General features: G+C 44.7%; 188 protein-coding genes, 2 tRNA genes and 1 rRNA gene (1 of these 191 cut by a window edge). 100 read left to right on the plus strand and 91 right to left on the minus strand.

What is annotated here, in order from left to right; translation table 11 throughout:
* Together B7P33_RS06885 and B7P33_RS06890 are read right to left on the minus strand one after the other, a co-directional pair.
* A 16S ribosomal RNA gene (locus B7P33_RS06885) occupies positions 1-99 on the minus strand; the annotation flags it as partial.
* A 627-nt stretch (positions 100-726) separates the two neighbouring features.
* On the minus strand, positions 727-2,835 hold the full coding sequence (locus B7P33_RS06890; protein WP_097441257.1) for a putative porin: 2,109 nt from the start codon (positions 2,833-2,835) through the stop codon (positions 727-729).
* A 141-nt stretch (positions 2,836-2,976) separates the two neighbouring features.
* On the opposite strand from B7P33_RS06890, the gene B7P33_RS06895 reads away from it, so the two are divergent.
* From B7P33_RS06895 to B7P33_RS06910, 5 genes are all read left to right on the plus strand, one after another.
* Positions 2,977-3,573 carry a ribonuclease HII gene (locus B7P33_RS06895; RefSeq protein WP_097442258.1) on the plus strand — a complete coding sequence of 199 codons (597 nt, stop codon included), beginning with the start codon at positions 2,977-2,979 and terminating at the stop codon, positions 3,571-3,573.
* Positions 3,574-3,826: 253 nt separating this feature from the next.
* Positions 3,827-6,286, plus strand: a complete 2,460-nt coding sequence (locus tag B7P33_RS06900) for a ribonuclease HII (protein WP_097441258.1) — start codon at positions 3,827-3,829, stop codon at positions 6,284-6,286.
* Positions 6,287-6,545: 259 nt separating this feature from the next.
* Entirely contained in the window at positions 6,546-7,217 is a 672-nt protein-coding gene (locus B7P33_RS06905; protein WP_097441259.1) for a TapB family protein, read from the plus strand.
* A gap of 100 nt (positions 7,218-7,317) precedes the next feature.
* On the plus strand, positions 7,318-7,815 hold the full coding sequence (locus tag B7P33_RS19355; protein WP_172435880.1) for a hypothetical protein: 498 nt from the start codon (positions 7,318-7,320) through the stop codon (positions 7,813-7,815).
* Positions 7,766-10,600, plus strand: a complete 2,835-nt coding sequence (locus tag B7P33_RS06910; RefSeq protein ID WP_172435881.1) for a CHAT domain-containing protein — start codon at positions 7,766-7,768, stop codon at positions 10,598-10,600. The genes B7P33_RS19355 and B7P33_RS06910 overlap by 50 nt, the downstream gene beginning before the upstream one ends.
* Here B7P33_RS06910 and B7P33_RS06915 read toward each other — a convergent pair.
* Together B7P33_RS06915 and B7P33_RS06920 are read right to left on the minus strand one after the other, a co-directional pair.
* Positions 10,555-11,346 carry a tetratricopeptide repeat protein gene (locus tag B7P33_RS06915; RefSeq protein ID WP_097441261.1) on the minus strand — a complete coding sequence of 264 codons (792 nt, stop codon included), beginning with the start codon at positions 11,344-11,346 and terminating at the stop codon, positions 10,555-10,557. The genes B7P33_RS06910 and B7P33_RS06915 overlap by 46 nt on opposite strands.
* 4 nt (positions 11,347-11,350) lie before the next feature.
* Positions 11,351-11,899, minus strand: a complete 549-nt coding sequence (locus B7P33_RS06920; protein ID WP_097441262.1) for an RNA polymerase sigma factor — start codon at positions 11,897-11,899, stop codon at positions 11,351-11,353.
* A 223-nt stretch (positions 11,900-12,122) separates the two neighbouring features.
* On the opposite strand from B7P33_RS06920, the gene B7P33_RS06925 reads away from it, so the two are divergent.
* Genes B7P33_RS06925 through B7P33_RS06935 form a run of 3 tightly spaced genes read left to right on the plus strand, consistent with a single transcriptional unit; the run spans position 12,123 to position 14,054 of the window.
* Positions 12,123-12,710: a hypothetical protein gene (locus B7P33_RS06925; protein ID WP_141402408.1), complete on the plus strand. Its 588-nt coding sequence runs from the start codon at positions 12,123-12,125 to the stop codon at positions 12,708-12,710.
* Between the two features lie 26 nt (positions 12,711-12,736).
* Positions 12,737-13,426, plus strand: a complete 690-nt coding sequence (locus B7P33_RS06930; RefSeq protein WP_097441264.1) for a collagen-like protein — start codon at positions 12,737-12,739, stop codon at positions 13,424-13,426.
* 4 nt (positions 13,427-13,430) lie between these two features.
* Positions 13,431-14,054: a collagen-like protein gene (locus tag B7P33_RS06935; protein WP_141402409.1), complete on the plus strand. Its 624-nt coding sequence runs from the start codon at positions 13,431-13,433 to the stop codon at positions 14,052-14,054.
* Between the two features lie 56 nt (positions 14,055-14,110).
* Here B7P33_RS06935 and lipB read toward each other — a convergent pair whose 3' ends face one another.
* The 3 genes from lipB to B7P33_RS06950 all read right to left on the minus strand — a co-directional run bounded on the left by lipB (position 14,111) and on the right by B7P33_RS06950 (position 16,051).
* Complete coding sequence (gene lipB, locus B7P33_RS06940; RefSeq protein WP_097441266.1) at positions 14,111-14,818, minus strand: lipoyl(octanoyl) transferase LipB; 708 nt, start codon at positions 14,816-14,818, stop codon at positions 14,111-14,113.
* A complete protein-coding gene (locus B7P33_RS06945) occupies positions 14,818-15,600 on the minus strand; it encodes a hypothetical protein (protein ID WP_141402410.1) in 783 nt (260 codons plus the stop codon). Before B7P33_RS06945 ends, lipB begins: the two co-directional genes overlap by 1 nt.
* 292 nt (positions 15,601-15,892) lie before the next feature.
* On the minus strand, positions 15,893-16,051 hold the full coding sequence (locus B7P33_RS06950) for a YqaE/Pmp3 family membrane protein (RefSeq protein WP_097441268.1): 159 nt from the start codon (positions 16,049-16,051) through the stop codon (positions 15,893-15,895).
* A gap of 139 nt (positions 16,052-16,190) precedes the next feature.
* Between B7P33_RS06950 and lysS the strand changes: the two genes are divergently transcribed.
* From lysS to B7P33_RS06965, 3 genes are all read left to right on the plus strand, one after another.
* Positions 16,191-17,879: a lysine--tRNA ligase gene (gene lysS / locus B7P33_RS06955; protein WP_097441269.1), complete on the plus strand. Its 1,689-nt coding sequence runs from the start codon at positions 16,191-16,193 to the stop codon at positions 17,877-17,879.
* A 202-nt stretch (positions 17,880-18,081) separates the two neighbouring features.
* Positions 18,082-19,284 carry a S8 family peptidase gene (locus B7P33_RS06960; protein ID WP_216359364.1) on the plus strand — a complete coding sequence of 401 codons (1,203 nt, stop codon included), beginning with the start codon at positions 18,082-18,084 and terminating at the stop codon, positions 19,282-19,284.
* A 93-nt stretch (positions 19,285-19,377) separates the two neighbouring features.
* Positions 19,378-20,808, plus strand: a complete 1,431-nt coding sequence (locus B7P33_RS06965) for an SLC13 family permease (protein ID WP_097441270.1) — start codon at positions 19,378-19,380, stop codon at positions 20,806-20,808.
* Between the two features lie 160 nt (positions 20,809-20,968).
* Here B7P33_RS06965 and B7P33_RS06970 read toward each other — a convergent pair whose 3' ends face one another.
* Positions 20,969-21,736, minus strand: a complete 768-nt coding sequence (locus B7P33_RS06970) for a hypothetical protein (RefSeq protein ID WP_097441271.1) — start codon at positions 21,734-21,736, stop codon at positions 20,969-20,971.
* A 563-nt stretch (positions 21,737-22,299) separates the two neighbouring features.
* On the opposite strand from B7P33_RS06970, the gene B7P33_RS06975 reads away from it, so the two are divergent.
* The 4 genes from B7P33_RS06975 to B7P33_RS06990 all read left to right on the plus strand — a co-directional run bounded on the left by B7P33_RS06975 (position 22,300) and on the right by B7P33_RS06990 (position 24,269).
* On the plus strand, positions 22,300-22,488 hold the full coding sequence (locus B7P33_RS06975; protein ID WP_097441272.1) for a hypothetical protein: 189 nt from the start codon (positions 22,300-22,302) through the stop codon (positions 22,486-22,488).
* Positions 22,489-22,642: 154 nt separating this feature from the next.
* Entirely contained in the window at positions 22,643-23,113 is a 471-nt protein-coding gene (locus tag B7P33_RS06980) for a hypothetical protein (protein ID WP_097441273.1), read from the plus strand.
* Positions 23,114-23,240: 127 nt separating this feature from the next.
* Positions 23,241-23,792 carry a porin family protein gene (locus B7P33_RS06985; protein WP_097441274.1) on the plus strand — a complete coding sequence of 184 codons (552 nt, stop codon included), beginning with the start codon at positions 23,241-23,243 and terminating at the stop codon, positions 23,790-23,792.
* A gap of 21 nt (positions 23,793-23,813) precedes the next feature.
* Positions 23,814-24,269 carry a hypothetical protein gene (locus B7P33_RS06990; RefSeq protein ID WP_141402411.1) on the plus strand — a complete coding sequence of 152 codons (456 nt, stop codon included), beginning with the start codon at positions 23,814-23,816 and terminating at the stop codon, positions 24,267-24,269.
* A 90-nt stretch (positions 24,270-24,359) separates the two neighbouring features.
* Here the strand turns inward: B7P33_RS06990 and hemL are convergent, their stop codons facing one another.
* From hemL to B7P33_RS07010, 4 genes are read right to left on the minus strand one after another with little or no spacing between them, the layout of a single operon-like run.
* Positions 24,360-25,640 (minus strand): glutamate-1-semialdehyde 2,1-aminomutase, encoded by a 1,281-nt coding sequence (gene hemL, locus B7P33_RS06995; RefSeq protein WP_097441276.1) that lies wholly within the window; start codon positions 25,638-25,640, stop codon positions 24,360-24,362.
* A 2-nt stretch (positions 25,641-25,642) separates the two neighbouring features.
* Positions 25,643-26,449 carry a glucosaminidase domain-containing protein gene (locus B7P33_RS07000; protein ID WP_097441277.1) on the minus strand — a complete coding sequence of 269 codons (807 nt, stop codon included), beginning with the start codon at positions 26,447-26,449 and terminating at the stop codon, positions 25,643-25,645.
* Positions 26,446-27,348 carry a 1-aminocyclopropane-1-carboxylate deaminase/D-cysteine desulfhydrase gene (locus B7P33_RS07005; RefSeq protein ID WP_097441278.1) on the minus strand — a complete coding sequence of 301 codons (903 nt, stop codon included), beginning with the start codon at positions 27,346-27,348 and terminating at the stop codon, positions 26,446-26,448. The genes B7P33_RS07000 and B7P33_RS07005 overlap by 4 nt, the downstream gene beginning before the upstream one ends.
* 6 nt (positions 27,349-27,354) lie before the next feature.
* Entirely contained in the window at positions 27,355-27,681 is a 327-nt protein-coding gene (locus tag B7P33_RS07010; RefSeq protein WP_097441279.1) for a hypothetical protein, read from the minus strand.
* 195 nt (positions 27,682-27,876) lie between these two features.
* On the opposite strand from B7P33_RS07010, the gene B7P33_RS19360 reads away from it, so the two are divergent.
* The 3 genes from B7P33_RS19360 (at position 27,877) to B7P33_RS07020 (ending at position 30,599) form a co-directional block, all read left to right on the plus strand.
* Positions 27,877-28,029 carry a DUF5522 domain-containing protein gene (locus B7P33_RS19360; RefSeq protein ID WP_172435882.1) on the plus strand — a complete coding sequence of 51 codons (153 nt, stop codon included), beginning with the start codon at positions 27,877-27,879 and terminating at the stop codon, positions 28,027-28,029.
* A gap of 70 nt (positions 28,030-28,099) precedes the next feature.
* The gene (locus tag B7P33_RS07015) at positions 28,100-28,651 is read left to right on the plus strand and encodes a DUF4136 domain-containing protein (protein ID WP_097441280.1); all 552 of its coding nucleotides are present in this window, start codon (positions 28,100-28,102) and stop codon (positions 28,649-28,651) included.
* Between the two features lie 193 nt (positions 28,652-28,844).
* The gene (locus B7P33_RS07020) at positions 28,845-30,599 is read left to right on the plus strand and encodes an aromatic amino acid hydroxylase (protein WP_097441281.1); all 1,755 of its coding nucleotides are present in this window, start codon (positions 28,845-28,847) and stop codon (positions 30,597-30,599) included.
* A 5-nt stretch (positions 30,600-30,604) separates the two neighbouring features.
* Here B7P33_RS07020 and B7P33_RS07025 read toward each other — a convergent pair whose 3' ends face one another.
* From B7P33_RS07025 to B7P33_RS07050, 6 genes are all read right to left on the minus strand, one after another.
* On the minus strand, positions 30,605-31,243 hold the full coding sequence (locus B7P33_RS07025) for a DinB family protein (protein ID WP_097441282.1): 639 nt from the start codon (positions 31,241-31,243) through the stop codon (positions 30,605-30,607).
* Between the two features lie 95 nt (positions 31,244-31,338).
* A complete protein-coding gene (locus B7P33_RS07030) occupies positions 31,339-32,007 on the minus strand; it encodes a class I SAM-dependent methyltransferase (RefSeq protein ID WP_097441283.1) in 669 nt (222 codons plus the stop codon).
* Between the two features lie 6 nt (positions 32,008-32,013).
* Positions 32,014-32,637: a DUF4230 domain-containing protein gene (locus B7P33_RS07035; protein WP_097441284.1), complete on the minus strand. Its 624-nt coding sequence runs from the start codon at positions 32,635-32,637 to the stop codon at positions 32,014-32,016.
* A gap of 48 nt (positions 32,638-32,685) precedes the next feature.
* A complete protein-coding gene (locus B7P33_RS07040) occupies positions 32,686-33,204 on the minus strand; it encodes a hypothetical protein (RefSeq protein WP_097441285.1) in 519 nt (172 codons plus the stop codon).
* 56 nt (positions 33,205-33,260) lie between these two features.
* Positions 33,261-34,205: a GSCFA domain-containing protein gene (locus tag B7P33_RS07045; RefSeq protein ID WP_097441286.1), complete on the minus strand. Its 945-nt coding sequence runs from the start codon at positions 34,203-34,205 to the stop codon at positions 33,261-33,263.
* Positions 34,206-34,214: 9 nt separating this feature from the next.
* A complete protein-coding gene (locus B7P33_RS07050) occupies positions 34,215-35,795 on the minus strand; it encodes a M81 family metallopeptidase (protein WP_097441287.1) in 1,581 nt (526 codons plus the stop codon).
* A 134-nt stretch (positions 35,796-35,929) separates the two neighbouring features.
* On the opposite strand from B7P33_RS07050, the gene B7P33_RS07055 reads away from it, so the two are divergent.
* Positions 35,930-38,167: a S9 family peptidase gene (locus tag B7P33_RS07055; protein WP_097441288.1), complete on the plus strand. Its 2,238-nt coding sequence runs from the start codon at positions 35,930-35,932 to the stop codon at positions 38,165-38,167.
* A gap of 75 nt (positions 38,168-38,242) precedes the next feature.
* Here B7P33_RS07055 and alaS read toward each other — a convergent pair whose 3' ends face one another.
* A complete protein-coding gene (gene alaS, locus B7P33_RS07060; RefSeq protein WP_097441289.1) occupies positions 38,243-40,879 on the minus strand; it encodes an alanine--tRNA ligase in 2,637 nt (878 codons plus the stop codon).
* Between the two features lie 98 nt (positions 40,880-40,977).
* On the opposite strand from alaS, the gene B7P33_RS07065 reads away from it, so the two are divergent.
* Genes B7P33_RS07065 through B7P33_RS07085 form a run of 5 tightly spaced genes read left to right on the plus strand, consistent with a single transcriptional unit; the run spans position 40,978 to position 44,123 of the window.
* Positions 40,978-41,955 (plus strand): M23 family metallopeptidase, encoded by a 978-nt coding sequence (locus B7P33_RS07065; RefSeq protein ID WP_097441290.1) that lies wholly within the window; start codon positions 40,978-40,980, stop codon positions 41,953-41,955.
* Positions 41,955-42,284, plus strand: a complete 330-nt coding sequence (locus tag B7P33_RS07070) for a MerR family transcriptional regulator (RefSeq protein ID WP_097441291.1) — start codon at positions 41,955-41,957, stop codon at positions 42,282-42,284. The genes B7P33_RS07065 and B7P33_RS07070 overlap by 1 nt, the downstream gene beginning before the upstream one ends.
* A 21-nt stretch (positions 42,285-42,305) precedes the next feature.
* Positions 42,306-42,893, plus strand: a complete 588-nt coding sequence (locus tag B7P33_RS07075; RefSeq protein WP_097441292.1) for a LemA family protein — start codon at positions 42,306-42,308, stop codon at positions 42,891-42,893.
* Between the two features lie 8 nt (positions 42,894-42,901).
* Positions 42,902-43,339 carry a TPM domain-containing protein gene (locus B7P33_RS07080; protein WP_097441293.1) on the plus strand — a complete coding sequence of 146 codons (438 nt, stop codon included), beginning with the start codon at positions 42,902-42,904 and terminating at the stop codon, positions 43,337-43,339.
* Positions 43,320-44,123 carry a TPM domain-containing protein gene (locus B7P33_RS07085; protein ID WP_097441294.1) on the plus strand — a complete coding sequence of 268 codons (804 nt, stop codon included), beginning with the start codon at positions 43,320-43,322 and terminating at the stop codon, positions 44,121-44,123. Before B7P33_RS07080 ends, B7P33_RS07085 begins: the two co-directional genes overlap by 20 nt.
* A 251-nt stretch (positions 44,124-44,374) precedes the next feature.
* On the opposite strand, the gene der is transcribed toward B7P33_RS07085, so the two are convergent.
* Positions 44,375-45,676, minus strand: a complete 1,302-nt coding sequence (der, locus tag B7P33_RS07090) for a ribosome biogenesis GTPase Der (protein ID WP_097441295.1) — start codon at positions 45,674-45,676, stop codon at positions 44,375-44,377.
* 279 nt (positions 45,677-45,955) lie between these two features.
* Here der and B7P33_RS07095 point away from each other — a divergent pair, with 279 nt between their 5' ends.
* Positions 45,956-46,450, plus strand: a complete 495-nt coding sequence (locus B7P33_RS07095; protein WP_097441296.1) for a GTP-binding protein — start codon at positions 45,956-45,958, stop codon at positions 46,448-46,450.
* A gap of 58 nt (positions 46,451-46,508) precedes the next feature.
* On the opposite strand, the gene B7P33_RS07100 is transcribed toward B7P33_RS07095, so the two are convergent.
* The 5 genes from B7P33_RS07100 to B7P33_RS07120 all read right to left on the minus strand — a co-directional run bounded on the left by B7P33_RS07100 (position 46,509) and on the right by B7P33_RS07120 (position 52,811).
* Positions 46,509-47,621, minus strand: coding sequence for a ThuA domain-containing protein (locus tag B7P33_RS07100; protein ID WP_097441297.1), 1,113 nt, complete (start codon positions 47,619-47,621; stop codon positions 46,509-46,511).
* Between the two features lie 13 nt (positions 47,622-47,634).
* The gene (locus tag B7P33_RS07105) at positions 47,635-48,861 is read right to left on the minus strand and encodes an MFS transporter (RefSeq protein WP_097441298.1); all 1,227 of its coding nucleotides are present in this window, start codon (positions 48,859-48,861) and stop codon (positions 47,635-47,637) included.
* A 328-nt stretch (positions 48,862-49,189) separates the two neighbouring features.
* Entirely contained in the window at positions 49,190-50,062 is an 873-nt protein-coding gene (locus tag B7P33_RS07110) for an AraC family transcriptional regulator (protein WP_097441299.1), read from the minus strand.
* 507 nt (positions 50,063-50,569) lie between these two features.
* Positions 50,570-51,460: a GTPase Era gene (era, locus tag B7P33_RS07115; protein ID WP_097441300.1), complete on the minus strand. Its 891-nt coding sequence runs from the start codon at positions 51,458-51,460 to the stop codon at positions 50,570-50,572.
* Complete coding sequence (locus B7P33_RS07120; protein WP_097441301.1) at positions 51,447-52,811, minus strand: alanine/glycine:cation symporter family protein; 1,365 nt, start codon at positions 52,809-52,811, stop codon at positions 51,447-51,449. The genes era and B7P33_RS07120 overlap by 14 nt, the downstream gene beginning before the upstream one ends.
* A gap of 200 nt (positions 52,812-53,011) precedes the next feature.
* Between B7P33_RS07120 and B7P33_RS07125 the strand changes: the two genes are divergently transcribed.
* The 5 genes from B7P33_RS07125 (at position 53,012) to B7P33_RS07145 (ending at position 58,546) form a co-directional block, all read left to right on the plus strand.
* Positions 53,012-53,084: transfer RNA gene (locus B7P33_RS07125), tRNA-Met, on the plus strand.
* Between the two features lie 711 nt (positions 53,085-53,795).
* Positions 53,796-55,988 (plus strand): tetratricopeptide repeat protein, encoded by a 2,193-nt coding sequence (locus B7P33_RS07130; protein ID WP_172435883.1) that lies wholly within the window; start codon positions 53,796-53,798, stop codon positions 55,986-55,988.
* Between the two features lie 869 nt (positions 55,989-56,857).
* Positions 56,858-57,436 carry a hypothetical protein gene (locus tag B7P33_RS07135; protein WP_097441303.1) on the plus strand — a complete coding sequence of 193 codons (579 nt, stop codon included), beginning with the start codon at positions 56,858-56,860 and terminating at the stop codon, positions 57,434-57,436.
* A gap of 2 nt (positions 57,437-57,438) precedes the next feature.
* Positions 57,439-58,053 carry a hypothetical protein gene (locus B7P33_RS07140; protein WP_097441304.1) on the plus strand — a complete coding sequence of 205 codons (615 nt, stop codon included), beginning with the start codon at positions 57,439-57,441 and terminating at the stop codon, positions 58,051-58,053.
* A gap of 43 nt (positions 58,054-58,096) precedes the next feature.
* Positions 58,097-58,546 (plus strand): hypothetical protein, encoded by a 450-nt coding sequence (locus tag B7P33_RS07145; protein WP_141402412.1) that lies wholly within the window; start codon positions 58,097-58,099, stop codon positions 58,544-58,546.
* Positions 58,547-60,060: 1,514 nt separating this feature from the next.
* Here the strand turns inward: B7P33_RS07145 and B7P33_RS07150 are convergent.
* A complete protein-coding gene (locus B7P33_RS07150; RefSeq protein ID WP_097441306.1) occupies positions 60,061-61,269 on the minus strand; it encodes a site-specific integrase in 1,209 nt (402 codons plus the stop codon).
* Positions 61,270-61,510: 241 nt separating this feature from the next.
* Between B7P33_RS07150 and B7P33_RS07155 the strand changes: the two genes are divergently transcribed.
* A complete protein-coding gene (locus B7P33_RS07155) occupies positions 61,511-61,759 on the plus strand; it encodes a GIY-YIG nuclease family protein (RefSeq protein ID WP_097441307.1) in 249 nt (82 codons plus the stop codon).
* A gap of 129 nt (positions 61,760-61,888) precedes the next feature.
* Here the strand turns inward: B7P33_RS07155 and B7P33_RS07160 are convergent, their stop codons facing one another.
* From B7P33_RS07160 to B7P33_RS07170, 3 genes are all read right to left on the minus strand, one after another.
* Entirely contained in the window at positions 61,889-63,370 is a 1,482-nt protein-coding gene (locus tag B7P33_RS07160) for a serine hydrolase domain-containing protein (RefSeq protein WP_097441308.1), read from the minus strand.
* Between the two features lie 106 nt (positions 63,371-63,476).
* A complete protein-coding gene (locus B7P33_RS07165; RefSeq protein ID WP_097441309.1) occupies positions 63,477-64,589 on the minus strand; it encodes a helix-turn-helix domain-containing protein in 1,113 nt (370 codons plus the stop codon).
* A gap of 205 nt (positions 64,590-64,794) precedes the next feature.
* The gene (locus B7P33_RS07170) at positions 64,795-66,201 is read right to left on the minus strand and encodes an AAA family ATPase (RefSeq protein WP_097441310.1); all 1,407 of its coding nucleotides are present in this window, start codon (positions 66,199-66,201) and stop codon (positions 64,795-64,797) included.
* A gap of 281 nt (positions 66,202-66,482) precedes the next feature.
* Here B7P33_RS07170 and B7P33_RS07175 point away from each other — a divergent pair, with 281 nt between their 5' ends.
* On the plus strand, positions 66,483-67,061 hold the full coding sequence (locus B7P33_RS07175; protein ID WP_097441311.1) for a DUF1287 domain-containing protein: 579 nt from the start codon (positions 66,483-66,485) through the stop codon (positions 67,059-67,061).
* A gap of 6 nt (positions 67,062-67,067) precedes the next feature.
* Here B7P33_RS07175 and B7P33_RS07180 read toward each other — a convergent pair whose 3' ends face one another.
* The 7 genes from B7P33_RS07180 to B7P33_RS07210 form a co-directional block, all read right to left on the minus strand.
* Positions 67,068-68,666, minus strand: a complete 1,599-nt coding sequence (locus B7P33_RS07180) for an alkaline phosphatase family protein (protein ID WP_097441312.1) — start codon at positions 68,664-68,666, stop codon at positions 67,068-67,070.
* Between the two features lie 85 nt (positions 68,667-68,751).
* Entirely contained in the window at positions 68,752-70,212 is a 1,461-nt protein-coding gene (locus B7P33_RS07185; RefSeq protein WP_097441313.1) for a SusD/RagB family nutrient-binding outer membrane lipoprotein, read from the minus strand.
* A 59-nt stretch (positions 70,213-70,271) separates the two neighbouring features.
* The gene (locus B7P33_RS07190; RefSeq protein WP_172435885.1) at positions 70,272-73,874 is read right to left on the minus strand and encodes a SusC/RagA family TonB-linked outer membrane protein; all 3,603 of its coding nucleotides are present in this window, start codon (positions 73,872-73,874) and stop codon (positions 70,272-70,274) included.
* Between the two features lie 182 nt (positions 73,875-74,056).
* On the minus strand, positions 74,057-75,226 hold the full coding sequence (locus B7P33_RS07195) for a FecR family protein (RefSeq protein WP_097441315.1): 1,170 nt from the start codon (positions 75,224-75,226) through the stop codon (positions 74,057-74,059).
* 69 nt (positions 75,227-75,295) lie between these two features.
* Positions 75,296-75,856 (minus strand): RNA polymerase sigma factor, encoded by a 561-nt coding sequence (locus B7P33_RS07200; RefSeq protein WP_097441316.1) that lies wholly within the window; start codon positions 75,854-75,856, stop codon positions 75,296-75,298.
* A 202-nt stretch (positions 75,857-76,058) separates the two neighbouring features.
* Positions 76,059-78,239, minus strand: coding sequence for a DUF748 domain-containing protein (locus tag B7P33_RS07205; RefSeq protein WP_097441317.1), 2,181 nt, complete (start codon positions 78,237-78,239; stop codon positions 76,059-76,061).
* Positions 78,240-78,396: 157 nt separating this feature from the next.
* On the minus strand, positions 78,397-81,315 hold the full coding sequence (locus tag B7P33_RS07210; protein ID WP_097441318.1) for a hypothetical protein: 2,919 nt from the start codon (positions 81,313-81,315) through the stop codon (positions 78,397-78,399).
* Positions 81,316-81,393: 78 nt separating this feature from the next.
* On the opposite strand from B7P33_RS07210, the gene B7P33_RS07215 reads away from it, so the two are divergent.
* Positions 81,394-81,759, plus strand: a complete 366-nt coding sequence (locus B7P33_RS07215; protein ID WP_097441319.1) for a hypothetical protein — start codon at positions 81,394-81,396, stop codon at positions 81,757-81,759.
* Between the two features lie 203 nt (positions 81,760-81,962).
* Here B7P33_RS07215 and B7P33_RS07220 read toward each other — a convergent pair whose 3' ends face one another.
* Complete coding sequence (locus tag B7P33_RS07220) at positions 81,963-83,459, minus strand: helix-turn-helix domain-containing protein (RefSeq protein ID WP_097441320.1); 1,497 nt, start codon at positions 83,457-83,459, stop codon at positions 81,963-81,965.
* A 119-nt stretch (positions 83,460-83,578) separates the two neighbouring features.
* Here B7P33_RS07220 and aceB point away from each other — a divergent pair, with 119 nt between their 5' ends.
* Together aceB and B7P33_RS07230 are read left to right on the plus strand one after the other, a co-directional pair.
* Positions 83,579-85,174 (plus strand): malate synthase A, encoded by a 1,596-nt coding sequence (gene aceB / locus B7P33_RS07225; RefSeq protein WP_097441321.1) that lies wholly within the window; start codon positions 83,579-83,581, stop codon positions 85,172-85,174.
* A 70-nt stretch (positions 85,175-85,244) separates the two neighbouring features.
* Positions 85,245-86,876: an isocitrate lyase gene (locus tag B7P33_RS07230; RefSeq protein WP_097441322.1), complete on the plus strand. Its 1,632-nt coding sequence runs from the start codon at positions 85,245-85,247 to the stop codon at positions 86,874-86,876.
* A gap of 67 nt (positions 86,877-86,943) precedes the next feature.
* Here B7P33_RS07230 and B7P33_RS07235 read toward each other — a convergent pair whose 3' ends face one another.
* The 5 genes from B7P33_RS07235 to B7P33_RS07255 are packed head-to-tail and all read right to left on the minus strand — an operon-like array spanning position 86,944 to position 95,084.
* Complete coding sequence (locus B7P33_RS07235; RefSeq protein ID WP_245871699.1) at positions 86,944-90,159, minus strand: PVC-type heme-binding CxxCH protein; 3,216 nt, start codon at positions 90,157-90,159, stop codon at positions 86,944-86,946.
* 22 nt (positions 90,160-90,181) lie between these two features.
* Positions 90,182-91,237: a type 1 glutamine amidotransferase family protein gene (locus tag B7P33_RS07240; protein WP_097441324.1), complete on the minus strand. Its 1,056-nt coding sequence runs from the start codon at positions 91,235-91,237 to the stop codon at positions 90,182-90,184.
* A 10-nt stretch (positions 91,238-91,247) separates the two neighbouring features.
* On the minus strand, positions 91,248-92,258 hold the full coding sequence (locus tag B7P33_RS07245) for a LacI family DNA-binding transcriptional regulator (protein ID WP_097441325.1): 1,011 nt from the start codon (positions 92,256-92,258) through the stop codon (positions 91,248-91,250).
* Positions 92,259-92,274: 16 nt separating this feature from the next.
* Positions 92,275-93,600, minus strand: a complete 1,326-nt coding sequence (xylA, locus tag B7P33_RS07250; RefSeq protein WP_097441326.1) for a xylose isomerase — start codon at positions 93,598-93,600, stop codon at positions 92,275-92,277.
* Entirely contained in the window at positions 93,597-95,084 is a 1,488-nt protein-coding gene (locus B7P33_RS07255) for a xylulokinase (RefSeq protein ID WP_097441327.1), read from the minus strand. The genes xylA and B7P33_RS07255 overlap by 4 nt, the downstream gene beginning before the upstream one ends.
* A gap of 415 nt (positions 95,085-95,499) precedes the next feature.
* On the opposite strand from B7P33_RS07255, the gene B7P33_RS07260 reads away from it, so the two are divergent.
* From B7P33_RS07260 to B7P33_RS07270, 3 genes are all read left to right on the plus strand, one after another.
* Positions 95,500-96,996, plus strand: a complete 1,497-nt coding sequence (locus tag B7P33_RS07260) for an arylsulfatase (RefSeq protein WP_216359365.1) — start codon at positions 95,500-95,502, stop codon at positions 96,994-96,996.
* Between the two features lie 4 nt (positions 96,997-97,000).
* Positions 97,001-99,028, plus strand: coding sequence for an alpha-amylase family protein (locus B7P33_RS07265; protein WP_172435886.1), 2,028 nt, complete (start codon positions 97,001-97,003; stop codon positions 99,026-99,028).
* 150 nt (positions 99,029-99,178) lie between these two features.
* On the plus strand, positions 99,179-100,720 hold the full coding sequence (locus B7P33_RS07270; RefSeq protein WP_097441329.1) for a sulfatase: 1,542 nt from the start codon (positions 99,179-99,181) through the stop codon (positions 100,718-100,720).
* Between the two features lie 24 nt (positions 100,721-100,744).
* Here the strand turns inward: B7P33_RS07270 and B7P33_RS07275 are convergent, their stop codons facing one another.
* Positions 100,745-101,902 (minus strand): glycoside hydrolase family 172 protein, encoded by a 1,158-nt coding sequence (locus tag B7P33_RS07275; RefSeq protein WP_097441330.1) that lies wholly within the window; start codon positions 101,900-101,902, stop codon positions 100,745-100,747.
* Between the two features lie 220 nt (positions 101,903-102,122).
* On the opposite strand from B7P33_RS07275, the gene B7P33_RS07280 reads away from it, so the two are divergent.
* From B7P33_RS07280 to B7P33_RS19580, 6 genes are all read left to right on the plus strand, one after another.
* Complete coding sequence (locus B7P33_RS07280; RefSeq protein WP_097441331.1) at positions 102,123-102,788, plus strand: putative Ig domain-containing protein; 666 nt, start codon at positions 102,123-102,125, stop codon at positions 102,786-102,788.
* Between the two features lie 52 nt (positions 102,789-102,840).
* Positions 102,841-103,926 carry a hypothetical protein gene (locus B7P33_RS07285; RefSeq protein WP_097441332.1) on the plus strand — a complete coding sequence of 362 codons (1,086 nt, stop codon included), beginning with the start codon at positions 102,841-102,843 and terminating at the stop codon, positions 103,924-103,926.
* Positions 103,927-104,047: 121 nt separating this feature from the next.
* Positions 104,048-105,586, plus strand: a complete 1,539-nt coding sequence (locus B7P33_RS07290; protein ID WP_097441333.1) for an alanine/glycine:cation symporter family protein — start codon at positions 104,048-104,050, stop codon at positions 105,584-105,586.
* A gap of 128 nt (positions 105,587-105,714) precedes the next feature.
* Entirely contained in the window at positions 105,715-106,176 is a 462-nt protein-coding gene (locus B7P33_RS07295) for a (2Fe-2S)-binding protein (protein ID WP_097441334.1), read from the plus strand.
* A gap of 18 nt (positions 106,177-106,194) precedes the next feature.
* On the plus strand, positions 106,195-108,348 hold the full coding sequence (locus B7P33_RS07300; protein ID WP_097441335.1) for a xanthine dehydrogenase family protein molybdopterin-binding subunit: 2,154 nt from the start codon (positions 106,195-106,197) through the stop codon (positions 108,346-108,348).
* A gap of 472 nt (positions 108,349-108,820) precedes the next feature.
* Positions 108,821-110,497, plus strand: coding sequence for a cadherin repeat domain-containing protein (locus tag B7P33_RS19580; RefSeq protein WP_141402414.1), 1,677 nt, complete (start codon positions 108,821-108,823; stop codon positions 110,495-110,497).
* A gap of 58 nt (positions 110,498-110,555) precedes the next feature.
* Here B7P33_RS19580 and B7P33_RS07310 read toward each other — a convergent pair whose 3' ends face one another.
* From B7P33_RS07310 to B7P33_RS07355, 10 genes are all read right to left on the minus strand, one after another.
* On the minus strand, positions 110,556-111,296 hold the full coding sequence (locus B7P33_RS07310) for an MBL fold metallo-hydrolase (protein ID WP_172435887.1): 741 nt from the start codon (positions 111,294-111,296) through the stop codon (positions 110,556-110,558).
* A gap of 151 nt (positions 111,297-111,447) precedes the next feature.
* Positions 111,448-112,221 (minus strand): sulfite exporter TauE/SafE family protein, encoded by a 774-nt coding sequence (locus tag B7P33_RS07315; RefSeq protein ID WP_245871700.1) that lies wholly within the window; start codon positions 112,219-112,221, stop codon positions 111,448-111,450.
* Positions 112,212-112,826, minus strand: a complete 615-nt coding sequence (locus B7P33_RS07320) for a nucleotidyltransferase family protein (RefSeq protein ID WP_172435888.1) — start codon at positions 112,824-112,826, stop codon at positions 112,212-112,214. Before B7P33_RS07320 ends, B7P33_RS07315 begins: the two co-directional genes overlap by 10 nt.
* On the minus strand, positions 112,819-113,841 hold the full coding sequence (locus B7P33_RS07325) for an XdhC family protein (RefSeq protein WP_097441339.1): 1,023 nt from the start codon (positions 113,839-113,841) through the stop codon (positions 112,819-112,821). The genes B7P33_RS07320 and B7P33_RS07325 overlap by 8 nt, the downstream gene beginning before the upstream one ends.
* A gap of 107 nt (positions 113,842-113,948) precedes the next feature.
* A complete protein-coding gene (gene dsrP / locus B7P33_RS07330) occupies positions 113,949-115,178 on the minus strand; it encodes a sulfate reduction electron transfer complex DsrMKJOP subunit DsrP (protein ID WP_097441340.1) in 1,230 nt (409 codons plus the stop codon).
* 27 nt (positions 115,179-115,205) lie between these two features.
* Complete coding sequence (locus tag B7P33_RS07335; protein ID WP_097441341.1) at positions 115,206-116,285, minus strand: 4Fe-4S dicluster domain-containing protein; 1,080 nt, start codon at positions 116,283-116,285, stop codon at positions 115,206-115,208.
* A gap of 2 nt (positions 116,286-116,287) precedes the next feature.
* Entirely contained in the window at positions 116,288-116,914 is a 627-nt protein-coding gene (locus B7P33_RS07340; RefSeq protein ID WP_097441342.1) for a cytochrome c3 family protein, read from the minus strand.
* On the minus strand, positions 116,911-117,591 hold the full coding sequence (locus B7P33_RS07345; protein WP_097441343.1) for a cytochrome C: 681 nt from the start codon (positions 117,589-117,591) through the stop codon (positions 116,911-116,913). Before B7P33_RS07345 ends, B7P33_RS07340 begins: the two co-directional genes overlap by 4 nt.
* A gap of 3 nt (positions 117,592-117,594) precedes the next feature.
* Positions 117,595-119,922, minus strand: coding sequence for a molybdopterin-dependent oxidoreductase (locus B7P33_RS07350; RefSeq protein WP_097441344.1), 2,328 nt, complete (start codon positions 119,920-119,922; stop codon positions 117,595-117,597).
* A 1-nt stretch (position 119,923) separates the two neighbouring features.
* Positions 119,924-120,163, minus strand: coding sequence for a hypothetical protein (locus tag B7P33_RS07355; protein ID WP_097441345.1), 240 nt, complete (start codon positions 120,161-120,163; stop codon positions 119,924-119,926).
* A 139-nt stretch (positions 120,164-120,302) separates the two neighbouring features.
* On the opposite strand from B7P33_RS07355, the gene B7P33_RS07360 reads away from it, so the two are divergent.
* The 14 genes from B7P33_RS07360 (at position 120,303) to B7P33_RS07425 (ending at position 135,059) form a co-directional block, all read left to right on the plus strand.
* Complete coding sequence (locus B7P33_RS07360) at positions 120,303-121,478, plus strand: molybdopterin molybdotransferase MoeA (protein ID WP_097441346.1); 1,176 nt, start codon at positions 120,303-120,305, stop codon at positions 121,476-121,478.
* A 10-nt stretch (positions 121,479-121,488) separates the two neighbouring features.
* Positions 121,489-121,821 (plus strand): winged helix-turn-helix domain-containing protein, encoded by a 333-nt coding sequence (locus B7P33_RS07365; protein WP_097441347.1) that lies wholly within the window; start codon positions 121,489-121,491, stop codon positions 121,819-121,821.
* Between the two features lie 3 nt (positions 121,822-121,824).
* On the plus strand, positions 121,825-122,412 hold the full coding sequence (gene mobA, locus B7P33_RS07370) for a molybdenum cofactor guanylyltransferase (RefSeq protein WP_097441348.1): 588 nt from the start codon (positions 121,825-121,827) through the stop codon (positions 122,410-122,412).
* The gene (locus B7P33_RS07375) at positions 122,399-122,632 is read left to right on the plus strand and encodes a MoaD/ThiS family protein (RefSeq protein WP_172435889.1); all 234 of its coding nucleotides are present in this window, start codon (positions 122,399-122,401) and stop codon (positions 122,630-122,632) included. The genes mobA and B7P33_RS07375 overlap by 14 nt, the downstream gene beginning before the upstream one ends.
* Complete coding sequence (gene moeB, locus B7P33_RS07380) at positions 122,629-123,729, plus strand: HesA/MoeB/ThiF family protein (RefSeq protein WP_245871702.1); 1,101 nt, start codon at positions 122,629-122,631, stop codon at positions 123,727-123,729. Before B7P33_RS07375 ends, moeB begins: the two co-directional genes overlap by 4 nt.
* A gap of 16 nt (positions 123,730-123,745) precedes the next feature.
* The gene (locus tag B7P33_RS07385; protein WP_097441350.1) at positions 123,746-124,189 is read left to right on the plus strand and encodes a molybdenum cofactor biosynthesis protein MoaE; all 444 of its coding nucleotides are present in this window, start codon (positions 123,746-123,748) and stop codon (positions 124,187-124,189) included.
* Between the two features lie 153 nt (positions 124,190-124,342).
* On the plus strand, positions 124,343-124,699 hold the full coding sequence (locus B7P33_RS07390) for a four helix bundle protein (protein ID WP_097442263.1): 357 nt from the start codon (positions 124,343-124,345) through the stop codon (positions 124,697-124,699).
* A gap of 67 nt (positions 124,700-124,766) precedes the next feature.
* Positions 124,767-125,678, plus strand: coding sequence for a bifunctional molybdenum cofactor biosynthesis protein MoaC/MoaB (moaCB, locus tag B7P33_RS07395; RefSeq protein WP_097441351.1), 912 nt, complete (start codon positions 124,767-124,769; stop codon positions 125,676-125,678).
* Between the two features lie 88 nt (positions 125,679-125,766).
* Positions 125,767-126,756, plus strand: coding sequence for a GTP 3',8-cyclase MoaA (gene moaA, locus B7P33_RS07400; protein WP_097441352.1), 990 nt, complete (start codon positions 125,767-125,769; stop codon positions 126,754-126,756).
* A 93-nt stretch (positions 126,757-126,849) separates the two neighbouring features.
* Positions 126,850-128,556 carry an amidohydrolase gene (locus tag B7P33_RS07405; RefSeq protein WP_097441353.1) on the plus strand — a complete coding sequence of 569 codons (1,707 nt, stop codon included), beginning with the start codon at positions 126,850-126,852 and terminating at the stop codon, positions 128,554-128,556.
* Positions 128,553-130,283 carry an amidohydrolase gene (locus tag B7P33_RS07410; RefSeq protein ID WP_097441354.1) on the plus strand — a complete coding sequence of 577 codons (1,731 nt, stop codon included), beginning with the start codon at positions 128,553-128,555 and terminating at the stop codon, positions 130,281-130,283. The genes B7P33_RS07405 and B7P33_RS07410 overlap by 4 nt, the downstream gene beginning before the upstream one ends.
* Before the next feature lie 68 nt (positions 130,284-130,351).
* Positions 130,352-131,029, plus strand: a complete 678-nt coding sequence (locus B7P33_RS07415; RefSeq protein WP_245871704.1) for a DUF6624 domain-containing protein — start codon at positions 130,352-130,354, stop codon at positions 131,027-131,029.
* A gap of 121 nt (positions 131,030-131,150) precedes the next feature.
* On the plus strand, positions 131,151-132,956 hold the full coding sequence (locus B7P33_RS07420) for a hypothetical protein (protein ID WP_097441355.1): 1,806 nt from the start codon (positions 131,151-131,153) through the stop codon (positions 132,954-132,956).
* Between the two features lie 123 nt (positions 132,957-133,079).
* On the plus strand, positions 133,080-135,059 hold the full coding sequence (locus tag B7P33_RS07425) for a T9SS type B sorting domain-containing protein (protein ID WP_097441356.1): 1,980 nt from the start codon (positions 133,080-133,082) through the stop codon (positions 135,057-135,059).
* A gap of 4 nt (positions 135,060-135,063) precedes the next feature.
* Here the strand turns inward: B7P33_RS07425 and B7P33_RS07430 are convergent, their stop codons facing one another.
* The 7 genes from B7P33_RS07430 to B7P33_RS07460 form a co-directional block, all read right to left on the minus strand.
* On the minus strand, positions 135,064-135,879 hold the full coding sequence (locus B7P33_RS07430) for an SDR family NAD(P)-dependent oxidoreductase (protein ID WP_097441357.1): 816 nt from the start codon (positions 135,877-135,879) through the stop codon (positions 135,064-135,066).
* 74 nt (positions 135,880-135,953) lie between these two features.
* Entirely contained in the window at positions 135,954-136,136 is a 183-nt protein-coding gene (locus tag B7P33_RS07435) for a CPXCG motif-containing cysteine-rich protein (RefSeq protein WP_097441358.1), read from the minus strand.
* Between the two features lie 5 nt (positions 136,137-136,141).
* Positions 136,142-137,512: a TolC family protein gene (locus tag B7P33_RS07440; RefSeq protein WP_245871706.1), complete on the minus strand. Its 1,371-nt coding sequence runs from the start codon at positions 137,510-137,512 to the stop codon at positions 136,142-136,144.
* A 3-nt stretch (positions 137,513-137,515) separates the two neighbouring features.
* Positions 137,516-140,827: an efflux RND transporter permease subunit gene (locus B7P33_RS07445; protein ID WP_097441359.1), complete on the minus strand. Its 3,312-nt coding sequence runs from the start codon at positions 140,825-140,827 to the stop codon at positions 137,516-137,518.
* A 94-nt stretch (positions 140,828-140,921) separates the two neighbouring features.
* Entirely contained in the window at positions 140,922-142,055 is a 1,134-nt protein-coding gene (locus B7P33_RS07450; RefSeq protein ID WP_097441360.1) for an efflux RND transporter periplasmic adaptor subunit, read from the minus strand.
* 211 nt (positions 142,056-142,266) lie between these two features.
* Entirely contained in the window at positions 142,267-143,139 is an 873-nt protein-coding gene (locus B7P33_RS07455; RefSeq protein ID WP_097441361.1) for a leucine-rich repeat domain-containing protein, read from the minus strand.
* A 170-nt stretch (positions 143,140-143,309) separates the two neighbouring features.
* Positions 143,310-145,217, minus strand: a complete 1,908-nt coding sequence (locus tag B7P33_RS07460) for an ABC-F family ATP-binding cassette domain-containing protein (protein ID WP_097441362.1) — start codon at positions 145,215-145,217, stop codon at positions 143,310-143,312.
* A gap of 63 nt (positions 145,218-145,280) precedes the next feature.
* Here B7P33_RS07460 and B7P33_RS07465 point away from each other — a divergent pair, with 63 nt between their 5' ends.
* Positions 145,281-145,664 (plus strand): DUF983 domain-containing protein, encoded by a 384-nt coding sequence (locus B7P33_RS07465; protein ID WP_097441363.1) that lies wholly within the window; start codon positions 145,281-145,283, stop codon positions 145,662-145,664.
* Positions 145,665-145,885: 221 nt separating this feature from the next.
* Positions 145,886-146,500 (plus strand): hypothetical protein, encoded by a 615-nt coding sequence (locus tag B7P33_RS07470; protein ID WP_097441364.1) that lies wholly within the window; start codon positions 145,886-145,888, stop codon positions 146,498-146,500.
* A gap of 55 nt (positions 146,501-146,555) precedes the next feature.
* Here B7P33_RS07470 and B7P33_RS07475 read toward each other — a convergent pair whose 3' ends face one another.
* The 8 genes from B7P33_RS07475 to B7P33_RS07510 all read right to left on the minus strand — a co-directional run bounded on the left by B7P33_RS07475 (position 146,556) and on the right by B7P33_RS07510 (position 157,583).
* Positions 146,556-147,605 carry an NAD(P)/FAD-dependent oxidoreductase gene (locus B7P33_RS07475; RefSeq protein WP_097441365.1) on the minus strand — a complete coding sequence of 350 codons (1,050 nt, stop codon included), beginning with the start codon at positions 147,603-147,605 and terminating at the stop codon, positions 146,556-146,558.
* A gap of 210 nt (positions 147,606-147,815) precedes the next feature.
* Entirely contained in the window at positions 147,816-148,718 is a 903-nt protein-coding gene (gene porN, locus B7P33_RS07480; protein WP_097442266.1) for a type IX secretion system ring subunit PorN/GldN, read from the minus strand.
* Positions 148,719-148,736: 18 nt separating this feature from the next.
* Positions 148,737-150,311, minus strand: a complete 1,575-nt coding sequence (porM, locus tag B7P33_RS07485) for a type IX secretion system motor protein PorM/GldM (RefSeq protein ID WP_097441366.1) — start codon at positions 150,309-150,311, stop codon at positions 148,737-148,739.
* A gap of 49 nt (positions 150,312-150,360) precedes the next feature.
* Positions 150,361-151,011 (minus strand): type IX secretion system motor protein PorL/GldL, encoded by a 651-nt coding sequence (gene porL, locus B7P33_RS07490; RefSeq protein ID WP_097441367.1) that lies wholly within the window; start codon positions 151,009-151,011, stop codon positions 150,361-150,363.
* A 73-nt stretch (positions 151,012-151,084) separates the two neighbouring features.
* The gene (gene porK / locus B7P33_RS07495) at positions 151,085-152,458 is read right to left on the minus strand and encodes a T9SS ring complex lipoprotein PorK/GldK (RefSeq protein WP_097441368.1); all 1,374 of its coding nucleotides are present in this window, start codon (positions 152,456-152,458) and stop codon (positions 151,085-151,087) included.
* 102 nt (positions 152,459-152,560) lie between these two features.
* The gene (locus tag B7P33_RS07500; protein WP_097441369.1) at positions 152,561-153,718 is read right to left on the minus strand and encodes a formimidoylglutamase; all 1,158 of its coding nucleotides are present in this window, start codon (positions 153,716-153,718) and stop codon (positions 152,561-152,563) included.
* Between the two features lie 5 nt (positions 153,719-153,723).
* Positions 153,724-156,204: a type I DNA topoisomerase gene (gene topA, locus B7P33_RS07505; RefSeq protein ID WP_097442267.1), complete on the minus strand. Its 2,481-nt coding sequence runs from the start codon at positions 156,202-156,204 to the stop codon at positions 153,724-153,726.
* A gap of 119 nt (positions 156,205-156,323) precedes the next feature.
* The gene (locus tag B7P33_RS07510; RefSeq protein WP_097441370.1) at positions 156,324-157,583 is read right to left on the minus strand and encodes an LVIVD repeat-containing protein; all 1,260 of its coding nucleotides are present in this window, start codon (positions 157,581-157,583) and stop codon (positions 156,324-156,326) included.
* A 219-nt stretch (positions 157,584-157,802) separates the two neighbouring features.
* Between B7P33_RS07510 and B7P33_RS07515 the strand changes: the two genes are divergently transcribed.
* From B7P33_RS07515 to B7P33_RS07590, 16 genes are all read left to right on the plus strand, one after another.
* Positions 157,803-158,744: a formylglycine-generating enzyme family protein gene (locus tag B7P33_RS07515; protein WP_245871708.1), complete on the plus strand. Its 942-nt coding sequence runs from the start codon at positions 157,803-157,805 to the stop codon at positions 158,742-158,744.
* A 62-nt stretch (positions 158,745-158,806) separates the two neighbouring features.
* Positions 158,807-160,135: a Gfo/Idh/MocA family protein gene (locus B7P33_RS07520; protein ID WP_097441371.1), complete on the plus strand. Its 1,329-nt coding sequence runs from the start codon at positions 158,807-158,809 to the stop codon at positions 160,133-160,135.
* A gap of 73 nt (positions 160,136-160,208) precedes the next feature.
* Entirely contained in the window at positions 160,209-161,057 is an 849-nt protein-coding gene (locus B7P33_RS07525) for a hydroxypyruvate isomerase family protein (protein ID WP_394341530.1), read from the plus strand.
* A 268-nt stretch (positions 161,058-161,325) separates the two neighbouring features.
* Positions 161,326-162,501, plus strand: coding sequence for a HEAT repeat domain-containing protein (locus tag B7P33_RS07530; RefSeq protein WP_097441373.1), 1,176 nt, complete (start codon positions 161,326-161,328; stop codon positions 162,499-162,501).
* 3 nt (positions 162,502-162,504) lie between these two features.
* Positions 162,505-163,608 (plus strand): glycosyltransferase family 2 protein, encoded by a 1,104-nt coding sequence (locus tag B7P33_RS07535; RefSeq protein ID WP_245871710.1) that lies wholly within the window; start codon positions 162,505-162,507, stop codon positions 163,606-163,608.
* A 77-nt stretch (positions 163,609-163,685) separates the two neighbouring features.
* Positions 163,686-163,928, plus strand: a complete 243-nt coding sequence (locus B7P33_RS19645; protein ID WP_245871712.1) for a hypothetical protein — start codon at positions 163,686-163,688, stop codon at positions 163,926-163,928.
* A gap of 4 nt (positions 163,929-163,932) precedes the next feature.
* On the plus strand, positions 163,933-165,168 hold the full coding sequence (locus B7P33_RS07540) for a YaiO family outer membrane beta-barrel protein (protein WP_097441374.1): 1,236 nt from the start codon (positions 163,933-163,935) through the stop codon (positions 165,166-165,168).
* 13 nt (positions 165,169-165,181) lie between these two features.
* The gene (locus B7P33_RS07545) at positions 165,182-165,553 is read left to right on the plus strand and encodes a response regulator transcription factor (RefSeq protein WP_097441375.1); all 372 of its coding nucleotides are present in this window, start codon (positions 165,182-165,184) and stop codon (positions 165,551-165,553) included.
* Between the two features lie 146 nt (positions 165,554-165,699).
* A complete protein-coding gene (gene miaB / locus B7P33_RS07550; protein ID WP_097441376.1) occupies positions 165,700-167,145 on the plus strand; it encodes a tRNA (N6-isopentenyl adenosine(37)-C2)-methylthiotransferase MiaB in 1,446 nt (481 codons plus the stop codon).
* Between the two features lie 17 nt (positions 167,146-167,162).
* Entirely contained in the window at positions 167,163-168,437 is a 1,275-nt protein-coding gene (locus B7P33_RS07555; RefSeq protein WP_097441377.1) for a sigma-54 interaction domain-containing protein, read from the plus strand.
* Positions 168,434-168,970: an LptE family protein gene (locus B7P33_RS07560; RefSeq protein WP_097441378.1), complete on the plus strand. Its 537-nt coding sequence runs from the start codon at positions 168,434-168,436 to the stop codon at positions 168,968-168,970. The genes B7P33_RS07555 and B7P33_RS07560 overlap by 4 nt, the downstream gene beginning before the upstream one ends.
* 22 nt (positions 168,971-168,992) lie before the next feature.
* Positions 168,993-170,153 (plus strand): hypothetical protein, encoded by a 1,161-nt coding sequence (locus B7P33_RS07565; protein ID WP_097441379.1) that lies wholly within the window; start codon positions 168,993-168,995, stop codon positions 170,151-170,153.
* 5 nt (positions 170,154-170,158) lie between these two features.
* Positions 170,159-170,515, plus strand: a complete 357-nt coding sequence (gene secG, locus B7P33_RS07570) for a preprotein translocase subunit SecG (RefSeq protein ID WP_097441380.1) — start codon at positions 170,159-170,161, stop codon at positions 170,513-170,515.
* A 152-nt stretch (positions 170,516-170,667) separates the two neighbouring features.
* The gene (locus tag B7P33_RS07575) at positions 170,668-170,946 is read left to right on the plus strand and encodes a co-chaperone GroES (RefSeq protein WP_097441381.1); all 279 of its coding nucleotides are present in this window, start codon (positions 170,668-170,670) and stop codon (positions 170,944-170,946) included.
* 81 nt (positions 170,947-171,027) lie between these two features.
* Positions 171,028-172,665 carry a chaperonin GroEL gene (groL, locus tag B7P33_RS07580; RefSeq protein WP_097441382.1) on the plus strand — a complete coding sequence of 546 codons (1,638 nt, stop codon included), beginning with the start codon at positions 171,028-171,030 and terminating at the stop codon, positions 172,663-172,665.
* Between the two features lie 962 nt (positions 172,666-173,627).
* The gene (locus B7P33_RS07590; protein ID WP_097441384.1) at positions 173,628-174,287 is read left to right on the plus strand and encodes a helix-turn-helix transcriptional regulator; all 660 of its coding nucleotides are present in this window, start codon (positions 173,628-173,630) and stop codon (positions 174,285-174,287) included.
* 14 nt (positions 174,288-174,301) lie between these two features.
* Here the strand turns inward: B7P33_RS07590 and B7P33_RS07595 are convergent, their stop codons facing one another.
* Both B7P33_RS07595 and B7P33_RS19585 read right to left on the minus strand, forming a co-directional pair.
* Positions 174,302-175,009 carry a heavy-metal-associated domain-containing protein gene (locus B7P33_RS07595; protein WP_097442269.1) on the minus strand — a complete coding sequence of 236 codons (708 nt, stop codon included), beginning with the start codon at positions 175,007-175,009 and terminating at the stop codon, positions 174,302-174,304.
* Positions 175,010-175,175: 166 nt separating this feature from the next.
* The gene (locus B7P33_RS19585) at positions 175,176-175,625 is read right to left on the minus strand and encodes a heavy metal-binding domain-containing protein (protein WP_216359366.1); all 450 of its coding nucleotides are present in this window, start codon (positions 175,623-175,625) and stop codon (positions 175,176-175,178) included.
* Between the two features lie 106 nt (positions 175,626-175,731).
* On the opposite strand from B7P33_RS19585, the gene B7P33_RS07605 reads away from it, so the two are divergent.
* From B7P33_RS07605 to rodA, 7 genes are all read left to right on the plus strand, one after another.
* Complete coding sequence (locus tag B7P33_RS07605) at positions 175,732-176,181, plus strand: GAF domain-containing protein (protein WP_097441385.1); 450 nt, start codon at positions 175,732-175,734, stop codon at positions 176,179-176,181.
* 90 nt (positions 176,182-176,271) lie between these two features.
* Positions 176,272-177,804, plus strand: coding sequence for a bifunctional phosphoribosylaminoimidazolecarboxamide formyltransferase/IMP cyclohydrolase (gene purH, locus B7P33_RS07610; RefSeq protein WP_097441386.1), 1,533 nt, complete (start codon positions 176,272-176,274; stop codon positions 177,802-177,804).
* A 155-nt stretch (positions 177,805-177,959) separates the two neighbouring features.
* Complete coding sequence (locus B7P33_RS07615) at positions 177,960-178,988, plus strand: rod shape-determining protein (RefSeq protein WP_097441387.1); 1,029 nt, start codon at positions 177,960-177,962, stop codon at positions 178,986-178,988.
* 44 nt (positions 178,989-179,032) lie between these two features.
* Positions 179,033-179,851 carry a rod shape-determining protein MreC gene (mreC, locus tag B7P33_RS07620; RefSeq protein ID WP_097441388.1) on the plus strand — a complete coding sequence of 273 codons (819 nt, stop codon included), beginning with the start codon at positions 179,033-179,035 and terminating at the stop codon, positions 179,849-179,851.
* A complete protein-coding gene (locus B7P33_RS07625; RefSeq protein WP_097441389.1) occupies positions 179,841-180,350 on the plus strand; it encodes a rod shape-determining protein MreD in 510 nt (169 codons plus the stop codon). The genes mreC and B7P33_RS07625 overlap by 11 nt, the downstream gene beginning before the upstream one ends.
* Positions 180,351-180,362: 12 nt before the next feature.
* Positions 180,363-182,228, plus strand: a complete 1,866-nt coding sequence (locus tag B7P33_RS07630) for a peptidoglycan D,D-transpeptidase FtsI family protein (protein WP_097441390.1) — start codon at positions 180,363-180,365, stop codon at positions 182,226-182,228.
* Positions 182,218-183,498, plus strand: a complete 1,281-nt coding sequence (rodA, locus tag B7P33_RS07635; protein WP_097442270.1) for a rod shape-determining protein RodA — start codon at positions 182,218-182,220, stop codon at positions 183,496-183,498. The genes B7P33_RS07630 and rodA overlap by 11 nt, the downstream gene beginning before the upstream one ends.
* Positions 183,499-183,611: 113 nt before the next feature.
* Here the strand turns inward: rodA and B7P33_RS07640 are convergent, their stop codons facing one another.
* Entirely contained in the window at positions 183,612-184,415 is an 804-nt protein-coding gene (locus B7P33_RS07640; RefSeq protein ID WP_097441391.1) for a DNA/RNA non-specific endonuclease, read from the minus strand.
* 314 nt (positions 184,416-184,729) lie between these two features.
* On the opposite strand from B7P33_RS07640, the gene B7P33_RS07645 reads away from it, so the two are divergent.
* Genes B7P33_RS07645 through B7P33_RS07665 form a run of 5 tightly spaced genes read left to right on the plus strand, consistent with a single transcriptional unit; the run spans position 184,730 to position 192,993 of the window.
* The gene (locus B7P33_RS07645; RefSeq protein ID WP_097441392.1) at positions 184,730-187,447 is read left to right on the plus strand and encodes a TonB-dependent receptor; all 2,718 of its coding nucleotides are present in this window, start codon (positions 184,730-184,732) and stop codon (positions 187,445-187,447) included.
* Between the two features lie 6 nt (positions 187,448-187,453).
* On the plus strand, positions 187,454-189,247 hold the full coding sequence (locus B7P33_RS07650) for a hypothetical protein (protein ID WP_097441393.1): 1,794 nt from the start codon (positions 187,454-187,456) through the stop codon (positions 189,245-189,247).
* A 47-nt stretch (positions 189,248-189,294) separates the two neighbouring features.
* The gene (locus B7P33_RS07655) at positions 189,295-190,491 is read left to right on the plus strand and encodes a DUF4249 domain-containing protein (protein ID WP_216359367.1); all 1,197 of its coding nucleotides are present in this window, start codon (positions 189,295-189,297) and stop codon (positions 190,489-190,491) included.
* A 9-nt stretch (positions 190,492-190,500) separates the two neighbouring features.
* Positions 190,501-191,721, plus strand: coding sequence for a DUF4249 domain-containing protein (locus B7P33_RS07660; RefSeq protein ID WP_097441395.1), 1,221 nt, complete (start codon positions 190,501-190,503; stop codon positions 191,719-191,721).
* 15 nt (positions 191,722-191,736) lie between these two features.
* Positions 191,737-192,993, plus strand: a complete 1,257-nt coding sequence (locus B7P33_RS07665) for a DUF4249 domain-containing protein (protein WP_097441396.1) — start codon at positions 191,737-191,739, stop codon at positions 192,991-192,993.
* 11 nt (positions 192,994-193,004) lie between these two features.
* On the opposite strand, the gene B7P33_RS07670 is transcribed toward B7P33_RS07665, so the two are convergent.
* Positions 193,005-193,397, minus strand: coding sequence for a group III truncated hemoglobin (locus B7P33_RS07670; RefSeq protein ID WP_097442271.1), 393 nt, complete (start codon positions 193,395-193,397; stop codon positions 193,005-193,007).
* 430 nt (positions 193,398-193,827) lie between these two features.
* Positions 193,828-195,954 (minus strand): carboxy terminal-processing peptidase, encoded by a 2,127-nt coding sequence (locus B7P33_RS07675; protein WP_097442272.1) that lies wholly within the window; start codon positions 195,952-195,954, stop codon positions 193,828-193,830.
* 248 nt (positions 195,955-196,202) lie between these two features.
* Between B7P33_RS07675 and surE the strand changes: the two genes are divergently transcribed.
* The 5 genes from surE (at position 196,203) to B7P33_RS07700 (ending at position 201,237) form a co-directional block, all read left to right on the plus strand.
* Positions 196,203-196,961: a 5'/3'-nucleotidase SurE gene (gene surE / locus B7P33_RS07680; RefSeq protein WP_097441397.1), complete on the plus strand. Its 759-nt coding sequence runs from the start codon at positions 196,203-196,205 to the stop codon at positions 196,959-196,961.
* Positions 196,958-197,242, plus strand: coding sequence for a hypothetical protein (locus B7P33_RS07685; protein WP_097441398.1), 285 nt, complete (start codon positions 196,958-196,960; stop codon positions 197,240-197,242). Before surE ends, B7P33_RS07685 begins: the two co-directional genes overlap by 4 nt.
* A 1-nt stretch (position 197,243) precedes the next feature.
* Positions 197,244-198,359, plus strand: coding sequence for a lipid-A-disaccharide synthase (gene lpxB / locus B7P33_RS07690; protein WP_097441399.1), 1,116 nt, complete (start codon positions 197,244-197,246; stop codon positions 198,357-198,359).
* Positions 198,360-198,476: 117 nt separating this feature from the next.
* The gene (locus B7P33_RS07695; RefSeq protein ID WP_097441400.1) at positions 198,477-199,016 is read left to right on the plus strand and encodes a C40 family peptidase; all 540 of its coding nucleotides are present in this window, start codon (positions 198,477-198,479) and stop codon (positions 199,014-199,016) included.
* Between the two features lie 211 nt (positions 199,017-199,227).
* Entirely contained in the window at positions 199,228-201,237 is a 2,010-nt protein-coding gene (locus tag B7P33_RS07700; protein WP_097441401.1) for a ComEC/Rec2 family competence protein, read from the plus strand.
* 15 nt (positions 201,238-201,252) lie between these two features.
* On the opposite strand, the gene B7P33_RS07705 is transcribed toward B7P33_RS07700, so the two are convergent.
* Genes B7P33_RS07705 through B7P33_RS07715 form a run of 3 tightly spaced genes read right to left on the minus strand, consistent with a single transcriptional unit; the run spans position 201,253 to position 206,559 of the window.
* Positions 201,253-202,836 carry a peptide MFS transporter gene (locus B7P33_RS07705; RefSeq protein WP_097441402.1) on the minus strand — a complete coding sequence of 528 codons (1,584 nt, stop codon included), beginning with the start codon at positions 202,834-202,836 and terminating at the stop codon, positions 201,253-201,255.
* Between the two features lie 15 nt (positions 202,837-202,851).
* A complete protein-coding gene (locus B7P33_RS07710) occupies positions 202,852-204,381 on the minus strand; it encodes a peptide MFS transporter (RefSeq protein ID WP_097441403.1) in 1,530 nt (509 codons plus the stop codon).
* Positions 204,382-204,396: 15 nt separating this feature from the next.
* Positions 204,397-206,559, minus strand: a complete 2,163-nt coding sequence (locus tag B7P33_RS07715) for a S9 family peptidase (RefSeq protein ID WP_097441404.1) — start codon at positions 206,557-206,559, stop codon at positions 204,397-204,399.
* 520 nt (positions 206,560-207,079) lie between these two features.
* Here B7P33_RS07715 and B7P33_RS07720 point away from each other — a divergent pair.
* The gene (locus B7P33_RS07720) at positions 207,080-208,393 is read left to right on the plus strand and encodes a hydroxymethylglutaryl-CoA reductase, degradative (protein ID WP_245871769.1); all 1,314 of its coding nucleotides are present in this window, start codon (positions 207,080-207,082) and stop codon (positions 208,391-208,393) included.
* On the plus strand, positions 208,393-209,298 hold the full coding sequence (locus B7P33_RS07725; protein ID WP_097441406.1) for a GYDIA family GHMP kinase: 906 nt from the start codon (positions 208,393-208,395) through the stop codon (positions 209,296-209,298). Before B7P33_RS07720 ends, B7P33_RS07725 begins: the two co-directional genes overlap by 1 nt.
* Positions 209,299-209,386: 88 nt before the next feature.
* Here B7P33_RS07725 and B7P33_RS07730 read toward each other — a convergent pair whose 3' ends face one another.
* The 7 genes from B7P33_RS07730 to B7P33_RS07760 form a co-directional block, all read right to left on the minus strand.
* Positions 209,387-211,525 carry a peptidylprolyl isomerase gene (locus tag B7P33_RS07730; protein ID WP_097441407.1) on the minus strand — a complete coding sequence of 713 codons (2,139 nt, stop codon included), beginning with the start codon at positions 211,523-211,525 and terminating at the stop codon, positions 209,387-209,389.
* A gap of 778 nt (positions 211,526-212,303) precedes the next feature.
* On the minus strand, positions 212,304-213,590 hold the full coding sequence (locus B7P33_RS07735) for a hemolysin family protein (protein ID WP_097441408.1): 1,287 nt from the start codon (positions 213,588-213,590) through the stop codon (positions 212,304-212,306).
* A 4-nt stretch (positions 213,591-213,594) separates the two neighbouring features.
* Entirely contained in the window at positions 213,595-213,798 is a 204-nt protein-coding gene (locus B7P33_RS07740; RefSeq protein ID WP_097441409.1) for a hypothetical protein, read from the minus strand.
* Complete coding sequence (lptC, locus tag B7P33_RS07745) at positions 213,791-214,360, minus strand: LPS export ABC transporter periplasmic protein LptC (protein WP_245871714.1); 570 nt, start codon at positions 214,358-214,360, stop codon at positions 213,791-213,793. The genes B7P33_RS07740 and lptC overlap by 8 nt, the downstream gene beginning before the upstream one ends.
* 28 nt (positions 214,361-214,388) lie before the next feature.
* Positions 214,389-215,753, minus strand: coding sequence for a tetratricopeptide repeat protein (locus B7P33_RS07750; RefSeq protein WP_097441411.1), 1,365 nt, complete (start codon positions 215,751-215,753; stop codon positions 214,389-214,391).
* A gap of 38 nt (positions 215,754-215,791) precedes the next feature.
* Positions 215,792-217,063 (minus strand): hypothetical protein, encoded by a 1,272-nt coding sequence (locus B7P33_RS07755; RefSeq protein ID WP_097441412.1) that lies wholly within the window; start codon positions 217,061-217,063, stop codon positions 215,792-215,794.
* Positions 217,064-217,069: 6 nt separating this feature from the next.
* Positions 217,070-217,792, minus strand: a complete 723-nt coding sequence (locus tag B7P33_RS07760; RefSeq protein ID WP_097441413.1) for a type III pantothenate kinase — start codon at positions 217,790-217,792, stop codon at positions 217,070-217,072.
* 98 nt (positions 217,793-217,890) lie between these two features.
* Between B7P33_RS07760 and B7P33_RS07765 the strand changes: the two genes are divergently transcribed.
* The 3 genes from B7P33_RS07765 (at position 217,891) to B7P33_RS07775 (ending at position 221,540) form a co-directional block, all read left to right on the plus strand.
* Positions 217,891-217,963: transfer RNA gene (locus tag B7P33_RS07765), tRNA-Phe, on the plus strand.
* Between the two features lie 312 nt (positions 217,964-218,275).
* Complete coding sequence (locus tag B7P33_RS07770) at positions 218,276-218,554, plus strand: GIY-YIG nuclease family protein (RefSeq protein WP_097441414.1); 279 nt, start codon at positions 218,276-218,278, stop codon at positions 218,552-218,554.
* A 307-nt stretch (positions 218,555-218,861) separates the two neighbouring features.
* On the plus strand, positions 218,862-221,540 hold the full coding sequence (locus B7P33_RS07775; protein WP_097441415.1) for a DUF7133 domain-containing protein: 2,679 nt from the start codon (positions 218,862-218,864) through the stop codon (positions 221,538-221,540).
* Between the two features lie 42 nt (positions 221,541-221,582).
* On the opposite strand, the gene B7P33_RS07780 is transcribed toward B7P33_RS07775, so the two are convergent.
* The 8 genes from B7P33_RS07780 to B7P33_RS07815 form a co-directional block, all read right to left on the minus strand.
* Positions 221,583-222,188 (minus strand): flavin reductase family protein, encoded by a 606-nt coding sequence (locus B7P33_RS07780; RefSeq protein WP_097441416.1) that lies wholly within the window; start codon positions 222,186-222,188, stop codon positions 221,583-221,585.
* Position 222,189: 1 nt separating this feature from the next.
* Positions 222,190-222,966, minus strand: coding sequence for an IclR family transcriptional regulator (locus tag B7P33_RS07785; RefSeq protein WP_097441417.1), 777 nt, complete (start codon positions 222,964-222,966; stop codon positions 222,190-222,192).
* A gap of 215 nt (positions 222,967-223,181) precedes the next feature.
* Positions 223,182-224,291, minus strand: coding sequence for an LLM class flavin-dependent oxidoreductase (locus B7P33_RS07790; RefSeq protein ID WP_097441418.1), 1,110 nt, complete (start codon positions 224,289-224,291; stop codon positions 223,182-223,184).
* A 90-nt stretch (positions 224,292-224,381) separates the two neighbouring features.
* The gene (locus B7P33_RS07795; RefSeq protein ID WP_097441419.1) at positions 224,382-225,134 is read right to left on the minus strand and encodes a maleate cis-trans isomerase family protein; all 753 of its coding nucleotides are present in this window, start codon (positions 225,132-225,134) and stop codon (positions 224,382-224,384) included.
* An 11-nt stretch (positions 225,135-225,145) separates the two neighbouring features.
* Entirely contained in the window at positions 225,146-226,060 is a 915-nt protein-coding gene (locus B7P33_RS07800; RefSeq protein WP_097441420.1) for a fumarylacetoacetate hydrolase family protein, read from the minus strand.
* 103 nt (positions 226,061-226,163) lie between these two features.
* Positions 226,164-227,294 (minus strand): cupin domain-containing protein, encoded by a 1,131-nt coding sequence (locus B7P33_RS07805; RefSeq protein WP_097441421.1) that lies wholly within the window; start codon positions 227,292-227,294, stop codon positions 226,164-226,166.
* An 11-nt stretch (positions 227,295-227,305) separates the two neighbouring features.
* On the minus strand, positions 227,306-228,307 hold the full coding sequence (locus tag B7P33_RS07810; protein ID WP_097441422.1) for a carbon-nitrogen hydrolase family protein: 1,002 nt from the start codon (positions 228,305-228,307) through the stop codon (positions 227,306-227,308).
* Positions 228,308-228,406: 99 nt separating this feature from the next.
* Positions 228,407-229,390 carry a SphA family protein gene (locus tag B7P33_RS07815; RefSeq protein ID WP_172435892.1) on the minus strand — a complete coding sequence of 328 codons (984 nt, stop codon included), beginning with the start codon at positions 229,388-229,390 and terminating at the stop codon, positions 228,407-228,409.
* A gap of 224 nt (positions 229,391-229,614) precedes the next feature.
* Between B7P33_RS07815 and B7P33_RS07820 the strand changes: the two genes are divergently transcribed.
* Together B7P33_RS07820 and B7P33_RS07825 are read left to right on the plus strand one after the other, a co-directional pair.
* Positions 229,615-230,397, plus strand: coding sequence for an SDR family oxidoreductase (locus B7P33_RS07820; RefSeq protein ID WP_097441424.1), 783 nt, complete (start codon positions 229,615-229,617; stop codon positions 230,395-230,397).
* A 45-nt stretch (positions 230,398-230,442) separates the two neighbouring features.
* Positions 230,443-230,686: the beginning of a styrene monooxygenase/indole monooxygenase family protein gene (locus B7P33_RS07825; RefSeq protein WP_097441425.1), read on the plus strand. The gene runs 1,010 nt beyond the window's last position; only the first 244 of its 1,254 coding nucleotides appear in the window; the start codon lies at positions 230,443-230,445; the stop codon falls past the right edge of the window.

The following is a 230,686-nucleotide window of genomic DNA, read 5'->3' on the forward strand; positions in this document are numbered from 1 at the left end:
GGTCGTCATCTGTAGCAAGCTACAATGTTACCCCTCGACTTGCATGTGTTAGGCCTGCCGCTAGCGTTCATCCTGAGCCAGGATCAAACTCTTCATCGTTAAATCATAAATATTATTTACCACTCATGCGATCAAAAATTTCCCGGCCCGATATCGGATGTTCCGTCTATCTAAATCTTCGGTTCGTTCAAAACTTACGTTTTAAACCTTCCAAGTGCGAGTTATAAAAACTCGCTGCTGTCTCTTCAAAATTTCAATGAACTTGTCTTGTTCTTCGCCTTGGCAGCGCTCATTTGTGTAACGCCTTATTGCCTTAGCGGCTGCAAATATAGAACCCTTTTTTTGATATGCAACAAGGATTTTCCAATTATTTTTCAATTTTTTAATCTATCGGCTCTTGTCTGCTGTTTTACAGAACGTTACATTAACTAAATTATTTTAGCAAAAAACAAGCTCCTGTTTACGGAGCCCTCTCCCATTTCCAATTGCCGGAAAAAGCTTGAATTATATCGTAGTGTAAAACATCCCCTCAAATTCAATTACAATCATAAGGGAGTATTTACGGGAACCGTCTTCAACTATCTTAATAAAGCCAAGCTTCCAACTATATCATAAATAAACATTGGTAACACTGTCGCGTTAGGGATTGCAACAGAAAACCCGCAGCCCTGAGGCACGAAGTGGCGCGGATTTGACGTGGAAAGCCCGCCCGAAGGGAACGCCCTATTAAGAAAACAAATTCCAGACGATACCGAAGCGGATCACAAAATCGCGATACGGATAGTTTGGCGCAGCGTAGTATTTGGGTTGTGTGGTAAATAAGGTATTGAAGTGCTCGGCCTTTAAAAAGATACGGGTCTGGCGCACCTTGGCGTTTATAAAGAAATCGAGCAAGGGGTAGTTACCAATCTTCTCTTGGGTTTGTATATAAAACTCGGCCATGAGCGGATTATAGCCATCCATATAGTATTCCCCAAAGTATTTAAAGGTAACCCCGGTTTGCAGATACATGGCCTTTTTGAATACATGCGACGAGTAAAACAGACTATTTCGGGTAACGTATTGGGGCAAATTCAACACTTCTTGGTCTTGATCGACCTGATTGTACATAATGGTATTGGCCAAGGTCCAGCCGCGCCAGGTAAAATCTTTACGATACTTTAGCTTTGCATAATTGATGGTACCCGAGGCCTGCATGGGCTTTATATAGGCAATCTCGGTACTGTTCTCCGGAATCTCATCGGGGACATCGGTGGGAATAAAATAGGTATGGTTGTCGAGTATGGCGTATTGTGCCTCTAAATTTCCGAATTTTTTAGAATTGAATTGCAGCCCAAAACGGTTGACTTCTTCTTTCTTAAAGGTATTGGCATTATACCAAATAAAATTACTGTAGTCGCTATGGTACAACAAGGTATTGAAATCGGGCATTTGGGAAGCTGAATGCAGCTTAAAAGTCAAACGCCCAATCTTGGGCAGATCATAGCCCACGGAAGCCTGTGCGGTATGGCCCGTCATATTGCCCGAAACCCCAATACTCCCTTTTCCGTTCACAAAAAAGTCGCCGATCTTCTTTTCGAATGAGGCACCGGCCAAGATATCTTCGCCTTCTAATCGATTAGGCACTTCGCCATCGGGGCCAATTCGAATGCTATTAAAGTAATAATTATACCAGTTATAGCTAGCAAACACGCCTATCTTACCCAGAATGGGATTGGTAAAGCTTAGCCCTAACTCGTTCTGCATAACCTTTAAGCGTGCCCGATCGGCAATATCGTCTTTTAACCGTGGGCCAAAATACTCTTGCATGCCTGGGAGCTTATCTACCCCGGGCTGGGTATAATCGTAGATTTTGGTCTCGTAATTAAAGGTATGGTGCACCTCTAATGCCGGTACCTTGTGCAGCGAATCGATCTTGCGTTGAATAATATCGAAACCATGCTGAAAATAATAGCGTTTGCCCTGAAGCTTGTTCTTGGCATTATTGAACATGACATTTAAACGCCTTCGGTCGTCAAAGTCGGGGTCACCCGATTCAAACTGGGCTTCTTTTTGTGAAAGACCCCCATTCTCTTCGCCTTCTATGGTTTGCATGGCAATATGGGCCTGAAAATCGTAGCGTCCGTTTTTAGACGAACTGTTGGCCGTTGCCCTAAAATTGCCCGACTCGGCCTGGGACCAACGGTATTTACCCAACGAACGAAAACCTTTGTAGGCCAAAGACAGGTTGGTACGTTCGGAGGTGTTGGCCGCTAGCGATGCGTCTACCAGTTGCCCTTGTTCGAAGGTGGTCTTAAAAAAAAGCTCGGTTAATGGCGTGGGCACATTATAATAGGGTACATCGTCAATTTCGAAATAATTGGCATGCTTGGTATGGGCCCCCATTTCGGGTATGGCCCGATCTATGGTAAAATCGGCCCCAAGTCTGTTATAGGGCTGCCCCATATTAGCAAAAGGCAATTGCTCAAAATCGTCTTTTCGCAGGTAATTGTGCCTGTATTCTTTATCTATGGTCAAGGTAGTATCTACAGCAACCGTATCGCGCTCATGGGATATGATCTTGTAGGCGGCAATGGTAAAATCGCCATAAGGAGATATGCCAAAAGGTCTTTTCTTCTTCTCCCCTTTCCCTATGCTACCCAAATCGGTCTTGGCTTTCTTGGTCTTGGCTTTCTTGGTTTTGGCAGGCTTTGGGGTCTGGGCCGGTTTTCCGTTTACAGTATCTTTAACGGCCAAGTTAACGGAATCGGGTTGTTGTACCGATGGTATGGAATCTTGTTGGGCCCAGAAAAATTGACTCACGAACAAAAGTCCGGCGAATAAGATATATTTCATGCTATCGGGTTACCGGGCAAAGGTACTTTTTTTTGCTATTAAGGAAATTATAAAATTTCATAGCGCTTGCCAAAGTTGAAGAATTGGAAAGAGCGCTACATTTTAATTGGACAAGAATCGGTATACTTGCAAAAACAGCGGATGCTTTTACCTTATCTTGAAACTTGTGATGAAGCCGGTACCGACGAGGCTGGTCGAGGTTGTTTGGCCGGACCTGTTACGGCTGCGGCCGTCATCCTTCCGGAAGGTTTTAACGACCCCATACTTACCGACTCTAAACAACTATCCGAAAAAAAACGGGAAGCCCTTCGCCCTGTTATTGAGGCTGGAGCTGTTACGTTTGGCGTCTGTCATGTGCTGCCCGAGGAAATTGACCAAATCAATATCTTGAACGCCTCCTTTTTGGCTATGCACCGATCTTTAGATCAATTAAAAAATCGACCCAAAATGATATTGGTAGATGGCAACCGGTTTACCCCCTACCCCAATATTGACCACCAGTGCATTATTAAAGGAGATGGTAAATACCTACATATTGCGGCCGCATCGGTCTTGGCCAAAACCTACAGGGATAGCTATATGGAAAAAATACACCTCGAATATCCCATGTATAACTGGAAAAAGAATAAAGGTTATCCAACCCAAGAACATCGTGAAGCTATTCGCGAATTCGGTTTAAGCCCCTACCACCGTAAAAGTTTTAGGCAGTTACCCGAACAACTAAAAATGGAACTATAAGAGCCTGTTTAAATTTTATCCTTCAGTTTTGTTATGACCCTTCCCGCCTGCCGGACGGGCAGGCGGGAATGACCTGTAACCCCCGAATTACTCGGGGCCAAAAACAAAATTTACACAAACTCTAAGCCCAAAGACCAATTTCTTTTTTCCGGCCAACCCCACCAAAAAAGGCAAAAAACTTATTTTTGTGTGCAACGCCCAATGCCCGTATGCAATCGGGTACCCGGCCTAACATCAAGTAAACGAGCAACCCATGCCATATCGCCAACAGCTTCTACTAGTATTCATAGGTCTTTTCGTATTTACCGCTTGTAAAAAAACGGTATCGAGTACCTACCCCATTTTGGATACGGTACCCCAGCATACCGAGGTCTTGATCTCTATCCAAGATTTTGCCCAATTAAAGAAAGGGCTAGCGGAGAATACGGCCCTACAACAATTGAAGAATACGCCAATCTATAAATCGTTACGCGGCGAACTACAGGTTTTGGATTCGGTAGTCTTCCCAGAAGAAAGCCTATTGGCCTTCCTGCCGCTTGGTGAAAACCGCTACGATTATTTAATAAGCCTGCCCAGCGATGGCATAGCCGGTTTTAAGGGAAATATGGCCTTGGACTCGGTATTGGAAATAGATTACCAAGGCGAAAAAATCACCCGGTTCTATCTTAAGGATAAGGAGATGTTTGCCACCGAACTGAATCGTTATACCTTGGTCTCCCCTTCGGCTATCGTAATTGAGAACAGCATCAGGAACCAAGGGAAAAAACCGGGTGACACCAGTTTGGAAAAACTTTTCAAGTTAAGCCAAAACCGAAAAACGGCCAGTATTTTCTTGAGAAGTACTGAAAATAGTGGCTGGACGAGCGCCTTTTTAAAAAAGGGAAACCACCGACTGGTTTCCGGCTTTTCGGACTGGTACGCCTTAGATCTCACCCCACAGGCCAGCGGGTTGCAGTTCAATGGGGTGGCCTTACCCAAAGACTCGTTGCAAAATCTGGGCAACCTCTTTAAGGGTATGCCGGCCCTGGACCATGGAGCCCAAGACATTGCTCCCCTGAACAGTCGGGGACTCTTATCATTCACCTTTGGCGATTTCGACCGTTTCTTAAGAAACCAACAGCGTTACCTAAGCCTGGGCAAACCCAAGGCCCCACATTTTTCGGGTACCGAAGAATTAGCAATAAGCTGGCTGGCAGAGGGCAAAGTGGCCTTGCTCAAATCTTTCGATGGCGAAGCCCTAGACGCCTTTCTTACCCCTTTACAAAGCAATTCCGAGACCTACCAAGAGTACCAAATCACCGCATTAAAGTCGGGGGATTTTCTAACGGAGTATTTTAATCCGTTGATCCGAGACTTTACTGCCAGCCATATGACCGTTATCGGCGACTACACCTTGTTTTCTAATAAGCCAGAAGCCCTAAAGGCTGTTATACGCAATTTTAAAAAAGGTACCGTATTCAGTGGCAGCCCTGTGTATATAGACGGCCGTAACAGTTTAAGTACCCGCTCGGCCATTTTATTTTTAGCTAAAGGTGGTTTTTTGCAACGCTTGGTTAACGCCGACAATTTCAAAAATTTCGCGTGGGACGACAGTGCCCTGGCCAAACAATCGTTAGCCGTTCAGGTGGTGCCTGAAAGTGATTTTGTGCATACCTACCTTCACCTAAAGGATATTGAGGAACAAAGCTCGACACATGCGGTGAGCCCCTTATTTTCCTTTCCGTTGGAGGCCGACTTGGTATTCGGACCACAATTCGTAACCAACCATAGAAGCCGAAAGCAAGAAATCGTAGCCCAAGACGCCAATAATACACTATACCTAATCTCATCGAAAGGCGAGTTGTTGTGGAAAAAACAACTTGGCGGACCCGTTCAAGGCGATATGGCCCAGGTAGATCTTTATAAAAACGGTAAACTGCAATTGGCCTTTACTACCGACGAGCAGTTTATGATATTGGATCGCAACGGCAAAGTGGTAGCCCCATTTGAAATGAGCTTTCCCGGCGGCAACCTAAACCCTTTGGCCGTGTTTGATTATGATGGCACTAAAGATTACCGGTTCGTTATCACCCAAGGACGTAAAATTCGTATGTACAATAATCAAGGTAGCATCGTAAAAGGCTTTACCCATACCGAAGCCAGTGCTCCCATCCCTTCGGCCCCAAGACATTTTCGCTTAGGCCGGAAAGACTATTTGGTCTTTGCCGAGGGCAATGCCCTAAAAATCCGCAATCGAGTGGGTAAGGAACGGGTTAAGAACAAGGCTTCTATAGAATTCACCGAACTGCCCATCTTTATTTATCAAGATAAGTTCAGTGCCATTGACAAAAAAGGAAACTTGGTTCAAGTAGATGAAAAAGGGGGCTTGGCCAGAACCCCGCTTAACCTTAGCACGGATTTCGGGGTAGATGCCACGAACAAAACCTTTGTGAGTATCAGCGAAAATATACTCTCTATACGTGGTAAAAAGACCGAATTGGATTTTGGGGTGTACTCCAAGCCCAAGATTATTTATCGTAACAACAAAATCTATGTCGGCCTTACCGATATTCAGCACGAAAAGGTGTATTTGTTCGATAGCCAATCGCGGCCCATAAAAGGTTTCCCGCTTTTCGGGGTTTCGGCCATGGACATTGGTCAAATGGATGCCGACCAGAATCTGGAGCTTGTATTCGCCGAGACCAAAAACCTCATCAGCGTATATAAAATGTAAGGGAGCCATCACCCAATAGACCCTAGATTCCCTGTTACTTCTAATACAGAACTCCTTCATGTAATTGCGGCTAAAGGCTTCCATCGGTCGCCACTCATTTTCGGCAAGTTATACCAACAGTACAGCCAAAACGACCATCTGTACATCTACGGCATCATTCCTTGTTTTATGGAATATCTTGTCGGGACAAGCCCAAAATGGGTGTTGTTCAACCAAACCCCGTAGTATAAATAAGCTACGGTTTATAACACTTTACGAGATGAAAAAGCTAGTGCTATTGCCCCTCTTGTTTTTGGCTACCCAACTTATGGCCCAAGACGGATGCAGCCGTTTTTACCCTACCGAAAAAGGCACCTCCTTTGAGGTAACCCATTATGACAAAAAGAACAAAGTGAATGCCATTACCGCCTACACGGTGGGCGATGCGACCTCAGATGGGGTTACCTATAATACCGTTGTTCAAAATGACAAAAAGGAGGAAATCGCCAAGGGGAGTTTTGGTATACTGTGTGAAGATGGCGGTATCAGTATCGATTTTAAATCGCTGTTCTCTGCACAGATGCAAGAGCAATATGCCAATATGGAGACATCGTTCAGTGGCACCAATATCGATTTACCGAATGATCTAAGCGTAGGCCAAACCCTTCCGGATGCCAATATGACCATGAAAGTGAATATGGGTGGCATTGGTATGAACATGACCGTGAACATCTTAAATAGAAAGGTGGAAAAACGGGAAGAGATTACCACCCCGGCCGGAACCTTTGATTGCTATGTAATCACCTACACCAATCAATTTAAAATGGGGATGACCAAAAAATTCGATGGTAAACAATGGATTGCCGATGGTGTTGGACTCGTAAAACACGAAGACTACAACAAAAAAGGCAAGGTGCTGAACAGCAGCATGCTTACGGCTTTCCAGAAATAAATCTCCCAGTATTACCACACCCTCCTGTTAACCTTTCACCCAAAAAGGCATAAAGGGTACGGAATCGAAACCTCCATATGCGAGGGTGAAAAACTATTTTATGAAGACCAAAACCATTATCAAACTATTGCCCGCAGTAGCCCTAGCCATGCTCGGCACGGCCTGCTCTTCCGAAACCATCATTTCGGTTCAAGAAAGCGAACAAGCACTTCTTAAAACAACTGCCCCAAAAAAAGAAAGTACATCCAAAACCTTATCGAAAGATATCCTTTGGGAACAGCAGGGCCAAATCTTGGATCTATTATCCAAAAAGAAAATCAGGCCCAAACCGCCGTGCCCAACTAAAGAATGCGCCAAACTTTGGGAAGCCGGGGTTGCTTTAATGCCTACGGAAGTGCTCGAACTGCAACTTACCAACGAAAAAGGTGACCTTTTGGGCGGACTAAGCAAAGAGGCCGTTTACCAAGATGAAAAAAACGGTTTCGAGATTTTTCCTTTATGGTTGGAGGACGAACTTAAAGGCATGGTTTATATTACCGCCAAGAAATATGACGAAAAAGGAAACTATAGCTATATCGAAGAAAAACTGGAGTTCTGAACCGGTAAAAACATCGTTACAACCAGTCCAATTTAATAGCCCTTTAAGCCTACAACCCGTTTGTAGGCTTTTTCTGTTTGCCATATTTTTTGGGAGCTGGCATACCGTACTGGGGCAAAGCGACTGGCTTACCGAAGCCGAATCGTATCTATATACCGACCCCGAAAAAACACAGAACATAACCGATACCCAATGGCCACGTCTTTGGCAAGAAAACCAATGGGAAGCTACACTTACCGCCCTGTTATATGCCAATGAGACCAATTACTATCACGGTCGATTAGGGGCATTAAAAAGCGGTCTTAGCCGTCAAGATTCTCTAATGCAGCTCATGGGGGCGGGTTTAGATAGCGTGCCTGACCAACTGTACTATAAAGTGTTCGGCGAATTTCATCGCTTGGGCTATTACCATCGTTTGGGGCAACACGAAAAATCGAGAAAGGTGGCGACCCATTTGTTGGCATTGCTCAAAGACCAGCCTCAAGAGACCCTGGCCACGGATTATGCCGAGTTTATTACGGCCACCTATGCCACCTTAGCCGTGGGTTTCCAAGATGAATTTCGTTATAACAAAGCCGAAACACATTTAAAAGAAGCCCTGCGGTTACATACCCAGTTCAATCACGATCAAGGGACTTTATTGAACACCCAAAACCTGTTGGCCCAACTTTATGCACGACAACAAAAATGGTCGGCCTCGAACCGCTTATTGACCCAGGCTTTAGATTATTACGAAGCAGTGGGTATTGACCAATTCAAAAACAGTTTTACCTCCTGTGCCATTCTACTGACCGAAAACCTGTATAAGCAAAAACAAACCGCTTTAGCCCTAATGCATTTAGAGCGTTGGAAGCCCTATATAAAATCGGATTACAAATACTTTGGCGCCCTACAATTACAGCATGCCCAAATCTTATTGGAGTCCGATGCCTATGACCAAGCTCTCACGTTGACCGAACCCCTATTGCAGCTAGAAAACGGGAACAGTCAACCATGGAAACTTAAGGCCCAGGCCCATAACCTATTGGGTGACTATTACGGACGAAAACGGCGTTATAAAACTGCTCAAGAACACTACTTGAACGCCTATACCATAGAAAACGCTAACAACCCGGCCGGTTACAAACAACCGTGGAATTTTGAAACCCTGAACAAACGTAGCCAAACCTACACCAAACAAAATACCGAAACCGCTTGGGATTCCATTATCGCCCTAGGCCATGAAGCGGTACGTAAAATGGAATACCTCCAAAAAATTCACCAAGCCGATGGCGATAAGGCCATTTTGGCCCAGCAAGTTTTGCCTTTATTGGCCCAAAGTATAACAGCCTGTCACCAAAAATATATGAAGCAGACTGATCGTAAATGGCTGGAATCGGCCTTTTATTTCAGTGAGAAAAGCCGGAGCAACATTTTATTGGATGCCCTTCAACGAAATCGGGCTACCACCTACGCCGGAGTACCCCATGATCTACTTGAAAAAGAAGCCCTTTTAAAAAGACAATTAACGGAACAAGAGACCCCGGCCGAGTCCACTTCATCTTTCGAGACCAAACGCGAGCTGGATTCCTTAATCACCCAACTCGAAAAATCCTATCCGGCCTATCATAAGTTGAAATACGACCGCAACACCCAATCCCTAATGCAACTGCAACAAAAACTTAGGCCAGGGGAAAGTGTTTTATACTTTATGGTGACCCAAAATTCCGTCTATGGTATGGGCATCACTCTAGACGAGGTCAGCTGGCAAGCCCTAGGTGCCGATGGTAGCGAAGATCCAGCACTCTCGGAATTCATTGGTTTATTGAGCGACCCGAATTCTGATCTAGAGCAAATCCGAATTTTGGGCAACCGCATTTACCAATCCTATGTAGCCCCCGTGCTTCCAGAGGAAAGCCAACGGATTATCATTATCCCGGACGGGCGATTGCAAAACCTACCTTTTGAAAGCCTCTACCACTCAGAGAAGGAACAATATCTTTTGGAAAAAGCACCCATAAGTTACACACACTCGGCCACGCTTTTCGATCAATTACAAAACAACACAGCCCAAACCAACGCCAAAACCCTGGTTCTCGCCCCTAGTTTTACAACTGCGGACGGTTTTTCTCCTTTAGCCCATAACCAACGGGAAGCGGAAACGGTAACCGAAAATTTCCCAGGCCAAGTCCGAGCTGGTAACTCGGCCAGCTTGACCCAATTTAAACTAGACGCATCTAATTACGGCATTATACATTTCGCCACACATGCCCAAGTAAACGATTCCGTTCCCGACGCTTCGTTTTTAGCTTTAAGTCCTACCGAAAAGACTCATCGCTTGTTCATCCAAGACCTATACAATCTACGTATCCCCAGTCAGCTGGTAACCTTAAGTGCTTGTAGTACAGAGCAGGGCAAACAAATTCAAGGTGAAGGGGCCAGCAGTCTGGCCAGGGCCTTTTTTTATAGTGGTACACAAGCTTTGGTCTCTACCCATTGGCAGATTAATGACCGATCTACCGCCCAGATCATGAAAGGGTTTTATGGGGCATTGGCCCAAGGCATGCCAAAAGATGAAGCGTTATTTAATGCCCGGACCCAATTTTTAAGCACCCATAAATTCGATGGATATGCCCACCCCTATTTTTGGGCGCCCTTTGTTTTAAAAGGGAATAGACAACCTATAAAAAACGAAGGTTTACCAGATTATTTTTGGAAATACGCCTTAGCGGGCTTGGCCTTGGGTACGTTAGGGATGCTTTACTCTAAAAGATTCCGTAATTCCTCGGCCTCTTCTACACTATAGCCTTTGTTTCGTACCAATTCCTTCAAACAAAAATCCAATAGTTCTTCTGCCTCATGAGCTTTATAACCTTTATTTCTTGCTATTTCAGTCAAATAAGGTATCGCCGCCTCTGGACTTTCCCTAGTGAACAATAAAGCTATATACCATTTCGATTCCAGCGTAAAGTCCCCTCCTTGGACCATCACGGATTTAAATTGCCCGTAGGCCGCGCTATACTCCTTTTCGGCCAAATAGGCCTGACCTAAAAAAAAGTGGTACTTAGGTACATCAGATCGTGACGCCAATTTCTTTAAAGCAGAAATCGCCCTGCTATAATCGCCCGCATCATAGGCCGCAAAAGCAATCTGTTCTATATCATCATTAGTATCAGCACTTCTGGAAATACTTACAACGGTATTAGGATAGGCTTCATAATATTGCTCAAAAGTATCGCGCCCAGCACCGACATTAGAGCTTAGATACCACAACAAAGAAGTAAGCAGTAACAAGGCCAAACTAGCGGCCATGGCCAGGAAGGATTTACTCTCTCTCCATGACTTGGGTCTTTCTTCAAGGGCCTCTAATTTGACCTTTAAACGCTTGCGTTCGTTCAAGGCTATAGCCTTGCCCAAATCGTATTCGAACGCCAATTTTTCATCCAAAACAGGGCCCTGTGCCCTTAACTGGGCCAATCGTTGGGCCTGGGCCTCGGTAAGCGTATCTTGAAGATAGGCCTTTTGCAAGCTATCCAATTCAGACTGTTCCATGTGATTATCTCATGCGTTCTTTTAGTGTCTTTAAACAGCGCGATTTTTGGCTTTTAACCACATTATCGCTACTATAGTTTCCTTTTTTACGTATGGTGGCAATATCATAACCCTGATAATAAAACCATTTTAGCACCTCCTGGCATTTCTTGCCCAACAAAGCAAACTGATGGGCCAAGATTCGCTGTCGTTCCGTAGGTGTTTCTTCTTCCCCATCGAAAACCGATTCTTCCTCAGTTTGGTTATCCAAAATTGTATCGGCATATACCAAACGGCCCGTTTTACGCAAATGTTCCCGGATCTTGTTTTTTCCGATCGCCAGTATATAGGTTCCTATACTACTTTTCAATTCCTGTAGTTTTCCACTGGCCACATTCTGATAAAAAACGATATAGGCTTCCTGATAAATATCGAGCAAGTCGTGGTCGTTTAGCCCGTATTTACGCCCAAAATTCAAAAAGACCGCGCGGTGTTTTCTATACACCGATTCGAACGCCTTTTCAGATCCGCCACGCAACGCCTCCAGCAACCGCATTTCCTTGCCTCTATCCATTTAATGAAATCAATCGGCTAAAGTTAACATCATTATAAAAAAAACAACCCTCCATGTTAACCTTTTTACCATCACTTCATTAAGCGTTAACCAAACATACCTAAGACATGAGATTAGACAACCTGATTTGTCTGCTTTTTCCCGCTTGGCAATCCATAACCTATCAAATCACCATTAAATAGAAACGAAACCAATGAATTTTATTAACAAAAACCATATCCCAATGAAAAAATGTATTTCAACCCTTGCCGTATTGCTTATCGGTATGGGTACTTACGCACAAATCAATGTAAACCAGCCAAAAATCTCGCCCAAGCTTAAACCCGTGTTGAACACCAATATAAAGATAGATCCCATAGACCTAAATATGAATATGGATAATATTCGTATTGGTATTGAATCTGGGAAAAAATGCTATCTGATAAAAGGGGTTGCCAATGGCCTTTTTAAACTTGAGCGCGGTGATTTTGCCAATAACGTAGTCGGGTATTTCGAAAATTTCAAATACCTATACACCGAGGCCGGGTATCTGAGAAGCGACAATAAACTGTTGCGAAACGACAAGAGATTTAAGAGTGGGAATCATTTTGAGGTCTTGATATACCCGGACCGAAACGACAAAAGGCTCGTTAACAAAAATATGGTAAAGGTAACCTGGTGGACACCAGAGTTACAACTACGCACCTTTTCCCTTAAAAACGTTTCGGTACGCTACCAAAAGCAGGGTATTTTAATTACCGGCGACCACGAAATAGAGGGCAACCCCATGGGCTTTAGTTTCTCTATTACCCAAACCACCTGTTTACAATAACCTAGTATTTAAATTAAATCGATAATATGAAGATTACAATGAAATTGGGCCATGCCCTACTACTTGTCCTGAGCCTTGTTTTGATGGTTTCTTGTGAAGGAGACCAAGGCGAGATCGGCCCACGGGGTATACAAGGCGAACCGGGGCGCGACGGCGTAGATGGCACCAACGGAGTCGATGGTTCCGATGGCCAAGACGGCCAGGATGGCGTTGATGGCCAGAATGGACAAGATGGAGAAAACGGTGAGGACGGGGCAGACGGAAATGCCAATGTAATCGCCTCGGATTGGTTTGGGCCAACCGACCAATATTTTACCGTTAACGGTTATGCGAGATTCGCTGAATTCAATCGTGAAGTACCCGAATTGACCACAGCGATCATAGAAAACGGCACCATTCTGGTGTATGCTAAACTACCTAGTATTGTACCCGATCTTCTCCCTACAGGGCATATCTCACAATTACCCCTACAGATTAACCCAGGTAACCCCAGAAACGAATGGCACTTTGCCTATTTCGCTGGGGAAGGCAACTTGAAAATACGATTGACCCGTTTGGGATCGGCCACACCAGCCACCTATAGTTTTTCAAGCTCCCATAGGTTTCGCTACATCATAATTCCGGCCAATATCGCATCAACTACCGGAAAAACGGCAATAGACTATACCCAAATGAATTACGAAGAACTTACCACCCATTTTAATCTTAAACCTTAATCACATGTACAATACAAATAAAATCACTGACAAACTTCGACTAAGACACATTCTCAGCCTTATCATCTTAATGGTCGGCTTGACCGGATTTACAGCTTGCGAAGGCGACCAAGGCGAAATGGGTCCCGCAGGCATAAACGGACAAGATGGTCGCGACGGGGTAGATGGCCAAGATGGGGAAGATGGTAATGCCAATGTGATTTCAATTCCCTGGACAGATGTCACTTTTGGCGGATTTGGAATTATCCGTCGCCAATGGTTTGAAATAGATGACACACGCATTACACAAGAGGTTTTAGATAATTACGCCGTTTTGGGTTTTATAAAGATAATCGGGGAGGATATAGTTTATTCTTTGCCAGTAAAATTCCCAATATCAAAGTTGATTCTAAATAATTATTTAACCTTAAATACCTATACGCTTCATATAGACGATGAAGGTTCTGGCCCAATGGAAGTGCCAGACCCTGGTGTTATTAAAGTACGCTATGTACTCATAGAAGCCACTAGCATGGCGCCCACTGGCAAATCGGGGCACTCTGAACCCTCTGCCCTTCAAAAAATGCTGGATGCCGGTATCGATACCACCGATTACAATGCCGTGGCCCAATATCTAAACTTGGAGTAGGACACCGTTTTTAAAGCGTGTCGTATAAAAGGTTGCCCAATACCAAAGGGCAACCTTTATTTTTTTTTGAATTCAGCCTCGAAAAGGCTGGTAAAATGGGCCAGTAATTTTTGTTTTACTTCTTCCATGGGTACTTCGGCCTTGCCCAATTCTACATTTAAGGAAGTAACCGCCTTGTCTTTGATCCCGCAGGGTATCATTAAATCGAAATATCCCAAATCGGCATTAACGTTCAATGCAAAGCCATGCATGGTTACCCACCTACTGGCACGTACGCCCATGGCACAGATCTTACGCGCAAAAGGGGTACCCACATCGAGCCAGACCCCGGTTTCGCCTTCCGATCGTTCGGCTTTTAAACCGTATTCGGCCAAGGTACGTATGACCATTTCTTCCAATAACCGCAGGTATTTATGTATGTCGGTAAAGAAATTCTCGAGATCTAAAATAGGATAACCCACGATTTGGCCCGGGCCATGGTAGGTAATATCGCCCCCACGGTTTATCTTATAAAAACTGGCCCCCTTGGCATCTAGCTGGGCCTGATCTACCAACAAGTTGGCCATATCGCCACTTTTGCCCAGGGTATATACATGAGGGTGTTCTACGAACAAAAAATGGTTCCGGGTCGTTTCTTGGGCATTTTGCCTTCGGTTACGGATCTTGGTATCTACAATGGCTTGGAAAAGCCCTTCTTGATAGTCCCAGGTTTCTTTATAATCTTTTAGACCGAGGTCTTGTAGTTCAATGGTTTTGTTACCCATTAGCGTTCAAATTCGACTTCTATATCAAAATACTCCAACTCTTCCTTCATCTTCTTTAGTGGTCCGGTGACTTCTACAGACTTGAAGTCGGAACCGATCTTGGCGTTCGGATTGCTCACCGACTTTACCTTGTACGGAAAACGGTAGACCTGTTTGATCTGTAGCATATCCATAAACTGGCCCATTTCGCCACCGAAAATAGAGTCTTTTTGCGCTATGAATTCCTGCCTGGCCTTTTCAGTCATTTTACGGCTGAAATTCTTTTTACTAAAGTGTGTCGTGTACGACTGCCCCATTTGAAGGAAATCGTCGTCTCCATCTTTTTTCTTTTCCTTGGGTTTACCCCCACCTTTGCTAACCATTTCGCCCAGGTATTCGCCATCCAATTCGCCCATGGCGGTGAACATTTCGGTTAGGTTATCGAGGTTTTTAAAAGGCATATCCAAGGCAAACTCCATTTTACCGGCCGCTTCATCCTCTACATACCCGAACTTCATGGGACGCAGTAACTCCAAGTTCCGTTGATCTTTGGCAGGCAAGAGCTTTATACTGTCCTTGCGTTCATCCAAAATGTCGGCAAAATGCACGGTGGTATCGCGGGCTACCCGAGATTCTTGTGCCGTACTGTCCATACCCTCTTTGGCAGCCGCCATAACCTCCGACATATCCATACCCACGGAATAATTACCACTCCCGTTTTTTTCAAAGACGAATTCCTCTTTTAATTGACAGCTTCCTAAAACAAGGGGCAATACAAGACCCAAAAACAAAATTTTCCGCATGGTTTGATGGTTATGCCCCGGTTCGTTCCGAAAGGCCCTGCAAAAATACGAAATAGGACGGAGGGTAAGCCTACTACTTTTGCTTGGAAAATAAACCAAAAAAATCCGAATTGGGAGAAACCTCTACAAACCTAGTCACTCCAAAACGACCTCGGAAAGCCTATCGCAAGGGTTTCGCCATCATAAAACATTACTGGTCAACCGTATTGCCCTCAGCCCGACCTTCTCCCTGAGGGAGAGGGGGATTTGAAGCCAAATACAAAGTTACCCACCCTAAAGTGGACTTGGCATCTTAATTATCCGGGTTGTTCAAAATCACCAAGGCAGCGATTACCCCGGGCACCCAGCCGCAGAGGGTTAACAGAAATACGATAAGTATGGATCCGCAACCTTTCCCGATTACGGAAAGGGGCGGAAACAATATCGCTAATAATACGCGTAAAAAACTCATAAACTATTTTTTGATTGATTGATACTTATAGGTAGCAAAAAGGGCGATAAAGTTACAAAAACAAACGAAAGAGTTATGCTGGGCCACCCTTTGTGTTCGGGGCAGACTTCCTATATTTGCAGCTTATAATAAAACTGACATGCAGCTATCAGAACAGGAAGCCGTAAGGCGCGAGAAACTGACCAAATTAAGGGCCATGGGCATAGACCCCTATCCGGCCGCACAATTCCCGGTAAACCATACCTCCAAACAGATTAAGGAAGAATATAGCGAAGGGAAACAGGTAATCGTGGCCGGCCGTTTGATGAGCCGCAGGATACAAGGTAAAGCCTCCTTTGCCGAATTACAAGATAGCGAAGGCAGGATACAAGTGTATTTTAACCGTGACGAGATCTGTACAGGGGAAGACAAGACCCTATATAACGAGGTTTATAAAAAACTGCTCGATATAGGCGATATCATCGGCATTGAGGGTACCTTGTTCACGACCCAAGTAGGCGAGCAAACCGTTATGGTAAAAGATTTTAAGTTGTTGAGCAAAGCCTTACGACCGCTTCCCCTACCCAAGGTAGATGCCGATGGTAAGGTTTTCGACGAGTTCAACGACCCAGAACTACGCTATAGGCAGCGCTATGTAGATTTAATCGTAAACCCGCAGGTAAAAGATACTTTTATAAAGCGTACTAAGATTACGAACAGTATACGCGATTTCTTTAACCAAAGGGATTACCTTGAGGTTGAAACCCCTATTTTACAACCCATTCCCGGGGGTGCCGCGGCCAGGCCGTTCATTACCCATCACAATGCCCTGAACATGCCGTTGTACCTGCGCATTGCCAACGAACTTTATCTTAAAAGATTGATCGTAGGTGGTTTTGATGGAGTGTACGAATTCGCCAAGGATTTTAGGAACGAGGGTATGGACCGCACCCATAATCCGGAGTTTACCGTAATGGAACTCTATGTGTCCTACAAAGATTATAATTGGATGATGGACACTACCGAGCAATTGCTCGAGAAAGTGGCTCGCGACTCCAACGGTGACACCCAAGTGACCGTGGGCGAGCATACCATCGATTTTAAGGCACCTTACCCAAGGGTACCCATTTTAGAGGCCATAAAAATACATACCGGAAAAGATGTAGCCGGTATGGATGAAGCCCAATTAAGGGCCACCGCTCAAGAACTAGGCCTCGAAGTAGACGAGACCATGGGCGTGGGCAAATTGATCGACGAAATTTTCGGGGAGCTTTGTGAGCACCATTACATTCAGCCTACCTTTATTACCGACTACCCAAAGGAAATGAGTCCGCTGACCAAGGAACATCGCGAAAACCCGGCCCTTACCGAGCGCTTCGAGCTTATGGTAAACGGTAAGGAATTGGCCAATGCCTATTCCGAGCTTAACGACCCTATTGACCAGCGTGAACGTTTCGAAGATCAATTGAAACTTTCGGAAAAAGGGGACGATGAAGCCATGTTCATAGACCAAGATTTCTTAAGGGCCTTGGAATACGGTATGCCCCCAACATCGGGTATCGGTATCGGGATCGATCGTTTGGTAATGCTTATGACAAACAATGCCTCTATACAAGAAGTATTGTTCTTCCCACAGATGAAACCCGAAAAGAAACCATTGGCGATCAGCGAGGAGGCCAAAGGGGTATTGGACCTATTAAAGGCGGCCGAAAAAATGCCTTTAAACGATTTAAAGGCCCAAGCCGGACTATCGAATAAAAAATGGGACAAAACCATTAAGGAATTGACCAAAAACGATTTGGCCAAAGTTGAAAAAACAGATGAAGGCCTTTGGGTCTCTCTAGCTTAAGATTTCCAAAATCTATAAGATTCAAGGTCGCCCAAGGGCGGCCTTTTTTGGTTTAAACACCTCCATTAGGTAATGACATCCGTTAAACCATAAAGCTACAAAACTATCGTTTTCATACATCTAATACAGTTATTTTGTTATTTGTATATTTTTTTGATCCGTATTTTGTTATATTCGCAACTATTAACTAAACATTAACAACATGAAAAAATACATGCTTTATGGCGTAATGGCAACGACCGCTATAGTTCTTTACAGCTGTAGTACCGATTCCCAGGACGAAACCTTGCAAGAAACGGCAGCCGAAAAAATAATCGAGGTTTCGGAGGTGGAAGATTTCGGGACCTTTACCACCGTCCCAATAGAAGGCAGGTACATTGTGGTATTACATAAAGGCAGCACAAACAATTCGAGTAAAGCCCAAGTTACTTCCAAGGCCCGATCGGTTCTAGCCAAGGCCGGAATCTCAAAAACACCCCAACTCGTTTTTAATACGGCCCTGAGAGGTTTCGTGGTCGAAATGAGTAAATCGGAAGCCGGTGCAGTAGCCAAGAATGGCGATATAAGCTATATTGAACAAGACCGAATGATTATATTGAAACCGGGAAAAGGTAAACCCGGTGGTGGAGGAGGTGGTTCCCAACCACAAGAGACCCCATGGGGTATTGATCGCGTAGGTGGGGCCGCAGATGGCAGCGGATTGACCGCATGGGTAATCGATACGGGGATCGATTTAGACCATGCCGACCTAAATGTGAATGGTACTGACGGATTCTCGGCCTTTACCAGAGGAAAAGATGCCGGTTTTGACGATGGCAATGGCCATGGCACCCATGTTGCCGGAACTATTGCCGCTAAGGATAATACCATTGGGATAATCGGTGTCGCCGCGGGCGCCACGGTGGTTCCGGTTAAGGTTTTAAACAGAAGGGGTTCGGGTTCAAATTCCGGGGTAATTGCCGGAGTAGACCATGTTGCCGCCAATGGATCTACCAATGACGTAGCTAATATGAGCTTGGGTGGTGGTGTCTCATCGGCCCTAGACCAAGCCGTTCAAAACGCCGCGGCCACAGGTATTAAATTCGTGTTGGCAGCCGGTAACGAATCGGACGATGCCAATAACCATTCCCCTGCCCGTGCCAACGGTGCCAATATTTATACCATTTCGGCTTCCGATATCAACGATAATTTCGCCTCATTTTCCAATTACGGTAGCGCGGTAGACTACTGTGCGCCTGGGGTTTCTATCGCCTCTACCTGGAAAGACGGCGGTTACAATACCATTAGTGGTACCTCTATGGCCAGTCCGCATGCGGCTGGGGTTATCTTATTGGGCAATCCATCAACCGATGGTTTCGTAAACGGAGATCCCGACGGAAATCCGGATCCCATTATCCACAGATAAAAATGCCCTCAATATAGTAAAGGCCGCCATTTGTGCGGCCTTCTTTTTTTTCCCTCACATTTAACGTAGTTTAGGCGACAAGAATAAAACAGCATGACAATTACCCGAAAACTGGGCCTTATCGCCGGGCCAATTTTGTTCCTTCTAGTAAACTATTTACCCATTACCTTGGTCTCCGATATGGGAGACACCATTATCGCCATTGCCCTGTGGATGGTTACTTGGTGGATAACCGAGGCTGTTTCCATTTCGGTTACCGCCCTTTTGCCTTTGGTGTTGTTCCCCTTGTTAAAGGTCATGCCTATTGATCAGGTGGGTGCCAATTATGGTAGTCCTATCATTTTTCTGTTCTTTGGAGGCTTCGTTATGGCCTTGGCCTTGGAAAAGGTAAACCTGCACAAACGGATTGCCCTGAATATTATCCGACTGACCGGTACCACACCCAACCGGGTGATTTTGGGTTTTATGATCGCCACGGCCTTTTTAAGTATGTGGATCAGCAACACGGCCAGTACCGTGGTCATGCTACCCATTGCTGCCTCTGTTATACAATTGTTGGTCGATGACGAAGACGGGTTTACCAAAAGAGACCGGAATTTTGCCCTGAGTGTAATGCTGGGCATTGCCTTTTCGGCCAATGCCGGCGGTATAGCCACATTGATTGGCACCCCGCCCAATTCCATTATGGTGGGTTTGCTCGAAAACGAATATAATATCGAGATTTCCTTTTTAAAATGGATGGTGATAGGCGTGCCCTTTTCCGTTTTAATGATCGGAATCACCTATTTCGTTTTGGTAAAATGGATGTACTCGAACGGCGACCTTCGTTTTTCCGCCTCTTCCGATATCATTAAATCGGAAATTGAAAAATTAGGACCACTTTCCAAAAGGGAGAAAACCGTGTTGGTCATTTTTGGGGTTACCGTATTCCTTTGGATCTTTAGATCTTTAATCAACAAATTTATTCCAGGCATGGAATTAAAAGATGCCGTAATCAGTGTTTTTGCCGCCATTGCCTATTTTACCATACCCTATGAAGGCAAAAAAGGCCGTTTTGTGCTGGAATGGCGCGACACCGAAAAACTGGCTTGGGGAATCTTGATTCTTTTCGGAGGTGGCTTGGCCTTGGCCAAGGGCATGTCGGCCAGTGGAATCGTGGCCCTAGTTTCCGAGGCCATTTCGTCCGGTAACCTAGGGGTTTTGTTAACAGCTTCTGTATTGATCTTATTAATGCTCTTTATGACCGAACTCATGAGTAATGTGGCCTTAGTTGCGGTATTGGCCCCTGTGGTGGCGGGTATTGCCTTAGGTCTAGATGTTCCGGTTTTACACCTATTAATTCCGGTAACCATGGCCAGTAGTTGTGCTTTTATGTTGCCCATGGCCACCCCTCCAAACGCCATTGTATTTGCCAGCGGCCATATTAAGGTGGCCCAAATGGCCCGGGTTGGGTTTATACTGAACTGTATTGCCGTACTGATCTTGATCGGTATGTTTCAATTCGTGATCCCCTTACTGTTTTGATCGTTATCCCTTGACGGTACACTACCTCGGTAAAAGCACAATAAGCAAGCCTGCCCACATTTTGGCAGGAAACCCTTTTGGCGGTGCCCATAAAATAACCCCGCTCTGGGCGGGGTCTAGCTAACTTAAATAATTCAAACCTTAAATGTTATTACTACACTTATTCAGTATAAGGGTTAAATCCGTTGGGTAAATAATCGGCCGTATCAAAATCCAATTCAATAGTTTCCTCTTCCTCTACATAATTGATACTACTTAGGGCCGCTGTACTTTCATAGGCGTCGAAGCCTTCAGGTAACAACTGAGCTACCTCTATTTCTTCCGCTTCCTCTACGTATTCGATGGCATCTAGGTTTACATAACTTTCTTGGGCATCGAAATCAGCGGGTAAATATTCGGAGACCGATGGATCTACCTCATACGCTTCTTCGATAAAGGTTATGGTGTCCAAGTTTAGATAATAGCCATTGGCATCGAAACCATTAGGCAAATAATCTTGGGTATTGAAATCGAATTCGATCGCTTCCTCTTCCTCTATATATTCAATGGTATTCAAGTCAAGAAAATAGGCATTGGCATCGAACCCGTTAGGTAAATAGTCTTCAGTATTGAAATCCAATTCGATTGTTTCTTCTTCCTCAATGTACTCTATAGTACTTAAATCTAGGTAATAGTCGATTTCGATGATTTCTTCCGTTTCAATGAAGTTGATTTCATTTAACGCCAATTCTTGGGATACGGGAATTTCGAAAAGAGACTTGACATCGATGGCCATGGGGGTATCGAATAAATCGTCATTTGAGAACTCGCGGTCAAGGGCGAGGGGTGCATTTCTAGAATAATCAGGAGATACCGATATTCGTTCACTTACTTTGGCGCCCCCAAGAAGGATGATAAAGAGAGCGCCGAGGGCTAATAGATTGTTCATTTTTAATTCGTTTTTTGATGATGATGATTGATTGATTGATGTTGTACCTTGTTCTTTCGAACGTACACTTATAAGACTGCCGAGTGCTTCAATTGTTACACTACCCCATTCATTTTAACAAATAACTAACAACCAAAACCGGGTTATATATAATAGGTATAGGTCAGCATTAAAAAAAATATCCGTTAACTGTTTTTTAGGTTCTTTTTGGAAGTTACAAGAACTATTGGATACCACAATTCGAGATGAATCGGCAACCTTCATCCCGGCCTAATTGACTTTATCATGTTCCTTGGCAAAAAATCTTGGGATTGACCTGGACACCGATAGTCGATGGTTTTTATCCACGAATGGTATTGGATGGTCCGTTAATCGATGAAAAGTGCATTTCAACTTTTAAAAATCTGTAGGATTCCTACAAATCAAAAAATCTTGAATTTTTCACCACAACATAAGGCGATTTCACCACCCTAAAACCCCAATTTGGCAACATTCGATTAACGGTAAGACGTTATTGCCTAATTTTACATCAGCGTTTAAGTCCCAAACTTAACAGACAAATTATGACCTACAAATTCAAAAGTTTATTGTACCTGATGTGCTTTATTGCCGCCTGTGGTGTTTATTACCAAATGGATGCGCAACCAGAAGCTGAATTATTGGCTGATAAAATGGAAGAACCCCAAGAGCAGCCCATTGAAAATGCCGAGGAAGAAGGCCCATTTGCCCATTTAGAATTCAACAAAGAATAAGCTAAGGCAAACGAGAACAACCCACCAACAAAACATACAAAAAGGTCGTTACGAAACTAAAACGTAACGACCTTTTTTGTTTTCCCTACCTCTAAAGTGATTAAACCTTTTCTGGGTACAAGCCATCTTACTAGTAAACAAAAAGAAATTTATCATGAAAAAAACAGTAGTAGTATTGATGGCCCTATTTATGGGACTGACGGTAATGGCACAAAAAAAAGAAGGGCAAATGCGAAAAATGCATGATACCTTCAAAGATATGAGTCCGGAGCAGGTCGCCACCTTGAAAAGCAAAAAAATGGCCTTGCACCTTGACCTATCCGAATCCCAAACACAGCAAATAAAAGCCTTGGAAAAAGAGCGCATAACGGAAATGCGCGCCCAGCATGAAGCACGTAAGGCGCAAAAGGAAAAAGGGGAGGCCCAAGATGCCGACACCCGCTTTAAAATGATGGAAGCCCGATTGGACCAGCAATTGGCCCATCAAAAACAAATGAAACAAATTCTGAATGCCGAACAATATGAGCAATGGAAAAAAATGCGGCATAAAAAGGAGGCCATGGTTAAGCGGTCACAAAAGAAGAAAAAAATGCACAAACGCATGAAAAATGGGGAACGGAAATAAAACCTTATAGCCCCATACCAATACATTGAAAAGACCGGTAAAAAACCGGTTTTTTCTTTTTGACCTAGGTCAAGAATAAAAAAAACGAAAGGCCTGAATTTTGTCCCATAATCTTAAAACAAGTGTTATGAAAAATTGGATCTTTCTAAGTTTTATGCTAGTATCGGTTATGGGTTTTGCCCAATCCGACCAGAATGCCTATAGAAATGTATCGGTTGAATTCGGACCTAAAATAGGCCTTAACAGGGCTACAGTTACCGATGGCGATTACTTGACCGGGTTTACCGGAGGCTTTTTTGTTGAAATACCCATGGGTAAGAAATTGGCCTTGCGTTCCGAGTCCCTGTTTTCACGCCAAGGGGCAAAGGCCAAAGGAAGCACTCCTGAACTAAAACTAAACTATCTCAATTTCCCTATTTTGGCCAAATACTATCTGGGGGAAAAATTCAGCTTTGAAGGCGGACCCCAGATCGGTTTTCTCCTCAGCGGAAAAGGAGGCAATTTAGTCACCGACGACTATAAAGTGGTCGATTTCTCGGTAGCCATGGGGGTGAACTACCGCATCATTGACCAAATAGAAGTAGGGCTACGCTTTACCCCAGGTTTAACCGATATTACCAAACCCCGCGGGAACGTAAAAAATACCGTATTCCAGTTGGGACTTTCATTCAGTCTATAAATAACATTAAAAAATAAAACCATGAAGTATATGAAATCCCTTTGTATGGCTTTCGCCTTATTGTTACCCAGTCTTTTTTTCGCCCAAACGGTAGACAAGGAAATCGATAATGCATTAAAAGAAGCCTTTAAAGAATACAAAAGCATCGTTTCGCCCTATATCGAAGTTTCCAAAGAAAATGAAGAAGGCTATTGGAATATTGTTAAGGAATACCGCACCGAATACAACGAGATCTTTAAAAACCAAGTGCTATTGCTCTCAAAAGATGTAGCCCTGATGTCTCCCAAGGAAATAACCGATTTCACCAAAGAAATCAAAGGTTCCCAAAAGTCACTGGAAAAGGTACGCCAGAAATATTACGGGCGTCTAAAAAAGGTCTTGGCCCCGAAAGAAGTACTTAAGTTTATGCAAGTAGACCATTTTTTGAATATTTACCGCGAATACAAATTGGCATCCTATACCCCTTGGGTAAAATAGCCAAAATACTAACCATAAAAAAAGGGCCGGAAAAACCGGCCCTTTTTCTTTTCAAATAGGTAACTCTCCTGTGTATTGGAGGGCCACTTTTTATGCAAAGGTCTTTTCAACAGCAGCTATGGTCTTATCGAGATCTTCGTAAGACAAAGCATCGTTCAGGAAATAGCTTTCAAAGGCCGATGGCGGTAGGTATACCCCTTGGGCAAGCATTCCATGAAAATATTTCTTAAAAGTATCGTTATTGCCCTTGGCCGAACTTTCAAAGTCGATTACGGGATCTTCGCAGAAATGCACCGAAATCATAGACCCGTACCTATTGATTTGGTTTACGATACCCTTTCGCTCCAATACCTGGGCAATACCTTTATGCAAATGCTCGGTTTTTTGCGCCAAACTTTCGAATACACCCGGATTATCATTCAATTCGGTAAGCATGGCCAACCCAGCACTCATCGCCAAAGGATTCCCACTTAAGGTTCCGGCTTGATAAATAGGCCCTTCCGGGGCCAAATGGGCCATAATCTCGGCACGGGCGCCAAAGGCACCAACGGGTAGGCCGCCACCGATTACTTTACCAAAACAGGCTATGTCGGCCCGGATACCCAAAGCTTCCTGGGCCCCGCCACGACCCAAACGGAAACCGGTCATAACCTCATCAAAAATCAACAGGGCCCCATGGGCATCACATAGTTCACGCAAGCCTTCCACAAACCCGGGTTGGGGTACGATACAGCCCATATTTCCGGCAACGGGTTCTAGAATTATTGCAGCTATCTCTCCTGCATTAGCCTGAAACAGTTCCGATACATTTTCCAAATCATTGTAACGGGCCAGTAAAGTGTCTTTCGCTGTGCCTTGAGTTACCCCCGGACTATTGGGCGCCCCAAAAGTAACGGCCCCACTACCTGCTTGGATCAAAAAGGAATCGGAATGGCCATGGTAACAACCGGCGAACTTTATGATCTTATCACGACCCGTATAACCACGGGCCAAACGTACGGCACTCATACAAGCCTCCGTTCCGCTATTTACAAAACGGATTTTATCTATATGGGGTACCATGGACACGGCCAGTTGGGCCAATTCGGTCTCAATTTGCGTTGGCATTCCAAAAGAAGTTCCTTTTTTTGCCTTTTCAATAACAGCGTTGATTACAGGTTCATGGGCATGACCCAAAATCAAGGGCCCCCAAGAGGCGATATAATCGATCAGGGTATTGCCGTCTTCGTCATAGAGATAGGCGCCTTTGGCCTCTTTTACGAATATAGGGTTACCCCCAACGGCCTTAAATGCCCTTACGGGAGAGTTAACCCCACCCGGAATTACCTTTTGCGCTTCTGCGAATAGCGCACTACTTCTTTGATAAAGCATAGTTAGCGTCTTTTCTTTACTATCAATTGCTGACCTACCTGAAGGGTGGTCGTTTTTAGTTTATTCAATGCCATAAGTTCGTCTACCGAGATAAAATACCGGCGCGAAATAGCGTAGAGTGTTTCTCCTTTGGCCACTATATGTATGGTACGTTCGCCATCGGGTACTTCCCGAGGGGTATAATCGCCTCGGGCGATTACTTCCCTATCGTATTTATCTAGCTCGTGTCTTTCTATGAGGGCCATTAGTTTCTGCGGATATTTTCGATCCGTAGCATATCCGGCCTTACGTAAGCCGTATGCCCATTTTCGATAATCGGTAGGCTTGTATTCGAACAAAAAGGCATAACGTGATCGGGAGCTTAGAAACTCACTGTGATCGCGAAAGGATTGGTTGGGGTTATTGTATTTACGAAAGCATTCTCCCTTGGCGTCGTCATCGTGATAGACACGTCCACCGGTCCAACCTTTATGACATTTAATGCCGAAATGATTGTTCGTTCGCCGGGTCAATTGGCCTTTACCAGCACCACTTTCCAATAGGCCTTGGGCCAAAGTTATACTGGCCGGTATGCCGTATTGTTTCATTTCCGATTGCGCGATAGGTGCGAATACGGTGATATATTCTTCAGTGGAAGCAATGGGATAATATTTAAAACGCCCTGTATCTTCAATAGGTTTCGGGTTTGAAGGGGGCACGGAAACTTCCTTTTTGGCTTTTTCTTTTTTGGCATAGGTGGTCTTTTTCTTGGCTAAGCAAGAGACCAAGCTTAGGCTGATCAATCCTAAGTATAAAAACCTTTTTATCATGCGATCAAAGGTAAGTTCTTTTTTTGCAATTTTTGGTTCATGCCGGCAATGCCTTGTAAACCTCCCGTATGTATAGCCAGTATTCGGGACCCCTCAGAAAACCTTGCCGCGCTGATCATATCGAGTATACCAAACATCATTTTTCCGGTATAGACCGGATCTAAAGGAATTCCGGTAACCTGTTTAAAATCGTTGATAAAGCCAACCAATTCCTTCGACATCTTGGCATAACCCCCAAAATGGTAGTCGGCAACCAAGGCCCAATTGTCGCGTGGCGTCAACGCTTTGATTTCTTGCTTCAAAAAATCTCCTTTTAGGGCCGGGAAACCCAAAACTTCCTGATTCGGTGAAGCTCCTTGGCTTAAACCGGCTATGGTGCCCCCGGTACCCACTGCGGTACAGACAAAATCAAAACCGGTATCAATGGGGTTTAAGATTTCTGTGCATCCTTTAACGGCCAAGGTATTGGTACCTCCTTCGGGCACCATATAAAATGGGCCTAAATGACTTTCTAACGATGCGATAAACTCCAGAGAATCCTTTTCCCTGTAGCGGCTTCTACTTATAAAGTGAAAACGCATACCATGGTCGTAGGCCTGTTTCAAGGTAGGGTTATCGATCCAGTTTCCCTCCAATTCCTCGCCCCGGATCACGCCAATGGTCTTAAGACCGTGTTTATAACCCGCATAGGCCGTAGCTGAAATATGGTTCGAAAAGGCGCCACCAAAAGTAAGTAAGGTAGTGGCACCTTTTTTTTGGGCTTCCTCAATATTGTATTTGAGTTTCCGGAATTTATTCCCCGATATCCACGGGTGAAGCAGGTCTTCTCGTTTTAGGTACAATCGGATGTTTTTTTCGGCCAGTCCGGGCCAAATAATTTCCTGATTTTCCGAAATCATCTAAAACTACTTCAAAAACCGTAAAAAAGAGAAAGGGCGTCTTTTTTTCAAATAGGCGTGATCCATTTCGTGGGCATAGGCCTCTTTTTCAAATGAGATATTGCGGTAGGCCTGATACGAATCGCCATATTTGAACATGCCCACACACCATTCGATGCCATACCAAAGATAAAAGGGTAAGATGAGTAGTTCGAACTGCTGGCGTAGATGAATACGTTCGTGATTAAGCAAGACCGCATCTTGTTTAAGGTCGGTCTCCCTTAAGATAATGAAAGGCCAAACGGAGAGGCCCACATAGTCTTTATAAAAAAAATACCTGAATATGAGTATCATAGGTCGGGTCAGTGATGTACACAAATATAACTTCTTTAGGTCAACCCAAAAGATAAAAGACCTACCATAGGTCGAAAAGTAATCAACATACTGTTAGTTAACGGCCCTATACATCTTAAGAAACGCTTTCCCACCACTGCACTTCTTAAGAATTTACCCAAATGTGGACTTCTAACTTCTTGTTACCTTTGTCGTATGAAAAAAATCATCCCAGTAGAGGCCGGAGACTTCTACTTATCTGAAGAAGGATATCGGGTATTTACCGAGCAATATCACCTAAAAAGGGGCTATTGTTGTAAAAGTGGATGCCGACATTGCCCTTATGGATACGACCCTAAAAGAGGTTAGGTTACGGCATGGTTTTTGAGGTAAATAAAATTAAAACGGGCACGCTACTGGCCTTGTAAACCTTATTGTTATGAAAAACGCTTTTTACCTCTTGCTTTCCTTTGTCTTTTTGTTGGGTTCCTGTACATCGGTCCGGGTATTGTCTGACTACGATAAAGAAGTAGATTTTAATGGGTATAAGACCTATGCTTTTTATAGAACAGGAATTGACAAAGCCCAAATATCCGATTTGGACAAAAAACGAATCCTTAGGGCCGTAGAACGTGAAATGAGCCAAAAAGGCTATGTAAAATCGAAAACACCCGATTTATTGGTAAGTATTTTCACCAAAGAACGGGAACAGGTAGATGTTTATCGCAATGCCGGTTTTATGTACGGCTGGAGCCCCTATTATTGGGGTTGGGGCTGGGGCCCGGGCTTTTACGGCGATCAAGTCAGTGTAAGCACCGAAGGCTCTTTATACATAGACCTACTCGATGCCAAGAAGAAGGAGCTGGTTTGGCAGGGTAAGGGTGTTGGTACCCTTAGCGAAACCAGTAATATCGAAAAGAAGGAAGAACGCATCAACGAATTCGTAGCCAAGATCATGACACAATACCCTCCCGGTCAGGAGGGTGAATAATATTTTGGTACTTACCAAAATTTGACAGCGGAACGGGAGTAGGCACACCAACCACTCCCGTTTTTTCATTTTTAACGATCATACTTCAAAATCCCTATACATCTTTCAGCATTTTAACTAAATGCGCCCGGCACAAACCCTTGACCCTATGGGGCCATTTTTCGTATTTTTAGAGAAACCCATTTAGGCCATTATGCAATACGAAAGCAATCCCATTCTGGACAAGTTGCCCGAACACCTTAGGCAATACATCAAAGCGCAAGACTACGATGCCTATAGTGCCATTGACCAAGCCGTTTGGCGCTATGTAATGCGCAAAAATGTGGATTATCTTGGGCAAGTAGCCCATACTTCTTATGTAAACGGACTTAAAAGCACAGGTATCTCCATAGACCATATCCCGAATATGTATGGCATGAACCGTATTCTACAAGAAATAGGTTGGGCAGCAGTAGCGGTAGACGGCTTTATACCCCCTGCCGCTTTTATGGAGTTTCAGGCCTATAATGTGTTGGTAATCGCTTCGGATATACGGCAGTTGGAGAACATCGAATATACCCCTGCCCCCGATATAATTCACGAAGGAGCCGGACATGCTCCCATTATCGCCAATCCGGAATATGCCGAATACCTCAGGCGTTTCGGAGAGATTGGCTGTAAGGCCATCAGTAGTGCCAAAGATTATGAACTGTACGAGGCCGTAAGGCATTTGAGCATTATCAAGGAAGCACATGGTACACCGGAAACCGAAATAAAAAAGGCAGAAGACCATATCGCCTTTCTACAGGAAAACATGGGCGAACCATCGGAAATGGCATTGATCCGCAATTTGCATTGGTGGACGGTAGAATACGGACTTATCGGAACCGTAAACGACCCCAAGATTTATGGGGCCGGCTTGCTTTCATCCATAGGCGAAAGTAGCTGGTGTATGACCGACCAAGTAAAGAAACTACCATACTCCAGTGAAACGGCCCAAGTAGGGTTTGATATCACCAAGCCCCAGCCCCAACTGTTCGTAACCCCCGATTTTGCATTCCTGAGCCAGGTACTTGAAGAATTCGCGAATACCATGGCCCTGCGTACCGGGGGTATCAAAGGCATTCGAAAACTTATAGCTTCTAAAGCCCTTGGCACTTTGGAACTGAGTACCGGTCTACAGGTTTCCGGTATCTTCACCCGGGCCATAGACCACGAGAACAAAGCCGTTTACCTGCAGACTTCCGGACCTACCGCCCTGAGTTACCGGGAAAAGGAATTGGTAGGCCATGGGATTGAAATGCACCCCCACGGTTTTGGCTCACCTTTGGGCAAATTAGAAGGCATTAACCTGGCTATTGAAGATATGAGCCCGCGCGACCTAAAGGCCTATGACATTTACGAAGGCAAGACCGTAACCCTAGAATTTGAAGGGGGTATTACCGTTACCGGCGACATTATTACCGGTACCCGTAACCTTCAAGGCAAAATACTGTTGATTACGTTTAAAAATTGTCGTGTTACCCATGGCGAAGAAGTGCTGTTCGAGCCTGATTGGGGACTGTACCATATGGCCGTGGGCCAGCGCATCGTCTCGGCTTTTAACGGCCCGGCCGATCTAAGCTCGTTCAATTTAATCAGCCATGAGATTAAGGACACCACCATAAAAGCTAAAAAATCGGAGGAGCGCATAGCCTTGCAAAAACTCTATGCCCAAGTGCGTGATTTCCGGGAAGGCACCAATACCACGGTCTCCCGAAACAAAATTTTTAAGGTACTGCAAAACGACCACCCAACAGATTGGTTATTGGCCGTTGAACTCTACGAATTGGCCGTTTTGGGTAATGATTCCGATTTTGCCGAAGCCATAAAACAGCATCTAGAAAAAGTAAAAGGCGAAAAACCCGAAGTGGGCCATCTTATAGACGGCGGATTGGCATTGGTTGACCAAAACCTAAAAAACGCTTAAGGCTTTTACATACGACCTTTAATGAACTTGATCTGACCGTTGTGGTTGCTTTCGTGCTCAACGACGTGAAACCATTTGCAATAGTTATTGGTAGATTGATTCCCAAAGAATTTAGTGCTTTCCATTAGCCAATCGTCGGTTTTACCCTTTAAGAGTTCTTTGGTTTGATCCCGTACCTCGGCCAAAGCATCTGTATAATACGAAAGCGGGTTGCCCTTAATTTCCAGACGGCCTTTATCTCCTAAACCCATGGCCACATCCCATCTTTTTTCATCGGCTTCAGACCAGCTTCCCCAAGGTTTGTTCTCAAAGGTATGTATCTGATAGTATTTTTCCGTAGCCGCCAAATGCATTAACATAGCCCCAATACTATTGGCCTCATCGTCCAATAAAAAGTCGAGTTCCTTAACCGATAGCCCTCGTACCGAGCGCAAGACGGTCGCGCGCATCCAATCCATCATTGAAACCAGAATACTAATCTCAGGGGCATACCCTTTTCGAGGACCGAATTCATGTAAACCTAATTTCTTTTTAGGCATTTCCATACCGGCCATTCCGGAAAATGGCAGTAACAATCCGCCCCCAATCATGCTGACATTTTTAATAAAATTTCGTCTTTGATTTTTGTTTTCGAGTGTGTCCATAGGTAGTTGTTTTGCTTCAAATTATCAAAAAGACATAATTATACAACCACTCTTAATAAGAAATTAACTTTAAAATAGTAGCCTACCCTTAGGATTTAAATCAGGGTATAACATACCGTTTTAAGCACACCTTTTCCGTTTTCGGGTATTACCGACACCCATTCTTGCGCATTCCTTACCCGAAAATTAAATGGCGGGGCCAACAGATCGACCCCACTCCCCTTTTTCAAGCGAATACCTTGACCCGAAATAATATCGAGATTCGGTTCAAATTCACCCCGGGGCAAATGCTCCGTTAATATTACATACCGATACTGTGAAAGTTTACTCAATATTTGTTGTATCTCATTATTGCATAAATGTTGTAATACCTGCCGAACTAGAACTACATCGGCCTGTGGCAGCTCATCTTGTGCCGCATCTAGAGCTAAAAAACTGAGATTATCGGCCTTAAAGGTTTTTTGATTCCGTTGAATCAATTCGGGCACAATATCTAGGGCGATATATTCCTGTACGAAAGGCAATAGTTGTTTACCGATATTAAAATCGCCACAACCTAGATCACAAAGTCGAACCGGTCGGGGCAATCGGTGCAAGAATTCTTGGACGGCTTTTACATAAGGAAACACCAAGGCTGGGTCATGGGAACCTTCCCCAGAATAAAAGGTGTCGGCTGCCCCGCCCCACAGATTTTTCTCATAAATCTGGGCCATGGCCTTTCGGGTAGGCCAAGGGGTTTTCTCTTTTCTTTTCGGCTTTTCCATTATCTCCTAATCCTTCAGCAAAAGGTTACTTTCAATTACGTCTGGAGTATGCACGGGCTTGCCATGATATTCAAGTGTCCATCCCAAACTATGGGTTAGGACATACATTTTCTGTAATTCGGACAACAGGCGATTTTGGGCATTTTTGCGTAGGTCGGAAGCATCGATTTTGGTTTGAAGCGAACGCATCACCCTATTTTTAATGGCATTGTAGTCCTTGGCCTCGAACGGATTAAAATAATCTGCCGAGATATCGTAGTATTCAAAATCAGGGGCGATTTTAACCTCAGGTTCTGGGATATGATTGATTTCCAAGGTCTTTGAGGCAGCATCCAATTCGTATGTGAGTTGGGCCAAATCGTACGAAATGGCCACTTGGGCGTTTACCACAACTAAGGCCTTTTTATCGGCGGTAATCAGATTACCGAACAGTTGCTGGCTATCTTTGTAACTTAAGACCTCGGCAAAATGCCCCTCGGTTACTACCAATTTGGAGACGTTTTTTATCTCTTCCTGTATCAAGGCTGTATGGGCTTCCAAAACAGTAGCCTCCTTGTTTTGGTTATTCCAAGACTGGTAAATGAGTACGATAGCTAACGTAATGAGGGCCCCGAATAGTATTTTTCGCATATCATTGGGTGGTATGTATATACCCAAAGATATCAATTCGAAACGAGCCTATTCAGACCAAAAATCAACCAAAGTTTGTATATCGAAACCGGCCTCTTTGGACACGTAGGCATTATCCCAATAAAACTGGCCTTCAATTTGTACGAAAACACGATAATAGCCCGGGGCTAAATCTTCGAAAGATATGGTAATGGGTTGAACCTCTATTGAGGGAGATTCGCTAACAGCTTTATCTCGAATTTCGGCCTCGGTATACAAGTCTGCATTCAGCAAAGTAGCAAAATCGACCTCTTTATATTTTCGTAAGGGTTTCCCCAGTACCAGATAGACCTTGGATATGTTTTGATCGGACGACAGCTGGATTTCGTTATCGGCAGGATTTGGTTTTATAGTAAACACACCTAAATTACGCACATTCGGGTTTCCCAACACAAAACCCTCTTCAGGTACTATAGTAGGATTCCAAATCCCGGTGACCAAATCGAGTTGGGCGGCACCGCCACCTAAATCATCGGAATCACAACCTATAAACGCCAAAACCAGTACTAGCGGAAACCACTTCTTCATCACTAAGTTTTTCTTTATTGAACTGCATCGACATTAACTTTAGTATATCGAAAACGTTAAAAGTTCATGTGGGGATATTGGTTAATCATATTAGCCATCTCTTCTCGAAGTTTATTTAAGAACGCTAGGTGCCCATCGCTTTCAGGATTAAACGGTTTGTGGGCCAGTCCTTTCCTTATTTTGGCAACCATTTCCATGGTTTTCCAGTCGGCTTCCGTAATCCATGTCTGTTTAAATCGTTCCCAAATAAAGTCAATGGCCAAGGGGTTCGGGTGTATCATGTCGCGCTCGTAATAGCGGTAATCGCGCAACTCGTCCATCATAAGTTCGTAGGCTGGAAAGTAGGTTACATCGGGGCGATCTAGTACCGGACCTAAACCGGCGAATAAATGCGATTTAGAACGTTGGTTTTCTACCATACCATCTTTACTGTGCCGAACCGGGGAAACCGTAAACACCAATCGCAGCTTAGGATTCAACGTTTTTGCTAGCTCGTACAAGCTTTCCAAAGATTCTGTAACTTCTGCTGGTAACAACAACTCCTTTGAAAATTGCCTTTGGGGAATTTTGTGACAATTGGCGACCAATTGCCCCGTTTCCAAATACCGATATACCCAAGCTGTGCCCAGGGTAACCACCAAGTGGGTGGCCTGTTTTAGATTGTCCCTAAGGCTTTGTAGGCCTTGGTTTAAGTTTCCCAAGGTGGTCTCGGCGGCCAGACTCCCTAAGCTGGAATGTACCTCAAGGCTATTCCAAACCCCATAGTTACATATCAAATCGGCTTCGGAAAACGGTTTTTCCTCAACCGCCCGTTCTAAAAGTCGTGCTAGGGCCGTTGGCTGGAACGAAATTCCCAAGGGATTGGTACTACTGGGTAATTGGTAATATTCGAATTTTCGTCCCATATGGGTCGCAAAGCAAGAGCCCAAAAAGACGGTCTTTTGCCCATAACCAATGGTATTGGCTTCTCTAGTTATGGTAACCGGGGTTCGAAAATCCATTTTAAAAATTTATTCGTTGGCCAAAGGTATCCATCGGGTACTTAAATCGGGATCCTTCATATCGGCATCTAAAGGAAACATGGGACGTTTAATATTTTTATAGCCCAAGCGTTCTAGATCTTGGTCTACACCTCCAGGGGTAAGGGCCATAACCCAGTCTGCCCGTATATTATATAATTCCGGCACCAAATAGCCGATTTTAACCATGACGATATCGGCCTCACGCGGTTTCAGCCCCAAATTAGTAAAATCGGCCTCTTTATGGTAGGGCTTCCGTTTTTTGGTTACGATTACCTGTAAACTCCCCACTTGAACTACCACTTCGGTCTCGGCATGGGTATCGCCATGTCGAATGGCGGTAATGGTTCCTTCCAAAAGTACCGGTCCGGCAAAACGATTATCTACATCGGCCCCGGCCGTTGCACTGATCTGGGCACCCTTACCCAAGGCGACCGCCTTTTCCACAAAATCGGGACCAGGTATGGAGGCATAGATCAACTGCGGGCCATCGGCTTTTTTGAACTCGGGGCGTTGTAACAATTCATTCAAGGTCCAGGTAACATCGCCCGCACCCCCAGCGGTAGGATTATCGCCCATATCGCTGATTATAAAAGGCTTTTTATCGCTGGCCAAAGCTTGACGCATGGCATCTTCAAAAGTGGTAGTGGTCGCTACGAACTCAAATTCGTGCCGTACCCGCCAGAATTCCGCCGCCAATTGCTCGGCTGCCTCCGAAACTTGTTGTTCGTCATCGCCAACAGCCATGACCACCGCATGGTTGCGAGGCTCGTCGGCCCAGGCATAACCGATCCAAATGGCGGCATCGATAACCCCATTCTCTTTAGTCAAGGGGGCTACTTGGGCATAGAGACTTTTACCCGGCTCTATTCGGGTACTGGTTTTTTCACCTGGCAATAAAATAGGCACGGGAATCCAGGCCTTGTACTTGGGTTTCCCCTTACCGCTTTCCAAACGATCTAACAGATTATCTACCGCCCGTTGTTTCGATTCCAAAGCGTCTTCATGGGGTGCCATTCGATAACAAGTGATCAAATCGGAATGTTGGGCCAAACGTTCCGAAACATTACCATGTAAATCCATAGAGGTCGATATTAGGGTTTCGGGGCCCACCACTTTTCGTATCTGGGCTATCATATCGCCTTCAGGATCTTCAATGCCCTGTACGCTCATGGCCCCATGGATATCGAAAAAGAGTCCGTCGTAAGGTAAATTGGCTTTGAGTAATCGTAAGGTATGGTTCATCAACGAATCATAAGCCCGCCGCGATACGATTCCGCCAGGTAATGATTTACCCACCAAGGCAGGGTACCATTGGGCCCGGATCCTGTTTACCGAATCGGAATGCATAAAGGGATAACGGTCAAAAATAGCTTCCCCCATTTTGGAATGGAAGGCCTCCACTTCGGAAACCGCGGGGGAAAAAGTACTCGATTCAATCCCAAGACCGGCTATGGCCACCCGAGGTAATTTGGCTTCGTTGGTTGTTTCTGTTTCTTTAGGGGTCTGCTTGCAAGCTATAAGGCTACAGACCAGCCCTATCGTTAAAAATTTCCGTGATATGATTTTCATGGCATCTCTTAGTTTGGTTCCGCCTAAGGTAGCAAAACAATACCTATTGGGGTGCTAAAAACATCAAACAATCGGGCTATGTAGTGCCAATTGGCCATAGCGGCTTTATGTATCTTTACCACAAAGCTTAGCATATGTCTTCTAAATCGATATTCTTTTTCTTCTTGGGATGTTTTTCTTTCGTCCTACAGGCACAAACTGACCAAATGACCCTAGACCGTATGTTCTCGGGGGAATTCCGTCAAGATTACGAACGCACCATTCAATGGGATGCCACGGGCGACCACTATTTTACCATTGAAAAGTCGGCCAGTATCGATGGAGCCGACGAATTGGTACGCTATACCAGTGCCAACCAAGAACGTTCGGTCTTCGTGTCCGCCGAAAAACTTCGAACCCAAGGAACATCTTTACATATCGAAAGTTTTAGTCTTTCGCCAGACGGTAGTAAAGTATTGATCTTCACCAACTCGAGTCGGGTGTGGCGCTCTAATACCAAGGGAGACTATTGGGTGTTTGACCTAAATACCCAAAAACTGACCCAGTTGGGCGCTGATCTGGAGGCCTCTTCCTTGATGTTCGCCAAGTTCTCTTCGGACAACCGCTACGTCTATTATGTGCATAAATTCAATATCTATCGCGAAGATTTCAAAACCCAAACCAAAACGGCACTTACCCAAGATGGTACCGGTGCTATTATTAACGGGACATTCGATTGGGTTTATGAGGAAGAATTCGGCAAAAGGGATGGTTTTACCATTAGTCCGGCCGATAGCCGTATCGCCTTTTGGCAACTCGATGCCTCGGCGACCGGCACCTTTTACATGATCAATAATACCGACTCGATCTATTCGAGACCCATTCCGATCCAGTACCCTAAGGTGGGCCAAACCCCTTCTTCGGCAAAAATCGGTATTATCGACCTAAAAGACGACGCCATACATTGGGTAGGCTTAGAAGGCGACCCCAGACAAAATTATATTCCCGGAATCCAATGGGTTCATGACGATCTATTGCTAATACAACGGTTAAACCGCCACCAAAACCATTTGAAAATTTGGGGCTATACCCCGAGCACCAAACAATTGAAGTTAATATATGAGGAAACCGAAGATACCTGGGTAGATATAGGCTACCCCGATGTTTCGTCGGATAGCTGGGGCAATAACGACCTACCCTTGGTAGACAAGAAAACCGCATTTTTACGTATGACCGAAAATGATGCTTGGCGTCATGTGTACAAGGTAGCTATCGCAACAGGAAAGAAAACCTTGGTTACCCCATTCGACTACGATGTGGCATCGATGCGTAGTGCCACCTCTAAAGGTTTGTTCTACATGGCCTCGCCAGAAAACAGCACCCAACGCTATTTGTATTATACCGATTTGAAAGGGAAAGGCAAGGATAAACGCATTACTCCCGAAAGCTACGACGGCTTAAATGGCTACAATGTTTCCCCTAACGGAAAATACGCCATTCACAACCATCAAAGTGCCAAAAAAGCAAGAACGGTACGCTTTATTAGCCTGCCCGACCACAAGGTCATTAAAACCCTGGTAGACAATGCTAGACATACCCAGAAAATGGCCACTTTAGACCATCCAGAGGTTCGTTTTTCGCAAGTAACCACAGCCGAGGGCATTACCCTAGATGTACGCACCGTTTTGCCTACGGGTTTCGATCCTGCTAAAAAATACCCGGTCATTTTCCATGTATATGGCGAACCTTGGTCGCAACAGGCCCTAGACAAGCCCATTGGTTCCTTTAATATCTTCTTGGCCCAACAAGGATATGTGGTCATCGATATGGATAATCGCGGCACCCCATGTTTGAACGGTAGCGCGTGGCGAAAGAGTATTTATAGGAAAATAGGGCTGATCAATGCCCAAGATCAGGCCATGGCCGCCCAAGAATTGTTAAAACTCGATTATCTCGATGCCGAACGTACTGCAGTCTGGGGCTGGAGCGGCGGTGGCTCCATGACCATGAACCTGATGTTCAAATACCCGGAAATCTATAAAACTGGGGTGGCCGTAGCCGGGGTTTCCAACCAATTGGTCTACGACAATATCTATCAAGAACGCTATATGGGTCTACCCCAGGAAAACGAGGAAGATTTTATCAAAGGCTCTCCCCTAACCTATGCCAAAAACCTGGAGGGGAATTTATTGATTATCCATGGTACAGCAGACGACAATGTACACTACCAAAGCGCCGAGCTTTTGGTAAACGAGTTGATCAAACACAACAAACAGTTCGATTTTATGGCCTACCCGAACCGTTCGCACGGTATCTATGAAGGCGCCAATACCAGCCGGCATTTATACACCTTGATCGCCAATTACTTTTTGGAGCATACGCCGGTGGATTAAGAGGAAAGACTCAAAAGAAAAGCCCTGTCATCATCTGTGACAGGGCTTTTATTATTTAATGCTATTGTCTAGTTTTTATTCCAAGTACCCCTTGGCCGCAGCTAAAGCTTCGCCTAGTCCGGCTGGGTTTTTACCCCCCGCAGTAGCGAAAAAGGGCTGTCCCCCACCGCCACCTTGAATGAACTTGCCCAGTTCACGGACGATGGTTCCGGCATTCAGGTTTTTGGCCGCCGCCAATTCTTTGGAGATATAACAACTCAAAAGGGCCTTGCCGTTTTGTTCGGCCCCGAAAAGCAGAAAAAGGTTATCGGCATTGCTACCCAGTTCAAAACAGAGGTTTTTAATGGCTGCCGCATCTAAATCTACCTGCTTGGCCAAAAAGTCTACCCCGGCCACCGTTTCAATCTCGGCCTTAAGTTGCTGTTTTACGTTTTGGGCCTTTTCTTTTAATAAAGCTTCTATCTGTTTCTGTAGTTTCTGGTTTTCTTCCTGAAGATTACCCACCGCTTTTACCGGGTCTTTGGCATTGTTCAATAGATCTTTGATCTCGTACAATTGGCGGTTGTTCTGCCAATAAAACTCTTTCGTAGCATCGGCCGTGATGGCCTCAATACGTCTGATTCCGGCCGCAACGGCCCCTTCGGAAACAATCTTGAAATGCCAAAGTTCGTTGGTATTCTGCACATGGGTACCCCCACACAATTCTACCGAACTACCAAACTTTATGGTACGAACCGTATCGCCATACTTTTCACCAAAAAGTGCCATGGCCCCTTGATCTAAGGCTTGTTGCATAGGCACCGTACGTTGTTCTTCCAAAGGCAAACTGGCCGCAATACGGGCATTGACGAAATTCTCGACCAATCGTAACTCATCTACCGTCATTTTACCAAAGTGCGAAAAATCGAAACGCAGGTATTTTGAATGTACTGCCGAGCCTTTCTGCTCTACATGCTCGCCCAAAATCTCGCGTAACCCTTGATGCAATAAATGGGTCGCCGTATGGTTACAAGCGGTTCTTCTACGTTGCTTTTTATCTACAATAGCCTTAAAAGTAGCCTCGGGATCCCTCGGAAGTGACTTAGCAAAATGCACGATCTCGTTATTCTCCCTTTTGGTATCTATGATATAGGTTAGGTTACCATTGGCGGCCTCTAAATATCCTTTATCACCCACTTGGCCACCGCCTTCAGCATAAAAAGGGGTCATATTGAACACCAATTGGTATTGATCGCCCTCTTTTTTAGTGGTCACCTTGCGGTATTTCTGGATCTTGATATCGGTCTCAAGGTAATCGTAACCCACAAATTCCTGTACTTGATCGGTTCCGATAACCGTCCAATCCCCTGTGCTGGTTTCCGTAGCCTTACGGGAGCGGTTCTTTTGCTCCTCCATACGAAGGGCGAAACGCTCGGTATCTACCCCAAACCCTTTTTCACTGGCGATAAGCTGGGTAAGGTCGATAGGAAAACCAAAGGTATCGTATAACTCAAAGGCCTTATCACCCGATAGGGTCTGGCCTTCGGTGTTTTTCAAAGCGGCATCCAACAGCCCCAAACCTTGTTCCAAGGTCTTTAGAAATGACCGTTCTTCTTCTTGGATTACGTTTTCGATCAATTGCTGCTGCACCTTCAACTCTGGGAAGGCATGTTGGGCCATATAGCGCAGTTCCTTCACCAAAAGATGCATAAAAGGCTGCTTTAGGCCCAAAAAGGTAAAGCCGTATCGGATGGCCCTACGCAAAATCCTACGGATTACATAACCAGCACCCGTATTGGAGGGTAACTGCCCATCGGCAATGGAAAAAGAAACGGCACGAAGGTGATCGGCGATCACACGAATGGCGATATCGGTTTCTTCCTGTTTCCCATAATCTACCCCCGAAATAGCCTCGATTTCTCGAATGATCGGTGTAAACACATCGGTATCGTAGTTCGATTGCTTGCCCTGCAGTACCATACACAAGCGCTCAAAGCCCATACCGGTATCTACATGTTTGGCCGGTAATGACTCTAGGCTACCATCGGCCTTACGGTTGTATTGCATAAAGACCAGGTTCCAGATTTCTACCACCTGCGGATGGTCTTGGTTTACCAAACTGGCCCCGGATACTTTTTGTTTTTCTTCCTCGGAACGGATATCGACATGGATCTCAGAACAGGGCCCACACGGACCTTGATCGCCCATCTCCCAAAAGTTATCCTTTTTGTCGCCCATTAAAATGCGGTCTTCCGGAATAATGGCCTTCCAAAAATCCATGGCCTCTTGATCCAAGGCCAAGTTATCGGCATCGGTACTGCCTTCAAAAACGGTTACGTACAGATTCTCCTTGGGTATGCCATATACCTCGGTAAGCAATTCCCAAGCCCAGGAAATGGCCTCTTTTTTAAAGTACCCATTGCCCTTGCCTGCCGGATCACCAAAACTCCAGTTACCCAACATTTCGAACATGGTATGGTGATAGGTATCGCGGCCTACTTCTTCCAAATCATTGTGTTTCCCACTAACCCTAAGGCACTTTTGGGTGTCGGCCACACGATGCGACTGGGGCGTACCTATACCCAAGAAAAACTCCTTGAACTGGTTCATTCCGGCATTGGTGAACATCAGGGTGGGATCGTCTTTGATCACCATGGGTGCCGAGGGCACAATCTTATGCATTTTTTCTTCAAAAAAACGAAGGAACTGGGCTCTGACTTCTTGGGATTTCATTGATATCGGGTAAGCTTCTTAGTATCATCGCGGTTTACGAAACAATTTCTATATTTGTTGGGATAAACCAGCGCACAAAAATAGGATAAAATCCGCTTATGTCTAAGGTTAAATATTTTTACGATCCCGATACGCTTTCGTATCGTAAGATCGAACCGAAAAAATCGCGAAAGTATCGAAACATCGGGCTTTTTCTGCTGGGTTCGGCCCTTTTCGGTTTTTTGGTGGTTATGCTGTTGATGAATACCAATTTGATCAACACCCCTAAAGAACTCTCCCTGCAACGCGAACTACGGAATTACGAACTGCAGTTTGAACTGTTGGACAAAAAAATGGAGCAGGTAGAGCAAGTTTTGGCCAATGTAGAAGAACGCGACAACAATATTTATCGTTTATATTTCGAAGCCAACCCTATTCCGGAAGAGCAACGCAAGGCCGGATTCGGGGGAATAAACCGTTATAAATCGTTGGAAGGTTTCAACAATTCGGAAATGATCATGGCCACGACCCAACGGTTGGATATCATTCAAAAGCAATTGGTGGTACAGTCGAAATCGCTGGACGAGATTACCAAACTGGCCAAGGAAAAGGAAAAACTGCTGGCTTCCATTCCGGCCATACAACCCGTGAGCAACGAAGACCTTACCCGTATGGCTTCCGGTTATGGGTGGCGTTCCGACCCGTTTACCAAAGCTAGAAAAATGCACTGGGGTATGGATTTTACCGCGCCCAAAGGCACTCCTATTTATGCCTCAGGTGATGGTAAGATTACACGGGCCGACAATAAATCGTCGGGTTACGGAAAGCACATCCGTATCGATCATGGTTATGGTTATCTTACCCTATATGCCCATTTAAGCAACTATAACGTGAAGGTGGGCCAAAAGGTAGAACGTGGCGATCTTATCGGTTTTGTGGGCAGTACCGGGCGTTCCCAGGCGCCGCACCTGCATTACGAGGTATTTAAGGACGGAAAACGTATCAATCCGATCAATTTCTATTATGGCAGTTTGTCTACCGAGGAATTTGCCAATATGCTCAAATACGCCCAACAAGAAAACCAATCGCTCGATTAATGCATATCGACCTTCCTGAAAAACTGTATTATTCCATTGGCGAAGTCGCCAAGGCTTTTGGGGTGAATACCTCTTTGATACGGTTTTGGGAAAAGGAGTTCGACGAGATCAAACCTAAAAAGAACGCCAAGGGCAATCGTAAGTTTACCCCACAGGACATAAAAAACCTCGAATTGATCTATCATTTGGTGAAAGAAAGAGGTTTTACCCTAGAAGGGGCCAAAACCCATTTAAAGGAAGAAAAGAAAAAGACCTTGACCAATTTTGAGATTATCCGGAAATTGGAAGGCATCAAGGCCGAACTCATCAAGATAAAAAGTCAATTATAACACAAACCTAATCCATACCTCATGAAAAAATTCCTTCCCATATTGGTCATTTTAGGCCTACTCGCGCTGGCCGTTATGTATTATGTGAATACCAATAACCGTTTTGTAGAAATGAAAGGCCAAGCAACCAAGCAATGGGCCAATGTAGAGAGTTCGTACCAAAGACGGAGCGATTTGATCCCGAACTTGGTGAATACCGTTAAAGGGGCGGCCGACTTTGAAAAGGAAACCCTTACCGCGGTTATCGAAGCCCGTGCCAAAGCTACTTCGACTACCATAGACCCTAGCAAGCTTTCCGCCGAGAATATGGCCCAGTTCCAACAGGCCCAAGACGGACTTAGCGGGGCTTTGTCGCGTTTATTGGTGAGTGTAGAGCGGTATCCGGAGTTAAAGGCCAACCAAAACTTTAGGGATTTACAAGCCCAGTTGGAAGGCACCGAAAATCGTATTAATGTTGAGCGTAACCGCTTTAACGATATTGCCGGGGAATACAATATCGCCATTGCCAAAATACCGGCCAGCATTATCGCTAACCTAGCCGGTTTCGATGCCTTGAACCTCTTTAAGTCGGCCCCAGGTGCCGAGAATGCCCCAACCGTAGAATTTTAAGGCACCCTATGTCCAAAACCGAGGATTTTCTTAGCCTGGAAGAGGAAAAAGCCGTGGTGGCCGCCATTGTGGCCGCCGAAAAACTGACCTCTGGCGAAATACGGGTTCATCTCGAAGGCCATAGTGAAGAAACGGCCATGGCCCGTTGCCAGGCCCTTTTCCATTACCTAAAAATGGACAACACCCAAGACCGGAACGGGGTATTGATCTATGTGGCCGTAGAAGACCGCCAATTGGCCATAGTAGGCGATTCGGGTATTGACGCGGTTACCCCCGACAATTTTTGGGAGAGCACCCGAGACGCCATTCTCAGTGCCTTTAAAAAAGGGGAGTTCTCACAAGGACTGATTAATGGGGTACAGACGGCCGGACGAGCTTTGGCAAAACATTTTCCCTGGAACGATAACGACACCAATGAACTACCCAATGCGATCTCTAAAAGCTAAAATCCTTCTATTGGGTGTCTTGTTTTGGTGCGGCAATAGTGTCTGGGCCCAATTCGACATACCTAAAGTTCCGACTAAAAACAAACAAACCGCAGTTTACGATTATGTAGGACTTTTGAGTTCGGGAGATAAAGCCTTATTGTCGACCAAACTATTGGGCTATGCCGATACTACTTCTACACAAATCGTAATCATCGCCATACCCTCTACACAAGGGGAAGATATTAACCAACTGGCCGCCCAATGGGGACATAAATGGGGCATTGGCCAAGCCGATAAAGACAACGGCATTGTGGTTATGGTGGCCAAGAACGACCGGAAAATGGCCATATCTACGGGCTACGGCACCGAGCATTTGCTAACCGACCTGATATCTAAACGTATCATAGACCAAGTGATTACCCCACGGTTTAAGCAGGGCCAGTTCTACGAAGGCCTTAATGCGGGAACAACGACCATAATGCAGGTCATGAGCGGGGAATATACCGAAGACCGGGATTTTAGTAGCGGTGGCAGCAACTTTATCAGTAAGCTTTTTCCACTGATTATTTTCTTTATCATTCTTTACATTCTCAGTCGTAGGCGCGGTGGTCGTGGTGGCCGTGGACCTGGCGGACGCGGTGGTGGATTCGATATCTGGGATGCCATTATCCTCAGTAATATGGGCCGTAGTAGCGGTGGTGGCTGGAGCTCCGGTGGGGGTGGCAGCTTTGGTGGCGGTAGTTTCGGTGGCGGCTTTGGTGGCGGAGGCTTTGGAGGCGGCGGTGCTTCTGGAGGCTGGTAGGGAATTGCCTATTTTCTATTGATTATTGAATATTGAATATTGATTTTACGCTGGAATCGTGGAATCGTGGAATCGTGGAATCGTGGAATCGTGGAATCGTGGAATCGTGGAATCGTGGAATCGTGGAATCGTGGAATCGTGGAATCGTGGAATCGTAAAAGGAATGATTTTTATAGGTATACCAAAAGTAATCCCTACCAAAAACCCATTTCCATACTTCGTACTTTGGACTTTGGCCCTTGGACTTCTACCTACTTCTTCCGCATAAACACATCTATGGGAACGCCGGTAAAATCGAAATGTTCGCGTAGCTGGTTTTCCAAAAAGCGTTTGTAGGGATCCTTCACATATTGGGGCAGGTTACAGAAAAAGGCAAACTGCGGATGATGTGTAGGCAACTGCGTAATGAACTTGATCTTTACATATTTGCCTTTATAGGCCGGAGGCGTATTGTTCTCTACAATAGGCAACAACACATTGTTAAGCTCGCTGGTCTTTATCTTTTTGGTACGGTTTTGATAGACCTCTACTGCCGTTTCCAACACTTTTAACAAGCGTTGTTTGGTCAGGGCCGAACCAAAGATGATGGGCACATCGGTAAAGGGGGCAATAGCCTCTTTGATCAACTGGGTATATTTCTTTACGGTATGGGTATCCTTGTCTACCAAATCCCATTTATTCACCAAAATCACCACGCCTTTATGGTTTCGTTCGGCCAACCAGAAAATATTCTGCACTTGTCCGTCGAAGCCACGGGTGGCATCGAACAGTAAGATACAGACATCTGAATGTTCAATGGCACGAACCGAACGCATTACCGAATAAAACTCCAGGTCTTCGCGCACCTTACTCTTTTTACGGATTCCGGCCGTATCGACCAAGTTGAACTCAAAACCGAAACGGTTGTATTTGGTATCGATACTATCGCGGGTGGTTCCGGCTACATCGGTTACGATATTACGTTCTTCACCGATAAGGGCATTGATAAAGGAAGATTTTCCGGCATTGGGCCTACCGACTACGGCAAAGCGTGGCAGTTCGGTCTCTTCTTCCGCCCCTTCAGGCAATACTTCTACCAAGGCATCGAGCAACTCACCGGTACCACTTCCGTTTATACTACTCAAATTGTAATACTCGCCCAAGCCCAAAGCGTAGAATTCTACGGCATCGGCCTCACGTTTGGCATTATCCACCTTATTTACCGCCAAGAAAACCGGCTTTTCTACCTTATAGAGCAATTTGGCCACTTCTTCGTCCATTCCGGTAATACCCGATTCTACGTCAACCATAAAAATAATGGCATCGGACTCATCTATGGCCAGTTCTACCTGTTTGTCGATCTCTTTTTCAAAGACGTCGTCGGAGCCCACCACATAACCACCAGTATCGATAACGGAGAACTCTTTCCCGTTCCAATCACTCTTACCATAATGACGGTCGCGTGTAACCCCACTTACGGAATCTACAATAGCTTCCCTACGCTGTATCAAACGGTTGAACAAGGTAGATTTACCGACGTTTGGCCTACCTACAATGGCGACAATGGCTCCCATAGCTCTAATTTAAGGCGGTAAAGGTAGTGAACTCGCCTGAACTTTGGCCAAATGCAACAAAATGAGCGTAACTATAGCCTGTACTTTTTAAAATTCAGTAACAAACATTATAGGTTTTAATCCAATCCTAGGCCTGGCAGTGACCGCATTCCTATAAAGTTGCACTCACCCTCGGCCCCTCTCGCTCAGGAGAGGGGTGATTGATTGGCACGTTTATGTCTCAAAAAGCAAATTCCTTAAAAAAACATATATTGAAAGACCAATCAACTACAACCAAACATGGAATTATCGAACGAAGTCGTATTGCGGCCCCGGTTCCAACGGGAATTGACCAGCGATGCCCAAACGGTTCTAGACCGTTTTCATGAGGCCAATAGCCAACAAGACCAATTTGTGGTGAATACGGTAGAACATCATGTTTTTATCCGCTATCCCAAAAACAACCAAACCTTTTGGACCCCCCAATTGCACTTGGAAATTGAAGACCGGGAAGATAGTGACGGGAGTTTGTTACGGGGCCTGTTCGGACCTAAACCGACCGTATGGACGCTCTTTATGTTCCTGCACTTTGTGGTAGTGACCCTTTTTTTGATACTTGGTGCTTGGGGTTATAGTTTATGGACCCTGGAAAAATCGCCGGTATGGGCGGTAGTGGGTATGTTTACCATGGTAGTACTTTGGTTCTTGCTTTATTTTGGTGGTCGCTTGGGTAAAAATTCACGGACCGACGAAATGTTGGAACTGCACGCCTTTATGGAGTCTATCATCCACTAACACCCCATAAAAAAACCGCTCCCAAATGGAAGCGGTCCTTTCGTTACGGGGTTACCCCCTATTTTTGGTCGGTTACTTTCATGTTCTTACTTTCCCAATATTCGTTTTTCTGGAAAGCGTACTGACTCGGGTTGTATTCCCCGATCACATCTACATTGGCTTTGGCAGGCACTTTATCACCCAAAGACCAAATGATTCCGTTTACCAACAAACGTCGGGTGCCTTCTACCAGCAAATCGCTGGAAGAGCCCACGGTACTGGCAAAGGCCATACCTTTTTTACCACCAGGCAATTGATAGGGCTTTGTCCAAGCTACCGGCATCATGGGGTCGTTCAACTTCTGCCCTTTTTTATTGGTATCGGCCACTTCACTATCGCTAGGCTTCATCCCATACCAGACATCATTTGCATCGTATTCCCCAGCACGGTTGATCACTTGGCCCAATATCATGGGCTGTACCCCATCCAACATAGGCAAACGCACGCCGTATACATCGGTAGACCCCCAAACATCGGCATCTTTGATACCATTGGTTATCGGATGCGAAGCACTTTCGGCCGCTACGATACCGCGTGTACTTTGATGTTTATGATGCCCATGGTGTGAAATCCACTTTTCACCTAACACCAATCTGCCGAATCCGTCTGCCCATTCTTTTTTATCGCCCTTATACCCATTTTTATAATGGATATAGGAAGAATTAGCGTCATCAGCAAAATTAAAGGCATGGGTAGAAGTACGGATTCCCACAACCGGACGGCCCGATTTCAGATACTCGTCGATATGCTTCATCTGGGCATCGGGCAATTTTCGGAAACGTGTAAAGATGACCATAAGGTCGGCATCGGCCAAGGCCTCTAAACCGGGAATGTTCATACCGTAATTCGGATTAATTACCCCAGGAACCGAAGGTTGTTGTGCGAACAATACCGTACAATCGTAACCATAGCGGGTCGACATGATTTTGGCCAGCATGGGCAAGGCCTCTTCGGAACGGTATTCTTCGTCACCGGAAACAAATACTATTTTTTTGGCGTCGGCTTTACCGCCGTTAAAGGACAGCCATTGCCCCGATTCATTTTGTCCCAATTGCCCCACCACTGGCTTTTGGGCCGTACAGCCTATTAGTATTACGAACAGACTGCCTAACAGTAACTTGAAAAGTTTCATTTTAAAAAGGTTTTTATGCGGTGGCTTCTTTTTTATTTTTTAACCAGAAATACAATATGGTGAACAATACAATGAGGATTCCGGGGAACAGCATCATGGTCCCCATGGTAGCCTGACCCGATACAAGGGCAAGCTCATCGCCGGTAAAGCCCTGTTGGGCGGCTTCGGCCGTATTCGAATCTATCCACCCTCCGATAATAGGCTGGAAAATGGAACTGGAAAACATACCTACAGCACCGATAATAGACATTCCCAAGGCACCACTCTTAGGTACTTTGGTAGCTACCAAACCAATCATATTGGGCCAAAAATAGGCGATACCTAAAGCAAAGAACACCGCGGCTACATATGCCATTGAACCGGTTTGGGTACTGAATAGATATATCCCTATAGTAGCTAGAACGGCTGACCCCAAAAGCACCCCGGTCTGATCGAACTTGGCCACCATGTTCCCACCAAAATAGCGAGCCACAGCCATAAGTCCGGCCGTTAAGGCTAATATAATCATCGGATGGGCACCACTTTTTGACAGAATCGGGCCTACCCATTGGTTGGGACCAAATTCAGAAATGGCGGTCAAGGTCATACAAACCGCTATAAACAAAAATAGTGGTGTAAACATGGCTTTGAGGTTGCCACCCATGGTAGCAGCTTCTTCCACCTTAGCCTTGGGCCAAGACTGCCCCCAAAACAATACGGCATAAATTACGGTTGGGATCAAAAGCAACCATACTTGGTCACGACCTAAAATCCCCAAGTTATCGGTCATAAAACCAGATAACAGACTCCCTAACGCAATTCCGCCAGGGAACCACATATGAAAACGGTTCAACATGGTACTTACCGCATTACCTTCATAGGCATCGGCAATCATAGGGTTACAAGCGGCTTCTGTACAGCCATTACCCAAGCCAATAAGCAAATTGGCCATAAGCAGCCCCACGAAGCTACCCGAGAAAATCAATAATAAAATACCGACGGCGTGAGCGAAGAAGGCAAATTGCATAATAACCTTACCCCCTACTTTGTGGTAGATAAGACCACCAATGACCATAGAAATGGGAAAGCCCAAAAACCACATTGAGGTGGCAATACCGGCCTGACTCGCGGTCAAACCTAATTCCGTTTTAAGCTGGTCGAGAATACCCGCCGCAATGGCAAAAGAAAATGCCGTTGTGATCAAGGCAAAACAACTGGCGTAAAACAGTCTGTTTTTGTTAGTTCCGGAAAGTTGTTCCATAGAGTTAATCGTTTAGATTGGTACGTAAATTTTATTAAGAGTCCTTACTTACGGGGAATCCCACCTCACTCCAGCAGCAGGGTTGCTCATTTTTTAGCAACTCAATATAAGCATAAAGCCGAATAATCAAGATAAAATACCACCAATAACAGGGCGGGCTAGATAGAAGAACCGGGTAAAACCCCCATCTCAAACGATTGCGGAGGACATGAAAAAAATTGTGATATTTTACCCCTCAAAGGAAGGCATCCGAATCGAGTCATTTATACCAAACCAAGGATAACAGCCACCTACAAAACGTAAACAACCTAAAGAATAACAGTCTGTTCTAAGCCAAACCTTGATAAAGCTTTCTATACTCACTAGGCCGTTTACCCGTAACGTTCTTAAATTGTTTGTTGAAATTGGACAAGGCATTGAAACCGCATTCAAAACTGATCTGGGCTATACCCATATCGTCTTCGACCAATAGTTTTTTGGCATGTCCAATTCGGATATCGGTTACGAACTGCCCAAAGGTTTTATTGGCCCGCGGCTTAAAATACCTACAGAACGAACTCGGGGTCATATGTAATAGTTCGGCCACCTCACTTACCGACACCTCTTCATGAAAGTGTTCGGAAACATAATCGTGTACGATTTCCATACGTTGGGCATCACTGCCCTTTAATGTGTTCTTATAGCCCGAACCTGCCAAGAGTTTAAAATCGGGGATTCGCGACATAAAATCGAGCAATTCGAAAAGATGTACCACCCGGGCAAAGCCCTCGAGTCCGTCAAAAGCCTTCATTTTATCACGAATGGCATCGCGGGCCTCACCGGAATAATGGATACCGCGCATGGCATTTTTTAATAAGCGATCTATCTTATTAAAACGTTCCTTACCGGAAAGCAGTCCTTGTAACAGGCCTTCATCAAAATACAAAACCATACCATGGGTGAGCAGACTACTACCCTCTTCAAAATATTTAGCATCACTACGCCAGAGATGGGGCACATTGGGACCGGTAAAAACCAAATCGCCCGTTTCAAATGCCCCGACATGATCGCCGATATACCGCATGCCATGCCCATCTAGAATCATGGAAATTTGATACTCTGGATGGAAATGCCATTTCGGATTGAAATGGGGACTTACCAAATCTTTAAAAACGATAACCTCATCTACCGTAAGCGCTTTTTCAATCGTTGGATTAGCCATAATATTCCTTTTTTACCCTACCAAAACAAATATAGGACAAAATTGAGTAGGTTTTTGCCATTAGCGAGGAAGCGCCAAGTCTTTTTGCGTGTTACATTTGTAACATCAATACGCGTAAAACCAAATGCTTTTTTGATACCGAACCTAAAAATGGAATAGCAACCTACTATTCCGATATATAATAAAAAAAGGCACCGTTATACCGATGCCTTTACGATCCACCAAAGCCTGCGTCTTGGTTACGGACTTGTTCGTGACTATGGGCGCAGGATTTTTTTTCGATAATCTGGCCTGCCGGGTTCATTTATTCCTTTACGTTCGTTTCTACATAACTACCCTCAGATTTCCGGTTTAATCCAAAAACACTCAAGAATCTGAATTTTTCTTTAGTTTCATGAACCTAGCCTCTTCAATAACAAAGGCTAAAGGTTATACTAAATCTGGCTGCCCTCACCCCCCGGCCCCCTCTCTCACGGGGAGAGGGGGAGTATTATAACCAGGTGTATCTTATTGTTTTTGGTTATACCCAAAACGGCGTAATTGCCGCTGGTCAGAGCGCCAGTTTTTATTCACTTTTACGTAGAGTTCTATATGTACTTGCTTGTCGAAGAACTTTTCGAGGTCTTTACGGGCTTCCATACCCACGCGTTTTAGGGCGCTTCCTTTATGGCCAATGATTATTCCTTTTTGAGAGTCGCGCTCGACCATAATCACCGAGCGTATCCGAATTATTTTCTCATCTTCTAAAAACTCCTCGGTCTCGACCTCTACGGAATAGGGAATCTCCTTTTTATAATGTAACAGTATCTTTTCACGAATGGACTCGTTCACAAAAAAGCGTTCGGGTTTGTCGGTGAGCTGGTCTTTGGGATAAAAGGCCGGACCCGGAGGCAATAAGGAAACGATACGCTCGAAAACTTCTTTAACATTAAAATTCTCTAAGGCGGAGATGGGATGCACCTCGGCTTTGGGCATTTGTTCTTGCCAATAGGCCATCTGTTCTTCCAACTTTTCTTGATCGGCCGTATCTATCTTATTCAACAGCAACAAAACGGGAATATCGGTCTGTTTCAACTTCTCAAAGAAATGGGCATCTTTTAAGGCCTTCTCCCCAATTTCGACCATATACACCAGTACATCTGCATCCTCAAGGGCGGTTTTTACAAAATCCATCATGGATTCCTGTAAACCATAGGCCGGTTTAATGATACCCGGCGTATCGGACAATACCATTTGGAAATCGTCGCCATTGACGATACCCAAAATACGATGCCTTGTCGTTTGCGCTTTTGAGGTTATAATGGAAAGCTTCTCCCCAACAAAAGCGTTCATTAATGTCGATTTACCCACATTGGGGTTTCCGATGATGTTTACGAATCCGGATTTATGCTTCTCCATGTTTCAATCGCTTAAAGTATTCTTTGGCCTTGGCATTTACCTTAGGTGCCAGCAAAAGTACGGCGATCATATTCGGAATTACCATTAGGGCGTAGGAAAGATCAATAAGATTTTTGACCAGCTCCAAAGAAGCTACGGCGGCAAAAACGATCATGAGTACAAAATAGTGGTTGTAATATTTGCCAATTTTGCTGTTAGTCAAAAAGCTTAAACATTTAACCCCGTAATAAGAATAGGTAAAGAGGGTTGAGAGTGCAAATGCGGTTACTATAACCATCAATAAATCATCGCCATAGCCGAACAAGGTACGTTCAAAAGCGGTCAGCGTCATAACGATACCGCTTTGATCTTCGGTATAGGCCCCGCTTAAAATAATGACAACGGCCGTAAAAGTACACACCAAAATCGTATCTATAAAGGGCCCCAACATGGCCACCAAGCCTTCTTTGATCGGGTTATCGGTCTTCGACTGTCCGTGATACATAGGCGCCGACCCCAGACCCGCTTCGTTCGAGAACATGGCCCTACGCACCCCTATTATGACCAAGCCCCAAAATCCACCGGTTACCACGGTATCAAAATTCCAGGCTTCGGTTACGATCATTTTTAGGGCAGGAAACACCTCAGAAGCATTCATAAGCATCACTACGATAACTGCGATTAAATACACCAAAACCATAAAAGGTACAATGGCCGAAGCTACCTTGGCTATTTTAGTTAAACCCCCAAATATGACGAAGGAGGTTATGACCGCCAACACGATACCTATGGTCCATTGCCACGAAAGGGCATCCATATTATAAAGGGTAGATTGTGGCTCTACCACGCTCATAAAGGTTTCGGTAAACTGATTGGCCGTAAATACCCCCAAAAACCCGAAGAGACCACAAACTGCAAAAAAGATGGCCAAGGGCTTGGCCTTAGGGCCCAATCCTTGGGTAATATAATACATAGGCCCGCCTTGCGGATTGCCCTGGGCATCTTTACCACGGAACATAACAGCCAAACTACCCGAATAGAATTTGATCCCCATACCCAAAAGGGCGGTCATCCAAATCCAGAATACCACACCTGGGCCCCCATCGTGTATGGCAATGGCCACCCCAGAGATATTACCCAAACCCACAGTGGCCGCTACGGCCGCCGATAAGGCCTGAAAGGAGCTCACATCACCCTCGCCCCCCTTTTTGTCATATTTACCCGCCGTAATGGCAATGGCATGCCTAAAAAACCGAAAAGGCACGAACTTCGAATACACCAACAAAAACAATCCGCCACAAATAAGCAGTATAAACATGGGCCATTCGGTAAATGGCAAAGCGCCAGAGATGAATTGGTTTATTTTATCCATAGGGTAAATGATAAGCGATTTATAAGGGAACTTCCCTTGGCCAATATAGGGCTTTTTATGCAGGACGGAAGTGGTCAAAAAACTGTACCCGTATCCTTCTCTTACTTAGCCCGATAGCCGTTTGACACAAAAAAAGGTGAATTTTAACCCGATTCTATTTGGTTGTAAAAGAAAAATGGTCGTATATTTGCCGTCCACATCGCGGGATAGAGCAGTAGGTAGCTCGTCGGGCTCATAACCCGAAGGTCACAGGTTCGAGTCCTGTTCCCGCTACTAGCAAAGACAAGGGTTTCAAGAGATTGAAACCCTTTTTTTATACCCATAATTTTCTTGGGTACAACATAGGTACAACAAACAACTCTTGTAGAAAATATATTTAAATAGATTGAATTGGGTAAGGATAATCTTTTGAAATCTGTGTTCAAACATGAAATAAAATTGACTTCTGGGCTGTTTGCAATTATCATAAATGTATGTCATGGATTCTTCAATTTATTCAGATGGTTCATCTAAATCTTTATAGGTCAAATTTCACAAGGTAACATTACCAATATCGGCCACTGATTAAATAATTAACGACGCTAAGCTTTATGTGTTTTATCCATTGAAGAATCCACTAAAACCATATTCGTCCTCCAATATTTTTTGAAAATAGAACCGAAATTTAGGCTGTGGGATAAAATTTGGAAACCACAAAACTAGACCTGTATACTTAGCCATTTTAGTAGGCTCCTGAACAGGAATATTTGGCTTTCATGATTGCTGCTTCCCTGATAGGAAATCTGAATACTTATCCTTTTTCGTTCAGTAGTTAAACTAAGGCTATAGAGTTCTCCGCGGATATCCAATAAAACCTGACTTTTATTTCTTGAAACACTACAAAAAAACAATTGCCATTTTCCATTAGACTCATAAAAACTATTTTAAGTTTTTATGAGTCCATATGGCCATATATTTTTTGTCAGCACCTACTTTACTTTTAAAATGAATAAAATCAAAACTATAAATACGCTTTTCTTATTTGTTTTTACATGTTTTTCGGTAACGGTTCAAGCTCAAAACAAAAAAATAGACAGCTTAAGAATTGAATTGGCCAATCATAGAAAAAATGATACTACACAGGTTAATTTACTACAAGATTTAGCATCCTCCTTTTTTCGAACAAATATGGACTCTTCCATGGTGTACTTGAAGAAAGCTGAAGAATTAAGTAATGATTTAAACTATATAAAAGGAAAGGCAAATGTTTGTTACCTAAAGGGCATACACGAAAACATAAAATCGAATTATGCAAAGAGTTTATACTTTTTTAAGGCCTCATTAAAGCACTACCAATCCATCAGGAATAAAAAGGGAATTGCAAATATTCATACGGCCTTTGGAATAACCCATTATGACCAGTCCCAATATGATGAAGCCATAGATGCCTATAAAAAGGCGATGGTGATTTATACTGAATTGGGAAATAGGAGAGAGTTGGCCACCACTTTAATAAACACGGCCAATGTATATACCGAAATGGGAAGGTATAATATAGCCATTGCCCATTATAAAAACGCATTAAGGCATAGCATTGCCATCGAAGATGAAGATGGAGTGGCTTTTGTACAATCTAACTTGGGGGCACTATACGCAAACCAAGGCAACTACCTTTTAGCTATTGAGAACTATAACAAAGCCCTGGACTATAATCAAAAAACAGGTTATAGTTTATCCACAGCGAAAATATTAGACAATCTGGGAATGGTTTATAATTCTCTAAAAAAACACGACAAGGCAATATCATATTATGAACAATCAATTAACCTTACCACAAAAAATGAAAGTAAACAAAGAACCGCAATAAACAACGGAAATATAGCGGATATTTACGTAGCTAAAAAAGAGTATTCGAAAGCTCTTGAACATTACCATATATCGCTGGAAATAAGCGAAGAAATCAACGATTTAAAACAAGCATCCATAAGTTTGGGCAATATTGGAAAGGTAAATCTTAAATTGGACAAACCTTTAATCGCGCGCAACCATTTTATTGAAGCCAAGGATATTAGTCAGAAAATCGGTTATAAGGATATGTATTCCTCATGTCTATTAGCTATTGCCGAAACCTATCTTTCTGATAAAAAATATAATAAAGCGCTTTCTCTCACTGAAAAAGGAAAACAAATTGCTGAGGAACTCGAATTGTTGGGGAATCAAAAAAAAGCAAACGAAATTCTCTCAATAATTTATAAGAACAAGGGAGATTTTGAAAAGGCATTTTATAGTCTCCAGCAATTTAAAATTCTAAGTGACAGCGTTTTTAACAAGGAAAACATTGAAAAAATCACCCAGTTAGAATACGAATTTAAATACAAAAACGAATTGGAGTCAGCAGAAAAGAGAGAATTACAGCTAACTAAAACGGTTTTGACCACCTCCGAGGATCTTGAAAAATCAAAACGAAACTATTTATGGGCCATCATTGGTGTTCTTTTGATTTCCATTGTATCAATTTCCATTATTTTCTATCAAAAGTTACGAAACGAAAAAACGAAGACACTTAATGTTATGGTAGAGCAAAAATTATTACGTTCTCAAATGACACCTCATTTTATCTTTAATTCACTCTCCGTACTGCAAGGAATGATCTTGAATACAGAAACGAAAAAATCAGTCTCCTACTTGTCCAAATTCTCAAAACTACTTCGTATCATATTGGAAAACTCTAGGGATAAAACGGTTTTACTTTCACAAGAATTAACAGCTATAAGGAATTACTTGGCACTCCAAAATTTAGAAAATGAAAACTACAATTATACGGTGCTAGTGGATGAATCTATTGATGAATCATTGTTTCATATCCCCCCAATGCTTATTCAGCCTTTTGTTGAAAATGCGATTGAACACGCTTTTACCAGCCAACAAGATAATAGGTGTATTGCTATTCAATTGATTTATTCAAACAAAGAATTGACCTGTACCATTATAGACAATGGAATTGGAATCGAAGCCTCAAAGAGCAATAAAAACCAAAATAAAAAATCACTATCTACAACCATTACTTCCGAACGTATAAAAATACTTTCAAAAGATTTTAAAATGAAGGGGGCCGTTTCAGTAAAAGATAGAAGGAATTATAACGAACAAGGAACAATGGTTACACTGGTTATTCCTTATGAAATACACACTGCATAGTCAAAGTAAATCACTACTGATAAAGGATAAGGAAAACACATCAAAAGGCTAGCTAGGTTGATGCCGAAGTAGAGGTGATTGGAAAATACGAATCGAGAAAAAATGCTTTGGCAATGGTAAATACCTGAGCTCAGTACTTTGTAGTATTGGATATTGATCTTACCGATGGTTGCGGATTTGATTTTCTTCTGAACAAACCGAGAACTTGAGTTTTAAAGTATTTTTTATTGTAGCCAATTAAGAGCATATGTAAATGCTTTTAAAAGTTGCCGTTTTTGAAACATGTGGCTTCATAGACTACAAAAGAACCTGAAGAATGTCTTTACACTGCTAACTATGAAGGCCTTCACCAATTCTTTAAGGCCAGTTTAAAGGTTAAAGACGAGTTTGACGAATCGGGTTTTACTCATTTCACAAATAGCAAAAAACACCTGAGTTCTCAAGAAAAAAAAAACAGTTTTGGAGCGCACTTTTACACTGGACCGCATACCAAAACTTGTTTCCTTACTCGGAAATCCTTTCAAATTCCACGTTTATTTATTCAAGAATTCCAGAAATAGGTTCATTATTTCCTCCTTCTCCTTCCGCATATACTTTTATCGCTACAATCAACAATAGAGAATATGGACAAATCAAATCTAAGTACTGGTTTTAAACTCCTATAGCAAATCCAAACCTCATGAGGAGTATCAAGTATAAAGGACTAAGAAATTTCTAAGACATCTGATTCAATCATATCATCATTAACACAAGATGAATTGATTATCACTATACAAACAAGCATCACCCTTCATTAGGATCTTTTAAAGATTTTTCCCCAACAGCAAGACTTGAGCTAAATAAAAACTAACCGGTTTATATCATAAAAAATGAAAAAAATATCAATTGTACTATTTATAACAATCATTTTCTCTTGCAAGGGCAAGAAGGACCACATCAGTGACCCCGATGAAATCGAATCAATACAAGAGCTTGTAAATGAGATTTTTGAAAAGGACAAAGAGGTCTATTACCTTTCCCTAAGTGCTGAGGACAAGTTAAGAGGAACATTAAGTTCAATCTATTTCACTTATAAGTTCAAGGACACATACTTTGATCAAACCTATGATGTGCAAAGTAAGACCTTTAGCGATCCCGCTAAAAAGTCGTACGACTACAAAAAAGGGTTTAAGATAGGTGATTTGGACATTGGCTCTATACCAGAATGGTATATGGAAGCGCTACAAATTTTGAATGATAAAGAGCTTTTAATAGAAGATAAGCTTTACTATCTCGATGATTGGAACTATAGAGTTGATAACAAAGGGAAAATCTACGCACGTTTCGCCTTGAACTATTATTTAAGTTCACATTCGAGAAGCAGTGGTAGAGGCAGAGTGACCACTACAACATACGCTTCCCATGACTTTTTATTAAAAGACAATCAGTTAAAACTTTTAAATCACTAAGCATGATAAAAAGTAGTCTAAAATCCATTCTTTTTATTGCATTGTATTTGTCACTAATAAACTGTAGTGGTGGTAGTTCCGAAATAGTATTACATACCCAAGAAGGTATAGATAACTTGAACAAGTTACTTAAGAGTGAGTTTGATTTAGAAAAGGAAATTACATCACTAAGCATTTCAAATCTAAACTCAAACTCTCCAAAAGTGGATCAAATCACAATCTTCTTTGTTGAGAATAACATGATGGACATGTGGTTTTACTCAATAACTACATCAAAGCTTCATAAGCCAGACCCTAAAGAGAAAAGTGATTTCCAACCAAGGTCACAAAAAATCAAAGATTTAAATACGGCTAAAATCCTCACCAATTATAAGGAAGCAGTAGCAATGATTACCAATACCACCGATGAATTTGCGAATTTTTACATATACGGTTACGAAATACAAGTAAATAAAGATTCAGATACGACAGAACACTCTTTTGATGTTTATGCAGAAAAAACATCAAAAGGGGTTAGTTACTATGGGAAAAGGTTGGTGGAAAACAAATTCAAATTTTCATTTGATACAGATAAATCTGGACAACTAATTTGTACGGATGGGTTAGATGTTTTCTAACACCATTCATATTGACATATTGAATAACAAAAAAACCAAAAAAATGAAAGTCACAGTATTTAAGGCTATTGATGATCCAACAATCGATGATATAGAAAAAGTAATAAAAGACAAACTAGGCGACAAGTACACATATAAATCGTCCAGAAAAGCATCTAGTATGGCCGGTAAATTATTAAAAGGTTCTCCCGAAGACTCCATTACAGTAATAAAAAATGCGTATCACAGATACGTTGTGCTTTTGCGTGCTGATAAAGACCCTACATCAGCATCAGGAATGTATACAACAATTCATTTTTCAAGTGCAACATTGGCAGGCTGGTTAGGTTTTTTACATAGGGAAGTTGGTTTCATAGGTCGAATCATTATTCGTGCCATTTATGGAAATGATGACCCCATTTATAATGAAGTAAAAACGATTGTAACGGACAATTTTAAAATTGAAGAAGAAACATTTGACACTGGGATTGGATCTTTGTTTAAAAAGGGATAACAAATCCACTCAACGATAATCAACAGGAAAAACGTATTAAAATCATACCAACTTTTCCCCAATGAATGACAAAAAAGACAGCCAGGTAAGATGAAAAGGTTGAAGCAATAGCCTTCATCAATGAGAAACAATATGATAAGGTTTCACCTACCATATTGGATAAAGCCAGGGTTTATTTATGAAGCAAGAAGAACAGCAATATATCTGAAACAGCCCATGGGTTTATTTGTTACTTCACTAATTGTGATAAATCTATTGAGTGTTTCTAGGAGTTCATAGGGATTTTGTTACAATTTTGGAGATTGAACCTAAAACCCTCAACGTCTCGGATTCTCATAAATAGGGGCTTGAGAAGGGAAAATGGAAAAGTAACGGTGCGCCAGCACGTTACCCTCTTGCTATTCCATTTTCTCCCCACAGGGTCTAAAATTCCATACGACTTGATTAAAATCGGTCGCCAAAAGTCAAATCTACCCGGTGGCCTTCGAAGATATTTACTCCTATTGGGCAATTTCGTAATCCAATAAGATATAGTTAGGTTAGAGGGGCCTGAAATGGAAGGTGCGTCTAGGTTAATTCTTACTGTTGCTCTTAAGGTTAAGGAAAAATTGGAAAACTGCCTAATCTTTATCATACAGTACAACCGCAAAGGAGAGGGTAATTATCAATGGAGAACTGGTATTGCCCTCTCTATTTTTTATGGATTTCCAAAGTAAAACACTCACCACTTAAGTTATCATTGTTTTTTCCATATATCTTTTTACCTTCTTCTGCCCTTACCATTTCCACGGCCAAACGGATTCAAATAAAATCAACTATTCTAAGAAAGGCTAAAGACTATGCCAAGCAGTTACCCCAAAGGCTTTTCCCTTTTTCCGGAATAATGTGGTTCATAGATTGCCAATGGAAAACGCCCCAAAATCATCCAGCTTTCCATTAAAACCTGCTTTGTCCATTTACCCATAAATGCCGATAAATCGTATTGAATTCGAATTGCCATGCCTATGACCTGTTCTTTTGGTGGGTCTTAAGGGGACAATCACTTATTTCTTTCACATTAACCCCAAAATAAAAGAAGTGGGTTCGGTCAAGGCTTTTAGCGACCTATCGATTTCGGTTATGGACAACCCCTTAACAATGCCAAATAGATCACTCCGGTAACTTGGCTATAAGGTGGATAAAACCTTGCATGGCCTTGACGGGTTCCACAAAGGGGTTAGAAACCCTTTCCGGAGGGGGTGGGCGGAACTTGTGTACGGGGAGTTAAGCGAATGTAGCCCATCACTTCGGATTAGGGTTTCTTAGCCCATGCCCCGTTTTTCGTCGTCCCGATAAACGATTAGGGCTTCTTTTATTATACCCCCTTAAGACCCTTATATCCAAGGCAAACCAATTGGCCGTTCAAGGTAAGAATGCAGTCATTGATAAAGTAGTGTAAATTACCAAACATTTCTGTATACCGATAGATTCTGTCATGGTTAAGAAAATTTCGATTAAACCCGAGGCATCCCTTGTTAAAAATCAATCACCTTATCCAAAGCACTATCAGCATCATTTTTCATGAAACTGGCTTGATAGGCAACCGTCGTGGTAATGGATGAATGACGATACAGCTTTTGCAACATTTGAATAGGTATTTTATCACCCGAGATATTCCCAAAGGTATGCCGTGCTATGTGCATACTTATTTTTTTATCTATCTCTAAATGATTACCCACCAATTGCAATCTTCTATTCAAGGTTCTAGTAACCGTCCGTATGCGAGTTAACTTCTCCTTCGCATCGTCGAAGTTTGTGCCCTTCAAATATGGAAAAACCAAACCGTTTTTATCCGAAGATGTCCTATTAAACTGCTGAAGTATTACTAAAGCTTTTTCCGGTATTTTAAGTGAAACCAGTTTTTGATTTTTATTCATTCTATAATGCAAACGATTATCATGAAAGTCTGACCATCGTAATTGCAAAACATCACTCACTCTTATCCCGGCAAAATAAAAACTCGTCAACCAAACATTAACGGCCTGTTGCTGTGCTGGGGTTAAACCATCCGCATTTTCTAATTTCTTTACTTCCTCAATGGACAACCCGATTTTTTCCGACTCAGGTATTTTGATTTGAATCTTCCCTTTTCCGAAAGGATAAGTATTGCGTTCGATTATACCCTCAGAAATAGCCAGGTTAAAAATTTTACGGATTAAAATCATGTAGTTTACCGCTGTCCTAGGCTTCCTTTTTTCCTGATTAAGTATAAAGCTTTCGAAGTTTTTAAGTAAGAAAACCGAGATTTCTTTAAATGTAAGTGTTTGTTGTCCTGTAAACTTACGGAACTTCTCTATACGGCCTCTTTGAGTTTGGTATTGGCGATATTTTTCTGCCTTTTGAAGGTTGTCCAAATGAAGTTCTGCTACTCCGAAAAAATCCAATTGATTTGTTCCAATAATGTCCCCCCTTATACGGGATGCCGTAACATTGACTTCGTTTATCTCTGCTTCAAGCAATTTCTCATTTGCTTTGGTGAGGTTTTTAAGAATTAAATGGTTTATACGAGAGGCATTTGGATGGGATCGTTTTACCTTTCTATTAGTTGTGTCCCAATATTTTTGGTCTATATATTGACCAGTAGAGATAAACGAAGCCTTTCTATCCTTGGTAATTCGTATAGCTATTGGGAATAGGTTTTGGGAATTCCTTTTTTTTCGTAAAACTGCTTGGACGGTTGCCATAATTTATACCCTGAATTTAAAGATACGATTTTTTGGGTACAACATAGGTACAACATTTGTTGATATTATATGGTTGTTTTTGAAGTAGAATAAAATTATTTTATTTCTATTTAATTGATAATCAGTGTTTTTGAATTTTATTACATCGTAACTGTAAATTCTCATAACCCGAAGGTCACAGGTTCGAGTCCTGTTCCCGCTACTACGAAAGCCCTTTTGATTACCTCAAAAGGGTTTTTTTATGGCCAATTTTGTCACATACATCTTATACTCTGAAAAATATAGTAAAATCTATATTGGCTATACCTCAAACCTTATTGCTCGATTTAAATCCCATAATGAGTTGGGGCAGTCAGGGTATACCAAGAAATTCAGGCCATGGATGGTGGCTTGGGTCTTTTTCCATGATTCCAAGAAGGAAGCTTTGGCACATGAACGTTTTCTAAAATCTGGAAAAGGTAGGGAGTACATTTACGCAAAAATCCTTTAACAGCGCTAGGTAAGGCTCATATCCGCCCAAGGCGGACACAGGTTCGAGTCCTGTTCCCGCTACTACGAAAGCCGGATACGAAAGTATCTGGCTTTTTTTATAGCCGTTGGTCGATGTTGGCATTTAATTCTATTGGCCCCTATGTTTCACAAACTCCATGGGCTTTGAATACGGAAATTTCACTATCAGGGTATCGATCGATTCGTTTTCCTCCTTTACTGCAAAATCTATTTCTTCCGGACCAATATCAAAATTCAAAAATGCCGTGAATTCCATTTTTTCTTTATGACCGACCGTTCCTTCGAAATCATAATACTTAAAATCAAATTGATCTTCTTTCGGTCTGGAGATTTTAATTTCACCATAAGCCGGATGGGTGTACCGTCCTGCCAAATCGGTTAGTCTATCGAGCAGATCTTTATTCGAAATACTGCGAATTTGCTGTTTTAGGTTGCTAAACTGACCACCTTTTTCTACTATGACATCAATTTCTTCTAGAACTTCCAGTTTATTATTCAAGAATATTTCCGTAGCATAATAATCTATGGCATTCGATATAACACTTTGTTGGTTGGCCAAGACCACGATGCCATACCCTTTTTCCAAATTGAAGGTGAGCCTCGATCTTTGCCCGGCCGTACTACCATTATGAAAGATGTTTCCATTTTCCAAGGCCACATTCCAACCTATTCCATAGGCTTGTTTGTCTTCTGGGTATCTTATGGTCAAAGGACTGGTGATATAGTCGAATTGTTCCTTGGCTATAAAAGGTTTATGGTTATGATTACCGCCATTGGTAAAGACCAACAACCATTTGCCCATATCGTTGATACTTGAGGTTATGCAACCCGCAGGGGCCACTGACTCTATATTGTAATGTTTTATGATTTGCCTTCCGTCGGCATTATAACTGATCGCCCGATTCCGGCTTTCCATAAAATCGTTAAAGTCTGTTTTGGTATCTGTCATACCCAGCCTTTCAAAAATATAGGTTTTGATTAGTGACCCCCAGGCTTTTTGGGTCACCCTTTCCTGTAAAATTCCGGCAACGGCATACATATAGTTACTGTAACTAAAATCTGCCCGAAAACTGCCCTTAAAACTCATATGTGGCAGTCGGCCCAAAAGTTCTTGCATGGGAAAAACCGGACCGTAGTTCATAAAATAGTGTTCATACAAATTTACCCTATGGGTCAACAGATCTTGAACCGTGGCATGCTCCGTGGCATAATCGTCGGCCAATTTAAACTCGGGTATATGCCTTATTACCTTATCCTGCCAAGAAAGCTCTCCCGCTTCTACCAATTGTGCCATTAAAACACCGGTAAATGCTTTTCCCAAGGAACCTATTTCGAAGAGGGTGCTATCGGTTACCGGTAGCTTCCCAACCAGATTCCTATAACCCCAGGTCTTTTTCAAAATCAATCGATTGTCATAAACTACGGCTAGGGCCAGCCCAGGTGTATTGGCTTTTTCCTTTAACCTTTCAACAACCTTAATGAAATAAGAGAGCTTATCTTGTACATCCGCCTCCGAGCGGACCGAATCCGGTGTTTGGGAAAAAACAAGGGTATGTACACCTATTAAAATCGTTATAAGTTTCACTCGCATGGTGCATTCAAGATTTAAAGTTTAAACTTGAGTGCACAAAGGATGTGAATAATACATCCCGACAGGTATTCCTTTTTCAAAAAGAGGTGCTTCTTTTTACATCTCTTTAATTACCAGTGCTTTGCCTGTATTCCGATGGCGTTTGTTCGGCATACTTTTTAAACGCCTTGTTAAAGGGGGATTTAGAGTTGAAACCCACATCGAACATAATTTCTTTGATACTCAGACTACCTTGGGAATCATTTTTAAGGAGACGCATGGCTTTCCGTATTCGGAATTCATTGATAAAATCGAAAAAGTGTGTTTCCAAATCATTATTGATCAAGGTGGATAAATCGCGGACCGGCATATTCAACTGATCAGCCAGACTTTTTATCGTTAGGGAAGCATCTAGATAAGGCTCTTCTTTTTCAATAAAGGCACGGATTCTTTCTATGGTGGCACTATCTTTAGGATTGGCATGGGTACTTATGCTAACGCTTTTGATATTGCTTTCTATGCCCGTAAACAGTCTGGGGGAGTACAAGGCCTTTAATACTACCCAAGAAATAAACAGAATACCCCCTCCGAGCATTACCAACCGGGCCAAATCGGCATCGTTCGCATCCGGGTTAAACCGTAATGCATCTTTTACGGTGGTAATGATAGCCAATAAAATTATCACTGAAAGCAATTGAACGATCCACCTAAAGTTGGATAGGGCCGATGCATTGGCATAGTTTTGCACTATGATACGCCTGTAATTTACAGCATAGTAAATGTTGGCGGCCATATAGGTCACCATAAGAATATTGCCCAAAAACCCAATAAAAATAATTTCGAGCCTATTATGGTAGTCATCGAAGAATTCCAATTGCTGTGCTTTATCCGCAAGAAAAAACCTGGGTAGCAATACCCCGATGACCATAAGAAAAGGAACCAAATGGATCAAATGTTTTATTCGGAGTCTAAAGTCGGCATAAAACACCGATAGGATATACAGGAACAACAACGGACTTTTTAAAAAGGAAATTCGAATCCGGAGCATTTCCAAATATGGCGGAAGTGTTACATAATCTTGATACAGATATACACTTAGGTCGATAATGGTCACTATCAGAAAACATGCTATCAGTACATTGGAAAGCCTTTTTTTAGTGGGGACCGTAAACAGGAAAAACGTAAAAAGTAACGAAAGGAAAATAAATACCAGGCTCAATACCTTTATTGAAACATCCATCTTGTTGTAATTACTTAACGAACCTATTAATCTATTTCAAAAATAAGGATGCCCAGTCATTTTTCACTTTTGTTACCCTGAGAATCCAAGGTCTTTACGACTAAAACACGGATTTTCGGATTTGAATGACTTACTTAAAACACACTAGTCAAAAGCCTCTCCCTACGTATATACAGAAACCAAGGTTAGGTCTCGATACATTTTATTATGGTTCAAACAAACAATCCATGGTAAGATTATGGGATATCAATCCTATGGCGTGAGACCCGCTCACCCCCCATGTCGTGAGCATTATGGTCTGGACTCCCTTTCTCGTTCCGGTTTGTTCGGCATACCTACATTCTTTGTTCCGTAATATTTTTGCGTACTGGGCATCTACCCGAAAGGTGCCGTTGTAAAATTTCAACTCACAGAGATTTATCAGATTATCCTGTCTGTCTATCACCAAATCAATTTGGGCTCCAGCCTCTACCCAACTGTAATTTTTCGAAGCGATTTGATCACATCTTAGGGCTCGTTTTATTTGCTCTATATGTTTATAACACAACATTTCAAAGGCATAGCCACACCAGACTTCATAGGCCTTTTTGGTATACAATACCGCCCATCGATTTCCTTTATTTGGACTAATAAACCGTAAATGGAAAAGACAGAATTCATCGGCAATGCGATATAGGGTTTTAGCTCTATTAAAATAATGGGAACGGTATTGGGACACAAAACCGCATTCGATCAATTCAGCCAATGATTTGGAGAACTGCCCCCCTGAGGTAAGTCCTTGCTCATTTAAGATGGCATCTCGCGGCATACCTCGTTTTGGACCTTGGGCCAGTGCATGGATAATTTGTTCGTGATACGAACCTTCTTCAAACAACGATTTAAACACCTCATCAAATTCATGTTCCAGCTGCGCCCCTTTTTGAAAACAGATGCGGTCTATAGCCGTAACCGAAGAATCGCCTGGCCTAACGAATTCCAAATACTCGGCTACACCTCCTAAGGCCATATATAGTTTCAATTGTTCTATATAGGGCATCTTTATTTTTCGATACCTAAAAAATGTATCTACTTCTGGCAAGGTAAAGGGCTCTAATTTTATCTTTCGGGTTAACCTGTTGTGTAGACCTCCCCTATTTTTAATGATTTTCTTGATCATATATGAAGCCGCCGACCCACAGACCACAATAATCAAATCTGTTCTTGTAGTAGCATAAGTATTCCAAAAATTCTCAAAAGCGGGCAAAAATCCAGAGCGCATGGTATCTACCCACGGGAACTCATCTATGAAGATTACCTTTTTCCTTTTTGTCTTCCGAAGTCTCTTAAGGTAGTTTTTTAATTGCTGAAAGGCTTGTAGCCAATTCTTCGGCACTTCGTTGTCGAACCGGTTATCCCGTTCCCGAAGTTGAATCATAAAGTTCTCCAACTGATCGCTTCGTGAGGCATTTCGCAGTCCGGTAAAACTAAAAACCATGTGTTTCCCGTAAAACCCACGGATCAAATGCGTCTTACCAATTCTTCTACGACCATAAACGGCAATCAATTCCGATCTTGGACTCTCTAATGCCTCGGACAGCTTTTGTTTCTCTCTATACCGACCAATTACCTCCATAAATACCACCTCATTTTTAATATGCAGCCAATTTTTACAAATATATTATATTTTGGCTGCTATTCAAAATATATAAAATTACATGAAATACATCCAAAATCGTCCATAATTTTACTTTTTGGCTGCTATTCAAATATCGAAAACACTCTAATAACAGCTATTCTCGAATCTAAAAAAACGACTTTATCCCACATATACAGAGGGTAAACACCGAAAGAATTAAGATTTTCTTACCACTGACCTAAAGGTATGTTCACTACCTTACACTAAACCATTGACAAATGCCGTACAAACCTTCCGTTTTCTTACTCGCCTTTTTCCTTTCTTTTGTAGCCCATGCCCAAGAAAACCTCCCCCTCGCAGAGGCAGCTTTATCGCTTACCGAACAACAGGTTACTTACGACCCCAGTTATTTTGCCATAGATTACCCCAATGGCGATGTACCGGCCGACAAGGGGGTTTGTACCGATGTCGTCATTCGTGCATTTCGGAAAATAGGGGTAGACCTGCAGCAAAAAGTGCATGAAAACATGAAGGTTAACTTTCAGGAATACCCGAACCTGTGGGGATTAAGCGGGACGGATAAAAACATTGACCATAGACGGGTGCCCAACTTAATGACTTATTTTAAGCGACAAGGAGCTGAATTGACCCCAAGCCAATACCCAGAGGATTACCTCCCTGGCGATGTGGTAGCATGGCGATTGGGCACTGGGTTAACCCATATAGGTTTGGTAGTGGGTAAAAAATCAAGCGATGGCTTACGGCCATTAATCGTACACAATATAGGAGCCGGACAAGTATTGGCCGACTGTCTCTTTGACTTTAAAATCATTGGGCATTATCGTTATGGGCATTAGTCGCTCTTATTCGAACAATTCGATAAGGGGCTGTCCATCTGCGGCGTTTGGCAATGGCACCCTTAACATAAAGGACAATGTCGGGGCAATATCGGTTATCGATTTTTTGGCCACACTTTGCCCAGCTGAAACAGGGCCCCCAAACCAAATATGAGGCACATGGGTATCTTGCGTATAGGGCGTACCATGGTTGGCCACTAAATATTGTGATTGCCAGCCTGGTTCGTGTAAAAAGAAAATATCGCCAGTTCGTTTTGGATGTATCCCCCTTTGCAACATATCACGTACACTCCCTGCTCGAAAACTTCCTTCCAACAATTCCGTTTTCGTATATACCGCCCTAATCCCTGGAAATTGGACTAACCATTTTTTAACATGCCCAACCAACTCATTTTTCTTTACACCATGCTGGGCCGCCTTTTTAAAGTCGAGATAAACTTGTTCATCCCTTAAGCGTAATACCAAGTCGGATATACCGAATATGCTCTCCAAATGGGTATCCAATCCTTTGCTTAGTTGCTTTTTATAGGTAAAGCCGGCATGATACTTTTCAGTTTGTAAATACCCAGCATTGTGCATACCTGCATGATCGGCGGTCAACACCAAAACATAGTTTTTGCGGCCGACCTTATTATCCAACACCGCCAATAAGCGGCCCAGATCGCGATCTAAACGCAAATAGGTATCCATAATCTCCAAAGAACCGGCACCATACCTATGGCCAATATAATCGGTGGCCGAATAGCCTATGGTCAAGAAATCGGTTCGATCGGTTTGCCCCAATCCTTCGCTTTCAATACAGGTGATGGCCAGGTCGGTCAACAGGCTATTCCCAAAAGGCGTAGCGGCTATATGTTCCAGATCGCTTTTCTTGAAATCATAAGGAAATTGGTTCCGGCCCGCTACAATACCTTTTTCAAAACTACGGTCGTCCTGACGTATTTTCGGATAGTTTTCAGATGGCAACAATAGATCCCAACCCCCTTTCATATACTGCCATCCCCTAGCTGCCGCATTAAAAGACACTACCCATTCCGGTAAGGTTCGCATATAATACGAACTACTGACCACCTTACTGCCACTGAACCAATAAGCGGCATCGGCCATATGGCCTGCGGTCAACACCGCCGCCCTATCTTTTAATCCTAATCCGATAACCTTGGCCTTTGCCCCAAGGGCCAGTTTTAATTCGTCGTTTACCGTAGAGGCCAATAACTTTTTTGGCGAGACCGATGGCCGTTTTTCTAGCGTACCTATACCTATGGTAGCACTATCGGCTATGGGACTTATGGCAATCCTTTCTTCTTTATCGAACCAGTTATTAGAGGTTATGCCATGTCGCGAAGGGGTGGTTCCGGTAAGTAAAGAAGCATGTCCCGGGGCCGTACGTGTGGGTGCATAGTTGTAATGGGTGTTTCTATAATTAAACCCTTGGCCAACCAAGGTTTTAAACCCCTTATCGGTATATTGTTCCCAAAAACGATCTACATAATCGTATCGCATCTGATCTACCACCACGAAAACGACCAATTTAAGGGGCCTATCGAATTGGGCCTGGATTTGGATGCCCCAAAAAATCAGTATAGCTACTAAAAAACGCTTCAAAACAAAATATTTAACTAAAAAAAGGGGACACCCGTAGATGTCCCCACAACTCAACCAAGTAACAACTAACTACTGCTACTAACTCTTAATTAACATCCCACCAAACTTTGGAGGCGATAACTTGTGGATACTTAGCGTTGGCCGCATCATAATTTTCGGCATTCAACGAAGCTTCATCCTCAGGGTAATCCAGTCTAGTAGGCATCTCACCATTGGTGTCGCCCTGAAAATACCCGGGCACACCATTTCTACTTGGATATACGGGATAGTCCAATCTTCTCACTTCTGACCACAACTCGGTACCGGTTAAGAATAGAGAGACCCATTTCTGCTCGGCTATCTGCTCTAATTTAGCAACATCGTCGCCACTAAGTGTTGCGAAATCTTGGGCCAAGAAAGCGGTTACGGCATCGGCCTCAACACCCCAGTACTCGAGGGAAGCCTGGATACCTGCCCTGTAGGCGGTATTGGCGGCATTGTCGTCTTTGCCCACACCTATGCCTTTCAAATAGGCCTCAGCTTTTAGGAATTCGGTCTCGGAGAACATCAAAACGATATCTTCCAAGGTACGTTGAAAGATATTGGCTTCACTCAGCTTACTGAAGTTATCGTTATCTGGAAAATCGATCAAACTATTATCTACACCTACATAATCCCCTCCGTTTACGGCCGGATCGGCCCAGATAGGCAAACGGGGATCATTGGTATCGTTTAGATAATCAACCAAGAATTTAGCCATTCTAAAAGGCTCGTTACGCATTTGATAAATAGAATGCTCAGGACCTTCGCCATCGAAGTTTTCGATGGTAGCAGACTCATCGTTACTAGAAATCAATCCGCCACTATGGTTCATGGCCTCTTGAATTTTAGCAGCAGCTGTTGTACCGTCTACATCGCTTAAACGCATGGCCAACCTAAGTTTCAAAGAATTGGCGAAACGAATCCACTTAGTAACGTCTCCACCATATACCCTATCATCGGTAGGTAAAGAAACATTGGCCGAAATTTGAGCGGTTAAAGCGATAATAGCCTCATCTAACAAAGCAAATCCATCGTTATAAATGAACTCTTGGGTATCGTACTTTGGAAATTGGATAGCTATATCGCCCGCTTCAGAATAAGGAATATCTCCATAAATATCGGACAAACCGGTAAACAAATACACCTTTGATATTTGGGTAATGGCCCTGACCACCTTGTCTACGGCATCTTCAGCTTCTTCGGTCTGCATCAATACATTGTTAATGGTCGGATTGAGGCGATATACCTTGTTCCACATACCATTGTATTGCGAAGCAACCAATTCCGAAACCCTATAACTACTGGTATTATAGGAGAATTGCCTAGTATATTCAGGAGCGACCTGATTTGAGATCTGACCGGTAGCCTTTAAGGCATCGGTAATAGGGCCCAATTGATACCGGGGTACCACTTCATCTGAACCCACTTGTGCATTTTGTGGATTGGTGTTGTATTCATCGAAATTATCCTCGCAGGAGAAAAACACCAATGAAACCAACAAGACGTATATTATATGTTTATTCATGTCTTTACTTTTTATTTTTCTAAGTAAAATGATGGCAAATGCCTCACCTTAAGCCTAGATTAAAAATTAACTCTCAAGTTCAACGAATAAGATCTCATTGATGGAAGCGCCCCATTACGCTCGTATCCAAGGGAGTTTATCGAAGTCCCTTTTCTGTAGGCATCCGGGTCAAAGAAATCGGATACATCATTTAAATAGAACAGGTTTCTACCAATGGCACTAAGGCTAACCCCGTTTATACCGGTTCCGTTCAACCATTTAGTCGGGAAATCGTAGGTTAGGCTCAACTCCCTAAGTTTTACAAAAGTGGCATCTTCCAAATATTCTTCGGTAGCCCCATCCTTACTTCCGGCCACGGCCCTATACCCTTGACGGGCGGCCTCTCCCCAATATCTTTCAGGGTTTACATACATGGCGTTATCACCTGCATTAGCGGCACCGGTTACCGGGTCGCCATTGGCATCGAGTACGATATATCCGTTTTCGTCGAACACCCCGAATACAGAGTTGCCTACCCAACGATCGTACCCGCCGTAAGTAGAACCAATATTTTTATCGCCGCCTTCCCTTAGATTTCTTGGATCGTTATCCAAGGCGAACAACCAACCTTCACGACCTTGCAAAGATTCTTTGGAGTATCCGTTTCGGTTCAATTCACGTTTGGTACCACTGAACACATCGCCACCGAAACTACCATCGATCAAGAAATTCATGGAGATATTCTTGTAGCGCAAGGCACTCTGAATACTTGCGGTAAAATCGGGTTGTATGTTACCCACTTTTACTTCGGAATCGGTTCCGTTTCGGTTATCGATGATCGGATAACCCTGCTCGTTTACGATTACGGTACCATTGGCATCGCGCAAATAGCGGTATCCGTAGATATCTCCGAATTTTTCACCTACATAGGCACGGGAACTGTATTCGATATGATCCTCAATCCTATAATATGCCTCACCCGGTAAGTTGAGTTCTTCCAGCACCATTTCGTTGGTAGCATAGTTCAGGGTCAGATCCCAGGTCCAATCGTCGGTCAGGATCGGTCTTGTATTCACCGACAGTTCGATACCGGTATTCGATATTTCGCCTACGTTATACAACAAACTGGTAAAACCTGTAGAAACGGCTTGGGGGTAATTATCAATAATTTGATTTTCGGTTACCGAGTTATACCAGGTAAAATCAACACCTAGTCTGTTTTGCAAGAAACGGAAATCGGCACCAAACTCTAAAGACTTATTGATCTCTGCCTCGATATTCTCATTACCCACGGAGTTTTGAACGGTTGCCTGTAACCTTCCTTGCGGATCCGCCCCATAGTTATAATAGGTATTTACCCTATAGATTCCCAAATCGTTACCCACCTCGGCATAAGAGGCCCTGAATTTGGCAAAATCCAATACCTCGTTTTTAAGACCGTCGAAGGCATCGGTTACTACAAAACCTAAGTTAACTGACGGGTAAAAGAAGCTTCTGTTCTTTTCAGGTAAGGTAGAACTCCAATCGTTTCTTCCGGTCACGTCCAAGAAAAGATAATCATCATACGAGAACTGGGCACTACCATAAAGCGAATTCAGAGCCTGCTTATCGGTTCTGGATGAGAAATCCCTGGTTTCGAGATTATTGGAACTGGTACGGTCATCGGTCAAGAAGTTATTACCCCAAGAATTCAGGATATTGGCCTCGTTATACCTGCGGTTTCCTCCAAAATTGGCAGTCATTCCGAACTTCCCAAATTGTTTTTGATAGGTGATATAGAAATCAGTGTTTACCTCTAGGAACGAGTTCTTTTGGATATTCAATCCGCCTAAGGTATAAGCCTCGGAACGGGCACGGATGGTTTCAAGGTTCACCTCACTATTATCCCAACCTACACGGGCAAAAGCGGTTAAGCTACCCGCACCTTCAGGGTCTTTCAATAAGTTTAAGTTTAACTTTCCAAAACCGATCAATCGTTTGGTGATATCGTTGTTCTGGTCTTCATAAACCGTCCAATAGGGGTTGTTCCTTCCTTTGTTCCAAGCTACCTTTTCTCCATCGTTATGATAGGCGTATGAATATTCTTGGCCAGAGAACGGATATCTATGGGGTCGTAAACTTTCCAAAGAAATACTCCTAGGCATTTGAAGTAAGGAGTAATACACACTCTCCCTACCCCCAACGGTAGGCCTGTTGTGTGTTTTGGTATAGGTGTAGGAAATCCTACCTTCCAAACCAACATATTCGTTTATTTCCGAACCCAAACGCAAGGCCATATTGTAGCGGTCTTGGGTAGATTCGGTTTGTACATCTTCGGCATCTTCGTACAACATGGAAAGGTTGTAGTTCAAGGCATCGGTACCCCCTGTAACATTTAGGTTGTGTACGTTGGTTACCGCTGTACGGAAGAATTCCTTATGTTGATCGCCATGGGATACCCAAGGTAAAACAGGCTGATCGCGCAACCAATCGTTACGCACCATTTGCCCTTGGTTTAAACGGGGGCCCCATGATTTTTCGTCGCGGATATCGGTATGGGCTACCCCATTATCATCTAAGAAAAGCCCGAAACGGTCGGGACTACCCGAACCTGCGCCCCATTCGTTTTGGATCTCTGGGAAATACATGATTTCGGTCAAACGCAATTGGTTGGAATAATTCACGGAAGGCTTTCCAGAAGTACCTTTTTTAGTGGTGATCATAACTACCCCATTCAAGGCACGTGAACCATATAATGCCGCGGCATTGGCCCCTTTTAGAACAGAAACCGATTCAATATCCTGTGTATTAAGATCGGCGATACCACTACCGAAATCGATGTCGCCACCACCGAAAGAACGGTTAGAGAATGGCACCCCATCTACCACGATCAAAGCTCCGTTAGAGCCTGTGAGTGATGAGCCCCCACGCAAAACAACTTCAGATGAACCGGTCATACCTGCACCCGTATTGGTAATGGTTATACCGGCCCCTTTGCCTTGTAAAGAAGTTAGGACATTGGATGACCCCGAGTTGGCGATCTCTTCACCCTCCACTTCTTCAACAGCATAACCCAAGGCCTTTTTCTCGCGCTGAATACCTAAGGCGGTAACAACCACCTCATCCAGCGATTCGGCATCTTCGGCCAAGGATATGTTCACTACCGTACCAGCACTTGCAGTTACCTCTTTATCGGTAAAACCAATATAAGATACCGATAGTGTAGTGGGGTTATTCTGTAACTCTAAAGTATAGTTACCGTCAAAATCGGTTTGGGTACCATTAGAGGTTCCTTTTTCTATAATATTGGCACCCGGTAAGGGCATACCCTTACCATCGGTAACCGTACCGGATACCTGCAGGGCTTGTTGGGATACCCTAGGCAAGGGCACCTTTTTTGATGCGGCACGCTTTAATATCATCACTTGACGATCATAAATCTCATAGTATACCTCCGAATCTTTGAAAATAAGATCCAAGACGGTCTCTAAAGTATCGCCAGATGCGGTTACGCTAACCTTCTTATCCAGATCCACAATGCCTTTACGGTAAAAAAAGCTGAATTCGGTCTGTTGCTCCACTGTGCTAAAAAACTGGAGTAAGCTTACATTCCGCAAGTCGAGATCCAATTTAGTGTTCTGGGAATACGTACTTGCTTCAATCTTAAATAATGAAACGATGAGGAAAAGAAAAGTCAGCCTCATTTTCAAACTGATTTTGGGGAATAGGTCGAAAACCGACCTAGCCCAAGTTAATTTTTTCATAACTTAGTATTGGTTAAATAACGGATTAGTAGTCTTGTAGTTTAATCGATCATAATCGGGGAATGGGCCAACATTTCCCGATTTTTGTTTTCTGGTCGCACTATGTCATTGGCTATCGGTGTTTATGGTTCTTCAATAATTATCTGGTGGTTTTCTTTTTTGAATTCAAAATCGCTATACCGGGCAAATACATTGAGTATGGCCCCAAGGTCTTCGTCCTTGAAAATTCCGGTATAACGTGTTGCCTCTATTCGGGGGACCCGATTCACTATTTCTACATCGAACTTACGCTCTAAACGTTTCTTGATCTCAGAAAATGGTGTCTCCTGAAAAATGAGTTGTCCTCGTACCCAGGAGGTATATAAATCGGTGTCTACTTCGGTAATACGGGTGGTTTTAGCGTTTCTATCGGTACTGGACATTTGACCCGGCTTTAGATGCACCGCCTTATCGGAATAGTTTTTGGCATCTAAATGTATGCCTACCTTACCTTCTACGAGAACTGTCCTGACTTCTTGTTCCTCTTCAAAACAACTTACATTAAAGGAGGTGCCCAACACCCTTACGGCCGTAGCATCGCCAGCTTCAACGATAAATGGTTGGGCCGGGTTATGGCTCACTTCGAAGTAGCCTTCACCTTTCAATCGGACCCTTCTAATGGTATCCCCCTTAAAGCTGGTCGGATAACTTAATTCGGTACCGGCATTTAAATGCACCTTGGTACCATCGGCAAGCACCAACTCAAAGGTACGTGCCAAAGGAACTTTAAGATTATGTGATTTTTTAAGGCCTTCCGCATTGGCGGAATAATCCATCTTTCCGGCGGTCAATGCTACCTTAAGACTCCCGTTATTGGTCAGTAATTGCTGGGGATCCATATGATCAAGGCCATAAGATTCACCCGAATTGCCAGTGCTGAGAACCACACCTTGTAAAACGGGAGGTTCCAAGGTTGATCCGGAACCATTTCTGAGAAAATACACACTGGATAACAACAAGGCCGCTAGCACGGCTGCTGCGGCACCAAGCACCCATTTTCTTTTACGCGCCCTATGGTCTTGGTATCTGCCCCAAACCTTTTCCTTGGCCGCTTGGGTATCTAAGGAAAGGGAAAAAGATTCGAATTCGGTATACCCTTCCTGGGTTGGCCCTATCTTTGGGTTATGCCCTTTGTCCGATATATCTTGTTCCAATCGCTCCAATTGTTCCATTTCTTCATTGGTTGCAATACCGGCCATCCTTTTCAGGCGCAGTAAGGCGTGTTCGTTTCTATTTTCTTGGTTCGATTCCATGAATGCGATTAGGGCTTGTACGTTATAAACAATCTAAAAAACAAAAGGGGGTAAACCGGGTAAAAAAATTTAGGCCAAAACCCAGGCCACCAAGGTAAGGGTGCGTAAATGCCCCAGATGTTCGCGCAACAACGCTTTTCCCCGTTTTTTCTGTGATTTTACGGTTTCCTCGGAAATCCCCATTTCCTGGGCAATCTCGGCAATACGATAGCCCCGTAAGGTAAGTTCGAATATTTGGCGACAACGCTCGGGCAATTTGGTTAAGGCGTCCCTTAAATAACGGTAAGACTCTTCTTGGGCAGGTACCTCCCAAAGGGGTATGGCCTCTTTGGCAGAGGCTTTTTCTTTTTCGGCATAGAGTTGCCTTACCTGTTTGAACTTTTTGTGGTTCAAACATTGGTTACGGACCATGGTATAGAGGTAGGCCCCTAGGCGATCTTCGTTTTCAAATACTTTTCCCAGGTCCAGTATTTTAACGAATACATCCTGTACCATATCTTCGGCTTGGTTACGATCACCATCCAAAAGTTTTACGGCATGAAAGACCAAAATGGGGTAATAAGAGCCAAATACCTGATCAAAGGTCTCCCGATCACGTAACCTGACTTCTTGTTTTTTTGCTTCCCCCATTTATCTTCGTTGTAGGCTCTGAATTTAATCCAAAGCCAACAATCGACCAAATTATTATTTATGGGAAAGCTTATGATAGTGACAATGCCACCTGCCTTTTTTGAACTACAAACCACTATTAAACAACAAGTTAACAAATTACAAGTCCCAGCCAAGAAAGTTTGACGACCATAAAAATACGTAACGGCCTTATATTAACAGCTTATTCCCCACTAACTTCCCCTTCCAAATCATACACCACTTTAAACAAAGGCTGTGCCCCGGTATGTGCGGGTTCTTTTGGGTCGCCAGGTTTAATGGTTATATGGGTAGAATCGTTATGCATTTTAAGGTAATCGCCCAATTGCTGTATACGTTTATCTGAATAGGCATGGGCAATGGAATCCATACGTTCGGGGCCTGCCAACACCAAAACGGCCTGGGTCAAATTAAACGAATCATGGCCGATATGTTCGTTTACAAAGGCCTCGAATTCCGCCGTCTTCTTTTGATAATCCTTATCGGTCTGCTTTTTAAAATCGGCACCGACCACCGCCCTCGCCAATGCCTCGCGCTGTAATTCTTGGTCTACAAAATACTGCATCTCTATGGCCAAGCCGGGTTTCTTTTCCTCTAATTGTAATAGTTTATCGAGTTGGCGGTAATGTTTGGGCGTGGGAATACTGTCTAAATAATCGAATTTGATTTCAGATATATCGCCCGGATCGCCGCCGACCAAGCCCACCAAAAAGTTGACTGGGGCCGCCACGGTTTTGGTGATTACGTTCTTAAAGGTGGTCCATACCAATTTTCCGACGTTTATAGAGGGGTCGTCCAAATCGCCCCGAACGGGTACGTCTAGATTGATATCGCCATTTTTATCGGTCAGCAAAAAGAAAGCGAATTTTAAGGGGAGGTTGTACAAACCGCCTTTGGTGGTTTTTAATGAAGCGTTTTTCACCAAAAGTTTGTTCTCTATCTCTAACTGTCCGTCGGTTATCTTCGATTTGGAATTGTAGTACATATCGCCTTCCAACAGGCTATGCCCCATATAGTAATTGGTATAGATATTGAGGTCGGGCAATAAGAATTTTTTAATGGCGATATCGTAGTCCAGATTTCTAACATAATCGTTCGGGTTCAGGCCCACCTTGGCTACCAAATCGCCCCTATTGTTCAATACCATAGTGGCATAGAGCTCTACCCAATCGGCCTCACTGGTAATGGCATCGGCCGTGAGGGCCATTTCACTCAAATGATAATTGAAAGGGCTTCCGGTTAGGTTATCGGTATAATCGAGCACGCCTCCTTTTAAGGCCAAATGGTCTATGACATACTGTAAAGACGTGGCTTCACTGGCTTGGACCACGGCCGTGTTTGCGTCTGTTTCTGGGGTTGCGGCACTTTCCTCCAATTTAAAGATGCGGAAGAAATTATTGGAAAGCGAATCGAGTTGAAAATAGGTATACGAATCGTTAACCTGTACCGAATCGAGATGGTAGCGATTGGCGTTCATATCTATTTCTTTCAACGAAGCCCGTAGGTGCTTCGAACCCAAGAAGATTTTATCGGCCGTATCGGTCATTTCGAAATCGGCCACATCTACCTTACCAGTCAAAACTGGCAGATCGGTACTGTTCAGATTCCCGATCAAATCAAGTTGGGCGCCGACCGTACCTTCCAAGGTATTGATCTCGGCATAGGGCCTTACATACTTATAGAATGGATTAAGATGAAGACCGGCCACATCGAAAAAAGCATCGTAATCCCCAGAATTGGGATCAAGCTTAAACACCGATTGGATATGCCCTCCTTTTTTGAGGTCAAATCGTATGGCCGCCTCACTTTTTTCATTTTGGTCCCAACCCACAAATGGTACGGCGAAAGAGATATCCTCTAGTGTTGTGGTATGCTCAATATTCTGATTTACAAAATGAAAGTTGGCCTGTTGCAATCTTAAATCCGTCAGGCTATACTTGAAGGGTTCGGTTGAAGCCCCTACCGTATCGGTGGTTTCGGCAGTGGAATGAAACCGGATTAGGTCGTCGAAATTAAAAGTAGAATCTTGCATGACCACGGTAGCATCCAACCCCTGTAAGTAAAAACCTTCAACGACCAGCTTATCTTTGAACAGGTTCAAGGGGGCCAAATCGAGCATTAAGGTATCAAAAGACACAAAAGGTTTTTCACCATCAGCCTCATACATCACAAAGCCGTAGGCCCTAGCCGTACTGGTAAAGTAATTGTACTTCAATTTTTCCAAGGCTATCTGCCGACCCAATAATTCCGGACTATTTTTAACGGCATAATAGCGTATGGCACTGGGCAATACGAGGAGTATAAGAACGACGACCCCTAACAGGGAGAGCAGAACGATTTTCGTCCGCTTACCAAAACGACCCATAAGGCAAGGAATTTACCCCTAAAAGTAATCGAAATAGTAGCTGCTGCAAGAATAATCGACTTAAAACTTGTGTTATTTTTTTCAATTCGAGGGCTTCTACCTCAAAATCATCCTATTCCTGCCCAACCCTAAAATGAGTCTTATTATGTAATTGGTACTATTCGATTACATACCAATTATACCAATTCGGTTTTACAGTCACTTCTATTGTTATCTCGTAGGTCCTGTTCAGTTTTTTCTCGTTGGATTGCCCTTCTTGTTCCCGTACCCTTGCCGTATCTGTAAGTCCGGTATAATACAACGGCAGGGTTATTTCCTTGGTAATTTCGGTGTCGGTAGGGTTAAACACCATCAACATCCCTTTTTCCTTCAATTTTGGGTTAACGTGCATCATATAATCAATATCACGACCATCGGCACGGCGTAAGTGAAGTATATCGCTTTCTAGAATGTCGCGGTACTTTTTGTACCAGTCCACTACGCCTTTCACCATCTTCTTGGTACGATCGGTATCGTACAAACGTGGCCCCCGAAGGGCTGATTGAATACCCATACCTACATTACTTACCAACATCATCTCATAATGATCCAAGTGTTCATCGAGGGGTTCAATGGTAGCCGCGGCACCGCCTCCATGATATTGGGCCAGTGGAATAAAACTCCAGCGCATGGACGGGGTGCTCTCCCAGGTGCCATCGAAAATATTCTGTCGGGTGTGTATCAGCTGGTGGCGCCTGGGTAACGACCAGTTCTTTTCGCGATAGCCTACCCCATTTTGGTTAGAACCTGTAAGGTAATAGTAGTCGGGTACCCTAAGGTAGACGCCCTTTGATTTACACCATTTGTAAAAATCGGTTATGATCTTCCATTGCTCAAATTGCGAATCGCCCAAATCCCTGTGCCCAGGATGGTCGGTTGAGGCACAAACATCGCCCGGATAATTACCATCGTGGGTAAAGGTCAAAAAGCCTGTTTCCCCGAATATGGTGTAGAGTTTATCAAAATAGTCCAACCCCCATTCACTGGCCAAACAAGGCGAATTGCCAAAAGTAGCGAAACCACCACGTTTACCCGTTTTAGGGTTGATTACATCGTCTTTTTCACTGACCCTTCGCGAAGCCAATAACGAATAGGTACCGATTCCAATTCCACGTTCTTGGGCATAATCGGCATATTTTTTCATTTGACCCAGGTTCTTTTTACTGGTAACCTCAGGATTAAAACCACTACCGAAAGAAAAATTGACCATTTCGTAACCCACTGCCACGGCCTGATCGATGGCTTGGGTATATTCTTCCCAATTCGAACGGGTCACATGGAACATCAAAGGGTTTTCGGTAATCCAAGGGGCTATGGTCCTATACATTTTCCGCATGGAAAGCCCTTGGCGTTCCTTCTCATAGGAATCATAGGGCAATACAAATGCCCGAATAGACTCGAGGCTAGCCCCTGGCTTAATATCTACATTATAGCCTTGCTCCGGATATACCTTTACCAAGTTCGGAATCAACTGGGACCAAGAGATCTGGGTTACATAATCTTGATCAGCCTCCCAATGTACCGATTGCGAATTGGCTATTTTGGCCTTCATGGCCGAAAAAGCATAATTGGTCTCCAAATGTATGTTGGGGCGCACCATATATTCGGGATGCCCCCTATGTCCGGCATACGGGTCGTGATCAGCCAAGGATAATATTTCCGAGACCATACTTTCTACCCTAACAGGTGCCTTTCCGTTATTATTTACACTTACCCATTTCGAAAATACAGGCACGCCATCGTATAATTCATAATGAACACTGACTTCTAAATTTTTCAAGCTCTCCAAATTTTGGGCCAACTTGTCCAGTTCGCTTTTTTCCACCTTAGAATAGGCCTTAAAATCGTGGAATGTCAGTCGGCCCAATTCCCCCAAAGCGGTATGGTCTTTACCCGATGCTTTCGGACCCATTTTACCGATACGTACGGCCTTGGGTTGTGGTACGGGACCATCAAAACTTACGGCCTCTAGGGTAAGCCAGGCCCCTCCTTTGGGTTTAACCTCACAAAATACCTTGTCGTTATCTATGCGTAACCGCAAATACCAGGTTTGGTCTAGGTCTACATTGTTCTTGCCCCCTGCCTGGCCATTTTCCTTTTTTCCATCGAAAACGGTAAACTTCCATGCACCTTTATTCTTTATCCCAGAATCATTACCGGGGCGCATATTCAATTTAACCACACGATCGTCCCAAACCAAAGCAATTCCGGGGCCCCAACCCCCACTCAAATCGGTGCCGGCATCTAAAGAGGTTTCTACCAAGCCAACACCATTTGGTAACGCTTTTTCGGCATAGACCACCGAATTGATCGGCGTATAAATCTCACCTGGTTTACCTTCGTTGATAAAAGAAGACCTCGGATGGGCCTGGGAAGCCACGATTTTCCAAGAAGGATCCAGTTCGTCAAAATCGTCTTGAAACAATAGCTTTCTACCCACACCGCTGTTCTTTGAAATGGCCAAGAGTTCGGACACCTCAACATCGGCCAAGGCATAATCCATTTTTAGATGAATGCCTTTTGGGGGCCATTGTACGTCGGGGGCATGATGCCGGATGCGGTTCCAAGCAAAACGCTCTTGGGGTACCCCCACACTGAAATCTTTAAATTGAAAGGATAAAGGGTCGCTTTGAAGATCATCGATCCAATCGGGGTAAAGAAAAGCTAAATTAGGCTGACCATGTAACCCGCCAACTTCCATGGCATAACCATCTATATTGATTATGGCCTCTGGACGCACCGCACGTATCAATTCTTCTTGTTCGGTCAGGTTTTTTAAACTCACCGTGGCCGCATTGGGGCCTAGACGAAACCCTCGCGAAACAATACCATTAGATAGAATCAATTCCTTTCCATCGGCACTTTTAAACACCCCCGCCCTTGCGGCACTAGGATTGATTAACCAGTCTTCGGAAATACCCTTTTCATAAATACCACTAAGGGTGGTAAGCTTTTGAAATTTCTTTTGATACTCTTGACCCGTGACAACAGTGGCCAGCATCATAAAAAAGAAGGAAAATACAGCTGTGGTACGCATCGATGGATTATTTTGATGTTTCGATGCTTAAATGTATTGAAACCCGCCTATTTATAGCAAAGGAAAGGGTTGAACGACATGTTCAAAGCCTTAAACGAAAATGGGCTATTACTCTTTTTGCCTCAACTGATGCTTTTTCTACCACTATTAGACCTGACCCACTTTTTTCCATTTATCCAAAGTCTTCTTAATTTAGTGCCCCCAAGCCATTCTATCTGTATAGCAACTATGCCCAACCACAAATTCAAAAAGCCATCGCAAGAAGAAACGCAAGAAGAAAAAAAAACTTTCAAACAAAGTGCCGTTAACGATGCCGCCATTATTGGTGTCTTAATTGGTATTGCAATCTATGCTACCTATAATCACGGCCTAGGACCACTTAGTTTCTTACCCCTGTTATACCTACCCGTAGCAGCTAAAAACAAGAAAAAAAGACAGGACTAAACAGCTAAGAACTAGTACCTTTTATTAGACGACACCGTACCCCATAGCTACCTTAGAATCGAAACAAGAGAGGGGCATACTTAGTTTTAAGCCCCTTATTTCGAGCTGCAATTTTCATCCCTTCAGGAAGCTCACTTACCTAACAAAAATTCACCAGCTAGCTGTAGTTTTGTTAAAACGGTACGATCTCAAATACCCTGGTCTTATGCCTTGGTTTGATTAACAGAACTACCGTATTCCCGCATGAGTTCGGCTACCCGCATGGCCATGGCCTTGTTCTTGGCAACCGAATCCAAAACTTTGGCCGGTGCTTGTCGTAGCTCACAGTCGTTAATATGGCAACGTTCACAGGTTACCCCTACCTTTTCAATGCCAATTTTAGGGTCGTTTAGAAAGGCTAGCTTCCGTTTGAGCTCAGCATTGATTAAAAGTCCCACACTGATACTTCTATAATAACCCGTTTTAAACGGATCTTGGGTGGCCGAAGTGAACACCAAATACCTGCCCCCATCTTCATAGGCCGAAACCTGAACATCGAATTCATGGGCCAAGTTACTCACCCCGATCCTATCCAGTACTTTTAAAGAAACCCAACGCCGGCAATAGTGCTCGTTGGTCTCATAGGCCCTTGGCGATTGCTGATGCGCCAAATGCAGTTCTTTTTTTAATTCATAAGATGTACTGCCCGCTTTATGGCTAAACCGCAGAAAGAACAGGTCTTGTATGTTGAACACCTTGGGCAATATATTGGTAAGCCGCTGGTAGAACGATTCCGGGGAGGCATTAAACAAGGCCATCACTTGTAAAAAACCTTCGATATCAAAATTGGGTCTGGCAAAAACTTCGGTAAGGGCCTGGTGAATTGGAGCACGCGGAATTATAAGGGCGCCGGCAAAATAAGAGGCATAAAAATTATTCAATACTTGATCGAAGGTATCGAACTTGATCCACGGAAAAGTATATAATCGTTCTTGGTAACCCAAATAGTTGTACGCTATTTCCTTGGCATAGATAAAGGTGCGTTGGGCCTCATCCATACCATCGGCCATTAACAAGACCTTGGTTTTCGGCACAAAAACCGAACGTAGGTTATTCAAGGGGCCTTCTGGTTGTAGCGCATCAAAATGAATGGTATAGCCGTATTCCTCGACCAAGATCTCGGCCAGATCTTTGTCTGCAATCGGTTGGCTAAGATTTATCTGATAGGCTTCCGCAAAGCGAAGTACGCTTTCTTCCAAATCGCCAAAATAGTTTTTATTGGCCTCTTGGTACGAGCGCACCGAAGCCAGGTAAAAACTCTCCCTGCTAAAGTCATAATGTTGGGCGATCTTAATAATGGTACTGATAAAGGCGCTGACCTTTAAAGGGGCATTGGCCACAATATCGATAAGGTCACTTTCTTTGATCCCAAACAGTTCCAAAGGAATCTCCTTGAACATTTTACTGCGCAATAATTCGCCAATGGGTGCTAGCTTTTTATCGAGCTTTAAAGACACCATTTGATCGTAGGGCACTTCCAAGCCGGTCGACAAAAGGGCAATTTTATCGGGTTTAGGGTATTTCTTCCCATTTTCGATTTCGTTCAAATACGACTTGGACAATCCGGTCAATTTAGAAAGTCCGAACAAAGACAAATTGCGCTCGTTTCGCTTCTGACGCAGCTTTAAACCGAATATTAAGCGAATATACTCTTCTTCCATATCAGCAAATATAACGCATTTTGCGAACAGTGAATTTTTTGCGTTTTTTCTCTTTTAGCGAACGTTCGCTTGTTTTTTAATTTTTTTTGTAATAGTATTGACCTCAAAACAAGCTCATTATGGAAAACACATCCGTACACATTTCAAAAGTCGGGTTTGCAAAAGGGGTAAAGAACTACTACCCCGAAGTATTGACCGACGCGGCTTTGGCATTTATCTGTGCCTTACATGAAACATTCGATCAAGAGCGTATCGAGCTCTTAAAAAGAAGAGAGGCTCTACAAAAGGTCTATGATCAAGGGGCGTATCCGGTGTTTCCCATGGAGACCAAAGACATACGAGAAGGCTCTTGGACCGCCGCCCCGATCCCGCACGACCTACAAGATCGTCGGGTAGAAATTACCGGACCCGTTGATCGCAAAATGATCATCAACGCCCTGAATTCCGGCGCCAAGACCTTTATGGCCGATCTAGAAGACAGCAACTCGCCCAATTGGGCGAACAATATGCAGGGGCAACAAAATCTGATCGACGCGAACAACAAAACCATTTCGCTCTATGATTCTAAAAGGGACAAAGCCTATCGTTTAAACGAAGAAACCGCCGTACTGTTGGTGCGCCCCAGAGGCCTTCACCTTAACGAAAGACATCTCACCATAGCCGGCCAACCCTGTTCGGGAAGCTTGGTAGATTTTGGGCTTTATGTGTTCCACAACACCCAAATTTTATTGAAAAAGGGAACCGCCCCCTATTTTTACTTACCCAAACTTGAACATTATACCGAAGCCCGTTGGTGGAACCAAGTGTTTACATTTACCGAGGAATACCTTCAAGTTCCCGTAGGCACGTTTAAGGCTACCGTGCTTATTGAAACCATAACTGCCAGTTTTCAACTCGACGAGATCATCTACGAACTTAAAGAGCATATCGTAGGCTTAAACTGCGGCCGTTGGGACTATATTTTTTCCTATATAAAAAAATTCAGGAACCATAAAGATTTTGTGGTGCCCAATAGAGATCAGGTTACCATGACCTCGCCGTTTATGGATGCCTATTCGAAGCGGGTTATACAGCGTTGTCATAAACGGGGCATTTTGGCCATAGGCGGTATGGCCGCCCAGATACCCATTAAAAACGATGCCGAGGCCAATGCCCAGGCTTTGGAAAAAGTACGGATAGATAAGGCCCGCGAAGCAAAAAACGGTCATGACGGTACTTGGGTGGCACACCCTGCCTTGGTAGCAGTTGCCTTAGAACAATTCAATACCCATATGCCCACGGCCAATCAATTACACGTGAGTAGGGACGATATTGAAATCACTGAAAAAGATCTAGTCGCCATTCCACAAGGCACTATTACGGAAGCCGGGGTTCGCAAGAACATTAATGTGGGTATTTTATATATGGAAGCCTGGTTACGCGGCAATGGGGCCGTTGCCCTTTACCATCTTATGGAAGACGCCGCTACGGCAGAAATATCGCGTACACAAGTTTGGCAGTGGTTAAAACAGGAGGTTGCATTAGAAGACGGTCGCCCATTTACCCGTACACTTTACGATCAATTCTTGCAGGATGAAATCAAAAAGATCAGAACAGACTTTTTTACCGATAGAAACACCGATAAGCTGGAAGTAGCCATAGAACTCTTCCACAATCTTGTGGTCTCCGACGACTTTGAAGAGTTCTTAACACTAAACGCATACAACTACATATAAAAAATCCTGCCATTGCTGGCACAATGAACAGGATCAAATTATCAATACTAATAATTTATACATCAAAATTATGAAAACCTTATCAAATACCTCGTACCGTTCGGCCTTAGACACCGTAAAGGCCCTAAAAAAGAAGTATGGCGACAGCTGGTCGGCCATTAACCCGGAAAATGCAGCCCGAATGATGGTGCAAAACCGCTTTAAGACCGGCTTGGACATCGCCAAGTATACCGCTGCCATAATGCGGGCAGATATGGCCCAATACGATGCCGACCCCTCGCAATACACCCAGTCTTTAGGCTGCTGGCATGGTTTTGTGGCCCAACAAAAGATGATCGCGGTCAAAAAACACCACCAAACCACCCAAAAACGCTATTTGTACCTTTCGGGATGGATGGTAGCCGCACTTCGCTCTGAATTTGGTCCCTTACCCGATCAATCGATGCACGAAAAAACCGCGGTACCTGCTTTGATCGCAGAAATCTATGACTTCTTAAAACAAGCAGACGCCATAGCTTTAAATGACCTTTTCAGGAGACTGGAACAAGGGGAAGATGTACAGCAGCAAATAGATGATTTTGAAACCCATGTAGTACCGATCATTGCCGATATAGATGCCGGGTTCGGTAATGAGGAAGCTACTTATCTATTGACCAAAAAAATGATTGAGGCCGGGGCTTGTGCCATCCAGATAGAAAACCAAGTATCCGACGCCAAACAATGCGGCCACCAAGACGGCAAAGTAACCGTGCCCCACGAAGATTTTATAGCCAAGCTAAATGCCATTCGCTATGCCTTTTTAGAACTGGGCGTAGACGACGGCATCATCGTGGCCCGAACCGATTCGGAAGGTGCCGGACTTACGCAAAAATTACCGGTAAGTAAATCCCCAGGTGATCTGGCCTCACAATATTTAGCTTTTGTAGATGCCGAAGAAATCGAGATTACCCAAGCCCGCGAAGACGACGTGCTCATAAAAAGGGACGGGAAATTAATGCGCCCCAAAAGATTGCCCAATGGTTTGTACCAATTTAAAAAAGGCAGCAATATCGATCGGGTAGTACTCGATTGTATTACCAGTCTGCAACATGGGGCCGATCTTTTGTGGATAGAAACCCCTACCCCCGACTTAAAACAGATCGCCCATATGGTAAACCGCATCCGAGAGGTAGTACCGAATGCCAAATTGGTCTATAACAATTCGCCTTCCTTCAATTGGACCTTGAATTTTAGGAACCAAGCCTATGACGATATGAAGGCCGAAGGGGAGAACATGACGGCCTATGACCGTAATAATTTAATGTCGGCCGAATACGATGGTACCGAACTTTGCTTTAGGGCCGATCGTAAGATCAAGAGTTTTCAAAAGGATGGCGCCCTACAGGCGGGTATTTTCCATCACTTGATTACCTTACCTACCTACCATACCACAGCCCTTCATATGAACGACCTTACCGAAGGGTATTTTGGTAATGCCGGTATGTTGGCCTATGTAGAAGGAGTACAGCGCCAAGAAATAAGAAAAAGGGTTTCTTGCGTAAAACACCAACGCATGGCTGGATCCGATTTAGGAGACGATCACAAAACCTTCTTCTCTGGCGACCATGCCCTAAAGGCTGGAGGTGCCAAGAACACTTCTAATCAATTTAAGGATGGGGGCCAAAAGCTAAATCCTAAAAACAAATTGCCGATTGCCGTTTAAAGCATATGATTACCTACAAAAAGACCCGAAGTTTCCTCCGGGTCTTTTTTTGTTTATAACATCTTGACTATTGATGCGGATGTTCCTTCAACAATTCCGCTGGTTCGTAAAAACCGGATTTATCCTTGATACTTTCACGTACCCGTTTCACATCTTGCTCGTAAATGGCCGAGGCTTTGTTCCCAAAACTATTACGTACATAGGTCAAGACCGCTGCTATCTCCTTGTCGTTAAGCATACCTCCAAAGGGGGTCATGGGTACTTGGCCGGGATATTTCTTGCCCTTCACCTCAATGGGCCCCAACAAACCGTTCAAGGTCAGTTTGATCAAACGTTCCTTACTACCGGTAACCCAACGTGAGTTATCTATGGGCGGAAAACCTGAAGCCGAAAGCCCCTTGCCGTTCTCTTGGTGGCAAGTAGCACAAAAACCTTCCCTACCGTAAATCTCATGGCCTTGCATATACAACTGCTTGGCCGCTCCGGTAAGATCGGTCTTCACCTTGTTCTCCTCGGGTTCCATACCCAACCTGTGGTCATTGAAATGGGCCACAATACCTTCGTAAGGTTTTTGCCCCCAGCTATCAAGACCTTTTTCAGCGGCTTTTTCCACAATGGGCAGTCCCACGGGTTTAGGCAACCATGATGCCGCGACCATAGCCTCTAAACGTACCCGGGCATTGTTGTCTTGGGCGGCCTGCAACAACAGTCCGGCTTGGTTCTCCAATTGGTGCCCACTATAACGTAGTACCTTAACGGCTGCCGCACGGGCCCTGTAATCATTTGCCGCCAATAAGATCTGTAATAGTTCTGCATCTACCTGGTTCATTCCCCAACTTACGAAAAGGGCTTCCATTAATCGGTGTTCGTATTGGGCATCGTTTTTATCCAAACCGGCCACCCACTCGTTTAAGGCGGGCATCACTTCGTTTACATCCCTTCCCCTAAGTTCCCTTCTGGAACGGTAGCGGGTTCGGTATTCCGGCAGTTTTAGATTTTCCAATAATTCCGGAATGGATGCCCCGGCCACCTTGGCAGGGGTCACCAAAGGACGCCCTGGATAGGTAACCCTATACACCCGACCATGGGCATGGTCGCGTAAGGGATCGCGGGCATTGTGTTGCATATGGCCAATAAGCACATTATGCCAATCTAAGATATATAGTGATCCATCTGGGGCGAATTCTAGATCAACGGGACGGTAATTCCCATCTTCGGCCACGACCAAATCTTGCCGGTGCTGGCTTAGATAGCCCGCACTTTCGGGATCGTCGGTCATGGTATGTTGCTTGGTGCCTAAAAAACCAATGGTGTTATTGATCAACAAGTCGCCTTGTACCTCATCCGGAAAATGCCTACTCGACACGAATTCGATACCCGAGGTGGGTCGTACCCTATGTTCATCCTCAATAAGGTTATCGGGTAATGGGTTGCCCTCCCCAAAACGGGATTTGATGGTGCCGGGCATCATCCAAGTCACATTCGGGTTAGAGGTATGGGCGAAAAAGTTTTGCCCCCATTCATCGAAGGCGATCCCCCAAGGGTTCGGTATAGGCAATTGGGCACTACGTTCTAAATGGTGTCGTTGGGGACTATAGCGGAAAAATCCGCCATTGGTACCCCGTACAGGTCCGTAGGCCGTTTCTATATTCGAATGTAAAAACACCCCTTCGCCCATATAAATGGCTCCCGATGGATCGGCACAAAAAGCACTAATGGCATGGTGGGTATCGTGATCGTCAAAACCACTGAGGATAACCTCGGTAACATCGGCCTTGTCGTCGCCATTGGTATCTTTTAGCAATACCAAATTGGTGCCTTGGGAAACATAGACCCCTTCTGGGGCAAACTCGAAACCAATGGTCAGGTGCAGCCCATCGGCAAAAGTGGTTTGCTTGTCGGCCTTGCCATCGTTATCGGTATCTTCCAAAATGATCAATTTGTCGTTGGGTTTGCTATCCCCCGCTTTATAATGCGGATAGCTGGGCATGACACCAACCCAAAGCCTGCCTTGGTTGTCAAAGGCCATCTGTACCGGATTGGCTAGATCGTTGAATTCCTTTTCCGAAGCAAATAGCTCGATTTTATAACCCGGGGCCGTTTTTATTTTGGCCAGCGCATCTTCGCCATACAAATAATCAGGATCCCCGTTTTTATGGCTTTGTTTGTAATTGGTGGGTATCTCGGGCAATTTTTTGGTCTTTTTATCGGCGGTGGCCACATCGAAGTCTTCGCCCTGGGCCGCTTTCCAAATGGCCTGATCACGTACGTCGGTCATTTCCCGGATCTTTTCGATCTCTGCCGGATAGTTGTCCGGGCCATAGGGTTTATGTCTTCGGCCGTACACATGCACCCCATTGGGTATTTTAAAATCGTTATGCCAGTACCAGTTCTTATCCATTACGGCCGCATGAACCGCTTCCCTATGTTTTTCGGCCACCGCTTTATTGGCACCGAAAACTTTATCGGCCAACAACTGGGCCATTTTCCGATGTCCCAAATCGTTCAGCTGAAAACCATCGGCCGTTAGGTTTTCATCAGATTCGGCATACCATTGTTTCGAAGGCCCAAAGGCATCTACGAACAAAACACTGTCTTTGGCCGCTACCTCACGCATGGCATCGGCATACAACTTTAGGTTCGCATTTTCCTGTTTCCCATCGGGTAGATCCATTTGACCGGAAAGATCCTCAAAGGCAATGGGCGAGACCAAGGCCAATTTTGGGGCCGACCTACCATTATAGCGCTGGGCCAAAGTATGGTCTATAAAAGCATGTAACTCTGCCTTGTACCGGGCCAGCCCATCTGGGCCCGAAAAAGATTCGTTATAACCGAAAAAGGCTACGATAACATCGGCCTTTAGCATCTCCAACCACTGATCGGGAGTTTCAAAATGCCCTTCGGTGGCGGTTTTCAACCATCCTTTGGACACTTCCCAATGTTCTTTCCAAACGGCTTGCCCCAAGGTATCGGCTCCTGGAAAGGCCCAAGGCGACTTACGGGAAGGATGAGGTCTAAAACCCGGGGTGTTTCCCCCATCGGCCATGTTTCTTATATACAATAGACTATCGGGATAGCGCAATTGCATTTCCGTTTCAAAATGGCCATAATTGATCATACGGGACCCTAGGTTGTTCCCTATCAATACAATGTGGTCCCCTTTCCTGACCTCCATACCCCTTTCGGGTTCACTACATGCCGTTACGGTAAGGAACAATACGGCCATCCAGGCGGTCAAACGACCCCAACTAGACATATTTTTCTTTGTTTCGTGTAATCTCATTTTCCGAAAATCTTAGTAACCCTTATTTTAAATCTGAAGGCTTCAATCCCTTTTTATCCCAAAACTCCTTGCCCATAAAGCCATAGGCGGTAGTAGTATAGGTCCCAACATAGTCAACCTTGGTCCCTTTTTTGGGTACTTTCATATCCAACACATAATAGGTCGCATTCACAACCAAGCGACGCAATCCGCCATTTTCCAAATCGGTGGATGAACCCATAGAGGTATGAAAGGCCAAACCTTTTTTCCCACCGTTCGGATGTTGGTAATCTTTTAACCAAGCCACCGGGATCATTGGATTGTTTTTGGGGCCTGCCAAGGGTTTGTCGCTAGGTCGCATACCAAAAAAACGATCGTTTTTGTCAAATTCCCCGGCACGCTCCAAAACCTGGCCCATGACCAATGGGGTTATGGGTAAATGGGCCACGCGACAACCATATACATCGGTGGGGCCCCAAATCTCGCCATCTTCGATACCCCGCATTATTTTGTGTTTTTCCGCACCTTCGGCAATGATTCCCCGTGTGGATTCATGCTTGTGTTTGCCATGGTGCTTTACGTAATGGTCACCGAACAACAACCCGCCGAATCCGCGGTACCACGGATGCGATGGATCTTCCTTTTTGTAGGTAGAGCTATAATGCACATAGTTACCGGTCTCATTTCGGAAGCCATGGTTAGAGGTACGCAGCCCCACCACGGGCCTCCCGCTCATAAGATAATCGTCTATATGTTTCATTTGATCGTCGGGCAATTTACGCCAACGGGTGTTGATCAACATTAAGTCGGCCGTAGCCAATAACTCCAATCCCGGAATATTGTCGTTCACCTCTGGGTTTACGTTACCCGTTTCCGGGTCAATGGCAAAAAGTACGGTACAATCAAAGCCATGGTGCTCGGCCAAAATCTTGGCCAACATGGGCATCGACTCCTCTGAGCGATACTCCTCATCGCCCGATATCAGTACGATATGCTTGCCTTTACCCGGGCCTTTTTTACCCTCAAAACGGATCCATTCTTGGGCATAACTAGTCATGCACGCCAAAAGAAGCGCGAAAATAATCGTGTTTTTCTTCATTTTTATGGTTTTAAAGCGTCGACTCCCGTACCACCAAATGAGTTTCGACCATTCTAGTTTCATATGTTTCACGAGCCTTGCCCTGTATGCGATCGATGAGCATATGGGCTGCGGTCTCCCCGATGTACTTTCCGTGCTGACTGACCGTGGTCAGGGCCGGACTTACATATTTGGACAGGCGACCATCGGTAAATCCGATGACCCCGATCTCTTCGGGTATATTGCGTTTTTTACGTTTTAAGATATGTAGGGTCTCTATGGCTGAAATCTCATCTAAACAGATTATACCCTGTAGATCTTGATTGGCCAACAGCAAATTCAACAGTATTTCCAAATCATCGTCCTTGCCCACCGGTACCACCCATTTCGCCTCAAAGGGCATGCCTACTTCCTTTAGTGCCCTTTTGTAGCCTTGCAACCTTAAATTGCCGACACTTGAACCTTGTATGGTACTGACCAATGCCACAGGTTTTTTGGCCTTATCCAAAAAATGTTTGGTAGCGGTATACCCGGCCCTAAAGTCGTCTACGATTACCTTGTCGCAAACGATACTGTTCTCAACCCTATCGATCATGGTGAGGGGGGTACCCCCTTCCAAGACTTCTTGTATATGGGTGAAGGCTCCCTTTTGTTGGGTTTCTTTGGCCAAGGATATGATTACCCCATCTACCATACCGGAGTTAAGTACCCCCATGGTTTTTACCTCCTTATCATAAGATTCGTCGCTGATACAGCTAACGATGCTAAAGCCACGGGCATCGGCCACTTTTTCGATTCCGGCAAAAACCTGGGTAAAAAAGTAATTGAGGATATTGGGTACCACCACCCCGATGGTACCCGTTTGTTTGTTCCTCAGGTTTTTTGCCAAAATATTGGGCTGGTAATGATGTTCTCGGGCGTATGCCTGTATTGCATGACGCATTTCGGCCCCGATCTCGTAGCTGTCTTTCAACGCTTTGGAGACCGTAGAGACCGACACCCCAAAATGGGCGGCAATATCTTTTTGCGTCATTTTTGGCATATACCTTCCTTTTGTTTTATAGGTACTGGTTCAATAGATTCTCGAACAACTCCTGCTTTCCGCTAATTTGCTTTGGCTCTCCCTGGGCCTTGGCATAGTCGAACAAATCGGCCAACCCCAGTTTGCCTTGGGTAAACTCCTGTCCTTTACCACTACCAAAGGAGGCATAGCGCTGATTTAACAAGCTGTTATACTGTGACTCGTTCAAAATTTTATCGGCGATGAGTAACGAACGGGCAAAGACATCGGCACCTCCGATATGGGCCAAGAAAATATCCTCGAGATCGGTAGAGTTCCTACGGGTCTTGGCATCGAAATTGATTCCGCCTCCTTGCAAACCACCGGCTTTTAAGAATACCAACATGGCTTCGGTAACCTCTAAGATGTTGTTCGGGAACTGATCGGTATCCCATCCGTTTTGGTAATCGCCACGGTTGGCGTCTACACTACCCAACATACCCGCATTGGCCGCCACCTGTAATTCGTGCTGAAAGGTGTGCTGGGCCAAGGTGGCATGGTTTACTTCTATATTCAGTTTAAAATCGTCTTGCAGCCCATACTCCCTTAAGAAACCTATAGAGGTTGCCGCATCAAAATCGTACTGATGTTTTGAAGGCTCCATAGGCTTGGGTTCTATGAAAAATGTACCATCAAAGCCTTGGCCACGGGCATAATCGCGGGCCATCCCCAAAAAGCGGCCCATATTATCGAGCTCCTGTTTCATATCGGTATTCAAGAGCGACATATAGCCTTCACGACCTCCCCAGAACACATAATTCTCCCCATTCAGGGCTATGGTGGCATCGAGTGCGATCTTAATCTGCGCCCCAGCACGTGCCACGACGTCGAAATCGGGATTGGTGGCCGCTCCGTTCATATAGCGCGGATGTGAGAAACAGTTGGCCGTTCCCCATAGCAGTTTTACCCCGCTTTCGGATTGTTTTTGCTTTAGGTACTCGACTATGGTCTGTATACGCTGTTCCGACCCGGCCAAGGTAGCTGCCTCATCTACTAGGTCATAATCGTGGAAACAATAATACCCAAAGCCCATTTTGGTCAAAAACTCAAAGGCGGCATCGGCTTTTTGCTTGGCCGCGGTTATGGGATCACTAGCCGTCGCCCAAGGAAACTGCTTGGTACCCGGCCCAAACGGATCACCACCTGTTCCACAGAGGGTGTGCCAATAGGCCATGGCGAATTTAAAATGTTCGGCCATGGTCTTGCCTGCCACTACTCGGTTGGCATCGTAGAACTTATAGGCCATGGGATTGTCGGAATCGCGACCTTCAAATTTAATTTCGCCTATTCCCTTAAAATACTCGGTATCCCCTAAAACTGTCATATCGTTTGGTTTAATACTAGCTCCAATTCCCTTTTCCAAGCGGCATAGGCCTTTTGATAATCGGCCACATCCTTAGAAGGGGTTATGGTTGCTATATGGTTGTTTTTACTTGTATATGATTCAAAGGCCCTGTAGCCCCCGGCATGGAGTACACAGGCCTGCGCGGCCCCTATGGCCCCAGTGGTATCGTGAATTTCTATCGAATGCCCAATAAGGTTGCACAAGGTTTGGGCAAAAACCTTGGCCTGAAAAAGATTGTCGTTACCGGCCCGCATAAGGGTAATGGGCATACCTTCTTGTTGCATGATCTCCATACCATAGACAAAGGAAAAGGCAATACCTTCCAAGGCCGCCCTACACAAATGGGCCTTGTTATGTACATTAAAGTTTACATGCAACAAGCGTTGGCCTATTTCGGAATTGTACAACATACGTTCGGCCCCGTTACCAAAGGGCAATATCACCACACCTTCGGAACCCACGGGCACAGATTCGGCCAACTGGTTCATCTCGGTATACGAACCCACGGCCAAATTATCTTTTAACCAACGGTATTGTATGCCGGTACCGTTTATACATAATAATCGTCCGATTCGAGGACCTTCCAAACCATGGTTGATATGGGCAAAATTGTTTACCCGCTGGGTCTCTTGGATCTGGGTATTGTCGGTTACGGCATAGACTACGCCCGATGTACCAGCAGTTAAGGCTACTTCCCCAGGTTGAAATACATTTAAGCTCAAGGCATTGTTCGGCTGATCGCCCGCCCGGTATAGTATGGGCGTACCCGCAGCTAAACCGCTTTCGGCGCCACCCGTTTCACTGACATCGGATTGTACCCCATAGCCGGGAACCAATTCGGGAAGTAGTTCTTTAGATATTTTATAGTGGTCCAAGAGTATTTGGGCCGGGGCATCTTGTTTAAAATCCCATAAGGTCCCTTCGGAGAGTCCGGATGCACTGGTTTGAATCTTACCACTTAAACGGTAGGCGATATAGTCGCCCGGAAGCATACATTTAGCTATTTGAGCAAATATTTCAGGCTCGTTCTCCTTTACCCATTTCAGTTTAGAGGCCGTAAAGTTGCCTGGGGAATTCAATAAGTGGCGATCACAAACTTCGGATCCTATATCGTGATAGGCCCGGTCTCCCAGTTCAACGGCCCTACTATCGCACCAGATAATGGCATCGCGAAGCACTTTTCCTTGGGCATCTACCAACACCAAACCATGCATTTGATAGGCAATTCCGATTCCGTTGATCTGCCCACCTTCTATTTGAAGTTGCCCCATTAGTTTTTGTATCCCTTGGCAAACATACTGCCACCAAAGATCAGGGTCTTGCTCGGCCCACCCGGTCTGGGGTACCGACATAGCCATTTCTTGGCTGGGTTCACTGACCACCCCTAAGGCTTTCCCAGTCTTTTCGTCGACCAAGGCCACTTTTATGGAAGAGCTTCCGATATCGAGTCCTAAATAATACATGCTTGTTGAAAGGCCATGGTTTTAGTTGGCCCTTCTCCCAAATATAACATCTATACACTAAAAAAAGGGGGAATGCCCTTAGGGGTATTTTGTAGCACACACATATACCATAGCGGGAATAAGCAAGCGTATCCCCTTAAAAAACAAGACGTTTAGTGATTTTCGAAACCCAAACTATAACGCTTTCGTAAGTTTCGTACCCGGCATCAACTACTTGGGCCACTTACACAACCCTACCAGTACCCACTACTCGGGATAAACAAAAACTTTGCCCTACTATCCCGAAAACGTTTGAATACTCAACTACCCCTAGAAATTGATGTTCATTCTTGGTTTTGCGGATTTTTACGACTGGTCGGGTCATTTTTATATTCACTTCATTTTATCTTTAGATTCGCCAAAATAGCCACCGAACATGAAAACCACCAAAAACAAACTCTCCATTTTACGGTCCCTCATGGCCGGAATTGTTGCAACAGGGCTTTTTATAGCCTGTAAAGGAGAGACCAAGAAGACAACCCTTACGAAAACGGAAACCACGGTATATACCAACATCATATATATCTTGGCAGACGATTTGGGATATGCGGACTTAAGCTGTTATGGGCAAACCAAGTTCAAAACACCACATATCGATGCCTTGGCCTCCAACGGGATCCGGTTTACCCAACACTATTCGGGCTCAACGGTCTGTGCCCCTTCCCGAAGCGCCTTGATGACCGGACTACATACCGGACACACCCCCATTCGCGGTAATAAAGAGGTACGGCCGGAAGGGCAACATCCAATCGGGGACGAAGTCACCACCCTGGCCGAAATACTTAAGACCAAAGGCTATGCCACTGGGGCTTTTGGAAAATGGGGACTGGGCTATCCGGGTTCGGAAGGCGACCCCATGAATCAAGGTTTCGATAGGTTTTACGGCTATAATTGTCAGCGTATAGGGCATAACTATTACCCGTACCATATGTGGGACAATGACACCAAGGTCATGTTACCGAAAAACGAAGGGGACAAAGAAGGTAGTTATGGACCAAACCTAATCCATGAACAGACCTTAAAATTTATTGAAGACAACAAAGACCGACCCTTTTTTGCTTATGTTCCCTCAATCATTCCACATGCGGAATTAAAAGTACCTGAAGCCTATTTGGCCAAATATCGGGGCAAATTGGAGCCCGAAAAGCACTATAAAGGCTGTGATGCGGGCTGCAAACACTATAAAACAGGAGGCTATGGCTCCCAACCCGAATCGCATGCGACCTTTGCCGCCATGATCCATTTGTTGGATGAACAAGTGGGTGAAATCGTGGCCAAAGTAAAAGAACTGGGGCTTGAAAAGAACACCTTGATTATTTTCACCTCGGACAACGGCCCTCATTTAGAAGGGGGTGCCGACCCCGATTATTTTGACAGCAATGGCCCTTTAAAAGGCTATAAACGTGACCTATACGAAGGCGGAATACGGGTACCCATGATCGCCAGTTGGCCCGGTACCATAACCCCAGCTCAGACGACAGACCATGTCTCGGCTTTTTGGGACGTACTCCCCACCTTGGCCGAACTTAGTGGTGCCACGGTTACGGATACCGTCGATGGTATCTCCTTTTTACCTACGCTTATCGGTCGAGAGCAATCCCAACACGATTATCTGTATTGGGAGTTTCCCGTCAAAAATGCCAAAGCCGCCCAAGCCGTTTTGATCGACGGAAAATGGAAGGCCATACGAAAATTCAAAAATGGCGCCTTTACCCCCTTGGAGATTTATGATATCAGTACCGATATTGGAGAGAACATCGATTTGGCCGAATCGCAACCCGAATTGGTATCCAAGGCCTTGGACCTTATTGAGGAGGCCCATGAAGATTCAAAGGAACCTATGTGGAACTTCAATCTTCTTCAAAGTGAATAATCCTATGTTTAGAACTTTGTATTTTCTGGGCATGGTTGTGGGCCTAACCCTAGGCTCTTGTTCGGATGCTACCCGTTTTAAGGTACCACTACAGGCCAAATTTAAGTCGGCGGAAGCCTATACCCAGGGGAATGTTTTGACCGTTACGACCGGGACCTTCGAAAGAACATGGGAATTGACCGAGAATGGTTTGGTAACACGCACCTTAGCCTCGGATGGAGCTTTTGAAATTTTGGGGGATATCCCAGAAATGGTCGATTGGAAATTACCGGGTATCTTGAACCCTAACGCTCCCGGCCAATTGATCTCGCTCTCGGCAAATGCAGCGAACGATCAAGATTTTACCAACGAACATCTAGAAATCTCGGCCGAGTTCGATTACCCTGAACAAGGCATACGACTTAAATATGTTATTTGGGCCTATCCGGATGCCCCGGGTCTGCGAACACAACTCTTTCTGAAGAAAAACAGTGATGATCTTCCCTTTACCGACCAAGAAGAAAAAGGTAGGGCCGAATACCTCCCCTTGGCCCATACCGACCAAACGCACCAATTGATCGGGTATTACAACGACACCCAACACAGAAACACCCACGCCAATGAGATTTTAAAGGATAGTTTGCTTAATGGGCAATTTTATCAAGATTGGGCCAATATAGTGGTGCTGCGTCAAGAAAACAAAGGGGTAATGCTGGTACAGGAGTCCCATAAATGTGTTAACCAAGCTGGGATTTTTACCGGAGGATACCTTTTGGATTCCCTAGGGCTTTCCGCTACCGGATTGGGCATTGACCATGAACATATCACCGAAAACTACCGCCCATTATGGGCCTATTGGACCATTGGTTTTCAAGGTGATACCACCGAGCTTCAAACCGCACTTAAACGTTTTGACCGGATGCGCTATCCCATAGATCCAAAGCGGGATATTTACATTATGGCCAACAACTGGGGCACTGGCAGCTCCGGGGAACAGAGTAAATTCGCTTCTAGGGAAGAAAACATCCTAAAGGAAATCGAAAGCCAAAAAGACCTAGGTATCGATCTACAACAGGTAGATGACGGATGGCAGGGTCTAGACTATAATAATTGGGATTATGTGGCATCGGCCTCTAATGCTACTTACGGTACTTATGATGTTTATCCGGAAGGGTGGAAAAACATCAAAAAAGCGGCAGCCACCTCCGGACTTCGATTGGGGCTCTGGGCCGCTTCACACATACCAGGCGAGGATCTATTGAAACATTTTAAATCTGGGGGCTTTACCTCATACAAATTAGATTTTGCCAATCTCAACACCTACGACAAGTTCCACGATTTCGTCAATAAGGTCAGAACATTTATTTTGGCCACAGACCATAAAGTAAGGGTGAATTGGGACGTTACCGAGAACCCGGCCCGGATCGGATACTTCTTCGGGCGGGAATATGGTAATATTTACCTAGAAAACCGAAAGCCTAAAACGCCCGAAAACGTCATCTACAAACCCTATTTGGTATTGCGAGATGCATGGCAAGTTGCCCGATATACCAATTTGAACAAGTTTCAAGTATCTATCCAAAACATTGAAATGGTAGACCGTAACGGAAGTGATGCCTACTTGCACAACCATCCGTACAGTGTCGCCATTGCCTTAATGGGCTCCCCTATCTTTTTTCAGGAAACCCAATACTATTCACAAGAGGCCCGAGATCAAATCCGGCCCTTGATTACAGCCTACCGAAAACATCGCCATGCCATGTACCAAGGCTATGTTTTTCCTATCGGTGACACCCCTGATAATGCCTCTTGGACGGGTTTCCAGAACCATAATTTCAACTCCAACGATGGCTATCTTACCCTTTTTAGGGAGTTGAACAATCGGGATAATGAACATGCCGTACAACTCCATTTACTAAAGGGCAAACAAATTATACTGACCGACCTGATGACCCAAGAAACAGTTACTAAGCAGGTAGATACGAACGGTTGGATTCAGTTTAGCATGGATACACCTGCCGACTTTAGGTTTTATAAATATCGTACCCCATAAAAACAACGCCCGTTGTATGCAATAAACCGTTTGTAGCCCCAAACAGGTTGTTCAAGGAAAAAACCTCAAATCCAAGGGAGTTTTACTTACATTAAGAACTATTGGCCTTAACCTAAATTAACAACCTTTATCCCTACAAACCAACAAGCCATGATTCGCGTATGGGTAATTTCTCTAATTTCGAACCTTAGTATTCGGAGGTCTCCTTTATTACTAATGCTTCTTTTATTGGGCTGCTTTTCCTGTAAAAAGAAACAAAACACTCCTCTCGAATCACCTCCAAATGTACTACTCATCTGTATTGACGACCTTCGTAATGACCTAGGTATCTATGGAAATACCGTGGTAAAAAGCCCAAATATAGATGCACTGGCCGCTTCTGGGCATGTGTTCTTACACCATTATGTGCAATCGGCCATTTGTGGTCCGTCTCGCTCTTCTTTTCTTACGGGGCGAATCAGTCAGCAATGGGATCCTTGGACCGATTATAGAGCAACCAACCTGGAACCTGAAACCCCCATTTCATTGCCCCATTTGTTCAAAAAAAATGGGTATCGAACCGTGGGTATCGGTAAAATAAGCCATGAGCCGGGTGGTGTACTCGATTCATTACAGACTAAAGCCCAAATACCTTTTAGTTGGGACAGCACCTACACCTCGGTTGGTCGTTGGAAAACCCCTTGGCGATCATTTTTCGCTTATGCCAATGGCGACGCACACAATAAGGTTATGGGTGTTGGCCTAAATACCCCCCACCTGCCCTATGAAGCTGGCGATGTAAACGAAATGGGCTATCCCGATGGACTAAATACCCAAGAAGCCATTAAACATTTGGAAAGGTTTAAAAAAACCGGGGAACCTTTTTTCTTGGCCCTAGGTTTCAACAAACCCCACTTACCCTTTAATGCCCCTAAAAAGTATTGGGACCTATACAATGCTGAGGAAATACCCTTAGCCTCGAACAATTTCGTACCAAAAAACCTAAACAACCCTTACAGTATTAACCAAAGTCCTGAACTAACTACCCATTACCCATGGCCCGAAGGCCCCGGTAAAGTGGGCGAAGCCAGTGCCAGAAAACTAACCCATGGTTACTACGCCTGTATCAGTTATATCGATGCCCTAGTAGGCCAACTGACAGCCACCTTAGAACGACTTGAACTAGACGAAAATACGGTCGTGGTACTTTGGTCCGATCATGGGTGGCAACTGGGGGAGCATACCATGTTCGGAAAAATGTCCAATTTCGAAGTGGCCACGGCAAGCCCATTGATCATTCGATTACCCCAAGACAAAAAAGGAGGTAAAACACACACCCAGTTCGTAGAGTCCGTGGATGTCTACCCCACCCTCGCCAACATTTGCGAACTACCCCTCAACACCGATTTAGATGGCCAGAGTTTAACCCCGATCATACACAACAACGCCCCCGGTAAAGGGTATGCCCGAAGTTTTTATTATCGCAAGGGCGCCTTGGGTAAAAGTCTGCGTACCCCAAGACACCGTTTTGTACGTTGGGCCAACGATCAAGATAGCACCTTGGCATTGGAGCTATATGACCATAAGTTAGACCCGAATGAGAATAACAATATCGCTTTGGAACACCCCCATCTAACCGATTCGCTAAGCCGCTGGGTCGGAAATCTTAAATATCTCGACCCCGATGCCCCCTTTCGTTACGGGTGGGAATAGCAATATGTATTAAATCGAAACGAACTACTCTTCCACCCGTAGGACTTCTTTTGCCGGCAGGTTAGGATATTTTTGATGTGGTTCTTGCTGGTACCAAAAGGCCACCGAAGATACATCGTCTTCCAACGGAAAATAATTGCCATCATCGTCCCAGCCCAACACTTGTACGGTAACCCTTAGATCGGACTGAAAACGGACCGGGTCATAAATATGCCATCTATATTGTCCGAATCGCCCATGGGCATCGCCATTGTGCATGGTTTTGTAGAATCCGGCATACGGGGTACTGTAATCTGTATATTCCTGTTTATTTCCTTCTTTATCAAAGGACGCATAACCCCAAGACCCCAAAAAGTAATCTTCTTCCCCCGTCGTATTTATGGTGGGGTATTTTTCGTCGCCATCGATAAAGAATTTTACCTCGCCTTCGCCCCACCACCGGTCGCTATAGGTACCCCGAGATAGAAATGTGCCAACATATTGGCCCTTGCCCTTTACACCATCCAAAATGATATATTCTTTTTGAAAGGGTACTTTTTTCAACCTTCTAAATTGGGCATGGAAATAAGCCGCCTCTTTGGGTACTTCGGTCAGGGTATAATTTACCTGATAGAACAATCGGGTACGTGTATCGGCTTTGTTCTCAAGGGTTATCTTAAATTTTTTTCGAAAGGGCATTTGCCAAAAGCTATTAAAACCGTTTAAAGGATTAACACTGACCGGCAAAGAGTTTATGGCCACTTGATTTTTATGATCCCAGGCATTACAGAAAAAATCGCCCAAAGGTACCTCTACCGAAGGTTCGGTCTCATCGTCCCAATAAAATCGAAGTATCCGTAGTCGGTCGTTCCCATCCCGGGCCGGGGTAAGCCAGATATGATTAATGATCCCTGGTCCCTCTGCTTCAGCCAACACCCGAGTTTCCCCAGGTTGGATAAACAGATATGGATTCGTTTTCCATCCGTATTTTTTGGAGGCCCTTGTTGCATTCCCTTCCTCGGGACTCAACATGCCCCCTTTTCCTTTTTCCCCACTTAAATTCTCCGGACTTATGGAACGCGATTCACCGTCTGACAATAGGTAAAGGTTATTTACCCCCGGTACCGCCATAGGTACATGATACGTTTTACACGCACTAAAGATTACTATTACCAAAAGGGATGGCAGCCATTTTCCTTTCATTTCACAAGGTTTTTATAGGTTTATACTTTTTAAAGAATCCGATGGGCACCCCATATCGAACTCCCTTCAACTTATATACTTCACACTCCCTAAAAAGTCCCAACAAGATTGGCTATTATTTTTTCGCGCTTTTAAAAATAGGGTTCCTATGTATCCTACATTTTCCAAACCTCAGGTGTTAACCTTTTTGTTGAAATGGCATTAAGGCAAAAAATATATCATGAAAACAGTTCAGAACCTTTTGTTGATTGGCACGGTCATTTTACTTTTAACTTCTTGCTCTAAAGATGATGATGGCCCCAAATTCGAAGCACCGGAGTTCAGCTATAGCGAAACCACGGTCCCTATTCTATTTTCTACTTCCGGAAGCTTAAGTGCCCCGAACGTTAATTGGAACAATGCCCCCGGTGCCTTTAGCATTAGTCCTTCAATAATCGGACTTAGCATTAATGCCCAAACCGGCACCCTGAGTTGGGATAGAAGCCTACCTCCGGGAACCCACCAAATCGTAGTTACAGCCACCAACCAGGCCGGAAGCCAAGACCAACAAATTAGCCTAGAGAATCCATTCCATGGTATTTTCACCGGAAGCTATGTAGGTAGTTCGGGCAATACTTGGTTTTATGAACTCGAATTCGATGCTAATGGAGGTATGCTTACCCGCGAAGACGATGAAAACGACCCTACTTTGGGCACGGGCACCTATACCCTTAGCCAAAATACCATTTTGGCCAACTATACCTACGATGTAGGCGGTAGTGAATACTCCCTAAAACTAGATCTAAACCAAACCACCAATATGGCAGAGCTTGACGGGGCTTGGTACTACAACTTCGATGCCGAGGAAAGTGAATTAGGTGGTACGGTATTGGTTACTATGGAATAAAACCGAAGGAAGCGGGGAATTGCTATATTTGATAGAACTTTTCTCCTAAACTGTGGAAACCGACTTACTCGCCTTTTACGGATGGTGGCAATTTGCCGTTTGTACCTTTGCCTTCGTCTCTTTAATGGCCATTTGGTGGCATATCGGTAAAAAGCAACAAGATTTGGGACAGGTATGGTTGGCCCTATCGTTATTGGCCTGGGGTTTTTCCGGTTTGATCGAAGTTTTTTTTGCCTACGGAATTTTTAAAGGAGACCTATACCTTGACGGATGGCGCAGTATCTTCTCGCTGTTTAACAGCCTGTTCATTTTACTGGCCCTACCTTGGTTCCGATATTTACCCAAGCCCTTGTTACCATTAATTAAAGGCGGACATTGGGGCTATATCATTGGTATTCCCTTTTTATTTTGCCTAGGCCCCACCTTACATAAACTTATAGCCGGACGAGCCTATGGCCCCATACACGAACCCGATGTCTACTATGCCTTTTTTACCTTGATATTTTTGGCCGGGGTGCTTTGGGAGTCTTTCGCCCGACGTAGGCTTAAAATGCTATCGTACCTGTCGTTGGTCTGTATCTTGATCATTTTGGTGGCCCAATTGCTAAAATTGGGCAGCTCTGCAACCAACTTGCTTTTATTCTCAGCCATATTCAAGACCAGCCTGATCATGCTCTTTTTTGCCTTGGCCCTTAGCTGGGTAAAGGAATTGGCCGAAAACTTGATTCCCAAATCCGAAAATCTGAGCCTGACCTTTTTCCAAGAAAAAAACGATAGTGGTAAAAACCTAGCTTGGATCAGTTTGGGCGGATTTCCGGGAACGGCTTCACGGAAGATACTGTTAACCCCTTCGCTATACCAGTTGCTGTTGCTTTTTGCCAAACGCAAAAAATCAGACGTCGAAAACTGGTTAGAGATACGTCCGAAAAACTTCGATAGCAACGGGCGGGAATATGATATCAATGATCATAATCAGGTAAAACGTTTGATCGTTTCCCTGCTCGATGGGCTTTATGGGAAAGGCAATTGGAGCAAAGAACAGCATTTAGTACCCCTGAAAAACGTATTGTTCGAAATGTCGGAAAGCCGGGACAGGAAAATCCGACTAGCCATCCCAAAACAAAACATCTTCCTATAAAACAACAACTTAACCCGTGCCACGTCGGTAAAACAGCTACCGACATCTTGTAATTCTTTCAGACATTTTATCGCATTCCAAACCGGTTTACCCAAATTCGGCCCAAACCAAAACTTGGGATATGAAATCCATAAAAACCTTAGCACTTGTCTTACTACCCCAACTCACTTTCTCAAAAGGTCTCGACGAAAAAATCAATGATGCCTTTATGCCCTTTGCGGTTTGGTGGGAAAATTTCATTTTAGGCACCATCACCCTTTTTGGGGCCCAAATTCCTATCGTATTGATTCTGCTTTTGGGCGGAGCCCTTTTCTTTACCCTATACTTTAAAGGCATTAATTTCAGGCATTTCGGTACGGCCCTTAAAGTGGTCCGTGGCAAATATGATGCCTTGGAAAAATCGGAAGATGATACCGACGACGGAGAGGTAAACCATTTTCAGGCTTTGGCCACGGCCGTATCGGGTACTGTGGGGCTTGGTAATATCTCCATGGTGGCCGTAGCCATTTCTATTGGGGGGCCCGGGGCTACCTTTTGGATGATCTTGGCCGGGCTATTGGGCATGTCTACCAAATTCGTTGAATGTACCTTGGGGGTCGCCTACCGTGATGTAGACGCAGAAGGAAAGGTTTTCGGAGGGCCTATGTATTACCTCAGCCGAGGCTTACAAGAAAGAGGACTACCCAAATTGGGCAAATTACTGGCGGGTATTTTTGCCATGCTTTGCGTGGGTGCTTCCTTTGGGGGCGGTAATGCCTTTCAAACCAATCAGGCCGCGGCCCAATTAATGCAGCAATTGGGTTTTGAACACCACGCCTCGGGTAGTTTGATCGGCTTGGTGTTCGCCCTATTGGTAGGTATTGTTATCATCGGTGGCATTCGACGCATTGCCAAGGTCACCGAAAAAGTGGTGCCCTTTATGGCCGTATTATATGTTGCCGCGGCCTTATTTATATTGTTCTCCAATGCCGCCCTTATCGACGATGCTTTCGCCCTGATCTTTAGCGAGGCCTTTAGTCCAAGGGCCACCATAACTGGGGGTGCCGCCGGGGTTATTATCCAAGGCTTCCGGCGTGCGGCCTTCTCCAATGAGGCCGGGGCAGGCTCGGCCGCCATCGCCCATTCGGCCGTAAAGACACGCTATGCCGCCTCCGAAGGTTTGGTCGGTCTTTTGGAACCCTTTATTGACACGGTGCTAATCTGTACCATGACCGCCTTGGTCTTGGTTATCTTTAATATAGAGGGGGCCTTTACCTATGGTGATGTTATAAACGGTCAGGCCCTTATGGCCGACGGTAGTCGACTCGGTGGTATCAACCTTACTTCCATGGCCTTTGAAAGTGCCATTCCCGGGGCATCTTACGCCTTGGTCGTTGCCGTGGTGTTGTTCGCCTTTTCCACTATTCTTTCTTGGTCTTACTACGGCCTCCAGGCCTGGAAGTATCTGTTTGGTAGAAGTAAGTGGAGCGATCTGATCTATAAGTTCATTTTCCTCTGCTTCACCGTACTTGGGGCGGCCATAACCCTCGATGCCGTTATCAAATTCTCCGATGCCATGATACTCGCCCTGGTATTTCCGAATATGATCGGGTTATTATTGTTATTCCCCCGGGTGCGACAAGAACTGGTCACCTATCTATCCCTCATTCGAAAAAAATAAGTGAAAGATTGGATCTAGGAGTGCTTTCTTAACTCCTTCTTAAATAAATACCGGTATTTGTTAAAAAAATAAGGATCCTTGCATTTTTACGTACCTTAAGGGCACAACGAACGCAACTTAACACCACAATGCCTGTATTCAACTTTACCCTCAACAAGAAAAAAACAAGTTTGGAGGCCGAAGGGGACACTCCCCTGCTCTGGGCCCTAAGAGACGAACTGGATTTGGTAGGAACCAAGTTCGGTTGTGGCGTCGGTCAATGTGGCGCCTGTACCGTACATATAAACGGTACGGCCACACGAAGCTGCTTAACTCCGCTTTCTGCCATAGATGGCATGGAGATAACCACCATTGAAGGGCTTTCGGAAGACGGTACCCACCCCGTACAGGAAGCCTGGGCCGAACTCGATGTACCCCAATGCGGCTATTGCCAGGCCGGACAGATTATGACCGCTTCGGCATTTTTAAAAGAGAACCCGAACCCCAGTGGGGAAGAGATCCGCGAAGCCATGCACGGTAATATATGCCGTTGTGCCTCCTATAACCGAATTGAAAAAGCCGTCGCCCTGGCCGCTACCAAAAATGCCTAACCCCTAACGGAACCCATCATGACTACGAAAATCACCTTTAACAGAAGGAACTTTATACGTACCTCATCCTTGGCCAGTGGGGGTATGCTCGTTGGCTTTAATTTCTTTACCGCTTGTAAAGACAATGCCAAGCCCCCCGTAGATTTGGCCCAGCTCGATTATAACGATTTCAATGCCTTTATCAAGATAGCCGATAACGGAAAGGTAACGATCTTTTCGCCCAACCCGGAAATCGGACAAGGGGTTAAGACGGCTATGCCCATGATCATTGCCGAGGAACTCGATGTGCCTTGGGAAGACGTGCATGTGGCCCAAGGAAAACTGGACACCCAAAATTACCAGCGTCAGGTGGCGGGCGGAAGCCAAAGTATCCGTTTTGGCTGGGATGCCCTACGCCAGACCGGTGCTACCACCAAACAGATGCTTATACAAGCGGCCGCGGCCAAATGGGGCGTAGACCCAAGTAGCTGCACGGCCTCGGAAGGTAAAATAACCAATGCCAATGGCGATGTATTGGGTTATGGTGATGTCGTAAAAGAGGCGGCCCAATTGGAGGTACCCGAAGACGTTAGCTTAAAAGACCCCAAAGACTATAAGATTATTGGGCAAGGCAAACGAAACGTGGACCTGAAAGAAATCGTAACCGGGAAACCTTTGTATGGTCTAGATTATAAAACCGAGGGTATGTTACATGCCTGTGTGGTACGCCCACCGGCCTTTGGCAAGACCCTGGACAGTTTCGACGACACCGCTGCCCGGGCCATAACCGGAGTGGTAGACGTAGTGCAGATCGAGGATAAAATCGCTGTTTTGGCCAAATCGACCTGGGCCGCCATGAAGGGTAAAAGAGCAGTTGTCGCCCAATGGACCACCCCGAAAAACTTGGAAAGTACGACAGACCACGACCGTATACTATCCGACATTCTCGATGGTGACGACTTTGAGGTAAGACGCGAAGACGGCGATGTAAAAAAAGCCTTTGCCGAAGCCGACGAGGTAGTAGAGCGAACGTATGAATCGCCCTTTTTACCACATGCCTGTATGGAACCCATGAATTTTTATGCCGATGTACGTTCGGATAAGGTCCATTTGGTCGGGCCCATCCAGACCCCGGCAGGTACTGCTGGCAGGGTTGCAGAAATGTTAGGTCGTAAAGAAGAAGAGATAGAACTTGAAATGACCCGTATGGGCGGGGGCTTTGGACGCCGGTTGTACGGTAACTTCGTGATGGAGGCCGCTGCCATTTCGGGTAAAGTGGGCAAACCCGTAAAAATGGTCTGTTCAAGGGAAGACGATATGGAAATGGGTATTTTCCGTATGGCCATCAAATACCGTATAGCGGCTTCGTTGAAAGATGGCAAAATTACCGGCTACCATTTAAAGGAAGCCGCCGTAAACAGCAATATGTACGGACTTATACCCCACTTTTTCCCGGCCGGATGCATCCCCAATTATAAGGTAAGTACCCAAAGCCATAAAAGCCCCATTACTACCGGGGCCTGGCGGGCACCCTATACCAACTTTTTGGCCTATGCCGAACAAAGCTTCTTCGATGAATTGGCGGCCAAACTTGGGCAAGACCCCGTACAATTGCGTATAGACCTGTTGCAAAACGTAAAAGGTACCGAAGACGAGAACATCCAATATTCGGGCGAACGCATGGAAGGAGTTATTAAACTGGCGGCCGAAAAAGCCAATTGGGGGAACCCAAAAGAGGGGGTTTACCAGGGCTTTGCTGCCTATTACAGCCACAACACCCATGTGGCCGAAGTAGCGGAAATTGAACTGGAAAAAGGACTACCCGTGGTTAAAAAGGTAATCGTTGCGGTAGATTGCGGCATCGTAATCAATCCTTCGGGCGCCAAAAACCAAATAGAAGGTGGGGTTATCGACGGTATTGGCCATGCCATGTATGGCGATTTTAGCTTTGATGCCGGTAGGCCCAACCAAATGAACTTTGACACCTATCGCTTGATCCGTATGAAGGAAACGCCGATCGTTGAGACCCATTTCGTTGAGAACACCCTCTCACCGACCGGACTGGGCGAACCGGCGTTACCACCTGCAGGTGGAGCCGTGGCCAATGCCATTATGGCGGCCACGGGCCAACGTCTCTTTAAACAGCCTTTTGGGCCCCAGATCAAAGGGGTAACCCAAGAGCTCATAGGATAACCCTTTCTTTTATACAAATGTAAAACGGCCCCGAATTCGGGGTCGTTTTTACTTTTAGACTGGCAAAATTAAGGGCTTATAGAATTCAAACATACTTCGCGATTTCCATCATTTTTTTCCCATTACCAATAACAAACAAGCCGGTTGTCCTAACCCAAATACACTAAACCCCCTTATCGATGAACAGCATAAAACTTACGACAAGTAAGACTAACCTCCGATAAACACATACATTTTCTTGTATTACACAACATATTAAACCTACATATTAATGAATACCCTAGTTTTACCCTACTTAGGCCTAATCTTTTAAAGTGTATTCCAATATGTTGTAGGCATACAACCCCTAAGCAAAATTGGAAACATGGCCCTATTAAAGCAAGCTATGCCGAGACTGAAAAAAATGAATCACAATTTGAACATATCTAAACTTCACCTATGGATGGCCCTTGGCCTAACCATAGCATTTCATATGACTGGGCTCTCCCAAGACATGTTATTTGTTCAAGGCGCCCGATTTTATACTTTTGACCCAGGAACGATTTGTGTTGTTGGCGGCCCTGCTACACCTGAGGTTGCCGGTGAGGTATTTATTTCGATATTTTATGACAATGATGATTGTACCGGTAGTGGTTGTGCCGGGAACCTAAACTATAATGGAGGTACTAGCAGATACTTTTATCACGATGTAACCTTGCCGCGTGGGTATCGTTTTGCCCGAAGTGGCAGTAATGTAACTAACAATTCAACCACTAATTTTGCCGGAAATCAACGTCCAACTATTGTCAGTTTTTCCAATAACGATAGAACCGCAAGAATACGGGGGCGCGATTTAACCTTTGGGGCAACCGGAGGTAGAGCCAGCTTTAGGGTGCAGGTATTGCGGGGATCCAATTTAACCTATAGAGATGATTATATTATTACCTCGCCCTCTTATAGTTTAGCCCGAAACCGAATTAACATTGGCGACCGCACCTCTTCAGGCACCATATATGACGCTATTAGTGGCTCACAAAATTCTTGTGGTCCCCCAACCTTTAACGACCATAGTGCCAACCATCCAGAAAATCAAGCTGGAGTCGTTACCACAATACCTGCCGCCAACCCAAGTTCGGGGATGACCTATACCCTACAATCCGGGTTAGACTCTAACCATTTTAGTTTTAATGGGAATACAAGGGAGCTATCACTTAACGCTCCAAAAGATTTTGAAAACCCTATAGACTCCAATACTGATAATGTCTATGAACTTGAAATAGAAGCCTGTAATGCATACGGAAATTGCAGTACGCAAAGAACACGAATTACCATTACCGATGTCGTAGAAGTAGACCCTTGTGATGCGCAAGCCTCTGGAAACACCGACACCGACGGGGATGGAATCAGTGACATTTGTGATTTGGATGACGACAATGATGGTATACTTGACGCCATAGAAGGAAACACGGATATGGACGGGGATGGCCTTCCGAATTCCAGAGACACCGATAGCGATGGCGACGGCTGTTCCGATGCCAATGAGGCCTACAACCTAGTTACAGCCGACGGCGGCGATGGCCCGGAATATGCCAATGCCGATACAGCGATTTATAACGATGGTTCCGGTATCATCGATGCGAATGGTAGGGTAAGCTTGACCAACTACCCCAATCCGGTTAACAATAACTGGCGTACAGACGATTTCAGAAACTCTGTCTGCGCCCCTTTACCTGATATGGTGCCTCTTTTTAGCCTATCCGATGGTATTGTAAATGGTATCGAAGACCAAATTTTCATCGTGAAAATCAAAGAAATCAATGGGGGCGATTCCGACCCGAACATTCCTTTGGTGGTGCGTATCAATCGCTCAAACGACGTCAACTTCACTTTCGATCGTAACTTACAAAGCCTAACCGTTAACGGCAGTTCTGAAACCCTGCAAAATAGTGATTGGACTTACAATTCCAGTGACCCTACCTATCATATATTCCGGTTTAACGGAACCTTAGCTGCCAATGGACTCACTGCTTTTGGCTTTAGGGCATCTTATAATGCCAACAACACTAAAGGAAAGGTCAATTTTACGGCTTCCATAAGCCCAGGATCGGGAGGGGATAGCGAACCGGGTAACAATATTGATGTTGAAACCTTGGTTTTCTTTCCGGAATAGTAATATAAATACCTTTTAAGCTCTTTTCTTGGCCCAAAGATCGGCAAGACCCTAAAACCTAAAACTCGGAAGGGTCGTGATAACCAAAGTAAAACAATTGATTCCCGTGATTTTTGATTAAACTCCTTACCTTTTCTAAAGCATCAAGCCTTTGTTTATTATCTACGGCCCTAATTGTGGCCAATTGATCTACCGGATGGTTTTCATTTTCCAGCTCGGCCCTTAGATAATAGGCATCACCCGCATAAAACAACCATTTTTCCGATTGTTTCACAGATACGCCGCAATGGCCTAGGGTGTGCCCGAAAAGTGGAATAAGGTATATTTCAAAAGGCAAATCAATTTTGCGCGCCGATAACCCCAGCCAAGTACTATCGTTTGTAGGGTATAATGCAAGATCGGGCTTATGGGCCATTTGATAGGGTAAATACCTGTCGTTACCTTGAACGAAAGCTTGGTACTCTTCCTGTGAAAGATGTATGCGGGCCTGAGGAAAATCGGCCAAGCCCCCAATATGATCGGGATCTAAATGGGAGATAACAATATCGGATACCTGGGCCGGGTCTAAGCCCAGCCGTTCTATTTGCCTGTAAGCGGTACGTTCTTCATCGAATTGAAAGCCGGTGAGATCTATCAACTCCTTCCCCAAAGTTTGAAAGGGTGCCCTAGTTTCATTTAATCCTATTCCGGCATCAATAAGGATCAAACCTTGGTTATGTTCAATAAGTAAGCAATGCCCAATGGCCGAGCCCATGGGCGATTCTATCTGTACACAGTTTAGATGATGGACCTTCATCATATTTTTTGATTGACAATCCAATGTACACATTATCAACGAACTATCTGCAATCCCAAGTATATTTAATGGTTTGATAACACTGCCCCAAAGTCAAGTTTTTAATGTACCGCAAAATGCATAGGTAAGAATCCCTACGGCCTCATGGCCAAAACTATAACAACTGCAATCCATTTACCAGCAACACCCGAACTCCTACAACAAAAACCAAGGCCGCCGTAACCCTTCGAATGGCCTGGGGCGAGAGTTTGTTTAGACTGATCCGGATCCCGATTTGCCCGCCCAGTAGTACGGCCCCACCTAAAACGAAGGCCTCGGGCCAGGGCAGCGATAGGGTGTCGGCATGAAACAATCCTACTAGGCCAGACACCGAGTTGACCAAAATAAAAAAGCTTGACAAGGCAGCCACTACCAAAGCCTCTTTCCATTTGATATAATGTAACAAAGGCGCCAAAAAAATACCGCCCCCAATACCAACCAAACCCGATAGCATACCTATGCATCCACCTACCAACACATTAAAAAATAAGGGATAGTTTTTTGCTTCACCGGGACTTCGTTTGGGTTGCCAAAAAAGAAAAATCGCTGCCAAAATCAAGGAAGTACCCAACAAAACAAAAAACAGTTCTTCACTCAATCGAAAACGGGCACCCAAGTACGCCATGGGAATACTCGATACAATAAAGGGCATAAAGGCCTTGAACCTAAAATAGCCTTGTTTGACAAACCAATAGGTGCTACCCCCTACCACAATGATATTGCAGAGCAAGGCCAATGATCTAATGGTAAAAAAACTGGTAATAAACAGGGCTAAAATGGCCAAATAACTAGAGCCGCCACCAAAACCCACTGCAGAATAAAAAAGGGCTACCACCAAAAAGAGTACGGCCAACCCTAGTAATGGTCCTATATCCATACTTAAGACCATACTTCCTTTTTTAAGCTTTCATAGGCTTCTATCGTATCTATATCTCGATATGGCCCGGGAAATGTCACTTTCCCCACCTGTTCTTTATTCGTTTGAATAATGGATTTTGCCCCGGTCTCATCTCGAAGTCCCAATAAACTGTTGAAATGGGCCTTCCCAAATATAGCCGGTACACCTTGGGTGTCGGTATAGGCAGTAATCCGTATGTCTGTAGGATTGTTTAGGAATTGCATTAAACTTTTTAGGTGAGACGTACCTATTAAAGGTAGATCGCACAACTGCACCAATAGCCCATCTAATTCCGGTTGCTGATCTAATATCCATTGCAGACCAGCGGCAATAGAGGTACCCATACCCTGTTCCCAATTGGGATTGAATACCGCAGGAACACCCGTTGGAGCTATACTTTTCGCTATTTGTTGATGGTCACTCCCCAAAACCACACAGCTCGTGTTAGCGCCAGCCCCCTGTACTTGGGTTATAGCATGTGCTAAAACGGTCTTTGTACCCCAAGGCAGTAATTGTTTGGGTTGCCCCATTCTTCGGGAAGCCCCTGCCGCCAATACAATTATCCCAATGTTTTTTGAGGTTTCGGCATCAGTCATGAATCCCTTCTTTTTTCTCACGTAACGATTGGGGCTGTTGGTGGCGTATGACCGCCAATATCTCGGCCATTACCGAAATAGCTATTTCCTGAGGGGTCTCGGCCCCAATATTGAGTCCGCTTGGGCCATGGATCGTATCGAAAAATATATCAGGCACATCTTCTTGAAACTCCAAAAGTTGGTTGAGCAATTTCTCACGTCGTTTAGCCGGGCCTAAAACACCCAAATAAGCCATTTCTTTATAGCTTATGGCCATCAAATATTTTAGGTCTTTGGTAAAACTATGGGTCATGAGTACTACGGCCGTTTGGGAATCAAGTGCGTAATCGGCCAAACCGGTTTCATCGAGATATAAAAAACTATCAGAGCCTGGGAAATCTGATTGGGTCTTAGCTTCGTCGGGAGCTGCAATAATGGCTACTTCCCATCCGGTAAGGGCGGCATATTTACAGAGTTCCACGGCATCGTGTTCGGCACCAACAATAACAAGTTTAAAGCGAGGCGCCAGTTGTTGATGATATGTTTCCATACCCTCAACCTGTAACAACCCTATATCAGCTTGGGCCGATAATCGAAGCCAGCCGCCCGTAGACTTAAAGAAAGTACCACCGACATAACGATGGGACTCTTCCCTCGAAAAGATGGACTTTAACTCCAAGGGTTCCCGTTTTGACATGCCCTTTCGAAAGTGCGTAACAAAGTCAGTTTGGAGCTTCAAGGGTTCGATCAAAATATAGAGTAAACCCTCGCATCCCAATCGAAAACGACCATCGTAAGTAATGAGTTTGGGTTTCCCCTCTGTAAAAACCGATTGGGCCTGCACCCAAATCTCTTTTTCGACACAACCCCCACTTACAGCCCCTGCCATGGCCCCATCGGAACGCATGAGCATACGAACCCCCGGACGACGATACGAACTACCCTCCAAGGCCACCACCGAAACGAAAACGGTAGGCAAACCCAAAGTTTCGGCCTCTAGGGCCGCCTCCACTATATTTTTAAGTTCGTGCAACATGCTTTGTACACCCCTAAAATAGGGAAAAAGCAGTTGTGGGCCTGCGCCAATTTTTTGTTAAAAATCAAGGGACTGTTTCGCGTGCTTTCCATGAGATATACCAATCGCTATGCTTTGGCATTCCCTTTATACCGCAATGATTTGGTTTCTATACCAATGGCCGTTTTAGCCAAGAGGGTAAAAATGAAGGCGCCCATGGCCCAAATGCCCAAGGTTACCCCAATCTCTACCCAAGTAGGCGTGTATTCGGCAATTTTCCCATAAGGGCCGGGAATGAATCCGGGTACGATCAAACCAAAACCTTTTTCGATCCAAATACCAACGAACAGCATACCACAAGCAAAGAAGAGTATATTGAAATTGTTACGTAGCTTGTGAAAGGTCAATATCACGGTGGCCAGTACGTTTAGGGCAATGGCCGTCCAGATCCAAGGTAATAGGGCGGTTTTGCCATCCAACCCGAAAAAGAGGTAATAGGCACTTTCGCTATGATGGGTAGGGGCATAAAACTCTTTGAACAGTTCCGAAATCAACATAATCAGATTTATTTGGGCCGCCACCGTTACCACCATGGCAATTTTCTTTAAGGTAGTATCTTGGATTACGAAGGGGGTAAACTTACGTATCAGAGCCAAGACCAAAATAATCAAGGCCGGACCCGCAGCGAAGGCCGAAGCCAAAAAACGAGGGCCTAACAAAGCATTGTTCCAAAACGGGCGGGCCTGTAAACCTTGGTATAAAAAGGCGGTAACCAAATGTATGGCCACGGCCCAAAACACCGATAACAATGCCCCCGGAATATAAACCTTCGGATTGGCCTCTTTGCCCTGATAATGTCTAAACAGAATGTAAAAGGGAATACTCAAATTCAGGAACAGGTAACCGTTAAGCACCAATACATCCCAGGTGAGCATAGAGTTCGGAAAATTGAACACCCCGATCACCGGTAGCATATGCCATAAGCGCGAAGGCCCTCCCATATCGGCCACTACAAAGGCCAAACACATGATCAAAGCGGCCACCGCCAAACCTTCGCCGATCAATACGGCCTGTTTAAAATCGATGTCTTTAAGTACATAGGTTGGCATAACGAGCATTACGGCCGCCGCGGCCACCCCTACCAAAAAGGTGAAATTGGCGATATAGAGCCCCCAGCTTACCCGATCGGTCATACCGGTTATGGCCAAACCTTCTTCTAACTGTAAAAAGTAACAGTACATGCCCACCAACATTACCAAGGTGAGAAACCCCATCCAAAAGTGGTACTTTTTAGAACCATGGGTGGTAATATCCAGACTATCCCTGACCAGGCTTTTAAACACTTTAAATCTTCCCATTACACTTGCTTTTCTTTGACCACTTTGTTAATCCATAAAATACCAGAACTTAGGCTCGGTACCCAAGTCTTCCTTTAGGCGGAATACCTTTTTATTCTCCAATACCCAGCGAATGGTACTGTTGGGATCTAAAAGGTTTCCGAAAATACGTGCCCCAGTCGGACAAGCTTCTACGCACGCCGGATCCTTACCAGCCCTAGAACGTTGTACACAAAAAGTACATTTTTCGACCACACCTTTTTTTCGCATGCGGTTGCCTAGATAGTGTTGATCCTTGTTCACCTCGGTCTCCGGCACCTCGGGTTTGCTCCAATTGAATCGGCGCCCATCGTACGGACAGGCCGCCATACAATACCTACAGCCCACACACCAATCATAATCGACAACTACCAGGCCATCTTTCTCGCGCCAAGTAGCTTCAACCGGACAAACATCTACACAAGGCGGGTTGTCGCAATGAAAGCATTGGGTGCCCATATAAAAATGGCCTTGGGCGGGTACTTCGTGATAATAATTATCGTCGGCCTCGTTAAAATTGAAGCCTTTGCCATCCTGCATTTCATGGATACGGATATACTGCATTTCGGACTTGCGATCTTGGTTGTTCTCCTCCACACAAGCGTTCACACAATCCATATACCCCTGGCATTTCGATATGTTAAAAGCATAGCCGTACAGTACATTGTCCAGGGCATCTTGCGAAGACATTTTCAAGGTTTTGCCGGTTCGCAATTGATACGAGCGTACCAAACGGTCTACCGTAGCCTTTTTTTCGTCTTCGGTCATTAATTTATAATTGCCCTTAAACTGTTCTTCCCAGTCAATTTGGGCTTTTTCCTTGGATTCGTCCCCGGCGATAAAACTACAGGATGTACTCACGGCACCGGCACCGACCATTAAACTAGCGGTGAGTTTACGGAAGGCATCTCGGCGATCCATTTTTTGTCCGAAATACTGCCGATAACCATCCGGACGCGATGTTGTTTCCGGTTTATGCGAACCACAGCCTCCTTCGTTCTTACCACATCCGCAGCTATTCGCAGATGTTTGTTTGTTGCTCCCCAAGTCGAGGGAAAACCATTTCTTCTGCTGTTTTTCCTTTGCCATAGCTATTCCCTTTCTTTTTGAACCTGTGAATTAAAACGAACGGGCCATTTGGTCGGAAAGCCCGGCTGGTGCGGATTATGACAGTTTACACAGGTCATGGAAGCCCTTGGCGGGGCCCAGCCTACCAAACTTTTGCCATGTGCGCCACCCGACCAATCTTTGTATTCTTGGGTATGGCATTGGCCACATAACCTAAAACTATAATCAAAATCGATTTGGCTGCCGGTAAGACTGGTCAATTGATCCATATTATCTGGATTATGACAGGTAGTACAGGCCATGGTATGCGAATCGGCATGCTCCAACTTAATGTCCCAATGCGCCTTTTTCTTACGTCTTTTCGGCAAATCTTCCAAACTGCCGGTATGGCACTCGGTACATGCAAATCCCTTTATCTGTTTCTTACTTTCCGGAATCAAGAATCGTTGTCCGTGTACATGAACCTCCAACGTCTCAATTTCGCCCAGGAAGGGGGTGGAGGAAACGGTTACGGAATCATAGTCCGCACTCATGGCCTCTATACGTTCGACCACAGAATGGTATTCGCCCTCTTTATGTTTACAGGATGTGAGACCCAACGCCAAACACAGACCTATCGACATGACTACAATATGGTTTGACTTTCTCATTTCTTTTGTCTTATAAAAATCCCTGTTTCCTTATTCTCAGCTGGTACATGACATTGCCTACAATTTACCCGTTCGGGATGGGTAACCCGTATTTCCTTGGGGGCACTTGGTCCGGCATGGCACGAGAGACAACTTTCCCGCATTTGCAATTGATGGGGTATCATGGGCGGACTACCGATCAATGCCTGATTACTTCCGACTAGAGGAGTTTCAAAGGAAGCGAACAACCCTTCTTTAAAGAGCGAATTGCTTTTTTTGGCCACATGACATTGCCGACAGTTTACCATTTCCGGATGGGGACTAACTGGGGCGTAGGCCGAAAACTTGGCCACAAAACCCCCATGACCATGGCACTTTAGGCAGCTGGTACCGCCCATACTTTTCTCGTCTGCCACCGGATGCGGAATATAGGGTGGGGCACCATGGTAGGCCCTGTTGTAGTAATAATCGGCCAAACTTCTTTGGTGTTCCTCATCTATGATCATACGGGAATAATCGACCGATCCATCCAGGTTTTCAAATACCCCACGTTCGGCCGGAAGCGCCCACTGGGTGGTGTTATCTTCGGTTAAGGGAATATAAGCTTCCTCCAAACCGCTCCTATAACTATAGTTCCATAAAAAGATGAAACTAAGTAGTAGTATGCCAAAAAACGATATGATTCCGATGCGTTTCATACCCTAGACTTTTTCGATTTTAACGGCACACTTCTTAAAGTCGGGCTCTTTCGATATGGGACAAAAGGCATCGAGGGTAACATCGTTAATCATCAGTTCTTCGTCAAAGAAGGGTGCGAACACCTGACCTTTGGTGGGCAAACCACGTTCATTGATCGAGGCCGGCATGGTACAAGCTCCCCTTTTGGAAATCACTTTTACCATATCGCCATTACTTATCCCATAATCCATAGCATCGTCGGGATGCAGTTCTATATAGGCATTGGGCATGGCTTGGTGCAGTACCGGGATCCTACGGGTCATGGAACCGGTATGCCAATGCTCTACTACCCTTCCGGTATTTAGCCAGAACGGATATTCGGCATCGGGTTTTTCGGGTGCGGGCTCAAAGGGGCGTTGCCATATTACGGCCTTACCATCGGGTTTGCCATAAAAATGGAAGGCTTTGCCATTGTCACAGGCCGGATCGTATTCGGCATTAAAACGCCAAAGGGTAGATTTGCCCTCTACATAAGGCCAAATAACACCCGATTTCCGTTTTAAGGCTTTTAATGGCGCCATGCCATGTTTTTTCCCTTCATGGAACTGAATGTACTCTTCGTAAATTTCCTCGACATGGTTCTCCCGGGAATAAGGGAACAAATCACCGAAGCCCATGCGCTTGGCCACCTCAATGGTCATCCAAGCATCGGGGGTAGTTTCTCCGGGCCCTTCAATCATTTGATCCCAGTGTTGGGTTCGCCTTTCGGAATTACCATAAATCCCCGATTTTTCGATATGCCATGAGGCCGGTAAGATTACATCGGCCACATCGGAGGTCGGAGTAGGGAACACATCGGAAACCACTACGAAGCAAGATTCTTTTTCTAGGGCCGGTCGGTACCTACTCGTTTTAGGCAAAGAGACCAAGGGGTTGGTCACTTGGGTCCAGATAAACTTGATATCGCCCCGATCCACCGCCCGGAACATTTCGGTGGTGTGGTAGGTCGGTTTTGCGGGAATGCGCTCATAGGGCACTTTCCAGATTTTGGCGGCCAAGCGACGGTGTTTTTCGTTCGTGACCACCCCCTTGGGCAGTTTATGGGTAAATGTACCTACTTCCCGGGCCGTACCACAGGCCGAAGGTTGTCCGGTCAACGAAAACGGACCGTTGCCCGGCTGCGAGATCTTTCCGGTAAGTAAGTGTATGTTATACACCAAATTGTTCATCCAAGTACCACGGGTGTGCTGGTTCATGCCCATACACCAATACGAAACCACTTTTTTATTGGGATCGCCATAAATAGCGGCCAAATACTTAATGTCTTGTACCGATACCTTGGAATACTTGGCGACTTTTTCGGGGGTATAATCTTGTAAGAACTCCCGGTAGGCTTCAAAATCGATAGGGGTGGCCTTGTCCTTAAAGGCGAATTTGTCTTCTAACCCATAACCAATGTTGGTAAGGCCCTTGGTAAAATTGCAGTGCTTTTCCACAAAGGATTTGTTCATCCAACCGTTTTCGATGATCTCGTAACAGATGGCGTTGGCCACGGCCAGATCGGTCTGCGGCTCGAACAGTATAGAACGGTCCGAAGCCGTACTCGAACGGGTCGTCCGGGTGGCAAAGTCTACGATCTTGGCCCCACGCCGCTGTTTTTGCTCCAGCATTCTAGAGAATAGTACCGGGTGCATCTCGGCCATATTGTTACCCCAAGTAATAAAGTAATCGGCATGTTCTATATCTTCATAACAACCCATGGGCTCATCGGCCCCGAAGGTGGTTAAAAACCCGGCCACCGCACTGGCCATACATAATCGGGCATTACAATCGAGGTTGTTGGTACCTATAGCTCCCTTCATAAGTTTAGAGGCCACGTAACCTTCCGGTATGGTCGATTGGCCCGAGGTATACATGGCCACCGAATCCTTTCCGTGTTTTTCTATGGTCTCCTTCATCTTAGAGGCCACCAAATCCAAGGCCTCATCCAATGGGGTTTTTACATAAGTACCGTTCTTTTTGACCAAGGCATGTGTCAAACGATCTTTTGATTGGATACACATGGTCTGGTGATAACCTTTGACACATAAAAGGCCTTTGTTCACTTTAGACCGCGGGTCGCCCTTTACGGCTACGGCCTTACCGTCTTTGATACCCACCAAAATACCACAGCCTACACCACAGAACCTACAGGGGCCTTTTTTCCATTCCAAATCACCTTGGGCAGCCGCTGCCCGCTCTTGTTCGCCGGCAAAGATGATACCCGGAAACATTCCGGCCGCCGCCGTTATGGCCGCTGCCTTCGCCATTTGCTTAATAAAAAGCCGTCTACTACTCAAAGATGTATACATACTATGGGTTTTTAGGGGTATCGAAGCCAGAGACCAAAACCAATAGTTTTAGGGCTTCCAGATTATCTAATCGTGATTTAAGTTGTTGATCTTCCTCCTCGGTAGAGGTGTCGGTAATAACAATGACTACGTCCTCATTTTCCGCTGGGAGCAGTTCGCATTGGGCAATAGAAGATAGACTAGCGATCAGCGCATCCTTTTTGCCTTCGCAAGGATGGGCCAAATAACTTTTTATAGGCATGGTTCCCGTGATTTTCCTTATCAAAATACGAAAAAACGACGTAGGCTGAACATGATATTTATCAGTTCCCGCCTGTCTATAAAATCGTTATATTTGACAAGACATAACGCTATTGTTTTCATACACCCTTTAAAAACAGATGATTAGCCCGAAAGAAGCCCTTGATATAGTTGAAAACCAATCTATTGCGCTAGCTCCATTTAGAATCAATCTAAGTGAGGCATTGGGCTATCGGTTGGCACAAGATGTACCCTCACCCATCGCCATGCCCCCCTTTCGGCAATCGGCCATGGACGGGTATGCCGTAAACCTGCACGCATCGGATTCCTTTACCGTTATTGGTGAGATTCAGGCCGGGGACGGCCAGAATCCGGGATTGGGTAAAAACGAAGGGGTACGCATTTTTACAGGCGCGGCCGTACCGGACGATGCCCAGGTGGTAATTATGCAGGAAAAAATTAGACGTGAGGGTGAAATGGCGTATATAGAAGGCGAGTTGGGTCACCATAACATCCGCCCGGCAGGGGAACAGATCCAACAAGGCGAAATCGCCCTAAAAAAAGGAAGCTCCCTAAATGCGGCGGCCATTGGATTTCTCACCACTTTGGGGATTACCGAAGTATTGGTTTACCGAAAACCATCCGTAGCCATTGTGAGTACGGGTAACGAATTGCAATCGCCCGGCACCCCTTTGGCCCCTGGGAAAATTTATGAGAGTAATTCCCTTATGCTGCAAATGGCTTTGCGCTCTATGGGATATGCGAATAGTTCCCTTCAACAAATACAAGACGACTATACTACCACTGTGGTGGTTTTAAAAGAACTGATAGCTCAAAACGATATGGTGCTCATCTCTGGGGGCATTTCGGTGGGTGATTATGACTATGTGGGTAAGGCCCTGACGGAAATCGGTGTAACGCCCCAATTTTACAAGGTGAAACAAAAACCCGGCAAACCCCTATTCTTCGGCAAAAAGGACAACACCCTCATCTTTGCGCTACCCGGAAACCCGGCGGCTGCCTTAAGCTGTACCTATATATATGTGCGCACCGCTTTGGAAAGGATCTCGGGCCATTTGGATTTTAAACTACCACGTACCCAAGGAAAAATAAGTGCCGCCTACAGCAAAAAAGGGCCCAGGGCCCAATTTTTAAAAGGTTTTTACGCCCATGGGGAAGTCCAGGTTCTAGAAGGTCAGAGTTCGGCCATGCTACGCAGTTTTGCGCAGGCCAATGTATTGGTTTTCATTCCTGAAGACCGTTTCGAAATCGCCTTTGGGGAAACCGTAGAACTTATCCCGATACCGGGATTATAAACGCCATAGGATGGGATACAAGGTAAAAAGTAGGATTTGGTTAGAGCTCGATGGCCAGTTATTGCTGGGTCCCGGTCGGGTAAAATTGCTCCGGGCCATAGAAGCCACCGGTTCACTTTCAAAAGCGGCCAAATCGCTCGACATGTCCTATAAAAAAGCGTGGCGGGTGGTCGATGAGGTAAACAAAGCCGCCAAAATACCTGTGGTTATTACCCAAACGGGAGGCAAAAACGGTGGAGGTACCGTACTAACACCACATGGGCAGGAGGTATTGGGCGCATTTGAGCAGATCAACCAAGACTGCTGGCAATATTTAGACCAACAACCCATAAACATCAATTAATAAATGGGAACCCCGAAGGTACAGATCAATGGTATCATTCTCGCAGGCGGAAAAAGTAGCCGCATGGGACGCGATAAGGCACTTACCCTTTTTTGGGGAAAGCCCATGCTGCAATATGCCATAGATACCCTAAAACCCATGGTTGATAAACTTTATATTGTCTCGAACGGTGTAAAACATGGATGGCCTGGTACTACCCTAGTCCCTGACCACATTTCGGATGCGGGTCCTTTGGCCGGGCTCTATTCGGGCTTGGTAGCCAGTACTTCGGACCTGAATTTGGTTTTGGCCTGTGACACCCCTTTGGTAAACACGCCATTAATGCAATACCTATTGAAGCACTATAACGGAAAGGACTTGGCCCTTCAAGTAACCGTGGCCGGTAAATCGATGCCGTTGATAGGGCTTTATCATAAAAGCTGTGCCCCTAGTTGCTTGGCTTTGTTACAAAACGATGAACGCCGCTTACGAAAGTTGGCAGAACATATCCCGACCCAATGGCTACCCCTACCCCAAGAGATGGCCGGGTTGGCCCAAAACATTAACGACTTGGAAAGTCTCGAAAAACTGGAAACCTATGGCAACCATTAAATATTTTGGCATGTTGGCCGAAGCCACAGGGCTTCAAGAGGAGCGCATGGCACTTGAGCCGCAAGCCGTTTCCACCCTAAAACAGCTGCTACTGGAAAAACACCCTACCTTAATGGGGAAAGATTTTAGGATCGCAGTAAACCAAGAACTCGGTGATGACAATCGCATGGTTTCCGACACTACGGAAATTGCCCTTTTACCCCCATTTTCAGGCGGATGATTATGGAACGTTACGACAGACATATACGTTTACCGGAAATTGGGACAACCGGCCAGCAAAAACTGGGCGAGGCCAAGGTATTGGTCATAGGGGCCGGCGGGTTGGGCTGCCCGGTGCTGCAATATTTAGCGGCTGCCGGCATTGGCACCTTAGGTATCATCGATTTTGATACCGTAGCCCTGAGCAACCTACAACGCCAAGTGCTGTTCAGTACGGCCGATGTGGGCAAAAACAAAGCCATATGTGCCCAAAAAAGATTGGCAGACCTCAACCCGGACATCGAGATACAGGCTTACCCCTACCGACTGGAACCCAGCAATATCAAAAGCCTTTTTGAAGACTATGACCTCATCGTGGACGGTTCCGATAATTTCGAAACTCGCTATTGGGTCAATGATGCCTGTGTGCTAAGCAACACCCCCTTGGTACATGGGGCCATTTATAAATTTGAAGGGCAACTTACCGTTTTCAACCATAAAAACGGGCCCTCGTACCGCTGCCTATTCCCAGATTCGCCCAAGACCGGAAGCGTGCCCTCCTGCAACGAAATCGGAGTATTGGGTGTGTTACCCGGAATCATAGGTAGTTTAATGGCCAACGAGGTCCTGAAAATCTGCCTCGAACTTGGTAATCCGTTATCAGGTACACTGCTCCATATGGACACCTTGGGCAACCAAAGCCAAAAAATCAATTTTAAACGAAATCCGGCCGCTATCGAAAAAGTGCTTCAAGCCGGTTGGGAGGGTCTACAACCCCATGCCCTGCAGGCCTCTTGTGACACCTCTTTAAATCAAATCGGTATCTCGGAGGTAGATCAATTGGAAGGGCCTTTGTTCCTAGATGTTCGTGAATCCCATGAACAACCTAAAATAGAAGTATTCGAGGGTATGGACATTCCTTTGGGAAAATTGGAAAACAGCTTAGACCAACTTCCCAAAAACCGGGACATCGTTTGTTTTTGCCAGGCCGGCATCCGGGCCCAAAAGGCTGCCGCTCTTCTCCAGTCTAAAGGATTTCAAGAGGTATATGCCCTAAAGGAGGGTGCCCCGGAAATTTTGACTTATTATAAATCACAAACGCCAAAAGGGCATTGCTAACCACTAGTAAAATTCTATGAAGATGAAAAAACCAAAAAAAGTATTTATAGATGGGCCCATTTCCCCTGAATTCGTGGCCAATTCCATTCAAAAGCACCAGAGCAAGACCAGTATTGGCGCGCATAGCCTTTTTTTAGGTCAGATCCGCGCCGATGAAGTCGATGGTAAGGTGGTAAAAGGCATAGAATATACAGCTTATGAAGATATGGCCAACAAGGTTTTCCATGAGATCCGAGAGGCTACTTTTGAAAAATACGAGCTCAGCTGTATGCATATCTACCACAGCCTCGGATTCGTGCCCACGGGCGAAAACTCTTTGCTCGTCTTTGTCTCGGCCCCCCATCGCACTGTTGTTTTCGAAGCCTTGGCATGGTTGGTACAGGAAATCAAGGACAAAGCCCCCGTTTTCGGCAAAGAAATCTTCGAAGACGATTCGCATCAATGGAAGGAGAATGTTTAGGTGTTTAGGTGTTTAGGTGTTTAGGTCTTTAGGTGTTTAGGTCTTTAGGTGTTTAGGTGTTTAGGTGTTTAGGTGTTTAGGTGTTTAGGTGTTTAGGTTAAACTCTCTGTTTTAGATTAAGTAACCAATTAATTTTATCAGATTATGTTACATATGTATGCTTTTGAAAAACTTGAAGTTTGGCAATCATCCAAGGAATTGGTTTTAGATATTTATCGCCTGTCCAAATTGTTCCCTCCAGAAGAAAAATTTGGTTTAAGCAGTCAATTAAGACGAGCCGCCATTTCGATTAGCTCGAATTTGGCAGAGGGAAGTAGTCGCCCTACCGGCAAGGACCAAGCCCATTACTCTTCAATAGCCTATGGGTCATTGATGGAAACCCTAAACCAATTAATTATTTCCAATGAACTTGAATACATTACAAAAACTGATTTATTGATGTTAAGGGCCCAAATACACAAAATTTCCAACCAAATAAATGCTCTTCGGCGCTGGCAATTGAACAAATAAGGAATTAAACGATACTATGGAGTCACAGCTAAACAACTTAACGACTCCACAACTCAACAAAAGACAAATGGTCGACATCACCCATAAAACCACTAGTTTACGTATCGCAACCGCACAGGCTGTTGTTAAAGTAAGTAGCCCCGATACCATTCGGGCCATAGAAGAAAAAACGGTACCCAAAGGCGATGTATTCGCTATGAGTAAGGCCGCTGGGCTCTTGGGGGTAAAAAAAACCCCGGAACTCTTACCCGATTGCCATCCCATGCCCATTGAGTACACCGGGATTGCCTATGAAATAGACGGACTAGAAGTGCATATCACGGTCACCGTAAAAACTATCTACAAAACGGGCGTAGAAGTAGAAGCCATGCATGGGGCCAGCATCGTTGCGTTGAATATGTATGATATGCTAAAACCTATTGATAAAGGCGTAGAAATACACCACATCAAACTCTTGAAAAAGAAAGGTGGCAAATCGGATTATGGGGCACCGAAAGGACTGCAGTTAAAGGCCGCTGTTATTGTTTGCTCGGATACCATTTCTGCCGGAAAAAAAGAAGATCGGGCCGGTAAGGCGATCATAAACAAATTGGAGTCGGTCGGGGTTTCGATCATGGACTATACCATAATTCCCGATGAGGCTTTTATTATTCAAGAAAACGCACGTCTGTTCCATGAAAAAGGTGCCGACATGGTCATTTATACCGGGGGTACCGGCCTGTCGGAGCGCGACGTAACCCCGGAAGCCCTTGAACCGATACTGGAACGTAGGATTCCGGGTATGGAAGAGGCCATCCGCAGTTATGGCCAAGAACGTATGCCTTATGCCATGTTATCGCGATCTGTTGTGGGTACTGTGGGTAATACCCTTATTTTAGCACTTCCGGGGAGTACCAATGGGGCCAAAGAATCCATGGATGCCATTTTTCCGGCCGTATTGCACGTGTTCGGGGTATTACGTGGGGCCAGACACGATTAGCCTCCTAGCCCCAAAGAGACATTTTGAAGATGTTAGAAAATGGATAAAAGAGAATAGACAGTTTTTAGTTGTCAATAATAAATCAAAAATGTTGACGGACAATTTTGGACGATTTCATAATTACCTGCGTATTTCGCTTACCGAGCGTTGTAACCTGAGGTGTACCTATTGTATGCCTTTGGATGGGATTCCGTTGTCTCCAAAATCGCATTTGATGACCTATGAGGAGATCTACGACATTGCCAAAACCTTTGTAGACCAAGGGGTAAACAAAATACGACTCACGGGTGGGGAGCCCCTAGTGCGCAAAGATGTGGTGACCATTATTGAAAAGTTGGCCACCTTACCCGTGAATTTGTGTATGACCACCAATGGGGTAATCGTAGATCGTTTTATCGAGGTATTTAAAGCCAACGGACTGCGCCAGCTGAACATTAGCCTCGATAGCCTGCAGGCCGGAAAGAACAAGGATATTACCCGCCGCGACTATTTCCAAAAGGTGTATGATAACATTTTGCTTCTGGCTCGCGAAGGTTTTGAGGTAAAGGTGAATGTGGTATTGATACAGGGTTTTAACGACAATGAAATCGCCGATTTTATCCGCTTGGGCAAAGACCTACCCCTTCATATTCGTTTTATCGAGTTTATGCCCTTTGATGGCAACCGCTGGAATATGGACAAATTGGTCAGTTACCAGCAAGTGCTTTCCGAGGTCAATAAAAACTTCCCCATAGATCAGGTAATCCGACTAAACGATGCCCCAAACGATACGGCCAAAAACTATATGATACAGGGCTATCGAGGTAGTTTTGCCATTATAAGTTCGGTAACCAATCCGTTCTGCGACAGTTGTAACCGCATTCGGCTTACAGCCAATGGTCGCATTAAAAACTGTCTTTTCTCTTCGGGCGAAACCGATATACTTTCGCCTTTTAGGCAAGGAGAAGACATCAAGCCCTTGATCCAACAAGCCTTGGGCAGCAAGAAAAAAGTACGCGCCGGCATGGAGCGCCTAGAAGACTTTAAAAAACAGGGCGATGCCACCGATAACCGCAGTATGATCGCCATTGGCGGCTGATCCGGTTAGGATTGTGGCAGTACCCGAAAGAAAACCACAGTTTATCCTTTGGGATTATACGTAACTTGAATTCCTTAAAAACCAAGCTATTCCATGCGTACGTTCATCTTCCCTATTGCCTTCTTGCTTATTTTCTGTTTGATTCAATGTAGTCCCTCCGAAAAAGCAAGCCTGGTCATTTATGGCAAGGTAGCCACGGTAAATCCTGATTTCGAAATTACGGAAGCCGTTGCCCTAAAAAATGAAAAGATCATCTTCGTCGGAAGTAAAAAGGACGCCCAAAAACTTGTAGGTAGCGATACCCAGATCATAGACACCGAAGGGGGTTTCGTAATGCCCGGCATGCACGATGCCCATTGCCACCCTTATAATTTGGGCGATGATGAAGACAGTGATTGGACATCGGTATCTACCGCTGAAGATTTTGAGGGAGTAGTTCGCATTATTGCCGAAAAAGTGGCCCAATTAAAACCCGGCGAATGGATTATAGGTGGTGGATGGAACCAAGAATATTGGCCCGGAAAACAATTACCCATACATGATGCCTTAAGTGCCGTAAGCCCCGAAAACCCGGTTTTTCTATACCGCCATGGGGGCAATTCGGCCTTTGTTAACGCCAAGGCGCTGGAAATAGCTGGAATTACCAAAGACACCCCAGACCCTTTTGGCGGAAAAATCTATCGTAAACCAGACGGTTCGCCTACCGGATTCTTGACCAATATGGGGAATAATATGGTGCATAAACATTTTCCCAAACCGAACAAACCCCTTTCGTGGTATATGGATGTTTATGACCGGGCCCAAAAAATATGTTGGGAGGCCGGACTTACAGGATGGACAGATGCCGGAATCTATCCTGATCATATCGGGTATTATAAGGCTATGGTAGATTCGAACCGTTTAAAGATCCGATCCAATATTATGCTACAAAACCCCAGGGAAGGGGATTTGGAGTCCCATTTCCGCGAACAACGGTTTTTAAATTATGGCGGACAGGAAATGCTACAGGTTCGTAGTATAAAAATGTATTATGACGGGGCCTTGGGATCTCGGGGTGCCGCCTTGTTCGAGCCTTATCTAGACGACCCCCAATCGGATCATAACCTAGGTAATACCGAGGTACCCGTTTCCCATGTTTATGATGTGGCCCAAGCCGCCCTGAAGACCGGTATGCAGGTATGCCCGCATGCGATCGGCCCCCGAGGAAATAGCGAGATATTGGATGCTTTTGAAAAGGCCTTAAAGGAAAATCCGGTTAGGGATCATCGTTTTCGATCCGAACATGCCGAAGTGGTTCGGCCCGAAGATATAAAACGTATGGCCCGTTTGGGTGTCATTCCTTCGGTACAACCCACCCATTGTACCTCAGACATGGGTTTTATGTACGACCGAATCGGGGAAGAACGCAGTGCCGCCTATGCCAGTCCGTGGCGTAATATGATCTCTGCCGGACTCGAACCTGCCTGTGGTTCCGACTTCACTATAGAATCGCACAAACCCTTATGGGGAATTTATGCAGCCGTTACCCGTCAAGACCATAAAGGCCTACCCGAAAAACAATGGCATGGCGAACAACGCATGACACGCGAAGAGGTTATTAAAGGGTACACCATATGGGCGGCCAAAGCTGCCTTTTGGGAGCACGAACTGGGCTCTTTAGAGGTTGGTAAACGTGCCGATATCGTAGTGCTCGATACCGATATTTTAGAATGTGAGCCTAAAAAAATACTGGAAACCCAAGTACGTTACACCTTGGTAAACGGGGAAATCGTCTATGCCCAAACCCTTGAAAACCCATGAAAAAAGCCCTTTACACCCTAATAGCCCTTTTTTTCTTGGCCTGTGGCCCAACACCTGACATGGCCGACACCCTAATCGTTAATGCCCATATTTATTCTTTTTCGTGGGACGACCCCTTAGTAGATGGCACCCCAGCTGCCAACGCCCCATACAAAAATGGCCAATGGCAGGCCGATGCCGAGGCCATAGCGCTTAAAAACGGGAAAATCTTGGCCTTGGGCACCACCGATGCCTTACGAAAACATCAGGGCGGGCACACCGAGATTATCAATGCCCAGGGCGGCTATATCATACCCGGCTTGGTAGAATCGCATGGCCATTTACAACAATTGGGCGAATGGGAGGCCGAGGTAGACCTTAAAGGCCTAGATGGGCCCGAAATCATAGCACGCTTGACCCAAGTAGCCAATGAAACCCCAAAAGGACAATGGATTATTGCCAGCGGGTGGGACGAAGCCGAATTTGCCAACGCCTATCCCGATATGGTGGCACTCAGCGCACAAACCCCCGACCATCCCATTGTACTTAAAGGCTTGCGCGGTTTTGGCAGTATGGGTAATGCCTTGGCTTTCGAACTCTTGCATATTACCAAAGACACCCCGAGTCCCAAAGGTGGCGAAATACTGAAAAATGAAAAAGGCGAGCTCACCTTTGTATTGCTCAACAATGCCCGTAACCTTTTAGACGATAACATACCCGAACGTAGTGCGGCGGAAAAGCGGCAAATAATAAATTACGGACTCCAACAATTGGCCCAACTGGGTTTTGTAGCCTTGCACCATGCCGGGGTACGGTCCAACTATATGCCTACCTACGAGGCCATGGCCCAAGACCAAGCCCTTCCCATACGACTGCATACCTTTATCGCGGCATCGCCCGATAACGACAGTTTGGCCCGGCACTGGATACGCCAAGGCCCAACAAACCAACTCGATGCCATGTTACAGGTACGTGGTTTTAAGGCCTTTTACGATGGTTCCCTGGGTTCGAGAGGGGCCAAGTTTGCCCAAGCCTATTCCGATATGCCCGGACATACCGGGGTTTCGGGAGCCGCCTATGGTTTTGATGCCGATTTGGTGAAACAAGCTATAGATGCCGGGTTTCAACTGGCCATTCATGCCATTGGGGATCAAGCCAATACCGATATACTCGATTTTTATGCCCAAAACCAAGACCCCAACTCAAGTATATTTCACCGGATTGAACATGCCCAAATCTTGGATACGGCCGATATTCGTCGGTTTGGCGAATTGAACGTAATCGCCTCTATGGAACCCGCACACGCCATTGAAGATATGCCTTGGGCCGTTGACCGCGTGGGCGAAGACCGATTAGCAGGGGCCTATGCCTGGCGGGCCATTCGCAAAAGCGGGGGAACCCTGATCTTTAATTCAGACTTTGCAGGGACCAATCCCGATTTCTTTTACAATTTCCAAGCGGCACTTACCCGGCAAAAACCGAACAATACGCCAAAATTGGCATGGCCCTCAGATCAACGGTTAACCCCAGAAGAAATCGTTAGGGCCTATACTTCTTGGCCGGCCAAGGCCAGTGGTATTGCCGCACAGACCGGCACCCTTGAGCCGGGAAAATGGGCCGACCTTACCCTAATGGATACCGATATTCTCAATATGAAGCCCTCAAAGGTTGGGACCTTGTCGAAAGCAAAAATTAAAATGACCGTGGTAAACGGCCGAATCGTCTATGCAACAAGCGGTCCGGAATAGCATCTTTTTCATGGATTGCCCTTTCTTTACCGATTATAGCTAACTTTCGACATCAATCAAAAAACATCATGAAATTCTATCCCCTACTTTTGGTATTGGCCTTGGCCGCCTGTGCCCCAAAAAACAAGCAAAAGCCGGAAATGAAAACAGAACCGGTCGATTTAGTGGCCCTATTAGATACAGTGTGGAATAGGGAACAACTACTCCTACGTAGTCGCGACTCCTTAAGCAAGATCTATGGTTTCGAGCATGCATTGGTACAGGAGAAACACGAGCTCTACAAAAAAAACCACGCTATAAACGAAAAGAAAATTCTTGCCCTTTTAGATGCCTCGGGATGGCCCGAAAAGGCAGTAATCAAAACACAAGGCAATTGGACCATAGCCAATGTATTGCAACATTCCGATTTGGAGGTACGCCTCAAATACCTTCCCCTCATGAAACAGGCTGTTTTAGATGGGCAATTGGAAGCGCGTTTCTTAGTCAGGGCCCAAGACCGCATCGCCACCGACAGGGGCGAACTTCAGATCTATGGGGGTCAAATGAAATATTATCCCGAGACCAAAAGCTTTAACCTATGGCCGGTTTTTGAGCCCGAGAACATCGATGCGCGGCGTACGGAAATAGGCCTCGATTCCATTGCCCCTTTCTTAAAGGCCCGCTTTGATTTTGAATGGAATCTAGAGGAACAAAAGCAGCGTACTGCCGAATTTATTAAGCAAAAGGAAAGTCAGGAAAAAGAATAGGTATTTTTTTTCGCGTTACCACGGTGTAACATGACAAAAATCATGTGGGGCCACAGTGAATAATTCAATTTTTGCGATTAGGGTGCGGTAGCGTACCCCAACCCTTTTGATATAGACCACTATGAACCCACATTCTTTCCACATACCTGTAATGGGTATCGGCTTTACATTAGACACCCCTTTAAAAGTATCCCATTTGGGAATGGATTCCGTTATCTCTTTGGTAGATGACATCCTCTTGGAAAAAATGAGGAAGGTATACAGCGAAAAATTCCAGTTACCTTATGAAGAGATTACCGAGGCCATCGACGATTTTAGGGCCAAACGGATAACGGCCTACTTGAACATGACCCAAAAACTGGTACAGGAAAAATTCGAGGCCTTATTGAATTTCCAAAACCAAGTCTCTGAAGAAATCAAGGATTATTTTAGTTTTTTACCCGATACCTCCCCCTTAAAAAAAGAGTTCCAACACCTTCTTGAGCAATCGCCTGCCATCGACGATATAAAAAACTGGCTTGCGCAAAACCTCCGTATGGGCAGTATCGATGTAAATATCATGACCAAGGTCGATAAGGACAACTACATCAAAGGCGAAAAACTCCCCACCCAGTATAACGATGCCCATGCCGCCCTACGTGGTTTTGCACAAAGCGAACTGGAATCTAGCGTAGTACTTTCGGCCGGAATGAACCCACGTCTTTTTGCCTATATGGAAGGGTATGACGATTTTTATCCGGATAGCGCTGGGCATTTGCGTAAGAAAATCATTCTAAAGGTTAGCGATTACCGCTCTGCCCTGATCCAAGGTAAGGTCTTGGCCAAGAGAGGGCTTTGGGTAAGTGAATATCGCATAGAATCGGGTTTAAACTGTGGCGGACACGCCTTTGCTACCGAAGGCTATCTCTTAGGACCGGTATTACACGAATTCAAAGAAAAAAGAGCCGAACTACAAAGCAGTTTACACGAGGTTCTCGCAACTGCCTTGCTAGCCAAAGGAAAAGCGGCACAAGCTCATCCTCTTCCGATTAAAATAACCGCACAAGGTGGTGTAGGCACCCCTGAGGAGCATCAATTCCTGCAACAGGAATACGGCGTAGACTCGGTAGGTTGGGGCTCGCCCTTCTTGTTGGTACCCGAAGCCACCACGGTTGACAAGCATACATTGGCCAAACTATCGAAAGCCGCTGAAAACGATGTGTACCTCAGTGATATCTCACCTTTGGGTATTCCCTTCCATAGTTTAAAGGGCAACACCAAGGACGAGGAAAAACTGGAAAGGATTGCCAAAGGAAAACCCGGCAGCCCTTGTCCGAAGAAATTCGTAGCCTTGAATACCGAATTCGGCAAACCCCTATGTACGGCCTCAAGGCAATACCAACATAAAAAACTGGAACAATTAGAGGCCCAAAACCTGCCTTTGGAGCAATTTCAAAAGGCCTATGCCAAAATCGTTGCCAAATCGTGTACCTGTGTGGGATTGGGAACCGCCTCTTTATTGGAACATGGGCTGAACACCAAGGTAGAAGGTAGTGGGGTTTCTATTTGCCCAGGGCCGAATATCGCCTACTTCTCTAAAGTTATGAGTATGAACCAAATCACCGACCATATATACGGACGCGATGATATGCTGAACCAAAGTGCGAGACCGCATATGTTTATGAAAGAACTGGGTATTTATCTCGATTACCTTAAAAATGCCTTGGACGATGCCCAAGACCAGATGAACCGAAAGCAGGAGAAATACTTGAAAAACTTTAGCGCCAACCTTAAAAAAGGCATCGAATATTATGGGCAACTTTTTTCTATCCCTAACTCGGAAAAATCCATCGCTAAGGAAAAGCTATTCTCAGATTTAGAACACTTTACCCAAAAATTACAAGGGATTACCTTGTCAATAAACCGCTTACTCGCTTCTAAAAAATAGAGGGTATTTCCATCAAAATAGGTTTTTATCCGAAAAAGAAATCTTTTTTCAACTAAAACAGGTCTTTAATAAGCTGCATAAACCCTTAATTTCCATAACTTTAAGCAACCAACGCACAACTTAATGTTCTGGAGACTCGGTTCTTTTTCCCATTTTATGGTTATCCCATGGATATTGGCAATCCTAGGGTTAGGTTTTCTAAATCAACCAGTCAACGGTGCTAACCAAAACAGCCCAACCCATACAGGAACCCATACAGGAACCCAGACCATTACCCATAACCTTTTACCACCTGACTACCAGTTACAATACTGTGATGTAGATGGCGATGGATTTATGGAGTTTACTATAGCAACCCTTTGGGAAGACCTACAGATAAGCCCAACCGACCCCCAGTTTCAAGAAAGCATTATCATAGGTACCGATGGCGGATATATTCTTCGCATGGATTCCCCTGGCACCTCCCCTAGTATTACAGAAATATGCAAGCTTCCCACGGGTACACAGATTACCGATGTGGCCGTTGACCAAGATCAAAACATCTTTTTTTGTACTTATGATTATATCGCACGCTTGAATACCTCCGATTGTTCCTACTCTATCGTTTTACAAGACCCAACCTACTTTGGTATCAACTCCTTGTCTTTCGACCTCATGGGCAACCTCCTTTTTGGGGTAGCCGGGTCCAACAATTCCAATGTGTACCGTATGGTGCCACCTTTTAACCAAGCCCCCACGGTTTGGCACGATTTTACTTCCGGGGATCCAGGTGGCGATTTTGTTATGCTGAACGGAAATATGTATATCGCTTGGCGCGAAACCACCGGGTTCAGACTATTCGAAGTAACCTTAGACGCTAATTTGAACTATGTTTCGCATACAGACATTGGGCCACTGCCGTTCAATACTTATGGCTTGGCCAGCGAGGCAGGCCAACTTTATGGCGTTTCTTCCAATAGACTGTACCAAATAAACGTAACAAACGCCATCACCACCGATTTGGCCAACAACAATTTCGTTTATGGAGAATGGTGGGGCATTGCCGGGTTACATGAAGCAGGGGAACTTATGCTAAGCCTTCATGAAGCCGAAACCGATGCCCAGAATGGGACAAATGGATTAACCGGAATTTGGACGAATACCATTTCCGGGGGACAAACCTTGTATATCCGTATAGAAAATACCCTAACGGGAGAAGTTACCCTGCAAACCTTGGACCTTATTATCGATACGCCCCCAGTTTTACAAGCGCCCCAGCCACTAAGTGGTTGTGCCGATACTAACGGCCAAAGCACTTTTAATCTAGATGATATTATTCCAAGCCTAGATTCCTCACCAAACTCAGGAATAGGTATTAGTTACCATATCTCGCAGGCCGATGCCGATACGGGCAGTAATCCTATGGTGCCTTTTCCTTACACCATTTCGGGTAATCAAGAAACCCTCTTCGTTCGGGTAACCTTAAATGGTTCGGACTGTTATGCCACCGAGGTATTTGAACTCCGAAGCACCGATTCGGATGTGTTGGCAGAAATCAGTGGCCCTGACCCCACTAGAACGGATAGTAGCTGTACTACCGACGGCAATGGCGATACATATTTTGATTTAGATGCCAGTTTCAATTTGTTCTTCCCAAACTTGGGATCGGATTGGGCACTTAGCTATTATACAGACGAAACCTCTGCCCAAGCGGAAACAGCATCTTTGACCAGTCCGTATTACACCTCCGATTTTACGGAGATCTTTGTACGGGCCGCACACCCGAACGGATGTATCGATGTTTCCAATTTCTTTTTAGAACCCAATTGCGAAGATTCCCCGCCAACCGAATTCGATTATTCGATACCCACCTATTTTAGTCCAAACGGGGATACCCATAACCCCTATTGGAACCTTCAAGAAATATCGGCCGGGTTTCCGGAACAAACCCAAATTGAAATTTTCGATAGGTACGGGAAACTTCTATATCGTTTTAACCCCTCCGAAAGCCCGGGTTGGGATGGTACGTATCAAGGCAAACCCATGCCGGCTTCTGACTATTGGTTTAGTCTATTTATCCCAGACACGGAAACCATTACAGGCCATTTTTCCTTGATTCGCTAGCTAATTAAGCGCCCCTTCCTTTAAACGCAGCCATAGACTTATAAATACCCAGCCACTTACCTATTATGGTATCGAACACCCTTGTTGGCAATACCCCTCTTAAAAATGGGGTAAAACGGACCATAAAGGGTAAACGTACATAAATTTTCTTTTTTCTTACCGCCTTAATTATAGATTTTACTACCTGTTCAGCATGTAGCATGGGTAATAAAAAATTATCCTTCGCCCCTTCGAACATACCCGTATCTATATAGGCTGGGCACACCGTAGTACAATGAAAATCGGGGCCCAAGGCCTCCATTTCTAAACGCAAGCTCTCTGAAAAACCGACTACCGCCCACTTAGACCCAACATAGGGTGCCATATAAGGTACCGGAGTAAAACCGGCGGCCGAGGCTATATTCACGATATGGCCATGTCCCTGGGCATACATTAGCTGTAAAACCATTTTAGAAATATGGACCAAAGCCTTTACATTCACATCGAGTACATCGTCTATTTGACTATGATCGAGATCGACCAACAGCTTACCGCCAACCAAACCGGCATTGTTTACCAATACATCAATCGGGCCCTTGGCGGATATGGCATGGATGGTTTCCTGTAATTTTCGGGTATCCCTAATATCTTGCACATAGGTGGCCACCCTTTCGGTACCGTAGGTATCGGACAAGCTCGAAGCCAAAACGGCCAAGCCAGCCTGATCCATGTCTAGTAGCAGCACCGAAGTATGGGGTTGCGACAATAACTGCTCTGCCAATTCTTTTCCAAGGCCGGAAGCACCACCGGTAATAAGCCATCTTTGGCTATTTACTGCCATCTGTTCGAATTTTGGGCAAAAGTACGGCCTTTAATCGGGCTTATCGGAAAAGCAAGGACCAAGATATCATTCGATTACTGCCCAATGGGTGCCACACTTAAACTGGCCAACACCCCTTGGGTTACGGTATAATCTATTTCCAAAGGCCTACAACACACTTGGCAGTCTTCAACATAGGTCTGCCCATCTACCGAAACATCCAAGGCAATCGTAATATACTCCCAACAATGAGGGCACTGGATATCTCGGGTCTCCATAGGCCTTAGTAGGGTATATTCAATAATTGTCCTAAAAGCTGCATAAGTTGTAACTCGGCCAATTTGGCATCGTATTTGGCGGCATTGCGATTGGTTTGGGCCAAAAGTAAGTTGGTCTGTGCCTGGCGGAATTCCAAAGAGGTAATTCGCCCCAATTGGAATTGGGCGGTGGATCTATTAAAATTATGCTGGTTGGTAACCACATTCTGCTCCTGAATCTTAAATACTTGTAATCTGTTCTTATAAATCTCCAAAGCATTACGGATATCGCGTTCGATCTCTAGCTCCAACTGACTGCGGGTAAGTTCTTGATTGGCCAAGGCGATTTTGGCATTCTTTACCCTCGTTGTAGTTCTACCCCCATCGAAAAGATTCCAAGTAAGTGCCGCACCCAATTGTAGATTATCACGGGTTTGATTTTGGGAAGGGAAGAATGCCGAGGCTGGATTTTGGTTTAAATTCCAACCATAAGAACCGGTTAAGCCAATAGAAGGCAAGTAACCCGACCGACTAATCTTAACATCATATGCGTTGATAGCTAGATTACGTTCGTTTTGAAGTAAGGTAACGTTATGGTCTTTAACCTTTTCATAATAGGCTTCAATTTGATCCATGGGCGTAAAGTTGACCGTAGTATCTACAGTGAACAAAGTGGTTAATTCTTGGTTCAACACCACATTCAAATCCCTTTTGGCATTAGCCAGGGACTGTTTACTATTCATGTAGAGAATACTATCGTTGGTAGCATCTACACGGGCATTCAAAACATCTAACTTACTATTTTGGCCATATTCGAAGGCATATTCTGCCCGGGTTACACGATCGGTTGATATTTGCATGGCCTCATCTAGAACAACCTGGTTCTCCGTTATTCGGGCTACCTCGAAATACACTGAAAACAATTGAAGCATTGTATTTTCAATGGTTTCCCTAGCCTGCAATTCACTAAGATCATATTGTTCCTTAAGGCTTTTGTAGTTGTAATAACGGCCTAAGCCATCAAAAAGCGTGTAATTAAGGTTTACCCCCCCATTATACACTTGACTTTCGGCACCGTTCAATTCAACATCTGGGGTAGGATTACCGTCACGGTCACCATCTGGAAAAGAAGTGGTCGTATTGCTTTCAGAATAGGTGGCACCTGCCGTTCCCGTGAGTGTGGGTAAATATCCCGAATTTAAAACACTCTTGTTATTTTTAGCAATCTCGACCCGGTTTCTGGCTATTTTAATGCCAAAATTCTCTTCGAGGGCCAACTTAATGGCATCTTCTTTAGAAAGATACCCTTCTTGGGTTTGGGCCTGGGCTGTTACCACAAACAACACCATTACTATTGTGGCTATCCTATAGCTAAGGTTCATTTTTTTTGATTTCATAGGTTATTGATCCATGGCTTTGCCCGATAATTCCTTTGGAATATGCTGTGCTGGCCCTATCTTGTCATGGGCATCGTCTAACATATCTTCTGCCGTATTCAAGGCCGACATCGATTCGCCATGACTACCTTCTTGCTGTTCTTTTATCGCTCTTTCCACTTCTTCCTTGGTAATTGAATTACCGGTGCGTAACCACTTTCCGGTAACCTTTACACTATTACCAAATGAAAGGAAAATAGGTAGCATTATCAGTGTCAACACCGTTGCAAAAGCAATTCCGTAAGCTATGGATATAGCCATAGGAATCAAAAACTGGGCTTGCCTACTTTTCTCTAACATCAAAGGGGCCAAACCGGCCACCGTTGTAATTGATGTTAAGAAAATGGCTCTAAAACGGGCCCTGCCTGCTTCATACATGGCTTCGTCAAAATGCATACCGGCCCTTAGATTACTATTGAATTTACCAATAAGTACCAAACCATCGTTAACCATGATCCCTATTAAGGCGATAATACCCAACATAGAAAGGATATTAATTGGGAACCCATGAATCCAGTGTCCCCAGGCAACGGCCGTTAAACTAAAGGGAACCAACAGAATAAGCAATAAGGGTTGACTATAGCTCCTAAAGGTAAAAGCGATGGTGATATAGATCAACAATAATGCCGACAAGCCAACGAATCGTAATGAGCGCATTAATTTACCGGCCTCCCTGTTTTGCCCTTCATACGATGGGGTTACCGTAGGATAGTGCGATAAAATTTCGGGCATGACCTGGGTACGGATCTCGGTCATGATATCGGTGGCCGTAACGTTCTCGGGATCTTTTAGATCGGCGGTAACTTGTATCTCACGCCTCCCATCGAGGTGGTTAATGGCCACATCGCCCCGTTCTATGGTGTAGGAAGCGATTTCCTTCAAGGGTACCCTTCCGCCAGATGGGGTTACGATACGCATTTCGTCTAGATCGGTAATCGAAGACCGGTTGGGCCTGTCGTAACGCACCCATACCCGTATCTCGTCTTGTCCCCTTTGAAAACGTTGGGCCTGGGACCCAAAGAACCCAGCACGTACCTGGTTCATTACCTCTCTTAGGTTCAGCCCTAACAAATAGGCATTATCCTTCAATTCCAATCGAATTTCCTTGATACCCGCAGGATCATTATCGGCTACATCCTTTAAGGCCGAATTGCGCTCCATGGCCTGTTTTAATTCAGCCTTGGCTGCCTTTAGCTCGGTGATATTGTTCCCCAAAAGGGATACGGAAACCGGTAGTCCGCCAAAATTACCCCCAGAACCGAATACCAAACTCTCTACCCCTATCACCGGACCCACCAATTCGCGTAAACGTTGGGTTACCAAACGCGACTGAATGGCATCGGGACGTTCTTCACCAGGCAATAAATTGATGATCAAATCGGCCGTAGACGAACCTGGCCCTAAGGTTTTTATCACGTTCTCGAACAAGGCCATATCGGAACCTTGCAGGTATTTATCGGTCAATTCTTGGTTTACGATCTCGGCTTTTTCCTCGATCATACTGATTATGGAATCGGTAACCGCGGCATTGGTTCCATTGGGCATGTTCAGGGTTACCTGTACCCGGTCACTGGCAATTCGCGGAAAAAACGAGGTTTTTATAATGCCACCACCCACGGACCCAAATGTGAGTAATAGGGCCGCAATAAATATGGAAAAAGTCAGCAGTTTATTGTTGAGGGCAAAACGTAAGGTGGGACTATACATATTGTCGCGCAGCCACACCATAATACGATCGCCCAGTTTATTCACATCGCGCAATCGGGCAAATACCCTTCCTATGGCAGTTTTCGGAGCTTTCTCCTGCGGACTCAAGGCCTTGGAATGGGCCAAGTGGGCCGGGAGTATGATTAAAGCCTCAATTAAGGAAACGGCCAACGTAAGGATCACGATTACGGAAACCTGACCGAAAAACTCCCCGATCCTTCCGTCTAAAAAGAGGAATATGGAAAAGGCGATAATGGTAGTAATAATGGCCGAAACAATGGGCGGTATCACCTCTAAGGTTCCCTCAAGTGCGGCCTGTACCGGACTTTTCCCTTTTTCGTAATGTTGGTAGATGTTCTCAGCGATCACGATACCATCATCTACCAGAATACCGATTACGATGATCATTCCAAATAGCGACAATACATTGATCGTAACATCGAAATATGGCGCCACTACGAACATACCCAAAAAGGCTACCGGTAAACCGAAAGCCACCCAAAAGGCCAATCGGGTATTGAGAAAAAGCGACAGGAACAACAATACCAAGAGCATACCCACGATAGCGTTCTCGGTTAAGAGTTGGGTACGTTGGGTAAGGGTGGTAGAAAGGTCGGCTACCACCGTGAGGTGTACGTTATTGTGTTTTTGGTTGTATGCGTCAATATAATCGCGCACCTTTTCGGCCGAAGAGATCAAATCTTCGGTATTGGTACTGGTAATGGTAATATTAACGGCCAGTTCGCCATTGAAAAAAGTAGCATCGGGGTTTTCTGAAAAGCGATCCCGTACCTTGGCCACATCCTTTAGGCGAATGGTATTTCCGGAGGCATCGGCCCTAATGATCAGGTTAGAGAGTTCGTCGCCATAGTACGACCGGTTATTGGCCCGGATCAGATATTCTTCGGAACTGGTCTTGATATTTCCACCGGTTACCAAGATATTGGCCCTGCCAACGGCCTGGGCCACTTGACTGAACGACAGATCGTAGGCCAACAGACTATTTTCATCAACGGCGATCTCGATCTCTTCGTCGGGGTACCCATCTATGGTTATCTGCGAAATCCCTTCAATGGCCCTAAGGTCGTTTTCTACCTGGCGCGCTATCTGTTTTAGGGTAACCAAGGGGATGTCTTCCCCACTAACCGCAAAACTGATGGTTTGCCGTACCGGTCTTAGTTTAGAGACTACCAAAGGTTCCATTCCCGTTGGGAACGAGGGGACCCGATCCACGGCATTCTTTACCTCGAGCAGCATAAAATCGATGTCGCGGCCTTTCTCAATCTCTACATTTATGGTACCACTGTTTTCCCTGGAGGTAGAGGTTACCCTTTCGACCCCTTCCAGGCCCTTGAGGTTATCTTCGATCTTTAACACCACCCCTTCTTCAATTTCTTGAGGGGAGGCCCCGGGGTATACCACCGTAATCAAGACGTTTTTGGAGTCTACCAAGGGGAAAAAGGACGATTTCAATGAAAATGCCCCGACGACACCAAACACCAAAAAAGCCAAAATAACCACATTAACGGCAACGTGGTACTTTATAAAATAGGCGATTACTTTTTTCATTTATCAACTGTATTTGATCAGGCTTTACAACCCTCGGCTCCCTTACTAGCTAGGTAAATTCCAGGATTTACAAGCAGGATCTTATCCTGGTAGGTTATTTTGTCGCTGGGGTTTTGGCCCCACCATCGAAAACTTTCACCAACATTCCGGCATAAGCGCCAGATACGGGTTTAGAGACCAAAAGACTACCGTTGGGCACGTTTTTCAATACCACGGTTTTATCGGAAAAGAAAACCGGATCAACATCTATCAAATCCAAAATCGTATCACGCACCACAAATACCTGATCGTTTTCCATTAAAAGGGAACGATTAACCTCAATGGCATCCGATTCGGCCTTGGCATTCAATCGGGCCTCGAGGTACATGCCTTCCTTCAAATCGGGATGGGACACCGAGATATAGGCCTTTATGGTCTGGGTGGCCTGATCTACACTACCGTTTACCCGAATAACCTTGCCTTCGTAGGTCTTGGTCTTATCGAGATTGGTCAAGCTTACGGTCTCCCCTACCCGCAGAAGATCACCATAGGTCTTACTGATGGCTACCTCCAGCTCGTAGGCACTGGTGTCTATGAATTCACCCAGTTTTTGTCCTTGTCGGATGAGAGTGCCCTCGGTGACCAAGGCTTCGGTAAGAATACCGTTGAACGGGGCACGAATGGTATACTTGGCCAACCTTTGTTCGAGGTTTTTAACCCGGTAATAAGAGGTAAATACACCACGACCGGAAATAAAGAATTTTTCCTTGGAACTATCCATGGCCGGTAACTCTGGGGTTGTCTTCTCCATATCGAAACCATCGAGATAGGTTTGCCATTTGGTGTGCATCTCTGGGTAATCCAACTTTAGATCGGGCATAATGGAAGTGAGCAGATTGAACAGATCACTTTTAGATGACTGAACCGTGGCATAGTATTCAGCGGCCTGTATACCTACCAAGGTCTCTCCTTTGGCATAAGGCTGCCCGGTTCGGAAACGCTTACGCCTGGCCTCGAACACCCCTTGTACCTCGGAGAATAGCTCAACCCGTCTTTGGGCGACCAAGTTTCCATTGGCCGGGACCACAATAGGCACGGTCCCATTTTGCACCTCTTGGGCAAAGACCGTTTTCACCACCTTCTGGGGTTTGGGCCTTTTGTTGGTCTTGCTGGCTACAATGGCCTTCATGCCAAAATAAGCCGCGATAATTATCAAAACTCCAAGTATGCCGAGTATCGTTTTTCTCATAAGCAGGGTACCTTTTCAGGTCGAATAATTAACCATTTGCCACGTAGGCATGTTTTTAAGACGTACAAAACTACTCCATAGTTTAATCGTGATTTGGGCCGTTTTGGTTAAAAAAATCATAAAATGTGTGCCTTTTACCCATTAAAAAAGGCGCCATTAGACGCCTTTTCTACCTTACTTAACTAACTAAAACTATGAACAAATATGTTTTCTAATCATTTTCATCGTCATCATCGAATTTGGTATCTGCCATACGGGTAGCGTCGAATTTCCTAAAATTAGGTCGCGAGTCCATATCGCTATCAAAGGCCAAAAAGGACCTTTCCTGCATGGCCTCGATTACCTTAAAGTCGGTAAAACCATTATTTTGAATCTGAAAAATCTCCAATTGGGCCAACTGATCAAAACTTTCGGGAATTTTTCCCGTGAATCCGTTATTGGACAACACCAACTCTTTTAACTGGGTCAGTTGGCCCAAAGAGGTGGGTAACTCGCCCTTTAAACGGTTACCAAAAAGGCCAAGGACCTCTAGCTTATCAAGACTGCCTATGGCTTCGGGAATGGCCCCATCCAAGGCATTACTACTCAAATTGAGGATCCTTAGGTTTTCCAGTTGCCCCATGGATTCCGGAATACTTCCCTCCAAAACATTGTTAAAGGCCGTAAATTCTTCCAAGCTCCGCATATTCCCCATCTCCATGGGTATCGGACCTTGTAAACGGTTCATCTCCAACTTCAGGGTTACCAAATTTTCCAGTTCGGTCAACTGTATGGGTATAGGCCCATCCAAAGTATTGAAACCCAAATTAAGGTAGGTCAAGTATTTTAACCTGCCTATGCTTTCCGGTATGTTGCCGATAAGATTGTTTCGGAACAAATCCAAGGCCACTACATGGCCATCTTTAACGGTAACCCCATGCCAGGTTTCTACGGCAGCTTCCAAATTCCAAGGGGTATTCCAATGGGCACCACCTGCATGCTCATATACATCCAAAAGGGCCTTGCGCTCCTTAGAAGTAACTTTTGCCAAACAAACAGGGCAAATCAGGAGCATGGCTATAAAGCTCAAAACAGCATTTTTCATCCGACTGGTGTTGGTTGCGTTTGTAGTTCTTACCCTACAAATCTCGGTTGATTATAGACTAAGTTCAAAATAAATCGATGAAATACCTAGCCGAATGGCAGTTTTGTTGTGAATGTCGCCAAAGTTGTGGTGTAAAACGGTTTTTACACAAACCCTTTATTTACAATGCCTTACGATTCCATCTCCAACGAGATTTCCTCCCATTGTTCCATGAGGTCGTTCAAGCTATCTTTTTTAGCTTGGTAATCGGGGAAAAAATCGGGATTGTTAATCAGACTATCGTACTCTTCGGCCAATCGTTTGTCCAACTTCGAAATCTCGTTTTCCAGTATGTTGATCTTTTTTTCTACCCCCGCCAATTTATTCTTGAGTGCCTTTTGTTTTTTCTGGCTGGCATAATCGAGGGCCGGTTTGGCGTCCTTGGTTTTGGAAGCTTGTGGGGCCGTGCTTTTTTCTACCTCCCGCATATCGGCCGCTTGCCGCTGTTCCAAATAAAAGTCTATATCACCCAGGTACTCCTTGATCTTTTTGTCGCGGAATTCGAATACCCGATTGGTAAGCCCCTGCAAAAAATCGCGATCGTGCGATACGATGATCAAAGTACCCTCAAATTTAGCCAAGGCTTCTTTTAACACGTTTTTCGAACGGATATCGAGGTGGTTGGTAGGCTCATCCATTATCAGCACATTAAAGGGTTGTAGCATAAGTTTGGCCAAGGCCAAGCGATTGCGCTCGCCCCCCGATAGTACTTTGACAAACTTATCGACATCTTCGCCCTGAAACAGAAAAGAACCCAATATATCGCGCACTTGGGCCCGATTGCCCTCATTGGCGGCATCGATCATAGTATCGAGAATGGTCTTGTTGCCATCGAGGTATTCCGCCTGGTTTTGGGCAAAATAACCGATCTGTACATTGTGCCCCAGTTTTAAATGGCCGGTACCCTCGATATCGCCAACGATAACCTTGGCCAAGGTCGATTTTCCTTGTCCGTTCTGGCCCACAAAGGCAGTTTTGGTGCCGCGTTCCACCATAAGGTCCACGCCCCGTAATACTTCTTTTTCGCCATAACTTTTGGCCAGGTTCTCGGCCTCAATGACCACCTTACCCGGATTTACCGAAACCGGAAAACGCAGTTTCATGACACTGGTATCTTCGGCATCTACCTCTATGCGCTCTATCTTATCGAGCTTTTTGATCAACGATTGGGCCATGGAAGCCTTGGTGGCCTTGGCCCGGAATTTCTCGATCAATTTTTCGGTCTGTTGGATCTGCTTTTCTTGGTTCTTTTGGGCATTTTGCTGTAATTCACGCATCTCGGCCCGTAACTCCAAAAATTGGGAATAGGGTTTGTTATAATCGTAAATACGTCCCAAACTGATCTCTATGGTGCGGTTGGTGACATTGTCAAGGAACATTTTATCGTGCGACACCAAAACTACGGCACCTGGATAGGATTTCAGGAAGTGCTCCAACCAAATGATCGATTCGATATCGAGGTGGTTGGTAGGCTCATCGAGCAAAAGGATATCGTTTTTTTGCAACAACAGTTTAGCCAATTCGATACGCATACGCCAACCCCCGGAGAAGATGTCGGTCTGCCGATCGAAATCTTCACGGCTAAAACCAAGTCCTTGTAAGATCTTTTCGGTATCGCCTTGGTAATTGTATCCACCCAAAATCTCGTAACGATGGGTTACCTCATTCAGGTCTACCATCAATTGGTTATAGCCTTCACTTTCGTAATCGGTGCGCTCGGCCAATTGTTGATTGATATGCTCTAGATCGGCCTCTAATTTTTTGATTTCGGTAAAGGCCATATAGGCCTCTTGTAATACCGTACGCCCAAACTCAAAATCGAGATCTTGGCGCAAAAACCCGATCTGCACCTCTTTATCCATGGCCATACTGCCACCGTCCGAGGGAATATCGCCGGCCAATACCTTTAGTAAGGTCGATTTACCGGCTCCATTCTTACCGATAAGGCCCACCCGGTCGCCCGCATTGAGACGAAAGGAGATTTCGTTGAACAAATATTCGCCGGAAAAGGATACCGAAAGCTTATGTACGTTGAGCATCTTATGTAATAAAGGTTACCGTTCGGCCTTGGCAATTGTGTATTTTTGCCAAAAGCTTTGCAAATGTTAAAAAAAGGAAACAAACTCTACAGTATTTTAACAGGTTCTTGCCCCAAATGCCATGGCGAAAGTATGTACGTAGACAAGAACCCCTACAATCTGGGCAAAGTGTTTAGCATGCACGAACGTTGTTCGCAATGCGACACCAAATATAAGATAGAGCCTTCCTTTTTCTATGGCGCCATGTATGTGAGTTACGGCTTGGGGATTGCCTTTGCCGTGGCTGCTTTTGTAATCAGTCGTTTGTTTTTGGGCTTGGGACTTATGACCTCCTTTTTTACGATAATAGGCACCTTAGTCTTTTTTATGCCCGTGATCATGCGGTTGAGCCGTAATATTTGGATCAACTTTTTTATTAAGTATGAAAGGAGCTCCTCAGAAAATTGAAGTTAAAGGGTAAATGCTGTCTGGCTGAATAATAAACCACCGGACAAAGCTTTTCTTTTTACGCTTGGAAATGTTCATTCATGTCTATTTCGCATGAACATCCGTCATTTTCAAGTTATTTACTATCTGATTTATTCTTCGCTACTCGACAAAAAAAAGCAAAAACCTTAAATTGGCATTTAATCAATACTAGTTTCAATTCAACCAACATCATTTTTTTAATGAAAAGAATCGTTGCCCTTTTAATTGGAGTAGTTTTTACCCAATTGAATATAAATGCCCAAAACAGGGAAGCTAGACTTTACTTGAAAAACGGAGACACCATACAAGGATTCGCAAAAATTCTTTCCTCTGAAAAGGTAAAGTTCAAACACAACCTCAAAGGGAAGAAAGTTATTTATGATTCGAATTCATTGATTAAGCTTGAACTAGAGAATAATGAAAGGAAAAGCTTCACAACATACAGCTATAAACAATACCCACAAGGTATAAAGGCTGTTTTCATGGAACCTATAGTTTTAGGAAGAATGTGCCTGTATCTACAAAAAATTTCAGTAAGTGGCGGAAGTATTTTCACCAATAACCAAAGTGCGGGAACCTTGGGAATGGACGCCAAAATCCTTTATAAGTATTACGTGTGTCGCGATGATAGTTTTATGGTTTTTGAAATCACAAACCACGGATCTGTATTTAATGGGAATTTTGTAAAAAAAGCTAAGGAACATTTTAATGATTGCCCAACACTAATAGAGAAAATAGAATCTAAAGAATTTAAGCGTGGTGATATCGGTGACGTAGTGCGATATTACAATGAAACCTGTGGACTGATCGAGTAGGATATTTAAACTAAATCCAAGCCCTTTTATTATAAATATCACCCACTAATCATCCCTACGAATACTTCCCCTCAAACCGTTTGATATCTATCTCCGGGTCTAAATCGGCACCATTTTCTATATGGTCGAGCAATTGCTGCGCACAATAGGGCGCATTCATAACCCCCCTGGAGCCCATACCGTTCAACATGAATATATTTTGATGTTTCGGGTGCCTACCCACCAATGGTCTTCTGTCGGTTACCGTTGGGCGAATCCCGGCCTTGTGTCCCAGCACTTCATAGGGGCGTTCTAGAAAACCTTCCAGTTTTTCGAGGAGTTCAGCCTTGGCCTCGGCCGTTGGGGTATTGGTCTTGTCTTTCCATTTGTAGGTAGCCCCCAAGGTATAGGTATCACCTCCGGTGGGAATGATAAATGCGGCCGATTTTATGACTTTATCGATGGCCAAACCCGGGATTCGGATATGTAATACCTCCCCTTTGGTCCCGTTTAGGGGCAAATACTGGAACAGCGGATCGTTTTTAAGTCCGAAACCCATAGCCAAAACAAGCTTTTTGGCTACTATGCCATTATAGACCACATAATCATCGTGCATTTCTAGCTGGAAGGCATCGAAATCGGTTTGTAGATAACTTTGCTTGGCCTTTAAATGCCGCGTATAGGTTTTTAGCAAATGGGCCACGTCTACACGGCCGGTTTGCCAAACCTCGCCAAAGCCCAAGGGGGCGGCGATTCCTTCGTAGGTATTCGTGTGCAATTTGGGGTTCATAAACAAATCGCGGCCGGGTTTGTCGGTAGCTTCGAACCAACCGTTTTGTTCTTCTATGGAATGAAAAATGCGATAGACGGCCAGCTTATGGTCAAAGGTCTCCCCAAGATCTTGCTCTAAACGGGCATAGAAAGGCATGGCATAATCCAATAGTTCTTTGGCCTTCCAGGCCAAGGTAAAGCGTTTTAATATTACCGGATTGTACATACCCCCGGCCACCACCGATGACGTCTGTGAACGGTTGTCGAGCAAGGTAAAACTATGGCCGTTTTCTTCTAAATGACGGGCAAAAGCCATACCTGAAAGTCCGGCACCTATGATGAGATAATCTTGCATAGGACAAAGGTAGATCAATACTCTAATTTGAAAATGGTTGGATTTGAGAATTTGAAGAATAGGCCGTTATTATTACCCCCTTTGTATTTCCCCCTAGGGGGAATTATTAACTCTATAAACGCGAAAAATTAATCCTATTGGGGCGATATAAAACAAAAACGCCCTCCGGAAACCGGAAGGCGTTGTTTGGTAATGAATTGGAAAGTTTTTCTAGTAGCTCCACATATCCTGCTCGCGATCGCGGATGGTCTCCTTGATCCTGTCGGCTTCCAAAAGCTGGAACAGGGAATTGTCGGCTATATAATCTCTGATACTACGGTCTCCGTGTACGTTGTCTTCTTTATAGATCACGGCATTGAACCTTCTTGCATTCAACAACATATCGAAAGATATGGGTTGTGCCGAATTCTGGTTATTGAAGACCTTGGCTTCGTGTAAGATCTGTCTGGCACTTGGGAACCAAACCCAGAACAGTTCTACTTTAGCGTCGCCCGGATCCATACTTTCATCGTCGATGAAGTTTACATCGGGGGCCACGGGGGCAATACCCAACAAACGGTATTTTAACTCGCCCAATCGCTTGTCGAAATACCACATACCTTTAATGCGATATTCTTCTATATCGGCCGCGGAAAGATCCCTACGGTTGATATATTCTGGAGAAATCTCTTCCCCGGCATTGAGCTGTTCGTAACCGTAGTCGGTGGTATCTACCTTTTGCAATGTAGCGGTAAGATCTTCGAATTTACGCTTTTCGGTAAAGTACGAATCTACATAAACGTCGGTCAATTTTCCGTTCTTGATGTTCTTTAAAAGTACATCGTAAAGCGAACGTCTATCAGAGCCGATATTTACGGTATCGGTTGGGTAATAGAGTGGAAAATTCACACGCTCGTCCAAATCGATCACTTCCCAAGTGGTCTTGGCCCACATGATGTCGCGATCGTCTACATAGCTATACGGTAAGGGTACGTCGTTGTCCTTGGCCAACTGGGCCTCGGTCTTTTTACCGATCTCTTCCGGTTTCTTGGCGTTCAAGATATTGGCCTGGGCCAAACCGGCGGCCGGCATAAGGGCCAACGCACCAACGATCATTAGGTTCTTCCAATTCATGTTCATTGTATTCTGTTATTAGTTTGTAAGCTCGATAACCACAGGGCTAACCTTCTTTAACTTGTAGCTCTTGTTGTTGGTTATATAGGCTTGGATATCGAAAATCTGTACGGCATCTCCCCTTCTGGCCCTTTTTAAGGCAGACTTGGCACGACCGTCCAATTTGTTTCCTTTTACACTAACGGTAGGCTGACCAGGAACTTTGAACTTAAATCCGCCAACGGCAAGGTTCAAGTCAAAATCGAAGTCTTCCAACATGGCACCGATGGTAGAGATCTCCAAGTTTTTCCTTGGCATCTTGGCACTACCGGTCTCACCACGAATGGCTCCGGATGGTCGTGGAATATCCTTGATCCTGAATTCTGATTTAGATGATACGGTTTGCCCATCTGGCAATTTACCGGAAGCAGTAATGGTCACAGTCCTTCCCTTTCCAGGGTTCATTATATACTTGCTTCCACTTCTACGATCTAAACCAGGGGCCGAAGCGGTCACCGCATTGTCAGGGATTCCAGGAATAGAGATAGACATAGGGTTGGCCACACCTCGGTAAACCACATTCATCTTATCGGCAGCGATCAAGGCCGCGTTAGGCTTGGTAATGGTGGCAAAGGTTTGCTTTACCGGTACTTCGGTACGCTCGCCATCTTGCATAAAGACCAAGGTTCCTTCGATTTGGTGATCACCAGGATTACCGGCACCAACGGTCAAACGCACTTTACCATCTTCGATTACGAAATCTTTACCTTCTTGAAGTTTTCTTCCGTCTAAGGTCAAGTTAACTTCGTTAGGACGGGTAGAGGCATCTTTACGACCCAATACGATACTACCTGCAAAAGATTCACCAGAATAGAAGGCTGACTTGTCTTGCTCTAACAAGGTAGTATAGTTGGTCATTGAAACCTCAGAACTCAACTGACCTTGTAACATAGCCTGCAAAGCGTCGTTTTCGGTAGCTTTGATATCGGCCTGCAATTGGGTTAGCTTGGTTAAGGAAGCTACCATTGGGAAACCTTCATAGTTGTAGTTCAACCAATCTTGTTTGGTACCATCCCTCTTTTCTACCTTACCGTTTTCGTCTCCGGTCTCGAAGCGGGCATTAACAGATGCAACCACATCTTCCATACCTTTTTTGCTCTTCAAGATACCCGCGACCGCATCACGATAGTTTCCTACACGATCTAAGAATTCTTGTCCTTCAGGCTTCAAATTGTCGCCTTGGAAAAATTTTTGATCCAAGAACTCAGACTTATCCATTACTACATAATCCTTAGGGTCTTCAAGACCTTCAGTCATTTGGGTCTTTAACCCTTCTAAGTAGTTATAGTACTCTGCCGAGATCTCTTTGATTTTCTTGGCGTCTTGGTAAAGACCTCCGAATTTTTCGGCATTCTCTCCGGCTTTGGTCTCCAAACCACTTAGGAACGCTAGGTTACCTTCGGTGGTCTTGGCATTGGAAGCCTCGAGTTTTTCGTTCATAAGTCCAAAAGCGGCCAACACTTCCTTACTCATATTCAAGGCCAACATGGCGATGAATATCAAGTACATTAGGTTGATCATCTTCTGACGTGGTGATAATTTTCCTCCTGCCATTTTTACTAATTTGTTTTAATGATTTGGGGTTACTGCTCCGTAAAGCAAATTAGTTTCTGTTCATGGCAGTTAGCATACCACCGTATACACCGTTCAATGAAGAAAGGTTAGTTGCCAAAGAGGCCATTTGTTCTTTAAGGGCACCAGCGTTCTGGGCTACTTCTTCGTTGATAGAGGCTTGTTTGCTAGCGCTCTCTAACTGTACTTTATACAAGCTGTTCAAAGACTCCATCTGGGCTGCGGCCTGAGATAGTTCTTCTGAATACTTTTGGGTAGACTCGATAGCATTGGCCGTAGGGGCGATACCTTTAGCGGCACCTTCGAAGTTACGGATGCTGTCACCCAAACTGTGCATTAATTCTGAATCGATGTTGGCTTCTTTCAAAAGCTCGTCCAATTTTTTGGACAAAGAAGATTCGGCCTCGGCGATTTCGGCCTGAAGGTTCTGGCGCTCTTGGGCCTCACCACCAGCTAATTCTGGGTATACCAAAGACCAATCGTATTCGTCGTCTACCGGTTCAAAAGCAGCGATAGCGAAAATAAGGGCCTCTGTAATAAGACCAATGGCCAAAAGGATTCCACCGTTCAATGGACCGAGTTCCCAGTGAAGGATCTTGAACAAAGCTCCGATAATTACTACCGATGCTCCAAGACCATAGGCCATGTTCATTAGTTTCTTTGTTGATTTAGACTGTGCCATAATTTTAAATTTGAAAAAGTTTAAGGGTTAAAATAAGTATTTGGTTATCGTTTGATCGAAATTTGGGCTTTAGTTATCTCAATTTTCTCTGTCCCGCAAATTTCTCTTCTGTTCCCATATAATCCTGTACAGTTCGGAAACCGATGTAACTACGTGCCGAATCTTGGTATTCGTAGTCACGGGTACTTACCTGTAGGAAGTAGGCCACGTCTTTCCAAGAACCTCCTCGAATTACCTTTCGGTCGTTCTCGCCATAAGCCGCGTTCGGGTTCATGGTAGAAACATATTCGTAGGCCCCCGCGTCGTAGCTAGAGTCTGTCCACTCGGCTACATTACCCGCCATATTGAACAGGTTGTAGTCGTTGGGTTCGTATGATTTGGCCTCTACCGTATATAACGCGGTATCGGCAGCGTAATCGCCTCGTTGTGGTTTAAAGTTGGCCATGTAACAGCCTGTATCGCTAATTACATATGGGCCACCCCATGGGTAGGTACCACCTTCGATACCACCTCGAGCCGCATATTCCCATTCGGCCTCGGTTGGCAAACGGAACTGGTTCACGAATTGCTTACCACGCTCTTTCTGGTCGTCGTTCTTAAACTTGGTACGCCAGTTACAGAACGCTTTGGCCTGCCTCCAAGATACCCCAACTACAGGATACTCGCTATAGGCATCGTGCCAGAAATAATCGTTATGCATGGGTTCGTTATAAGAGTAGGCGAAATCTTTGATCCACACCGTAGTATCGGGATAGATTTCCAACTCTTCCTTTTTAATAAAGTCTTTACGTTGTCCTTTTTTGGCTCGGGCCGCCGCTTGGATGTCCATCCAATTATAACCATACTTCAATTTGGTTACATCTATGGTACGCTGCCCGTTATACGACTCTTCTTCAGGAATATACATAGAGTCCATTACCTCGGTATAGTATTCATCGGGGTATTCAGAGGTATCCCACACCAAGTCTTCATCTTTATTTAGGGCCCTTCCTTCGTAACCGGTCTCGCCCATACCTGCATAATTATCGAGCATGTACTTATCGTAGGCAGACAGTTTAGAGGTATCGGCATCCATAAAGGCAAATTCACCAATTCCTTCATCGTCTGGACCCATACCCAACTCATCGGCCAAGATGGCCAACTTGGTACGTACGATGGAATCTTTTACCCACTCTACAAACTGACGGTATTCACTATTGGTGATTTCCGTATCGTCCATATAGAAAGAACGAACGGTAACGGTTTTGGTAGGGGCGTTCTTTACCTTGGCCATATCTTCTTCAGATTTACCCATAATAAAGGAACCTTGGGGAATTAGCTCCATACCATACGGCTTCTCCGGGAACCATTTCTTGCCCCGTACACCCGTCAATTCTCCTTTTGTCTTAGACCCACAAGAAGTGAGTAGAAAAACAAATGCTATAGACATTAACAATAGCTTCTTCATACTTTTTGTCAAATTTCAGTTAGGTTAAGCAACACTATGATTACCCTTTAAAACTTTATTTTGGGTAAATTATTGTGCTAACCCGATATAGTATCCAATTTTTTAATGAAAGCCTTTTTTATAGGCTCGATACCACCTTTCGGGAATGTTTTGGGAGCAAGCTTCCAAATAGTCCGCTTCGGTGCATGGTAATAACGCAGGCGGATTGCTTTTATTATGTGAAGTCGTTGAAGAGGGTACTTCTACCCACCATCTTTCGGTAAGGTGGCTTTTGAAGAATACCAACTCTTCCATTTCGGTGGGTACGGTGTAGCGCGTAAAGTCGTCGGTCTGTGAATAGGGGGTCTCGTCTACCCCTTTATCCAAACCTTCTATAAAGTACCAAATAACCTGGGCTACCAATTGTTGCGACATATGGTTGTTCTCCATTTCGTAAACCCCGAAAGTAGAGATACGATTGCCCATACCGGCATAGCGCGCAATGGCACAAATCTCTGGACCACTAAAGCCATTGGGCGAATAGCCATACGGAAAACCTACTTCGCCCCCACGTACCGATCGCATATCTACACTTACAATATGAGCATCGCGCATTAAGGGTTCGGCCAAGGTAATGTCGGCCACTAGGTTGCCCAAACGGTACGAATCGAAGAAAAGCCGTTCCATAAGATCCAATTCTTCTTGGGCCACAAAATAACTCTGATACCCAATATTGGCATATTGGAAGAGGTTGGCTGGCTGCTCGGTTATGATCTTACTCATATAAGAGTGGGAAGAAATCAGCTCGCCTTCCAACCCAAAATCGAAGCGGCTATCTACCGATACCATGTTTACCATGGGTTTTAAACCATCGTAGGCCCGGTAAGATGGGTAGGTTATATCTTGGGTATGTCCTATAATAATAGGTATAACCTTTTCTTCTATAAGCTCGGCACAAATCTGGTTTACCACAAAGTAGGTATCCTCTACGGTGTCTCCTTCTTCTACATCGCCCAAATCTACAATGGTGGCATTCCAATTGCCCCGCATAAGTTTATACAGTTCTAAGCGGATAGCGGAAGTATCTAAGGTCTCGATTTTCTTTTCGAAGGCATTGCGGCTTTCCCGAACGCCCATTATAGCCACGGTTGCATTGGCCAAAACGGGCAAGCCTTTTTTGGCCGTATGTTTAAACACACTGGCCCCTAACGCTTGTTCGGGCAATAGTTCGCAATGTGCCAATACCTTATCTGCAACGGGGACCAGAAAATCGAAAGCCATTGAAGTTATTTCTTTTTGGTGGTGGTTTTACGTTTTTTAGGCTTTTTCTTTTCGATAAGTTCCTTTACGGCATCCAACTCCAATGCAAGCGGATCTACATCTTTGGTCAACTCTACCTTGGTGCGTCCTTTGATAATATTGTGGCGGCCCCAACGGGCTTTTTCGATACGAATGCCTTCTTCGGGCCATTCGCGCACCAATTTTTCGGCCTCTTTTTTAATCTTGGCCTCAATCAACTCTTCTATATCGGCCTGCGACAGATTATCGAAATCGTATTTCTTGTTCACATTAATGAACATGCCGTCCCATTTGATAAAGGGACCAAAACGCCCTACCCCTTTGGTTACATCATTACCTTTATACGTAGTGATAGGGGCATCGGCCTTTTGTTTTTCCTTGATCAATTCAATGGCTCGATCCAAATCGATATCAAAAGCACTTTCGCCCGGCGCCAAGGAAATAAATTTCTTGCCAAATTTTACATATGGGCCAAAACGCCCAACATTGGTCAAAATCTCTTCACCTTCGTACACACCCAAATTGCGGGGCAATTCAAACAAGGTCATAGCCTCTTCGAAAGTCAAGGTACCAATAGATTGGTCGGGTAACAGGCTCGCGAATTGCGGTTTTTCTTCGTCGTCAACGGTTCCGATTTGAACCATAGGCCCAAAACGCCCTAAACGTACCGACACCTGCTTGCCCGATTTGGGGTCTACACCCAACACCCTCTCGCCACTGGCACGTTCGGCATTTTCTTCTACCTCTTTTACATTCGGATGGAAGTCCTTATAGAAATCTTCCATCATACTTTTCCAATCTTCCTCGCCAGCGGCAACGGCATCGAAATGATCTTCTACCTTGGCCGTAAAATGGTAATCGAGAATGCTCTCGAAATTGGCTACCAAAAAGTCGTTCACGATAAGTCCGATATCAGTGGGCACCAATTTGCCTTTTTCCGAACCAACTTTCTCGGTAAGACCCTTTTCGGCTATAGTACCATTTTCTAGAAGCAATTGGGCGTATTTACGTTCGGTACCTTCTACGGTTCCCTTTTCTACATAGCCTCGATTTTGAATAGTGGATATCGTAGGTGCGTATGTTGAAGGTCTACCGATACCCAATTCTTCCAATTTCTTTACCAAGGAGGCCTCGGCATAGCGGAAAGGCGGTTTACTGAATCGCTCGGTGGCAGTCATATAATTCAAGGCTACCGCTTCACCGGTATTCATGGCCGGAAGCATACCTTCTTGCTCTTCGAGGTTTTCGTCGTCTACCCCTTCGCGGTACACTTTTAAAAATCCATCGAAACGGATTACCTCCCCATTGGCCGAAAACAATTCGTTATGGGTGTTGGCTTTTATCTTTACTTGGGTACGCTCTAATTGGGCATCGCTCATTTGCGAAGCCAGGGTGCGTTTCCAGATCAATTCGTACAATTTGGCCTGATCCCTTTCTAGGTTCGGAGCCTGTAATTTCATATCGGTTGGTCGAATGGCCTCGTGTGCCTCTTGGGCCCCTTTGGCATTCTTGGTAAAGTTTCGCGGGTTGCTATATTTTTCACCATAGTTAGAGACAATGGCATCGGCAGCGGCGTTCACCGCTTCTGGCGATAAATTCACACTATCGGTTCTCATATAGGTAATGAGACCCGCCTCATATAAGCGTTGGGCCACTTGCATGGTGCGCGATACCGAAAAATAAAGTTTACGCGAAGCCTCTTGCTGTAAGGTAGAGGTCGTAAAAGGTGGTGCCGGTGATTTTTTGGCCGGTTTTTTATCTATGGTCGCTATTTGGAAATTCGCTCCCAAATTCTCTTGCAAAAAAGCTTGGGCAGCTTCCTTGGTCGGGAAGGTCTTGCTCATTTTGGCGGCAAAGGCCACCCCTTTTTCCGTTTTAAACTGGGCTACGATCCTATAGGCCGCCACTGGGGTAAAAGCTTCTATCTCGCGCTCACGCTCTACAATAAGGCGAACGGCAACAGACTGCACCCGACCGGCGGAGAGACCCGGTTTGATTTTTTTCCAAAGAACGGGCGATAATTCATAACCCACCAAGCGATCCAACACCCTACGGGCCTGTTGTGCATTGACCAAATTATAATCTATATCCCTAGGATTGTCAATGGCCTTTTGTATGGCTCGTTTGGTAATGGAGTTGAACACGATTCGTTTGGTCTTGGCCTTGTCTAGTTTCAAGGCCTCGGCCAGGTGCCAAGAAATGGCCTCTCCCTCGCGATCCTCATCACTGGCCAACCAAATAATCTCTGCTTTGGCCGCTAAATCCTTTAGTTGCTTTACCAAGGACTTTTTTTCTTTATCGACCGTGTACTTGGGTGTAAAGCCATTTTCTACATCTACCCCCAATTCCTTGGATGGTAAATCGGCAATATGCCCGAAACTCGAGGCTACCTTATAATCTTTCCCTAAAAAACGTTCGATGGTCTTGGCCTTGGCAGGCGACTCAACAATGACTAGATTTTTTGCCATGCAACTGGTTTTGTGGCACAAAAATATAGCAATTTTTTGATTTTGGATGTTTTCATTCACAGCACGAAAAAAGGCCCCTGTTTTCACAAGGGCCTTGATTGAACCTCCACTTACACATTTCAATCCAATTCCAACACACTCAAAGGTTCAATACCTGACACCGTGTATCTGTATTGATAAAGGGTGCCATCTCCTATGATTAGTAGGGATTTATCAGTCGGAATTACATCAAAAGTGTTAATGTTTTCTATATGTTGTATTTGCGTCAGGTTTTTGGGGTCTTCACCTTGTAATATCCGTAAGCCGGAGGTGCCATCACAGACAAAGACAAGATTGTCTTTAACCCCTAATCCATAGGGTTCGTCCATAGGGTATTGGGCAATTTGAACTGGTTGTTGCAAATCGGATACATCTACCACGAAAAGTCCGCTTTCGGTAGCCCCGCATAAATTACCCCCACGTAAGGTTATATAAGCCATATCGCCATCGACCACAACGGGATCACAGGCCGTGCCATGTTGAAATTCAGAGACAAGGCTGGGCTGGGCCGCATTGGTAATATCATAAATATACATACCTCGCATGCTACCTAAAAACAAATGATCGCCCTGATTGAAAATCGTCTCTATGTCAAAGCCGGCGAAAACATCGCCTTTGTCTTGCGGACTGGAAAGATCCGAGATGTCGATTATATTTATGTTGTGGCTATCTACGGCATACAAATAATCGGCTACGATCTTAAAACGTGCCAATGAACCACCTTGGCCCACTTGCTCGGCCGCCGCGGCATTGGCTAGGGCCATATCTTCGAAAACACCCACTTCCGGTTCGGGTATGCGTACATTTTTTCGTTCCATTTCCCAACCTACGACCACCTCGGTATTATAATCGAAACCTTCCCAATCGAACCATTCGGCACCCTCGGCAATGGGCTGATGGTGGGCCAATACATTTTCCAATCGGTTCACCAATCGAATACTATTGATATCGGAAATATCGAACACCAAAAGATCCATTAAACTATCGGCATACAGAAAATCGTTCTTTACCGAAATATCGACATTTGCCGGAATCTCCAAATAGGCCACTTTAACGGGTCTTGCCCGTACCGAATTATCTATAATATGAACACCGGCGTTTTTATCATTTACAAAAACCAAATCGCCATACACATAGATCTTACCCGACTCCAAAATGGGTCGAGGAGGTATAATATCGCCACTTTCCCTAAAGTCTTGCAGCGACATTTTCAGAGGGGTGGCAACCAGTAGGTTTTGAAATTCGGAATCTACATCGTTTTCGCAACCCGTTTGGGCCAAAAACACGGTCATTAGTATAAAAGGAACGGTAACTTTTAGTAAATTTCGTAGCTTTTCCATTGGAATTTTATCATAAGATGTTGCAACGCTCCCAAGGTTGCGCCAAGGAAAACCACTAAAGGAAACCGACCTTGCGGTATGTTAATATAAGTCGTAATTTGTCGCGCCCTGCCCTTTCAAAATATTCGAAAAGAATTATTTCTATGTATTTTGTACGCAATTTTAAATATCAAACCCTACTAAACAAACTAGAAACATAACCTTATTAATTATATACCATTGAAAACCCAAATTATCTTGGCGGCCCTGATTGTCTCAACATGGGCCACTACCGCCCAACAAACGGGCAAGGCTTACGAACAATCGATCCCAGGTACCGACCTTACCGTATCTATGAAACCTATTCCGGGCGGTAGTTTTACCATGGGTAGCCCTAAAAACGACGAAGGTCCGGTACATAAGGTAAGCGTAGATGCCTTTTGGATGGGCGAATTCGAAATTACCTGGGACCTATACCAATTGTTCATGTCACGTGAAATTGACGTGGATCGCCCTGCCAAAGCTGCCGGCTCTGAAGTTTCACTTGACATAGATGCCGTTTCGGGCGCCACCACACCCTATGTAGAAATGAGTTTTGGCATGGGTACCGATGGCTATCCTGCAGTTTGTATGACCCAATATGCCGCCTCCAAATTCTGCGAATGGCTTTCTGCCATGACCGGTAATTTTTATAGACTACCCACGGAAGCCGAATGGGAATATGCCTGTAAGGCGGGTACCGACTCCGATTACTCCTTTGGTAACGACCCCTATCAATTGAACGAATACGCTTGGTCAGCCAACAACAGCCAAGATAAATACCAAAAGGTCGGCACCAAAAAACCTAATCCGTGGGGCTTGCACGATATGCATGGCAACGTTGCGGAATGGACTTTGGACCAATACGCTCCCTATAGCAAGGCCAGTCAAAACAATCCGTTCATTAAACCTACCAAAACATACCCTAGGTCGGTTCGTGGTGGTTCGTATATGGACGATCCGGATCAACTACGCAGCTCGGCCCGTACCAAGTCGGAAAAAGGTTGGAAAGTGCGTGATCCGCAGATTCCGAAAAGTAAGTGGTGGCATACCGATGCCCAATTTGTAGGTTTTAGGGTGGTACGCCCCGTAAAAACCCCATCGGCCCAAGCCCAGAAATCCTACTGGAAACAGAAACACTAGTTCAGAGTTTAGAAATGAAATTAACGGCCGGTTTTGTACCGACCGAACCAAATAACTAAAAGATGAGTAAGAATAATCTCCAATTAGGACGCAGGTCCTTCGTAAAAACCACAGGTTTGGCTACAGGCGGTTTATTGGCCACTAGCCTTCCCTTAAGTGCTATGGCCAATGTGAGTTCGGCCAAAAAATTAAAATTGGCCCTGGTAGGTTGTGGTGGCCGTGGTACCGGTGCCGCCGTACAGGCCCTTACGGCAGACCCCGATGTAGAGTTAGTGGCCATGGCCGATGCCTTTGCCGATAACCTTGAAAACAAACTTAACGCCATCAAAGAACATTTTGAGGGTGAACGCGAAATAAACGTCAAAGAGAAAAATCGCTTTGTAGGATTGGATGCCTATAAAAAAGCCATTGACTTGGCCGATGTGGTTATTTTGACCACCCCCCCGGGTTTTAGACCTCAGCACTTTGAATACGCTATTCAGAACGACAAGCATGTGTTCATGGAAAAACCGGTGGCTACCGATGCCGCTGGTATCCGTAAGGTTTTGGAAATGGCCAAAGTCGCCAAACAGAAAAACCTGAATGTAGTAGTGGGCCTTCAACGGCATTACCAACGCAAGTACCGCGAACTTTACAAAAGGGTGCAAGCTGGTGAAATAGGCCAGATTACAGGCGGACAAGTATACTGGAACAGTGGTGGTGTTTGGGTGCGTCCCAGAAAACCAGAGCAGACCGAATTACAATATCAAATGCGCAATTGGTACTACTTTAACTGGCTCTGTGGCGACCATATTCTAGAGCAACACATACACAATATCGACGTGGCCAACTGGTTCTTGGGCGAATACCCCATATCGGCACAAGGTATGGGTGGAAGACAAGTGCGAAATGGCAAAGACCACGGGGAAATCTTCGATCATCATTTTGTAGAGTTCACCTATGCCAGTGGAGCGGTTATCTCTTCGCAATGTCGTCACATAAAAGGTTGTTTTAACCGTGTGGATGAAGTGCTTCAAGGAACCAAAGGATCCATGGTGGCCAGCAAGGGCACCTTGGTTGGTTTAGATGGTAAGGAAATATACAGCCACAAACCAGAAGCAGGCCAGCAAAGGGATCCCAACCCATATCAGGTAGAGCACGACGAGCTATTCGATGCCATCCGAAACAAAAAGATGATTACCGACGCCGAAAATGGTGCCAAGTCTACCTTGACCGCCATCATGGGGCGTATGGCAACCTATTCGGGCCAACCCATAAGTTGGGAGCAAGCCTTGAATAACCAAGAGGTATTGGTACCAGAAAACCTCACCTGGGATTCGCAAGCCCCTACCCTACCTGATGCCAACGGTAATTATAAGATTCCAACCCCTGGTGTAACCAAATTCGCTTAAGATTATGAACCGTAGAAAATTCATCGACAATATGGCTTTGGCCGGAGTAGGATTGGGTGCCAGCCCTTTGCTAATGGGCCAATCTAACACGACTAACACGGCCGCCCAGCCTTTTAAACTTAAATATGCCCCGCATTTGGGCATGTTCAAGAACTTGGCAGGTAAAAGCGAGGTAGACCAGCTTAACTTTATGGCCGACCAAGGTTTTACAGCCTTTGAAGACAATGGTATGAAAGGTCGGGAAATTGCCACCCAAGAAGCCATGGCCAAAACCATGGCCAAAAGAGGTATGGAAATGGGGGTTTTCGTAGCCCATTCCATTTCTTGGCAAAAACCCAACTTGGCCAGCGGCGATGAAGATCTTAGGGCAAAATTCTTAAAAGAGATTCAAGAATCGGTCGAAGTAGCCAAAAGGGTTAACGCCAAATGGATGACCGTGGTACCCGGACACGTAGACCCGCGCCAAAACAAGGGCTACCAAACCGCCCATGTGATCGAAAGTTTGAAAAGGGCATCTGATATTTTGGAACCTCACGGCTTAGCCATGGTGTTGGAACCGTTGAATTTTCGAAACCACCCGGGTCTGTTCCTTACCGAAAGCCCCCAGGCTTTTGAAATTTGTAAAGCTGTAGATTCACCCGCTTGCAAAATACTGTTCGACATTTATCACCAACAGATACAAGAGGGGAATTTGATTCCGAATATCGATGCCAGTTGGGACGAGATCGCCTATTTCCAAATCGGCGACAATCCGGGTCGTAAAGAACCCACCACTGGGGAGATTAATTACCTGAACGTGTTCAAACATATACACAGCAAAGGGTACACGGGAATCTTAGGTATGGAACACGGTAATTCGCAATCGGGCAAGGAAGGTGAACAGGCCGTAATCGATGCGTACCGCAAAACCGATAATTTCTAAAACGGGAATTTTATCAACAAAACCAGACCCGGTTTTTATAGTCTTTTTACTACAGGTCTTGATGGATATTAACCATCGAGACCTTCTTTTTTGGCCCAACCACACTAATTTCACTGTTTTCTGACCCCATCCTATAGCTATATTTGTTGGTAGTAAACACTAACTAACACCATTCCTTTTCCATTCTTAATGTGCTATTACGCACCTATCAAGCTGTAATAACCTAGATACATTCGAATACGGGACGGTGAAACATATTATTCGGTTTATGCATGAAAAACTCGTGTCAATATTCCTTGCGCCAGAATTCCGTAAAATCCTTCAGAAATTGGCCGACCTGGCGTCTCCTAGGCAATGGCCCGAAAAAATACTCCACCCCCTTATTTGGACATTGGAATTTGTTGCCATTCCCTGCCTAATCCTTCTTGCAGTATTTGGTGTTTCCCTTCTACTTAGAAAAGAATATCATTATCGAATCCGTAAACCTAAACTAGAGGTCATTCCTGCCAAAATAGACCTTTTTCTTGCGGAAATACTTTTTATGGATTTTCCGATAGATCAAATTTCCGATGAGGTGATTCGATTTAAAAATCAAATCCCTTTCCATCGAAATTGGTGCGAAAATTTGGTGTTATCCAAGTTTCTAGACCTAAAAAGAAATGTTTACGACTTAAACCTTGATGCCGTCTCTCGCATTTATTCGGGATTCGGCTTCGAAAACCGAAGCGCCGAACTGATTAACAATCCAGACCCTTACCAAATAAAACTTGGTATCAGACAAATTCAAATTCTCGAACTAAAATCAAAAAGACGCGAAATCAGGAATATCTGGCAATCCAACCAGGATGACCTGGAATCTACCAGTCTAATTGCCTTAATAGCCTTGGCAGACAACAACTTGGAAGCCTTGCAACATTATCGAGGCCCCATGCCCCTTTCTGACGAAATCCGCATTCTGGAAATCTTAGAAAGAAACCCTTCATGTATACCGAACAACATTCATAAGTTATTGCGATCTAACAATCCCAGCCTAATTGTACTGGGCATAAAAATTATGGGAATAAACAATAACCGAGTCTCATTGGAAAGAACCAAACGTTTACTGAAACATAGTTGCCCAAAGGTAAGGAGGGCAACCATAAGGCAACTCTCTTCTTGGGCACCCGCCTACACGGTAGAATTATTAATCGAAACCTACAAAAGAGAGAACGAATCGAGTATTAAGACCCTTATCATACAATTATTGGCACTTCAAGGTAATCAAAGTAGCCTCAGCTTCGCACGCATCTGTTTTATCCGTGAACGGGATCCCCTACTTAAATTCGAACTACTGAAATGTATCCAGGCCCTAGACAAAAGATATTTTGAATCGCTGGATGCCAATCGTATACCCGACCACTACCTGGTTTCGGAAATGATCAACCATATTAAAGAAACCCAGTAGATATTGGAACTCACCAAGGACTTTTTATTCGGGTTACAATTTTTCGGGGCCTTGTATGCCGTCTGTTACCTAATCAGCTACGTTAGCTTAGGCGTTTTTTCGGTTAGAGCCTTGCGGATATACAACAAAAAAAAACCTTTCGCATACAACGAGATCCTAAAAAAATCTGAACACACCCTAGGGGTTTCAATTATAGCTCCCGTATACAACGAGTCGGAAACGGCCATTTATTCGATTAAATCATTATTAGCCCAAGAATACGCCAAATTCGAAGTGATAATCGTTAATGATGGCAGTACCGACAACACCTTGGAACTTATATCAACCGTCTTTCAGCTAGAACAGATTCCATATTATAAACCCAGTCAGATACCCACACAAAAAATTAAAGGTTGTTATCGTTCCAAGAATCCGGCCTATTCCAGGTTAATGGTTCTTGACAAGGTAAATGGTGGCAGCAAAGCTGACGCTTCCAATGCAGGTATAAACGCATCGAACTACCCCATATTTATCTGTACCGATGGCGACTCTATATTACGCAAAGACAGCATTGCCCAACTTATTAGACCATTTATAGAAGAGAAAACAAGGGTTATCGCCACTGGGGCCATGATCCGAATTTCAAACGCTTGTGTATTTACAGACGGAGCCCTTACCCAATCCAATTTCCCGAGCAACTTTCTGGCTCGTTTTCAAGAACTGGAATACATTCGATCTTTTCTTTTTGGCAGAATGGCATTGGGACATATCAATAGCCTGTTATTGGTTTCAGGCGGCTTAGGCATGTTCGATAAGGAAATAGTTATAAAGGCCGGAGGCTATTGGCATAAATCACTAGGAGAAGACCTAGAACTGGTCACCCGAATGCGCATCTTTATGCACGAACAAAAAGAAGAGTTCCTTGTCGATTATATACCCGAAACCCTTTGCTGGACGGAAGTACCATCCAATCTTAACATATTTATTCGACAACGGGCCAGGTGGGGTCGCGGGCTAGTACAAACCCTATTTCAACACCGTAATACCTTAGGTTCTCCTATGTATGGCAGAACAGGCTTATTGGCCGTACCCTATTTTTTTTTTTTGAGTTCGGTATCCCTATACTAGAACTACTAGGACTTATAGCCCTTGGCATATATTTCTTCTTCTTTAGTATTGATTACCATTTTCTATGGGTAGTTAGTTTGTTTATATATCTCGTCTACACTACCCTGACCATAATAGCCGTGTTTATCGATCAATTCTTTTTTAAGCATTATGCCAACATGCGCCAAATATTGATCTTAATCGGTACGATTTTCTTGGAACCCATTTTATACCACCCCATAAACACACTTTCCTATTTAAAAGGGTATACCCAGTTTTTGTTCCGTCGCAGACAAAAATGGGGCGCTATGCCCCGAAAAGGATTCGAAATATCAAGCTAAAACCATGAAGAACCGAATCGGTATTTTAACGTTATTCTTTTGCTTTAATCACTTGGTTTCTGCCCAACAGATCGATACCGACAGTTTATTGGTGGCAGCCTATGGTTATTATAGGGCCCAAAACTTTGAACTGGCCCAAGAAGCAACTGAATTAGGAATTCGCCTTAGCCCCGATTATCTCGATTTTCAGTTACTCTTAGGTCGATTAGCCCAAAAAAAAGGTGATTCCGAAAAAGCCCAAGACCTATTTGCCCTTGTCCTTGAAAAAGACCCTAGATACGAAGAAGCTTATCTACCCCTTTCCCGATTGTACCGGGCCAATGGAGACCAATCACAAGCCAAAACCATAGTAAACCAAGGTTTAGCTGCTTTTCCAAACAACATTGAATTACTTCTCGAAAAATCGAAATATCTCAAGGGAAAGAGCAAAAGGGCATATCTAAAGGAGCTAGAGGCCCGTTTTCCGAACGACAGCTTACTCCAAGCTACAATACACAAAAAAAGAATTCCGGTCACAGCCGATCGTTTGGCTACAGGTTACAACTACACTGCCTTTGATCGCGAGGGTGCCGGGCCTTGGCACTTGGCCAGCCTAGCCTATATTTTGGAACGACCCGGTTTTGCCATTATTCCGCGCATAAACTATAACGAACGTAGAGCTTTGGGCCTTTCGACAGGAACTGGCTGGCAACTCGAAAGTGACCTATACCTGAACCAAGTAAACGGAAATTATCATTTTATAAAACTCGCTTTGGGAGAAACGCCCATTTTCCCCAAATTTAGGGCCTCGTATTCCCACTATTTTAACATCGCTTCTTCTTGGGAATTGGATCTTGGGGCCCGTTATCTAAATACCGCGAACAAAGACCCATATGCCGCCGTAGCAGGTATAGGCTGGTATACCGGAGACCATTGGATCTATTTAAAAGGCTATGCGACTTTTGACGAGAACTACAGCTACCCTTCCCTAAACCTTTCAGCCCGAAAATATTTTAAAGACCGTTACCAATTCCTAGGAATTTTGATTGGCTATGGAAACTCACCCGATGACCGGGTAAACCTAAACAGATTGGACCGCTTCCGGGCATTAGATGCCTATAGCGCGGGGCTTAGAGGACAAAGCCCTATTGGCCGCCATTTAATCTTGGGGGTCGGGTTTACCTACAGTTACCAAGAATACATTAAAGACCGATTTCAGAACAGCTTCGACACCAACCTTTACTTGCAATACAAATTTTAAACGCTACCACCTAATGAAAAAAATCGTATTAATCGAGGACGAAAGCCTCACCGTAAAAATTCTGGAATTCCTTCTAAAAAAAGAGGGTTACGACATATCGGTGGCCAAAGACGGCAACCAGGGTATGGAACTCTATAAAGCAACCCGACCCGAATTGGTCATAACCGATATTATGCTTCCCTTCAAATCCGGATTGGAGATTACTGCTTATATCAAAGAACACGACCCGAACACTCCCGTGATCATACTCTCGGCCTTGGGCTCGGAAAAACAAACCTTGGAAAGCAGTAAACGTATAGGGGCCGATGCCATTATCGCCAAACCCTTTTCAAAATCGGAAGTTTTGGACAAGGTGCATTTTTTCACCCAAAATGCCCGGGCCTAATACCATTGTATTCACAACCAATACGAAAATCCTTCAACCGAACCGAAATCGGTCATATCTTTTTTAGCTAAAGTTTAAAACTGCCATATTGTCACTTTCTTGCTTTTAGTATTATCTTTGTGCCCCTAAAGGGAGAAGATATTAGCATGGAAAAGACAATGGACGAAAAGGCACAGGGCACCGCATTGGCCTTGAACGGACAAGAAGGTAACGCCCGCAAACTCTATATCGAGAGTTATGGTTGCCAAATGAATTTCTCCGATAGTGAGATCGTAGCCTCTATTCTGGCCAAGGAAGGTTTCAATACTACCCAAAACCTGGAAGATGCCGATCTGGTTTTGGTCAATACCTGTTCTATTCGAGAAAAAGCGGAACAGACCGTTCGTAAACGGCTCGAAAAATACAATGCCGTAAAAAAGATAAACCCGAACATGAAAGTCGGGGTGTTGGGCTGTATGGCCGAACGCCTGAAGAGTAAGTTCCTAGAGGAAGAAAAAATCGTAGATATGGTCGTTGGGCCCGACGCCTATAAAGACCTACCTAACCTGGTCAAGGAAATAGACGAAGGCCGTAATGCCGTTAACGTTATCCTCTCCAAAGAAGAAACCTATGGCGATATTGCCCCGGTTCGGATCAATTCGAATGGGGTAACCGCCTTTGTAAGCATTACGCGGGGCTGCGACAATATGTGTACTTTCTGTGTGGTACCCTTTACCCGGGGTCGCGAACGTAGTCGAGACCCACAGTCTATCTTAGACGAAATCAAAGACTTGGTCGATCGCGGTTTTAAAGAGGTTACCTTATTGGGGCAGAATGTAGACAGTTACTTATGGTACGGGGGCGGACTCAAAAAAGACTTTGAAAAGGCTTCGGAAATGCAAAAGGCCACTGCTGTAAATTTCGCCAAACTGTTGGATATGACAGCAACAACCTATCCGAAATTGCGTATCCGTTTCTCTACTTCGAACCCGCAAGACATGACCTTGGACGTTATAGACGCCATGGCCAAACATCGCAATATTTGCAAGTACATTCACCTGCCCATTCAAAGCGGAAGCAATAGGATACTCAAAGAGATGAACCGCCTGCACACGCGGGAAGAGTATTTTGAACTGATAGACAATATTCGTGAGCGTATTCCCGACTGTGCCATTTCACAAGATATTATTACCGGATTCCCCACAGAGACCGAGGCCGATCATAAAGACACCCTAAGTCTTATGGAATATGTGAAATACGACTTTGGTTTTATGTTCGCCTATTCCGAAAGACCAGGCACTTTGGCAGAACGTAAAATGGAAGACGACATTCCTGACGATATCAAAAAAAGACGCCTGACCGAGATTATTAACCTGCAACAAGAACACGCCCTCTACCGTACCCAACAATACGTAGGCAAGACCATGGAAGTGCTTATCGAAGGGCCATCGAAACGTTCCGATGCCCATTGGATGGGGCGTAACACCCAAAACACCGTAGTGGTCTTCCCTAAAGAAAACTACCAAGTCGGGGAATTTGTAAACGTAAGCGTTAGCGACTGCACGGCCGCTACTTTAATCGGTGAAGCCGTAAACCTAAGCGACAACAACTAAACCAACCCCTTTGTTACATGGAAAACGTACAAAGCATAAAGCAACGTTTCGAAATCATTGGAAACGACCCCAAACTGAACCGGGCTTTGGAAAAGGCCGTACAGGTGGCCCCTACCGATATTTCGGTTTTGGTTACTGGTGAAAGTGGGGTTGGTAAAGAATCGGTGCCTAAGATCATACATGCCCTTTCGCATCGTAAACATGCCAAATATATTGCGGTAAACTGTGGGGCCATTCCGGAAGGCACCATAGATTCTGAACTGTTCGGACACGAAAAAGGGGCTTTTACCGGAGCCACACAAACCCGTAGGGGTTATTTTGAGGTAGCCGATGGCGGCACCATTTTTTTGGATGAAGTTGGCGAGCTTCCGCTAACCACCCAAGTTCGTTTGTTACGGGTATTGGAAAACGGGGAATTTTTAAAAGTCGGCTCTTCCCAGACCCAAAAGACCAATGTTCGGATCGTTGCGGCGACAAACGTTCAGATGTTCGAGGCCATTAAAAATGGAAAATTCCGCGAAGACCTATACTACCGTTTAAGTACAGTGGAAATCAATTTACCCCCTTTGCGCGATCGGCATGGCGATATTCATTTGTTGTTCCGCAAATTTGCATCAGACTTTGGGCAGAAGTATAAAATGCCCACTATACGTCTACAAGACGATGCCGTACAACTACTGCAGCAATACCGTTGGCCCGGCAACATTAGGCAACTGCGTAATATTGCCGAACAAATATCGGTTTTGGAAAGCAACCGTTTGGTAAACGCCCAGACACTTTCGGGTTATTTACCCCAAGCCAGTAGCACTAACCTCCCCATGGTGGTAAACGCTCCGGAATCTAAAGACAGTGATTTTAGTAACGAAAGGGAAATACTGTACAAGGTGCTTTTTGATATGAAAGGCGACCTGAACGATTTAAAACAACTCACCCTAGAACTCCTTAAGAACAAAGACACCCAAAAGGTACAGGAAGAAAACCAAGGTCTGATCCAAAAAATCTACGGTTCAGAACCCGCTCCGACTCCCCAGGAAGAAGACAGTCCTGCACTTTTGGAACTGGCCGAGCCGGTAATAACCGAATATCCGCAAACGGTAAATACCTTAGCGGAAGACAAATACCATTTTGCCGAGGAAATACAAGAGGAAGAAACCCTATCTTTACAGAAAAAGGAGATTGAACTGATTAAAAAATCCTTGGAACGCAACCGTGGCAAACGCAAGGCCGCGGCCGAGGAATTGGGCATCTCCGAAAGAACACTATACCGAAAAATAAAGCAATACGACCTATGAGGCGACTCATCTTAACCAGTGGGGCCATGAGCCTTCTTTTTTTATTGGTTTCCTGTGGAGTTTATAACTTTACCGGGGGCGATGTAGGTTCGGCCAAAACCTATCGCGTGGATTTTTTCCAAAACTATGCCGCGCAAAGTCCAGGTTCTACGGTAGACCCAGGTCTGGATCGCGATTTTACCTTATCGCTTCAAGATCAAATATTAAACCAATCTACCTTATCCCTGGTACCGCCAGGTTCTCCGGCCGATTTAATCTATCAGGGTGAAATCACGGAATACCGGGTAAGTCCCATGACGGCCACAGCGGAACAGCAAGCTGCCCAAAACCGTTTAAAAATGTCAGTCAAAGTACGTTTTTTCAACAATACGCCTGAAGCTAAAGATGGTAAAAAGGATTTTGAACGTACCTTTTCCTTTTTCTATGATTTCCCTGCGGGCACGCAATTGGCCACTGTTCGAGACGAAGCACATCAGGCTATTTTTGAACGTATAAACCAAGATATTTTTAACGCCTCATTGGCCGATTGGTAAACCCAAAAGCACCCTAACCACTATGGAGGTATCGGTATTCACAAAACTCATTGAAAAACCAGAACAGGTAAACAGTCCGGTCTTGGTGCATCAGCTTGAGGATGTTTTAGCCGAATACCCCTATTTTCAAGCGGCCCGGGCCTTACATGTAAAAGGCCTTAAAAACCTCAATAGTTTTAAGTACAACGGGGCTCTGAAACGCTCGGCAGCCTATACCACGAACCGAGAGGTGCTCTTTCAACTGCTAACCTCAGATCGCTTTAAGGCCAACGAAACGGCCCAAACCATATCGGAACGTCATGTACCCTTGATGGAAAAAGAAGTGACGGCCGAAGAAATACTTCCGAATAAAGAAGTACGCGGTATTATTGAAACCGATTTGCCCCGAGAGCAGATTGCCCTTCCGCGCGATAAAAATGAAGCCGAACAAATATTGGATCCCGCCCTATTTGAGCAACAACAAGAAGATATCCAAGAAGAACCCAGTATCAATCAAGAGGCAGTAGCAGAAAAACCAACCCTAGCTTCCTCCAAAAAGAAAAAAAAGAAGAAGAAAAAGAAAAACGGTAAAGACAAGGCTGAAGCTTTATCAGAACAAAAGATCAAGGATACTCCTACCCCGATAGAGATTCTGCCGAGCATTGCCATATCCGACCCAAAAGAAGACGAACCAACCTTAGAAAAAAAAGAAGCGCCTTCAACCTATTCAACCCAAGTCAAACCACCAAAGGGCAACAAAAAAGGATCGCGACATTCTTTTGCCCAGTGGTTACAGCTTACCCAACAACCCGACGAAAGCATCGAACCCCCTAAGGAATCCGAAGAAGAGAAGGCCTCACCAGACCTACCAGCGGTTACCGAACCCAAGACCCCGCCTACCCCAATAGCGGAAGAGGCAGATAGCAAAAAGAAAAAGTTCGAACTGATCGACCGTTTTATAGAACAAAGCCCCAAGATCGTACCCCAAAAACAATTGGAGACCAAGGTAGACATCAAAGAATCGACCAAGCTCGATAAAAACGAACTGATGACCGTTACCTTGGCCAAGATCTATGTAGAGCAAAAGCGCTACAAAAAGGCCATTCAAGCCTATAAAATATTAAGTTTGAAATATCCCGAAAAAAGTGGTTTCTTTGCAGACCGAATTAACGAGGTGCGTGCACTTCAACAAGATAAAGATTAAATCAGATGAGTACTTTTTCCGTTTTTTTGATCCTAATCATCATCACTGCCCTTTTGTTGGTATTGGTGATCATGGTACAAAACCCTAAAGGAGGCGGATTGTCTTCTTCCTTCGGCGGCGGAGGTAACCAAGTAGTAGGTGGTGTTAAAAAGACCGGTGACTTTTTAGACAAAAGTACCTGGACGCTGGCTACACTATTGGTAGTTTTGATTTTACTATCGAACGTATCTTTAAAAGGTAATTTCGCTGGCGAGGAATCGAAATTATTGCAAGGTAATGAAATAGAGGCCAGCACTCCGGAAAGTATTCCCGAGCCTGCCACTAGCCCTGTACAAGACCAAAGTGCCGATACCATCCAATAAGTTTCGGTTCTGCATAATATTCGAATGCCAGTTTGTATGACAAGCTGGCATTTTTGTTTTACAATATGTCAGTTTTAATGCCATGGCATAATTTCTGCCTTCTTTGGGCAGATTTCAATAACATTAATTAAACCTAAAAATTTAGATTCAATATGGCTAGTATTAACTTTAAACCTTGGGCAGACAGGGTATTGATCGAACCTATGGCAGCCGAAACCACTACCGCCTCAGGTATCATTATCCCAGACACCGCTAAAGAGAAACCTCAAAAAGGTAAAGTAGTTGCCGTAGGACCAGGTACCAACGAAATAAGCATGACCGCCCAAGTTGGCGACACCGTACTTTACGGAAAATATGCCGGAACCGAATTGAAAATAGACGGAAAGGACTATTTGATCATGAAAGAAGGAGACGTACTAGGCAGTATGTAACCCAGCAAAACCAAAACACTAATAAAACTTTAGCACGCGTTAGCCCATAACGGCATACGCAAAGCACAAAATCTAATAAAAATGGCAAAAGACATCACTTTTGATATAGAAGCAAGAGACGGACTAAAGCGCGGGGTAGATGCCCTGGCCAATGCCGTTAAAGTTACCTTGGGCCCTAAAGGCCGTAACGTTATCATCTCTAAATCTTTCGGTGCCCCAACCGTAACCAAAGATGGGGTATCTGTAGCCAAGGAGATCGAATTGGAAAACGCCCTAGAGAACATGGGTGCCCAAATGGTTAAGGAAGTAGCTTCCAAAACCAACGATTTGGCCGGTGACGGTACCACTACCGCTACCGTATTGGCCCAAGCCATCGTTAAAGAAGGTTTGAAGAACGTAGCCGCCGGTGCCAACCCAATGGATTTAAAAAGAGGTATTGACAAGGCCGTCGATGCCATTGTTGAAGACCTGGCCAAACAAGCCAAAAAAGTAGGGGACTCTTCAGAGAAGATCAAGCAGGTTGCCGCCATCTCTGCCAACAACGATGAGACCATCGGGGATTTGATTGCCCAAGCCTTTGAAAAAGTAGGTAAAGAAGGAGTTATTACCGTTGAGGAAGCCAAAGGTACCGACACCTATGTAGACGTAGTTGAAGGTATGCAATTCGACCGCGGTTACCTATCGCCTTACTTCGTTACCGACTCAGAAAAAATGATCGCCGATCTAGAGAATCCGTATATTTTGTTGTTCGACAAGAAAATCTCTTCCATGAAAGATTTATTACCTGTATTGGAGCCCGTTGCCCAATCTGGTAAGCCTTTATTGATCATTGCCGAAGATGTAGATGGCGAGGCCTTGGCTACCTTGGTAGTTAACAAATTAAGAGGTTCACTTAAGATCGCCGCTGTTAAGGCTCCAGGTTTCGGAGACCGCAGAAAGGCTATGCTTGAAGATATCGCCATTCTTACCAATGGTACCGTAATCTCTGAAGAAAGAGGCTTTTCTTTAGAAAACGCTTCTGTTGAAATGTTAGGTACTTGTGAAAGGGTAACCATTGACAAAGACAATACCACTATCGTAAACGGTGCCGGTGATGCCAATAATATCGCTACCCGTGTAAACCAGATTAAGGCCCAAATCGAGTCTACCACTTCTGATTACGATCGTGAAAAACTTCAAGAGCGTTTGGCCAAATTGGCCGGTGGTGTTGCCGTATTGTACGTTGGTGCCGCTTCTGAAGTAGAAATGAAGGAAAAGAAAGACCGTGTAGACGATGCACTTCACGCTACCCGTGCCGCCGTTGAGGAAGGTATCGTAGCCGGTGGTGGTGTAGCTTTGGTCCGTGCCAAATCGGTACTAGACAAAACCAAAGTAGAAAATGCTGATGAAGAAACCGGACTTGCGATCGTAGCCCGCGCCATAGAGAGCCCGTTACGAACTATCGTTGAAAACGCCGGAGGCGAAGGATCAGTTGTAGTTTCTAAAGTATTGGAAGGTAAAAAAGATTTTGGTTACGATGCTAAATCTGAAGATTATGTAGACATGCTTAAGGCCGGTATTATCGACCCTAAGAAGGTAACCCGTGTTGCCTTGGAGAATGCCGCCTCTGTTGCCGGTATGATCCTAACTACCGAGTGTGCCCTTACGGATATCAAAGAAGACACTCCTGCTATGCCAGCCGCCCCAGGAATGGGAGGTGGTATGCCCGGAATGATGTAATATAGGAACTTGATTCCTTCTTAAAAGCCCTTGCCCAAAGCAGGGGCTTTTCTTTTAGCCATATTCGAAATAAAAAACCCCAAGGAAAACCCCGGGGTTCAATAACGGGCGGAGCATTCTAGAAAACCCCGCCCAAGCACGACCCTAGGACACCAACTACCCAAAGGTCGCTACAGCGATCACTGATACCTTTATTTTTTTTTGCACCTAATCAAAGCTCCCTATTTCTCGGTTCAAAATCTGCGACTCTGATTAGTTCCCTTTTTTTTAAACACCAAACAGTTAAAGCAGCGATAGCGAACTACCACTGCTTACACTAACACCAATATGGCTGTCCAAAAGCATAGGACTTGCCATAAATGACCTATGAAGTGCTACTCTTAAAAAAACATGAATCCATAGTGTCAATACCGTGCTTTATTGGGAGGAGCGACCGCTGTATGACCGTAGCACCTCCCGCTAAAGCAGGCCAACCATATTCCGTTCCATGCCAGTTTTTTGGTGTCCAAGCCAAGAAAAACCACCTATAACTGGCTGCTACCTAACACAAAAACTTGCCTACTTCATTAATTTTTAGTAACTTACATGTGCTGGAACCGAAAAAGGTTGAATCTTGAATACAAAGTAAACCTTCACTAGGGTTCTTTACTTGATGTTTTCCAAACAATGATTGACCAAAACCGTTAAAGCCCCCTTTTAGCATCACGGACAGCTGCATTGCTGTGGGTTCACCTAACCCAACAGTTTTGGCAATTAAAAAATCAAATAACAAGTGTTTTGAACTGGAAAAGACCCGTTTCCTTTGGGATGGGCCATTACCTGCATCTACGCATTTTCTATTCCCCCAGACGGGAACCGGGAAACTGAGAAAATATAACTTTCGTTGGCAAAGACCACATGCCTTACCCTTCATAAAAGACAAGACTAGCCAAACTTATGGTGCACAACAGGTCCATGGGAGAATGGCATTACAAGACTACTATCTCACCCTAAAAATATGCCCGGAATTCCTCGATCAGGTAAGTCGTGAAATTGCACTAACCATCCAAAGTAACCTAGAGGAAGATTTTATAAAGACACGTTTAAAACCAAGCATTGTCGGAATTGAACCCAACCTCTACCATACTTTCGAACTTATCTTCGATTCACAAGCTACCGGCAATTCAAGATTCGATTTTTTATGGGAACTGAAAATCAAGGAGTTTCTTTTCTATCTTATACAACTAGAAATAGATAGCAACAAAGAAGTGGGTACCGCATCCCACACACCCATATGGCTTTTGGAAATAGACAATTACCTGCACCGAAACTTCACCAAGAACATTCCGATGCAAAAACTTATCCGACGTTCAGGTTTAAACGAATCTTATTTTTACCAACGCTTTAAATCGTTCTTTGGCACCACGCCTTTGAGCTATATTACCAATCTTAGGATCAAAAAGGCCCAGTTCGATCTCTATAATACTAAAAAGACCATAAAGCAGATTGCTTATGACGCAGGTTTTAACAGTCTAGAACATTTTTACAGAAAATTCAAAGCCAATACCGGTGCCACCCCTTTGGAATTTCGCAGAAACCCAGAATTCAGGAGAATGGGCAGTCCTAACCTTTTTCTCCCATAGTCTAAGGCCTTATCTTAGAAAAGCATCCAAAAGGCCATAAGCAACATTATGGCATTTTCGATAAAAGTTGCCTCAGTCATAGGCAGTTTTAGGGCAGTTCCCAAACAAGCACATCGGATTTTCTTTTTATCGAGCAGGGTACGGGTTACCCCAAAGGTAGTCAAGCCTAAAATAAACACCGTAATCCAGAGTGCCGCCTGTACCTGAAAACGCATTAAGAACATAAGTCCTAAGGCTGTCTCAAGAAAGGGATAGACCCAACCATACAGCCGAAGCCTTTTGGCCAAGGGATCGTACATCGCGAAACTCTCGGGAAAACCTTTTAAATCCAAAAATTTAAAAAATGCGAATACGATATAAAAGAGCCCCATAAAATCCAACATGGCCTCACTTGTATCCCATGCGGTCCTATTCAGTAAAAAAGCCGTTGAAAACAGGTAAAAGAAAATCAGGAACAAAGGGCGTAGTTGCTTCCATTTGGAATCTTCCGGAACACCTCCTGCCACTTCATTTTTAATGGCATTTTTCAACAAAGTATATTTTGGGGCCAAAGCGTTTTGCAATAGCCCAAAATCCAACTGATCTTTATGATTAATGGTAACGGTCTTTTCTTTTAGGGCTACCTTAACGTTACCCTCACCCAAAAAACTTTCCAGTTTTTCAGTTACCGATGCCACACAACCCCCACAGGTCATGCCCTCTATCGTATATATGGTTTTCATTACATCTCTATTTACGGGTTTATTATAAAATAACATGCTAACATTAGGAAATACCTCTGCATATCAATTCAGCTTTAGTCGCAAAAAATGCCACTAACTTAAAAAACCAAACATAAAAAAAGCCTCCTTTTCAGGAAGCTTCTTTAGGTAATTTAACAGTACTATTTTAGGCGGTACATTTACACTTACCGTCTTCACACTTGCATTCGCCATCGGCCTTACATTGACAATCATCGGCATGGGCGGTAGCATCAATTTTATTGCCTTTATGATCATAACCGGGCGTACCACATTTGCATTTTTCCTTGCCACCACATTTACACTCCCCTTCGGCACATTGGCACATTTTTTCATGGCTTCCGCCATCTTTGGCATCCAGTAGGGCCAAATCCATTTTACAAACCGGACAAGAACCTTTCTCGGCATAGGCCTTGCCTTTCTCACAGTCCATAGGACACTGATACACCGCAGCCACTTCTTTTTCGGCTACCTGTTCTATTTCTGTTTCTTGTTCGGTGCTTTTTTCCGTCTTGGCCCCTTCTTTACAAGAGAAGAGAACTACCATACATAACAGGCCCAAAAACCCCCATTTACTCATTTTTTTCGTTATATCCATAACTTAGTTTGTTTAGTTGCGGTGCAAAAATCACACTTCCTCAAAAATACGGTATTCCAAAACCTTCAAAAAGTCCGATTGCGTATTTTTGCCCAAAAAAAGAATCATGCTACAATCCCTATACCCTAAAGTCGAAGGATTACTCACAACCAAAGGCACCCCAGAAGAAAAGATGCAGGCCATTTGCGATTTACTCCAAAAAGAAGTCACCTATTACGATTGGGTCGGATTTTATTTCAAAAACGGCAACAAAAGGGAGCTAAAACTTGGCCCATATGCCGGCGAACCTACCGATCATACCCTAATCCCATTTGGCAAGGGTATTTGTGGCCAAGTAGCCGAGAGTAACCAAAACTTCGTGGTACCCGACGTACAGGCCCAAGACAATTATATAGCCTGTAGCATTAACGTAAAGTCGGAAATCGTAATCCCATTGTTCAAGAATGGGGAAAATATCGGGCAAATCGATATAGATTCCAATACCCCGGACCCCTTTACCGAAGCCGATGAACGTTTCTTGGAATTCGTAAACGAAAAAGTTTCGCAGATCCTTTAAAACTTTTGGTTTTTGTTGATAAACTACCCACACAAGGCCCGGTAAAAGCCCTACTTTTGTGGTTTCTCATTTTCAAAAACCACCGTTACAATGGACACTACAAAAAGGGCCCAATCCGCCTTGATTTCGGTCTTTCATAAAGAAGGACTGGCACCTATAGTTAAAAAGTTACACGAGCTTGGGGTAACCCTCTACTCTACCGGGGGCACCGAAAAATTCATTGCAGAACAAGGTATACCCGTAGTGGCCGTAGAAGATGTAACCTCTTACCCCTCTATTTTGGGAGGTAGGGTAAAAACACTACACCCAAAAATCTTTGGAGGTATCTTGAATCGGGCCGACCACGAAGGAGATCAAGCCCAACTGGCCGAATTCGACATACCACAATTGGATATCGTAATCGTAGACCTGTATCCGTTCGAAAAAACGGTGGCCAGCGGTGCTTCTGAACAAGACATCATCGAAAAAATCGATATCGGAGGTATTTCATTAATCCGTGCCGCTGCCAAAAATTTCAAAGACACCCTTTGTGTTTCCTCCATGGAAGAATATGGCGAGCTTTTGGAGATTTTGGAAGCAGCTAATGGCAATACCACACTTGAAGAACGCCAACGTTTTGCCTCTCGTGCCTTTCAAACCTCATCGCATTACGACACGGCCATTTTCAATTACTTTAACCGCAACGGCCAACAAGCCGCCTTAAAACTGAGCGAACCGAACGGAAAAGTATTACGCTATGGTGAAAACCCGCATCAAGAAGGACGCTTTTTTGGTGATTTCGATGCCATGTTCGAAAAGTTACATGGTAAAGAACTCTCGTACAACAACCTTTTGGATGTAGATGCAGCGGTTAACCTGATCAATGAATTCAAAGGAGACAAACCCACCTTTGCCATATTAAAGCATAACAATGCCTGTGGCTTGGCCAGTAGGGACACCATAAAGCAAGCCTATGTAGATGCCTTGGCCGGCGATCCGGTTTCGGCCTTTGGCGGCATACTGATCGCCAATACCGAAATAGATGCCGAAACGGCCGATGAGATTCACCAGTTATTCTGCGAAGTGGTTATCGCCCCATCGTTTAGCGATGCCGCCTTGGATATTCTAAAAGGTAAAAAGAACCGTATTCTTTTAATCCAAAAAGAAATCGAACTCCCTAACGCACAAGTGCGCTCTTGTTTAAATGGGTATTTGGTACAAGATCGCGATGCCAAGACCGATAGCCAGGAAGATTTAAACTGTGTTACCGAACAATCCCTTACCCAAGAACAAATCGACGATTTGTTGTTCGCGGCCAAAATTTGCAAACACACCAAGAGTAATACCATTGTTCTGGCCAAGGGGCAACAATTGTGTGCCAGTGGCACGGGGCAAACCTCTAGGGTAGATGCCCTAAACCAAGCCATACACAAGGCAGGATCGTTCAAATTCGACCTCAACGGGGCCGTTATGGCCAGCGACGCCTTTTTTCCGTTCCCTGACTGTGTAGAGATTGCCGACAAGGCCGGTATCAATGCCGTAATACAACCCGGCGGATCTATAAAAGATCAATTGAGTATCGACTACTGTAATGCCAACGGTATGGCCATGGCTATGACCGGCACACGCCACTTTAAGCATTAATCGAATTGTTAATTTCGACCAAGGGCCTTCCGTTTCGGAGGGCCTTATTTTTTAGGTAGCAATCGACGAACTACATACATTTTTTTTCGAAATAGCGCGCAGCTTTTGTTAATTTTGCCGTAAACCTTTACTTTTAGAGCTAAACCTAATTTTGCATGGGATTTTTTGACTTCCTCACTGAAGAAATTGCCATTGACCTCGGCACCGCTAACACCCTGATCATACACCAAGACAAAGTCGTTGTAGATAGCCCATCTATTGTGGCCCGAGATCGTATTTCGGGCAAAATAATCGCCGTGGGTAAAGAGGCGAATATGATGCAGGGCAAGACCCATGAAAACATAAAGACCATTCGTCCGTTGAAAGATGGGGTTATCGCCGATTTCGACGCCTCCGAAAAGATGATCAATATGTTCATCAAGGGAATTCCGGCCTTAAAAAAGAAATGGTTCCCACCAGCCCTTCGTATGGTTATCTGTATTCCTTCGGGTATTACCGAGGTAGAGATGCGTGCGGTAAAAGAATCGGCAGAAAGGGTAAACGGAAAAGAGGTATACTTGATTCACGAACCCATGGCTGCGGCCATTGGTATCGGTCTCGATATTATGCAACCCAAAGGCAATATGATCGTTGATATAGGTGGGGGTACTACCGAGATTGCGGTTATTGCGCTTGGAGGTATCGTTTGTGATAAATCGGTAAAGATCGCGGGTGATGTATTCACCAACGATATCATCTATTATATGCGTACACAGCACAACCTCTATGTAGGAGAAAGCACGGCTGAGAACATTAAGATAAAAATCGGCTCGGCTACCGACGATCTGCAAGACCCACCAGAGGATATGAGCGTACAAGGCAGGGACCTACTGACAGGGAAACCCAAACAGGTAGACATTTCGTACCGAGAGATCGCCAAGGCCTTGGATAAATCTATTTTAAGGGTTGAAGATGCCGTTATGGAAACCCTTTCGCAAACCCCACCAGAACTGGCCGCCGATATTTATAATACCGGTATTTATTTGGCCGGTGGCGGATCTATGCTACGCGGATTGGACCGTAGGTTATCCCAAAAGACCGATTTGCCCGTATATATTGCCGAGGATCCGTTACGAGCTGTAGTACGAGGTACCGGAATCTCTTTGAAAAACCTTGAAAAATATAAGAGTATCTTAATCAAATAAGGCTATTCCCGTGATACCCGCGGGTATCGCAACTAACAGAGGGCATGCAACAGATCATTAATTTTCTTTTACGGAATAAAAACTCGCTGCTCTATGCCTTTTTGTTTTTTATTGCCTTGGTGTTCACCATCAATTCCCGAACCTTTCATCAAAGCAAATTCTTTAATTCGGCGAATTGGGTCAGCGGTAATCTGTATACTTTTTCGAGCAACATCAGTGGTTATTTCGGATTAAAAGAAGACAATCTTGAACTGGTGGCCGAAAATGAAAGGTTGCGCCGGCTGCTCTTTAATAGAGAAATGACCGATACTGTAACCCTAGACTCGAGCCTTAACCGTTACGATGTTGTAAGTGGCCGTGTCATTAAAAACAGTTTCTCTGGCCCTCGTAATTATATTACGATCAACAAAGGAAGCAACGATGGGCTAACCCAAGATATGGGCGTGATTAGCCCGAATGGTATTCTGGGCATTGTAGAGAATACCTCAGCCAACTTTGCCACTGTTCAAAGTATTCTAAATACCAAGTCGAACATTAACGCCAAATTAAAAGGCACCGATTATTTTGGCTCGCTCACCTGGAACACCCAAGATTATAATACGGTACAATTGGTAGACATACCCCGTTTGGCTCCCATTGCCGTGGGCGATACGATCGTAACCGGATCTATGTCGAACATTTTTCCGGAGCATATTCCCATTGGAACCATAACCGCCTTTGAACTTACCGCTTCCGAAAGTTTTTACGAAATCGAGGTACGATTATTCAACGATATGGGTAACCTAAGACAGGTGTACATTATCAAAGACCGCCTTAAATCCGAAATCGAAGAACTCCAATCCAAAACCGAAAATGCGCAATAACGAACAGCTACAGATCATAGTCCGTTTTTTGGCGCTGTTGTTCGCACAGTTCCTCATTTTCAACCGCATGGATTTTATGGGATTCATCAATCCTATGGTCTATCTGTTGTTCTTGTATTGGTTTCCGATAAAAGAACGGCCGGCCGCTTTGTTATTATGGAGTTTCGGACTCGGACTTTTGATCGATCTGTTCTCCGATACCATGGCTATACATACCGCTGCGATATTGACGGCCGCTTTTTTTCGGCCGGCCATTATGCGTTTCTGTTTTGGGGTCAATTACGAATTCCAGAGTTTTAAACTCAGTCAAACCACCAAGGCCCAGAAAATAACCTATCTGGGCTTATTGATCGTGGTACACCATATTGTTTTCTTTGCCTTGGAAGCTTTTGGATGGTCGCATTTCTTTTCAATAAGTAAAAAAGTCTTGGCCACGGCTTTGGCTACCTTAGTCATTTGCTTATTGCTGATATCGCTTTTGGGTCGTGATAAATCGTAACTTTGGGTAGGCATGAAGAAGATTTTACTTTCCTCGATTATCGTACTGGTGGGTTTCGTATTCATTGGCAGGCTGTCGTATCTGCAACTTATCCGCTTTTCACCAGAGGTATTGGATGATACGGCGGTAAAGAAGATTTTCGACTATCCGGAACGAGGTTATATCTATGACCGAAACGGTGCCCTTTTGGTGGCCAACCAACCGGCATACGATGTTATGGTCATACCCCGGGAAGTAAAACCCTTGGACACCTTGGAGTTTTGCAAATTACTCGATATTGATAAAGCTACTTTTGTAAAGACCATGCAAAAAGCTCGGAGGTACTCACCACGTTTGCCCTCGGTATTGGTACCTCAATTATCGCGGGAAGATTATGCCACCTTGCAGGAGAAAATGCGTAAATACGATGGCTTCTATATTCAGAAGCGATCCTTACGGCTATACGATACGCCATCGGCGGCCCATGTTTTGGGTTATATCTCAGAGGTGAATAATGCCGACCTAAAACGAAACCGTTTTTATGTGGCCGGGGAATTGATTGGTAAGACGGGGGTAGAAAAATCGTATGAAGATGTATTGCGTGGCCGAAAAGGGGTAAAACACATCCAAAAGGACCGTTTTAACCGTGACATTGGCCCTTTTAAAGACGGAAGCTATGATACCCTACCGGAACACGGAAAATCGATAAGGATCACGCTCGACAAGGAGCTTCAAGAATATGGCGAACGTTTAATGGTAGGCAAACGTGGTGGTATCGTAGCCCTGGAACCCAGTTCTGGTGAAATACTCACCTTAATTTCCGGTCCTACCTACGACCCAGCCCTTTTGGTTGGCCGTCTAAAATCGCCCAATTACACCAAATTACACAACGATTCCATTTCCCGACCAACCTATAACCGTGCCTTATTGTCGGAACAACCTCCCGGCTCACCCTTTAAATCATTGAATGCCCTGGTAGCCTTGCAAGAAGGGGTAATGACACCAGACACCCGATTTACCTGTTATAACGGGTTCTATGTGGGCAAGACCAAAAGAGGATGCCATTGTGGTGGTGGACGTAGAGACATGGTTTCTGGTATCGAACAATCTTGCAATGCTTATTTTGCGGGTACGTTTCGAAAAATCTACGATAAATTCCCCACCACCGATGCCGGACAAGAGGCCTGGGAAAAACATATCAAAAGTTTTGGACTAGGTAATTACCTGGGCTACGATCTACCCACAGGACGCCCCGGTCATATTCCAGGCTCCAAATTTTACGACCGCTGGTATGGCGATGGACGTTGGGCCTCTTCGACGATTATCTCCAACTCCATTGGGCAGGGCGAAGTTTTGGCCACCCCGATCCAATTGGCCAATATTACCGCCGCCATTGCCAACAGGGGCTTTTTCCATACGCCACATATCATTAAACAAATCGACGGAAAAGATATTGACATTCCCGATTATACGATTCCGAAATACACCACCATAGATCGCGAGCATTTTGGACCAGTTGTCGAAGGCATGGCCAATGTATATCGTAGGGGTACGGCCAAGTGGATACAAATACCCGGCATAGATATCGCAGGTAAGACGGGTACCGCAGAAAACTTTACCCGTATCGATGGGGTTAAGACCCAGTTGACCGACCATTCCGTTTTCGTAGCTTTTGCACCGGTAGAAAACCCTAAAATCGCTTTGGCGGTTTATATTGAAAATGGATATTATGGAGCCCGTTATGCCGGGCACATTGCATCGCTACTTATAGAAAAATACATAAAAGGTGAGGTAAGCCGAAAAGATTTGGAGAAGAAGATGCTTACCAAGACACTTGAGCACGAATACGCCAAACCTTTTAGTGGCCAACCCTTTGAAATAAATGAATATGTCTGGTAGCGGATCAGCCAAAAGAATCGATTGGCTTTCGGTATTGATATTTTTGGCCTTAGTCGCCATTGGTTGGATAAACATATATTCCAGCACCTTTCAAAACACCGAGGTTTCTTTGGTAGATTTCGGTAGCTTTCATGGTAAGCAACTTTTCTTTATCGGGGCCAGTATTGGTTTGATCATACTGGTATTGGCCCTAGAGGCCCGTTTGTATGAACGTTTTTCCAGTTTAGCTTATTTAGGCTCCTTGGTTTTATTGATCGGCCTATTTATTTTTGGTAAAACCATTGCCGGGGCCACCTCTTGGTACAATCTAGGCTTTTTTAACCTGCAACCCTCCGAAATCGCCAAAGCGGCCACAGCCTTGGCCTTGGCCAAATACCTCAGTGACATACAGACCGATATTCGGAACCCAAGGCACCAACTCTATGCCTTCTTGATCATACTGATTCCGGCCTTTTTGATCATACCCCAACCCGACCCTGGTAGTGCCTTGGTGTATTTTTCATTAATATTCGTGCTATTCCGTGAAGGCCTTTCCCCCATATATCTTTTGGTAGGTTTTTGCGGTATTCTAGTCTTCGCCGCTACACTTATGTTCGGCACCATTTGGATCGCCATAGCACTGGGACTCATCATTGCATTGATCTACCTATTAAAACGGAAGAATCAAAAAATACCGATTCTTTACGTCATTGGTATTTTCGTAGTAACCGTATTATTCTCTTTATCGGTTGATTTTGTGTTCAATAACGTATTCGAACAACGCCACCGTGATCGTTTTAGCTTGTGGCTTCGCCTGGAAAAAGACCCGGCAAAACTTGAAAAAATCCGAAAGACCATAGGCTACAATACCTATCAGTCCGAAAAGGCCATAGAATCGGGAGGTTTTACCGGGAAAGGATTTCTCGAAGGCACCCGTACCAAGGGTGATTTTGTGCCCGAACAACATTCTGATTACATCTTTAGTACCATTGGTGAGGAATGGGGCTTTATGGGTACCGCCCTAGTGGTAATTCTCTATTCGCTATTATTATTGCGATTGGTCTTTTTGGCCGAACGCCAGAAAAACGATTTTAGTCGTATGTATGGCTATGGGGTGGTATCAATCTTGTTCATCCACTACTTGATCAATATCGGCATGGTAATCGGATTGTTGCCAACCATTGGTATCCCCCTACCCTTTATCAGTTACGGAGGTTCCGGTTTATTGGGTTTTACGCTGTTGTTGTTCATTTTCTTAAAACTGGACAGTAACCGAATGAACGAATGGTAAGGATTAACTTCACTATCCGGTAGTTGACGGTTTCAATCGAAAAGGGAATAACATAACGAAAAATAATTACTGAGATACGTCTTTTCTCTTTTTCTGCTCCTATTTATGGGGAATCATAGCTTTTTCCAAGTTTTTCTTTCTACCTGCGACTCCAAACGGTTCTCGAGATCGTTATCCATTGCGGCAAAAAAATCGATTCCCGTCAGTTCTTCCAAACGATCTACAGATACCGCAAAAGCAGCCAGTGGTTTTTCCGAAGGCCTATTGGGCATTAAAAACGCTATCGTTTTGGTTTGCTTATCCGTTCCGCGCACCACAATTTTATAAAAATGCTGTGGTACGGAAACATCTTCATCACCAACGCTTTTTAAACCTGGTTTAAGAACGCCACCCGTTATCACGGTAACTTCACCATATGCCTTGGCCCAATACCGTACTTTCTGCTCCAAACGGTTCCAAACCCCTGCATTGAACTCCCTGTTTTGCGGACTAACGTTACTGGTATAAAAGGTTTCGTTATAGGCCTCAAGGGAAAAACGGCGATCGCCTGCCGGACACAAATGCCCTCTATCATAACCCGAACCTTTATAATTACGCCAATCGGCCGATTTGGTCTTCACCTTGGGGTCTTCAATAAAATACGGCCGTTTACGATCATCGTAGGTCAGATGCTTCTTTTTTAGGGTATAGGCCACCCAATTGGCCTGCTCATGGGCCTCGTTATACGACAACCAATAGTGTTTATGCCCCACCAGTTGCCCTTTTGGGGTAACTGGTAGGTAATCTTTGTGAATTTCCGTACCTGGCTCACTGGAATGGTGCGGCACATAGGTTTCGGTAAGCCAAACGTTTTCGACCAACCAAAACAACACAGCTATGCTTAAACCGGTCAAGGCATATATATACTTGCGATTCATAGTCAAACTTCACAAATTCATCAATTTAACCCTTTTCCTATACTCCCAACAATAAAATCAGAAAATACGGAGCCATTAAAGCGCAGGTTTCTGACATCAAAAATATGTTTGTTTGTTATTTATCCTAGCATTTACACTCTTTTCACCTTATTTAGAAAGATTATCAAGAATTATACTTATTTTCAGTGGCGTCAAATGCCAACTCAAATAATTCACTTTTGGAAAACTTAGCTTCGGAAAGATGCACTGGGACCCTATCTCATAACGGCATCTTAAGGATTCTTGTTCTTATCGTTTTTTCATTTCAATTGTCAATGGGGCAACAAGTAAATGGGATTACCAAGAAGTATGAGAACACCTCCATCATTACCATTATCGAAGATTTGGAGGAAACCTATGGGTATCGTTTTTATTTTAATCCGGTCTGGCTCGAGGGCAGAAAGGTCAGTATTGAAACTACCAATGCCTCATTAACTGATTTTCTTGAACGATTATTCTCCAATACGGAGCTCAATTATTATTTACAAGATGCGAACCAGGTTATTTTACTACGCAACAATATCGTGTACACCGAATTGCCCAATGGTTTTTTTAAGGAGTTGCAAAGCACGGGGAATTCGAATACGGTGGTTAAAGCGGAGTCCGTAGCACCTATTTTCTACGATTTTGAAAACACCCAACAGACGGAGAGCCTAGAGACCATGCGGGTAGGAAAATCTAAAGCGGACAATGGCAATGGGCCTTTTACCGTACAGGGAAAAATAATTAATGGCAAGACCGGCGAACCCATCGCGGATTTGGTGTTACGTGCTAAAGGCACGGGAAAGCGTACCATAACTTCAGGTAATGGAACGTACAGCCTATTATTGAATAAAGGCACCTATGAAATGGAAGCCCTGGCCATGGGTATACAAGACACTAAATTCAGATTGATCGTATATGATTCCGGAGTATTGGATCTAGCCCTTAATGAGAGCTTGGAACAATTAGACGAAGTAATCCTGGAGGCTGAAGCTATTAAAAACGTTGAGGATGTAAATACAGGTACCAATCAAATTAATTCTGAAGAATCGAAAAACATCCCTCTGGTTTTGGGTGAGCGCGATATTTTGAAAGTGGCGACTACCCTTCCTGGAATAAGTAATGCCGGGGAAGGTGCTTCCGGTTTTAATGTCCGGGGGGGTAAAACAGACCAAAACCTAATTCTATTGGACGATGGGGTGGTATATAACCCGACCCACTTCTTTGGTTTTTTCCAAGCCTTGAACCCGTTTACTACCGAAGGGGTCGATATTTATAAAGGTAGTATTCCGCCACAATTCGGAGGGCGCCTATCTTCTGTATTCGATATTACCACCAAAGACGGTAATATGAACGAGCTAAAAGGGGAAGCCTCCATAGGCGCCGTAACCAGCAATATTGCCCTAGAGGTACCCATTAAAAAAGACAAAGCATCCCTTATAGTTGGAGGGCGTACCACCTATTCCGATTGGATTCTGAAAGTGGTGGACGACGAGCAGCTTAAAAACAGTGAAGCCTCTTTCTATGACATGATCGCCAAATACACCCATAAAATAAACGACAACCATACCTTAAGGGGATCGGCCTATTACAGCAAGGATAAATTCAGTATTACCAACGACTCGCTATACAATTACAGTAACCGATTGTTTTCCCTATCGTGGGACCATAAATTCAATGAAAAGCATACCGGAAAAGTTCATGTGACCAACAGCCAGTATCAATTCGGTATCGATTATGATGGCCAGGCGAACACCGATTTCAACCTGGGTTACGATGTAACGGAAACGGAGTTTAAATACGACCTGAACTACTTTCACAATAAAGACCATAGCTTCAACTACGGTATTGCCGCCAAACTCTACGATATCAATCCGGGAGGTATAGACCCTGCAGGTAATGAATCGCAGGTAACCCCTTTACATATTCCCAAGGAAAGGGCCATTGAAGGGGCCCTTTATATCGGTGACACCTATAATGTTTCACCTAAATTGAGTTTTAATCTTGGGCTGCGGTATTCATTTTATGCCTTTTTGGGCGAAACCACTACCCGGGAATACGCCCCTGGTCTTCCGCTCAGTGATGCTACCCTAACCGGGGAGACCGAATACGATAAAAATGAAGTGGCCCAATCGTACAATGGACCGGAAGTTCGGGTTTCGGGCCGCTACTTTATTCAACCCGACCTCTCTATAAAGGCCGGTTTCAACACCGCTTATCAGTATATTCATTCCTTAAGTAACAATACCACGGTCTCGCCCATAGACACCTGGAAATTGTCCGATAACAATATTGAACCCCAACTGGGCTACCAATACTCTTTGGGTGTATACAAAAACCTAAAGGAAAATGAATACGAACTCAGTTTGGAGGGTTATTACAAAACCTCGGAAAATATCACCGATTTTAAGACCGGGGCCAATATTTTACTGAATGAAACCATAGAACAAGAAGTTTTACAAGGCGATGGCAAAGCTTATGGGGTTGAATTTTTATTACGCAAGAACCGCGGTCGCCTTAACGGTTGGTTGGGGTATGCCTATTCGCGTTCCTTGCAAAAGTTCGATAGTGAGTTCAGTGTAGAACGGATTAACAACGGCGAGTTTTTTGCCACCAATTATGACAAGCCCCACGATTTTAGCCTGGTGGCGAATTATAAGGTTACCAACCGCTATAGCCTATCGACCAACCTGATCTACCAATCCGGAAGGCCCGTAACCTACCCGGTCGGGTCGTACCGTTTCAATAATGCCGATTATGTTCTTTATAGCAATCGCAACGAATTCAGGATCCCGAATTATTTTAGATGGGATATTGGCTTGAATATAGAGGGTAACCACCGTATTAAAAAGCTTACCCATAGCTTCTGGACCATTTCGGTCTATAACGTCTTAGGCCGCAACAACCCCTATTCGGTTTTCTTTGTCACCGAAGACGGTGAAATCAAGGCGTACCAAAGCTCAATTTTTGCTATTCCGGTACCTTCCATCAGTTATAACATCAAATTTTAATGCCCCATGGTTCTTTTAGAAAATTTCAAAGGGTTCGGTAAAATAAAAAGGGTAGGCCTACTCTTTGGTGCAATCCTCTTATGGTCCGTGTCTACCCAGGCCCAGGCCTACGTTCAGAACCAAGAAGGACTGGATCGTATAAAAAAGACCCCGCTCGAAACTATATATGCGCAAACCAATACAAGCTTGGCCATGCCGGGCGAATATGTTTACTTTAGTATCTATTGTTTGAACGCGGTTACCCATAGGCTGTCGGATATTAGCAAGGTAGGCTATATCGAATTGATCGATGCCCAAGGGCAATCTTTGATCCAACAACGTATACGTTTAAAAAAGGGATTGGGCAAAGGGGAACTTTTCATTCCGACCTCCTTTGGTTCGGGCAACTATAAACTTATTGCCTATACGCACTGGATGCTCAATGCCGGGATAGAACAGCTGTACCAAAAAGATTTGGTCATTGTTAATCCATACCAAGGTAGTCCAGAAAACTTTACCTCCAACGATACCACTTTTACTTCTGTCGCTCCCGAGGCCATACCCTCTTCCTTGGTTGGGATCGACAACAATAAAGGCAACTACGGTCCTCGTGAAAAAATCGCGTTGACCCTGAGACCATTAAAAAGTAAATTGAGCGTAGGTAGTTATACCCTTTCCGTGCGGGAATTAGCCCCTGAAATGGCCCCTCCTACCCAGGCCTTTACCGAAAAAGCACAAAATAGGGGCCAGTTAAAAAAATACGTAGATGCCGAATTGGGCAGTTTCGTATTTATACCGGAGACCCGAGGTGCTTTGGTGGCTAAAAAAGTAACCTATAAAGATACCGGGGAGCCCGTAAAAAACCAGAAGGTACTACTTTCCCTGCCCGGGACCGAGTTTGGGGTAATGGAGTCGGAAACGAATGAAACCGGGGTGTTCTTTTCCTATGTCAGAAAAGCCTATGACACCGATCGTTTAGTGGTACAATTGGCCGACACCACCAAACAAGGTCTTGTTTTGACGGATATTCGCCTCGACAAAAAACCTTCGTTCGAGAACTTGACGTTTTCCGATTACAAGGTAAGCCCCTCGGATAAGACCTGGATCTTAAGTAGAAGTGTGGCCAACCAGATTGAAAACGCCTATATAGGGGATAAAAAAGATACCCTGAACCAAATACCTGTGAGTGGCGACTATGCCAATTATGAGATAGAAACCTATTTACTTGACGATTATAACCGCTTCCCCACCGTAAAGGAAAGTTTGATAGAAGTGGTACCCCATGTTGGGGTAAAAATCGATAAGAAGTGGCATCATACCATTTGGATCAGGGAAAACTATAAATCAGGAAAATTCGATGGTTATGTGAACCTACCTCCTTTGATCTATATAGATGGGGTCTTGGTTTTCGATGTAAAAAAAGTACTGGAATTCGATGCGGAAAAGGTAAAATCGATAGGTTTTACCAGGGAGCGCCTTCAACTTGGAGGCAAAACCTACAAAGGCGCTTTGTTCATTACCACCAAAAGTGGCGATTATAACGAGATCATTCGCCATTTTGACCTAAGTGCTGCTGAATACCCCAAGCCATTACCCGAAAAAAGGTATTACCAACAAGCTTATGGCAAAGATCCCGAAAAGGAAAAGCGGATACCGGATTTTAGACGCCAACTTTTTTGGAAAACCCATATAAGTTTGGCCCAAGACGAAAACATTGAGTTTTTCAGTTCCGACGCCAAAGGCACCTATGAGTTACGTTTGGAAGGTTTTACCGATTATGGCAAACCCGTAACCATGACCTCCTATTTTGAAGTAAAATAGCACAGTACATGTTTTTCGGCCGTAAAATATCCAGATTGCTTTTCAGTATGCTTTGCCTACTGCTACTTTCTTGTGTCGAAGAATTTGTGCCGGAAAATACCCCCTCCGAAAATCAGCTTTTAGTAGTTGATGCCCTCGTTACCAATGAGGTCAAAAAACAACAAGTCAGACTTTGGAAAACGGCGAACATAGGGCCAGAAATAGAACCAGTCCCCGAGACCGGGGCACACGTAGAAATCGTTGAGAACGAATCGAACACCTTTGTGTTGAACGAAATCGCGCCTGGGATCTATGAGTCGGAGCGTGCTTGGGGCGTACAGTCCCAGCAAACTTATAGGCTGTATATTACCCGTAGCAATGGCCGGTCTTACCAATCTAACAATGTAACGGCCCCACAGCCCTCCATTATCGAAGAAGTGCAGGCCGTGGCAGCTAACGATGACCAAGGTGAACGGGGTATGGCCATACTTGTAAGCTCTAACGACCCTTCGCAAAACTCTAAGTTTTATAGATATGAATACTCCGAGGCCTATAAGATAATAGCCCCAGAATGGAGTCCGTTTGAATTTGATGTAATCAATCGTGAATACCCGAACTACGAAGTTGGCATCAAACTGAACGAAAACAACGAGGAAATCTGCTACGGTGCCGGCCGATCCAAAGATATCCTTCAGTTTTCAACTTCAAGCCTATCCGAAGATCGAGTTGTCGATTACCCGGTTCGTTTTATACCACAATCGAGTTATACAATCAGCCATCGGTATACCATTGAGGTGAGCCAATACGTACAAACCCCAGATGCCTATACGTTCAGCGAACAACTCAAGGAACAAGAAGGCGGACAAAGCCTACTTTCCACGGTCCAACCCGGATTTTTACAGGGTAATGTACGATCTGAAACGGATAAAAATGAGCGGGTGGTTGGTTATTTTGATGTAAGTACGGTAGATCGCCAACGCATATGGGTAAATTATGCCGAGTTATTCCCTGGGGAGGCCCTACCCCCATATGCCGTAAATTGCCAAGTGGTACTATCGCCACCCTTGTTTAGCTTGGGTGCCCACCAAATGGGCGTGCAAACCTCGCCACTTATAGAAGCTATAGATGCCCACACCATAACCTATGTCGCCGAGAACTCGGAATTCAACGATATACACGAACCCCCGTTTTATGTGGTTAAATCGGAATGTGGGGACTGCCGGTTATTGGGTAGTGAATTTAAACCGGATTTTTGGATTGAATAGGAAACGTCTATGAAAAAGATTCCGATTTTCTCATTCGTGTTTTTGTTACCGTTGTGTATGGTTTTGCTTGGGTGTGTTGAAGAATTTGAGCCTAAAACCACTTTTGAAAATGAAAACTTGTTGGTGGTTGATGCCTTGGTTACCAATCAAATCAAAACCCAAAAAATCAACCTATGGCAAACTACAAATTTAGGTGCGAATCAAGAGCCTCAACCTGAAATAAGGGCCCAGATAAGGGTAGTTGAAAACGGATCGACCACACATGCGTTTCATGAAACCTCTCCCGGTATTTATGAATCTGACAAGGAATGGGGGATACGATCACAGAACAGCTATCGTTTGCACATAACCCGTGCCAATGGTAAAACCTATGTTTCCGAAGTGGTTATTGCGCCTTCTATGTCCGAATTGGAAACTGTTGAGGCAGTTGTTGCATCCAATGCCCAGGGTGAAACGGGTATTTCCATACTTATCAATTCACGGAGTGAGGCGCAAAACTCGCATTTTTACCGTTTTGAATATGCCGAGTCTTATAAGATCATTGCCCCGGAATGGAGTCCGTTTGAATTTGATGTAATCAATAGGGAAAAACCCAATTATGAAGTGGGTATAAAAATTAACCAGTCCAACAAAAGGGTTTGTTACGGTTATGATGAGTCGAGCCAAATACTACAATTTACAACGGCTCATTTAACAGAAGATCGGATCGTTGATTATGAGGTGCGGTTTATACCGCAAACGAACTATATTGTTTCACATCGGTATACCATAGAGGTTAGCCAATATGTACAGACCCCAGATTCCTTTTCCTATTTCGAACAACTCAAGGAACAAGAAGCTGGCCAAAACCTACTAAGTACGGTACAACCTGGATTTTTACAAGGCAATGTACGATCCGAAAAAGATAAGAACGAACGCGTTGTCGGATTTTTTGATGTTAGTACGGTTTCAAGTAAACGTATTTGGGTAAACTATTCCGATATGTTCCCAAACGCCCCCTTACCGCCTTACGTTATTAATTGTATACCAAATTTTTCACCTCGCTTGATCCACCCCCAACTTGGCACATCGCCATTAATAGAGGCCCTGGACGAGCATCTGATCACCTATGTATCAGAAAACGAAGATTATCCCTTACATGACCCAAGGCCCTATTTGGTCGTAAAAGTACCCTGTGGCGATTGTTCGGTATTAGGCACCGATAAAAAACCGGATTTTTGGATTGAATAGATAGAAAGAACACTTATGAAGATGATAAAACCATTACGTTACTTGCCCATTCTCTTAATGCTTTTGAGTATAACTGCCTGCCTGGAGGAATTTATTCCGGAAACCGAAACGGGTACTCAAGGCCTATTGGTCGTAGATGCCCGCATTACCAACGAAATGAAACGGCATAGTGTTATGCTTAGCAGGACCAGCCCGATTGGTAAGGACACCTTATTATTCGAAAATGGGGCCCAGATACAGGTGGTTTCTGAAAATGCCAGTTATCCGTATACCATGGTTGGCGATGGCAATTATGTTTCCAATACGGCCTTTAGTGCGCAGCCGGGGGCCTCTTACCGACTGGAGATTACACTGGGTAACGGTAAAAAATATGCCTCCGAAATGGTAACTACGCCCGAAATCGCGGAAATCACTTCCGTATATGCCGAGCGTGAAAACAACCCTTCAGGTGAAGATGGGGTATCTATTTTTGTAGACGGTCAGGGTAGCCCTAACGGTTCAGGCCTGTACCGCTACGAATTCGAGGAAACCTATAAGGTGGTTGCCCCCAAATGGGTCGATAGGCAATTTTTGTTTTCCGACTATGATCCATGTGCCCTTCCCGTACCCACATTCAAGCTAAAAACCATACCGGAGGCCTATGAACGTAAAACCTGTTATGGGGCCGATGACTCTAAACGGATCATACAATTCAGTACCAAAGGACTCGGCCAAGACCGTGTAGAACGTTTTCCGGTCTTGTTCATTAGCAAAGACAACTATATCATTACCCATCGCTACAGTATTTTGGTAAAACAATTGGTAGACACGCCCGATGCTTTTGCCTTTTATGAAAAACTAAGTGAAATAGCCAATGGTAATGGCGGGCTATCTGGGGTACAACCCGGTTTTATAAACGGGAATATCAAATCATTGGACGATACCAATGAAGAGGTAGTTGGTTATTTTTCGAGCAGTACGGTAAGTGAAATGCGCACCTTTTTCGATTTTGAGGATATATTCCCCGGCGAAGAAAAACCTGCATTCGTAGACCCCTGTGTCATACGCCGACCCAAACTAAACCATATCTCCTATTGCTTCGAAGGGCTGGCCATGGACCCATGTCCGGTTTCATTGGTTGAGGAACTAGCACAAGATAATGTTGCCTACATAGATACGATAACGGAATCCCCTGTCTGTAATCCGGTAGAACCCTATTTGGTGGTGAACAAGCTATGTGGTGATTGTACAGTGTTGGGCACAAACGTTAAACCCGATTTTTGGGAAGATTAACCCCAAAAGCCCTAGGCCTCCTTTTTCGGCTTGGCCTTGAACATATTCAAATAAAAATGACTACCCATTTGTCGGGCACGGTTTTTGGCCAAATCGGCCCGTTCACCCTTGTATAGACCATCCAAGGTTTGGAACCAATGATTTAGCCAAATGCCGAAATGGTATTCGGTAATGCTATAATCCTCGGCCCGATCTACTTCAAAGTGTTTCCGCATGGGAAACCCCTTAAATTTGGAGACCATAAACAAATTGGTTTCCCAAAAATCGGTAAGTTGCTCCAAATGGGCAGGCCAGTCTGATATATGTTTATTGAAAATTGGACCCAACAATTCATCTTGGCGAATGCGGGCATAAAAAGTGTCTACCAAAACAAATACATCTTCCCTATTCTTAATATCGTCCATCGGATTTCTTTTTTTAGTAGTGAAAAGCTGGGGTGATACAAAGATCATGAAGGCAGGGTTAGTACACAAAAAATCAGGGTACATTCTACTCCTAGTAAACTAACCATTTCAAGGATGTAAAAATTACCCTGACTTTTGAATGTTCTGTAATCGTTATCGGGACATTAAAACAACCATTGAATTAAATGGTAAACCAATAACGTACTGGAGATAATCAAAGTGCTGTATAAGCCAATGGCTAAGGGATTGCGTTTCTTTGGTTGTGTTGGCATGCCGAAATATACGGATTCACTTTCAAATTACGAAAACGTTTTCGTTAAAACCGACCAACTGCACTCCAGGGGCCTAACTACCTTTGCCACATAAATTACCCTACAAAAAAAGGCCCGGTCAACCCGAGCCTTTTTACTAAATATTTTGCTGTTTTATATCAATCTTTAATGGCCAGTTTGCCTTTCTTTAAAGAGTTCACTTTAAGGTCTTGTAGTACATTAATGGCCTCCTCTACATAGACATCTTTGACCAATTCTTGATGCCAACGATCGCGTTTCTCACGTAACAAAGCATCTTGGTTAAATAGCTCTTTTTCGTATGCCAATGACTCAAAGGTTAATTTGTTATCGTAATCCGACATACTTTTAAAGTGCTCAATTTTTTCGGCATCGGCCTCTTTTTCGGCTATATAGGTACTATACTGTAGCGAAACCTCTTTGGTATCTTGCTGGCCTTTTAACCATTGGGCATGCTCATCGATCAATTTAATCTGGCTATTGGCCGCCATACGTTTTTCACTATCGGCTATAATCTTATCAAAATCTATATAACCATCCCATGGCTGGTACTCGGCCGGACTGATTTTATCCCAAGGTAACGGATTGTCCTGGTCCCTTTCCCCGATTTCGATATAACTATAACGGTCCGGAACCACAACATCGCTCTTTACCCCTTCTAGTTGGGTAGAGCCACCGTTGATCCTATAGAACTTTTGGGTGGTTATTTTAATCGCGCCCAAATCGCCATGTTCGTTGCTACGTACGATATTGTTCAACGGTATTACGTTTTGAACGGTTCCCTTTCCAAAGGTCTGCTTACTGCCGATGACAATACCACGTTTGTAATCTTGCATGGCCGCGGCCAAAATCTCGGAGGCCGAAGCACTCAATTCGTTTACCAATATCACCAATGGGCCATCCCACTGAATACGCTCATCCTTATCTTCATACACTTCCTTACGCTCGCCCGAAGACTGTACTTGAACAATAGGGCCATCCTTAATAAAAAGACCCGCCATTTCTACCACGGTCTTTAAGGATCCACCTCCATTGTCACGCAAATCGAGTACCAAACCTTCCATACCCGATTTTTTAAGACGCTCTACTTCTTTAGCGACATCTTTTGCGGCATTAAGCTTATTGTAATCTTCAAAATCGACATAGAACTTGGGTAAATGGATCAGTCCGAACTTTTCATGTTCTTTCTCTATACTCACCGATTTGGCATAGGCTTCTTCCAGTTTTACGATATCGCGGGTAATGGAGACCACCTCAACGGTACCGTCTACACGACGCACGGTCAGTTCTACCACGGTACCTTCAGGACCTTTGATCAATTTTATAGAATCGTCTAACTGCATACCGGTGATATCTACGGGTAATTCACCAGCCTGACCAACTTTTAGGATCTCGTCGCCGACTTCCAATAGTTTATCACGCCATACCGGTCCGCCGGAAATAACCTCTACTATCTTCACCTTACCCCTAGTACGCGACAAACGGGCACCAATACCACGGTACTTACCACTCATATCGGTATCGAATTTCTTTTTCTCTTCCGGAGCGAAGTAAAAGGTATGCGGATCAAACACATCTACGATGGTATTGAGGTATTGCACAAAATAATCTTTACGCTCCAAGGCATTCATCCAATCGTAAAAATCCTTCATGGTTTCTTGGGTCACCTTTCGGGCCTTAACCTCAATTTCCTGCTTGCTTAAAGGGGTATGCTCGCTATCTTTTTCACGGGCTTTTTCCTCGTCTTCCAATTCACTATCGTAGGTAGGAAGGTTATAATATTTCAATTGTACCCGCCAGCGTTCGGCCAAGGCCTTTTCATCTTCAGGAAAAGACTTCTCCTCATAATCGACGAAAATGCTTTCGTTTTTGGTATAATCAAATGGTTTCGCGAGTACTTTATTATGGATTTCCTCGGTCTGTGCGATCCGTTTGATCAGTCGCTGGTGGACTACATTAAAGAAATCAACCTCCGTATTACGGATCTGGTCATCGATCTGGAACTTGTACTTTTCAAACTCCGCTATATCCGATTCCAAGAAAAAACGCTTGGTAGGATCTAAAATACCTATAAAGCCTTCAAAGACCTTAACCGAAAAATCGTCGTTGATATCGGTTGGGTTGTAATGCCCTTTTTCGAGCACGTAGGTGATAAGATCTAGGAGTAATTTATCCTCGTCGGAAGTCTCAAAGGATTTATTCGTGAAACTACAAGAAGAAACCGCAATCAGGGTCATCAGTAGTAAACTGGTCAATTTTTGTCTCATTAACAATCTTTTTAGGTTATTCCTACCCATATCCATCCGCATTTGGTTGTAAAACAACCCTTCCTTTGGTTCCCCGGAAGGCTTAGGCTGCCTAAGATACAGAAAAAACCGTGCCACGGAAGCCCCATGTCTGTATAAATTTGTGTTAATACAAACAATAACTTACCATGGGCTACCCACGGAAATACGCCTTCGGATGCTCAAGGCTCTTATTGAAAAACGTATTTTTGTTTCAGAAAGTATGCTACATGGACAAACCCTTGATTTTAGTTACCAATGACGATGGTATAACGGCTCCCGGAATTCGCACCCTAATCCGATTAATGAAAGAAATCGGCGAGGTGGTAGTCGTAGCCCCGGACAGCCCCCAATCGGGAATGGGACATGCCATAACCATAGATAACACTCTTTACAGTAAAAAGGTAGCTGACGGTGAGTATAGCTGTAGCGGTACCCCGGCCGATTGTGTAAAACTGGGGCTGCAGGAATTATTGGGACGTAAACCGGATATTTGTGTAAGCGGAATCAACCACGGATCCAATGCCTCTATAAATGTCATCTATTCTGGTACCATGAGTGCCGCCATTGAAGCGGGTATCGAAGGGATTCCGGCCATTGGTTTTTCGCTATGCGATTATGGTTGGGAAGCCGATTTTGGACCTTCGGAACCTTTTGTTAAACAAATCGTTGAAGAAGCCCTGGCCCATGGCATACCTCCTGGGGTGGTCTTGAACGTGAACATTCCCAAGACCGACAACGGAGCTATTCCTAAGGGAATACGGGTTTGCCGACAGGCCCGTGCCAACTGGCGCGAAAAATTCGACAAGCGCCAAAGTCCGCAAGGAAAAGATTATTACTGGCTTACCGGCACTTTTGAACTATTGGACCAAGGTACCGATACCGATGAACATGCCTTATCCGAAGGCTATATCTCAGTGGTGCCTACCCAATTCGATCTTACCGCCCATCATGCCATGCACCAACTAAACTCTTGGAACCTAAAATGAACAGAAAAAAAGAAATTTTCATAGGATTGGCCGTAGGTCTTATCGCCAACACCTTGGGTACACTAGCCTATATTTTGATCTTTTCCGATATGCCCATTATTGAAACCCTACAGGCCGCCCGCGAACAAGACCATTTGGGGTCTATCTTGGCCTTGGGCGCCATATTGAACTTAGTGGCATTTTTCGGGTTTTTAAAGATTCGTCGCGATTACCGGGCCCGCGGGGTTATGATCGCCACCTTGATCAGCGCCTTGGCCATATTGTATTTCAAACTTTTTTAAAATGAAGTATTATCTCATCGCTGGTGAAGCTTCGGGAGACCTGCACGGTTCCAATTTGATCAAGGCCCTAAAAAACAAGGACCCTGAAGCCGATATTCGCTGCTGGGGAGGAGATTTAATGCAAGCGGCCGGCGGTACTTTGGTTACCCATTATAAAGAACGGGCCTTTATGGGCTTTTTGGAGATTTTGGGCAACCTAAGGAAAATCCTAGGATTTATAAAGGCCTGTAAAGCGGATATTGCCGAATTTGCTCCAGACGCCTTGATCCTAATCGATAATTCCGGATTTAATCTGCGTATCGCGGCTTGGGCAAAAGAAGCCGGTTTTACCACCCATTATTATATCTCTCCACAGATATGGGCCTCTAGGGAAGGCCGCATCGAAAAAATAAAACGCGATGTCGATTTTATGTACGTGATCCTTCCCTTTGAAAAGGATTTCTACGAAAACAAGCATCAGTACCCCGTACAGTTCGTGGGGCACCCCCTGATTGATGCTATCGGACAGGCCCAGGCTGTAGACGATGCCACTTTTCGAAAAGAAAATAGTCTGCATCCCGAAAAACCCATTATTGCCCTGTTGCCCGGCAGCCGCAAACAAGAGGTACGCAAAATGCTGGATCGTATGCTCTCGGTTGTCCCCCGATTCAAGGACTACCAGTTCGTTATCGCCGGGGCACCCAGTTTGGATACCGAATTCTATAACAGCTTTACAACCGAAGGCGTACATTTTGTAAAAAACCAAACCTATCCGCTTTTGTCGCTCTCCTATGCCGCCTTGGTTACCAGTGGTACCGCCACATTGGAAACCGCTTTGTTCAAAGTACCCCAAGTGGTCTGTTACCGTGCCCATTGGTTGTCTTATGAAATCGCGAAACGCATCATTACCCTAAGGTTTATCTCCTTGGTGAATTTGATCATGGATCGCGAAGTGGTTACCGAACTGATACAAAAAGACTTGAATACGGCCCGATTACATTCCGAACTGGAAGCCATTTTAAACGGACCCAAGCGGGAAGCTATTTTTGAAGCCTATTACGAATTGGAACAAAAATTGGGTGGTGCCGGTGCCAGTGAGCAAGCGGCCGAAGGCATTATTCGAAATAGTAAAGGTTGATTGACCTAGCCTATTTTGGAGGCGAACCATTTAAGGCCATTGGTAGTCTATTCTATGTTTTCTTTGTTCATATTCTAAACAAGACTAACTTTGATAGCAACCTAGCATCTCGTATTTATGACTAAACGGTTTTGGTTGCTTTGTCTTTCCTTACTTCTTGTCGGTTGCTTTGCCAAAAAGAAAACCACCTATGCCAAACCCCGAAAAGTGCATGTGGCCGGTGATGGTGTAGATACCGCAGGGCATCCGGAATCATCTACATCAAAAGACCTGAACCGGACCGAAGCCGATTTGATAGTAGATTCGGCCTTAGCCTATTCCGGTACCCGGTACCGTTACGGGGGTACTACGAAAAAGGGAATGGATTGCTCAGGTTTGGTTTATGTGGCCTTTCAGGAAAATGGGGAACAACTGCCGCGGGTGTCGCGTGACATGGCCCAAGAAGGCCGAAAAATCGGATTGAACAAGGTAGAAAAAGGTGATTTGTTGTTTTTCGCGACCCAAGGCTCCCGGATTAACCATGTAGGCCTGGTGGTCTCGGTTCGTGGCAAGGATATCCGTTTTATACATTCGACCAGTTCTAGAGGGGTAATCGTTTCCTCCATTCGCGAAGGCTATTGGAGCCGGGCTTTCGTAAAGGCGAAAAAGGTACTATAGCCAAATCGTCGACTGACACGATTTCAGACCTCACCTTAATCGCATTCTTCCTTAGACAAAAATCATTGATTTAGCTCGGCGGAAAACTTCGGGTTTTCAAACTAGCTACTTCAATATGAAATTGATACAGCTACTCAAAAAGACAGAAATATCCTATATTTATAACATACAGCCCACAGCCCTCCTTTATCAACATTGGTGAATATATGTTATGCCACAAAAACGTTGGATCTCGGTTTGGTTGTGCGGCCTTTTGATTTTGGGCATTTTAATCGGGTATATGTATCAACCCCGATTTGCTTTCAACTTGACCCTCACTATCATCGCTATATCAGGTTTGGGTATTGCCTATGGCCTATCGAAAAAGCAACGGAATTCCAGGATATTCCTCCCCCTTTTTATAGTTAGTGGGATTGCCTTGGGTATGCTTAGCCTGGTCCTACAGACCGAGTTGAATGCCCCTGCTTTTTTTGGCAATGCGCTAACTAACTCAGACACCTATTGGAAGCTGCAGATACGGTCGGTTTTAAAAAATTCTGCCTATTCCAGCTCGTATTTGTCACAGGTTATTCAAAGGGATGACCAAAATACTCAAGGCACCCTTTTGTTGAAACTACCTGCCGGTAGTGCCTTGGAAATCGACCAGGAAATTGAGGTCATAGGCCGAGCCGATTCCATTGCCCCATCACTATTCCCTTATAGTTTCGACTATAAAAAGTTCATGGCCCAACGCGATGTGTACTTTCAACTCAAACCCGCTAAAAGCCACTTTAGGGTACTGCCAACCCACAACCCCAGCTTTAGCGGTAAACTGTCCCGATTTCGCCAGCGATTGATGAAAAATCTAGAACAACAACCTATCGGAAATACAGAGCTAGGGGTCATAAAAGCCTTGTTGTTAGGTGAACGAAAAGACTTATCACCCGATACCTATTCCGAATACCAAAAGGCCGGGGCCGTACACCTTTTGGCGGTTTCCGGCTTACATATTGGTGTCGTACTCTGGTTACTGCATTGGCTATTACGCCCCTTGGAACTCTTACCCAAGGGACGCTATTGGATTATGGGAAGCTCTCTTGTGTTTATTTGGGGCTATGCCTTTTTGGCCGGACTCTCACCTTCAATCCTTAGGGCCACCCTGATGTTCAGTTTTCTTACCTATGCCTTTTACAGTGGTCGCATTACCAATACGTATAATATTGTGGCCCTTTCAGCATTTTTCACCTTGTTACTATGGCCACGCATGCTTTTTGAACTAGGTTTTCAACTAAGCTATGCCGCCGTTTTGGCCATTGCCACCTTTTACAAGCCCTTATTGGCCTTATGGAAACCCAAGTATATTTTGGTCGACAAAGGATGGCAACTTTTGGTCATCGGGTTTGCCGCCCAATTGGGGGTGCTGCCATTAAGTCTATTTTACTTTCATCAATTCCCGGGGCTGTTCTTTGTCAGCAATCTGATCATCGTGCCGGCCATGGGACTGGTACTGGGCTTAGGGTTTGTGGTGCTTGTATTGAGTGCCTTTCAGATACTACCCCAAGCCTTGGCCATAATGTACCACTACCTTATTTACGGTATGAACCAAGTGGTTTTTTGGGTGGCCCAACAAGAGGCCTTCTTGTTTACCGATATCCATTTTGACGGCCCCAAATTAGTATTGGGCTATTGCTGTATACTACTCCTAATTCCGTTGCTGTATTTTAAACGGCCAAAACACTACCGACGATTCCTTTTGGCCGTGCTTTGTTGGCAAAGTTATGCGGTGATTTCGCTGTACCTCGATTCCCAGCAAAGGGAAAGTTATATTTGGCATCAATTTAAAAAACCACAATTGATCAGTAGATCGGGACTACATTATACCTTGTACAGCCCTGATTCCCTTCCGCCCTATGGTGTACCAGATCTGCTGGTGGCCCAACAAGGTGTTTCCTTAACCCATAAACCCCTGGAAAACCTTTATCAACAAGACGACATTCAGCTGTTGCGATTAGACCGAGCGGCCATAGTACCCCAAGCTTCTGCGCAACCTCTAATTCTTTGGTTAAGCGATTCGCCCCGGGTGCATCTCGAAAAGGTATTGGACAGCCTCAACCCCATACAAGTAGTTGCCGATGGCAGTAATTACCCAGGTTATGTACGACGTTGGAAAGCTACTTGTAAACAAAGAAAAACCCCTTTCCACCATACCAACGAGAAAGGGGTTTTTCGAATTGAAAACTGACCGTATCGTGGCCGTCTAATGTTTTTCGTCTACAATAGCCTCTTCCGAAGTATCTGTATCTACCCCGTGCATCATCTTCTTAACTAAAGGAGACAATACCAACAATATGACACCGAAAATAAGTCCGGTATGGAAGAGCGTTTCAAAGAGTCCGGTATAACTTTCCTTGGCCGCGGCCAAATCGGTTACATTCCCTCCTGAGGTATCCAAGGAGGCCAAATTGGCCAACAATGCCGCGATATATTCAGAACCGGCTGTGGCCAAAAACCAAACCCCCATCATAAATCCAACAATTTTTCCGGGCGATAACTTGGTAACATAAGAAAGCCCCACCGGAGAAAGACACAATTCCCCCCAGGTATGGAACATATAGGCCAAAACCAACCAAATCATGGCCACCTTGCCATCCCCAGAGCCATTGGCCCCGATTACGAGCATCCAAAAACCGACACCTGCGAAGATGATTCCGATGGCGAACTTTACCGCCGCGTTTGGATTCATTTTCAACTTATCCAAACGGATCCACAACCAGGCAAAAACCGGTGCGAACAAGATGATGAATATGGCATTCAAACTTAAAAAGGCACTGGCCTGGATTTCACCGAACATCGAAGTACCCCTATCCAACACCCGATCGGCGAACAAATTCATTGAGGTATAGGCCTGTTCGAACAGCGCCCAGAAAATAACCGAGAATAAAATTAATATGGTCAATGAGAATAGGCGGTGTCTTTGGATCTTATCGCTCTTGGCAAAGGCATAATATATAATGTAAACCAAGGATACGGCACCCGATATCATTAGCAACCATTCAACCACCGAATGGCTCTGTACCATTTGCCAAACCACAAAACAGCCCAAAACAGAGAGTACATATATGGTAAGCTCATTGTTCAAGCCCATGGGACTTTTACGCTTTAACAAGGCGGGATCTTTGGCCTCTCCCCGACCGAAAAAGTATTTTTTCCCATAAATAAAGGTCACCAAACCAAATAACATTCCGATACCGGCAATACCAAAACCATAACCCCAGCCGTAGGTTTCGCCTAGCCAACCACAAAGAATGGTCCCTAGGGCCGAACCTAAATTGATCCCCATATAGAAAATGGTAAAACCAGAGTCGCGGCGTTTATCGCCTTTTTCATAAAGCTCTCCAACGATGGAGGAAATATTGGCCTTAAGAAAACCTACCCCCATAATGATAAAGGCCAAGGACAGGTAAAATATCTGAAGGGCACCATCGTCACGAACAATAGTTCCATCGGCCATTTCGGAGGCTGCTTCCCCCTCAAAGGCCATACCGATATGTCCTAAAACCAAAAGGATTCCCCCAAAAATCACGGCTTTTCTAAAGCCCAAAAACCTATCGGCCAAATAGCCTCCCAACACGGGCATGGCGTATACCAAGGCGGCATAACTTCCCACCAAAAGGTTGCCGTTATCATCGGAAAAGAGGTGATATTTCACCAAATAGAAGATGAGTAAGGCTTTCATGCCATAGAACGAAAAACGCTCCCACATCTCGGTGAGGAACAAAATGTACAAGCCTACCGGATGCCCGAAAAGTTGCTTTTGACGTATTGCCGAATTGGTTTCCATATATGTTTAGTTTCGTTAATGTACGTTACCCATAAGACGCTTCATAAGTGGTGAGAACACCAAAACGATAAGACCCGCGCCCAAAGAATATTTGGCTATTAGACTGAAGCCATCTATATAGACATGAAGGGTATCCAGACCACCCACATTGCTATCGGTACTCTCTACGGCCAACTGTTTCGAAATAAATCCTACAATCTGGAACGCATAGGCCGAAGACAAGAACCACACCCCCATCATAAAAGCCACGATCCTTTTTGGTGATAAATCGGTAATCTTGGATAAACCTACGGGCGACATAAACAATTCCCCAACAGAGATTACAAAATACATGGCCAATAAATACCAGAAAGGCACCATACCGTTTTCATCTGCACTGGCTCCACTTAAAGATAGAATGTAAAAACTAAGTCCAGCAAAAATCAAGCCCAAACCAAACTTATAGGGTGTTCTTGGGTTTTTGCCTTTTTTGTTCAATTTCTCCCACATAATGGAAATCGGTATCGCCAAAACGATAATCCACATAGAATTCAGGGCATTGGTCTGACCTGCATTAATCAACGAAAGGTTCACATTACGTTCGGCGAATAAGGTTATCACACTACCCGAAAGCTCATGGAAACCCCAGAAAATAGTCATAAAAAAGGTTATCAAGAGGGCCACGATCAGTTTCTTACGCTCATCTGGTTTACAATTGATCAATATCACCACCATATAAATCAAGATGGCTATCCCGATCAGGGTAAATACGACATTTACTATATTCTGACTTTCAAAGAAGGTACCTGGGGCACCCAATGGTTTATAGGCTGATAGCATATAGGCAATAACCGGTGCCGATAGGAAGGCTAAAATGGGCACCAAGGTTTTTTGCGGAATCCCCATGATCTTTTTCTCAAAGGCTTCCGGATTCGGGGGCAGCCCCTTATCGCCGAACACGTTTTTCTTTAAACCACTCCAAAAAACAATCAATCCGGTCAACATACCTATTCCTGCCAAACCGAAACCGTAATGCCATCCGTATTCTTCTCCCAACCATGCACATAGCAATGGGGCGACAAACCCGCCCAGGTTGATTCCTAGATAAAAAATACTGAACCCTTGATCTTTCCTTTTATCCCCATCTTCATACAAGGTACCCACGAAAGTGGAAATATTGGGTTTAAAAAAGCCATTTCCTACCACGATCAAGGCCAAAGCTAAAAAGAAAGTGGCATTGTGTTCAATAGCCAATACAAAATGCCCCAAGGCCATAAGAACACCGCCCAAGAAAATAGACTGGCGCATACCCAAGATCTTATCGGAGATCCGCCCACCGATTACCGTAGAGGCATAGACCAAAGAACCATAGGAAGCGTAAACCGCCGCTGCCGCAAAATCACGGGTCGCCAAGGCTTCGAACACCACATTGACCATATACAGGGTCAAGAGGGCCCGCATACCGTAGAAGCTAAAGCGCTCCCAGAGTTCTGCAAAGAATAAATAAAACAGGCCCTTGGGATGCCCGAACATTTCTTGTTGGTCGGTAGTTTTTACTTCAGTCATGGTTGTATGGGTGGTTTATAGGTTTTTACGAATAAAATCGGTCATTTTGGTATATAGGTGCAAACGGGTATTGCCGCCATAGATACCGTGGTTTTTATCGGGGTAAATGGCCCACTCGAAAGGCTTGTTGGCCTGTACCAGGGCCTCGATCATACGCATACTGTTCTGTACGTGTACATTGTCGTCGCCCGATCCATGCACCAATAAATACTTTCCTTTTAACAATTCGGGGTAGTTAAAAGGCGAGTTATCGTCGTAACCCGACGGGTTCTCAGCCGGGGTACGCATAAAACGCTCGGTATAGATGGTGTCGTAAAAACGCCAGCTGGTTACCGGGGCCACAGCGATGGCCATTTCAAAAACATCGGCTCCTTTAAGCAGACAGTTGGTAGCCATATGGCCGCCAAAACTCCATCCCCAGATTCCGGTTCGGTTTTCGTCTATATACTCCAAGGCGCTCAATTGCCGCGCCGCCTCAATCTGATCTTCGGTCTCATATTTAACCAAGTTCAAATAGGTAGCCTTCTTAAAATCGCGCCCCTTAAAACCGGTTCCCCTACCATCTACGCAGGCAACAATATAGCCTTCGGAAGCCAGCATTTGGTACCAGTAATCGTTCAGGCCCAACCAGCTGTTGGAAACCTGCTGGGATCCCGGACCACTGTATTGGAACATAAGCAACGGATATTTTTTCGAAGGATCGAAATCGGCCGGTTTGATCATCCACATATTCAAATCGTTTCCGTTTACCTTCAGGGTCGAAAATTCTTTGGGTACCGTCTCGTATTGGGCCAGTTTTTCCAACAACCACTGGTTGTTCTTAATCTCTTTCAACACTTTCCCGTCCTTGGCCCTTTGCAAGCTATATACGTTCGGGGTCTGGGCATTGGAAAAGGTATTGATAAAGTAAGTATAATCGGCACTAAAATCGGCACCGTTCTTACCCGTGCCCAGGGTCAGGCGTTTTTTACTTTTGCCCGAAGAGCGCACACTGTACACATCGCGATTAATGGAACCGTTCTCGGTAGATTGGTAAAAAATACGGTCGTTCTTCTGGTCGTAGCCATAGTAATGGGTTACCTCCCATGGGCCTTGGGTCACTTGGTTCATAAGCTTCCCGCCTTCGTTGTAAAGATAGATATGGTTAAACCCATCGCGCTCGCTGGTCCAGATAAAACTGTCGTCGGCCAAAAAGGTAAGGTCATCGGTAATATCTACATAGGCCTTATCGGTTTCGGTCAATAAAGTTTTTACCGAATTGTCCTTGGCATTCACGCTTAACAGTTTCAGCTCGTTCTGATGCCTGTTCAAGGTCTGTACACTCAAATAATCGGCATGGTTCATCCATTTGATACGGGGAATATAATATGGCTTGCCCAAATCTACCTCGGTATTGGTGCCTTGGGCCACATCGTGCATATGCAGACTTACCACGGCATTGTTCTCCCCAGCCTTGGGGTATTTAAAGGCATATTGTTGCGGATACAATTCAGAGCCATACATATCCATGGAAAAATGAGGCACCTCGGTTTCATCGAAACGTAGGAAAGCGATCTTACTACCATTGGCATTCCAGGCAAAAGCCCGTACAAAGGCAAATTCCTCTTCGTACACCCAATCGGTAATACCGTTTATGATCTTGCCTTTTTCCCCGTCTTGGGTAATGGCTTTGGTAGTACCTGCGGCCACATCGAAAATATGGATGTTATTGTCCTTCATATAGGCCACTTGCCTTCCGTTGGGCGATAAGGCCGGCGATTGGATCTTGGCATCGGCGATCTTGGTCAGTTTTTTAGAGGCGATATCGTATACATAATACACCCCTAGTCGCGAGTGTCTAAAAATACGTTCGATCTCGGTGGCCAAAAGCAATTGGGTCTCCCCCTTGTTAAACTCGTAGCTAGAAAATCGGAGTCCGTCCAATTCGGCGCTAGAAACAATGGTACCCACCTTTTCCTGGCTTACATAATCGTATTTATCCAAAGAAACGGTACCGGTTTTCCGGTCTTTGTTCAACACCGTATAGTGTTTGCCGTCTTCCATAGAGCTCAACGCATCCAAACCTTGGGTATAGAACTCCCACCCCCAAATCTCCTCCAACGTAATCGTCTTCTTTTGGGCGGTGGCCAAACTGATCATCCCTATCATTAACAGCAACAGGGAACTTATCTTTTTCATGTAGTGTGATTTAAGTGTTTCCGGGATAACCAATTAGCATATAATTTACCTTGTCGAAGTATTTCGTCAAGGCTCCCAGACTATCAAGTTGATTAAAAACCCCCAATTTTAATCATAATTTAATTAAAAATTAAACTTTTAACGCTAAATATTGCTATTCCGATAATCTAGTGGAAACCATACCCCAAAACCCCATTCAAGATTGTAAGAAGCTTGGTAGGCATGCTATGAATCACTAGGGCGTTTCCCTCCTCAGGTCGGGTCGGGCTATACGCACTACACGGTAGTTTGCTCCTATCCCTAACGCGGGCATACTCAACAGCAGCGCGCCATAGCACAAGAACTAATCGCAGCTTACCCCCCTATTATCCCCCAAGGGGATGCCCTAAAATACCACACCCCTATCTACCATTCTACAAGCTAGAATGGAGCAAACCGCTCCATTGAACCCTACTTTGATGCTCAAGAGACCGACATTAGGCTGGCAAACCGTATCTTTATGCCCCGAAAACAGAACACTATGTCTAGCCCCATACAAGGTTTTTCCAAACTGGACAAAGAAGCCAAAATAGATTGGATCGCCGAACGCTACACCCAAGATCCCGAGGCAGCCAAAGCCTTGTTAAAAACCTATTGGAACAACGATGCGCGTTTGCAACAACTGCATGACGAATTCATTGAAAATACCCTGACCAACTATTACCTACCACTCGGTATCGCACCCAACTTTTTGATCGACGACCAGCTCTACGCCATTCCCATGGCCATTGAAGAGAGTTCGGTGGTGGCTGCAGCCAGTAAGGCAGCCAAATTCTGGGGCGACCGTGGCGGATTTACCACCGAGATACTGGGTACCGAAAAAATTGGCCAAGTGCATTTTATGTACAAGGGTAGCACAGCTGCGTTACAAGCCTATTTTGACCATATCAAACCCCAATTGCTCAGCGATTGTGCCGACCTTACCCAAAGTATGGAAAAACGTGGTGGCGGTATTACCGATATCGTTTTGGTAGACAAGAGTGGGGAGCTCGAAAACTATTATCAACTGCATGCCACCTTCGAGACCCTAGATGCCATGGGGGCGAATTTTATAAACTCTTGCCTAGAGCAGTTTGCCAAAACCTTTAAGGCAGGGGCCCAACATTTCGATGGATTTACCGAAGCAGAACAACAAATCGAGGTGGTTATGAGCATCTTATCCAATTACGTACCCCAATGCCGGGTTAGGGCCAGTGTCAGCTGTCCGGTAGACGAGCTCACCGAGGGGACCATCAACGGTCAGGCCTTTGCCGAAAAATTCGTACAGGCCGTACGTATCGCCGAAATAGAACCTTACCGGGCCGTGACACACAACAAAGGTATTATGAACGGTATAGATGCCGTAATACTGGCCACCGGAAACGATTTTAGGGCTGTAGAGGCCGGGGTACATGCCTATGCCGCCAAAACCGGTCGTTATACCAGTCTAACCCATGCCAAAATAGAAGATGGTGTCTTCCACTTTTGGATCGAGATACCGCTGGCTTTGGGCACCGTAGGCGGGCTCACAAAATTACACCCTATGGTAAAGCTGGCCTTGGAGATCCTACAGCAACCCACAGCCAAAGCGCTGATGGGTATCGTGGCCGTGTCTGGACTGGCCCAAAATTTTGCCGCTTTGCGTGCTTTGGTAACCACCGGCATACAACAAGGGCATATGAAAATGCACCTGTTCAACATTCTGAACCAATTCGATGCGAGCAGCTCGGAAAAAGAAGCCATCAGTAGTCAATTCCAAGATAAAACGGTAAGCCATAGTGCCGTGGTCAACGCCCTAAAAGCCCTACGGGAATAATGGAACGGTATTATGCCCACGGCAAACTGCTGTTAACGGCCGAATACGCCGTATTGGAGGGTGCCAAAGCATTGGCCCTGCCCACCAAATTGGGGCAGTGTATGGAGGTAAGCTCCATAGACGGTAATACTTTGCTCTGGCAGGCTTACGACCACCAAGATACCCTTTGGTACCAGGGCCGTTTTAAAAGGGATGGCACCCATTTGGCCATAGATCAGGCCCAAGATTTGGATACCAGCACTACCTTACTACAGCTTTTAAACCATTGTATAGACCAACGTCACGAGTTTCTGGAAGTTGTGTTGGGCAAAGAAGTGGCTACACATCTAGAATTTCCACGCGATTGGGGCTTGGGCTCTTCGTCTACGCTGATCAGTACCTTGGCCCAATGGTCGCAAACCGACCCCTACAAACTCCTTTGGGAAGCTTTTGGCGGCTCGGGTTACGATCTAGCCTGCAGCCAAGCCCAAGGCCCTATTTTCTATACCAAAAAGTGGCCTACCCCTATCGTAACCTCTGCCCCATTCAACCCTGATTTTACAAACGAATTATTCTTCGTTCACCTAAACCAAAAACAGAACAGTCGCGAAGCCATAACCCAATACCGTAAAAAAGGCATTACCAGCGACCAATTGGCTAGCGTAAACGAACTGACGGATGACCTAACACAAGCCACAAGCCTCGATAGCTTTGAAAAAGCGCTAGCTAGCCACGAAGATTTGCTTGCCGAAGTTCTCGGAATACCCCCAGTAAAAGAGCGGCTCTTTCCCGATTATCCGGGTCAGATAAAAAGTTTGGGCGCCTGGGGCGGGGATTTTGTTTTGGCGACCCGCCAAGAAGCAACAAGCTACTTCCCCGGCAAAGGTTATACTACGGTTATCCCATACCCAGAAATGATACTTTGATACTACCAACAATAGCTAAGCAAGCATGGTAACAACAAAAAAACGCCCCCGAATCGGAGGCGTTTCTATTTTTTAGGCAACTCGGTTCTTAATAGAACATCACCCTTTTGTCTTCGATATCGGCAGCTTTCTTTAGTGCTTGGAACACACGTCCGTTTACACCATTGGCAGCACTGGTCTGCAAGGTATTGGCATAGGTGCTATAGTTATCTAAAGCCGGAGCAACCTCCTTTTTGGTCACTTTAACCAAGAATACCCCGGTCTCACCTTCTATCAAACTAGAGGTTGCACCATCGGCCAAAGCATGGGCGGTTCCGATTACCAAAGGCTCGCGCCCAGCACCCGGAATGGTTGGCGATTTTACGGTAACTGCAGTAGCATTGGCTACCGACACATTATTGGAAGAAGCAAAATCTTCGAAAGATTTGCCTTTATTGGCCGCAATGATCTGGGCCGCTTTTTTCTCCTTACGGATTCTTGGCAAAACACGGGTCGAAGCATCTTCTGCAGACATGGTTCCTTTATTGTAACGTCGGGTTACCTGGGCAATGGCGTAACCATTGTTTACATTGAACTTTTTAATATCGCCTACACTGGTTTCTTCATTAAAGGCCCAAGACACGATACCCCTTTGCGACCCCAATCCGGGTAGGTTCTCGTCCATTTCCTTTAATTTATTTACCGGAAGCACGGTATAACTGCTTTCCTTGGCCAAATCGAGGAAAGACCCTTTACCCTCAACGGCCGACATTTCAAAAGTAGTGGCATCGGTAAAGAGTTTATTGTTGGTTTCCTCTGAAGCCTCTATTTCACGGCTTAGGGTAGCTACCTGTACGATATCCTGTTTATCGTCGATATGTACGATATGGTATCCGAATTCAGTTTCTACCATACCTACATGATCTACCGGATTCTGAAAAGCGAAATCGTTGAATACATCGGTCATCATACCTTCTTGGAAATACCCAAGGTCTCCACCTCTTGGGGCAGACGGTCCATCGGAATTATCACGGGCCAAGGTGGCGAATACCGCATCGGCCTTTTTGGCTTCGGCCAACATTTCTTTGGCTTTTACCTCAGCTTCTTCTTTGGTACGGGTTACACTAGGATTGGCCCTTTCGGCACCTTCCCAGGCAATCAAAATATGACTGGCCTTAACCGCGCCGTTAGCTTTACGGCCCATCATACGGGTTACCTTAAAGAAATCGCCATCGCGATAAGGCCCAAAAGTCTTACCTGTAGGCAAGGCCATTAAGGTATCGGCAAACTGCGAAGGCAAGGCGTTCTTTTGCTTGTAAATGGTGTCGTATTTTTCGTCGGAATGGGTATCTAAAAAGGCGGCCACATCGGCTACGTTCTTAAATCCTTGTATGGTATCGATGCCTATGTTTTCGTTACCTTCTACCTTATCTTCCAACAAGGCACTGATAGCAGCCTTAACCGCGTTTTCATCTTCCAAAGAAGGTTTGTCCTCAAAATAGACCAATTGTATATCCCTGGCATTTTCTTGCTCAAACTCACTAGCATGTTTAGTGATATAGGCCTCGATTTCCGGCTTATCTACGGTAATACTACTATCGGCAATAGAAGAATAAGGTACACGTACATATTGGATATCTACTTTATCGTTGGCCAAATGGTAATCTAGTTCCCCTTCTTTCAAAGTAGCACCTACACCGGCCTTGATCATATTGTAATACACTTGCTCACGGGCACTCTGTATGATCGCCTTTTCTTGCTGCAACCAGAACTGATACTGGGCATTGGCATTGGGATCCGACTTGGCGTCTTCCCTTAATCTGGCGATTGACTCTTTAAAACGGGCCTCGCTAAACACACCATTGGCATCTAAATACTCAGGGTTCTGGGAGAATCCCGGATTTTGGGCAATATAGTTTACGATCTGGTCACTTTGGATATCGATACCCAAGCCTTCTACTTCCTGACCCAAAATGGTACGTTGCAACTCTTGGTTCCATACCATATTCACCAACTGGGTACTGCTCATATTGGCACCATAGGCACGGGAAGCCTGCTCCATTTTACGGGCAAATGATTCCCTACTAATCTCGGTTCCGTTAACCTCGGCAACGGCCGAACCTACGTTACCCGCCCCGGAAAAATTGTCACTACTGAACACTCCGGAAATCACAAAAGCGAAAAGGGCCAAACCAATAATCAAAATCAAAACGGTGGTCCTTTTCCTTATATTCTCTAAAATAGCCATTCTATGCTTGGTTTTATCAGTGGGCGAAAATACTGATTTCTTTGTAATATGTCAAAAGGTGGAAAGTCAAATAATCAATAGGATATGCCGCCTTAGCTAGAAATTGGAACATTTAACACACCTACACGGTCTTTTACCCTTCGTGTCGGTCAATTTTTCAATTACTGCTACGGAATTATTTCTTTTCTTAATCTGACACGAATTTCACGAATTGACACGAAATCTTCCAATCCTTCTTCCTCCCTAACCAATTTTCAAATCGCCGAATCTTCAAATTGTCACATCATCACATTGTACATGGCTACATTTTTAACTCATAAAGCCTGATTCGCAATGAACTGACCGGAAAAGATCTGGTTTCACAGAGCTTCACAGAGAATACTCAGGGTTTCACGGAGAATCAAGTGTTTTCTACCTTCATCTTTATTATGGTTTGACACGAATTTCACGAATTGGCACGAATTTTTTCTATCCTTCCTGGCACCCACCCAATTTTCAAATCACCAAATCTTCAAATTGGCACATCGTACACGGCTACATTTTTGTCTCATAAAGCCTGATATGTAATGAACTGACCGGAAAAGACATGTTTCCACAGAGCTACACAGAGAAGACGCGGAGTTTCACGGAGAATTTCGCTTTTTCAACCTTCACTGGGGGTTTGGTTTGACACGAATTGGCACGAATCCTTCGTACCTCCATCAACCCCATTTTCAAATCTTCAAATCACCAAATCGCTACATTGCTAAATTGAAGACCACTTACTTCCCTCTTCGATTTACTCTTCCCCTACGATTTCCAAAACAACGGTATCTATTTTGGTATTGGAGACTTCGAGTACGGTTAAATGGTAATGTCCGAGCTGGATTTCCGTGCCCTGTTCAGGGATATCACCGGTCTGGCTCACGATGAGTCCGCCCAGGGTTTCGTATTCATCGGATTCGGGCAGCTCTAGCTTATATTGTTCGTTTAGGTAATCTACCTCATGTCGAGCCGATAGTTTGTATTGGGTCTCTGACAATTGTTCTTCCAAGAGCTCTATGCTATCGTGTTCGTCTTCAATTTCACCGAAAAGCTCTTCTACGATATCTTCAACGGTAAGTATTCCTGAAGTACCCCCATACTCATCTAAAACCACGGCCACACTTTTACGTTTTTTGGTAAGCACGTTTAAAATATCATTTACGCCCATGGTCTCGGGCACGAACTCAACCGGCAACAATATACTTCGGATGGTCTTCGGCTTTTTGAACAACTCGAAGGAGTGTACATAGCCAATAATATTATCTATGGTCTCTTTAAATACCAAAATCTTAGAGTAGCCGGTTTCGGTAAACAGTTTGGCCAGGTTTTTTGGGGTCTCATGCATTTCTACTGCCATAATCTCGGTTCGGGGCACCATAACCTCCCGGGCCCGCACATTGGTAAAATCCAAGGCGTTTTGAAACATTTGGATCTCCGAGTCAACATCGTCGGCCTCTTCAACGGTTTCCATCTGTTCCGTAATATAATCGCCCAACTCTAATTTACTAAAGGCCAATTGGGACTCATCTCCTTCAGTTTTAAAAAATACCTTAAGAATGATATCGGACACCCAGATCACGAATTGCGATATGGGAGAAAACAGCACATAAAAAATATAGGCTGGAAGCGCCAAAGCCTTTAACAAGGTATTCGCATACACCTGAAACACCACCTTGGGCAAAAATTCAGCCGTTAACAATATGATCAGGGTAGAAATTACGGTATGGGTAAGCAACCTAAAATCGGTAAGGGCCAACTGTACCCAAACCGTATCCGCAGGCAAAAAGGCGGTTGACCAATTGACCAACAAACGTCCCATAAACCAACCATATACCACCAAGGCAATATTATTACCAATAAGCATGGCCGCAATAAGCTTGGAGGGCTTTTGGGTGAGTCGGCGCAAAATATAAGCCAGAAAACCCTCTTGCTTTTTTTCAAGCTCAATATGGATTTTATTAGCCGATACGAACGCAATTTCCATGCCCGAAAAGAAAGCGGACAGTACTAAAGAAAGAACGATAACGACTATTGTTTCCACCTAGCTATTCCCCTTGGTTTTTCTTGTGCTGCTCAAAGCGCTTGCGATAACGCCGTTTAAAGAAGAACATACCTACGGAAACCACCATAAAGAAAACAAAGATATAAGCATAGTTACGGTCGGTACCCCAAAGCTCATAAATCTTAAAAGCCGAAAGAATGGCCACGATCAAATACAGGTATTCGGTATATTTTAAAATCTTAATCATCATTTTCCTTTAAAGTCAACAACCCAAACGTTTTATGGGCGTTGAAAAATTTGAAATCGGTTTTCACATCCATACCTTCCCCATCCATTACGGTACGGTCTTCGGGGTTGGTATATTTGAATTTTTCTTGGGTAAACACCCAACTTCGCTTACGATCCCAATAGAGCTGGGAGGTTTCCATAAGCTTGCCATCGTGGGTATGTACGGTAACGTTACCACGTAAGTCGGTGAGCCCGGTTTGGGTATAGACTATACCATAATCTCCCGTTATCACCGTCTTATTCCCTGCCTCGTCGAAATAATCGAGCTCTAATCCGTTAGGAAACTCACGATACTTGAACACCAAGTTTTCGTAATCCTTCATCACCGGACTTCGCATAACTACCAATACCCGCGCCGTATCGGCATCGACTCCTTTTAAATCGCGGGTCTCGGAATAGGTGACCGTAAAATCTTCAGCAATTCCACTGGCAAACAACATAGGAGGTTTCTCGGCCCCCACCTTTTCATAGGTATCGGAACAAGACAAAAAAAGCATTGCCCAACCAAGGGCAATGCTCATAAAAATGTATGTTTTTTTTAGGTACATGCTATAAGCTAGGCACTTTTACGCTACCGCCAACCCAACATTTAAAGGTAACGGATTTACCGGCCATTCCCGAGTTAAAGATCATCTCTTTGGTCGGGGCCTTGGCACTGTAACTAGCAGCTGACTTCTTGGCCCTAGAGCTCAAAGAAGGATCTACCCTACCAGCCTTACGGGCCATATCGGCAGCTTTCCAGTAAATCGCACGCTTTTCGAACGGTGTTGACCCACAAGCGTTGGCAGAGCCGGCATACAAACTGGCGATCAACAAATACGCCTTTCCGTTAGAAGGGTTGGCATTGATGGCCTTTTGGGCGTAACTTCTAGCGGTAGACTTACTTCCTTTTCTATAAATCGTAGCGATCTTGTATAGGATATTCGATTTTTTGATAGGATCGTTCTCCAATTCAACAGCCTTGTTAAAATCGGCCAACGCCCCTTTGGAATCCCCTGCTTTTTGCTTGATGGAACCCCCATACATATAGGCTTCGGCAGAAGGATCTAAGGCCAACTGGGCCTCGAACAATTTAATAAACAACGGATCGTCGGTACATTCTTTGGCGAACATACGGCCTACGGCACCTTTTACCCACTTCACATCGTTCTTTTTGGCTTCGAAGTTTTTGGTATACAACGGAATCAAATTCTCACAATCGGCCAAATTACCCAATTTGGTATCGATACTCCCTGAAATCTTACCAAAAGACTGTGAATTAACTGTGGCAGCCTTTAAGGTTCTTTTCTCTTTAGAGGTCAACGTACCCGCCTCTTCTTTAGGCAACAACTTTGTAATGGTTGCGGTCAACTTATTGTTCTCTTCCTCGATCTTGGTGGTTACTTGATCGTAAACATCAAAAACCTCTTGCAAATCTTTTCTACCGGCCTTATGCTCATCTACCAAACTAGAGAACATTAAGTACAAGGCTTTGGGATTTTTAAAATTGATATAATCTTGATCAAAAGCATATTTAAGACCCTCATAAACGGCTCCAGTGTCTACCATTTTATGGTCATATTTGGTAAGGATATCGTTTATGGTAGCTTTTGCCAAGTTGGTTTTATTCGGAAAGTTCTCCAAACCACCTTTGTACAGCTCAATCAAATCCTGCACATATCCATCCTTATCGGCCCCAGAAGAATTTTTAATCTTGTGCTTTAAGATTCTTTCGCCATAGGCGTAGTTGGCCCAGTTCATCTTTGGGCAGTTATCGTAGACCTGCTTCCAAGGCTCAAAGGCCGCGTCGTAGTTTTTGGTCTTTACATATTCTACATATATAGACAGGTTGGTCCTACACTCCTGCTCTTGGGCAGACGTAAGGCCCAAGGTCCCAAGAAAGGCCACCGTCAATAAAATCAAACTCTTTTTCATGGTACGCTATTAGTTTAGATGATTATGCTACGAAAATATTAATTTATTCTAGTTTTTTGGAACCAGCGGTCATTTAATGACAAACCGATCCGTACTTTAAAATAATTCTCTTGGACCAAATTGGCCGTAGAGGTTCCTTTTCTACCTAGTTCAAAACCAATATTTATATTCGAAAAATTGTTTCCTACACTAGGCATCGGCAGACCAAGTCCAAAAGTTATGCCAAAATCGTTAATGTCCCGACCATTGACCACCATTCCCGTTTGATGGTAACGGAAACCGGCCCGGTAGACTACGCGTTTAAAGTATTTATTGAAGGAGTTATATTCGGGAATCCAAAACCCACCTACGGCCAACTTACTCCCTTCGGTATAACCTACATTATCGATTCCTAAGAAGTCGTTAGAGAAATCGTTCAAGTCTTGAATACTATACTCCCCACCAACGAACCAGTGCTTTTCTTCACCTACACCAACACCCATAGTAAATATGGTAGGCACCTTAATCTCCGTATTACGTCCGGCCCCTAAATCGACATCTATGGTCTCCACCCCATTTCCGGTAGAAGTAGAAAAAGACCCTATGGTACGGGTATTTTCAGAATTCAGGTTTGCCTGTGTGCGCGCTCTTAATGAACTGTATAGATTTAGCTTTTTGGTCAAACTCGGGTTATAGTTCAAAGCAAAATTAAAATCGAAGCCGCGCACCCTTGATTTGCGTTCGTCCAAGGTGCCGAACTGTACATCTTCCTCGGCCTGGACCCTTCTATACTCCAAACTACCAAAATTGAACCCACCGGTAGCACCAATGGAAACATCTTTATGAATTTGCGCCCCTACGGAAAAGTACAGCTTGTTTATGCTTCCGTCTCCAGTAAAGGTATTGATTACCCGGTTACCCGCCGGACTCTCACTTTCAGTAGCCAAATTATAGCCAACCCCAGTAACGGGCTGTAACCCAAAACCAATAGCCACACCACGACCCAAAGGCAAGCCCATGGCGATATAATCCAAGGTGGTGAGGGAGGTGTTTTGAGAATCGGCATTATACTCTTCCAACCAATATTCGGTATGCGATGCGCCACCGGCATAAGTAGCCAAGCGCAATTTACCGTAGGCGGCCGGATTGGTGAGGTTTATATGTATACTATCGGCATACATTCCTATGCCTCCCATCATGGCATTTTCTACCGTACTGGCATTTCGCACTTCTCCAAGACCGAAAAACGAGTAAGGGGATATGGAACTATTTTGGGCGTTCAACACCAATGAGGCCAGGCCGAATATGCCTAATAATATCTTTTTGATCATTTACCCTTAGTTGTGTTCTAGTAAGCGATATAACCCCCAGAGGAGAAAATCGGAGTGGGCAAATATGGTATTTTTTAACCTTTTAGACAAAAAATGGGCGTCACCGCCTGTTAAAATAACTGTTAAACTTTGAAAACGCTGGTGGTATTGTGTGACTACCCCGTCCAGTTCGCACGCCAAACCATGAATAACCCCACTATGCATGGCTTCTTCGGTATTTTTTCCGACAAGGTCTTTTGGCGATTTCGGTGCCAACAAGGGCAGACCAGCGGTTTGATTATGCATAGCCTTATAGCGCATTTGTATACCCGGCGAAATCGCACCTCCTAAATACTTCCCATCTTCGGTTAACAAGTCGTAAGTCACACAACTACCGGCATCTATAACCAAGGTATTACCCGATGGGTTATAAAAGTAGGCACCCACAGCCACGGCCAACCGATCTACCCCAAGGGTGCTTGGGGTTTTATAATCTAATTGAATCGGTATAGGTGTATCGATCCCAAACACGGTTAACGCCACCCGATTCCGCAAGGCCGTTTCCAAACCTTCTGGCATTTGCCCCACACAACACAGCATGGCCGCTTGGATATTGGGATAGGTTTCAAAAAGCCCCTCTAAAGCCAATAGCACCGAATCCCGCGCCACGATATGCTTGGTGATTTGGTCGTTATTTTGGTAAATGGCCCACTTAATTCGGGTATTCCCTACGTCTATAATCAGCTTCATATCACAAAGATGGGAAAAAGGACGCCATTTTTTCAAAAAAATACTTGGGATATCGTAAAAATGGAATTATATTTGCAACCGCTTTTACGAGCTGGTACGGTACCTTAGCTCAGTTGGTAGAGCAACGGACTGAAAATCCGTGTGTCCCTGGTTCGATTCCTGGAGGTACCACAAACTAGAAACCACAACCTTTAACCGTTGTGGTTTTTTTTTATACGGTAAATTGTCCCTGGCTCCCCCGAAGTGTCGGGGCTGGAGGTACCACAAACTAGAAACCACAACCTTTAGCCGTTGTGGTTTTTTTATGCGGTAAAATTATCCCTGGTTCCCCCGAAGTGTCGGGGCCGGAGGTACCACAAACTAGAAACCACAACCTTTAACCGTTGTGGTTTTTTTATGCGGTAAATTGTCCCCGGCTCCCCCGAAGTGTCGGGGCCGGAGGTACCACAAATTAGAAACCACAACCTTATCCGTTGTGAAACCATGTACCTATACATTCTCTTTAGCCCATCTACAAACAAATACTATACTGGGATTTCACCAAATCCTGGAGTAAGGACAACACTTCACAACTCGCATCATTTTAAAGGCGCATACACAAAAATAGCAGTTGACTGGCATATTGTTCTCACCAAAGAATTCCCAACACGACGTGACGCCCAATTCATAGAAAGTTTCATAAAACGAATGAAAAGCAAAACGTTTATTCAAAAAATCATCGAAAACCCTGTGATTCTCGACGATATTCTTTCTAAAAGATAATTTGGTTCCCCTGGTTCCCCCGAAGTGTCGGGGCTGGAGGTACCACTTATCCTATACTAAGCACAATTGATGTGTTTAGTAGCAGGTCGCCTATAGACCGTACTATTGGATTTGCTTTCCTAGACCTCAATTCCCCACACAACCCTACCCCTCGGGTTACCGTTTTACCCGACTACCTGCTATTTTACCTCCCAATTAGCTAGGTTTTTACACAATATTACCTCTATTTGTTCGAAATAGCACCCATACCCGATAGGCGGCTTTTCTAGCATTTCTCTATCTTTCCGCCTGTTTTAAGACCAAACCTATGATCTCTACGCGTAAATCAACACAAATTCTATTCGTACTTTCCGTACTTTTTAGCGTTATAGGCTGCCAAGATGAAGTAGCCCAACGTATTCCGGCTACACCAATCGCCGCAGCCGATATTTACCAAAAATGGAACGACAGCTTGGCCCAAAAACTCGACTGGCCCCAGGAAATCGAATTTTCAGGCTTTGCCGACCACAACATTGTACCGAGTCCGGCCTGTTTGGCCGTAGCCCCCAATGGTGACGTGTTCGTAGGCGTGGACATGATCGGTTCTTTGGGTAAAAAGCCCGGACAAGGCCGTATTATTAAACTCCAAGACACCGACAACGATGGTCGGGCCGATCAATATTCGGTATTTGCCGAACTTGACAACCCACGGGGCATTCTCCCAATGGGTAACGACCTTTATGTATTGCATACCACCTTTTCGGAGGTGACGGGAATCGCAACAGGCATGGCCCTAATCAAACTTACCGACACCAATGGCGACGGAGTGGCCGATGGTAGCCCCGAATATCTGATACGCAACATCAGCTCTAAAAAATTCATCCAAAGCCGGGGTACTGACCATGCCACTAACGGTATTCAAATGGGTATTGATGGCTGGATCTATATCGCCGTGGGCGACTTTGGGTTCCATGGGGCCGTAGATGCGGCTGGTAAAGCCATGACCCAATTGGGGGGCGGCGTACTACGTATACGCCCCGATGGTAGCGGCATGGAAGTCTATACACACGGATTACGAAATATATACGATGTGGCCATCGATCCTTTTATGAACATCTATACCCGTGGCAACACCAATGATGGCGGCGGATGGAATATCAGGTTTATACACCATATTCAGTCTGGGGAATACGGTTACCCTATGCTGTTTAAGCATTTTACCAATGAGATTCTCCCGGCCCTAGTCGATGTAGGTGGGGGATCAGGTACCGGCGCCCTTTTTATGGAAGACCCGAACTGGCCCGAAAAATGGAACAAAAAACCCCTTATGGCCGATTGGGGCCGCTCTGCCATATACCGACATGAAGTTAGCCCGGACAGGGCCAGCTTTACACAATCGGAAAAACGTATGATGATCGTACCACAGGTTACCGACCTCGATGTAGATGCCAGTGGCCGTATGTTCTTGGCCGCTTGGGATGGTGCCGGGTATTCCGGAAGCCCCGACAAAGGATATGTAGTACGCGCCGTTCCGCAGGGCTGGCAATATACCGAAGGGCCGAATTTTGAAAAAAGCAGCGACTCGGAACTAACCCAATTATTGGAAAGCGAAAGTGCCAAGATCAGATTATACGCCCAACAACATTTGGTGGCCCGAAAGGCCGACCATGTTATGGATCAGGTTTTCGCATTGGCCCAAAACAGCAGTGCGTCTATGGAAAGTCGCGTAGCAGCAGTTTATACATACGCCCAACTTGGTGGAGCCTCTGCCATACCAGGCTTAACCGATCTTACCGAGACTGCCGAATTGCAAGAATTTGCCCTAAGGGCCTTGGCCGACAGACGCGAGATCAACGCCCATGTACCTGCCGAACCTTTTATCGCCGCATTGGCAAGTACCGACCCTAGAGTAAAAGCAGCCGCTATTGTTGGCATTGGTCGTCTAGAAAACCCTGCCTTGGCCAAACACCTGATCGATACGCCCATGCCGGCGGTGCGAAAAGAAATGAACGCCCCGGAAGAAGGCCCGCATGCCACACCAAATTCAGCCATTATCTTACCACATTTGGCCGTTCGCTCGTTGGTATCCCTAAACGCCGTAGATGTCTGCCTGGAAGCCATAGGTTCGAAAAATACCGACCTCGCCCTTTGGGCCCTGAAATATATGCATAGTGAAAAAGGGGTAGACGGACTTATAGCCGCTTACAAAAACACCTCGGATCCCGTACTAAGCCAGAAACTATTGACCAGCTTGGCCCGACTGTACCATAAAGAAGCCCCCTACGACGGTTCTTGGTGGTGGAGCACCCGACCCGATACCCATGGCCCTTACTACAAAGGCATTCCTTGGGAAGGTAGTGCTGCCATAGGCCGCTTGATCAAAAACGAATGGAAACTGGCCGAGGGAACCGAAAACGAAGCTTTCTTTGAAGAACTGAACGAACGTAACCGTATGGAGCTGGTGGCAACTGCCATGGCCGATTCCGGAGCCTCTGACGAGATACAAATGGATTTGGACAAGATCAAAAACCAAAAAGGACAGATCGGTAAGGCCTCGATAGAAGATGTTATGTTGGCCTTGGCCGAAATACCCGGTAATCCACAGAAAGGAAAACAACTCTTTACACAACAAGGCTGTGTGGTTTGTCATAGCGTAGAAAAAGGGCAGACTTTAAAAGGGCCTTATATGGGACAGATCGGTTCCATTATGAACCGCGAGCAAATCGCCGAATCGATCCTAAAGCCTAATGCTTCTATTTCCCAAGGATTCTCTTCAGTGTATTTAGAGACCAAGGATGGTAGTGGTTATTCTGGGTTTATCTCAGAAGAGACCGCCAAAAAAATCGTGTTGCGTACCATAACCGGACAAGTACATACGCTACAGGTATCGGATATCGCTTCGCGTGAAGAACTGGAAACCTCAATGATGCCTAGCGGATTGGCCAATGCGCTATCTTATGACGAATTCGCCTCTTTGGTAACTTACCTATCTACCTTGAAGAAGTAAAGCATTGGATCTGACAGGTTTCGAAAACCTGTCAGGTCTATTTTATTTGGGTCGGGAAAGACCAAATTTCCCTTCAGGGGTGTAATAATTATGTTTTTCCAGTTTACCTACGGCCAAATACTTCTCGGCATCGATACGGCCTGTGCCATCGTGAATGACATCGTTTAGATGTATCTTTTCAATCTTACCGATAAGCACGGTTGCTCCGCCGGTAGCACCCGTTAAGGTGAAATCTTTGGCCAAGGTACACTCGAATTGCACCTGACTTTCTGCCACACGTGGTGCATTAACATACTCGCCCGGTAAAGGGGTAAGTCCCGCCAGTTCAAATTCGCATTCATTTGCGGGTATGGTAGCGGCCGTGGTATTCATTTTTTCTAAAAGCGGTCGCGTGACCAAATTCACGGTGAATTGTTTTTGGGACAAAATATTGCGTGCCGTATCCTTTAGATTCCCCTTCGGATTTACACAAGAAATCATGATATGGGGCGGATCATGACTAATAACATTGAAAAAGGAAAAAGGCGCCAGATTGTGTACCCCTTCGGCATCTTGGCTACCCACCCAGGCGATAGGGCGTGGAATTACCACCGAAGTCAAGGTTTTATACAAGGTTACCGCATCGGTCTGGGCACAATCGATTGTCATTTTACAGTTCTTTATAACCCTTGGAGGTAGATATTTTATGGGTTACCTCCTTAAGTAGTTTTACAGCCTCACTCTCGGGATCATCGTCCAGTTCCCCGATTCGTCCCATAATGGTAAGTGCGGCATTAATGGTTTTCGAAAAATCGAAAATGGGCGCCGAAATCGCGGTAAAATCGGTCAGTAGGATTCCACCTAGGCTTGAAACCCCATTTTCACGTACTTTTTCCAATTCGGTCTTTACCTCATTCATAGATTTAAAAGGCAAGCTCGAATTGCGCTTTAACTCTTTCGCAATACGCTCCTCTACCAAATTAAATGGTAAATGGGCACAGTAATTAAGACCCACGGCCGATGATAGCAAAGGCAATACACTACCGATCCTAAGATCAAAGACCGATTGGCTATGTATACCATCTACCCGATAAACAATCGTTGGACCTTTATTACCCCATACTCCCAAGAATACGGTCAGTCCTAGTTTATCGGCCAGTTCTTCCAACAACGGACGGGTATGGGTAATCAGATTGTTTTGATCTAAATAGCCCAAGCCCAACTCCAAGGCTTTAGGCCCTAGACCATAAAACCCGGTTACCGGATCTTGTTGAATCATTTTTAAGTTGGTAAAACTTACGATATAGGAATGGATCTTACTAGGCGAAAAACCCGATCGTTCCGATATTTTAGTCAATGAAATGGGAATGGAAGATTGTAGCAATACTTCCAATATGGAGAATCCGATACCAATCGACTGGATTCCCTTTGGAGCGGTTTTTTTCATAATCTAGTGGTTCTGCCTTATGGTTTAGGGCTTCCGGCAAAACTACATAATTCCCTTTGAAAGGCCTGACACCTAAATCTTGGTATCTATAGATTTTGTATAAGGTGACACCTAGAATACTTGGGCACTCTAGAACCATATAACACATCATCTTAAACAAAACAAGGGGAAACCAGATGATCTCCCCTTGTCCATCTCTACCACATATTCCCCTTTTAGGGCATAGGTACACGAATGCCCTCTGCTTCTAAAATAGGTAATACAGTTTCCGCGAAATACGGTAATTCTTCTGCATAGTTTACAAAGGCCAAGGTGGTACCTGAGAAACCAGCTTTATACAAATCGATAAGTCCTTTGGCCACCACTTCCGGGGTTCCTACCAAAGGCACCCCACCATGACCACCTGCGAAACGGGCCCTTAGGGTATCTAACACCTCTTTAGGGAAAGATTCGGCATGTTGGAACATTAGGTTGATAATATTATCTACAGCAGCCCAATCGGCATTGTCTACAGAATAATACTTGTGATAGGCCTCAGCCTCTTCTTGAGTGGGCCTACACACTACATAAGAGAAGGTAAGCACCCCAAGATCGCGGTTCTTTTGAGCCGCCTGGGCCTTAAGATCGGCGATTTCTTGTTTTGAGGTCTCCAACTCGATCATAGAGGTAAACAGGAAATCGGCGTTTGTCGTGGCGAACTCCCTTCCCTGCTGTGATCCAGCCGCATTAAAGATAGGCACCATCTCACGTACCGGACGTGGGTCTGTATAGGTGTTCTTTAGGTTAAAATACTCCCCTTTCCAATCAAAGGGTTCTTTTTCGGTCCATAATTTAGAAACAACGTCGAACCATTCTTGGCCATAGCCATAACGGGTCTCATGATCATCGGGCAATTCCAATCCGAAAGCTTCGTATTCGGGCTTGTTCCAACCACAAACTACGTTAAGACCGGCCCTACCACCAGACATTTGATCAATGGTGGCGATCTGCTTGGCCACTACACCAGGATGGTTAAAGGCCGTATGGATCGTAGCGAATACATTAATGTTTTTGGTTCGAGCCAATAATGTGGCGGCCCAAGTCATGGTCTCCAATACACTTCCATGAAAGTTGGTTTCACCCCCATAGCCTACCCATCGGGCGATCGGCAATAAGAAATCGATTCCTACCTTATCGGCTACTTCAGCCATTTTAAGGTTGTTCTCCCAATTATTTTCCCAGCGTTCCGGCACTTTGGTAATGGCCATTCCACTCGAGCAATTGGCAGAAAATAATCCCAATCGAAACTTATTCCGATTGAATAAACTGTTCTCTTTTGCGTTCATCCTTACGTTTTATTTGGTTATTAAATACGGTTGGCAATCGCCTCGCGATCACCGATGGGTGGTTCCTTGTCTATTTATGCATAGTAATGCTTAGTATTTGCCGCTTAGCAATTCTCCGAATCCGGGTACGTTGGTATCCAGTCCGAGTTCTTTCATCATCTTATAGGCCGTAGAAATAGAAGCCGTTATGGTACGAATACCACATTCGTCCTGTACCTGTTGTACCGCTTCTAAGGAAGGCATTTGCACACAGGCCGAAAGAATCAAGGTATCTACCCCCGTAAGATCCAATCGCTTGTAGATATCCACCAAATTCATTGGGTTTTGGGCCGCAACCTCCAAATTGTCGGGTATCTCTAAAGAAACACTGTCCAACACCTGAAAACCTTGATCTTCTATATAATCGATCACCTTTTGGGTTAACGACTTCATATATGGCGTTACGATGGCGATCTTTTTAGACCCTAAGGTATCCAAGGCCTCGACCAAAGCGCCAGCACTGGTTACGATCGGGGTCGGAAAATCGTTCTCGGCCGTAATCTTATGCAAACGTTCCTGGGAGACACAGTGGTATCCCTTGCCCATCGACATAATGGCCACCAAACAGGCGTACCCCATTACATCTACCTGGGCATCGGAAAGTTCTACCGCGCATTTGTCCGACAGGGCATCCATGGCCGCCAATTCTTCGGCAGTTACATGTTTCATTCGCATTCTGGAGGAGTGGAAGGTAAAACGTTCTTCCGCTACTTCTTCCCGCTTCCTGAAAATGGCCGGGATTTCGGTTTCCATAGTGATATTGGAACTGGGCACGATCTGCCCGATCCTATACTTCTTTTTCATCTGCTTTCTTCTTAGTACGTATCGTCTACGATTGGGTTCTTAAGACTTCCTATGCCTTCGATAATAATCTCTACCTCATCACCGGGCCACATCCACTCTTGGGGGTCCCTACCGGCACCCACGCCCGCAGGCGTTCCCGTAGCGATAATATCGGCAGGGTCTACCGACATAACCGAGCTTATATCTTGAATGATCTCTGGAATACGGAACAACATATTCTTCGTATTGCCATTCTGCTTCTCCACCCCATTTACCTTGGTAATGATCTGTAGGTTGTGCGGATCTTCGATCTCATCCGGTGTAATCAACACAGGGCCCATAGGTGCATAGGTATCCATGCCTTTGGAAACGATCCATTGGCCTTGCCTACGGTTATCACGGGCACTGATATCGTTTATGATACTATAGCCGTATACCAAATCCATGGCATCTTCGGCCTTCACACGAAAACCGCCTTTACCCAAGATTACGGCCAATTCGCCTTCCCAATCCATTTGCTGGGTCTGGTTGCCATTGTGCTTAATGGCCTCACCAGTAGCGATAACCGTATTGGTTGGCTTAGAGAATATGATACATTCTTGGGGAAGTTTATTATCGGTATCCAAAGAACGGGCCGACTCGGCCACGTGCTCGGTATAATTTAACCCGATACCCCAAATATTACGGGCCGGTTTTGGCATTGGGGCCAAAATTTTTACGGCCTCATAATCGTATACATAATCAGCGTTGTCATCTACAGCTGTGGCCTTTACCTTGGCCGACATACTATCGCGAAACTCCAACCCCTTATCAATCAATCCAAGCATGGAATCCGGTACATCCATACCATTGGCGGCTCCCCATTGTTGGGCATCGGCCACTTTGTTTTCGGGAAATACAATCCCTAGTCTATCGGCCCCTGAGGCCCTAAAACTTACTAACTTCATTGTTCTACTATATATTATTTATGGTAAATGGCTGTGAAAATTGGGGCCGACCCCATTAGCTCTATCGACCCCGCACTTCAACTTAAACCGTATCCAAAAAAGCTTATTGTTCTATTTTTTGATGACCGTTATTCTCGGTGTATACCCGCTCTTGGTAATACCCCAATTTTTTAATGGTAGGAAGGTCATTGAACTGGAATAGACAGGCATCTTCGGAACCTGATCCGTTACAGTGCTCGTGCCAAGCCCAAGAGGGCACACAGAAAATATCTTTCTCTTTCCAGTTAAAACGTTTTCCGTTAATTACGGTGTATCCGCTTCCTTTGGCCACCTGATATACGATAGACCCCGTATGTTTATGAGCCTTGGTATGCTCTCCCGGACGCAACATTTGCATGGCCGCACCCATGGTAGCCATAACCGGACCACCCGTAGCCGGATTGGTATAGTTCATTAAAATACCATCGTATGGCGAACCATCGTTAACCTTGGCCGCGTTCTGTAGGGCCTCATAGGTACGTTCCCAAGAGTATTTGAACAAAGGCGAATAAGGCTCGTTCCATTCGGTATCGGCCATAAGCACCCCACTACCACTATAGGTCAATGGCGAGAAATCGGTCGGATGCAATTGATCTTGCCCTTTACCCTCTTCAGGCCATACATGGTAATCGTTCGCCTCAAAGGCATTGGCCATAGGAATATCCAAGCCGTCTTGCCAAATACAGGTTTGACCATCTTCGGCCACCCCGTGTTCGTGCCAAGTTCCGTTAGGGGTAATCACAAAATCACGGGCACCCAAGTTCATTTTATGTCCGTTAACAATGGTGTAACCACCGCTACCCTCCATAATAAAACGTAGGGCAGATGCCACGTGGCGGTGGGCCGGGGTAAACTCCCCTGGTCTAGTAATCTGTATTCCTGAGAACAACATACCACAAGCTGCGGCAGATTCTTTTAAATTATCGTTGATCAAAGTCAACACCCTTCTACCGGCATCGCCAGGCGAAACCAACTCGGTGGCTTTTATCAACAAAGGCCTTAACTTATCATATTCCCACAACATGGGGGCCGATAAGGTGCGTGGCTCCCAAGGCTCGATCTTATTGGCTACCGTCCAAAAGGCTTTGGTACCCATATTTTCTACATCTTGGTAGTACTGTTTCAGTTCATCGGATTCCGCTACTCGGGAACGCCCATAAACGCTGTCGTCAAAAACTTGTGTTTCGTTGCCCATTTCTCTCTTTGTTATGCTTTAATAATCAGTTTCTCCTCCGCCTCAAAAGGGGTGTCGGTATATATGATCGGCTCGTTCTTTTTGGTATTTACGGTCAATTTGAATATATCGAATCTATTGTAGTGCCCCAAAATATCGTGCATTTGTTTAGGCTGTATGGTCTTTTCCATATCGATATCGGCATAAACGATACCCTCGTCATCAATCAAAGGGGTAACATAGTTGTCACCATCAGGACCGATTATTCCGGAAAAAGCCGAATTTTTACGTTCGAACAGTTCCCGCACCTGCGGATTTTCTTTCTCGAACAATTGAATGATCTCTTCCGATATGGTAGAACAGGACACCAAGGTAAAAATCTTACCCTCGAAAGAATGAGCGGCCGCCCTGATTTTTATAGCCGAGGCCATATCGTAATCGCCCGGGGACACCGGAAGCGAAATATAATTGGCCACGTGTACGGTCTCGCCCTGCGATAAGAGGGTGAACCTGGCCAGGGAGTTCGTATTCTCTCCACAGGCCAAGGTTCCTAGTGACCCCACATTAGTCTTATAGGTTTTTAAGGTACTGCCATCGCCGCCGGTCCAAGACATTTTCTCGGCCCAGGTGGGCACCAATTTCCTATGGGCACCGATTAAGGTTCCCGTATTATCAATAATCAAATTGGTATTGAACATGGTACCATGGCTATACCTCACCTTTTCGTTACAACCGATCACCACATTAACATCGTTCTCACGGGCCGCTTGGCAAAGCGCCTGTACCTCGGGCCCATCTACATAAATGGCGCTATGGTACAATTTGGCAAACCATTTGCTCGCATTTACCGGGTTGTCTACCCAGCTCCAATACGGGTAGGCCGATATAAACACCTCTGGAAAAGCCACCATTTTGGCCCCTGCGGCACCTACCTCACGTATTATGGAACAAGCTTTATCCACCGTTTTCGCCGTGTCTAAAAAAACGGGGCTCGTTTGTACTACCGCGGCCTTGAATTTTGTCAATGCTGTCATCTGTTCTGTTCGTATGTTTTGCGCGTTCGTCCTACCCTTTGGCAGACTACGCGATATTATGACCCAGCCTCCTCCTTTTGGTGAAGGCGGGCCGTTCGTTTATTTCTTCTTCGGCGGAAAGACCTTGATCAAACGAATGGTAGATCGTACCCCTTGTGTACGGTTCTCCACTCCGGTTTCAATAGCGGTCTTAAACTCCCACACCAATCCTTTTTTAGTCAATAAATGTACCGACGGCCCAATGGCAAACACCTTTTCACCACTATTGGCCACATCGATTCCGTTTACTTGGTCATCGTTGAACTGGGTACCCCAATATCCTTGTACAGCCAATCGGGTCTCGCCAGACTCACCCGGCTTAAAACGCTTTTTGCCCACCAAGGTCTCCAAAGCATAGTTTACATGATAGTACGTACCCGCCTTAACATCGGCCACGGCATCACCGGCCCCTTTTTCGACCTCAGAGTTAAAGGTTACATGGTGCCTAAGTGATAAAGAGGTCTTTTCGTTAAAGAACAAGGTTTGGGCGTAGGTAGGCTGTATACTAAAAAACCCACTACCTGCATTTACCGGCATAGCCTTGTCATACCCCCCGGTAGGCAACAAGAAAATCAATTCCGGACGATGGAAATACTTCAAACCGAACAATTTCTTGTCGAACCACTGCACCCCGAAACCTACACTTATATCGGCCAGAATACTGTTTTTCCCCAAAAGATCTACTGGGGCACTGTCGTAATCAGGCAATCCTAAATGTACTGTAGGCAATAGAAAATCAAAGAACAGATTACCCCCGAACACTTCGGTATTCGTAATCCAAACGGCCTGGTTTACCAAAAGGGCAGAATTCACCGTAAGATCCTTTCCCGGTAAAATGGTCACCTTATCACCATTATGGTCACGTAGGTTACCACTATAATAAGACGCATAGCCCATATAATACAAACCAGGCATGGGCGGCGCACCGTCCAAGACCGAGGTTAGACCATAATTACCCTGTGGCTGGGTTATGGGATCCTGCGCAAACACATTACTAAAGACCAAAAGTCCTAAAGCGAAAAAACCGATAAGTGACTTCTTCATAATCATACAATTTGATGGTTACAGCTACACTGGGCAGCCAATTAATGAATCTCTTTCATGTGGGTCACTGGAACAAATATAGAATTAATTTTCAATATTGTTGAATTTATTTTCATATTTCTGAATTGTTTGTATATATTTGTTGGGCCGAGGAACGTTAAAATCGCCTCATAAAATGCCTTCAGCCCCTATATTTATAGGCTGAAATACTAAAAAAGACAATTATGGATTTAACCAATAAAGTTGTTATCATATCCGGAGGTGCGGCCTCGATCGGGGCCGACATCACCAAAGAAATGCACGCGCAAGGCGCTCAGGTAGTTATCGCCGACATTAATAAGGAGGCAGGTGAGGCCCTAGCCAAATCCCTTGGCGAAAACGCACTTTTCGTGCCTACCGATATTACTTTAAACGAGCAACTCGAAAACCTTGTAGTTGCCACTATAGATAAGTTCGGAAAAATCGATGCCTTGGTAAACAATGCCGCTTCTTACGGAGACGAAGGTGCGACCACCGACCGTAACACTTGGTTAAAAACCCTGGATGTCAATGTGGTGTCGGCGGCTATGCTAGGTGAGCTATGCAGACCACAACTCAAGAAAAATAAAGGATGCATCATAAATACCGGATCGGTTTCCGGTAACTTTCCGCATATCGCCCGCTGGGCCTATCCGGTCTCCAAGGCCGCCTTGGCCCATTTGACCAAGACCCAAGCCGTGGAATATGCCGAAGATGGTATTCGGGTAAACTTGTTGCGATTAGGCCATATTTGGTCGGACCCTTTTAACGGGCTTACCAAAGGAGACCGCCAGCATGCCGACCAGGCCACGGCAGCCTTCAACCTAAAAGGCAGGGTAGCCAATGGTAAGGAGGTAGGGCAAGTAGCCGCATTCGTTGCATCGGACAAGGCTTCTTATATGACCGGAGGCGAAATTCCGGTCGACGGTGGGTACAGTGCCATGGGACCTGAGGGCCATATGCCACTTTTTCCAATTTTGGCCAAATAATAAACCAATAATAAAAGGGAATCATAACATAAAAAAGAAAGACAAATGGGAACGAACGCTAAGACTAAAGTAGCCATTATCGGAGCCGGACAATCTGGACTTCAAATCGGGATGGGATTACTTAAAAACGGTTTCGAGGTAACGATCATTAACAATCGTACAGCAGAAGAGGTAGCCAATGGTAGGGTAATGTCGAGCCAATTTATGTTCGATATGGCCATTCAGAACGAACGTGATCTTGGTATTGAATTCTGGGAAGGTACTTGCCCTCCCGGCGAAAGTTTGGGTC

It is taken from the genome of Sediminicola luteus (assembly GCF_002514735.1).
Taxonomy (GTDB): domain Bacteria; phylum Bacteroidota; class Bacteroidia; order Flavobacteriales; family Flavobacteriaceae; genus HQA918.

What these genes read in the sequence shown, in the direction of transcription:
- B7P33_RS07275 (WP_097441330.1), bottom strand. Translation starts at nt 101,902, where the DNA reads ATGAAAGGAAAATGGCTGCCATCCCTTTTGGTAATAGTAATCTTTAGT.
- B7P33_RS06925 (WP_141402408.1), top strand. Translation starts at nt 12,123, where the DNA reads ATGAAAAAATGTATTTCAACCCTTGCCGTATTGCTTATCGGTATGGGT.
- B7P33_RS07725 (WP_097441406.1), top strand. Translation starts at nt 208,393, where the DNA reads ATGGAACGGTATTATGCCCACGGCAAACTGCTGTTAACGGCCGAATAC.
- B7P33_RS07615 (WP_097441387.1), top strand. Translation starts at nt 177,960, where the DNA reads ATGGGATTTTTTGACTTCCTCACTGAAGAAATTGCCATTGACCTCGGC.
- B7P33_RS07740 (WP_097441409.1), bottom strand. Translation starts at nt 213,798, where the DNA reads ATGATTAAGATTTTAAAATATACCGAATACCTGTATTTGATCGTGGCC.
- lipB (WP_097441266.1), bottom strand. Translation starts at nt 14,818, where the DNA reads ATGGGTAACAAAACCATTGAACTACAAGACCTCGGTCTAAAAGATTAT.
- B7P33_RS07355 (WP_097441345.1), bottom strand. Translation starts at nt 120,163, where the DNA reads ATGCCTATAAAAAGTTATTTGGCCCATCCTTGCGAAGGCAAAAAGGAT.
- B7P33_RS07755 (WP_097441412.1), bottom strand. Translation starts at nt 217,063, where the DNA reads ATGATCAAAAAGATATTATTAGGCATATTCGGCCTGGCCTCATTGGTG.
- B7P33_RS07105 (WP_097441298.1), bottom strand. Translation starts at nt 48,861, where the DNA reads ATGGAACAACTTTCCGGAACTAACAAAAACAGACTGTTTTACGCCAGT.
- B7P33_RS07685 (WP_097441398.1), top strand. Translation starts at nt 196,958, where the DNA reads ATGAACAGAAAAAAAGAAATTTTCATAGGATTGGCCGTAGGTCTTATC.
- B7P33_RS07695 (WP_097441400.1), top strand. Translation starts at nt 198,477, where the DNA reads ATGACTAAACGGTTTTGGTTGCTTTGTCTTTCCTTACTTCTTGTCGGT.
- B7P33_RS07590 (WP_097441384.1), top strand. Translation starts at nt 173,628, where the DNA reads ATGGCATTACAAGACTACTATCTCACCCTAAAAATATGCCCGGAATTC.
- B7P33_RS07430 (WP_097441357.1), bottom strand. Translation starts at nt 135,879, where the DNA reads ATGGCAGTAAATAGCCAAAGATGGCTTATTACCGGTGGTGCTTCCGGC.
- B7P33_RS07710 (WP_097441403.1), bottom strand. Translation starts at nt 204,381, where the DNA reads ATGACTGAAGTAAAAACTACCGACCAACAAGAAATGTTCGGGCATCCC.
- B7P33_RS07130 (WP_172435883.1), top strand. Translation starts at nt 53,796, where the DNA reads ATGAATAAAATCAAAACTATAAATACGCTTTTCTTATTTGTTTTTACA.
- B7P33_RS06960 (WP_216359364.1), top strand. Translation starts at nt 18,082, where the DNA reads ATGAAAAAATACATGCTTTATGGCGTAATGGCAACGACCGCTATAGTT.
- B7P33_RS07605 (WP_097441385.1), top strand. Translation starts at nt 175,732, where the DNA reads ATGCTACAATCCCTATACCCTAAAGTCGAAGGATTACTCACAACCAAA.
- B7P33_RS06990 (WP_141402411.1), top strand. Translation starts at nt 23,814, where the DNA reads ATGAAGTATATGAAATCCCTTTGTATGGCTTTCGCCTTATTGTTACCC.
- B7P33_RS07320 (WP_172435888.1), bottom strand. Translation starts at nt 112,826, where the DNA reads ATGACTGATGCCGAAACCTCAAAAAACATTGGGATAATTGTATTGGCG.
- B7P33_RS07640 (WP_097441391.1), bottom strand. Translation starts at nt 184,415, where the DNA reads ATGAATCGCAAGTATATATATGCCTTGACCGGTTTAAGCATAGCTGTG.
- B7P33_RS19360 (WP_172435882.1), top strand. Translation starts at nt 27,877, where the DNA reads ATGAAAAAAATCATCCCAGTAGAGGCCGGAGACTTCTACTTATCTGAA.
- B7P33_RS07800 (WP_097441420.1), bottom strand. Translation starts at nt 226,060, where the DNA reads ATGAAGTTAGTAAGTTTTAGGGCCTCAGGGGCCGATAGACTAGGGATT.
- B7P33_RS07070 (WP_097441291.1), top strand. Translation starts at nt 41,955, where the DNA reads ATGCATATCGACCTTCCTGAAAAACTGTATTATTCCATTGGCGAAGTC.
- B7P33_RS07265 (WP_172435886.1), top strand. Translation starts at nt 97,001, where the DNA reads ATGTTTAGAACTTTGTATTTTCTGGGCATGGTTGTGGGCCTAACCCTA.
- B7P33_RS06945 (WP_141402410.1), bottom strand. Translation starts at nt 15,600, where the DNA reads ATGCGGAAAATTTTGTTTTTGGGTCTTGTATTGCCCCTTGTTTTAGGA.
- surE (WP_097441397.1), top strand. Translation starts at nt 196,203, where the DNA reads ATGGACAAACCCTTGATTTTAGTTACCAATGACGATGGTATAACGGCT.
- B7P33_RS07470 (WP_097441364.1), top strand. Translation starts at nt 145,886, where the DNA reads ATGAAAAGAATCGTTGCCCTTTTAATTGGAGTAGTTTTTACCCAATTG.
- B7P33_RS07460 (WP_097441362.1), bottom strand. Translation starts at nt 145,217, where the DNA reads ATGCTCAACGTACATAAGCTTTCGGTATCCTTTTCCGGCGAATATTTG.
- B7P33_RS06890 (WP_097441257.1), bottom strand. Translation starts at nt 2,835, where the DNA reads ATGAAATATATCTTATTCGCCGGACTTTTGTTCGTGAGTCAATTTTTC.
- B7P33_RS07790 (WP_097441418.1), bottom strand. Translation starts at nt 224,291, where the DNA reads ATGAACGCAAAAGAGAACAGTTTATTCAATCGGAATAAGTTTCGATTG.
- topA (WP_097442267.1), bottom strand. Translation starts at nt 156,204, where the DNA reads ATGGCAAAAAATCTAGTCATTGTTGAGTCGCCTGCCAAGGCCAAGACC.
- B7P33_RS07545 (WP_097441375.1), top strand. Translation starts at nt 165,182, where the DNA reads ATGAAAAAAATCGTATTAATCGAGGACGAAAGCCTCACCGTAAAAATT.
- B7P33_RS07080 (WP_097441293.1), top strand. Translation starts at nt 42,902, where the DNA reads ATGTCCAAAACCGAGGATTTTCTTAGCCTGGAAGAGGAAAAAGCCGTG.
- B7P33_RS07675 (WP_097442272.1), bottom strand. Translation starts at nt 195,954, where the DNA reads ATGAGACAAAAATTGACCAGTTTACTACTGATGACCCTGATTGCGGTT.
- B7P33_RS07435 (WP_097441358.1), bottom strand. Translation starts at nt 136,136, where the DNA reads ATGGAGACCCGAGATATCCAGTGCCCTCATTGTTGGGAGTATATTACG.
- B7P33_RS06935 (WP_141402409.1), top strand. Translation starts at nt 13,431, where the DNA reads ATGTACAATACAAATAAAATCACTGACAAACTTCGACTAAGACACATT.
- B7P33_RS07195 (WP_097441315.1), bottom strand. Translation starts at nt 75,226, where the DNA reads ATGGAATCGAACCAAGAAAATAGAAACGAACACGCCTTACTGCGCCTG.
- B7P33_RS07465 (WP_097441363.1), top strand. Translation starts at nt 145,281, where the DNA reads ATGTTAAAAAAAGGAAACAAACTCTACAGTATTTTAACAGGTTCTTGC.
- B7P33_RS07010 (WP_097441279.1), bottom strand. Translation starts at nt 27,681, where the DNA reads ATGATACTCATATTCAGGTATTTTTTTTATAAAGACTATGTGGGCCTC.
- alaS (WP_097441289.1), bottom strand. Translation starts at nt 40,879, where the DNA reads ATGAAATCCCAAGAAGTCAGAGCCCAGTTCCTTCGTTTTTTTGAAGAA.
- B7P33_RS07645 (WP_097441392.1), top strand. Translation starts at nt 184,730, where the DNA reads ATGGGGCAACAAGTAAATGGGATTACCAAGAAGTATGAGAACACCTCC.
- B7P33_RS07165 (WP_097441309.1), bottom strand. Translation starts at nt 64,589, where the DNA reads ATGGATGTTTCAATAAAGGTATTGAGCCTGGTATTTATTTTCCTTTCG.
- B7P33_RS07255 (WP_097441327.1), bottom strand. Translation starts at nt 95,084, where the DNA reads ATGTATTATTTAGGACTCGATATCGGAAGCTCTTCCATAAAAGTGGCC.
- B7P33_RS07015 (WP_097441280.1), top strand. Translation starts at nt 28,100, where the DNA reads ATGAAAAACGCTTTTTACCTCTTGCTTTCCTTTGTCTTTTTGTTGGGT.
- B7P33_RS06900 (WP_097441258.1), top strand. Translation starts at nt 3,827, where the DNA reads ATGCCATATCGCCAACAGCTTCTACTAGTATTCATAGGTCTTTTCGTA.
- B7P33_RS07310 (WP_172435887.1), bottom strand. Translation starts at nt 111,296, where the DNA reads ATGATGAAGGTCCATCATCTAAACTGTGTACAGATAGAATCGCCCATG.
- B7P33_RS07660 (WP_097441395.1), top strand. Translation starts at nt 190,501, where the DNA reads ATGAAAAAGATTCCGATTTTCTCATTCGTGTTTTTGTTACCGTTGTGT.
- B7P33_RS07350 (WP_097441344.1), bottom strand. Translation starts at nt 119,922, where the DNA reads ATGTATACATCTTTGAGTAGTAGACGGCTTTTTATTAAGCAAATGGCG.
- B7P33_RS07085 (WP_097441294.1), top strand. Translation starts at nt 43,320, where the DNA reads ATGCGATCTCTAAAAGCTAAAATCCTTCTATTGGGTGTCTTGTTTTGG.
- B7P33_RS07040 (WP_097441285.1), bottom strand. Translation starts at nt 33,204, where the DNA reads ATGAAGAAGTGGTTTCCGCTAGTACTGGTTTTGGCGTTTATAGGTTGT.
- B7P33_RS07045 (WP_097441286.1), bottom strand. Translation starts at nt 34,205, where the DNA reads ATGGATTTTCGAACCCCGGTTACCATAACTAGAGAAGCCAATACCATT.
- B7P33_RS07230 (WP_097441322.1), top strand. Translation starts at nt 85,245, where the DNA reads ATGAAAACCTTATCAAATACCTCGTACCGTTCGGCCTTAGACACCGTA.
- B7P33_RS06985 (WP_097441274.1), top strand. Translation starts at nt 23,241, where the DNA reads ATGAAAAATTGGATCTTTCTAAGTTTTATGCTAGTATCGGTTATGGGT.
- B7P33_RS07595 (WP_097442269.1), bottom strand. Translation starts at nt 175,009, where the DNA reads ATGAAAACCATATATACGATAGAGGGCATGACCTGTGGGGGTTGTGTG.
- B7P33_RS07780 (WP_097441416.1), bottom strand. Translation starts at nt 222,188, where the DNA reads ATGACAATCGATTGTGCCCAGACCGATGCGGTAACCTTGTATAAAACC.
- B7P33_RS07705 (WP_097441402.1), bottom strand. Translation starts at nt 202,836, where the DNA reads ATGGAAACCAATTCGGCAATACGTCAAAAGCAACTTTTCGGGCATCCG.
- B7P33_RS07360 (WP_097441346.1), top strand. Translation starts at nt 120,303, where the DNA reads ATGATTAGCCCGAAAGAAGCCCTTGATATAGTTGAAAACCAATCTATT.
- B7P33_RS07630 (WP_097441390.1), top strand. Translation starts at nt 180,363, where the DNA reads ATGAAGAAGATTTTACTTTCCTCGATTATCGTACTGGTGGGTTTCGTA.
- B7P33_RS07700 (WP_097441401.1), top strand. Translation starts at nt 199,228, where the DNA reads ATGCCACAAAAACGTTGGATCTCGGTTTGGTTGTGCGGCCTTTTGATT.
- B7P33_RS07415 (WP_245871704.1), top strand. Translation starts at nt 130,352, where the DNA reads ATGAAATTCTATCCCCTACTTTTGGTATTGGCCTTGGCCGCCTGTGCC.
- B7P33_RS07170 (WP_097441310.1), bottom strand. Translation starts at nt 66,201, where the DNA reads ATGGAGGTAATTGGTCGGTATAGAGAGAAACAAAAGCTGTCCGAGGCA.
- B7P33_RS07155 (WP_097441307.1), top strand. Translation starts at nt 61,511, where the DNA reads ATGGCCAATTTTGTCACATACATCTTATACTCTGAAAAATATAGTAAA.
- B7P33_RS19580 (WP_141402414.1), top strand. Translation starts at nt 108,821, where the DNA reads ATGACTGGGCTCTCCCAAGACATGTTATTTGTTCAAGGCGCCCGATTT.
- B7P33_RS07120 (WP_097441301.1), bottom strand. Translation starts at nt 52,811, where the DNA reads ATGGATAAAATAAACCAATTCATCTCTGGCGCTTTGCCATTTACCGAA.
- B7P33_RS07065 (WP_097441290.1), top strand. Translation starts at nt 40,978, where the DNA reads ATGTCTAAGGTTAAATATTTTTACGATCCCGATACGCTTTCGTATCGT.
- B7P33_RS07260 (WP_216359365.1), top strand. Translation starts at nt 95,500, where the DNA reads ATGAAAACCACCAAAAACAAACTCTCCATTTTACGGTCCCTCATGGCC.
- B7P33_RS07655 (WP_216359367.1), top strand. Translation starts at nt 189,295, where the DNA reads ATGCTTTGCCTACTGCTACTTTCTTGTGTCGAAGAATTTGTGCCGGAA.
- porN (WP_097442266.1), bottom strand. Translation starts at nt 148,718, where the DNA reads ATGAATTGGAAGAACCTAATGATCGTTGGTGCGTTGGCCCTTATGCCG.
- B7P33_RS06965 (WP_097441270.1), top strand. Translation starts at nt 19,378, where the DNA reads ATGACAATTACCCGAAAACTGGGCCTTATCGCCGGGCCAATTTTGTTC.
- B7P33_RS07575 (WP_097441381.1), top strand. Translation starts at nt 170,668, where the DNA reads ATGGCTAGTATTAACTTTAAACCTTGGGCAGACAGGGTATTGATCGAA.
- B7P33_RS06970 (WP_097441271.1), bottom strand. Translation starts at nt 21,736, where the DNA reads ATGAACAATCTATTAGCCCTCGGCGCTCTCTTTATCATCCTTCTTGGG.
- B7P33_RS07325 (WP_097441339.1), bottom strand. Translation starts at nt 113,841, where the DNA reads ATGTTGCACGAACTTAAAAATATAGTGGAGGCGGCCCTAGAGGCCGAA.
- B7P33_RS06915 (WP_097441261.1), bottom strand. Translation starts at nt 11,346, where the DNA reads ATGGAACAGTCTGAATTGGATAGCTTGCAAAAGGCCTATCTTCAAGAT.
- B7P33_RS07750 (WP_097441411.1), bottom strand. Translation starts at nt 215,753, where the DNA reads ATGAAAAAGAGTTTGATTTTATTGACGGTGGCCTTTCTTGGGACCTTG.
- moaCB (WP_097441351.1), top strand. Translation starts at nt 124,767, where the DNA reads ATGGTCGACATCACCCATAAAACCACTAGTTTACGTATCGCAACCGCA.
- B7P33_RS07785 (WP_097441417.1), bottom strand. Translation starts at nt 222,966, where the DNA reads ATGAAAAAAACCGCTCCAAAGGGAATCCAGTCGATTGGTATCGGATTC.
- moaA (WP_097441352.1), top strand. Translation starts at nt 125,767, where the DNA reads ATGTTGACGGACAATTTTGGACGATTTCATAATTACCTGCGTATTTCG.
- B7P33_RS07540 (WP_097441374.1), top strand. Translation starts at nt 163,933, where the DNA reads ATGAAGAACCGAATCGGTATTTTAACGTTATTCTTTTGCTTTAATCAC.
- B7P33_RS07035 (WP_097441284.1), bottom strand. Translation starts at nt 32,637, where the DNA reads ATGCGAAAAATACTATTCGGGGCCCTCATTACGTTAGCTATCGTACTC.
- era (WP_097441300.1), bottom strand. Translation starts at nt 51,460, where the DNA reads ATGGAGAAGCATAAATCCGGATTCGTAAACATCATCGGAAACCCCAAT.
- B7P33_RS07440 (WP_245871706.1), bottom strand. Translation starts at nt 137,512, where the DNA reads ATGAAATCAAAAAAAATGAACCTTAGCTATAGGATAGCCACAATAGTA.
- B7P33_RS07445 (WP_097441359.1), bottom strand. Translation starts at nt 140,827, where the DNA reads ATGAAAAAAGTAATCGCCTATTTTATAAAGTACCACGTTGCCGTTAAT.
- moeB (WP_245871702.1), top strand. Translation starts at nt 122,629, where the DNA reads ATGATTATGGAACGTTACGACAGACATATACGTTTACCGGAAATTGGG.
- B7P33_RS07315 (WP_245871700.1), bottom strand. Translation starts at nt 112,221, where the DNA reads ATGGTCTTAAGTATGGATATAGGACCATTACTAGGGTTGGCCGTACTC.
- B7P33_RS06930 (WP_097441264.1), top strand. Translation starts at nt 12,737, where the DNA reads ATGAAGATTACAATGAAATTGGGCCATGCCCTACTACTTGTCCTGAGC.
- porL (WP_097441367.1), bottom strand. Translation starts at nt 151,011, where the DNA reads ATGGCACAGTCTAAATCAACAAAGAAACTAATGAACATGGCCTATGGT.
- B7P33_RS07530 (WP_097441373.1), top strand. Translation starts at nt 161,326, where the DNA reads ATGCATGAAAAACTCGTGTCAATATTCCTTGCGCCAGAATTCCGTAAA.
- B7P33_RS07650 (WP_097441393.1), top strand. Translation starts at nt 187,454, where the DNA reads ATGGTTCTTTTAGAAAATTTCAAAGGGTTCGGTAAAATAAAAAGGGTA.
- B7P33_RS07075 (WP_097441292.1), top strand. Translation starts at nt 42,306, where the DNA reads ATGAAAAAATTCCTTCCCATATTGGTCATTTTAGGCCTACTCGCGCTG.
- B7P33_RS07110 (WP_097441299.1), bottom strand. Translation starts at nt 50,062, where the DNA reads ATGGCTAATCCAACGATTGAAAAAGCGCTTACGGTAGATGAGGTTATC.
- B7P33_RS06905 (WP_097441259.1), top strand. Translation starts at nt 6,546, where the DNA reads ATGAAAAAGCTAGTGCTATTGCCCCTCTTGTTTTTGGCTACCCAACTT.
- B7P33_RS07140 (WP_097441304.1), top strand. Translation starts at nt 57,439, where the DNA reads ATGATAAAAAGTAGTCTAAAATCCATTCTTTTTATTGCATTGTATTTG.
- B7P33_RS07405 (WP_097441353.1), top strand. Translation starts at nt 126,850, where the DNA reads ATGCGTACGTTCATCTTCCCTATTGCCTTCTTGCTTATTTTCTGTTTG.
- B7P33_RS07670 (WP_097442271.1), bottom strand. Translation starts at nt 193,397, where the DNA reads ATGGACGATATTAAGAATAGGGAAGATGTATTTGTTTTGGTAGACACT.
- porM (WP_097441366.1), bottom strand. Translation starts at nt 150,311, where the DNA reads ATGGCAGGAGGAAAATTATCACCACGTCAGAAGATGATCAACCTAATG.
- B7P33_RS07175 (WP_097441311.1), top strand. Translation starts at nt 66,483, where the DNA reads ATGCCGTACAAACCTTCCGTTTTCTTACTCGCCTTTTTCCTTTCTTTT.
- purH (WP_097441386.1), top strand. Translation starts at nt 176,272, where the DNA reads ATGGACACTACAAAAAGGGCCCAATCCGCCTTGATTTCGGTCTTTCAT.
- B7P33_RS07810 (WP_097441422.1), bottom strand. Translation starts at nt 228,307, where the DNA reads ATGACAGCATTGACAAAATTCAAGGCCGCGGTAGTACAAACGAGCCCC.
- B7P33_RS07030 (WP_097441283.1), bottom strand. Translation starts at nt 32,007, where the DNA reads ATGGAAAAGCCGAAAAGAAAAGAGAAAACCCCTTGGCCTACCCGAAAG.
- B7P33_RS06950 (WP_097441268.1), bottom strand. Translation starts at nt 16,051, where the DNA reads ATGAGTTTTTTACGCGTATTATTAGCGATATTGTTTCCGCCCCTTTCC.
- B7P33_RS07805 (WP_097441421.1), bottom strand. Translation starts at nt 227,294, where the DNA reads ATGGGCAACGAAACACAAGTTTTTGACGACAGCGTTTATGGGCGTTCC.
- B7P33_RS07055 (WP_097441288.1), top strand. Translation starts at nt 35,930, where the DNA reads ATGTCTTCTAAATCGATATTCTTTTTCTTCTTGGGATGTTTTTCTTTC.
- lptC (WP_245871714.1), bottom strand. Translation starts at nt 214,360, where the DNA reads ATGAGCATTGCCCTTGGTTGGGCAATGCTTTTTTTGTCTTGTTCCGAT.
- B7P33_RS07450 (WP_097441360.1), bottom strand. Translation starts at nt 142,055, where the DNA reads ATGAGAAAAACGATACTCGGCATACTTGGAGTTTTGATAATTATCGCG.
- B7P33_RS07020 (WP_097441281.1), top strand. Translation starts at nt 28,845, where the DNA reads ATGCAATACGAAAGCAATCCCATTCTGGACAAGTTGCCCGAACACCTT.
- aceB (WP_097441321.1), top strand. Translation starts at nt 83,579, where the DNA reads ATGGAAAACACATCCGTACACATTTCAAAAGTCGGGTTTGCAAAAGGG.
- B7P33_RS19355 (WP_172435880.1), top strand. Translation starts at nt 7,318, where the DNA reads ATGAAGACCAAAACCATTATCAAACTATTGCCCGCAGTAGCCCTAGCC.
- B7P33_RS07295 (WP_097441334.1), top strand. Translation starts at nt 105,715, where the DNA reads ATGCCTGTATTCAACTTTACCCTCAACAAGAAAAAAACAAGTTTGGAG.
- B7P33_RS07770 (WP_097441414.1), top strand. Translation starts at nt 218,276, where the DNA reads ATGTACCTATACATTCTCTTTAGCCCATCTACAAACAAATACTATACT.
- B7P33_RS06980 (WP_097441273.1), top strand. Translation starts at nt 22,643, where the DNA reads ATGAAAAAAACAGTAGTAGTATTGATGGCCCTATTTATGGGACTGACG.
- B7P33_RS06895 (WP_097442258.1), top strand. Translation starts at nt 2,977, where the DNA reads ATGCTTTTACCTTATCTTGAAACTTGTGATGAAGCCGGTACCGACGAG.
- B7P33_RS07160 (WP_097441308.1), bottom strand. Translation starts at nt 63,370, where the DNA reads ATGCGAGTGAAACTTATAACGATTTTAATAGGTGTACATACCCTTGTT.
- B7P33_RS07390 (WP_097442263.1), top strand. Translation starts at nt 124,343, where the DNA reads ATGTATGCTTTTGAAAAACTTGAAGTTTGGCAATCATCCAAGGAATTG.
- B7P33_RS07365 (WP_097441347.1), top strand. Translation starts at nt 121,489, where the DNA reads ATGGGATACAAGGTAAAAAGTAGGATTTGGTTAGAGCTCGATGGCCAG.
- mobA (WP_097441348.1), top strand. Translation starts at nt 121,825, where the DNA reads ATGGGAACCCCGAAGGTACAGATCAATGGTATCATTCTCGCAGGCGGA.
- B7P33_RS07565 (WP_097441379.1), top strand. Translation starts at nt 168,993, where the DNA reads ATGGAGGTATCGGTATTCACAAAACTCATTGAAAAACCAGAACAGGTA.
- B7P33_RS07340 (WP_097441342.1), bottom strand. Translation starts at nt 116,914, where the DNA reads ATGAGAAAGTCAAACCATATTGTAGTCATGTCGATAGGTCTGTGTTTG.
- B7P33_RS07215 (WP_097441319.1), top strand. Translation starts at nt 81,394, where the DNA reads ATGTTCAAAGCCTTAAACGAAAATGGGCTATTACTCTTTTTGCCTCAA.
- B7P33_RS07385 (WP_097441350.1), top strand. Translation starts at nt 123,746, where the DNA reads ATGAAGATGAAAAAACCAAAAAAAGTATTTATAGATGGGCCCATTTCC.
- B7P33_RS07150 (WP_097441306.1), bottom strand. Translation starts at nt 61,269, where the DNA reads ATGGCAACCGTCCAAGCAGTTTTACGAAAAAAAAGGAATTCCCAAAAC.
- B7P33_RS06975 (WP_097441272.1), top strand. Translation starts at nt 22,300, where the DNA reads ATGACCTACAAATTCAAAAGTTTATTGTACCTGATGTGCTTTATTGCC.
- xylA (WP_097441326.1), bottom strand. Translation starts at nt 93,600, where the DNA reads ATGACAGTTTTAGGGGATACCGAGTATTTTAAGGGAATAGGCGAAATT.
- B7P33_RS07145 (WP_141402412.1), top strand. Translation starts at nt 58,097, where the DNA reads ATGAAAGTCACAGTATTTAAGGCTATTGATGATCCAACAATCGATGAT.
- B7P33_RS07025 (WP_097441282.1), bottom strand. Translation starts at nt 31,243, where the DNA reads ATGGACACACTCGAAAACAAAAATCAAAGACGAAATTTTATTAAAAAT.
- B7P33_RS07095 (WP_097441296.1), top strand. Translation starts at nt 45,956, where the DNA reads ATGGAATTATCGAACGAAGTCGTATTGCGGCCCCGGTTCCAACGGGAA.
- B7P33_RS07420 (WP_097441355.1), top strand. Translation starts at nt 131,151, where the DNA reads ATGAACCCACATTCTTTCCACATACCTGTAATGGGTATCGGCTTTACA.
- porK (WP_097441368.1), bottom strand. Translation starts at nt 152,458, where the DNA reads ATGAAGAAGCTATTGTTAATGTCTATAGCATTTGTTTTTCTACTCACT.
- B7P33_RS07510 (WP_097441370.1), bottom strand. Translation starts at nt 157,583, where the DNA reads ATGGAAAAGCTACGAAATTTACTAAAAGTTACCGTTCCTTTTATACTA.
- hemL (WP_097441276.1), bottom strand. Translation starts at nt 25,640, where the DNA reads ATGCTTTATCAAAGAAGTAGTGCGCTATTCGCAGAAGCGCAAAAGGTA.
- B7P33_RS06920 (WP_097441262.1), bottom strand. Translation starts at nt 11,899, where the DNA reads ATGGATAGAGGCAAGGAAATGCGGTTGCTGGAGGCGTTGCGTGGCGGA.
- B7P33_RS07280 (WP_097441331.1), top strand. Translation starts at nt 102,123, where the DNA reads ATGAAAACAGTTCAGAACCTTTTGTTGATTGGCACGGTCATTTTACTT.
- mreC (WP_097441388.1), top strand. Translation starts at nt 179,033, where the DNA reads ATGCAACAGATCATTAATTTTCTTTTACGGAATAAAAACTCGCTGCTC.
- B7P33_RS07520 (WP_097441371.1), top strand. Translation starts at nt 158,807, where the DNA reads ATGAGTAAGAATAATCTCCAATTAGGACGCAGGTCCTTCGTAAAAACC.
- B7P33_RS07425 (WP_097441356.1), top strand. Translation starts at nt 133,080, where the DNA reads ATGTTCTGGAGACTCGGTTCTTTTTCCCATTTTATGGTTATCCCATGG.
- B7P33_RS07560 (WP_097441378.1), top strand. Translation starts at nt 168,434, where the DNA reads ATGAGGCGACTCATCTTAACCAGTGGGGCCATGAGCCTTCTTTTTTTA.
- B7P33_RS07820 (WP_097441424.1), top strand. Translation starts at nt 229,615, where the DNA reads ATGGATTTAACCAATAAAGTTGTTATCATATCCGGAGGTGCGGCCTCG.
- dsrP (WP_097441340.1), bottom strand. Translation starts at nt 115,178, where the DNA reads ATGGGAAGATTTAAAGTGTTTAAAAGCCTGGTCAGGGATAGTCTGGAT.
- B7P33_RS07795 (WP_097441419.1), bottom strand. Translation starts at nt 225,134, where the DNA reads ATGAAAAAGAAGTATAGGATCGGGCAGATCGTGCCCAGTTCCAATATC.
- lysS (WP_097441269.1), top strand. Translation starts at nt 16,191, where the DNA reads ATGCAGCTATCAGAACAGGAAGCCGTAAGGCGCGAGAAACTGACCAAA.
- B7P33_RS07410 (WP_097441354.1), top strand. Translation starts at nt 128,553, where the DNA reads ATGAAAAAAGCCCTTTACACCCTAATAGCCCTTTTTTTCTTGGCCTGT.
- B7P33_RS07245 (WP_097441325.1), bottom strand. Translation starts at nt 92,258, where the DNA reads ATGCCAAAAATGACGCAAAAAGATATTGCCGCCCATTTTGGGGTGTCG.
- B7P33_RS07665 (WP_097441396.1), top strand. Translation starts at nt 191,737, where the DNA reads ATGAAGATGATAAAACCATTACGTTACTTGCCCATTCTCTTAATGCTT.
- rodA (WP_097442270.1), top strand. Translation starts at nt 182,218, where the DNA reads ATGTCTGGTAGCGGATCAGCCAAAAGAATCGATTGGCTTTCGGTATTG.
- B7P33_RS07375 (WP_172435889.1), top strand. Translation starts at nt 122,399, where the DNA reads ATGGCAACCATTAAATATTTTGGCATGTTGGCCGAAGCCACAGGGCTT.
- B7P33_RS07190 (WP_172435885.1), bottom strand. Translation starts at nt 73,874, where the DNA reads ATGAGGCTGACTTTTCTTTTCCTCATCGTTTCATTATTTAAGATTGAA.
- B7P33_RS07775 (WP_097441415.1), top strand. Translation starts at nt 218,862, where the DNA reads ATGATCTCTACGCGTAAATCAACACAAATTCTATTCGTACTTTCCGTA.
- B7P33_RS07240 (WP_097441324.1), bottom strand. Translation starts at nt 91,237, where the DNA reads ATGAAGAAAAACACGATTATTTTCGCGCTTCTTTTGGCGTGCATGACT.
- B7P33_RS07235 (WP_245871699.1), bottom strand. Translation starts at nt 90,159, where the DNA reads ATGAGATTACACGAAACAAAGAAAAATATGTCTAGTTGGGGTCGTTTG.
- groL (WP_097441382.1), top strand. Translation starts at nt 171,028, where the DNA reads ATGGCAAAAGACATCACTTTTGATATAGAAGCAAGAGACGGACTAAAG.
- B7P33_RS07730 (WP_097441407.1), bottom strand. Translation starts at nt 211,525, where the DNA reads ATGGCTATTTTAGAGAATATAAGGAAAAGGACCACCGTTTTGATTTTG.
- B7P33_RS07525 (WP_394341530.1), top strand. Translation starts at nt 160,209, where the DNA reads ATGGGCCAATCTAACACGACTAACACGGCCGCCCAGCCTTTTAAACTT.
- B7P33_RS07760 (WP_097441413.1), bottom strand. Translation starts at nt 217,792, where the DNA reads ATGAAGCTGATTATAGACGTAGGGAATACCCGAATTAAGTGGGCCATT.
- B7P33_RS07500 (WP_097441369.1), bottom strand. Translation starts at nt 153,718, where the DNA reads ATGGCTTTCGATTTTCTGGTCCCCGTTGCAGATAAGGTATTGGCACAT.
- B7P33_RS07185 (WP_097441313.1), bottom strand. Translation starts at nt 70,212, where the DNA reads ATGAATAAACATATAATATACGTCTTGTTGGTTTCATTGGTGTTTTTC.
- B7P33_RS07100 (WP_097441297.1), bottom strand. Translation starts at nt 47,621, where the DNA reads ATGAAACTTTTCAAGTTACTGTTAGGCAGTCTGTTCGTAATACTAATA.
- B7P33_RS07005 (WP_097441278.1), bottom strand. Translation starts at nt 27,348, where the DNA reads ATGATTTCGGAAAATCAGGAAATTATTTGGCCCGGACTGGCCGAAAAA.
- B7P33_RS07300 (WP_097441335.1), top strand. Translation starts at nt 106,195, where the DNA reads ATGACTACGAAAATCACCTTTAACAGAAGGAACTTTATACGTACCTCA.
- B7P33_RS07720 (WP_245871769.1), top strand. Translation starts at nt 207,080, where the DNA reads ATGTCTAGCCCCATACAAGGTTTTTCCAAACTGGACAAAGAAGCCAAA.
- B7P33_RS07000 (WP_097441277.1), bottom strand. Translation starts at nt 26,449, where the DNA reads ATGATAAAAAGGTTTTTATACTTAGGATTGATCAGCCTAAGCTTGGTC.
- B7P33_RS07290 (WP_097441333.1), top strand. Translation starts at nt 104,048, where the DNA reads ATGAAATCCATAAAAACCTTAGCACTTGTCTTACTACCCCAACTCACT.
- B7P33_RS06910 (WP_172435881.1), top strand. Translation starts at nt 7,766, where the DNA reads ATGACGAAAAAGGAAACTATAGCTATATCGAAGAAAAACTGGAGTTCT.
- B7P33_RS07135 (WP_097441303.1), top strand. Translation starts at nt 56,858, where the DNA reads ATGAAAAAAATATCAATTGTACTATTTATAACAATCATTTTCTCTTGC.
- B7P33_RS07815 (WP_172435892.1), bottom strand. Translation starts at nt 229,390, where the DNA reads ATGAAGAAGTCACTTATCGGTTTTTTCGCTTTAGGACTTTTGGTCTTT.
- B7P33_RS07270 (WP_097441329.1), top strand. Translation starts at nt 99,179, where the DNA reads ATGATTCGCGTATGGGTAATTTCTCTAATTTCGAACCTTAGTATTCGG.
- B7P33_RS19585 (WP_216359366.1), bottom strand. Translation starts at nt 175,625, where the DNA reads ATGGATATAACGAAAAAAATGAGTAAATGGGGGTTTTTGGGCCTGTTA.
- B7P33_RS07220 (WP_097441320.1), bottom strand. Translation starts at nt 83,459, where the DNA reads ATGGAAGAAGAGTATATTCGCTTAATATTCGGTTTAAAGCTGCGTCAG.
- der (WP_097441295.1), bottom strand. Translation starts at nt 45,676, where the DNA reads ATGGGAGCCATTGTCGCCATTGTAGGTAGGCCAAACGTCGGTAAATCT.
- B7P33_RS07475 (WP_097441365.1), bottom strand. Translation starts at nt 147,605, where the DNA reads ATGCAAGATTATCTCATCATAGGTGCCGGACTTTCAGGTATGGCTTTT.
- B7P33_RS07455 (WP_097441361.1), bottom strand. Translation starts at nt 143,139, where the DNA reads ATGAAAAATGCTGTTTTGAGCTTTATAGCCATGCTCCTGATTTGCCCT.
- lpxB (WP_097441399.1), top strand. Translation starts at nt 197,244, where the DNA reads ATGAAGTATTATCTCATCGCTGGTGAAGCTTCGGGAGACCTGCACGGT.
- B7P33_RS07200 (WP_097441316.1), bottom strand. Translation starts at nt 75,856, where the DNA reads ATGGGGGAAGCAAAAAAACAAGAAGTCAGGTTACGTGATCGGGAGACC.
- B7P33_RS07625 (WP_097441389.1), top strand. Translation starts at nt 179,841, where the DNA reads ATGCGCAATAACGAACAGCTACAGATCATAGTCCGTTTTTTGGCGCTG.
- secG (WP_097441380.1), top strand. Translation starts at nt 170,159, where the DNA reads ATGAGTACTTTTTCCGTTTTTTTGATCCTAATCATCATCACTGCCCTT.
- B7P33_RS07715 (WP_097441404.1), bottom strand. Translation starts at nt 206,559, where the DNA reads ATGAAAAAGATAAGTTCCCTGTTGCTGTTAATGATAGGGATGATCAGT.
- B7P33_RS07335 (WP_097441341.1), bottom strand. Translation starts at nt 116,285, where the DNA reads ATGGCAAAGGAAAAACAGCAGAAGAAATGGTTTTCCCTCGACTTGGGG.
- B7P33_RS07205 (WP_097441317.1), bottom strand. Translation starts at nt 78,239, where the DNA reads ATGGGTCGTTTTGGTAAGCGGACGAAAATCGTTCTGCTCTCCCTGTTA.
- B7P33_RS07345 (WP_097441343.1), bottom strand. Translation starts at nt 117,591, where the DNA reads ATGAAACGCATCGGAATCATATCGTTTTTTGGCATACTACTACTTAGT.
- B7P33_RS07555 (WP_097441377.1), top strand. Translation starts at nt 167,163, where the DNA reads ATGGAAAACGTACAAAGCATAAAGCAACGTTTCGAAATCATTGGAAAC.
- B7P33_RS07050 (WP_097441287.1), bottom strand. Translation starts at nt 35,795, where the DNA reads ATGAAAATCATATCACGGAAATTTTTAACGATAGGGCTGGTCTGTAGC.
- B7P33_RS07210 (WP_097441318.1), bottom strand. Translation starts at nt 81,315, where the DNA reads ATGCGTACCACAGCTGTATTTTCCTTCTTTTTTATGATGCTGGCCACT.
- miaB (WP_097441376.1), top strand. Translation starts at nt 165,700, where the DNA reads ATGGAAAAGACAATGGACGAAAAGGCACAGGGCACCGCATTGGCCTTG.